Origin of the sequence: Hafnia alvei, from assembly GCF_034424155.1 — a bacterium.
Lineage (GTDB): Bacteria > Pseudomonadota > Gammaproteobacteria > Enterobacterales > Enterobacteriaceae > Hafnia > Hafnia alvei.
The window spans coordinates 2877812-3108497 of record NZ_CP139992.1; the positions used below are offsets into that span (position 1 = coordinate 2877812).

The 230686-nt window shown below is 49.1% G+C and carries 215 protein-coding genes, 2 tRNA genes, 6 pseudogenes, 1 CRISPR repeat array and 1 riboswitch (1 of these 225 only partly in view); of the genes and pseudogenes, 64 read left to right on the forward strand and 159 right to left on the reverse strand.

All coding sequences use genetic code 11. From position 1 onward, the window contains the following. Window positions 1-177 precede the first annotated feature (177 nt). Window positions 178-543 (forward strand): hypothetical protein, encoded by a 366-nt coding sequence (locus tag U0008_RS13450; RefSeq protein WP_043494049.1) that lies wholly within the window; start codon window positions 178-180, stop codon window positions 541-543. Beyond that, window positions 543-974 carry a DUF3828 domain-containing protein gene (locus U0008_RS13455; protein WP_051874156.1) on the forward strand — a complete coding sequence of 144 codons (432 nt, stop codon included), beginning with the start codon at window positions 543-545 and terminating at the stop codon, window positions 972-974. The genes U0008_RS13450 and U0008_RS13455 overlap by 1 nt, the downstream gene beginning before the upstream one ends. Before the next feature lie 63 nt (window positions 975-1037). On the opposite strand, the gene U0008_RS13460 is transcribed toward U0008_RS13455, so the two are convergent. From U0008_RS13460 to moaA, 11 genes are all read right to left on the reverse strand, one after another. Continuing rightward, a complete protein-coding gene (locus U0008_RS13460; RefSeq protein WP_071842631.1) occupies window positions 1038-1295 on the reverse strand; it encodes a hypothetical protein in 258 nt (85 codons plus the stop codon). A gap of 325 nt (window positions 1296-1620) precedes the next feature. Beyond that, window positions 1621-2175: a type I-F CRISPR-associated endoribonuclease Cas6/Csy4 gene (cas6f, locus tag U0008_RS13465; RefSeq protein WP_043494052.1), complete on the reverse strand. Its 555-nt coding sequence runs from the start codon at window positions 2173-2175 to the stop codon at window positions 1621-1623. Between the two features lie 12 nt (window positions 2176-2187). Further along, a complete protein-coding gene (gene csy3 / locus U0008_RS13470; RefSeq protein WP_043494055.1) occupies window positions 2188-3183 on the reverse strand; it encodes a type I-F CRISPR-associated protein Csy3 in 996 nt (331 codons plus the stop codon). 10 nt (window positions 3184-3193) lie between these two features. Further along, window positions 3194-4126: a type I-F CRISPR-associated protein Csy2 gene (gene csy2, locus U0008_RS13475; RefSeq protein WP_043494058.1), complete on the reverse strand. Its 933-nt coding sequence runs from the start codon at window positions 4124-4126 to the stop codon at window positions 3194-3196. After that, entirely contained in the window at window positions 4119-5435 is a 1317-nt protein-coding gene (gene csy1 / locus U0008_RS13480) for a type I-F CRISPR-associated protein Csy1 (protein WP_043494060.1), read from the reverse strand. The genes csy2 and csy1 overlap by 8 nt, the downstream gene beginning before the upstream one ends. A 24-nt stretch (window positions 5436-5459) precedes the next feature. Further along, on the reverse strand, window positions 5460-8702 hold the full coding sequence (gene cas3f, locus U0008_RS13485) for a type I-F CRISPR-associated helicase Cas3f (RefSeq protein WP_043494062.1): 3243 nt from the start codon (window positions 8700-8702) through the stop codon (window positions 5460-5462). Then, window positions 8699-9682 carry a type I-F CRISPR-associated endonuclease Cas1f gene (gene cas1f / locus U0008_RS13490; RefSeq protein ID WP_043494064.1) on the reverse strand — a complete coding sequence of 328 codons (984 nt, stop codon included), beginning with the start codon at window positions 9680-9682 and terminating at the stop codon, window positions 8699-8701. The genes cas3f and cas1f overlap by 4 nt, the downstream gene beginning before the upstream one ends. A 168-nt stretch (window positions 9683-9850) precedes the next feature. Beyond that, window positions 9851-11741: direct repeats of the CRISPR family, unit length 28 nt; unit sequence TTTCTAAGCTGCCTGTACGGCAGTGAAC. A gap of 139 nt (window positions 11742-11880) precedes the next feature. Next, window positions 11881-12333, reverse strand: a complete 453-nt coding sequence (gene moaE / locus U0008_RS13495; RefSeq protein WP_025798003.1) for a molybdopterin synthase catalytic subunit MoaE — start codon at window positions 12331-12333, stop codon at window positions 11881-11883. A gap of 2 nt (window positions 12334-12335) precedes the next feature. Next, window positions 12336-12578, reverse strand: coding sequence for a molybdopterin synthase sulfur carrier subunit (gene moaD, locus U0008_RS13500; RefSeq protein ID WP_025798000.1), 243 nt, complete (start codon window positions 12576-12578; stop codon window positions 12336-12338). Continuing rightward, on the reverse strand, window positions 12575-13057 hold the full coding sequence (gene moaC / locus U0008_RS13505; RefSeq protein ID WP_043494066.1) for a cyclic pyranopterin monophosphate synthase MoaC: 483 nt from the start codon (window positions 13055-13057) through the stop codon (window positions 12575-12577). The genes moaD and moaC overlap by 4 nt, the downstream gene beginning before the upstream one ends. A gap of 36 nt (window positions 13058-13093) precedes the next feature. Beyond that, window positions 13094-14080, reverse strand: coding sequence for a GTP 3',8-cyclase MoaA (moaA, locus tag U0008_RS13510; RefSeq protein WP_025797995.1), 987 nt, complete (start codon window positions 14078-14080; stop codon window positions 13094-13096). Then, window positions 14071-14225: riboswitch (molybdenum cofactor riboswitch) on the reverse strand. (Overlaps the previous gene by 10 nt.) 250 nt (window positions 14226-14475) lie before the next feature. Here moaA and yvcK point away from each other — a divergent pair. Then, window positions 14476-15384 carry a uridine diphosphate-N-acetylglucosamine-binding protein YvcK gene (gene yvcK, locus U0008_RS13515; RefSeq protein ID WP_025797993.1) on the forward strand — a complete coding sequence of 303 codons (909 nt, stop codon included), beginning with the start codon at window positions 14476-14478 and terminating at the stop codon, window positions 15382-15384. A gap of 89 nt (window positions 15385-15473) precedes the next feature. On the opposite strand, the gene U0008_RS13520 is transcribed toward yvcK, so the two are convergent. Next, window positions 15474-16667, reverse strand: a complete 1194-nt coding sequence (locus U0008_RS13520; RefSeq protein ID WP_043494070.1) for a nicotinamide mononucleotide deamidase-related protein YfaY — start codon at window positions 16665-16667, stop codon at window positions 15474-15476. Between the two features lie 207 nt (window positions 16668-16874). Between U0008_RS13520 and tyrP the strand changes: the two genes are divergently transcribed. Both tyrP and trpS read left to right on the forward strand, forming a co-directional pair. After that, the gene (tyrP, locus tag U0008_RS13525; RefSeq protein WP_025797991.1) at window positions 16875-18086 is read left to right on the forward strand and encodes a tyrosine transporter TyrP; all 1212 of its coding nucleotides are present in this window, start codon (window positions 16875-16877) and stop codon (window positions 18084-18086) included. 180 nt (window positions 18087-18266) lie between these two features. Continuing rightward, window positions 18267-19292 (forward strand): tryptophan--tRNA ligase, encoded by a 1026-nt coding sequence (trpS, locus tag U0008_RS13530; RefSeq protein WP_043494072.1) that lies wholly within the window; start codon window positions 18267-18269, stop codon window positions 19290-19292. Window positions 19293-19374: 82 nt separating this feature from the next. Here trpS and U0008_RS13535 read toward each other — a convergent pair whose 3' ends face one another. Beyond that, window positions 19375-19920 (reverse strand): YfaZ family outer membrane protein, encoded by a 546-nt coding sequence (locus U0008_RS13535; protein WP_025797986.1) that lies wholly within the window; start codon window positions 19918-19920, stop codon window positions 19375-19377. Between the two features lie 388 nt (window positions 19921-20308). Here U0008_RS13535 and U0008_RS13540 point away from each other — a divergent pair, with 388 nt between their 5' ends. Beyond that, a complete protein-coding gene (locus tag U0008_RS13540; protein ID WP_025797984.1) occupies window positions 20309-21742 on the forward strand; it encodes a catalase in 1434 nt (477 codons plus the stop codon). Between the two features lie 73 nt (window positions 21743-21815). On the opposite strand, the gene U0008_RS13545 is transcribed toward U0008_RS13540, so the two are convergent. From U0008_RS13545 to U0008_RS13600, 12 genes are all read right to left on the reverse strand, one after another. Next, complete coding sequence (locus U0008_RS13545) at window positions 21816-22982, reverse strand: fimbrial protein (protein WP_080723951.1); 1167 nt, start codon at window positions 22980-22982, stop codon at window positions 21816-21818. A 12-nt stretch (window positions 22983-22994) separates the two neighbouring features. Beyond that, window positions 22995-23717: a fimbrial biogenesis chaperone gene (locus U0008_RS13550; protein WP_043494076.1), complete on the reverse strand. Its 723-nt coding sequence runs from the start codon at window positions 23715-23717 to the stop codon at window positions 22995-22997. A gap of 12 nt (window positions 23718-23729) precedes the next feature. Beyond that, window positions 23730-26279 (reverse strand): fimbria/pilus outer membrane usher protein, encoded by a 2550-nt coding sequence (locus U0008_RS13555; RefSeq protein WP_319022512.1) that lies wholly within the window; start codon window positions 26277-26279, stop codon window positions 23730-23732. A gap of 101 nt (window positions 26280-26380) precedes the next feature. Beyond that, window positions 26381-26926 (reverse strand): fimbrial protein, encoded by a 546-nt coding sequence (locus tag U0008_RS13560; RefSeq protein WP_043494082.1) that lies wholly within the window; start codon window positions 26924-26926, stop codon window positions 26381-26383. A 369-nt stretch (window positions 26927-27295) separates the two neighbouring features. Then, window positions 27296-27841: a fimbrial protein gene (locus tag U0008_RS13565; protein ID WP_043494085.1), complete on the reverse strand. Its 546-nt coding sequence runs from the start codon at window positions 27839-27841 to the stop codon at window positions 27296-27298. Window positions 27842-28084: 243 nt separating this feature from the next. Continuing rightward, window positions 28085-29467 carry an o-succinylbenzoate--CoA ligase gene (gene menE / locus U0008_RS13570; protein WP_043494088.1) on the reverse strand — a complete coding sequence of 461 codons (1383 nt, stop codon included), beginning with the start codon at window positions 29465-29467 and terminating at the stop codon, window positions 28085-28087. Window position 29468: 1 nt separating this feature from the next. Next, window positions 29469-30440 (reverse strand): o-succinylbenzoate synthase, encoded by a 972-nt coding sequence (menC, locus tag U0008_RS13575; protein WP_043494092.1) that lies wholly within the window; start codon window positions 30438-30440, stop codon window positions 29469-29471. Continuing rightward, a complete protein-coding gene (gene menB / locus U0008_RS13580; RefSeq protein WP_025797973.1) occupies window positions 30440-31297 on the reverse strand; it encodes a 1,4-dihydroxy-2-naphthoyl-CoA synthase in 858 nt (285 codons plus the stop codon). The genes menC and menB overlap by 1 nt, the downstream gene beginning before the upstream one ends. A gap of 13 nt (window positions 31298-31310) precedes the next feature. Further along, on the reverse strand, window positions 31311-32081 hold the full coding sequence (gene menH, locus U0008_RS13585) for a 2-succinyl-6-hydroxy-2,4-cyclohexadiene-1-carboxylate synthase (RefSeq protein WP_051874161.1): 771 nt from the start codon (window positions 32079-32081) through the stop codon (window positions 31311-31313). Window positions 32082-32098: 17 nt separating this feature from the next. After that, window positions 32099-33778 carry a 2-succinyl-5-enolpyruvyl-6-hydroxy-3-cyclohexene-1-carboxylic-acid synthase gene (menD, locus tag U0008_RS13590; RefSeq protein WP_043494094.1) on the reverse strand — a complete coding sequence of 560 codons (1680 nt, stop codon included), beginning with the start codon at window positions 33776-33778 and terminating at the stop codon, window positions 32099-32101. A 366-nt stretch (window positions 33779-34144) separates the two neighbouring features. After that, the gene (gene menF, locus U0008_RS13595) at window positions 34145-35470 is read right to left on the reverse strand and encodes an isochorismate synthase MenF (RefSeq protein ID WP_043494097.1); all 1326 of its coding nucleotides are present in this window, start codon (window positions 35468-35470) and stop codon (window positions 34145-34147) included. A gap of 148 nt (window positions 35471-35618) precedes the next feature. Next, on the reverse strand, window positions 35619-36131 hold the full coding sequence (locus U0008_RS13600; protein WP_043494099.1) for a DUF1097 domain-containing protein: 513 nt from the start codon (window positions 36129-36131) through the stop codon (window positions 35619-35621). A gap of 317 nt (window positions 36132-36448) precedes the next feature. On the opposite strand from U0008_RS13600, the gene U0008_RS13605 reads away from it, so the two are divergent. After that, a complete protein-coding gene (locus tag U0008_RS13605) occupies window positions 36449-37915 on the forward strand; it encodes a C69 family dipeptidase (RefSeq protein ID WP_043494102.1) in 1467 nt (488 codons plus the stop codon). Window positions 37916-37995: 80 nt separating this feature from the next. Here the strand turns inward: U0008_RS13605 and U0008_RS13610 are convergent, their stop codons facing one another. Further along, window positions 37996-38886 (reverse strand): LysR family transcriptional regulator, encoded by an 891-nt coding sequence (locus U0008_RS13610; protein WP_025797962.1) that lies wholly within the window; start codon window positions 38884-38886, stop codon window positions 37996-37998. A 198-nt stretch (window positions 38887-39084) separates the two neighbouring features. On the opposite strand from U0008_RS13610, the gene U0008_RS13615 reads away from it, so the two are divergent. The 9 genes and pseudogenes from U0008_RS13615 (at window position 39085) to U0008_RS13655 (ending at window position 49290) form a co-directional block, all read left to right on the forward strand. After that, window positions 39085-40584: a UbiD family decarboxylase gene (locus tag U0008_RS13615; protein ID WP_043494105.1), complete on the forward strand. Its 1500-nt coding sequence runs from the start codon at window positions 39085-39087 to the stop codon at window positions 40582-40584. Window positions 40585-40961: 377 nt separating this feature from the next. Then, entirely contained in the window at window positions 40962-41630 is a 669-nt protein-coding gene (locus tag U0008_RS13620; RefSeq protein WP_043494107.1) for a cysteine hydrolase family protein, read from the forward strand. A 23-nt stretch (window positions 41631-41653) separates the two neighbouring features. Next, on the forward strand, window positions 41654-42559 hold the full coding sequence (locus U0008_RS13625) for an oxamate carbamoyltransferase subunit AllH family protein (RefSeq protein ID WP_051874159.1): 906 nt from the start codon (window positions 41654-41656) through the stop codon (window positions 42557-42559). 73 nt (window positions 42560-42632) lie between these two features. Then, window positions 42633-44179: pseudogene (fdrA, locus tag U0008_RS13630) on the forward strand (acyl-CoA synthetase FdrA). Then, the gene (locus U0008_RS13635) at window positions 44176-45600 is read left to right on the forward strand and encodes a YlbE family protein (protein WP_043494110.1); all 1425 of its coding nucleotides are present in this window, start codon (window positions 44176-44178) and stop codon (window positions 45598-45600) included. The pseudogene fdrA and the gene U0008_RS13635 overlap by 4 nt, the downstream one beginning before the upstream one ends. Further along, window positions 45593-46552: pseudogene (locus U0008_RS13640) on the forward strand (carbamate kinase). Before U0008_RS13635 ends, U0008_RS13640 begins: the two are co-directional and overlap by 8 nt. A 50-nt stretch (window positions 46553-46602) precedes the next feature. Continuing rightward, entirely contained in the window at window positions 46603-46992 is a 390-nt protein-coding gene (locus U0008_RS13645; protein WP_043494113.1) for an allophanate hydrolase-related protein, read from the forward strand. Between the two features lie 53 nt (window positions 46993-47045). Continuing rightward, window positions 47046-48290: a cytosine permease gene (locus tag U0008_RS13650; protein ID WP_043494116.1), complete on the forward strand. Its 1245-nt coding sequence runs from the start codon at window positions 47046-47048 to the stop codon at window positions 48288-48290. Between the two features lie 94 nt (window positions 48291-48384). After that, window positions 48385-49290 (forward strand): LysR substrate-binding domain-containing protein, encoded by a 906-nt coding sequence (locus tag U0008_RS13655; protein ID WP_043494118.1) that lies wholly within the window; start codon window positions 48385-48387, stop codon window positions 49288-49290. Window positions 49291-49336: 46 nt separating this feature from the next. Here the strand turns inward: U0008_RS13655 and hybE are convergent, their stop codons facing one another. From hybE to U0008_RS13695, 8 genes and pseudogenes are all read right to left on the reverse strand, one after another. Continuing rightward, on the reverse strand, window positions 49337-49840 hold the full coding sequence (gene hybE / locus U0008_RS13660) for a hydrogenase-2 assembly chaperone (protein ID WP_025797943.1): 504 nt from the start codon (window positions 49838-49840) through the stop codon (window positions 49337-49339). Continuing rightward, window positions 49830-50324, reverse strand: a complete 495-nt coding sequence (locus U0008_RS13665) for a HyaD/HybD family hydrogenase maturation endopeptidase (protein ID WP_025797942.1) — start codon at window positions 50322-50324, stop codon at window positions 49830-49832. Before U0008_RS13665 ends, hybE begins: the two co-directional genes overlap by 11 nt. Further along, complete coding sequence (hybC, locus tag U0008_RS13670; RefSeq protein ID WP_025797940.1) at window positions 50324-52027, reverse strand: hydrogenase 2 large subunit; 1704 nt, start codon at window positions 52025-52027, stop codon at window positions 50324-50326. The genes U0008_RS13665 and hybC overlap by 1 nt, the downstream gene beginning before the upstream one ends. Continuing rightward, window positions 51969-53211: pseudogene (gene hybB, locus U0008_RS13675) on the reverse strand (Ni/Fe-hydrogenase cytochrome b subunit). Before hybB ends, hybC begins: the two are co-directional and overlap by 59 nt. Continuing rightward, entirely contained in the window at window positions 53204-54187 is a 984-nt protein-coding gene (gene hybA / locus U0008_RS13680; RefSeq protein WP_043494120.1) for a hydrogenase 2 operon protein HybA, read from the reverse strand. Before hybA ends, hybB begins: the two are co-directional and overlap by 8 nt. Before the next feature lie 2 nt (window positions 54188-54189). Next, entirely contained in the window at window positions 54190-55344 is a 1155-nt protein-coding gene (hybO, locus tag U0008_RS13685; RefSeq protein WP_043494122.1) for a hydrogenase 2 small subunit, read from the reverse strand. A gap of 524 nt (window positions 55345-55868) precedes the next feature. After that, window positions 55869-58232, reverse strand: coding sequence for a glycoside hydrolase family 31 protein (locus tag U0008_RS13690; RefSeq protein WP_043494124.1), 2364 nt, complete (start codon window positions 58230-58232; stop codon window positions 55869-55871). Window positions 58233-58260: 28 nt separating this feature from the next. After that, window positions 58261-59567 (reverse strand): annotated as a pseudogene (locus U0008_RS13695) (MFS transporter). A gap of 332 nt (window positions 59568-59899) precedes the next feature. Here U0008_RS13695 and U0008_RS13700 point away from each other — a divergent pair. The 3 genes from U0008_RS13700 to U0008_RS13710 all read left to right on the forward strand — a co-directional run bounded on the left by U0008_RS13700 (window position 59900) and on the right by U0008_RS13710 (window position 63821). Beyond that, window positions 59900-60970, forward strand: a complete 1071-nt coding sequence (locus U0008_RS13700) for a LacI family DNA-binding transcriptional regulator (RefSeq protein WP_043494165.1) — start codon at window positions 59900-59902, stop codon at window positions 60968-60970. Window positions 60971-61111: 141 nt separating this feature from the next. Continuing rightward, the gene (gene bglX / locus U0008_RS13705; protein ID WP_043494126.1) at window positions 61112-63430 is read left to right on the forward strand and encodes a beta-glucosidase BglX; all 2319 of its coding nucleotides are present in this window, start codon (window positions 61112-61114) and stop codon (window positions 63428-63430) included. 232 nt (window positions 63431-63662) lie between these two features. Beyond that, window positions 63663-63821 carry a hypothetical protein gene (locus U0008_RS13710; RefSeq protein WP_155273778.1) on the forward strand — a complete coding sequence of 53 codons (159 nt, stop codon included), beginning with the start codon at window positions 63663-63665 and terminating at the stop codon, window positions 63819-63821. A 45-nt stretch (window positions 63822-63866) separates the two neighbouring features. Here the strand turns inward: U0008_RS13710 and U0008_RS13715 are convergent, their stop codons facing one another. The 24 genes from U0008_RS13715 to U0008_RS13830 all read right to left on the reverse strand — a co-directional run bounded on the left by U0008_RS13715 (window position 63867) and on the right by U0008_RS13830 (window position 93628). Continuing rightward, window positions 63867-64721, reverse strand: a complete 855-nt coding sequence (locus U0008_RS13715) for a hypothetical protein (protein ID WP_043494128.1) — start codon at window positions 64719-64721, stop codon at window positions 63867-63869. A 133-nt stretch (window positions 64722-64854) separates the two neighbouring features. Continuing rightward, the gene (locus tag U0008_RS13720) at window positions 64855-66462 is read right to left on the reverse strand and encodes an ABC transporter substrate-binding protein (protein WP_043494130.1); all 1608 of its coding nucleotides are present in this window, start codon (window positions 66460-66462) and stop codon (window positions 64855-64857) included. A gap of 160 nt (window positions 66463-66622) precedes the next feature. Then, window positions 66623-67972, reverse strand: a complete 1350-nt coding sequence (locus U0008_RS13725) for an MATE family efflux transporter (RefSeq protein ID WP_043494131.1) — start codon at window positions 67970-67972, stop codon at window positions 66623-66625. Between the two features lie 41 nt (window positions 67973-68013). After that, window positions 68014-68433 (reverse strand): MarR family winged helix-turn-helix transcriptional regulator, encoded by a 420-nt coding sequence (locus tag U0008_RS13730; RefSeq protein WP_025797919.1) that lies wholly within the window; start codon window positions 68431-68433, stop codon window positions 68014-68016. 154 nt (window positions 68434-68587) lie between these two features. Beyond that, window positions 68588-69982 (reverse strand): glycoside hydrolase family 1 protein, encoded by a 1395-nt coding sequence (locus tag U0008_RS13735; RefSeq protein ID WP_043494134.1) that lies wholly within the window; start codon window positions 69980-69982, stop codon window positions 68588-68590. 3 nt (window positions 69983-69985) lie between these two features. Next, window positions 69986-71860 (reverse strand): PTS beta-glucoside transporter subunit IIABC, encoded by a 1875-nt coding sequence (gene bglF / locus U0008_RS13740; RefSeq protein ID WP_043494136.1) that lies wholly within the window; start codon window positions 71858-71860, stop codon window positions 69986-69988. 159 nt (window positions 71861-72019) lie between these two features. Next, on the reverse strand, window positions 72020-72868 hold the full coding sequence (gene licT, locus U0008_RS13745) for a BglG family transcription antiterminator LicT (protein WP_043494137.1): 849 nt from the start codon (window positions 72866-72868) through the stop codon (window positions 72020-72022). 178 nt (window positions 72869-73046) lie between these two features. After that, the gene (surE, locus tag U0008_RS13750) at window positions 73047-73940 is read right to left on the reverse strand and encodes a 5'/3'-nucleotidase SurE (RefSeq protein ID WP_043494138.1); all 894 of its coding nucleotides are present in this window, start codon (window positions 73938-73940) and stop codon (window positions 73047-73049) included. A 26-nt stretch (window positions 73941-73966) separates the two neighbouring features. After that, window positions 73967-75151, reverse strand: a complete 1185-nt coding sequence (locus tag U0008_RS13755; RefSeq protein WP_248298858.1) for an OprD family outer membrane porin — start codon at window positions 75149-75151, stop codon at window positions 73967-73969. Between the two features lie 644 nt (window positions 75152-75795). After that, window positions 75796-77268 carry an NADH-quinone oxidoreductase subunit NuoN gene (nuoN, locus tag U0008_RS13760; RefSeq protein ID WP_025797909.1) on the reverse strand — a complete coding sequence of 491 codons (1473 nt, stop codon included), beginning with the start codon at window positions 77266-77268 and terminating at the stop codon, window positions 75796-75798. A gap of 6 nt (window positions 77269-77274) precedes the next feature. Beyond that, window positions 77275-78798, reverse strand: coding sequence for an NADH-quinone oxidoreductase subunit M (gene nuoM / locus U0008_RS13765; RefSeq protein ID WP_043494140.1), 1524 nt, complete (start codon window positions 78796-78798; stop codon window positions 77275-77277). Between the two features lie 78 nt (window positions 78799-78876). After that, the gene (nuoL, locus tag U0008_RS13770; RefSeq protein ID WP_043494141.1) at window positions 78877-80724 is read right to left on the reverse strand and encodes an NADH-quinone oxidoreductase subunit L; all 1848 of its coding nucleotides are present in this window, start codon (window positions 80722-80724) and stop codon (window positions 78877-78879) included. Next, window positions 80721-81023, reverse strand: a complete 303-nt coding sequence (gene nuoK / locus U0008_RS13775; protein WP_004092601.1) for an NADH-quinone oxidoreductase subunit NuoK — start codon at window positions 81021-81023, stop codon at window positions 80721-80723. The genes nuoL and nuoK overlap by 4 nt, the downstream gene beginning before the upstream one ends. Further along, on the reverse strand, window positions 81020-81598 hold the full coding sequence (gene nuoJ, locus U0008_RS13780; RefSeq protein ID WP_040046432.1) for an NADH-quinone oxidoreductase subunit J: 579 nt from the start codon (window positions 81596-81598) through the stop codon (window positions 81020-81022). Before nuoJ ends, nuoK begins: the two co-directional genes overlap by 4 nt. 10 nt (window positions 81599-81608) lie before the next feature. Continuing rightward, window positions 81609-82151 carry an NADH-quinone oxidoreductase subunit NuoI gene (gene nuoI / locus U0008_RS13785; RefSeq protein WP_004092603.1) on the reverse strand — a complete coding sequence of 181 codons (543 nt, stop codon included), beginning with the start codon at window positions 82149-82151 and terminating at the stop codon, window positions 81609-81611. Window positions 82152-82166: 15 nt separating this feature from the next. After that, window positions 82167-83144: an NADH-quinone oxidoreductase subunit NuoH gene (nuoH, locus tag U0008_RS13790; protein ID WP_025797899.1), complete on the reverse strand. Its 978-nt coding sequence runs from the start codon at window positions 83142-83144 to the stop codon at window positions 82167-82169. After that, window positions 83141-85891: an NADH-quinone oxidoreductase subunit NuoG gene (gene nuoG / locus U0008_RS13795; RefSeq protein ID WP_043494143.1), complete on the reverse strand. Its 2751-nt coding sequence runs from the start codon at window positions 85889-85891 to the stop codon at window positions 83141-83143. The genes nuoH and nuoG overlap by 4 nt, the downstream gene beginning before the upstream one ends. Window positions 85892-86003: 112 nt before the next feature. Next, on the reverse strand, window positions 86004-87365 hold the full coding sequence (gene nuoF / locus U0008_RS13800; RefSeq protein ID WP_025797895.1) for an NADH-quinone oxidoreductase subunit NuoF: 1362 nt from the start codon (window positions 87363-87365) through the stop codon (window positions 86004-86006). Beyond that, on the reverse strand, window positions 87362-87862 hold the full coding sequence (nuoE, locus tag U0008_RS13805; protein ID WP_004092610.1) for an NADH-quinone oxidoreductase subunit NuoE: 501 nt from the start codon (window positions 87860-87862) through the stop codon (window positions 87362-87364). The genes nuoF and nuoE overlap by 4 nt, the downstream gene beginning before the upstream one ends. Window positions 87863-87864: 2 nt before the next feature. Further along, window positions 87865-89673, reverse strand: a complete 1809-nt coding sequence (gene nuoC / locus U0008_RS13810; protein WP_372338166.1) for an NADH-quinone oxidoreductase subunit C/D — start codon at window positions 89671-89673, stop codon at window positions 87865-87867. A 118-nt stretch (window positions 89674-89791) separates the two neighbouring features. Then, a complete protein-coding gene (locus tag U0008_RS13815; RefSeq protein ID WP_025797891.1) occupies window positions 89792-90466 on the reverse strand; it encodes a NuoB/complex I 20 kDa subunit family protein in 675 nt (224 codons plus the stop codon). Window positions 90467-90514: 48 nt separating this feature from the next. Next, the gene (locus U0008_RS13820; RefSeq protein WP_025797890.1) at window positions 90515-90955 is read right to left on the reverse strand and encodes an NADH-quinone oxidoreductase subunit A; all 441 of its coding nucleotides are present in this window, start codon (window positions 90953-90955) and stop codon (window positions 90515-90517) included. 674 nt (window positions 90956-91629) lie between these two features. Continuing rightward, on the reverse strand, window positions 91630-92580 hold the full coding sequence (locus tag U0008_RS13825) for a LysR family transcriptional regulator (protein ID WP_038502366.1): 951 nt from the start codon (window positions 92578-92580) through the stop codon (window positions 91630-91632). A gap of 364 nt (window positions 92581-92944) precedes the next feature. Continuing rightward, the gene (locus U0008_RS13830) at window positions 92945-93628 is read right to left on the reverse strand and encodes a TVP38/TMEM64 family protein (RefSeq protein ID WP_043494145.1); all 684 of its coding nucleotides are present in this window, start codon (window positions 93626-93628) and stop codon (window positions 92945-92947) included. Window positions 93629-93784: 156 nt separating this feature from the next. On the opposite strand from U0008_RS13830, the gene U0008_RS13835 reads away from it, so the two are divergent. Next, window positions 93785-95095, forward strand: coding sequence for a rhodanese-like domain-containing protein (locus U0008_RS13835; protein WP_043494148.1), 1311 nt, complete (start codon window positions 93785-93787; stop codon window positions 95093-95095). 55 nt (window positions 95096-95150) lie between these two features. Here the strand turns inward: U0008_RS13835 and U0008_RS13840 are convergent, their stop codons facing one another. Then, window positions 95151-95771: a CDP-alcohol phosphatidyltransferase family protein gene (locus tag U0008_RS13840; protein WP_043494150.1), complete on the reverse strand. Its 621-nt coding sequence runs from the start codon at window positions 95769-95771 to the stop codon at window positions 95151-95153. Then, complete coding sequence (locus U0008_RS13845; RefSeq protein WP_025797884.1) at window positions 95764-96354, reverse strand: carboxymuconolactone decarboxylase family protein; 591 nt, start codon at window positions 96352-96354, stop codon at window positions 95764-95766. Before U0008_RS13845 ends, U0008_RS13840 begins: the two co-directional genes overlap by 8 nt. A 299-nt stretch (window positions 96355-96653) precedes the next feature. Between U0008_RS13845 and U0008_RS13850 the strand changes: the two genes are divergently transcribed. Both U0008_RS13850 and yfbR read left to right on the forward strand, forming a co-directional pair. After that, a complete protein-coding gene (locus U0008_RS13850; RefSeq protein WP_043494152.1) occupies window positions 96654-97874 on the forward strand; it encodes a pyridoxal phosphate-dependent aminotransferase in 1221 nt (406 codons plus the stop codon). Window positions 97875-97988: 114 nt separating this feature from the next. Next, entirely contained in the window at window positions 97989-98594 is a 606-nt protein-coding gene (gene yfbR / locus U0008_RS13855; protein WP_043494154.1) for a 5'-deoxynucleotidase, read from the forward strand. 697 nt (window positions 98595-99291) lie between these two features. Here yfbR and U0008_RS13860 read toward each other — a convergent pair. From U0008_RS13860 to yfbV, 4 genes are all read right to left on the reverse strand, one after another. Continuing rightward, window positions 99292-101124, reverse strand: coding sequence for an SLC13 family permease (locus U0008_RS13860; protein WP_025797878.1), 1833 nt, complete (start codon window positions 101122-101124; stop codon window positions 99292-99294). A 156-nt stretch (window positions 101125-101280) separates the two neighbouring features. Beyond that, window positions 101281-101934 (reverse strand): sugar phosphatase, encoded by a 654-nt coding sequence (locus tag U0008_RS13865; RefSeq protein ID WP_025797876.1) that lies wholly within the window; start codon window positions 101932-101934, stop codon window positions 101281-101283. 15 nt (window positions 101935-101949) lie between these two features. Further along, complete coding sequence (locus tag U0008_RS13870; protein ID WP_025797874.1) at window positions 101950-102444, reverse strand: YfbU family protein; 495 nt, start codon at window positions 102442-102444, stop codon at window positions 101950-101952. 255 nt (window positions 102445-102699) lie between these two features. Further along, entirely contained in the window at window positions 102700-103155 is a 456-nt protein-coding gene (gene yfbV, locus U0008_RS13875; RefSeq protein ID WP_025797871.1) for a terminus macrodomain insulation protein YfbV, read from the reverse strand. A 404-nt stretch (window positions 103156-103559) separates the two neighbouring features. Here yfbV and ackA point away from each other — a divergent pair, with 404 nt between their 5' ends. Then, on the forward strand, window positions 103560-104759 hold the full coding sequence (gene ackA, locus U0008_RS13880) for an acetate kinase (RefSeq protein WP_025797869.1): 1200 nt from the start codon (window positions 103560-103562) through the stop codon (window positions 104757-104759). Between the two features lie 155 nt (window positions 104760-104914). Continuing rightward, on the forward strand, window positions 104915-107068 hold the full coding sequence (pta, locus tag U0008_RS13885; protein ID WP_072053382.1) for a phosphate acetyltransferase: 2154 nt from the start codon (window positions 104915-104917) through the stop codon (window positions 107066-107068). A gap of 81 nt (window positions 107069-107149) precedes the next feature. Here the strand turns inward: pta and U0008_RS13890 are convergent, their stop codons facing one another. From U0008_RS13890 to U0008_RS13910, 5 genes are all read right to left on the reverse strand, one after another. Beyond that, the gene (locus tag U0008_RS13890) at window positions 107150-108124 is read right to left on the reverse strand and encodes a transketolase family protein (protein WP_043494175.1); all 975 of its coding nucleotides are present in this window, start codon (window positions 108122-108124) and stop codon (window positions 107150-107152) included. Then, window positions 108121-108951 carry a transketolase gene (locus U0008_RS13895; protein ID WP_043494177.1) on the reverse strand — a complete coding sequence of 277 codons (831 nt, stop codon included), beginning with the start codon at window positions 108949-108951 and terminating at the stop codon, window positions 108121-108123. Before U0008_RS13895 ends, U0008_RS13890 begins: the two co-directional genes overlap by 4 nt. Window positions 108952-108960: 9 nt before the next feature. Then, the gene (locus U0008_RS13900; protein WP_043494179.1) at window positions 108961-110346 is read right to left on the reverse strand and encodes a PTS ascorbate transporter subunit IIC; all 1386 of its coding nucleotides are present in this window, start codon (window positions 110344-110346) and stop codon (window positions 108961-108963) included. Window positions 110347-110386: 40 nt separating this feature from the next. Continuing rightward, window positions 110387-110656 carry a PTS sugar transporter subunit IIB gene (locus U0008_RS13905; protein WP_025797857.1) on the reverse strand — a complete coding sequence of 90 codons (270 nt, stop codon included), beginning with the start codon at window positions 110654-110656 and terminating at the stop codon, window positions 110387-110389. A gap of 85 nt (window positions 110657-110741) precedes the next feature. Further along, the gene (locus U0008_RS13910; protein WP_043494182.1) at window positions 110742-111185 is read right to left on the reverse strand and encodes a PTS sugar transporter subunit IIA; all 444 of its coding nucleotides are present in this window, start codon (window positions 111183-111185) and stop codon (window positions 110742-110744) included. 308 nt (window positions 111186-111493) lie between these two features. On the opposite strand from U0008_RS13910, the gene U0008_RS13915 reads away from it, so the two are divergent. Then, on the forward strand, window positions 111494-112513 hold the full coding sequence (locus U0008_RS13915) for a LacI family DNA-binding transcriptional regulator (RefSeq protein ID WP_043494184.1): 1020 nt from the start codon (window positions 111494-111496) through the stop codon (window positions 112511-112513). Window positions 112514-112532: 19 nt separating this feature from the next. Here the strand turns inward: U0008_RS13915 and yfcD are convergent, their stop codons facing one another. From yfcD to yfcF, 3 genes are all read right to left on the reverse strand, one after another. After that, on the reverse strand, window positions 112533-113150 hold the full coding sequence (gene yfcD / locus U0008_RS13920) for an NUDIX hydrolase YfcD (protein WP_046360224.1): 618 nt from the start codon (window positions 113148-113150) through the stop codon (window positions 112533-112535). Window positions 113151-113278: 128 nt separating this feature from the next. After that, window positions 113279-113827 (reverse strand): phosphodiesterase, encoded by a 549-nt coding sequence (gene yfcE / locus U0008_RS13925; protein ID WP_043494185.1) that lies wholly within the window; start codon window positions 113825-113827, stop codon window positions 113279-113281. A 154-nt stretch (window positions 113828-113981) separates the two neighbouring features. Next, window positions 113982-114626 (reverse strand): glutathione transferase, encoded by a 645-nt coding sequence (gene yfcF / locus U0008_RS13930; RefSeq protein ID WP_043494187.1) that lies wholly within the window; start codon window positions 114624-114626, stop codon window positions 113982-113984. A gap of 211 nt (window positions 114627-114837) precedes the next feature. On the opposite strand from yfcF, the gene yfcG reads away from it, so the two are divergent. From yfcG to U0008_RS13945, 3 genes are all read left to right on the forward strand, one after another. Further along, window positions 114838-115464 (forward strand): GSH-dependent disulfide bond oxidoreductase, encoded by a 627-nt coding sequence (gene yfcG / locus U0008_RS13935; RefSeq protein ID WP_025797844.1) that lies wholly within the window; start codon window positions 114838-114840, stop codon window positions 115462-115464. A gap of 101 nt (window positions 115465-115565) precedes the next feature. Next, window positions 115566-115943 carry a dihydroneopterin triphosphate 2'-epimerase gene (gene folX, locus U0008_RS13940; protein ID WP_040046415.1) on the forward strand — a complete coding sequence of 126 codons (378 nt, stop codon included), beginning with the start codon at window positions 115566-115568 and terminating at the stop codon, window positions 115941-115943. Between the two features lie 74 nt (window positions 115944-116017). Then, window positions 116018-116923 carry a TIGR01777 family oxidoreductase gene (locus U0008_RS13945; protein WP_043494191.1) on the forward strand — a complete coding sequence of 302 codons (906 nt, stop codon included), beginning with the start codon at window positions 116018-116020 and terminating at the stop codon, window positions 116921-116923. Window positions 116924-117553: 630 nt separating this feature from the next. Here U0008_RS13945 and hisP read toward each other — a convergent pair. The 17 genes and pseudogenes from hisP to U0008_RS14030 all read right to left on the reverse strand — a co-directional run bounded on the left by hisP (window position 117554) and on the right by U0008_RS14030 (window position 133375). Next, a pseudogene (gene hisP / locus U0008_RS13950) lies at window positions 117554-118327 on the reverse strand (histidine ABC transporter ATP-binding protein HisP). A gap of 10 nt (window positions 118328-118337) precedes the next feature. Beyond that, window positions 118338-119054 (reverse strand): ABC transporter permease, encoded by a 717-nt coding sequence (locus tag U0008_RS13955; protein ID WP_043494193.1) that lies wholly within the window; start codon window positions 119052-119054, stop codon window positions 118338-118340. After that, window positions 119051-119737 (reverse strand): histidine ABC transporter permease HisQ, encoded by a 687-nt coding sequence (locus U0008_RS13960; protein ID WP_043494197.1) that lies wholly within the window; start codon window positions 119735-119737, stop codon window positions 119051-119053. Before U0008_RS13960 ends, U0008_RS13955 begins: the two co-directional genes overlap by 4 nt. Before the next feature lie 77 nt (window positions 119738-119814). After that, the gene (gene hisJ / locus U0008_RS13965; RefSeq protein ID WP_040046410.1) at window positions 119815-120597 is read right to left on the reverse strand and encodes a histidine ABC transporter substrate-binding protein HisJ; all 783 of its coding nucleotides are present in this window, start codon (window positions 120595-120597) and stop codon (window positions 119815-119817) included. Between the two features lie 371 nt (window positions 120598-120968). Continuing rightward, window positions 120969-121544, reverse strand: coding sequence for a UbiX family flavin prenyltransferase (locus tag U0008_RS13970; RefSeq protein ID WP_043494199.1), 576 nt, complete (start codon window positions 121542-121544; stop codon window positions 120969-120971). Beyond that, a complete protein-coding gene (locus U0008_RS13975) occupies window positions 121541-121921 on the reverse strand; it encodes a helix-turn-helix domain-containing protein (RefSeq protein WP_025797828.1) in 381 nt (126 codons plus the stop codon). The genes U0008_RS13970 and U0008_RS13975 overlap by 4 nt, the downstream gene beginning before the upstream one ends. Further along, entirely contained in the window at window positions 121922-122227 is a 306-nt protein-coding gene (locus tag U0008_RS13980; RefSeq protein WP_043494209.1) for a type II toxin-antitoxin system HigB family toxin, read from the reverse strand. Window positions 122228-122458: 231 nt separating this feature from the next. Then, window positions 122459-123976: an amidophosphoribosyltransferase gene (purF, locus tag U0008_RS13985; protein WP_040046408.1), complete on the reverse strand. Its 1518-nt coding sequence runs from the start codon at window positions 123974-123976 to the stop codon at window positions 122459-122461. Window positions 123977-123997: 21 nt separating this feature from the next. Then, window positions 123998-124513, reverse strand: coding sequence for a colicin V production protein (gene cvpA, locus U0008_RS13990; RefSeq protein WP_025797824.1), 516 nt, complete (start codon window positions 124511-124513; stop codon window positions 123998-124000). 278 nt (window positions 124514-124791) lie between these two features. Next, window positions 124792-125604, reverse strand: a complete 813-nt coding sequence (gene dedD, locus U0008_RS13995; RefSeq protein WP_043494202.1) for a cell division protein DedD — start codon at window positions 125602-125604, stop codon at window positions 124792-124794. Window positions 125605-125619: 15 nt separating this feature from the next. Beyond that, on the reverse strand, window positions 125620-126894 hold the full coding sequence (gene folC / locus U0008_RS14000; RefSeq protein ID WP_043494214.1) for a bifunctional tetrahydrofolate synthase/dihydrofolate synthase: 1275 nt from the start codon (window positions 126892-126894) through the stop codon (window positions 125620-125622). A gap of 241 nt (window positions 126895-127135) precedes the next feature. Next, window positions 127136-128044, reverse strand: coding sequence for an acetyl-CoA carboxylase, carboxyltransferase subunit beta (accD, locus tag U0008_RS14005; protein WP_043494206.1), 909 nt, complete (start codon window positions 128042-128044; stop codon window positions 127136-127138). Between the two features lie 398 nt (window positions 128045-128442). Next, window positions 128443-129108, reverse strand: a complete 666-nt coding sequence (locus tag U0008_RS14010; RefSeq protein ID WP_025797816.1) for a DedA family protein — start codon at window positions 129106-129108, stop codon at window positions 128443-128445. A gap of 62 nt (window positions 129109-129170) precedes the next feature. Further along, window positions 129171-130034, reverse strand: coding sequence for a tRNA pseudouridine(38-40) synthase TruA (truA, locus tag U0008_RS14015; RefSeq protein WP_051874162.1), 864 nt, complete (start codon window positions 130032-130034; stop codon window positions 129171-129173). Then, complete coding sequence (locus U0008_RS14020) at window positions 130034-131044, reverse strand: aspartate-semialdehyde dehydrogenase (RefSeq protein ID WP_043494208.1); 1011 nt, start codon at window positions 131042-131044, stop codon at window positions 130034-130036. Before U0008_RS14020 ends, truA begins: the two co-directional genes overlap by 1 nt. 308 nt (window positions 131045-131352) lie before the next feature. After that, window positions 131353-132480, reverse strand: coding sequence for a 4-phosphoerythronate dehydrogenase PdxB (gene pdxB / locus U0008_RS14025; RefSeq protein WP_043494220.1), 1128 nt, complete (start codon window positions 132478-132480; stop codon window positions 131353-131355). A gap of 118 nt (window positions 132481-132598) precedes the next feature. Continuing rightward, the gene (locus tag U0008_RS14030; protein ID WP_043494222.1) at window positions 132599-133375 is read right to left on the reverse strand and encodes an AraC family transcriptional regulator; all 777 of its coding nucleotides are present in this window, start codon (window positions 133373-133375) and stop codon (window positions 132599-132601) included. 152 nt (window positions 133376-133527) lie between these two features. Between U0008_RS14030 and U0008_RS14035 the strand changes: the two genes are divergently transcribed. After that, a complete protein-coding gene (locus U0008_RS14035) occupies window positions 133528-134457 on the forward strand; it encodes a DMT family transporter (RefSeq protein ID WP_043494224.1) in 930 nt (309 codons plus the stop codon). A gap of 673 nt (window positions 134458-135130) precedes the next feature. On the opposite strand, the gene U0008_RS14040 is transcribed toward U0008_RS14035, so the two are convergent. From U0008_RS14040 to U0008_RS14055, 4 genes are read right to left on the reverse strand one after another with little or no spacing between them, the layout of a single operon-like run. Then, window positions 135131-135631, reverse strand: a complete 501-nt coding sequence (locus tag U0008_RS14040; protein WP_043494226.1) for a protein disulfide oxidoreductase — start codon at window positions 135629-135631, stop codon at window positions 135131-135133. After that, window positions 135628-136359, reverse strand: coding sequence for a DsbA family protein (locus U0008_RS14045; RefSeq protein WP_226930212.1), 732 nt, complete (start codon window positions 136357-136359; stop codon window positions 135628-135630). The genes U0008_RS14040 and U0008_RS14045 overlap by 4 nt, the downstream gene beginning before the upstream one ends. A gap of 40 nt (window positions 136360-136399) precedes the next feature. Next, on the reverse strand, window positions 136400-138427 hold the full coding sequence (locus U0008_RS14050; RefSeq protein ID WP_043494228.1) for a protein-disulfide reductase DsbD family protein: 2028 nt from the start codon (window positions 138425-138427) through the stop codon (window positions 136400-136402). A 52-nt stretch (window positions 138428-138479) separates the two neighbouring features. Next, window positions 138480-138857 carry a hypothetical protein gene (locus U0008_RS14055; RefSeq protein WP_046360212.1) on the reverse strand — a complete coding sequence of 126 codons (378 nt, stop codon included), beginning with the start codon at window positions 138855-138857 and terminating at the stop codon, window positions 138480-138482. 202 nt (window positions 138858-139059) lie between these two features. Here U0008_RS14055 and U0008_RS14060 point away from each other — a divergent pair, with 202 nt between their 5' ends. Beyond that, complete coding sequence (locus U0008_RS14060; RefSeq protein WP_043494230.1) at window positions 139060-139425, forward strand: DUF4186 domain-containing protein; 366 nt, start codon at window positions 139060-139062, stop codon at window positions 139423-139425. Window positions 139426-139593: 168 nt separating this feature from the next. After that, on the forward strand, window positions 139594-140031 hold the full coding sequence (asr, locus tag U0008_RS14065) for an acid resistance repetitive basic protein Asr (RefSeq protein WP_040046397.1): 438 nt from the start codon (window positions 139594-139596) through the stop codon (window positions 140029-140031). Between the two features lie 679 nt (window positions 140032-140710). On the opposite strand, the gene U0008_RS14070 is transcribed toward asr, so the two are convergent. Next, on the reverse strand, window positions 140711-141109 hold the full coding sequence (locus tag U0008_RS14070) for a VOC family protein (RefSeq protein WP_043494235.1): 399 nt from the start codon (window positions 141107-141109) through the stop codon (window positions 140711-140713). 215 nt (window positions 141110-141324) lie between these two features. Here U0008_RS14070 and U0008_RS14075 point away from each other — a divergent pair, with 215 nt between their 5' ends. Beyond that, a complete protein-coding gene (locus tag U0008_RS14075) occupies window positions 141325-141546 on the forward strand; it encodes a YgdI/YgdR family lipoprotein (protein WP_025797788.1) in 222 nt (73 codons plus the stop codon). A gap of 65 nt (window positions 141547-141611) precedes the next feature. Here the strand turns inward: U0008_RS14075 and fabB are convergent, their stop codons facing one another. Beyond that, on the reverse strand, window positions 141612-142826 hold the full coding sequence (fabB, locus tag U0008_RS14080; RefSeq protein WP_025797786.1) for a beta-ketoacyl-ACP synthase I: 1215 nt from the start codon (window positions 142824-142826) through the stop codon (window positions 141612-141614). A gap of 173 nt (window positions 142827-142999) precedes the next feature. On the opposite strand from fabB, the gene mnmC reads away from it, so the two are divergent. Beyond that, window positions 143000-145018, forward strand: coding sequence for a bifunctional tRNA (5-methylaminomethyl-2-thiouridine)(34)-methyltransferase MnmC2/FAD-dependent 5-carboxymethylaminomethyl-2-thiouridine(34) oxidoreductase MnmC1 (gene mnmC, locus U0008_RS14085; protein WP_043494237.1), 2019 nt, complete (start codon window positions 143000-143002; stop codon window positions 145016-145018). Window positions 145019-145160: 142 nt separating this feature from the next. On the opposite strand, the gene U0008_RS14090 is transcribed toward mnmC, so the two are convergent. The 3 genes from U0008_RS14090 to U0008_RS14100 form a co-directional block, all read right to left on the reverse strand. Beyond that, a complete protein-coding gene (locus U0008_RS14090; RefSeq protein WP_043494240.1) occupies window positions 145161-145436 on the reverse strand; it encodes a YfcL family protein in 276 nt (91 codons plus the stop codon). Window positions 145437-145454: 18 nt separating this feature from the next. After that, the gene (locus U0008_RS14095; protein WP_025797781.1) at window positions 145455-146000 is read right to left on the reverse strand and encodes an elongation factor P hydroxylase; all 546 of its coding nucleotides are present in this window, start codon (window positions 145998-146000) and stop codon (window positions 145455-145457) included. A gap of 257 nt (window positions 146001-146257) precedes the next feature. Then, a complete protein-coding gene (locus U0008_RS14100; RefSeq protein ID WP_043494243.1) occupies window positions 146258-147070 on the reverse strand; it encodes a sulfite exporter TauE/SafE family protein in 813 nt (270 codons plus the stop codon). A 345-nt stretch (window positions 147071-147415) separates the two neighbouring features. Here U0008_RS14100 and cuyB point away from each other — a divergent pair, with 345 nt between their 5' ends. Beyond that, on the forward strand, window positions 147416-148153 hold the full coding sequence (gene cuyB, locus U0008_RS14105) for a cysteate racemase (RefSeq protein WP_043494245.1): 738 nt from the start codon (window positions 147416-147418) through the stop codon (window positions 148151-148153). On the opposite strand, the gene hypT is transcribed toward cuyB, so the two are convergent. From hypT to prmB, 7 genes are all read right to left on the reverse strand, one after another. After that, a complete protein-coding gene (gene hypT, locus U0008_RS14110; RefSeq protein ID WP_043494248.1) occupies window positions 148136-149032 on the reverse strand; it encodes a hypochlorite stress DNA-binding transcriptional regulator HypT in 897 nt (298 codons plus the stop codon). The genes cuyB and hypT overlap by 18 nt on opposite strands. Window positions 149033-149110: 78 nt before the next feature. Further along, window positions 149111-150274, reverse strand: a complete 1164-nt coding sequence (gene iadA / locus U0008_RS14115; RefSeq protein ID WP_043494251.1) for a beta-aspartyl-peptidase — start codon at window positions 150272-150274, stop codon at window positions 149111-149113. A gap of 13 nt (window positions 150275-150287) precedes the next feature. Then, the gene (locus U0008_RS14120) at window positions 150288-150752 is read right to left on the reverse strand and encodes a YjiG family protein (RefSeq protein ID WP_043494253.1); all 465 of its coding nucleotides are present in this window, start codon (window positions 150750-150752) and stop codon (window positions 150288-150290) included. A gap of 4 nt (window positions 150753-150756) precedes the next feature. Further along, on the reverse strand, window positions 150757-151437 hold the full coding sequence (locus tag U0008_RS14125) for a nucleoside recognition domain-containing protein (RefSeq protein WP_025797770.1): 681 nt from the start codon (window positions 151435-151437) through the stop codon (window positions 150757-150759). Window positions 151438-151727: 290 nt separating this feature from the next. Next, on the reverse strand, window positions 151728-152555 hold the full coding sequence (gene mepA / locus U0008_RS14130) for a penicillin-insensitive murein endopeptidase (RefSeq protein WP_043494287.1): 828 nt from the start codon (window positions 152553-152555) through the stop codon (window positions 151728-151730). Between the two features lie 46 nt (window positions 152556-152601). Continuing rightward, entirely contained in the window at window positions 152602-153687 is a 1086-nt protein-coding gene (aroC, locus tag U0008_RS14135; RefSeq protein WP_025797766.1) for a chorismate synthase, read from the reverse strand. 138 nt (window positions 153688-153825) lie between these two features. Further along, the gene (prmB, locus tag U0008_RS14140) at window positions 153826-154758 is read right to left on the reverse strand and encodes a 50S ribosomal protein L3 N(5)-glutamine methyltransferase (protein WP_025797764.1); all 933 of its coding nucleotides are present in this window, start codon (window positions 154756-154758) and stop codon (window positions 153826-153828) included. A 242-nt stretch (window positions 154759-155000) separates the two neighbouring features. On the opposite strand from prmB, the gene smrB reads away from it, so the two are divergent. Beyond that, the gene (gene smrB, locus U0008_RS14145; RefSeq protein WP_040045550.1) at window positions 155001-155543 is read left to right on the forward strand and encodes an endonuclease SmrB; all 543 of its coding nucleotides are present in this window, start codon (window positions 155001-155003) and stop codon (window positions 155541-155543) included. 61 nt (window positions 155544-155604) lie between these two features. Here the strand turns inward: smrB and sixA are convergent, their stop codons facing one another. The 4 genes from sixA to U0008_RS14165 form a co-directional block, all read right to left on the reverse strand. Beyond that, entirely contained in the window at window positions 155605-156087 is a 483-nt protein-coding gene (gene sixA, locus U0008_RS14150) for a phosphohistidine phosphatase SixA (protein ID WP_043494257.1), read from the reverse strand. 378 nt (window positions 156088-156465) lie between these two features. Next, a complete protein-coding gene (gene fadJ, locus U0008_RS14155; protein ID WP_043494260.1) occupies window positions 156466-158613 on the reverse strand; it encodes a fatty acid oxidation complex subunit alpha FadJ in 2148 nt (715 codons plus the stop codon). Then, a complete protein-coding gene (gene fadI / locus U0008_RS14160) occupies window positions 158613-159941 on the reverse strand; it encodes an acetyl-CoA C-acyltransferase FadI (RefSeq protein ID WP_043494262.1) in 1329 nt (442 codons plus the stop codon). Before fadI ends, fadJ begins: the two co-directional genes overlap by 1 nt. Before the next feature lie 358 nt (window positions 159942-160299). Continuing rightward, window positions 160300-160596, reverse strand: coding sequence for a YfcZ/YiiS family protein (locus U0008_RS14165; RefSeq protein ID WP_080723956.1), 297 nt, complete (start codon window positions 160594-160596; stop codon window positions 160300-160302). Window positions 160597-161000: 404 nt separating this feature from the next. On the opposite strand from U0008_RS14165, the gene fadL reads away from it, so the two are divergent. Continuing rightward, window positions 161001-162323 carry a long-chain fatty acid transporter FadL gene (gene fadL / locus U0008_RS14170; protein ID WP_043494264.1) on the forward strand — a complete coding sequence of 441 codons (1323 nt, stop codon included), beginning with the start codon at window positions 161001-161003 and terminating at the stop codon, window positions 162321-162323. A 117-nt stretch (window positions 162324-162440) separates the two neighbouring features. On the opposite strand, the gene mlaA is transcribed toward fadL, so the two are convergent. From mlaA to ccmA, 10 genes are all read right to left on the reverse strand, one after another. Further along, window positions 162441-163202 carry a phospholipid-binding lipoprotein MlaA gene (mlaA, locus tag U0008_RS14175; RefSeq protein WP_043494267.1) on the reverse strand — a complete coding sequence of 254 codons (762 nt, stop codon included), beginning with the start codon at window positions 163200-163202 and terminating at the stop codon, window positions 162441-162443. Window positions 163203-163324: 122 nt separating this feature from the next. Further along, the gene (gene ccmI, locus U0008_RS14180; RefSeq protein ID WP_043494269.1) at window positions 163325-164536 is read right to left on the reverse strand and encodes a c-type cytochrome biogenesis protein CcmI; all 1212 of its coding nucleotides are present in this window, start codon (window positions 164534-164536) and stop codon (window positions 163325-163327) included. A 2-nt stretch (window positions 164537-164538) separates the two neighbouring features. Beyond that, complete coding sequence (locus U0008_RS14185; RefSeq protein ID WP_369828323.1) at window positions 164539-165018, reverse strand: cytochrome c-type biogenesis protein; 480 nt, start codon at window positions 165016-165018, stop codon at window positions 164539-164541. Window positions 165019-165023: 5 nt separating this feature from the next. Beyond that, window positions 165024-165575 (reverse strand): DsbE family thiol:disulfide interchange protein, encoded by a 552-nt coding sequence (locus U0008_RS14190; RefSeq protein WP_025797743.1) that lies wholly within the window; start codon window positions 165573-165575, stop codon window positions 165024-165026. After that, on the reverse strand, window positions 165572-167545 hold the full coding sequence (locus tag U0008_RS14195) for a heme lyase CcmF/NrfE family subunit (protein ID WP_043494274.1): 1974 nt from the start codon (window positions 167543-167545) through the stop codon (window positions 165572-165574). The genes U0008_RS14190 and U0008_RS14195 overlap by 4 nt, the downstream gene beginning before the upstream one ends. Next, window positions 167542-168048 (reverse strand): cytochrome c maturation protein CcmE, encoded by a 507-nt coding sequence (ccmE, locus tag U0008_RS14200; RefSeq protein ID WP_043494276.1) that lies wholly within the window; start codon window positions 168046-168048, stop codon window positions 167542-167544. The genes U0008_RS14195 and ccmE overlap by 4 nt, the downstream gene beginning before the upstream one ends. After that, window positions 168045-168284, reverse strand: a complete 240-nt coding sequence (gene ccmD, locus U0008_RS14205; protein WP_025797738.1) for a heme exporter protein CcmD — start codon at window positions 168282-168284, stop codon at window positions 168045-168047. The genes ccmE and ccmD overlap by 4 nt, the downstream gene beginning before the upstream one ends. After that, on the reverse strand, window positions 168284-169039 hold the full coding sequence (locus U0008_RS14210; protein ID WP_043494279.1) for a heme ABC transporter permease: 756 nt from the start codon (window positions 169037-169039) through the stop codon (window positions 168284-168286). Before U0008_RS14210 ends, ccmD begins: the two co-directional genes overlap by 1 nt. A gap of 208 nt (window positions 169040-169247) precedes the next feature. Continuing rightward, the gene (ccmB, locus tag U0008_RS14215; RefSeq protein ID WP_025797734.1) at window positions 169248-169907 is read right to left on the reverse strand and encodes a heme exporter protein CcmB; all 660 of its coding nucleotides are present in this window, start codon (window positions 169905-169907) and stop codon (window positions 169248-169250) included. After that, the gene (gene ccmA / locus U0008_RS14220; RefSeq protein WP_025797732.1) at window positions 169904-170524 is read right to left on the reverse strand and encodes a cytochrome c biogenesis heme-transporting ATPase CcmA; all 621 of its coding nucleotides are present in this window, start codon (window positions 170522-170524) and stop codon (window positions 169904-169906) included. The genes ccmB and ccmA overlap by 4 nt, the downstream gene beginning before the upstream one ends. 368 nt (window positions 170525-170892) lie before the next feature. On the opposite strand from ccmA, the gene U0008_RS14225 reads away from it, so the two are divergent. The 6 genes from U0008_RS14225 (at window position 170893) to U0008_RS14250 (ending at window position 174091) form a co-directional block, all read left to right on the forward strand. Continuing rightward, a tRNA-Arg gene (locus U0008_RS14225) sits at window positions 170893-170967 on the forward strand. A 160-nt stretch (window positions 170968-171127) separates the two neighbouring features. After that, the gene (locus tag U0008_RS14230) at window positions 171128-172291 is read left to right on the forward strand and encodes a tyrosine-type recombinase/integrase (RefSeq protein ID WP_043494282.1); all 1164 of its coding nucleotides are present in this window, start codon (window positions 171128-171130) and stop codon (window positions 172289-172291) included. Between the two features lie 249 nt (window positions 172292-172540). Next, on the forward strand, window positions 172541-172717 hold the full coding sequence (locus U0008_RS14235; protein WP_226930209.1) for a YdcA family protein: 177 nt from the start codon (window positions 172541-172543) through the stop codon (window positions 172715-172717). Window positions 172718-172999: 282 nt separating this feature from the next. Beyond that, window positions 173000-173293: a hypothetical protein gene (locus tag U0008_RS14240; protein WP_035504242.1), complete on the forward strand. Its 294-nt coding sequence runs from the start codon at window positions 173000-173002 to the stop codon at window positions 173291-173293. After that, window positions 173283-173702 (forward strand): helix-turn-helix domain-containing protein, encoded by a 420-nt coding sequence (locus U0008_RS14245; protein WP_043495717.1) that lies wholly within the window; start codon window positions 173283-173285, stop codon window positions 173700-173702. The genes U0008_RS14240 and U0008_RS14245 overlap by 11 nt, the downstream gene beginning before the upstream one ends. Then, window positions 173693-174091, forward strand: coding sequence for a hypothetical protein (locus U0008_RS14250; RefSeq protein ID WP_004096324.1), 399 nt, complete (start codon window positions 173693-173695; stop codon window positions 174089-174091). Before U0008_RS14245 ends, U0008_RS14250 begins: the two co-directional genes overlap by 10 nt. 244 nt (window positions 174092-174335) lie before the next feature. Here the strand turns inward: U0008_RS14250 and U0008_RS14255 are convergent, their stop codons facing one another. The 23 genes from U0008_RS14255 to U0008_RS14365 all read right to left on the reverse strand — a co-directional run bounded on the left by U0008_RS14255 (window position 174336) and on the right by U0008_RS14365 (window position 194676). Then, window positions 174336-174950, reverse strand: coding sequence for a helix-turn-helix transcriptional regulator (locus U0008_RS14255; protein WP_121626120.1), 615 nt, complete (start codon window positions 174948-174950; stop codon window positions 174336-174338). Window positions 174951-175135: 185 nt separating this feature from the next. Further along, window positions 175136-176479 carry a phage tail fiber protein gene (locus tag U0008_RS14260; RefSeq protein WP_151200928.1) on the reverse strand — a complete coding sequence of 448 codons (1344 nt, stop codon included), beginning with the start codon at window positions 176477-176479 and terminating at the stop codon, window positions 175136-175138. Window positions 176480-176492: 13 nt separating this feature from the next. After that, window positions 176493-177512: a DUF6453 family protein gene (locus U0008_RS14265; RefSeq protein WP_147440552.1), complete on the reverse strand. Its 1020-nt coding sequence runs from the start codon at window positions 177510-177512 to the stop codon at window positions 176493-176495. After that, on the reverse strand, window positions 177509-180325 hold the full coding sequence (locus tag U0008_RS14270) for a phage tail tip protein J-related protein (protein WP_080723957.1): 2817 nt from the start codon (window positions 180323-180325) through the stop codon (window positions 177509-177511). Before U0008_RS14270 ends, U0008_RS14265 begins: the two co-directional genes overlap by 4 nt. Beyond that, window positions 180325-180723 (reverse strand): DUF6950 family protein, encoded by a 399-nt coding sequence (locus tag U0008_RS14275; RefSeq protein WP_043494302.1) that lies wholly within the window; start codon window positions 180721-180723, stop codon window positions 180325-180327. Before U0008_RS14275 ends, U0008_RS14270 begins: the two co-directional genes overlap by 1 nt. A gap of 6 nt (window positions 180724-180729) precedes the next feature. Further along, window positions 180730-181314 carry a hypothetical protein gene (locus U0008_RS14280; RefSeq protein WP_043494304.1) on the reverse strand — a complete coding sequence of 195 codons (585 nt, stop codon included), beginning with the start codon at window positions 181312-181314 and terminating at the stop codon, window positions 180730-180732. Next, window positions 181314-181910 (reverse strand): hypothetical protein, encoded by a 597-nt coding sequence (locus U0008_RS14285; RefSeq protein ID WP_043494308.1) that lies wholly within the window; start codon window positions 181908-181910, stop codon window positions 181314-181316. The genes U0008_RS14280 and U0008_RS14285 overlap by 1 nt, the downstream gene beginning before the upstream one ends. Window positions 181911-181924: 14 nt before the next feature. Further along, window positions 181925-185185, reverse strand: a complete 3261-nt coding sequence (locus U0008_RS14290; RefSeq protein WP_043494311.1) for a phage tail tape measure protein — start codon at window positions 185183-185185, stop codon at window positions 181925-181927. A 51-nt stretch (window positions 185186-185236) separates the two neighbouring features. Then, window positions 185237-185575 (reverse strand): zinc ribbon domain-containing protein, encoded by a 339-nt coding sequence (locus U0008_RS14295; RefSeq protein ID WP_043494313.1) that lies wholly within the window; start codon window positions 185573-185575, stop codon window positions 185237-185239. An 81-nt stretch (window positions 185576-185656) separates the two neighbouring features. After that, window positions 185657-185929 (reverse strand): phage tail assembly protein T, encoded by a 273-nt coding sequence (locus U0008_RS14300; protein WP_043494316.1) that lies wholly within the window; start codon window positions 185927-185929, stop codon window positions 185657-185659. Continuing rightward, window positions 185929-186336 carry a phage tail assembly chaperone gene (locus tag U0008_RS14305; RefSeq protein WP_043494318.1) on the reverse strand — a complete coding sequence of 136 codons (408 nt, stop codon included), beginning with the start codon at window positions 186334-186336 and terminating at the stop codon, window positions 185929-185931. The genes U0008_RS14300 and U0008_RS14305 overlap by 1 nt, the downstream gene beginning before the upstream one ends. Window positions 186337-186385: 49 nt before the next feature. Beyond that, the gene (locus U0008_RS14310; RefSeq protein WP_043494322.1) at window positions 186386-186832 is read right to left on the reverse strand and encodes a phage tail tube protein; all 447 of its coding nucleotides are present in this window, start codon (window positions 186830-186832) and stop codon (window positions 186386-186388) included. Window positions 186833-186880: 48 nt separating this feature from the next. Next, window positions 186881-187228 (reverse strand): tail completion protein gp17, encoded by a 348-nt coding sequence (gene gp17, locus U0008_RS14315; RefSeq protein WP_043494325.1) that lies wholly within the window; start codon window positions 187226-187228, stop codon window positions 186881-186883. After that, window positions 187225-187671 (reverse strand): HK97-gp10 family putative phage morphogenesis protein, encoded by a 447-nt coding sequence (locus tag U0008_RS14320; protein WP_043494329.1) that lies wholly within the window; start codon window positions 187669-187671, stop codon window positions 187225-187227. The genes gp17 and U0008_RS14320 overlap by 4 nt, the downstream gene beginning before the upstream one ends. Beyond that, a complete protein-coding gene (locus U0008_RS14325) occupies window positions 187668-188009 on the reverse strand; it encodes a phage head closure protein (RefSeq protein ID WP_043494331.1) in 342 nt (113 codons plus the stop codon). The genes U0008_RS14320 and U0008_RS14325 overlap by 4 nt, the downstream gene beginning before the upstream one ends. Beyond that, a complete protein-coding gene (locus tag U0008_RS14330; protein WP_193065875.1) occupies window positions 188009-188332 on the reverse strand; it encodes a head-tail connector protein in 324 nt (107 codons plus the stop codon). Before U0008_RS14330 ends, U0008_RS14325 begins: the two co-directional genes overlap by 1 nt. Window positions 188333-188366: 34 nt before the next feature. After that, window positions 188367-189527, reverse strand: a complete 1161-nt coding sequence (locus U0008_RS14335; protein ID WP_043494333.1) for a phage major capsid protein — start codon at window positions 189525-189527, stop codon at window positions 188367-188369. Between the two features lies 1 nt (window position 189528). Then, window positions 189529-190209, reverse strand: a complete 681-nt coding sequence (locus U0008_RS14340) for an HK97 family phage prohead protease (protein ID WP_043494336.1) — start codon at window positions 190207-190209, stop codon at window positions 189529-189531. A gap of 18 nt (window positions 190210-190227) precedes the next feature. Further along, window positions 190228-191502, reverse strand: a complete 1275-nt coding sequence (locus U0008_RS14345; RefSeq protein WP_043494338.1) for a phage portal protein — start codon at window positions 191500-191502, stop codon at window positions 190228-190230. Continuing rightward, a complete protein-coding gene (locus U0008_RS14350; protein ID WP_043494340.1) occupies window positions 191502-193019 on the reverse strand; it encodes a terminase large subunit in 1518 nt (505 codons plus the stop codon). Before U0008_RS14350 ends, U0008_RS14345 begins: the two co-directional genes overlap by 1 nt. Window positions 193020-193026: 7 nt before the next feature. Beyond that, window positions 193027-193512, reverse strand: a complete 486-nt coding sequence (locus tag U0008_RS14355; RefSeq protein WP_043494343.1) for a phage terminase small subunit, hendrixvirinae-type — start codon at window positions 193510-193512, stop codon at window positions 193027-193029. A 184-nt stretch (window positions 193513-193696) separates the two neighbouring features. Then, entirely contained in the window at window positions 193697-194038 is a 342-nt protein-coding gene (locus U0008_RS14360) for an HNH endonuclease signature motif containing protein (protein ID WP_043494346.1), read from the reverse strand. Next, on the reverse strand, window positions 194035-194676 hold the full coding sequence (locus U0008_RS14365) for a hypothetical protein (RefSeq protein WP_051874163.1): 642 nt from the start codon (window positions 194674-194676) through the stop codon (window positions 194035-194037). Before U0008_RS14365 ends, U0008_RS14360 begins: the two co-directional genes overlap by 4 nt. A 115-nt stretch (window positions 194677-194791) precedes the next feature. Here U0008_RS14365 and U0008_RS14370 point away from each other — a divergent pair, with 115 nt between their 5' ends. Further along, window positions 194792-195076: a hypothetical protein gene (locus U0008_RS14370; protein ID WP_043494348.1), complete on the forward strand. Its 285-nt coding sequence runs from the start codon at window positions 194792-194794 to the stop codon at window positions 195074-195076. A 13-nt stretch (window positions 195077-195089) separates the two neighbouring features. Here the strand turns inward: U0008_RS14370 and U0008_RS14375 are convergent, their stop codons facing one another. From U0008_RS14375 to U0008_RS14400, 6 genes are all read right to left on the reverse strand, one after another. Further along, the gene (locus U0008_RS14375) at window positions 195090-195320 is read right to left on the reverse strand and encodes a DUF1327 domain-containing protein (protein ID WP_043494351.1); all 231 of its coding nucleotides are present in this window, start codon (window positions 195318-195320) and stop codon (window positions 195090-195092) included. An 18-nt stretch (window positions 195321-195338) separates the two neighbouring features. Continuing rightward, on the reverse strand, window positions 195339-196796 hold the full coding sequence (locus U0008_RS14380; protein WP_043494353.1) for a glycosyltransferase family 2 protein: 1458 nt from the start codon (window positions 196794-196796) through the stop codon (window positions 195339-195341). Between the two features lie 3 nt (window positions 196797-196799). Further along, a complete protein-coding gene (locus tag U0008_RS14385; protein ID WP_043494355.1) occupies window positions 196800-197369 on the reverse strand; it encodes a hypothetical protein in 570 nt (189 codons plus the stop codon). Window positions 197370-197572: 203 nt separating this feature from the next. Continuing rightward, window positions 197573-198082 (reverse strand): DUF2514 family protein, encoded by a 510-nt coding sequence (locus U0008_RS14390; RefSeq protein WP_043494358.1) that lies wholly within the window; start codon window positions 198080-198082, stop codon window positions 197573-197575. Beyond that, window positions 198079-198693 (reverse strand): glycoside hydrolase family 19 protein, encoded by a 615-nt coding sequence (locus U0008_RS14395; RefSeq protein ID WP_043494360.1) that lies wholly within the window; start codon window positions 198691-198693, stop codon window positions 198079-198081. The genes U0008_RS14390 and U0008_RS14395 overlap by 4 nt, the downstream gene beginning before the upstream one ends. Window positions 198694-198702: 9 nt before the next feature. Continuing rightward, complete coding sequence (locus U0008_RS14400; RefSeq protein ID WP_025797669.1) at window positions 198703-199035, reverse strand: phage holin, lambda family; 333 nt, start codon at window positions 199033-199035, stop codon at window positions 198703-198705. 1233 nt (window positions 199036-200268) lie between these two features. Between U0008_RS14400 and U0008_RS14405 the strand changes: the two genes are divergently transcribed. Then, window positions 200269-200562, forward strand: a complete 294-nt coding sequence (locus U0008_RS14405) for a DUF1883 domain-containing protein (protein ID WP_025797666.1) — start codon at window positions 200269-200271, stop codon at window positions 200560-200562. A gap of 59 nt (window positions 200563-200621) precedes the next feature. Here the strand turns inward: U0008_RS14405 and U0008_RS14410 are convergent. The 5 genes from U0008_RS14410 to U0008_RS14430 all read right to left on the reverse strand — a co-directional run bounded on the left by U0008_RS14410 (window position 200622) and on the right by U0008_RS14430 (window position 205217). Further along, window positions 200622-200699: transfer RNA gene (locus tag U0008_RS14410), tRNA-Ile, on the reverse strand. A 303-nt stretch (window positions 200700-201002) separates the two neighbouring features. Next, the gene (locus tag U0008_RS14415) at window positions 201003-201782 is read right to left on the reverse strand and encodes an antitermination protein Q (protein ID WP_151200929.1); all 780 of its coding nucleotides are present in this window, start codon (window positions 201780-201782) and stop codon (window positions 201003-201005) included. Then, window positions 201779-202639: a hypothetical protein gene (locus tag U0008_RS14420; RefSeq protein WP_043494378.1), complete on the reverse strand. Its 861-nt coding sequence runs from the start codon at window positions 202637-202639 to the stop codon at window positions 201779-201781. The genes U0008_RS14415 and U0008_RS14420 overlap by 4 nt, the downstream gene beginning before the upstream one ends. After that, window positions 202639-203601 carry a toprim domain-containing protein gene (locus U0008_RS14425; protein ID WP_043494380.1) on the reverse strand — a complete coding sequence of 321 codons (963 nt, stop codon included), beginning with the start codon at window positions 203599-203601 and terminating at the stop codon, window positions 202639-202641. Before U0008_RS14425 ends, U0008_RS14420 begins: the two co-directional genes overlap by 1 nt. After that, window positions 203598-205217, reverse strand: coding sequence for a DEAD/DEAH box helicase (locus U0008_RS14430; RefSeq protein ID WP_043494383.1), 1620 nt, complete (start codon window positions 205215-205217; stop codon window positions 203598-203600). The genes U0008_RS14425 and U0008_RS14430 overlap by 4 nt, the downstream gene beginning before the upstream one ends. A 980-nt stretch (window positions 205218-206197) precedes the next feature. On the opposite strand from U0008_RS14430, the gene U0008_RS14435 reads away from it, so the two are divergent. The 13 genes and pseudogenes from U0008_RS14435 to U0008_RS14495 form a co-directional block, all read left to right on the forward strand. Beyond that, window positions 206198-206875, forward strand: a complete 678-nt coding sequence (locus tag U0008_RS14435) for a LexA family protein (protein ID WP_025797653.1) — start codon at window positions 206198-206200, stop codon at window positions 206873-206875. 500 nt (window positions 206876-207375) lie between these two features. Then, entirely contained in the window at window positions 207376-207858 is a 483-nt protein-coding gene (locus U0008_RS14440; RefSeq protein ID WP_043494389.1) for a hypothetical protein, read from the forward strand. 14 nt (window positions 207859-207872) lie between these two features. Further along, window positions 207873-208091, forward strand: a complete 219-nt coding sequence (locus tag U0008_RS14445; protein WP_043494391.1) for a hypothetical protein — start codon at window positions 207873-207875, stop codon at window positions 208089-208091. Continuing rightward, the gene (locus U0008_RS14450; protein ID WP_043494393.1) at window positions 208084-208452 is read left to right on the forward strand and encodes a hypothetical protein; all 369 of its coding nucleotides are present in this window, start codon (window positions 208084-208086) and stop codon (window positions 208450-208452) included. Before U0008_RS14445 ends, U0008_RS14450 begins: the two co-directional genes overlap by 8 nt. 78 nt (window positions 208453-208530) lie before the next feature. Beyond that, window positions 208531-208887, forward strand: coding sequence for a hypothetical protein (locus U0008_RS14455; RefSeq protein ID WP_131000276.1), 357 nt, complete (start codon window positions 208531-208533; stop codon window positions 208885-208887). 5 nt (window positions 208888-208892) lie between these two features. Further along, window positions 208893-209384 (forward strand): hypothetical protein, encoded by a 492-nt coding sequence (locus tag U0008_RS14460; protein WP_043494396.1) that lies wholly within the window; start codon window positions 208893-208895, stop codon window positions 209382-209384. 11 nt (window positions 209385-209395) lie between these two features. Beyond that, window positions 209396-209587 (forward strand): hypothetical protein, encoded by a 192-nt coding sequence (locus tag U0008_RS14465; protein WP_043494398.1) that lies wholly within the window; start codon window positions 209396-209398, stop codon window positions 209585-209587. Beyond that, on the forward strand, window positions 209580-210431 hold the full coding sequence (locus tag U0008_RS14470; RefSeq protein WP_039185306.1) for an ORF6N domain-containing protein: 852 nt from the start codon (window positions 209580-209582) through the stop codon (window positions 210429-210431). Before U0008_RS14465 ends, U0008_RS14470 begins: the two co-directional genes overlap by 8 nt. Beyond that, window positions 210431-211006, forward strand: a complete 576-nt coding sequence (locus tag U0008_RS14475) for a hypothetical protein (protein ID WP_048797492.1) — start codon at window positions 210431-210433, stop codon at window positions 211004-211006. Before U0008_RS14470 ends, U0008_RS14475 begins: the two co-directional genes overlap by 1 nt. Then, window positions 210996-211211 carry a hypothetical protein gene (locus U0008_RS14480; RefSeq protein ID WP_025797635.1) on the forward strand — a complete coding sequence of 72 codons (216 nt, stop codon included), beginning with the start codon at window positions 210996-210998 and terminating at the stop codon, window positions 211209-211211. Before U0008_RS14475 ends, U0008_RS14480 begins: the two co-directional genes overlap by 11 nt. Before the next feature lie 2 nt (window positions 211212-211213). Next, the gene (locus tag U0008_RS14485; protein ID WP_039185301.1) at window positions 211214-211537 is read left to right on the forward strand and encodes a hypothetical protein; all 324 of its coding nucleotides are present in this window, start codon (window positions 211214-211216) and stop codon (window positions 211535-211537) included. 76 nt (window positions 211538-211613) lie between these two features. Next, window positions 211614-211814, forward strand: coding sequence for a helix-turn-helix transcriptional regulator (locus tag U0008_RS14490; protein WP_025797631.1), 201 nt, complete (start codon window positions 211614-211616; stop codon window positions 211812-211814). 206 nt (window positions 211815-212020) lie between these two features. After that, a pseudogene (locus U0008_RS14495) lies at window positions 212021-212602 on the forward strand (tyrosine-type recombinase/integrase); the annotation flags it as partial. On the opposite strand, the gene U0008_RS14500 reads toward U0008_RS14495, so the two are convergent. Together U0008_RS14500 and U0008_RS14505 are read right to left on the reverse strand one after the other, a co-directional pair. Beyond that, on the reverse strand, window positions 212553-212906 hold the full coding sequence (locus U0008_RS14500) for a hypothetical protein (RefSeq protein WP_155273779.1): 354 nt from the start codon (window positions 212904-212906) through the stop codon (window positions 212553-212555). The pseudogene U0008_RS14495 and the gene U0008_RS14500 sit on opposite strands and share 50 nt — an antisense overlap. Before the next feature lie 114 nt (window positions 212907-213020). After that, window positions 213021-213839 (reverse strand): DUF2971 domain-containing protein, encoded by an 819-nt coding sequence (locus U0008_RS14505; RefSeq protein WP_226930238.1) that lies wholly within the window; start codon window positions 213837-213839, stop codon window positions 213021-213023. Window positions 213840-214646: 807 nt separating this feature from the next. Here U0008_RS14505 and U0008_RS14515 point away from each other — a divergent pair. From U0008_RS14515 to U0008_RS22555, 3 genes are all read left to right on the forward strand, one after another. Continuing rightward, on the forward strand, window positions 214647-215021 hold the full coding sequence (locus tag U0008_RS14515; RefSeq protein ID WP_043494400.1) for a hypothetical protein: 375 nt from the start codon (window positions 214647-214649) through the stop codon (window positions 215019-215021). Beyond that, window positions 215021-215527 (forward strand): YqhG/Tai3 family protein, encoded by a 507-nt coding sequence (locus U0008_RS14520; RefSeq protein ID WP_043494402.1) that lies wholly within the window; start codon window positions 215021-215023, stop codon window positions 215525-215527. The genes U0008_RS14515 and U0008_RS14520 overlap by 1 nt, the downstream gene beginning before the upstream one ends. Before the next feature lie 273 nt (window positions 215528-215800). Next, window positions 215801-216043 carry a recombinase family protein gene (locus tag U0008_RS22555; RefSeq protein ID WP_412101729.1) on the forward strand — a complete coding sequence of 81 codons (243 nt, stop codon included), beginning with the start codon at window positions 215801-215803 and terminating at the stop codon, window positions 216041-216043. Here U0008_RS22555 and fusA read toward each other — a convergent pair. Beyond that, window positions 215983-218085: an elongation factor G gene (fusA, locus tag U0008_RS14525; RefSeq protein WP_043494405.1), complete on the reverse strand. Its 2103-nt coding sequence runs from the start codon at window positions 218083-218085 to the stop codon at window positions 215983-215985. The two genes, U0008_RS22555 and fusA, sit on opposite strands and share 61 nt — an antisense overlap. 161 nt (window positions 218086-218246) lie before the next feature. Here fusA and U0008_RS14530 point away from each other — a divergent pair, with 161 nt between their 5' ends. The 4 genes from U0008_RS14530 (at window position 218247) to U0008_RS14545 (ending at window position 229540) form a co-directional block, all read left to right on the forward strand. Next, window positions 218247-218549, forward strand: a complete 303-nt coding sequence (locus U0008_RS14530; protein ID WP_043494408.1) for an ArsR/SmtB family transcription factor — start codon at window positions 218247-218249, stop codon at window positions 218547-218549. A 785-nt stretch (window positions 218550-219334) separates the two neighbouring features. Next, window positions 219335-220006: a helix-turn-helix domain-containing protein gene (locus tag U0008_RS14535; RefSeq protein WP_226930237.1), complete on the forward strand. Its 672-nt coding sequence runs from the start codon at window positions 219335-219337 to the stop codon at window positions 220004-220006. Window positions 220007-220063: 57 nt separating this feature from the next. Next, window positions 220064-220522 carry a YuaE family lipoprotein gene (locus U0008_RS14540; protein WP_043494410.1) on the forward strand — a complete coding sequence of 153 codons (459 nt, stop codon included), beginning with the start codon at window positions 220064-220066 and terminating at the stop codon, window positions 220520-220522. Window positions 220523-220738: 216 nt separating this feature from the next. After that, window positions 220739-229540 (forward strand): inverse autotransporter beta-barrel domain-containing protein, encoded by an 8802-nt coding sequence (locus tag U0008_RS14545; RefSeq protein WP_051874165.1) that lies wholly within the window; start codon window positions 220739-220741, stop codon window positions 229538-229540. Between the two features lie 131 nt (window positions 229541-229671). On the opposite strand, the gene U0008_RS14550 is transcribed toward U0008_RS14545, so the two are convergent. From U0008_RS14550 to U0008_RS14560, 3 genes are all read right to left on the reverse strand, one after another. Further along, on the reverse strand, window positions 229672-230130 hold the full coding sequence (locus U0008_RS14550) for a YuaE family lipoprotein (protein ID WP_025797598.1): 459 nt from the start codon (window positions 230128-230130) through the stop codon (window positions 229672-229674). A gap of 64 nt (window positions 230131-230194) precedes the next feature. Continuing rightward, complete coding sequence (locus U0008_RS14555) at window positions 230195-230674, reverse strand: hypothetical protein (protein ID WP_043494412.1); 480 nt, start codon at window positions 230672-230674, stop codon at window positions 230195-230197. Next, window positions 230671-230686 carry the final stretch of a winged helix-turn-helix domain-containing protein gene (locus U0008_RS14560; RefSeq protein ID WP_043494415.1) on the reverse strand. The gene runs 728 nt beyond the window's last position, so the window shows 16 of its 744 coding nt (coding positions 729-744); the start codon falls outside the window, past its right edge; the stop codon is at window positions 230671-230673. Before U0008_RS14560 ends, U0008_RS14555 begins: the two co-directional genes overlap by 4 nt.

The following is a 230686-nucleotide window of genomic DNA, read 5'->3' on the forward strand; positions in this document are numbered from 1 at the left end:
ATGACGTCATGTTGCATCGCAACAGGAAAAAGCCAGACCATCACTGCATTTTATTGTTTACGAAAATATCATTAGTTTTAAATAGTTGTTATTTTTCATGTGGATATTAGAATTAATGCTCCCGTAGTAAAGCTTGTACTATTCAACTAAGACGTAAGTTTTACGGAGAGCATATATATGTGGGATAAGGATCGTTCCGTTATTTATCTAAATAGCCATGCGGGCTCGCACAGCCAACATAGATGTGCGGAATACACACGTGAAGCTATTGAAGCTGGAGGTATCCGGCTTAATCATCATTTAGATGCGAAAGACTATGGTGACTCACTGACCTATGCTGGATTTGTCGACGTCACAGGAAGCGAGCCAGAATATGGTGATATTGTTGTTATCCAACCTTATGTCGGTGGAAACTCATCCGGTCATATGGCCATGTTTAATGGGAGAGGATGGGTTTCAGACTTCAAGCAGCATGACCTCTACCCAGGCTCTGGCTATCGTAAAAATCATCCGCCATACAAACTTTATAGGTATAACCGCTGATGATAAAAACTCTATTATTACTGGCAATAACAATACTCGCGGGATGCACATCTTCAAATAAAAACCCAGCGGAACAAGTCGCTAGTTTTTATCATTTGTACCTCAACACACCAGATACCTTTGATAGCTCAGCATCGCTACAACCTTATCTGGAAAAACAAACTTTTGCCCAATTACAGAAAATAGCCAAAGAGCCGGAGCCAGATACGCTTGATGCTGACTATTTTACCCAATCACAAGATATTGGCAGCTCATGGCCAACCCATATCGCTGTTTCAACTCCAACGCCAGCAATCGGCGGTACTACCGTCGAAGTAACATTAGGCGCTGCTAATGATATCCAGCAACATCTCATTCTCTGGCTCGTCTGGCAGGACGGTTGGAAAATAACTCGAGTACAAGGTGACAATGAGCAGTTTTTGTATCGTTAAAGTCCTTAACAAAAAGTTATATCCAAATTAAAACAGATAAAATTACTACAACCACACCCATACTCAATAGACAATCGGACGCCTAAAGTCGGTGGTATCAGGTAAAAGCGCAACCGTCCGTAGGTGTCGATTGCAGATAAACCATATTTCATCCCGATCGTTAGATAATATGTAGTAAGCATCCGATGATTCAGAGGGATTAAACACGCCTAGCGCCCGATAGGCTATTTCACGACTAAACCCGCTACGCAGCGGCAAAGGCCGTGGCCCATTCTCCAACTCCTCAACCCGCAAATAAAGACCTTGCTCAAACCAAATCAAATTAGCTCCTTAACTCAGCGAAAGTTAGCTCGCATGCTGCCACAAAGATGCAGCGCTGAAATAAGTATAGTGAAAATGGGGCAGATGATAATTTGCTGCTATCTGTAGGGCGGCGAACGTTGAAAACGAGCTATAAATTATGCCTAATCAAGTCATTAATCCCTTTGCAAAGTTTGTCCTTTTTTCTCTGCGCGCTAGCCACTAATATTTAAAATCTATACGTTATGTGCATCTACTGAAAAAGGGTTCATTGGATTTAATCGACAGTGAGATAAAACATATCCCCGCCGTTGATGAGCACGGGGATATCAACGCGGATGACAAACTAAAACCACGGCACCGTTGCCGTTGCGCTTAATCCATAGCTGCTAAATTTGCCCGCCGTTGGCTGCGTTTGCAGTTCGCCCTGACGAATAAACAGATGGAACATTTGACCAGTAGACAAACTTTTTAGCACGACAAAAGGTAACGAGGTTCTTTGTTCGTTGACATCGAGAATTTGCAGGCGAGCCTGTTCTTCGGTGAGCCAACCTTTTTTCACCGATCTGCGCCGTAGCCTCTCCGCGCTGCTTTTTACCTGCACGCGACTAACCGTTCGGTAGGCCACTTTTTCTGGCACCGCTAAAATGTCGCTACACTGGGTATAATCTCGCAGCCCTTTCAGCCATGGCGTAGCTGCTATCGCCGATAGTGCCTGCTGTGAACCGTGCAACCGGATGGTATCTCCAAGGATTTTCTCCGCTCGCGGAAAGCTGACGCCGATATCGCCTTCACCATAAGCGCCTAGGGCACGGTGCAGCTTGGCAAACAGCGCAGCCATCAGCATGGATTCTTTAAACTCAGGGTCTTCCAACACGCGGATATCCTGATAAAAATTCATATCAGCCCCTTATCACTCTTTTTCGCCAAATACACCGCCGCGGATCAGAACCGCCATGACATAGTGTTGTTGCTCCGTCGCAGGCTTTTCACCTTTAGTTACCCACTTATCCAGCAGCGTGTAAAAATCCATTTTCTCTTTTGGCTGACGACAAGCGACGCCGCGGCTGGTTACGGAGCCGTAGGGCTCCACGGCAATTGCGCCTAGAGATTCAACCATCGGATGCCAGGTATCGATAGTACGTAGCGCGTTACCCACTTTTTGTGAATGCATGGCGGCAACGTCGCTGACTTGGTACAACACCTTACTTTTTTTGCTATTGCTATCGAGAACCAATTCTTGTGATGGGAAAATTTCCTGCCCTGCGCCTAAATGCACAAAAGCATTCACAGTCAGCAGCGCAAAACTTTCTCCGCGCAGCCCGGCTTCAATCACCTGTGCCAGCGCCTTCAAGTCGCCTTTCGGCTGGCTAAACTCGCGCAGGCTATAATTTTGCGCATCGAATTTCCAATGCTGTTCGCCAGATGAAACATGCACTTCAATCGCTTCCGCCCCAATACGATTGCGCCATAGGAAGCGACCATTTGCCAGATTCTCGGCATAGCGCGCTGCCAGTTCAGTAAAACCGTGCTCGGCGATATAGCCCTCAATCACCTCCTGCAAGGCGGCCTGATACTCTTGATCGTTACACACCGACGGCGTAGACAAGTTACCCAGCACGCGCAGCGTAAACGTCACTTTCAGCGTGTCCGCATCCATTGGCAAAGCGGCAACGTCAACTCGCTGTAGGTTAGCTTTTTGAATTTCGGCATCGAGCTTTGTTCTATCGCTGGCAATCGCGTTCTTTAATCGATTGGAGATAGTGCCACGCACCGCTTTTTCTTGAATACGTACTGGCTGCCAGACATCTCCATGCCAATTACCCGAATACATTACCGCGTCTGAATTAGCCAGTTTACGTTCAAAAGCGAGTACCGAAGCGGTTTTAATAACTGAAGTTTTAGCCATTTTTCATCCCTTAAAATTCGTCTGAGTAATGTGAATCATCTGGCATAATGTCGTCAGGCAAGGATTGCCCACGGCAGTAATATCCAGTGTCAGTAATGTGATAACGCCAGAACAGCTCATCCGGTTCTTTAATGCGATGTACCCCCCGCCACTCTCCGATGCCATATACCGGTTCGGCAAAGCAGAACGGTGTCTCGTTGTCTCGAGCATTAATCACGGTGCCGGGTTCGTAAAGCGGGGAAATTCGCTGCCAGCCGATCATCAGCGGAACCAGATATCCAGGGCGAGGTTTTTTCAAATATTCCCATGTTGCGCTGTCTTCCTGATCTTCATTTTTTTTCGCCGCCATTTTCAACGCGGCAAAATCAAGCCATGCGTCCATCATTTCCACATCAGGGTTTTGCTGTTTTAGTGCTTGGAAATGCTCGTCAAGCCAAAGTGAACGGTCATACAACGCAAAGCCCGGCATCAAGCTGTAGAGATTGGCGCTTAAGTTGCCAGCGCTACATACCCGAACCTCACGCAATTGCGTAATGGTGCCACCCGCTAGTTTTTGCGTTTGACAAAGATTTTGTAGATGCTCGGCCAGCGCCTGCATACCGACATCACCATTGGCAATTTCACCATGACACTCAATCACGAGAGAAACCGTCATATGCATACGTCCCTCTTCGTTGAACGAGGCGGTTTTGGCCTCTTTGGTCAACGGATTACGAGTGAGAGCAAACTGATAATCACGCCCAGATGAATAAGCATGGGTCTGATGACGATGGCAAATGACACCGCAACCTTCTAGCGTGAGTCCGTGGCTGATTTGCAGTTTTCGAGATAATGCATGCGTGTAACCCAAAAAATGGGTAATGGAGGGAAATCCCCATGTGAGTCCGGCGACTGCGTTGGCGTTTTCTACCATAATCCACGGTAATATAATGATATTACTCATTGCGGCATCTCCTTATAGCCTGCTCCATTTCGTGCAGACGACGCTTGAAGAGTGGCTGGGTCTGCCATTCTCGGCGCTCGGTTTCCCCGACCTTGAGTTTGTCACACCACAAATGGCTGTTTAACCACTGGGCAAAATCATTGGCTACCGCATCTTGCCAGTCACCTTTTTCGCGCTCGTTAAAAAATGCCTCATCTTTTTTTGCCCGCCACGGATCGAGCCAAAGCTGCTGGTGAGGTTTGAGCTGGCAATTTTCATCTGCTGTCCAGCCCTCAAATTCCCTACGTTGTAGATCAGCCGCGATGTTGAATAACAAGTCGATAAGCTCGTCGATGTAACGGTCGCGCTGCTGGCGAATAGCGTGATTATTGCTTTCTCCCGCACTGACCAATAGTTGAATCAGTCGACGGCGCAACGTGTGGGTTGCACGTTCATATGGACCTCTACCGAAAAGGTTCTTCAATGCCACTGGCGGTTTGTCCTGAGTTTTCCACTGTGGTGACGCTGAGGATAGAAGCCACACACGCCCATTACGCGCAACGTTTAGCAAGGATCTCGTCTGAGGTTTAGCGCTGCAAAAATCCATTACCGCTAAGTTTGGAAATTTCACCAGAGGCTTCGGATGCCATGTCCCAGCCTTATACGCCGCCCTAATCTCTTTGCTTTCTTCGCTAAAACGTAACGCGATCAATTTGTTATGCAAAATCTGGGCTAGAGATGAGGAAAACAGCGGTCCAAGCAGATGGTATCCCCCTTCAACAGGAATATAGATCTGCTTTGCCAGCTTATGAGACGCAGGTGGCTTGGCTATAAGGACGCTAGTAAACCCCGTCATCCAAAACGCAAGCTGCTCGTCGTCTTCCGACAGTTCAGCCAGCACAGAGCTATCACCGCGTTGTAAACAGGCTAGCAGCGAATCGCCCTCTACTTCAGCTTTCAGCAGATTTGCGACATCAAAAACCGCCGCATTTCCTGTAAAATCAATACACTGATTCAAAATCGTTGCGGTAGAGAGATAGCCTTCGTTTTCTGTTGCTTCACTGATAACACTGCTACTTTTTGAATCACCATGAGCAAACTTGGCAACATGAGTAGCCGAACTGATTTGCCCAATACGGTTGACGGCATCTGTTAACCAGTTACGTGTTTCATAGCGCAACGCCACTTCGCGTCGCTCTTGTAGCAAGGTGCTTTCGTCTTCCCCTGCCGCCTGCCGTTTAGTCATTTCTTTATCAAATGCATCGAGTTTTGCTTGCCGTCGTCCGGCAATGTAATCTTCGATAAAAACGGCCAACCTTTGATATGACATACACACTCCTGTCCCTGATATGAATTAAATATGCCTAAACACACCCAACACGGGGTTCCATAACCACACTTCGGCCTCCTGTTCTTTACTCACGCGCAGGTTGATTTCGCCATACCGCTCGCAGACATTAGCAAGCGCCATCTCTCGAGCGTCGGCTACGCTCTGTAATACCTGTTCATAATCCATTGCCATCCATGCAGAGACGCCTTCTGCCATATTCAGTTGCTGATAAGTGAATTCTCCGGCGGCTTTCCAGCCTGCGGCACTATCGTCATCACGGAAGAAAAATTTCGGCTCATCAAACTCATCCTCCATGCGCAGAAAATATTGTCTTTCCGGCTGCGAACGGCGAAACGGCGTACGGCGTTGCAGTTCGCCATTCCAGTTAACCGGCAGCCGCCACCAGTGCACGGCAACAGGATATTTCCTCTCGTTGCCCATTAACTCCAGCTGTGAACGCCCATGCTCAAGATCGACCAGACTGGTGTAACACTGACCCTCGACGGGTTTTGATAACATATCCAAAATCCGCGGCACCGCATTAATATGCTGATATTGCTCTGGTTGCAGGATCTCATTGAGATCGTGGCTGACGAGTTGAAAGAGTTTTGTTTCAAAACCGGGCTGACACATCGCTGGGGTTCTCTGGCGGTATGCACGCACGTTTTTATTGAGGATGAGCAAGTTTGGACTTTGTGGAGGTTTCTGCCGATGGCGCTGAATACGCCCAGCAAACTGAATCAGTGAACGCATCGAGCTTGGCTCAATAATGCCCCAGTCGGCGTCCCAGTCGCGGCCAACTTCGACCACGGAAGTAGCCAGCACAACGAATAAATGATGTTTGGCTGTGCTTTGTTCTACCACCCGCCGGATCTCCGGCTTATCCCAGAGTGAGTTATTCTCTCCCGAGCGGGAAAACGCGGCATCGAGCCGTTTTTCCATGTATGAACGCATCACCAACGGATGTTGACTGTGATAAACACAATAGTGAACGCAAAATCCATCAGGCGAAGACATCGCCATCAACGCTTTAGCGGTGGCGACCAACGGATTGATATTCGCCATGCGAACCAGCCCTAGTGAGACTGATTTATCCGCATGCTCTTCATGGTGCTTCGCATGCAGCGCGAACATATTGTCGTGGAGAGTCTTTGTTATCGCATCAATGACCACCTCGGTTTTAGACGACGGTGGTAAAACCGTAACAATCTCTGCCCTGCGCAGCACAGGTTTGACCGGTAGCCGTTTTGCACGCTGTCCTGCAAAATTACAATGAGCATCATAAAAATCTTTAGGACGACCAAATTCACCCGTGCAGGCGTCATCTTCATCAAACCACGCACAGCAAACATTGAGCGGCAATCCCGGTTCACCACAGGCTTGCTGATAAGCTTGGCGCCCCGTGCAGTAGGCAGAGAATAAAACCTGTACAAACGCGGGCGGCAATGTGGCAGAAGAGAGCAACACACGTCCACCGAGCATTCCCGCCCAGTTCACCAAGCGACAAAGCGCATGCTGATCTTCAATCTCAAAATCATCCGGCTCATCGAGCACCAAATCGCTGGTCAGCAATCGCAGCATCGGGGCAATTTGCTTGCCACCACGCACGCCTTCAGTGGCTGGCATCAGATGATCGATAGTGGCGACCAGCACTGGTGCGTCCACCAATTGGCGCAGCTTAGTGTCCGTTTCCAGCCACTGACGCAGTGGCCCAGTATTAGGTACACCGTCGTAATGTACATATTGATGTGACTCAAAAAGGTCTTTTCCCGACGCGCTGTTATTATCGTCATCAGGCTCGTTGTGCAGCTCTCGCACCGCGCGAGAACCAACCAGCACCGCTAAATCGTCCTCACCCAACCCAAGCCTTGCGCGTAATGCTTCGCCGGTTTGTAATGTAAGCGTACGTAGCCCTAGCGCAACGGTGAAACGACATCCCTCGTCTTCACGTGCAAGTGCATACATGATACGTGCGTTGGCGAACGTTTTTCCGCAGCCTGTAGAGGCCATATTGATGCCGAAGAAACCCTGACTTTGCGAACATTCACGTAGGCTTGCAGCCTTATCCCACGCCTTGTTTTGCCACTGGTAACGCGCACCTTTTGCCCTTTCTCGAAAGCCTTTATGTCGTGAAATAGCGGGCAACTGACGGCGCAGCGCGGCGAAAGTTCGTCCCAACAGGAAAGCATGGTGGCTAACGCCAACAACATGCTCATCCAGTTTTTGCTTTAGCTTACCCTCTTCGGTATTTGCCCATGCGTGGTAGGTTTCATCCTGCCAGCCAGGCATTGGTTTCTGCGAGGAATAATGATGATCCGCTAGCATCAAGGCTAAACGGGCAAGGTGCACGGTAAATGTTTGATCAAGTGAGCCAAAATCGGGCAGAGACACGGCATGAGCAGCCCGCTTCGCCAGCTGATTAGCTTTATTACGCCAAGTTTGACTGCGCAGCGGCGTACCTTTGGGAAACGTCCAAACTTTATCAAAATCACTTTCGCGCCAATCGCTTTTTTCGTGGTTGAGCGCACTCCAATACACATTAAGTTGATTTTCCAGCCATGTCTTACTACTGGATAGCTCTGGCTCATTTTTCCCTAAATACTGCGGCAAACGGTGATGAGAAATAATCAGCCAAGCGACCACTCGCGCCAGCGGTGGCAGATTGACAAGTGGGCTATCGCTCTTCTCTTTGCTGTCTTTTTGTAGGCTTGCCAGCCACTCATTTTCGTCTTGTGGTGCTAGCCTGCCCAATTTATCCAACCACTGTTTATCGGTTTGCGTACCAATAAAAGCCTGAAACAGCCGCACGGATATCCACTCATGGCGAAACGGCTGGTAACGATGGCCGCTTTTGCCCTGCAACACCCCTTGAAACAGCGCATTAGCTTTCCCAAAATCATGAAACAACCCAGCAATACCCGCCAATAAACTAATCGCTTCAGCGCTGTGCCACTGATTTTCATCTTGGCTTTTGAGAACATCGCGCATAGTGCGATTTGTCGGTACGGCTCCTTGGGCGTTAAACCGCCGGAGATTTCCTACAATCCATAGCAACTCAGTTTGCCCGCCGCTTTTAATCCAATGGCAGGCGACCGCGGTATTTCTTCTTGCCGTTTTGCGCAATAAACGGCGTAGCGTATTCACCCCATCCAACGTTATCGCCGTTTGCCATGTACCGTCGCCTTTGCGCTCGGCAAACTGATCGAGGATCCGGCGCGAAGCAACCAGCGCATTTTTGCTGCATTGGGAGATAAGCAAAATATTCATGGCTTGCTCTGGCCGAGCTGCTGGGCGGTATCCTGCAACGTTTCAATCATCGTATCCAAGACTTCTGCGCGCTGAAAACCGGTTAAACAACGTTGGCGAAACTCTTGCTCGTCGTCTCCCGCCATTGCAGCAATGAAGGCCTGTGGCAAAACCAGCGCGTCTTTGATCAAATCAGCAATATCGAAAACTAAGCCGCCGCGCCGCGTTTTACCATGCAGCACCGCGAGACCATGCGGTAAGCCCGTAACCCAAGCTGCCACCGCCGCCAGACCATAGGCCAAATAGTTGCCATGATCGAGAAAGCGGTTTGCCATATCAGTGCCGCCGCCGCGTTTGGCGCGGGTAAACTCACCGTATTGGGTTGAATCCGAGGCAAGCTTATACAAGGCCTTCGTCATTACCGCCTCTTGCACCATCAAATCGGTATGATTGGCGCACTTCTCCAAATTTTGCTCATAGCGTTGCAGCAAAGCCTGCAAGCGTGATTCATCTACTCTGAAGCGCTCCTCACGTTGCATTAACGAACCTAACCAATGACGACGAATTTGCTCGGTCCGCACGCGCTGAAAACGCACCGCAGCGGCTAAACGTTTATCGTCATCAAACCAAAAGCTCACCCAGTTTTGCAGGTACTCAGTGGGACGATACTCGCTTTGCGGAGCTAACCACGAGACATCTACCTCAACCTCATTTGCCGCAAATAAGGGCGTTCCCCCTCCGCCGCAAAAACCGACCAATACGCCTGCACGGGCAAACTCTCGCATTGCGGCCTGAGTGACCGAGGTTCCGGTGCCCAACATAACCACGGTGGTATTCGCGATGGGAATATTCCAATACAGTGATTCGCGCCCTTCATCCGTCACATATTCCACTCGACCGCCGTTAACTAATACTCGGCAATATTGGAGGTAATAAATATTTGAGCGTTTTGAATGCAGAATAGTTTTCAGATCAGAGGGAGAGAAATCATTGCTGTTCACATCGTTATTCCATCGTTGGAGACAATGCAAAAATACCACCCAACACATTAGGGAAATTTAACTTAAATCACACTTAGCGATGCAGTAATTCTTAATTTTGGAATATAACCAGCTTAACGGCTTAAGGTTGATACATAGCCAATAAAATTAAACACAAACCATGGTGAGTTTGTAGGCTGCCTGTACGGCAGTGAACGATTCCTCCTGATATGATCCGTTGCGTGTAGTTTTCTAAGCTGCCTGTACGGCAGTGAACCCAAATCTCATTCTCGCTAAATCTCAAATGCTTTTCTAAGCTGCCTGTACGGCAGTGAACCTATGAATTACCAAGCGGTGCCCCAGTGTATCTTTCTAAGCTGCCTGTACGGCAGTGAACCGTCATCGGATCGCAGCAAAGTCTTTGTTGAATTTCTAAGCTGCCTGTACGGCAGTGAACTAGGGATAGCCGGTGGCTGAGTAGGTTTGACATTTCTAAGCTGCCTGTACGGCAGTTAACACCAACCGCACTCACACATCCTCTAGATTGGCATTTCTAAGCTGCCTGTACGGCAGTGAACGTAAAAGACAATCGCGGCGTTGAACAGTTTGCTTTCTAAGCTGCCTGTACGGCAGTGAACGTGAGCCCCCAAATCGTTAACGTGCCTTCGTTTTTCTAAGCTGCCTGTACGGCAGTGAACGCTTTAACTAACACTGATGTCATGTGCGCTTTTTTCTAAGCTGCCTGTACGGCAGTGAACATAGTGAAAAAGAAAAAAGGCTCTATCCGATGTTTCTAAGCTGCCTGTACGGCAGTGAACCCATCAGTACATTAGGTGGAGCGGCAGCGATTTTTCTAAGCTGCCTGTACGGCAGTGAACAAGTAACGCTGGAGCCATCCCCGCTAACCGTATTTCTAAGCTGCCTGTACGGCAGTGAATTTAGGATATTAGATTTTATTGCAGGCATTCTATTTCTAAGCTGCCTGTACGGCAGTGAACCGTGTAGCACCGTCCAATCCAACCATTGGTGATTTCTAAGCTGCCTGTACGGCAGTGAACTTTGCCGTAAATGCTGCCGCAGTTGTATTTGTTTTCTAAGCTGCCTGTACGGCAGTGAACTGAAGGCTACTCAGAAATTCCTAATGGATTCATTTCTAAGCTGCCTGTACGGCAGTGAACAGTTATGTAAGCTTCGCAAAGCTGCGCCGGATTTTCTAAGCTGCCTGTACGGCAGTGAACCAATTTATGGCAAAGATTTTCTTTTCCCTGACTTTCTAAGCTGCCTGTACGGCAGTGAACCGTTCGTCTGTCATCTGTAGTCCTTGTTGCGATTTCTAAGCTGCCTGTACGGCAGTGAACATTAGATAAATTCAGCGGAGGCGAATTCTGCGTTTCTAAGCTGCCTGTACGGCAGTGAACGCGTTGCAGAGTTTAAAAAATATATTATTGCATTTCTAAGCTGCCTGTACGGCAGTGAACTTAGTCGGCAGTACCGATTACCTTCTAACGCACTTTCTAAGCTGCCTGTACGGCAGTGAACACAGAAAGAATCACCCGATTACTAGTAATGAATTTCTAAGCTGCCTGTACGGCAGTGAACTTAAATGGAACATATTATTATTGCTTTTTTAGCTTTCTAAGCTGCCTGTACGGCAGTGAACAAAAAAACCCGCACGCGGCGGGCTCTTGAATGTTTCTAAGCTGCCTGTACGGCAGTGAACTGATGCCTAACTCTACATACGACGTGCCTAATTTTCTAAGCTGCCTGTACGGCAGTGAACTCATTGATGGCCGACGGTTCAGCGCTTACGCATTTCTAAGCTGCCTGTACGGCAGTGAACTCGGTTTCAATGTTTTGAAAATACATCATCCCTTTCTAAGCTGCCTGTACGGCAGTGAACAATGGGTAGCTTGTCGATTGCCGTTGCAAGGCTTTCTAAGCTGCCTGTACGGCAGTGAACTGTCAAAGTGCCTAATGATAGCCGTACATCGGTTTCTAAGCTGCCTGTACGGCAGTGAACAGGGGGAATCTAAAACGCTGGTTGTGTATTCTTTTCTAAGCTGCCTGTACGGCAGTGAACTGTAGGATATTCGCAGAAAGCGTCGATTAATCAGATCGGTAGCTCATTTTGGGGAATTTAACCCTTTTTTCTTACGGTTCATTGGAGGAGTGAAAAATCAATGAGTTATCGTGAGGGCAGAAAAAAGGGTTGAAAGAACTTACCAGCGTTTTGCCGCTTGTTGGTCACTGTCGCGGGCGTCGACCCAGCGGTCGCCCTGCTCGGTGGCTTCTCGTTTCCAGAACGGCGCGCGGGTTTTGAGGTAGTCCATAATGAACTCGGCGGCATCAAAGGCCATGCTGCGATGTGCGCTGGTCACGCCAACGAATACAATTTCATCGCCGGGATACATGGCGCCAATGCGGTGGATCAGCGAAATACGCTGTAGAGGCCAGCGCGAACGGGCTTCTGCCACAATTTCATTTAACGCTTTTTCTGTCATCCCAGGATAGTGCTCTAAGGTCAATGCGCTGACGTTATCGCCAAGATTATGGTTGCGCACCTTGCCAGTGAAAGTCACCACTGCGCCATCGTCTTCGCACTGCGATAGCCATTGGTATTCGTCACCGACGCTAAAATTGTCGAGACCTACGCGAATACGGGTATTTTCCATCATTAACCCCCAGTAACCGGTGGGAAGAAGGCCACTTCATCACCCACTTGCAGAGGATGCGTGAACTCCACCAGCGTTTGGTTTACCGCAGCAAGCAATTTGCCCGTCTCCAACGCCAGAGCCCATTTGTCGCCACGCTCGGCCAGCGCAGCGCGCAGCGCTTCAACCGTCGGATAGAGTTCACATTGAAGCTCATCGGTTTCAATCAGCTCACGTACCTGAGCAAAAAATAGAACTTTAATCATGATGCATCCGCCTTAAAATCACCGGATTTGCCGCCGCTTTTCGCCAGCAGACGAACCGGGCCGATAACCATATCTTTTTGCACCGCTTTGCACATGTCATAGATGGTCAACGCCGCCACCGACGCGGCGGTTAATGCTTCCATCTCCACGCCGGTTTTACCGGTTAAACGACAGCAGGACTCAATACGCACACGGCTGGTATCGACTTCAGCGGAAAGCTGAACTTCAACTTTGGTCAGCAACAGTGGATGACAAAGCGGGATCAGCTCCCACGTACGTTTTGCCGCCTGAATACCTGCAATACGCGCGGTTGCAAAGACATCACCCTTATGGTGTTTGCCTTCAACAATCATCGCCAGCGTTTCGGGCTTCATTTCAACATAAGCTTCAGCGCGCGCTTCACGCACGGTTTCTGCTTTGGCAGAAACATCGACCATGTGGGCTTCACCGGCCGCATTGATATGGGTAAGTTGGCTCATAATTTTCTTTTAGATTAATAACGAGTTAAGGCAACGTTAGCCGCCGATGAAGGAAAGGTTCTGCGTATGCCCGATGTTGCCATCATGCAAGAAATGCGTTTGCTTTTTATGCCGCAAACCGCCTTGGATACGCATTTTCAGCTCATCAAGATGTTCATCGCCCGCCAATAGATCGCGTAACGGAATGCCAGATTCACCGAACAAACACAGGTGCAAATTGCCGATGGCAGACACTCGCAGGCGGTTACAGCTGGCGCAGAAGTCTTTTTCATAAGGCATGATCAGCCCGACTTCGCCCAGATAATCAGGATGGCTGAAAACCTGTGCAGGGCCATCGCTGCGAGAGCGTTCTTGGCGTTGCCAGCCAAGGGCCAGCAATTGATCGCGGATGACTTCGCCTGAAACATGATGTTTGCGGAATAAATTGCCGCCGTCTCCGGTTTCCATCAGCTCAATAAAGCGCATTTGAATCGGGCGGGTTTTAATCCAGTTAAGAAAACCGTTCAGGCTGCGATCGTTAACGTCGCGCATCAGCACGGTGTTCACTTTCACCTTTTCAAAACCGGCATCAAATGCCGCGTCAATGCCCTGCATCACCTGCTTGAGCTTATCTTCACCGGTGATGGCGTGAAACTGCCGGGCATCAAGGCTATCCACGCTCACGTTAACCGCCGTTAGACCGGCAGCGCGCCAATCAGCAATATCACGCGCCATGCGATAGCCGTTAGTGGTGACTGCCAGCGTTCGAATCGATGGGTTTTCACGTACCGCAGAAATGATGTCGACAAAATCGCGACGCAAGGAGGGCTCACCGCCGGTTAAACGCACCTTCTCGGTGCCCAATTCGGCAAATGCACGACTGACGCGGCGGATCTCATCGAGAGATAAGAAGCTTTTGTTGGCATGACCATTCGGTTTGTAGCCGTCTGGCAGGCAGTACGTACAGCGAAAATTGCATACGTCTGTGATCGAAAGGCGCAAGTAATAAAACTTACGCTCAAATGCGTCAGTCAGTTGGAGCATTGTTAACACCTTTCCAATTCGGGAGGCACAGGCATTTCTACCTTGTACCCTGGTGGCTTATAGCCACGGCCCAGACACCGTATCAAGTGGAAAACAGCTGTTTTCGACTAAACTTAGGTAAAAGGGCTAGGAGTTCAGACGCCATGAGAGCATTAACGCTCACACCACACCTATGAATAATTCATTAAATTCTAGCGTTTATTTTATGGCTTACCAAACATATCTCGCTGTATAATTTCATATATAACGCTTTTATGTCAGTAACTTAGGTGCAGAATACACTAGTTACGGCCCCACTATACTTGATATAAATCACGCAAATAAGTCTGGGTTTCGCCTTTTTCAGTGTGATCCGTTACTTTACTCACAGTTTATTTTCATTTTGTAGGATTTTTATGCGAAACCGCGCTTTAGCCGACCTCGATAAGGTCGTCGCTTTGGGAGGCGGACACGGTCTTGGCCGCGTCATGTCAGCCTTGTCTCCTCTGGGTTCACGTTTAACCGGCATTGTCACCACCACGGATAACGGCGGCTCCACCGGGCGTATTCGCCGCTCGGAAGGCGGTATTGCGTGGGGCGATATGCGTAACTGTTTGAATCAGCTGATCACCGAGCCCAGCGTGGCCTCTGCCATGTTTGAATATCGTTTTAACGGTAACGGTGAATTAGCGGGGCATAACCTTGGAAATCTGATGTTAAAAGCATTAGATCACCTGAGCGTGCGTCCGCTGGAAGCGATTAACCTGATCCGCAGTTTGCTCAAGGTTGACGCTTCGCTTATTCCAATGTCAGAACAGCCGGTCGATCTCAACGCCATCGATCAAGATGGCCATGTAATTTATGGCGAAGTGAACATCGATCAGCTTAAAGAAATGCCTGCGCAGCTGATGCTTGAACCACAGGTACAGGCAACACGTGAAGCCGTTGACGCCATCGAAAAAGCCGATCTGATCCTGATTGGCCCTGGCAGTTTCTTAACCAGCCTGATGCCTTTATTGCTATTGGAAGATCTGACGCGTGCCCTGCGCCGCACCCGCGCGCATATGATTTACATCGGTAATCTAGGAAAAGAGCTGAGCGTTGCGGCGGCAGCCCTAACCCTGCCCGATAAGCTGCGCATCATGGAAGAAGCCATCGGCGGGCATGCTATCGACGGCGTTGTCGTGGGACCAAAGGTCAACATCCAAGGAATGGAAAACCGCGTGGTGGTGCAGGAAACGCTGGAAGCCAGCGATATTCCCTACCGCCACGACCGCGATCTTCTGCGCATGGCTATTGAGAAAGCGTTACAGCAGTTGAGTTAACTTGCGATTATCAGTAATACATCAGCCCTGAGCAGCCCAACGCCCGCTCGGGGCTTTTTTTCACCACAACGCATTGCCTTAATCACGCATCACAGCGTTTCTGTCGGCTTTAACCATTCATAATTGCCATAAGGCGATTGCCCTGTGAGCCATCGGCGCAGCATATCCAGCGCTAGCATTGCCGTCATTTCCTGACGAATACGTTGGCTGTGACGCTGTGAGCTATACACCATCGTTTGGCCGAAAGTATCTTGTGCCGAATGCAGCACTACGCTGATGCAATCGTCTTGCAGTTCGCCTATTGCAATCGTTAAATCCACGCCGCTGTGAGTCGCTAAAATACGTGCCCGCGACGCGACCTCTTTCAAGCTGCTGTTACCGCTGTGCTCCGGCAGTTCGCCATTGCCCAAAGGCGCATCGGCAGAACGTAACTGCCAACTTAACAATCCGGCGGTAAATTGCTCGCTCAGGGCCAAACGTAGCCCGCGCTCACGCAGAAGAACAGCAACGTCGTGCGGCAAGCCCGCCGTGCCTTCAAACACACAGTTTTCGCCCGCAACCGCGCGTACATGCTGCCAAGTTTCAACCATCGCTTCGCGCTGGGAAGACGGGCCTGTCAGTTTTAATTCGATGATTGGCATCGACGAGCGATAGCCCAACGTGGTGTTTGGCGGCAGAGGTAATGAGTCCAGTTGCTGCGCTAAACCGCTTTCGGAGCGGCCAAACGTCGTCAGTCGTAAACAAAGCGGTGGCTCCGATAGCGTAAAGCGCTGACGCAAACGCGGCAAAATTTGCTGTTCGACCATCACTTTAAATTCAGAAGGCACGCCCGGCGTAAAGAAAATCCAGCAACCGTTGAGCTGGATAGCAAAACCGCAGGCGGTGCCGACCGGATTATCAATCATCTCGGCGCTGGCTGGGATCATCGCCTGCTTGCGATTGCTATCAGACATCGGACGCCCGCGTGAAGCAAAATAAGCTTCCATCTGTGCGATCCACTCAGGATGCTCAACCAGTCGCTCGCCTAGAGCGTCTGCTGCAGCCTGCGCGCTGAGGTCATCGCTGGTCGGCCCTAAGCCGCCATTCACGATCAGAACGTCAGCATATTGGCTACGCAACTGTAGAGTGGACACTAAATCTTCCAGTGCATCACCCACGGTGCTGCGCGCACGCATCGGGATCCCCTGCTGAAAGAGATAATCTGCCAGCCATGCGGAATTCGTATCAATGATTTGGCCGTGCAATACCTCGTCACCCGTACAGAGCATTTCTAGACGTAGCATACGCCTCTCCTGAAATTTATGACCACCGTAAAGCCCCACTTTAGAAACTGCGCTATCACAACACAATGCTTTATTGAGATAATTTAGCGCGAAATTATATGTAATTATTTATTTACACTAAATGTAACGCCAGTTTGACGAAGTGAATATTTTCCCTTAATCTGCGGGTCATAAATAGTAATGGATCGTCTTAATGCAGAGGAAAGCGTGAAGAATCGCACTCTTGGCAGTATTTTCATCGTTGCGGGCACCACAATCGGAGCGGGAATGTTGGCCATGCCGCTTGCGGCAGCCGGCGTAGGATTCGGCACGACCTTTATTATGCTGGTCAGCCTGTGGGCATTAATGTGCTACACCGCCCTGCTGCTGGTTGAAGTTTATCAACACGAATCTGCGGATACGGGTTTAGGCACGCTGGCCAAACATTATCTGGGCCGGTCTGGGCAGTGGTTAGCCGGAGCCAGCATGCTGTTTTTAATGTATGCGTTAACGGCGGCTTATATCAGCGGCGCGGGAGAACTCCTCGCCTCCAGCCTAAGCCAATGGCTATCCCTTGAGATTAAGCCTAGCGTGGGCGTTTTGCTGTTTACCCTCATCGCTGGCGGCGTTGTCTGCATCGGCACCCACTCGGTTGATATGTTTAACCGCGTACTGTTTACGGCCAAAATTGTATTGCTGGTCATCATGCTCACGCTCATGATGCCGCATATTCATCAGGCTAACCTTCTCACGATGCCATTGGAAAAGGGACTTGCACTCTCTGCGATCCCCGTCATTTTTACCTCGTTTGGCTTCCACGGTAGCGTGCCAAGTATTGTCAGCTACATGAACGGCAATCTGCGCAAACTGCGCTGGGTATTCATCACCGGTAGCGCCATCCCACTTATCGCTTATATTTTCTGGCAGCTTGCGACGCTGGGTTCGATTAGTTCTTCGACTTTCGTCGGTATCCTTGCCGCGCAGTCAGGCTTAAATGGTTTGTTACAGGCGGTGCGCGAAGTCGTTGCAACCCCACATGTTGAGCTTGCCGTTCATCTGTTTGCGGATTTAGCGCTGGCGACCTCTTTCCTCGGTGTGGCGCTGGGTCTGTTTGATTATTTGGCCGATCTGTTCCAGCGCAGCAACAAAGCTTCTGGACGTGCGCAAACGGGCTTAATGACGTTTCTGCCCCCGTTAGCTTTTGCCCTGTTCTACCCACAAGGCTTTGTGATGGCGCTGGGCTATGCGGCGGTTGCATTGGCGGTATTGGCGTTGCTGATCCCATCGATGCTGGTGTGGCAAACGCGTAAGCATCATCCTCAGGCGGGATACCGCGTTATGGGGGGTAAGCCTGCGCTGGTGTTGGTTTTCCTGTGCGGTCTTTGCGTGATTGCCATTCAGCTATCAATTGCATCTGGGCTATTGCCAGCTGTCGGTTAAATTTGATAGGGTAAAAAGATGAATAGCATAATCCGAACTTCTCAGGTTGCCCGTTGGTGGCGCTGCATCTAGCGGCGGCACAGGATTCTGTTGATTCAAACATATCTTATACAAGCCGCCGGAGGGCGGCTTGTGACATTTTAGGACGCGCTCCGGCTACGATTTTTCAGGAGCGTTACCATGTCCGACCTTCAGACTCATTCAGCATCACACACTATTCTCACCGGCGATCGTCCAACAGGCCAACTGCACCTTGGGCATTACATCGGCTCACTGCGCCAACGTGTCGCGTTACAGGATCTGTATCCGCAGTTTGTTCTGATTGCCGACCTGCAAGGATTAACCGACAACGGTAGTAATCCGCAAAAAATCTCCCACAACATTTTCGAAGTGATGGCTGACTATCTCGCGGTGGGTATCGACCCGGCAAAAACGACGATCTGTTTGCAATCCGCTCTGCCCGCGCTGGCAGAGCTCACCATGTTGTATATGAATATCGTTAGCGTGGCGCGCGTAGAGCGCAACCCTACGGTGAAAGCCGAAATTGCCCAGAAAGGATTTTCACGCACCCTGCCCACCGGTTTTTTGGTTTATCCCATCAGCCAAGCTGCCGATATTACCGCGTTCAAAGCTGACCGCGTGCCGGTAGGTGACGATCAGTTGCCGATGCTGGAGCAGACCAACGAAATCGTGCATAAGATGAATAGTTTATTACCGGAACCCACTTTGGTGCCTTGTCAGGCGATGCTCAGCGCGGTGAGCCGTTTACCGGGCATTGATGGCAACGCCAAAATGTCAAAATCATTAGGTAATACCCTGACCTTGGGTGCCAGCGCCGATGACATCAGCGAGGCCGTTCATGCCATGTATACCGACCCCAATCACCTGCGCGTCAGCGATCCAGGGCAAATCGAAGGCAACGTGGTGTTCACCTATCTGGACGCATTCCATCCAGACACCGCCCAGGTTGCCGCCATGAAGGAACACTACCAGCGTGGCGGGCTGGGCGATCGTCAGTGTAAGCAGGAGCTTGAGGCGTGCTTACAGGCATTGCTGGAGCCTATCCGTGAACGGCGTCTTCAGTTCAGCGCAGATAAAGCAGCGTTGATGGAAATCTTGCAGGCAGGCACCGAAAAAGCGCGTGAAGTCACTCAACAAACACTTGCCGAAGTGAAACGCGGCCTCGGTTTACCTGTGATGTTTTGAACCCGTTACGTTTTGAAACCATTACGATTTGAAACAAAAAAGCGCCTGATAATAGGCGCTTTTGAAAAGCCATCGTAATGGTTTAGAAACCGATACCGGCCCCGACATAAGCACCATCGGCCACAACGTTATTACGATCGCCGTCTTTGCCTGACATTTCAATATAGCGATAGCCAACATCAATCGTCACAGGGCGAATGACGCTCCAGCGCAGACCCGCGCTCGCTTCTTTGTAATCGTTAATGCCGCTGGACAACGAATCTGGTGAATAGTATCCCTCACCGTATAGAGAGAAACTTTTGGTTAATGGCCACTGTAGACCACCACCAACGGCAATCGCATACCCATCGCTGCCATCTTTTTGCGGATTGAGGTAGAGCGCTTTGCCCCCTACGTTGGCAAGGAATGGTCCTAACGGCAGATTAATGCCCAAACCAAGGCCAGCAACATCACCGTCGTCGTCGTTATGCGCCCAATTCAGCGTGGAATACAAACCGGATGAATCCGTGCCAAATCCCGCTTCAACGTTCGTGTAGTGCTCACCCGCTTGCCCATGAATACTAATAGCATTTGCTGCCGTTGCAGAAAAAAGAGCGGCACATGCGCAGCCCAAAACAATCTTCTTCATCTAGTGATTATCCTTAAAAAAATAGCCCGGTTCTCAGGTTCCGGTGCGCGAGAGTTTAAACCAATCATCAACGAGAACCAGAGAAAACTTCTCTAAGTTTTGTAAAAAAATTAAGCAATTATGTGTCTGATAACTTTTAGCAATCTGGTTAATAACCCTTAACTATTTGCGTGAGATCATTAAGAGGTCTACAAATATTGATTAGATTGGTTCACGGAACACTTATGGAAAGCCGGTTTTCCCAGAGCAATCTTTTATGTCAGCTACATATTTTGGATTTAGCTGAAGAGCAATACCTGAGTGATAGGCACCTAAGCACGTCTGCCCTGAAACGAAAGGTATCACCCGGTTGAAGCAATTCACTGACTCTTGATGAAGGAGAGAAGTAATGAGCAAAAAAGGACTGACCACCGCCGCAGGCGCCCCCGTTGTTGACAACAACAACGTCATTACAGCAGGACCACGCGGCCCAATGCTGTTACAGGACGTCTGGTTCCTCGAGAAACTGGCCCACTTTGATCGTGAAGTCATCCCTGAGCGTCGTATGCACGCTAAAGGTTCTGGCGCACACGGTACATTCACCGTCACTCACGATATTTCCAAATACACACGCGCAAAAATTTTCTCTGAAATCGGCAAACAAACTCCGATGATGGTGCGTTTTTCAACCGTCGCCGGTGAACGTGGCGCTGCCGATGCAGAGCGCGACATTCGTGGCTTCGCCATGAAGTTTTATACAGAAGAAGGTAACTGGGATCTGGTCGGTAACGACACGCCGGTCTTCTATCTGCGCGATCCGCTGAAATTCCCTGACCTGAACCACGTGGTAAAACGTGACCCACGCACCAACCTGCGTAACCCAGTCTACAAATGGGATTTCTTCTCGCAGCTGCCGGAAGCTTTCCACCAGCTCACCATCGACTTCAGCGATCGTGGCTTGCCTAAGTCCTACCGTCACATGCATGGTTTTGGTAGCCACACCTTCAGTTTTATCAATGCCGACAATGAACGTTTCTGGGTTAAATTCCATTTCCGTTGCCAGCAAGGCATTGAAAACCTGATGGATGATGAAGCTGAAGCGCTAGTCGGTAAAGACCGCGAAAGCTCACAGCGCGATCTGTTCGATGCTATCGAACGCAAAGATTTCCCTCGCTGGAATCTGCAGGTGCAGATCATGCCAGAGAAAGAAGCGGCGCAAACGCCTTATAACCCATTTGACCTCACCAAGGTATGGCCACACAAAGACTATCCACTGATTGATGTCGGTTACTTCGAACTGAATCGTAATCCAGACAACTATTTTGCGGAAGTCGAACAGGTTGCCATGAACCCAGCCAACGTCGTGCCTGGGATCAGCTTCTCTCCAGACAAAATGTTGCAGGGCCGTCTGTTCTCCTACGGCGATGCGCACCGCTACCGTTTAGGCGTCAACCATCATCAAATCCCAGTGAACGCACCACAGTGTCCGTTCCACAACTATCATCGTGATGGCGCGATGCGCGTTGACGGCAACAGCGGCAACGGTGCAACCTACGAGCCAAACACCTTTGGTGTATTCCAAGAGCAGCCTGATTTCAGCGAACCACCGTTGAGCATCGAAGGTGCCGCGGATCACTGGAATCATCGCGAAGATACCGACTACTACACTCAGCCTCGTGCACTGTTTAACTTACTGAGTGAAGAAGAACATCAGCGCATGTACACCCGTATCGCGGGTGAGCTGTCTCAGGTTCCTGAAGCTATTCAGAAACGTGCTCTGTGCCATTTCGCGCAGATCCACCCTGACTATGCAGCCGGTATCATGAAGGCATTAGGCCAATAATCGTTCTCTTTCATGTTTGTAGCTACAAACGCAAACAGGAGCCTTTAGGCTCCTGTTTTTTATCGGCGAATTATCAGTAATAAGTGATGGTCACATTGGCTTTGGCGGTAATTTTTCCTGCAAAACTAGCCGAAGAAGAATCCGTGATCTCAGCAGCGGTTTGCACAATGGCGGCCTGATAATAAGCCGTATTTGCTCCTTGCTGTGCACTGCCAATATTTTGCTTTGTTCCCATGATGATGGGGTTACCTTGCGCGTCATAGAGCGCAACCGCGACTCCGGTGAGTTTTCCCCCGTCGGCCTCGCTATGAGCCACTAATTTATCGTTACCTTTCAATATTGCATTAGCATCATCAAAGGTGAATTCAACATTATTGGTATAGCTGCTACAGGTAAATCCAATACCAAATCGTGTTTGTGCTCCCTCTTGCGGAAACGACCCTGAACTACGCTTATTAAAATTACCCAAATCAACCGTTTGATGCGCTGAATCTAAGCTGCATGATGGCGCAGCCATATAAACCCCTGAGCCTAGAGGAACATCCACCGTCGCCACACCGGACATGCCATCAACGGTGAAAGTAAGGTGTGCGCCAGCGGGAATAACGGGAAGCGCGCTATATTCTATCCAGCCCAATTTAACTAACTCAGCACGCATGGACTCAATGGCATAATTATGCGTTTCATCAAACTTATATAAGCTTTTATCTGCATTATATTGAGCGCCAAACTCAAACAGCGTTGTATCGTCTTTACCGTTAATAACGGGGTACTCAACGCCAAGTAATTTCCTAGTTGCTAATTTAGCCGGTGAATAACTATTTGCTAGCGTTTCGTCATTGTAAGAAACCGCTTTGATATACAGCCTAAGTTTAACGCCGTTATTATTGGTTTGAGCTTCCCCAGTCCAGTCCAGCGCAGTGTCGTTGATAGCACTGAGACTTAATGAAACCGTGCCATCAAAACCAGCCGGGGCGGCCACCTCTTGTCCATCAGTGGTACAGCTTAATCTCATATTGGGCAAAAACTGCGCATAATCGAGAGAAAGCAATACCGAATAATCGGGAGTATCCTCATCCACCGCTATCGGGTTTTCACGCGTATACGGCGAGAAAGGAGCTGCTCCACCAGTGTTAATGGTGCAGCGCAAAGCGCCTGCCCAAGTCGTCTGCGGGATAACGCCACCTAGCAATACGACAACACTCATCAACATCGTTTGAGCTCGCCACCATTTTCTCATCGTCGTTCTCCGCTAGAACGTCACCGTCTGATGCAATATCGGTGTGTCACCACCAAAATCGTTAATCAACGAATAGTTGAGTTGGCTGCTGCCACCAACGCCTGCAGGTAGCGCATAGCGAGCTTCCCCCTTTGCTGGCACCATCGTATTTTTTCCAGCTAAAGGTAACTTTTTACCCGCGCTGCTAACCGATAATTCAGAGAAGCTGGCGTAGTATTCCGTCGGATTTTTCGCCACCAACCATGCTTTTCCTCCTTCATGGCTAACCTGCCATGTCAGCGCTTTAAGTGTATCGGCTGATTTCTCTTTCAAATCGGTTGGCCGTACAAATACTTTTAATCGCGTACGGACGGCCAGCTGTAATTGATTTTCTTTGCTTTTGCTAACGGGCGGAATTTCTTGGATCCACAGCCAATAGACTGACTCACGATCCTGCGGTATTTTTCCTGGCAATATCACCATTCGCAATCGCCCTTCCCGCCCAGCACTAATTTTGAATAATGGCGGAGTCAAAATGAGCGGCAAGCCTTTGTCATTTCCTTGCTGATCTTCAATCCACGACTGCACTAAATAGTCATGATTTTTATCATCATTAATCAGTTTAATCGGTGTTTCTTTATCACTTTCAAGTGCGACAATGCGCGTCAAGGCAGGACGTACGGCAGCCTGAACGCCGCTTGCGGCGATGAGAAGACCTATGAGCATAGGCACAACAACTTTTTTATTGAACTTCATATATTTCTCTTATTAGCGACAAATCGCATTGATTTGTTGATACCAAGGTTCAGAAGAATCTTTTGGCGCGGGTAAAACAAATTGGCACTGGCTTTCGTTTTCCAATGTCATATGCAATGTTGCATCGCCATCAGCCAGGATCCCATTCAGATACAGCAATCCATTATCGGCAACCATGCCAACCTGCTCCTTCCCTTGCCATACACTGGCACCAAAGGGGGCGGGTTTGCCGCTGGGCAGTGATAACATCACGATCGCCCTGCGCCCAACTTTTGTCTGGAAACGCCGTACCACCACGGCACCGTGCGTGGGCACCACATTGTCACCCGCATCCAGTAACTCAACGTTATCATCGGCATGACGTGAATCTAGCGACAATGCATTATCTCGATAAGGTGAAATTGATGGCACCACCGCCAAGCCCCAACGATTTGTCGCTACGCCGGGCTGTCCTTCTATGCTGATATTCTTTGCCCCTGGGGTTTCAACAATGGCGATGGTATCCCCCAACATCTGCGATAAAACAACGCCTCCGCTATAGGCAACGACTCCGCCCGAAAGTCCGGCAGAATACTGCCGACTTCCCTGCCCCATGCTTGCACTGGCACTCATATTGGCGATGTTATTGCGATAGGCCATCGACGCTATAGGTGAATATCCACCACGATCATGCTGAGCAGAAAATGAGTAATTCAACGCACTATCCAGCTCAGTCCCTGATACCGTTGCCATCTGAGAATCACCAGAATGATTGCTACTGCTAGTGCTAAACGACACATTGCGGCTCCGTTTTTCACCCAAATCCCAAGGCACAGACACATTTAGCGAAAACTGGCGGTCAGGATCGACATCGCCGTTTGAACTAGAATTCACCTGATAGCTATAGCTCATGCCGATATTTGCTGCACCAATATTGAAGCTGTATCCCATAGTTAATGAGGTATCTGTCGCGCTTGAATCGTAATAATTATCGCGTTGCAGCGTAAAATACCCATTGCCAAACTCACCAAACCCCTGATTTAGCGTCGCTTGAACTTCACTCTTACGCTGATAGCGCGTGTCATCATCTCCCCAGCGCCAGCTGGCGTACTCAGGGAAATCCATAAAACTGGCAGATTGATAACGATAGGCCATCAATTGCAACGAGGTATCCGTACTATCAAATCGACGCGCATACAACACTCGCAGCGCTCTCCCGCTATCGCCAATTCTATCGGCAGTATCATCATAGGATTGGGTATCTCCGTCTGTCGCTTGTTGATGACGTTCAAAGGCCCAATCTAGCGATACACTCCCCAGGTAACCAAAGTTGAAAGCAGTACTCAACGCGGTCGACTGATACCCTTCACCCGCAACGATAAGATCGCTCAACGTCAACCAGTCAAAGCCGTACTGCAAGTCTCCTTGCACCACCATCGGCTCATAAGAAAGAGAATCATCGCGATATCGGCCTGCACTCAAGCCATAGCGCCACGTTCCAGGCCGCAACATATCCGGCAGTGAGGTATAAGGAACGGTGAATTGCTGTTTACTTCCGTCGCTTTCCTCAACAGTGACATCTAAATCAGCCCCAATCTGCCCATTATTTAAATCGTGGATAGCAAAACTACCCGGCGCGACCGTTTGGCTATAAATGATATTTCCGCGCTGGCGGATCACCACGCGCGCGTTGGTTCGTGCAACACCACGAATAACCGGTGCGTAGCTGAAAGTATCGGCAGGCAGCATTTGATTATTCGTCTCAAGCGTCATCCCCCGCACGGGTAAAATACCTAGCACATCACTTGATGTACTGGCATAAACATCACCGACGGTGAAGCGAGACACCAGTGAGGCAATATCGCGTTCTGCATAAGCGCGATCGTGGTTTTGCTCCCAGCCAATGGGGGATTTATTAAAAGTATCAAAACTGTAAAAGCGCCAATCACCCAAATTCACACCTGAGTTCAGGCTTAAATATGCCGTGTCGCTACTGTCGTCGCCTGAGCTATTACTATTATGATTTTCAGTATGATAAATGTAGCTGGAATAGCTCAACCGTAGCGCATTAACCCCTTTGTCCCACAAAGAGGGATCGATCATTTCACTTTGTGTTGCCACACTCATCGCGGCCTGTGGCACCGTGATAATAAGTTGCTGCATGGCAGCATCATATTTTACGGTTGCATCAGGCCACTTAGCCGTGAGGTCGTAACATGTTTCACTCGCGCCTTTGCCTTTTTCGGGCAGTTCATGATCGAGTCTCAGTTGATGTAGTAGCGCCAATGTTAAACAAGGCTCGGCACTTTTAGTCTTTGACATGGAAACAAATTCGACTTTAGTTTTAAACACAGAATGTCCGTTTAAAATAATATCAACGGCATTCGTCCCAGGTTCAATTTGGTCCGGGTGATAAAACTGCTGTGGTATTTCCTGAGAGTTTTTACGTAAAAAATCCGCATCAAACTCAGAACTCTCAATTGATGCTGGATTGATTTCTTCACTGGCTATTGAATGCAATGAAAAAAAAGCAGAGACAACAATGATAATTCTCATTATTAATAATAAATGAATCCTCATCATTATTGTTCCGCTATAAATTCATTAACGAAAGGCTCCAAAGATACCTAATAGAGATATCCCGTCTGAATTATGTTAAGGGCAAAACAAGCAGACAGGCTCTTTTAGTTATACACAATATCGACGAAGGTTTTTGCACTCACATTACCCGCCGTTACTGCTGGCGTTGAAGTATTAGCTTTATAGGCAACTTTAAAATGCAAAGTCGTATTTCCCGTTGATAAAGCTTGCTGCTTAGACGGTGTACCGCCGTTAATATCAACCAGCGTCGCGCCATCGTTTTCGAGTAGAGCAACACCGACTCCCGTTGCTGGATTGGTGCTGCTACCATTTTTTAAAATTTCATTATCCACTGTGTCTGGTGAACCACTGAATGTCACTTGCGCATTTTTTTGCGTAGTAATATCACACTCTTTCAGGTCAATAGTGAAATCGGTCATCCCCGCATAACCACCAGCCGAACTAAACGAAGCCGGTGTTACCGAGGGCAGAGTCATCGTAGCCCCGCTGGTCGTCGTTCCCGCATTGAAGCCATTGAGTGTACACGCAGAGGCGGTCACTAGCCCCGTGAAAGTAATATCACCATCTGAAGCAAGCGCTGAGAACGAGCTCACAGCCAATAGCGATAAAATTAAAAATCTATATTTCATACAATTACCTTCATATCCATAAAGTTGAAACCATCCGTTTTTTAGTCATACATGCGTAAACTTAGAGTGCATGTTAGCTATTAATAAATTATATGTATGAATTATAATTTTGGAATACATGAAAATTAAATTCATTTTTTAGTAGGAATAAATACAGTAAATAAAGCTCACAGCAATCAATATTCAGTTAAAATTAATATAAACACCAAGCTTTATCAAAAAGCTTACCGTCATAGAATTTAATAAACCTTGCATAATAAAAAGCAGAAGCAATAACAATTAATCGCATTAAAAATGAAACATATTTATTACTGTTCCGCTTTGCGTAAACCGATGAGGTATGCCTAAGTAATATAAGCAAATTAAAAATTAATTGTACATAATATCAATAAACGTTTTTGCGCTCACATTACCCGCAGTCACTGCTGGCGTTGAGGTATTCGCTTTATAGGCGACTTTAAAGCGCAAAGTTGTATTTCCGGTCGATAAAGCCTGTTGTTTGGATGGCTTACCGCCGTTAATATCAACCAGAGTCGAACCATCATTTTCTAGCAGAGCGACACCTACCCCCGTTGCCGAATCTGTGCTGCTGCCATTTTTGAGAATTTCATTATTAACCGTGTCGGGTGAACCACTGAATGTCACTTGCGCGTTTTGTAGCGTAGTAATATCGCAGTCTTTCAGGTCAATAGTAAAATCCGTCATCCCTGCATAACCACCGGCAGAACTAAATGAAGAGGGTGTCACAGGGGGTAATATCATTGTCGCCCCGCTTTTTGTTGTACCTCCATTAAAACCATTCAACGCACATGCAGAAGCCGTTACTACACCGATAAAGGTGATATCACCATCAGAAGCAAATGCAGGTAATGAACTTACTGCCAACATTGATAAAACTAAAAGTTTAAATTTCATACATCCACCTAAATATCCATAACGATAAAAATCCATTATTTAGCAATGAATTAACGAACACTTAATGCATACTAAGTATGGATGAATTATATTCAGTTATTATAATTTTGGAATGCGTGGAAATTAAATTCATTTGTTAGTAAAAATGAAAGAGGCAGATTAATAAATTAATGCTATGAAAAATTTAACTAAAGCATTCTTGTGCAGAACAGCAACCTGAGCAACGGTTGCTCAGATTGCTTGCTATAGGTGAGATAACCACGCGGCTATCTGCTTACGTGAGATTTTGATCCCGCCCTGTTTTAGATCTTCGGGCAGAAGGTAGTAACGGATAGGCTGTTGAAAACGGGCGAGCTTTCCTTGTGTCCAAGGAGCAAGCACAGACAAATCCAGTCCTTTCCGAGCTTCAATCACCGCAACGGGACGCTGGCCAAACTCACAATCGTCCACCGGCAGTACAAACGCCTGCAGAATATCGGGGTGAGTCAGGAGAACGCGTTCAATATCTTCCGGCTGAATGCCTTCGCCGCCGCTGAAAAACAGATTGTCGAGTCGGCCTATAATTCTCAGCTCGCCATTTTGCATCTCACCCCGATCGCGGGTATGAAACCAGCCATCTGCATCGGCTAGCGGGAATAAATGCCCGTCGCGCCAGTAGCCAGACGCCATGTTATCGCCCCGCAGCAGAATTTCACCGTCAGCCAGCATCAGTTCACGCCCACTTAACGGCAATCCAACGCCGGGTAAAGCATTGGCGCGTTTGGCACATACGGTTGACGCCATTTCTGTCAAACCGTAACCGCACCAGCAGCGGATCCCACGCGCTTCCGCCTGCTCGGTTAAATCAACCGGTATCATCGCGCCGCCAAGCAAAACGTCTTTCAACGTCAGTGAGGTTTCAGGCTGGTTCAGCAAACGCCACAGCTGGGTAGGCACTAACGATGCGTGAGTACAGCCGCGTAGCGCATCATCCAGCGGATGCATGTTACGCACCGCCAAGCTCGCGCCAGCGAGTAACCAGCGCCACACGATACCTTGCCCAGAAACATGGAATAATGGCAATGAAAGCAGCCAACTATCTTCTTGAACGAAGGGCATCAGTGACAAAACACCCGCCGCACTGGATAAATGCGCCTGAAAACTATGCGCAGCGGCTTTCGGCATTCCCGTTGACCCCGAGGTTAGCGTTAGCGTAGCCAATCGCTGCGCTTGCCACGACGGTAATTCAACAGGATCGCCAGCCGATGCGCTCAGCACAGCAATGCCGTTTGGCCAGCGGAACTCAGCGTCTGGGCTATAGCCATAATCGACATTAAGCTGCGGCAACAGTTCGCTTAGCAGAAGATCTGGCAGTTGCGGATTAAGCGGCAAAACCCGTGCGCCGCATTGTAAAACGGCTAAATAAGTCAGCAGCAGCTCAGCGCTGTTCTTGCCTCGAACGGCGACGATGGCATCAGACGTGACGCCTTGATGCATAAAGCTTGACGCTAATTGGCCGATCTTTTGACTCAAAGCTCGCCAACTCACCGGCGTGCTCTCGAGGAACAACGCCGTATGTTCGGGAGTGTGACTGGCCCAGTGCCGCCAAGGCCAGTCGGTAAACGCAGGATAAATCGTTGCTGTCATGCTAAGAACGCCATACCACATCTAATGAAGAAACGGTCTGCAGCGGCAACGTGTTTTCCGGCCAAGGGCGGATAAGCTGAGCCTGCATCAGATCTAACGTATCCAAACCGGGGACGGTGTTAGGCGTGAGCCATGCCGCCACGCGAGCCAGTTGAGTCAGCCCAAGGCTCGATTCAATGCTAGAACTGATAACGGCATCCAGACCGACCTGATGCGCCTGAGAAATCAGCTGCTGACAGCGCTGCAAACTGCCGGTTAAGGTCGGTTTGATAACAATGGCCGCCACGCCCTCTTCAGCTTCAACGCGGAAATCAGGCTCACGTACGCTTTCATCCCACGCAATAGCAATGCCGGTTTGACGTGCAAAATCACGCGATTCATCGCGGGTTTTACACGGCTCTTCCAGAAATGCGATACGGTTACGCCATTCAGGATTCACATATTTGGCAAATCCATCGGCTTTAGCCCGTGTCCAACTGCGGTTAGCATCCAAACGTAGTTTTAGATCGGGCAATGCCTCTAGCAGCACGTTAACCACCATGCCGTCGCGCACCGCTTCATACAAACCGACTTTCACCTTAGCCACTTTCTCGCCGGGGATAGCCTGCAGCACCGCAAACAATTCGTCGGGGTCGCCGGAACACAGTGGGGCTTTGCGATAGTCAGCCTCCGTTGGCAGTGAGCCTGAAAGCTCAGCCAACGCGCAGCTCATACCGAACGCCACCGAAGGCAGCGCATTTTCATTAGGCTGCTGGCCTGCGGCCCACTGCTGCAAATCAGCCAACACCGCTTCCTGCGCCTGTTCTAACGTCTCATGACTAAACTCAGGCAAAGGGGCAATTTCGCCCCAGCCTTCCTGTTCACCCTCGCGCAGGCACACTATCAACCCGTCACGAGTTTTTAGCCGCTGGTTGCGCAGAATGACGCCTGCATCCATGGGCAGGCTGTAACGGTAAAGTGTGACCTGTCGCATTACGGATTACGCTTGAATTTAGAGAAATCAGGTTCACGTTTTTCGTTAAACGCGTTACGTCCTTCCTGACCTTCATCGGTCATGTAGAACAGCATAGTGGCGTTACCCGCCAGCTCTTGCAGACCGGCTTGGCCATCGCAGTCTGCGTTCAAGGCAGCTTTCAGGCAGCGCAGCGCCATTGGGCTATTGCGCAGCATTTCACGACACCAGCGCACGGTTTCCTTTTCCAGATCGGCCAAAGGCACCACGGTGTTAACCAAGCCCATATCCAGCGCTTCTTGTGCATTGTACTGACGGCACAGGAACCAGATTTCACGCGCTTTTTTCTGGCCGACGATACGTGCCATATAAGAAGCGCCCCAGCCACCGTCGAAGGAACCGACTTTAGGCCCGGTTTGACCAAAGACCGCATTTTCTGCCGCAATGGTCAAATCGCACATCATGTGCAGCACGTGACCGCCACCGATGGAGTAACCTGCTACCGCAGCGACCACTGGCTTAGGACAGGTACGGATCTGACGCTGGAAATCCAGCACGTTCAGGTGATGGGTGCCGCTTGCGTCTTTGTAGCCGCCGTAGTCGCCACGAACCTTTTGGTCACCGCCGGAGCAAAATGCTTTATCGCCCGCACCGGTCAGAATGATGGTGCCGATATGGTCGTCGTAGCGAGCATCAGACATGGCCTGAATCATTTCTTTAACCGTCTGAGGGCGGAAAGCGTTGCGCACCTGTGGGCGGTTGATGGTGATTTTAGCGATACCGTCTGCCGATTTATGGTAGAGAATATCTTCAAAATCAGCAGAGCAGTCCTGCCACTCAATCGGTGCATACAGCTCTTGTTCGCTTGGATACAGCATAGTCAGATTCCTGTTAAAGAAGTGGGGTAAAAAAGTCACGCACCTGAGCAACAAACTCGTCAGGATTCGCGCGATGTGCGTTATGACCGGCGCCTGCAATCGTTCGCACCGGCAAATCAGATTCGGCGGCAAGCTGCTGAAACTTAGCGTCACGCTCACCGCATAAATAGACAAAGGGAATAGCCAGCGTTTTCAGCTGTTCGGTGAGCAAGGGCTGTTTGCCCAGCGACGTTGACTCAAGCATTGTAGCCAAAGGCTCGCCGTTCTGCGCCGCGCGCAGTGTCACCAACCGGTGACGTTCAGGATCGCTCAGTTCGGCAAATACAGGCTGGCGATACCATGCCTGAAGAACTTCCGGCATCGGCTGTTGGCGAAAACGTTCCGCCCAACGCGCGTCGTTTTCAATTCTGGCTACCCGTTCGGCTTGCGTTTTCAATCCCGGATTTCCGCCTTCGATCAGCAAGGCTTTTAATCCTTTGGGATACTGAGCCGCGTGGTACATCGCCACACGCCCGCCCAATGAGTAGCCGATAAGCGCATAGGATGAAATATCATAATGCGCCAAGGTAGCCCGCAAAGCGGCATCCACGGCGGCAAAACCGTCTACGGAGAGTTGTGCCGAACGCCCATGGCCGGGGAGATCAACCAGCAGATGTGAAAACTCGGGGAGCTGAGCGGCAAAATCTCGCCATTCGCTGCCCTCACCTAAAAATCCATGCAGCCAGACTAAAGTCGGAGAAGATCCCGCACGCGTTTGAGCCGCAATGTTTGAACCGCAAAGGATGTATGTCGCGGCCAAAATCACAGCGCTTTTACCTGAGCAAGCAGATCGCGCAGCGTTTCCGCGCCTTCGCTAGGAGAAACCTGTAGCTCAATCAGCGTAGCCCCCGCTCGACGCCAGCCTTGCTGCACCGCATCAACCAGCTCATCCCAACTTTGTGGCTGGGCATAGGCTAGTTTGAACATCGCAGCAGCATGCTGGAACTCCACGTCCTGCGGCATCAAATAAAAGCGTTCACGCTCGGCTTCTGGCGTTGGCAGCATGGAGAAAATCTGGCCGCCGTTGTTATTCACCACGATAAACACCGTTGGCGCAGAGCAGTGACGCAACAGCGCTAGCGCATTGAGATCGTAAAGCGCGGAGAGATCGCCAACGATCGCCAGCGTCGGTTTCGCCGTGGCGCGCTGCACGCCCGCGGCGGTAGAAATCAGCCCATCGATGCCGCTGGCACCACGGTTGCTATAAACCGGGTATCCCGCAGGAAGCTGAGCAAACGCATCAATCAGGCGAACAATCAGGCTATTACCGACGAACAACTGACCATTTTCAGGCAATAGTTCAGGGATGCGCTGCGCCACCTGCGCCTCGCCAAAATGTTCATCGAGATATTCAGTCACACACTGCTGGGCAGTATCCGCCAACAGTTCCAACTCAGGTGCCCACGGCGCACGCGGCTGCGCAGGATGTAGCTCTAACCAATCAGCGATAGAGGCGATCACGCGGCGACCATAGTGATTCACCGGATCCAAGCGACCTTCCAGTGGATCGATCAGCCAATATTCTTGCGGTTCGCAGCTTGCCTGCCACTGCAACAAGCGTTTTCCCGTTAGGCTGCTGCCGAATTGGATAACCACCTGCGCCTGCTCTAATAACGACTGAGCTTTTGGATTAGCTAGCCATAAATCCGCACAGGGTAAAGGTTGGCCGCTTTGCGATAAAACATCGCCAATCAGCGGCCAGCCGAGCAGCTCAGCCCATAGTGAAACTTGATCGCCCTCTTCGGCGCTCATTCTGCCCGCTAAGATCACACCGCGTTTTTGCCGCCAGTAAAACCAGTCAGGCTGTTTTACCGCAGTGCGCGCATGCAGATCAGTCTCCCGCAGCCACGGGCGTGGATCCTGCCACCATTCACCCAGCGTTTTCGACCACGCATCGGCTGAACCATCGTCATCACCGTATAACGGTTCAGCAAAAGGACAGTTCACATGCAATGCGCCTTGGCTCAGCTGCGCCATCGCGCTGTCGATGGTCGAAGCCAACCAGCGAGCGGGGATATCCGGCGTCGGCCTTGGCAGATTCAGGGTTTGTTTAGGATGAGACGCAAAAATATCGTTTTGACGAATGGCCTGATTGGCACCGCAGTCGATAAGTTCTGGCGGACGGTCGGCGGTCAGCATAACCAGACGTTCACCGGTCAGACCTGCTTCAATCACCGCGGGATACAGATTCGCAACCGCCGTACCCGATGTGACGATAACGGCAACCGGCTCGCCGGAAGCTTTCGCCAGCCCAAGCGCCAAATGACCCAGACCACGCTCATCAAAATGCGTATGGCAAATCAGTTGGGGATTAGCGGCCGCCGCAAGCGTTAGCGGCGTAGAACGGGAGCCGGGAGCAATACAGATATGGCGAACACCGTGGCGGGTTAACGCCTCCAGTAACAACGCGGCCCAGTGGCGGTTAAATACACTTGTCGACATGGCGGCTCAGCAGTCTGGTTAAAAAGGGTTTTCTCAGCTTAGTCCATTCACCGACCCCCATCTGAGCTCGAGAATGATAAAGCCGTTAATTTGTTCGCAATTTGAAGGTCTTACAAAACTATGTCTTACAAAACCATAACGTAGAGTAACTTCATGTTTTTGAAAGAAAATCAAAAGGGATTATGCGGCAATATGTTACACCAGCGAGCCCAAGACCACAATCAGCTAAGGGGAGTATATAAAACCAGAGGATCCGTATGGCTTGAGGAAAGCAAAGATAAGCGCACGAAGCAAAGAAATGGAACAAAGCGCGCCTTAAAGACTCGCAACCCAGAGCCCTTATGATCGGCGCAAAACTTTACCAGATTACAGCGAAATATCACTTTCCAGCAGCGTTCTCAAACCAGCCGCTTTGTTTTCAATCTCTAGCCACTCTTGTTCAGGATCCGATCCCGCCACGATGCCCGCTCCGGCATAAAGATGAATATGATCATGCTCAATTAACGCCGAGCGCAATGCGACGGCAAACTCAGCCTGATCCTGCGCCAAATAACCCGCCGAGCCAGCATACCAGCCGCGATCGAAGGGTTCATCTTGCATGATGAACTGGCGCGCGGGTTCGCGCGGCAATCCGGCTACAGCAGCGGTAGGCTGCAAGCGGCGCAGACAATCAGCATCGTTAGACTGCACCAGCGTGGCATGAATTGGCCGACGCAAATGCTGAACCTTACGCAAACGAATAATTTCAGCAGGCATCACATCAAGCGCTTGCGCCCCACCCTGCAAACGCTGGCAAATATCATCCACAACCAGTAAATTTTCGTGCTGGTTTTTCCGGTCTGACATCAGCCACTGCGCATTTTCTTGCGCTTGCGCATCGCTGTTACCGCTGGCTACGGTGCCAGCCAAGGCCTCCGTTTCCAGCGATAAGTTTTGGCGACGATATAGTCTTTCCGGCGAAGAGCCTAAAAACGCCCGCTCCGGCGCTAACGCCAGCATGAAGTGGTAGCAACGATGATTCACCGCGCGGCTTGCCGCTAAAAATTGAGCAGCGCGCAGCGGTAGCGAAAGCTTTAACGTCGTACGGCGTGCCAGTACCACTTTTTCAAAGGCTTTATGTTCAATTTCAGCCAGCGCATTATTGAGTAAATTACACCAAGCATCATGATCGGGTTGATGGCGCGCAGCGAGAACGTCGGTTTGTAAGGTTGGCAATGGCTGAATAGCGCACAGCGCAGCTAAATCACGCAGCGCGAGTTCCAGATCTTGCGTCAGTGATGTTTCACCGTATAGGTACACCACCAGCTCCGCCTTACCAGCATGACGCATCAGCGCGATGCGCGGCAAAAACAGCAGGCTGTTGATCGTGCCGTAGCCATCCAGCTCAACCTGACCAAACGCGTTTAGCCCCCAGATACGAAGCTCAGGACAGCCATTTTCTTGAACAAATTTCTGCGCCTGCTCGGCGTCGGTAAACGTACGCACCGCACCACACACTGCGGCTTCTTCCGCGCCATCGCGGTGTCGCCAGTAGAATTGCGGAAACAGCGGCTGCGAAGCCAACCACTCCAACATTTGGGTTCCATCTTTCAAACTGCAAGGCAGCGCAATACGTACCAGCCCCGATTGCTCGGCAGCGGCTTGGCGTAACAAAGGAATGATGCGTTCTACCAGGACGGAAAGATGAACCACGACAACCTCGGGCGGCTTTAAGAAGAAGTGAAGAATTATACGGTGGATTGATAAGAAGGAAAGCAACCAGAAGAGTTATCGGCACAGCCAGCGAGTAAGTGGTGAAAAACCCGCCAGCTGTTAACATTTGTAGGGAGAAAAACGCGAATTAAGGAACTTCTTGGCTCGCCGCTTCTGTCTGCGCTTCCACTTTTTGTTGTTCTGCCTGACGCTGCTTACGTGCCGCCAGCCACAATCCGCTGTTTTTCATCGCGTAGCCAAAGACTAAGCCCACTAGCAGCGAAGGAACCACCATCTGCCAATCGCCGTTTGCTGCGAAGGTGGCGCACGCGCCGATAAAGGTACCGGGAACAAACGCCAGCCAGCGCTGTTGCGCCTGAATGCACATCAGAAAAGCCACGATCCCGGTCAGTACGTAGCCTAGGATCGTCCACTCTGGGCGTAGAGCCCCACCATAAATGATCACTTCAGCCCAGAATACACCGCTAAGCAGCGTACATAGGCTGATGCCAAAACCTTTCAATCCGCCCTGCGGACAGGCGAAATAGGCCGTACAACCGAGAAAACCCGCCCAGCTTAACAGCCCAAGGCTCACCGCGACCCAGCCCCAAATGCCAGAAAGGATGCCGGTAGTGATGGCAATAGCAACCAAAACATTCATGATGGAAATCTCACGTATTCAAAAAAAGTAGTTTACCGATGGGAACAGGATATTCATTGACCAGAATCACAAATGCAAAGTGATGTGTTTGTATGATTACATTTTATTGTGATTTTAATCACAAATAAAGTTGTTTTTTTCGCCACCTAACTGCGTAACGCCTCACGAGAATGGACACTTAACCGGCCAATCTGGCCATAAAACCAGACAGCCATCATCCAATAGAATCGTGCCCATTTATTGTCATATCAAAATCAGAGGCATAGGTTAAAAGCCTAAAAAATTTCTCTCACGCATGACGAAAGGCCACGATTCCGATGAAAAAACACATTCTCTCCGCCGTCATTCCTGCTCTACTGGTTCCTCCTGCAATGGCATGTACCACCATTTTGGTGGGTAATGAAGCCTCCATCGACGGCTCTTTTATCGTCGCGCGCAATGAAGACTATTCCGCTAATAACCCGAAACACTTTCTGATTCATCCTCGCGCTGAGCACCAAAAAGGTGAATTTAAATCCCACGCCAACGGCTTTACCTATCCGTTGCCGGAAACATCGCTGCGCTACAGCGCGATATCAGATTTTGACACTAACGATTTATCCATGGGTGAAGTCGGATTTAATGAAGCGGGCGTTGGTATGACCGCAACGGAAACCATCTATAACGGCCAGCAGGTGCTTAAGTTCGATCCTTACGTAGAGAAAACCGGCATCACCGAAGACGCTATCGAAAACGTGATCCTGCCGAGAATTCATAGTGCGCGTGAAGGTGCCGAACTTCTGGGTAAAATCATTGAAGAAAAAGGTGCCGGTGAAGGATTTGGCGTAGCTTTTGTTGATGAACATGAAGTTTGGTATTTAGAAACCGGCAGCGGTCATCAGTGGATGGCCGCCAAACTACCGCGCGACCAATATTTTGTGTCAGCCAATCAGGGACGTTTAAGAAATTATAACCCTGAAGACAAAGCCAACTATCTGGGGTCAAAAACGCTGATTAGCTTTGCCGAACAGCACGGTTTATACAACCTCAAAGACGGCGAGTTTGATTTCCATAAAGCCTATTCGCAAGACGTTGAAAACGATGTCACCTACAACTACCCACGCGTTTGGACAGTGCAGCACATGTTCAATCCAGAGCTGAAAACCACCATCACCGATGGCATCGCGTTCCCAGTCTTCTTAAAACCCGCGCATAAAATTTCCGTTGCCGATGTTCAGACCGCGCTGCGTAATCACTATCAGGGAACGGCGCACGACCCGTATGCCAACAACAATCCCAAAGAGCCTTATCGCCCAATTTCCGTATTCCGCACCCAAGAATCTCACGTACTTCAGGTACGGCCAAAACTCCCTAAAGCCATTGGTGAAGTGGCCTACGTCGCCATCGGTATGCCGTCGCTCAGCGTTTATGTTCCCTATTACCAAGGTATGGAGCATTATCTTCCCGGCTATGATAAAGGTACCAACAAATTCAGTGATGATTCAGTGAGTTGGAAATATCGCCAGCTGCAAACGCTCGTGATGCAAAACTACAACGCCTATGCGCCTGAGGTCGAAAAGGCCTATGCCGAGTTTGAGAAAAATACGGCGGTTCAGCAAACGGCGATGGAAAAAGAGTATCTAAAACTCTATCAGTCTCAGCCGCAGCAGGCGCAAAAAGTGCTACAGACGTTTGAAGATAAAGTGATGCAGGATGCGCTGAGTCTGACAGAACAGCTGACTCGCCAAGTCATGACGCAAATGACCCACGATACTGATATGAAATATCACTTCGAAGGCGCATAACAGCGGCGCAAGCAACGAATCATCAGGCCGGGAGCGTATCGAGAGTTTCCGGCCATCCCTCTCACCATATTGGCCCTTATTCACTTCTGAAATGGATAGCCCTTTTGGATAATTTCCATCATCTCTTGGGTATAAGGCGTGACGGGCGTTTTCACCAGCGCGGGGAAAAACACCATGGGGGAAGGAAAAACTTCTACAACATAGCTATGACTGAGTTTGCTGGCATCCACCTCTGACGCCGGCAGCAGCGTCGCCGCGGCAAGTCCAGACTCGATCCAATCTAGAATCGCCTCCGGCTGGGTAATATGCATAATCACATGGGGATGCTTACCGCCTTTATGAAAGTGATCCAATAAAATCTCATCGGTTCCGGCATCTTTAGCGCGATGCAATAAAACCAGAGGAAACTGGCTTAGCGCGAGATAGGGAAAGGGCGAAACAGGCGCTTCGGCTAACAGCTTGTGAGATATCACGGCCACAACGGGGATCGGAGGAAACGTGATGCAGTCAAATCCCTCAAATTTTCTCGGTTTTTGAATCAGCGCAACATCAATTAACCCCTCATTCAAATGCGATTCCAGATAGCTCGAATCGAGCACTGAAATATGTAATTCAGCATCGGGATTACGTCGATGTAGTTCCAAGAGCAGCGGCTTAAAATAGCGCTGAAATAGATGCGTGAGCCCCACTTTTAAAACTTTGGTTTCACGATTCGAGAGAAGTTTGGTTTCCCGCGCCGTATCTTCTATCTGGCGTAAAATATCGCAGGCTTTGCGATAAAGATAATAGCCGGCCTCGGTTGTTTCTAGACGATTACCATTGCGTACAAATAACGGAGCGTTGAGCTCATCTTCCAGCTCTTGGATCCTTTTACTCAACGGCGGTTGAGCCATATTCAGCGCCCTTGCTGCTTGGCTAATCGATCCCTGCTCCACCACCTTACAAAAGTATTTCAGCCTTTTCAGATCCACTTACGCGCTTCCCTTTATCATTTTCACCCCACAAGTTTCGCACCGTAAAGCCACACTGACTAATACTCCGCGGCAATATTTCACGGCAAGAATAGAGAGTATCGGTATAGCCACTATGATCGAAACGGTATTGGTCTTGAAATTCAATTAAGAATATATCTATTCCTAACCAACGCCCTCTTATCTCAAGGCAGAATAATGGACAATACACCGAATAATAAAATCAAAAACCCCATTCATGATTTACGCTCCGCGCTGGCTTTTTTAGCCGCACAGCCCGGCGAATTAGTCTCTACCGATGTTGAAGTCGATCCGTGCGCTGAACTATCCGGCGTGTATCGCTACGTAGGCGCAGGTGGAACCTGCCTGCGCCCAACGCGTAAAAATGGCCCTGCCATGGTGTTCAACAAAATTAAAGGATTCAACGATATTAGTGTCGCCATTGGTTTGAATGGTTCACGCAGCCGCGTAGGACATTTTCTCAACTGCGAACCTAAAAATCTGGGACATCTGCTGAGAAACTCGGTGAAAAATGCCGTTGCGCCTGTGACGGTAGGCGCGGATAAGGCGCTGTGCCAACAGGTGATCCACTTCGCCGACGATGCGGATTTTGACCTGCGCAAACTGCTGCCCGCGCCGACCAACACCGAAGAAGACGCCGGTCCGTATATCACTATGGGGCTGTGCTACGCCTCCGATCCCGACACTCATGAATCTGATATCACCATCCATCGCCTGTGCGTGCAAAGTCGTGACGAACTTTCTATGTGGCTCACGCCCGGACGTCACATCGATGCCTTCCGCATGAAGGCTGAAGCGCAGGGAAAACCATTACCGATTTCAATCAGCATTGGGGTCGATCCCGCAATTGAGATCGCGGCCTGCTTTGAACCCCCTACCACGCCGTTGGGTTTTGACGAACTGAGTATTGCGGGCGCCTTGCGCGGCCACGCCGTTGAAATGGCGCAGTGCAAAACCATCAATGAAAAAGCCATTGCTCACGCCGAGATCGTGATTGAAGGCGAACTCTTGCCCAATGTACGGCTGCGCGAAGATCAAAATACCAATACCGGCAAGGCAATGCCTGAATTCCCCGGCTATACCGGCGCGGCCAAAGACGCGCTGCCGGTCATTAAAGTCAAGGCCGTAACCCATCGCACCAACCCAATCTGGCGTACCACCATTGGGCCGGGAGAAGAGCATGTAAACATGGCAGGTATACCCACCGAAGCCAGCATTTTAGATATGGTTGAGCGCGCCATGCCGGGCAAACTTCTCAACGTCTTTGCCCATTCTGCGGGCGGGGGAAAGTTACTGGCGGTGATGCAGTTTAAGAAAAGCGCCGCCGTAGACGAAGGTCGCCAGCGGCAAGCCGCGTTGCTGGCTTTCGCTGCCTTCTCTGAGTTGAAGCACGTTATTCTCGTCGATGAAGATGTCGATATTTTCGACAGCGACGACGTGATGTGGGCAATGCAGACCCGTTATCAAGGCGATGTGGATACGATTTTCATTCCCGGCGTTCGCTGCCATCCGCTCGATCCTTCACAGATGCCAGACTACAGCCCCTCCATTTTGCAAGAAGGGATGTCATGTAAGACCATTTTTGACTGTACGGTTCCGTTCCATTTGAAAGCCCACTTCGAGCGTTCTCGTTTCAAAGAGGTGGATGTGAAACGCTTCCTGCCTGATTTTAAATAAAAAAACCGTTACCTCACGATCACGCTGTTCAAGAAGGCTAAAACCTGTTGAACAGCGTCCCCCATGCATTCAGAAAATCCGTCAGCGTTAATCACCGACGTTAATGGCGTTAATATAGTGCATTCGGCTCCACCGCCCTCTTCAATCTACATCACATTCCTACGACAATTTTTTAAACGCTACAACCTCGCATGCATCAATGTTTTTGAAGGTAAAAAATATCCTTCGAAGCACTTCACACTTATCCCCCGCGGTCATAGAGGGACTTCTGTTAATACAAAATATTCGTTGCTACGCAGTAAATCATTTCGCTGTAACCCCCTCGTCCCCTACATATACTCGACCTATCAACCAACGCTGAAATAAGGAAGTTGAAGATGACAACACATCAGTTCCACGCAGAACCTTTTGCATTGCCGTTTAATCCTGCCACTACGGCACTGCTCATGATTGATATGCAGCGCGATTTTGTTGAGCCTAGCGGCTTCGGCGAAGCATTAGGCAACGATGTTTCTTTAGTTCGCTGCGCTATTGAACCCTGCCAGCGCGTTCTAGAAGCGGCTCGCGCTCAAGGTTTATTCGTTATTCACACTCGTGAAGGCCATCGCAACGATCTCAGCGATTGTCCACCAGCCAAACTGACTCGTGGTGGAAAAACATTTATTGGTACTGCCGGTCCAATGGGGCGAATTTTAGTTCGTGGCGAAGCGGGTCACGACATCATCCCCGAGCTATATCCGATCGACGGTGAGCCGGTTATTGATAAACCGGGTAAAGGTGCCTTTTACCAAACCGATCTCCATCTGGTTTTACAGAATCACGGGATAAAAACGCTGATTGTGTGCGGCGTGACTACCGAGGTTTGTGTGACAACTACGGTGCGTGAAGCCAACGATCGCGGCTATGAATGCATTATTCCGCAAGACTGTGTGGGCTCCTATTTCCCAGAGTTTCAAAAATACGCCTTGGAGATGATCAAGGCTCAAGGCGCTATCTTTGGTTGGGTCAGCGATGCCAATGCCATCGTCGACGGTTTGCAACGTTAAGTTAAGCAAACAGGAGCAGAGTGATGTTGACGCACACTTTCACAGCTGACGTCTTAAAAACCGTGTCCATCGGCTATCTCGCTGCTGAATTTATAAAAAGCGCAAACGCACAGTCATACCCGTTACAGATTCACAGCCGTTTTCAACACGCGGTGAATCTTAAACGCAGCGACGGTTATCTACTCACTCTGCTCAGTGCTAGCCACTACGCCAACCTTGCCGACGCCATACGACTGAACCTACCGGCTTCATGGGACTGGCGAGAAAAAACCATCGGTGGCGAGGAGATTTGGATGAAAAATGAGGTGCTGCACGGTGCGGGATGGTCTATCTCTAGCAAAGGCGCACGGTGCTGGCAGCCAGACAGAGCAACAGCGCACGCGCATGAGTCTCTAGTAAGCGACGCACAGCACTACTACGCCATTCTTTTGCATGCACTAACTCTGTTTTGCACCACCCATCGTATTAGAAGCGAATTGTCATTATTTCCTCGTGCGGATTCAGGGCAAAAACAGCCCGAGATTTCACTGAACTCCAATGCCGCTATTCTGGATCAGCAAATCGCGCAGCTCATTGGTTTTGGACGAGGCCTGACCCCTGATGGTGATGATTATTTACTTGGTTACATCGCGGCACTGTGGCGCTGGAGATATACCCAAAAGGTGGCTGAACATTTCACATTGCTATGTCACGGCTTAACGAATCAATTATCCCGAACCAACGACATTAGCGCTCACTACCTAAAACGCGCGGTGCAAGGGCATTTCTCCGAACCGATATGTGAGCTAATCCAAGCGCTAGCAACCAAGAAAAACGACGTAGAGGTTAATTCAGCCGCGCTAGCCGTTATGCAGTTTGGCGCTTCATCAGGCGCAGATTGTTTAGCCGGTTTCTTGCATGGCTTACGTGCGCTAAAAGCCACGCAGTAATTCCATTCATTGTATTTATCCATGCCGAACCTTTATTCGGTAGGGAATCTCTTACCCAAAATGAGAGCCAAATATGTATAAAGTTTTCAAGAACAGGTATCAAGACTCAGTCTCTCTGATGCAGATTTCCGCTCAAATCAGCAAGCTCGCAGGCATAACGCAAGCCTCGGTGGTAATGGGAACGGATAATAATCTCATCCAGCTACAAGACGCCGGTTTTCCCGATCACATTAAAGCCAGCCCCAACGATTTAATTATCGCCGTGATGGGCGAAACCGAGGCCTGCAATCAGGCGTTGGAAATAGCTGACCAACGGCTAAACAGCAAGCCAGAAGAGAGCGGCAACGCGGGTCTACAGACTATCGCCGTAACCAGCCTACAGATGGCTCAAGAACAAAATCCATCCGCCAATTTGGCGCTCATTTCAGTGCCCGGTGATTATGCCGCTGCCGAGGCAATGAAATCCCTACAGCTAGGCATGAACGTTATGCTCTTTAGCGACAACGTTAGCCTGCAACAGGAAAAACAGATCAAACAACGGGCGCAAGAAAAACACCTGCTCGTGATGGGCCCTGATTGTGGAACCGCCATCATCAACGGCATACCCCTTGGCTTTGCCAATGTGGTGCAACAAGGATCTATCGGGGTCATCGGTGCTTCGGGAACAGGACTGCAAGAAGTCACTTGTCGAATCGATCAGCTCGGCGCTGGCGTATCTCAAGCGATTGGGACTGGCGGCCACGATCTGCACGAAGAGATCGGTGGCATTTCTATGCTCTTTGCACTGAACGCCCTCGCTCAGGACAACAATACCCAAACCATCGTGCTGATATCTAAACCGCCTGCCCGCAGCGTTGCGGAAAAAATTCTGCAACGGGCACAAACGTGTGGCAAACCCGTCGTCGTGATTTTTTTAGGCGCAAACCCAGATGAGATAACACGTTTCGGAGTGCACAGTGCTGAAACGCTGGCAGATGCAGCCGATATTGCTGTGGCGCTCTCAGAGGGCAAAAGCAGAACAAGTTCTCATCTAACGCTCTCTCAGTCACACATCGATCTGCTTGAGCAGCATGCTCACTCCCTCTCGTGCGCCAATACATTCGCGGGATATTTGCCGGAGGGACCTTTTGTTATGAAAGCCAGCTGCTATGCCAGCAGCAGGGCTTTTTTGCCAACTCAAATACGCCGGTACACGGTAATCAAAAGCTAAACGATATTAGGCAAAGCAGTACCCACACGCTCATTGATATGGGGGACGATGATTTCACTCGTGGTCGGCCGCATCCGATGATTGACCCCACGCAGCGTAATCAACGAATTCAAGCCGAACTCAACGATCCTACCTGCGCCGTCGTGCTGTTTGATCTGGTGTTAGGGTATGGCGCAGCCATGGATCCCGCGCAAGATCTGATCGATATCCTTAACCGCAGAGATCCGAAAAACACCCCCATTCTGATCGCTCATATCTGTGGCACGGAAGCCGATCCTCAAATTCGTTCACATCAGATTAATGCCCTACGCCAGTGCGGCGTACTCGTCGCTGAGTGCAATGCCCAAGCTGCGATTTGGGCTAGCCAGATTGCACTCATTCAAGCTGCAAAAAGTGGAGCAACACAATGAACTCACTCTTTTCTCAACCGCTGACCGTCGTGAATGCTGGTTTAAACGGCTTTGCCGACAATATTAAGCAAGCAAACGGCTCGGTTATTCCACTCGTTTGGCAGCCACCCGTGGAGGGCAATATCGCTGCGGGTCTATCCCTCGCCGAATTGCTTAACCACCCTCTAGTAGAACAGGCCAATGAAATTGCCTTTACCCGCTATCTCGCGGCGCAGCCAGTATTAGTGGACGTATTAATTGCAGCGGAAGCGATTCCCGCCTTGCAACTGCGTAAAACGATTTTGCACTCAGGCCCGCCCATTGCTTGGGAGAAAATGTGTGGTCCCGTACAAGGCGCTATTCTCGGTGCCGTTTTGTATGAAGGCTGGGCATCCGATATTGCGGCCGCAGAGCGGCTAATCGTTGCCGGTGAAATCAAGCTTGAACCTTGCCACCATCATCAAGCCGTTGGGCCAATGGCGGGGATCATCAGCCCTTCAATGCCGCTTTGGGTTATTGAGAACACAACAAACGGGCAGCGTGCGTTTAGCAATTTTAATGAAGGGCTAGGCAAAGTTCTCCGCTTTGGAGCAAACAACGATGAAGTTCTACAGCGACTACGCTGGATGCAGCAAGAGCTAGGTCCAGCGCTGAAAGCCGCCGTGCAAAAAATAGGTGGATTAGAACTCAAACCGCTCATGGCACAGGCCTTACATATGGGTGACGAAGTGCACAACCGAAATGCGGCGGCGACCGGTTTGCTCATCAAACGCATGCTACCGGCGTTATTGGAGTGCGAGTTGCCTCTGCCTCAGATACAACGGTGCGTTGCCTTTATCACTGGCAACGATCATTTCTTCCTCAATCTATCAATGGCAGCCTGTAAATCCATGATGGATGCCGCGGCCAATGTGCCATTCAGCTCAATGGTAACGGTGATGGCGCGTAACGGTGTGAATTTCGGCATTCGGCTTTCCGGCACCGGCGACATCTGGTTCCAAGCGCCTGCAAACCCAGTAGAAGGCTTATTCTTCCCTGGCTATGGCGTTGACGATGCCGCAGCCGATCTGGGTGACAGCGCCATTACTGAAACGGCGGGCGTCGGCGGCTTTGCCATGGCCTCTTCTCCGGCGATAGTCAAATTCGTGGGAGGGACTCCTGAAGATGCCACCCACAACAGTCGCAGAATGCAAAAGATTACGCTGGGCTCAAATCCCGCATTCACCTTGCCTGCTCTGAACTTTTCACCCACCGCCGCGGGTATCGACGCACGCAAAGTCGCTGACCGAGGGATTTTGCCCGTAATCAACACGGGAATTGCACATCGTCTGGCGGGGATCGGGCAAATTGGTGCGGGGATCACCACCGCCCCCATGTCTTGTTTTGCTGATGCACTTCTCGCCCTAGCCCAAGAATTACCGCACGGAGCCCATCATGAATAAGCATCTTGCCGTCGTCGCTGTGGGCGGAAATGCGCTGATTGCGCATGAAGAAAAGAACAGTATTCCAGACCAATATCGTGCCGTAGAGCAAAGCGTTATCTCTATCGTTGACATGATTGAAGCAGGTTGGGATGTCGTACTCACCCACGGCAATGGGCCACAGGTCGGCTTTATTTTACGCCGTTCGGAGCTTGCCGCGAGCGAGGTTGCCCCAGTACCGCTCGATTATGCCGTGGGAGATACTCAAGGTGCGATTGGCTATATGTTCCAAAAAGCATTGCATAACCAGTTAGCCATCCGCGGTATCAACAAACCCGTTGTCGCTATCGTGACACAAACCTTAGTCGACGCCAGCGATCCGGCATTTAACGCCCCCAGTAAACCCGTTGGCGCATTTCTCGACCATGCCACCGCTCTCCAGCGTCAACACACTTTAGGTTGGACGATTGCCGAAGATGCGGGCCGCGGCTGGCGGCGAACGGTGGCATCCCCCTTACCGAAGGAAATCGTTGAGCTTGCCACGATCAAAAATTTGCTCGCTCAGGGCTGCATCGTGATTGCCTGTGGCGGTGGCGGAATTCCTGTTATACGCGATGCGAATCAACAAATTAGCGGCATTGAAGCCGTGATTGATAAAGACCTCGCTTCGGCGCTGCTCGCAGAACAGCTAGCAGCCGATCTGTTATTGATCCCCACCGGCGTAGATCAGGTGGCCATTAACTTTGGCACACCAAACCAGCGTTGGCTGAATGAGCTTGACCTCGAGTAGGCCGAACAGCTCATCGCTCAGGGCCAATTTGGAGCAGGCAGCATGCAGCCAAAAGTTGAAGCCATTACACAATTCATTCGCCAAAGCGCGGTGCGCGGTAAAACCGCACGCGGATTAATTACCCGCCCAGAGTCAATTAAATTGGCGTTGCAACACCAAACAGGCACATGGATAACGCGTTAGCCATACCCGAACGGGCTCAAGCGGGCTCGAAAAACAAAAAGGATTAAATCATGACACCAATTTTACTGGCCGTTAACGGCACCCTAATGCGCGGCTTAGAGCTGAACCCTAACATGACAAACGTCGGTGGCATTTTCGTGCGCGAAGACAACACTGAGGCACACTACCGCTTATGGAGCATCAACGATCGTCACCCTGGCATGATCCGGGTACAAACCGGTGGAGCCCACATCGCGCTAGAAATCTGGCAACTACCACCAGCATCCTTTGCGCAGTTACTCAGCAGTGAGCCTGCGGGATTGAGCATCGGCAAAATAAAGCTACAGGACGGTAGCGAGGTCTTAGGCGTACTGGCTGAACCTTGGCTAGTGGAAGGCCAAAAAGAGATAACCGAAACCGGTAGCTGGCGGCGATATACCGGACATCATCACACTGTCTAACTTTTTATCCTGTTAGGCGTTGTCACGATACTTACGATCAAAAGGAATGCGGTATGCGTAAAACAGAACAACCAGACACGACGGCAGGAACAGCGTCAGGTATCCATATTGCTATGATTTTGCTTGGGATTGCGGTCACTCCGGTACTGCTTTCATCATCCAGTCTAGGGAACCAACTTTCTCATACTAGCCTCATCACCGTAGTAGCAATTGGTGGACTCATCCTCACTCTTCTTGCCGCTATCACTATCTGCGTGGGAGAAAAGGCACGGTTGCCGACTTACGGGATTGTGAAATATGCCTTTGGTGAACGAGGGGCGGTGGCGATTAATATTTTGATGGCCATCAGCCTATTTGGCTGGATTGCCGTAACGGGTAACATGTTCGGCCATTCCGTGCATGATTTATTCGCCCAGCACGGCGTGGAGTTACCCATCCCACTCTGGGTCGCACTCGGATGCATCATTTTTATCGCCTCGACTGCCTTTGGTTTTGCAGTATTAGGTAAGATTGCCCAGATTGCCGTGCCCGTTATCGCACTGGTACTCTGCTACATACTTTACGTCGCCACCCATGGGCAAGCTCCTGCTTTAGATGGCGTAAAGCAAATGAGTATCGGCGTCGCGGTTTCAACCGTCGTCGGCACCATTATCGTACTGGTTGCTACACTGCCGGATTTTGGTAGTTTTGTGCATAACCGTAAACATGCACTCATCGCTGCGGGTATGACTTTTCTGGTGGCTTACCCTCTGTTGTATTGGGCTGGGGCAACACCGAGCGCACTCAGTGGGCAAAACTCTTTGTTGGGAGCCATGGCGGTCTTCGGGGCAATATTACCCGCTGCACTCCTGTTGATTTTCGCCTGTATTACTGGAAATGCAGGCAATATGTTTCAAGGCTCCTTAGTGGTATCCACATTGCTTCCTAATATTCCCAAGTGGCAAATTACTCTAGGCTTAGGGGTTTTAGCCGCTATCGTTGGCAGCATGGATATACTCACGTGGTTTATTCCTTTCCTGCTGTTTCTCGGAATCGCAACCCCTCCGGTAGCGGGTATCTACATCGCTGACTTTTTTCTCTACCGCCAAAATGGCTATGATGAGAAGGTATTAAGCCGAGAACCGCAAATTAAGTTCCAGACGTTCGCCGCATGGTTGTTAGGGTCTGCGATAGGATTTATGACGGTCAACGACGTTATAACACTCACCACAATTCCTTCGATTGACTCTATACTGGTCGCCTGTTTAGGGTATTTCTGCTTAAGCCGGATGCAACATAAACAACGACTAGCCCAATAAGCCACATGATCTGAACTCCGGCATAATTCTCACCATTATGCCGGCCTGCATCTTGGATGGATGTTGGTTCTCAAAGGCAACGAAGGAGTTCATTATGTTTATCTCAGACGAAAGTATTCGTATCGTTCATCTGGTCGCTAAATACAAAAGCATCACCACTGCCGCCGAACAGGTCAATAAGGTCCCCTCCGCCATTAGCTATACGGTGAGAAAGCTTGAGGAAAGCATTGGCGTCGCTCTATTTCTGCGCAAAGGGCGAAATATTGAATTAACATCGGCAGGTGAGTATTTCATTCAGCACAGTAAAACGCTTTTAAGCGATTTAGATGCGTTAAAGCGAAATACCACATTAATTCACAATGGCGTTGAACAAGAGTTTGTTATAGCAGCGAATAACATTGTGCCACAATCTGCGTTAGTTCAATTTATCAACGCTTTTGAGCGCGCTTTCCCTTCGACTCGGCTTACCCTAAATATTGAAGTTTATAACGGTTGCTGGGATGCACTTTACAGAAAACATGCCGACTTAGTGATTGGTGCGCCACATAACCCGCCCAGCACTGAAGGGATCAAAAGCGAATCGTTGGGCGTACTAGAGTGGGACTTTGTGGTTGGCCCGCAGCATCCTTTAGCGACGTTGATAAAACCACTAACGAATACCGAGCTAAGGAAATATCCAGCCGTATGCATTCGCGACACGGCGGTGAACTTCTCCCATCAGCAGGCTTGGTTGCTCGAAGGGCAAAAGCCGCTTTATGTTCCTGACTTTGCTATCGCCGTGGCATTAATTCAGCAAAATACCGGTATTGGATATGTTCCCCATCATCTTGCCTCTCCTTTACTCAACGACGGCACTCTGGTGAAAAAGTCGATGCTAGAGCACAAACACGCTACTCAGCTATTTATGGCCGTTCGTTCAGAAGGTATGGGGAAAGTGTGCCAATGGTGTTTAGACTATTTATCCGAGCCCGCAATGAAAAACCAAATCTGTGGGAAATAAATGCAAAAGGCCGGTAAATACCGGCCTTGAATAAGATTATTGACGCTTACCTTTTGCGCAAAAATAGCTCTCGTCGAGAAACGCTCACTGGTGTAGCTTCATCCTGCACCGGCAACGACAGCAACATCTTCAACGTATCCGCCACTAACGCCTTGCCTTCATCTGCGCTGATATGCGGTTCAATCGGCGACATCAATGAGCAGGACAATAGCTGACCGGTTTTAGGTAATTCACCGACCATAAACGTCATGTCACCGCGCGGCAGGGAAAGCGCAATTCGCTCACCGAGTTTACGCAAAGACCAAACCTGATCCGGCCCCGGCAAAATCACCACGCTTAGCATCCACGGCGTTAATACCGTGCCGAGCCACTGCCCTTCATGCTGCTGCATCTCAACCACGATCGGCATTTCGGCACGATAGAACGGCAGCGTCGCCATCTCTTCCTGCGCAATCTGTTGGTACTGTTCTATCAAAAGATCGGCAGGATTTTGCTCAAAACCCCAAAATTCATCAGCACCGATAGCGGTCAAATCATGTTCAGAAGGCATGTACCGCTCCTTTATGCTCTATTTGGCAACCATCGTTACGCAGAAGCTGGACAATACGATCCATGGCTACAGGGATCGCCGCCTCAATCGCCGACGTCAGACCAATATGCGGCTCCAGAGACTCTGGCACCACGCCCACCAGCGTTAAGCGCTGTGGAAACTCATCGGTGAGATGCAACGCAGAAAGCACGTCGCACAGCCCAAGTTGATGTGGTGAAATTTTCCGGCTAAAAAATGCCGGAACTTCGTCGTCACACAGCGTAATGACGCTGCCGGGTGCGCTATCGCTGAGGACCGCATCGGCCACAATCAGATGATCGCGGCTAGCCATGTACTCCATCAGCTCCATGCCCGCGGTTCCGCCGTCCATCAGCTCAACGCCTTCAGGAAAACGGAAATCGCGTTCTAGGCGCTCAATGATGCGCACGCCAACCGCCTCATCGCTGAGCAATAGGTTGCCAATACCTAAGATCAGCGTATTCATCACAGCACCTTAACCTTGGTCACTTCGCCGCCGCGCGTGTCCACCACGTGCACCGCACAAGACATGCATGGGTCAAAGGAGTGCACGGTGCGCACCACTTCCAACGGTTTTTCGATATCTTCGATAGGCGTGCCGATGAGCGCTTGCTCATACGGGCCCGGCTCGTCGTTGGTGTTACGCGGGCCAGAGTTCCATGTGGAAGGCACAACCGCCTGATAGTTTTCGATCTTGCCGCCTTTAATTACGATCCAATGCGAAAGCATGCCGCGCGGCGCTTCTTCAAAACCGACGCCGCGATACTCTTTATCTTCCAAAATTTCAGGCTTGATAAAGGCAACGTGATCGCCTTTGCCGATGTTGTCGATCAGCGCCTGCCACTGTTGCAGCAGGGTATCTTTCAGTACACAGCAGCGCACCGCACGACCAATAATGCGTCCCATGGTGGAATGCAACTGCTCGGTTTGTAATGCTTTGCCATTCAGCGTTTTATACAGACCGTTCACTTCATTGAAGTGTTTCACCGTATCAGGATGCTTAGCCGCCAGTTTCACCAGCAGATCGGCCAGCGGGCCGACTTCTACCACTTTGCCGTAGAAGGTTGGGGATTTCACCCATGAGTACTTACCCTCATCCTGCCAGCCGGTGTAGTTCGGTTCGGTTTTACCTTCCCACGGCTTTAAGATTGCATCGTCTTTATACCAAGAGTGTTTGCAGCTTTCGGCAATACCGTCGATCAACCATTCATCCTGATGGCTGGTGATTGGGCGATAGTTAGCCATATCACCATTTTCAATGTAGCCGCCCGGCAGCAGGAAGCTACCGCCTTTGGCATCGGTTGGCAGCTCTGGCACGCTCAGATAGTGCTTCGCACCTTCGCCCAATGACAGCCATTCTGGGTAGTTTGCCGCAATAATTGCCGCATCCACTTTGTAAACCTGCTCAATGAACTCACCCAGACGTTCAATAAACATCTTCACATACATCAAACGTTCCAGATTCAGCACGCTTGGCGCATCCAGATTGATTGGGTTAGCCACGCCACCCACGGCCAAGTTTTGGATATGTGGGGATTTACCGCCTAAAATCGCCACTACGCGGTTTGCATCACGTTGGCATTCAAGCGCCTGCAGGTAGTGGGCAACCGCAATCAGGTTTACTTCTGGCGACAATTTCATCGCCTTGTGGCCCCAATAGCCGTTGGCAAAAATACCCAACTGGCCGCTGGCCACCAAGTCGCGGATTTTCTGCTGTACCTTGGTGAACTCTTCCGAACTATTCAGCGACCACGTTGAGACACCTTTCAGCATGGCTTCGCATTTTTTAGGATCGGCGTTCAGCGCAGAGGTGATGTCCACCCAGTCCAGCGCCGACAGCTGGTAAAAATGCACAATGTGGTCATGGATGCTATGGGCTGCCACGATCAGATTACGGATATGCTGCGCGTTCACCGGCACTTCAGCGCCGATCGCATTTTCCACCGCACGCACTGAAGCAATGGCGTGGATGGTGGTACATACGCCACAAATGCGCTGAACAATCATCCACGCATCGCGCGGGTCGTTGCCTTTGACAATCTCTTCCATCCCGCGCCACATGGTGCCGGATGACCAAGCCTTGGTGACTTTGCCGTTTTCAATTTCGCAGTCAATGCGTAGATGGCCCTCGATACGGGTGATCGGGTCGATAGTGATACGTTGGCTCATACTTTAGCTTTCCCTCGGGCCTGATAATCTTTATGTACACGTTCAAGCGATGGCAACACCGGTAAAATCCGGATTAGCAACAAATAGGCACAGACTTCAATCGCCACAAAGCCGACTGAAATCAGAAGTTCTTCTGACGTTGGGAAATAGTGGTAACCATTGCCCGGATTGAACGCCAGCAGTGAGTAGTTCATACGCCACAGCGCAGCACCCAGCAGCATACTTAGCGCGCCAAGGAACAGCATGCGCGAATCGCGGCGGAATCTGTCCCAATGGAATACCAGCAGCGGGAAGAGCATCAGCCCAATTTCGCACCAGAATGAAATGGAGTAGCGATTCCACTGTGAGAGGTACTCTGACTTATCTCGCAGCACAATTTCCGCGAAGCGCAGCGCAACGAACAGGATCAGGAAAATATCGATAACCTGCGTCAGTCGATAGAACAGCGGCTTTTCATTCGGGCCTTTACCTGCTAACCCTGCCTGTACCAGCGAGCCTTCAAACACCACAATGGAGAAGCCCATAATGAATGCCGTCAGCAATGAGAACACCGGCAGCAGCTCGTAGCTTTGCCACAGCGGATGAATTTTATTCCCCGCAGCAATCATCAACGATCCCATTGAAGATTGGTGCATGGTTGGCAGCAGCGCGCCGAGTGCCAGAATGAAGAACATGATTTTATTCAGCCACTTCATTGGCACTTTCCAGCCAAATTTCTCCAGTACGACAGGCGCAAACTCCAGCGCCATCACGCCGATATACACCGTCATACATACCGCGGTTTCAAACAGCACCGACGAGGTATTAAAGTGTCCTGGCAGATAGAAATAAGGCAGGTTCCAGTAACGGCCCACGTCAATGGTGATTGATAATCCCCCTAACGAATAACCGAACAGGCTCGCCAACAGCGCGGGACGCACCAGCGGGTGATATTCACCTCGGTTGAAAACGTATACCGCCCACGCAAGCGCCCAACCACCACAGGCAAAACCTGTGCCGATGAGCAGGTCGAATGAAATCCACAGTCCCCATGGATAACCTCCGTTCAGATCGGCAACGGAGCCAATCCCGAAGATCAAACGTTTGAGGATGAAAATGCCGCATAGCACCACGAAGGGCGCCATCACCATTACCGGCCAGCTAACAAGGCGACCACCTAACGGACTGGCTTTATGTTCACTCATGATCATCATCTCCATCATGGTGGTTTTTGGTGTTACGACGGATCATGACCGACAGACCTGTCAGAACCACCAGCGGCAAGATCATGCCTTTATAAACGGTATGCTGAATGTGCTCAGAGCGTGCGCCAGTTGAGAGTTCAGCCAGTTTCGGCATGCCTAGATTTTCATACGGCACCCCCGCCAGCACTATCACCTGCGTTCCACCGCCCTCTTTTTCGCCGTAGACATAAGGCTGATACTTGGCAAGCGGATGCAGATAGTTATCACCACCGTTCAGGGTTTGGCGCGGATAGGCATATTCGGCCCCAGGTTTTGCCGCCAGACGCTTTTTAGCCTCAGCCAACAGCTCGTCACGCGTGCCAAAGATAACCGCGCCGGTTGGGCAAACTTCTACACAGCCTGGCAGTTGGCCTTTGGTAATACGCTCAAGCCCTTTCTGATCGCACAGCTGGCACTTATGAATCTCACCAAACGGGTTGTGATAATCATATTTTGGAATATCGAACGGACATCCCACCATGCAGTAACGACAGCCCGTACAAACGTCAGGGTCGTAATGCACGATGCCGGTTTTGGGATCTTTTTTCAGCGCCTGTACTGGGCATACCGAAACACAGTTAGGGTCGACGCAGTGCATGCACTGTTTTTTGATATAGGCGTAGCCGTTTTCGACCTGATCTTTATTAACGCCGCTGCCGTCTTGCCACACCTGAATAATGTTGTTGGTGTAAGGCGTTAATTTATCGTTGTTAGACCACGTTTGTGGCCCGTTAGGATTGATCTGGTTTTTGTTCAGCTTCTGACACTCAGCCACGCAGGCTTGGCAGCCTACGCACAGCGTTGAGTCATAGAGCATGCCAACCGCACCGGGGATCGGCGGTTTGTTTTCTACCGCTGCCTGCGCAGTGTTCGATGTCACCGTGCCTGCAGCCAACGCCCCCGCAGAGGCAAACTTAATAAAGTTTCTTCTATTCACGGTTATTCCCCCCGTGAATCGTGGTGCTCAGCGTGGCTTTTCTCAGCGTTTTGGCGCTCCGATTCATGGCGCTTTTGCTGGCGACCAAGCTCACGTACCGTCATCAAGCTGACCCCAATCAGGATCCCCAAAGCGCCACCAATCAGGCCAGTTGCCGTTGGTGAAATATGTCCACCTTCGCGGTTGGCCACGCCGGGTTTATCCACGCGCGGCGTTGGATTTTCAACGTTCGCCAGTTGGAAAATCCCTTTGGTGAAACCAATGCCCTGCTCGTTACAGCCATAGCACGGATGACCGATACCGACCGGCCAGATGCCGCCGCCGATATCACAGAATTCCAACGTTGAGCAGTTGCCGTAGGTTTCTGGGCCTTTACAGCCTAGGTGATACAAACACCAGCCTTGGCGATGACCGTGGTCACCAAACTCTTTGGCAAAACGCCCAGCATCGAAATGAGGACGACGCTCACAGTTTTCGTGGATTAAACGTTCATAGGCAAACAGCGGACGATGCTTGCTATCTAACTCAGGCAGCTTGCCGTAGGTGATGTAATACACCACGGTCGTCAGGAAGTTGTGCGGGTTTGGAGGGCAACCAGGGATGTTGATAACCGGTTTACCGATGGCTTCTTCAAGGCTTACCGCACCGGTTGGGTTGCCGCCGGTGGCAGGAACACCACCCCATGCGGCACAGGAGCCAATCGCGATAACCGCTGCCGCATCAGCGGCTGCACGGCGAATATGATCGACAATAGGTTCACCAGCGACCATGCAATAAACGCCGCCGTCTTTTAACGGAATGGAGCCATCAACAACCAGAACATATTTGCCTTTATAACGCTTCATCGCGTTATGTTTATTTTCTTCGGCTTGATGTCCGAAAGCCGCAGATAGCACCTCATGATATTCGAGTGAAATAGTATTGAGGATCAGGTTCTCAATTGTTGGGTGCGTGGCACGCAACAGGGACTCAGTACAGCCGGTACATTCTTGAGCGCCAATCCAAATAACGGGTGGTCTCTGTGGATTTGTGATTGCCGCAGCCATTTCTGCTGCCGCATTGGAACTTAGCCCTAGTGTAGCGGCCATACCCGCACACAACTTCATGAAGTCACGACGGTTCACACCGTGAGCGGATAGAAAGTTATCCTCAGCCATTCGTAGTATTCCTTAGATGCGCATTCGTCTGGCGGAATGCTTAGGTAGTGAAATGCTAAGGATTAACCCTACTAGTTGTGGTTGATCTTTATCAAGTTGAGAAGGATTAGTGGAAGGTCAACACCAATAATGTGAATAAAACCGATTCAGCGGAAATTAAATAGCACAAATATTCCACAATATATTATTTCTATAAATTGAAAATATAGGATTTCAGATTACTTTCGTATGAATTTTCTTAATTTAGAGGAATACCTAAATGAGAGTAGTTTGTATTAATGACGGTAAATTAGAATTAAATAAATTAAATTCATTTAGTTTTATTTATTTAGTTAAATAATTATTTAGGAAGCGGCGCGGAAATAGTATTACCTCCCAACCTTCCTTTAGCAACGAGTTGACTTACCCACTCCCAACCTCTCCCTTTGCAGGGGGAGGAGCAAATTGAGGATCTTACAAACATCACCGAACGGTTCCCTCCCCTGCGAAGGGGAGGGTTAGGGTGGGGTTGGGTTTAAACAGGCTTAAAGGCTATAGCTTGTGCACTGCACGCCGTTCACATACAGCTTACGTTGTTCGCTTTGCGGCAGACGGATAACGATTTCCTTCCACGCGGGCTGGAAATCACCTTTGCGGGTAAACGTCACGTCTATACGTTGGTTATCGGAAGCGATCTCCCAGTTAAGCCACAGCGCCTGCCCTTCTCGCCAAGCATAGGTTTCACCATCATCATCAAATAGCATGCCGCGATCGCAACCTTTACCCATCGGAGGGAACAGCATCAGTTCGCGAGAATCATCTGCGGCAGCATCTACGAATGCGGTACGTCCAGACAGCGGTAACATCGCCCCTGCACGCACGACCAGCGGTAAGCGCTCTAAAGGAGCCTCCACGGTGATAGACTGACCGCCGCTAAACCATTGTCCGGTGTAGAAATCATACCAGCCGCTTTCGTTGGCAGGCAGATAGATTTCACGCTGACGCTGTCCTTGTTCCACCACGCTCGCCACCAGCAAATCCTTACCTAACATAAAATCATCGGTTTCTGCGAAGGTCGCCGCATCATTTTCATGATCGAGGAAGGTCGGACGCAGCATCGGCTCATCGTTTTCACTCGCCTGCCACAGCAAGGTATAAAAATACGGTAGCAGGCGATAACGCAGCACGATGGCATCACGAATGGCTGGCGTCACCGCCGGATACATCCACGGCTCATTTACCGTGTGATCGTCGTTCCACGAGTGAATGGTAAAGCGTGGGTGCATCACGCCGTTTTGAACCCAGCGCACAAGCAGCTCGGCATCTGGTTTGTCGCCGGAGAATCCACCAACGTCATGACCCACATTATATAAGCCAGACAGACTCATCCCCACACCCATTCGCGTGTTGTAACGCAACGTCTGCCAGCTTGTCCGGTTGTCGCCGCTCCACGTTTGAACATAGCGCTGCATGCCCGCACAGCCGGAGCGTGAGATCAGATAAGGCCGCTGTTTAGGCGCGAAACGCTGTTGCGCTTCTAAAGAAGCACGCATCATCAGTAGCGGCATCACCGGACGGATCTGTTTAATCGCAATTTCTTGGCCAAACCCATGACAGCGCGCCTCGCCGTCCCATACTTCATATTCGTTATTATCATTCCACGTCGAGCCAATGCCCATTTCTAGCAGTTGCTGAGTCACGTTATCTTGCCACCACTTCACCGTAGCGGGGTTGGTGAAATCAAGGTGGGAGCCTTCGTCATCCCAGAATACCGAGCGCTCCGCGCAGTCCGATTCTGAATCACGAATGAATAATCCCTGCTGCGCCACTTCCTGATATTTAGGGTGATCCTGCAACAAACACGGTTTGATGTTTGCTGCCAGTTTGATCCCTGCATCGAGGAAAGCCTGTGACATCACCTTTGGTTGAGGCACTTTGTCGTAGTTCCAGTTGAAGACATAACGCTTGTTGTTAATCGAGGTGTAACCCGACGACAGTTGGAATGAGTCACATGGAATATCGTGCTCGCGGCACAGCTCGATAAACTTCATCAGCTGATTTTGGGCATCCGGTGCATCGGTGTAATACATGGTTGAGCCGCTATAACCGAGGCTCCATTTTGGCCCAAAAAATGTTTTACCGGTCAGTCGCACAAAGGCTTTAGTGACGTCCAGAACCTTTGGCCCAACGAACATGTAATAGTCTAAGTCACCCGCTTCCGCCTGATAGCGACGGTAGGCTAAATGGTAATTATCCAGCTCGTTGCCCAGATCCAACATAGTGCTGCTGAGGTTGTCATAAAACAGGCCGAAGCTAACGTCTTCTTTGCGCGTAATCGTGAACGGAACATGCTTATACAGCGGATCGGTTGACGCCGCGTTATAACCCATCGCATCCAAATTGCGCATTTCATAACGCCCACCGGTGCGGTTAAGATCGCCTGCTTTTTCTCCCAAACCATAGTAGCTTTCGGTTGGGAAACGGCGCTGATAATGAGCAACGCCATCACCGTGCGCATTCAGTAAATAAGCGCTGGTTGGACGGTCTGCCGCCAGCGGCAGCCATTCACCTGCCTCGTTACAATATTCCCACTCTAACCACAGCGGTTGATGTACCGTCACCCGCATTTTGTCGGTGCTGATACACAGTTCAGCATCACACTGTACCAGCTCAAAAGCAGGCCGTGCGAAACCCTCGGTGCTTTCACGATCACGCCCCTCCCAAGGCACATCCGTTTGCTGGGCAATACTCCACGTACGGTTCAGCGCCAGCTCACCGCGCTGTTTAATCAGCACGCGAAACAGCCCTGACTCTAAAATGTAGATGCGGAATAAATGCTGACCATCGACTTTTAACTCAACGTGATCGGCTGCTTGGCGATTCAGAACCCAGTTTTTCAACGTTTTCATTCTATAATTCTTCCAAAAATTTAAAGGATCAGGCCTGACGCGGCTTCTGGCGGCGTTCAGCAATAAAAGCAATCAGGAATACGGCGCCAATCAGGTCAAAGAAGCCCATGGCGATAAATAGCGGGTTGTAGCCAATTTTATCGGCGGTCACACCAATCAGGAGTGAGAACAGAAAACTGGCGATCCACGCAAAGGAACCACGCATCCCGTTTACGGTGGCCATTTGGCCTTTGTCGAAAGATTCAACCACCAAGGCGCTCAACATGCAGGAGATCACCTGATGACCAAAGCCGCCAACGGAAATCAACGCAATGGTGATATAAGGGTCTTTGGTGATTGCCACCAGCGCCAGTGAGATCATCAGGAATGCACCGGTGACCGAGCTGGCTACGATAGAGTTCACGCGTGAGGTGCCAAAGATCTTGGCGTAAATACGCGTGAGATATCCGCTGGCTACGCTGCCTAAATCCGCAGCCAAGAACGGCAGCCAGGCAAACATCGCAATCTGTTTAAGATCCATGCCGCGTTCGTTAGTAAATAAAGCGGAACCCAAAAACTCAGCACGGCCCATGCCGGTTCAGCCATAAATGCCGGAATGGCGATACCATAAAAGCGTTTATTTTTAGACACTGTGGCTAGCGCTTTGAAGAACGGCAGCTTAACCGGCGCAGGCTCGTTATCCTGCTTGATATAATCCAGCTCAGATTTGCTTAAATTCGGGTGTTGATCGGGATTGTGGTAGAACAGCCACCACAGCACCACCCACAGCATGGCCAGAACCCCAGAGAACATAAATGCGCCCTGCCAGCCAAATGAAACATGGGCAACCACGATAATCGGCGGTGCAAGCATTGCGCCAATCGAGAAACCGACTCCGGCCCATCCCGCTGCGATTGGGCGCTCTTTTTTCGGGAACCATTCACCGATGGTTTTGGCATTGGCTGGCGTTGCCGCGGCTTCCGCTCCGCCCATAAAGAAGCGTAGGATCGCCAGCTGCATCCAACTACCGGCTCCCGCATGGAGCATGCACATCAACGCCCAAATCCCCGCACAAATCAGAAATCCAAGCTTTAGGCCAATCACGTCGATCAGCCAGCCGCACAGCGGCTGGAAAACGGTATAGGCAATCTGAAAGGCACCCACGATCCACGAATACTGCTCAGTGGTCATCCCCAGACTGGTTTTTAATTCTGGTGCCAAAATCCCTAGCGAGTTACGCGTGATGTAGTTAACTGTCACCCCCAGCAGGAACAGCGCCAACATCCACCAGCGTAGGTTCTTAATCTTGCGTTTTTCCTTTACAGCCACAGCCGGTTGATTCATATCAAGACTCATGGTGATCCCCTGGTCGCAGTAGCAATATGCAGTCGGCTGAACACATTGTTGGTATAGAGCTTTTTGAAATGTGTCTTACCAATAAGAATATCGCTATTTATGACTATACATTTGATTTTTAATTTAATTATCCATTTTTGTGACCAAGATAACGCTTGTAATTGGTCGACCAATTGAGAGTAAAGAAGTTAAAAACGTGGGGATACGCACTTTTTTGCAAAGATTTTCATGCGACTCTTGGAATTCACTGTTTTCGGTCAAGAACTTCCGCTGTGTGGCGATTATTGGCTTATGAAAATTTTGTCATTTTCGAATTTGAACGAGATCACAAAATGAACGGAAAGCTAAAAATCCGCGAAATTGCCGCTCAAACAGGGCTTTCTATCAGCACGGTATCGCGCGTTCTATCCGGAAAATCGAATACCAGTGAAGCGGCTAAACAGCGGGTTTTAGCCTCAGCGCGCCAGCAGGGTGTCTTGGATGAGATCTCTACGGGAAGAATGCTGCTTAACGGGCTGGTGGTGTTTGCTCCCCAGCGCGCATTTGACGTGCGGTCTGACATCTTTTACTACAAGGTGATCCAAGGGATTGTTCAAGCGCTGGAGCCTCACGAGGTTCGACTGCGCTATTGCTGCTTGGAGGAAAATGACAGCGATGTCTCCCTCTTCCTGCAAAAAATGAACGAGCCCGCCACCGAGGCCGCGATGCTGATTGGCATTGACGATCCCTATATCCACTCTCTCGCCGCAGACTTAGGCAAACCCTGTATTCTGATCAACTGCCGCGATCGCAAAATGCGTTTGCCCGGTATTGCCCCCGACCACCAAACCATCGGCGAATTCTCTGCAAACTATCTCTTTGAACAGGGGCATCGCCACGTTTTGCATCTACTTTGCCTGCGTCGCTATACCATGGAACTGCGCTTGGCCGGCATTCGTGAAGCCTATCAAGCACATAATCTTCCCTTTAATAGCGACGATACCCTGCTCACCGCGCCCAGTTTTGGTGCCGCAGATGCAGAGCTTGCCGTGGCTCAATTTCTTGAACATTGCCCTGCCGAACATCGTCCAACCGCCATCCTTGCTGGGGGTGACTATATGGCGGTGGGCGCCGTGAATGCCCTCTTAAAAGCCGGACTGCGCGTACCGCAGGATATTTCCGTGATGAGCATGGACGGATTCAATCTGGCCGCTATCCACGATATTCCGCTTACTTCGGTTCACGTACCTAGGGACGAATTAGGCGAGGAAGCGGTGCGCATGCTGCAACGACGACTCATGCAGCCAAACACACCGCTGGGCAATTTATTGTTGAACGGAACTCTGGTGGCTCGCGACTCGGTTCGCCGCATCCGAACCAGCCAAAATCAGGCCTTGGTGCAAAAAGACGGGGTTTATGGTTAAAAGCGCCCCGCTCAGCCTTGAGTTCATTCACTATTATTTGAGGTTCCACCTTAAATATGAAGGGTGTGCTAATAAAGCCTGTGGCAAACTGTGCTCACTTCCATCCGCTGCTTAGCAGCCAATACGAGAGATAATTCCGCGATGAAATGGCTTTGCTCGCTCAGTCTGGTCGCAGGACTGATTGCAACTACTCTGTCTCCTGTTCACGCAGACACAACCCAACCCGTTCACCCAATGGTGAAACCGCAATACACACAGGCGCGTGATGCTTTCGTAACCGATCTGCTGAGCAAGATGACGCTCGATGAAAAAATAGGCCAAATGCGCCTTATCAGCGTGGGACCAGACAATCCTAAAGAAGCCATTCGCGAGATGATCAAACAGGGTCAGGTCGGGGCTATTTTTAACACCGTGACCCGCCAAGACATCCGCAAAATGCAGGATCAGGCTATGCAGCTTAGCCGCCTGAAAATCCCTCTGTTTTTCGCCTATGACGTGGTTCACGGCCAACGTACCGTTTTCCCTATTAGTCTCGGTTTAGCGTCAAGTTGGGATCGTAATGCGGTCACCACCGTTGGGCGTATTTCAGCCTATGAGGCCAGCGAAGATGGACTAAATATGACGTGGGCGCCGATGGTCGATATCACCCGCGATCCACGCTGGGGACGTACCTCAGAGGGCTTCGGTGAAGACACCTATCTGACCTCCGAAATGGGCCGTTTGATGGTTGAAGCCATGCAGGGTAAAAACCCGGCCGATCGTAATTCGGTCATGACCAGCGTGAAACACTTCGCCGCCTATGGCGCAGTGGAAGGCGGACGTGATTACAACAGCGTGGACATGAGCCCGCAGCGTTTGTTCCAAGATTACATGCCGCCGTATAAAGCCGCACTCGACGCGGGCAGCGGCGGCGTCATGGTATCGCTCAATTCCATTAACGGCACACCGGCAACGTCTAACAGTTGGTTATTAAAAGACGTGCTACGCGACGAATGGAATTTTAAAGGCATCACCATCAGCGATCACGGCGCAATCAAAGAGCTCATTAAGCACGGCGTTGCCAGCGATCCTGAAGACGCCGTGCGCGTGGCGGTGAAATCCGGCATCGACATGAGTATGAGCGACGAATATTACAGCAAATACCTACCCGGCTTGGTCAAAAGCGGACGCGTGAGCGAAAAAGAAGTCGACGACGCGGCACGCCACGTTCTAAACGTGAAATATGATATGGGTCTATTCACCAATGCCTACAGCCACTTAGGGCCTGTTGGTTCAGATCCTGTCGATACCAACGCGGAAAGCCGTTTGCATCGACCAGAAGCGCGCAGCGTGGCGCGTGAAAGCATGGTGCTGCTGAAAAATCGTCTGGATACCCTGCCGTTGAAAAAATCGGGCACTATCGCGCTTATTGGCCCTCTAGCCGACAGCAAGCGTGATGTAATGGGCAGCTGGTCTGCGGCGGGTGTGGTCGATCAGTCTATTACCGTCTTGCAAGGCCTGCGCAATGCGGTCGGTAACAATGCACAAATTTTATATGCCAAGGGTGCCAACGTTTCGAACGATCCGGGGATCACTGATTTTCTGAACCTGTATGAAAAAGCCGTGAACGTGGATACTCGATCGCCACAGGCGATGATTGATGAAGCGGTAGCTACGGCTAAAAAATCGGATGTTATCGTCGCCGTCGTGGGTGAAGCTCAGGGTATGGCACACGAAGCATCGAGCCGTAGCGATATCACCATCCCACAGAGCCAACGCGATCTGATAGCCGCACTGAAGCAAACGGGTAAACCATTGGTACTGGTTCTGATGAATGGTCGCCCACTGGCGCTTGAAAAAGAAGATCAGCAGGCCGATGCTATTTTAGAAAGTTGGTTCTCAGGCACCGAAGGCGGTAACGCCATCGCTGACGTGTTGTTTGGCGATTACAACCCATCGGGTAAGCTGCCCATGTCCTTCCCGCGCTCTGTGGGTCAAATCCCGATTTACTACAGCCACTTGAATACCGGTCGCCCGTATAATCCAGAGAAACCAGAGAAGTATACTTCTCACTATTATGATGCCGCCAACGGCCCACTTTACCCGTTTGGCTATGGACTGAGCTACACCACCTTCAGCGTGTCCGATGTAAAAATGTCGAGCCCAGTGATGAAGCGTGACGGCAGCTTAACCGCCAGCGTCACAGTAAAAAACACCGGCAAGCGTGACGGTGCCACCGTAGTGCAGCTCTATCTACAGGATAAAACGGCGTCAATGAGTCGCCCTGTTAAAGAGCTAAAAGGCTTTGAGAAAATCACGTTGAAATCTGGCGAACAAAAGACCATCAGCTTTAAAATTGATGCCGACCAGCTGAAATTCTGGAATGCATCGATGAAATATGTGTCAGAGCCGGGCACGTTTAACGTATTCATTGGCCTCGATTCACAGCGCGTAAATAAAGCTGAATTTGAGTTACTTTAAGCATTCTGGTTAATTCTATCCTTAAGCCTCCCTATTTCATTGAGGGAGGCTTAATTTTTCTATCCGCCAATAAATTTATTTTATATAGCCTGATATTAATACCGCAAGAAAATACATTTCTTGAAACTTACTGACATTACCCGATATAAGCTAACCTTTATAAACTGGCATTATTCCACCTGCGGTTCATACTGGTATTCAATGAGTACATTGTAAACAAAGGTGGAATGTCATGCCGAACAAAATCATCACATGGGTTATTATGTTTGGTTTTAGCCTATCGCTGGCGCTATTAGCCAGTATGCTGGGAGAAGCTAACATATGGGCAATTCTGAGTATTTTTACCGTTACGTATTTTATCTGTGATGTTATTTATACGGTCACTGAGTAATTTCTTATTTTCAGTGACCAGACTACAAAAAAAGCATGAGTATGCCTAGCGACAGTCCCTTTTATCATAGACCATGCTAATCCATTCCGTATCTAGAATCAACAAATACTCGACTTTGATATCAGTTGCAGAAAATATAGGCAAGGCGCAGACTCGCTTAAATGCAGACAAACCATAACTATAAAGTTTGACTCGGGTGAAACTCTCTTTGTTGATATTCATGACGTATTCATAAGTGATTTTACTATCATCACGATACACATCTCTTAATGTAACATCATTGTTTATTTTTACAGGGTATCTATTTTCACTTTTATTTTTGGCAATATACTTATCAAATTCAATCAGTGTATTCCGAGCAACCTTCTTAGCCAAGAGCTCACATGTAATAAACGTACCGCAATACAATGAAAATGATAATAATACACAGAGCGCAGTAGTAACCTTCAGTTGTTTAACTGTCGTATTTTTCCTTTTTTTCCATTGATGAAACGCTATCGTACCTGCAATGCCGTAAGAAAATAAAAAAACCAAGGCTATTAATGAAATATTAATAGCATAGCAATTATAAAAAGGAACTGATTGTAGCATCATAGCTTGATTTAATAAAAAATAAATCAGTAAAAGTATAACGCACGCCCTGCTACGTTTATACCCGCCATAGGTTAATAAAATAACAGTGGTTTCATGCGGTAAAAAACGCCAAGTAAATCCTTTTGACATTATACCAACAATCACAAATATAGTTGTAATAGCAGCATAAAATATGCTTACCCAGCAACCACATTTGGTTGCCCGATTGATATACTTGGGCACCCGTGGTATTGAATTAGTCTCTTCAATTTCAATTGCGTGAGCTGCTAGCATACCCATTCCCACATCCTTGTTATCACTGCTCATTTCAAATCCTTATAAAGCTATGCTTTACATCATTGTATTCAGGAGAATTATCATCATGAATAAACAATGGTATATCACTACCAAAGAATTTTGATCTCCAGATAGTGATATATTGAATTAAGCACTGATAACATCAGTGTGAGATAATATACAGCTCTTTGCTATATACATAGTCCTGCGGGTTGTGGGTGGGGAAACCACCAACGTAAGGCTTCAGTAGTTTAATCAGCGGCTGATAGTAGATTGGAATGATCGGCGCTTGTTGGTTGATTCGTACTTCGGCCTGCGCATATAAAACATTACGCATAACGGGATCGGATACGTTCTCCGCCTGCTTCAATAGCCGGTCATATTCGGCATCTTGCCAATGCCCAACGTTTTCCACACTTTCGGAGCGTAGCGTATTCAAAAACGTTGAGGGCTCATTATAGGTCGCATCCCAAGACTGACGTGACAGCATAAAATCCCCTGCCCGTCGCGCATCTAAATAGGTCTTCCATTCCATGTTACGCAGCGTCACCTGTGCACCCAGTAGCTTCTTCCATTGTGAAGAAAGTGCTATGGCCGTTTTTTCGTGCAGGTCATATTTATTGTAAAACAGCTCAAACTTTAATGGATGCCGTTCGTCATACCCCGCCTGATGTAGCAATCCTTGAGCTAATACAGCTCGCTGAGCTAACGGTTCATTTAATTCATCAAATACCGGTGGCTTAAAATCAGCAACCTGAGGCGGGGTTAGCGTACTGGCTGGCTCTCGTAGCCCTAAAACTTTATGAGCGATCAGCTCACGATCCACGGTGAGGTATAAAGCACGACGCACGCGAACATCATCAAACGGCGGCCGCGTAATATTGAAATTATAATATTCGGTGTTTAAACGCGGAATAATATGTAATTCATCCGGCATAGTTTGCTGAATATTTTTAATCTGATCGGCAGGCACCCAGGTGAGATCTAAATCACCAGCACGATAGCGGTTGTAACCAGAAACCGCGCTGTCGACCACTAAATACTCAACCTGTTTTAATACCGTTTCAGAACGATTCCAATATTGAGGGTTTTGTTTAGCCACGATTTTTTCATTCACTATGCGCTTAGCCAACACAAAGGCACCGTTAGAGACGATGTGTTCAGGCTGAGTCCAGCGTTCTCCCCATTGCGTCACCACCGCATGTGGAACCGGAAACGTTGTGGGCCACGCTAACATCGAAATAAACCACGGTGTCGGTTGTTCTAGCTGCACGCGTAAGGTTCGTACATCTAGCGCTTGTACACCCAGCGTCTGCGGTTTCATTTTTCCGCTCACAATTTGAGCCGCATTAACCACATGCCCAGCGGCAAAATAATTGGCAAATGGGCTCGCTGTGGCAGGATCAACCGCTCGCTGCCACGCAAAGACAAAATCATCAGCGGTCAATGCAGAGCCATCTGACCAACGCAAATTTTTACGCAACGTAAAGTCGATCTGCTTGCCGTCCGCGCTCACTTTCCAGCTTTCAGCCTGCGCGGGTTGTACCTTACCCTTGCCGTCCAACCACACTAGCCCTTCAAACAGATCGAGCGCGATCTGCGCGGCGGTGTTTTCTTCAATTTTTTGTGGATCGAGCGTCGCGGGTTCCGCATGGTTGTTGTAGCGGAAAATCTGTTGGGGAGAGAGCGATGTCCCTGCGGGGATTTGAGCAGCATATAACGGTGCCACGCTTATCAGGCTGACCAGCCATAATGGCGACATTTTTTTCATGATATTCCCTTTTCAATGCGTGAATGCGCGTACCTTACGCCCGCCTACTGCCGATTGCTGTGTGGGATCTCGCGAAAAATGTTTTTTGGCCTTGTTTCTCAAAGCAGTGGATAAAAAAATCCAGCCATATATCAAGGCTGGATTTTACTTACTCATTCATTCAGCTAGCTAACGATTCTTTCTTAGGCGTCAAGCGGATACCAAGACGTCGCAGCTGCCGCTTAAGCATTAACACCACCACTATCGATAAACAGATGTTCGATAAAGGCATCGCCAACCACACGCCGTCCAGACCGAATACCCACGGGAAAAAACCGAGGAATGGGAACAAGATCAGCATATTGCTCAGCGTGATAAACGTAGCATAGCGGGCATGGCCTAATGCTTGGAAGAACGTTGCGGCGAGCACGATAAAGCCATCCAAGTACATCACAAACAGATGCAGACGCAGGCCGTGAATGGTTGCCACGTGCAGCGCGCTGTCATCAGAAATAAAGATGCTGGTAAACAGCGAGGGAAGAATCAGTATCGCGACCGCTAACGCAATGCCGCCGCCGACTGCGGTCATCAAACCTAACTTTAAGACCTGACGTACCTTCTCCGGCTGGCGTGCGCCGTAATAGTAACTGACCAGCGGCTGCATTCCCCCGCATACGCCTTCGGCGAGCAGGTAATAGAAACCAATCAGATAGCTGGCGATGCCATAGGCGGCCACTTCTATTGGCCCACCGTGCTTCATGAAAAGCAGATTATGCATCATAACCACCACGCTGAGATAAAGGTACATCAGCATGCTGGAAAAACCGGTGGTTAGAGATTCCAAACTGAGGCGCAGGTTAAAAGCAATGTGCTCGCGCTGTGGTCGTAATTTGTTGTAGCGGCTGAAAACAAATCCGATGCAAATAATCACCGCCACGCTTTCACTGATTATCGTTCCTATCGCCGCGCCTTTTAATCCCCAACCCAAGCGAATGATGAACACATAATCCATCAGCACATTCAGCAGCGCTCCCGTCAGCATGGCAATAGTCGCTAACCTTGGCGCGCCTAAGTTGCGCACCAACAGCGGCATAGCGATACTGCCGAGGACAATGGGTCCCGAAATACCAATAATAGTTAAGTAATCAATGCCATAATTTTCAATAACGCCAGATGCGTCTTGCAAGCGCATAAACATTGGGGCGAAATAAACGATGCACAGACCCACGCTGATACCCATGGCGATCAACAGCCAGAATACCTGCATTAAAATGCGCCGCGCCTTATCAATTTTTTCTTCGCCCTGCGCCAATGAACAGCGCGCGCCGCTGCCCATGCCGATCATCATCCCCACCGCAAGCAAAACGCCCGACAGTGGCCAAGCCATATTAATGGCGGAAAGGCCTTCAGCGCCCATCGCATGCCCGATAAAGGCACCATCGACAATCTGGTATAAACCGCTGATCAACAAGGCGGCAATAGCCGGAATACTGTAGTGCCAGAATGTACGGGTAATACTTTGCTGCAACATAACTTTTCCCAGATCTCTTTCTTATCTATTTTTCATTGCTATCAGCCTGTTTTTAAGCTGCCGCAGGCTTTGTGGAGCAAACGCTCAAACTGCTGTTGTTCTTCTGGCGTTAACGAGGCCGCCATTTGCTGAGTGGTTTGCGCATAGATATCCATCTCTTCCTTTTCTAACGCCGCGCCTTTCTCGGTGGCCTGTAGCAACGTTGCGCGGCCATCCTCAGGACAGGAAATACGTTGAATGTAACCGCGTTTTTCTAATTTGCTCACCATGGCGCTGGCGGAAGCTTTGCTCACTTTCATACACTCCGCCAGCTCCGTAAGGCGCATCCCCTGCGGGTGTTCTAATAACGCATAAAGATAGTCAAACTCGCTGTTCGTCAGCTCCATGCTGCCGCTTTGACGCGAGACTTCGCGCCAGCAAAACCAGAGGTGCCACTGAAGTTTTTTCAGATCGTCAATCATTCGGGGACTCAGTTCGAAGAGGGGAAATAATTTAGTTAGGCTAACATACTAAATTTAGACAGGCAATTGGGCGAAAATAAATATTCTCAGGATAAAAACTATTTTCTAATTGGTTTCAGACGACCTATACATTTAGGCCGTCTGAAAGATAGGCTTAGGCTTTAAGGCTCTCCCCTTTGCTGGCTATCACCTCAGAATACCAATAGAAACTATCTTTGCGACTGCGGATAAGGGTTCCTTCACCGTGATCATCTCGATCGACGTAAATAAATCCGTAGCGTTTTGACATCTCGGCCTTCGACGCGCTGACGATATCAATCGGCCCCCAGCTGGTATAGCCCATCACCTCAACGCCATCGTCGATAGCTTCCGCGACCTGAACCAGATGATCGTTAAGATAGCTAATTCGGTAAGCGTCATGAATCGCGCCATCTGCGGAAATTTTATCTTTCGCTCCCAGTCCATTTTCAACGATAAATAACGGTTTTTGGTATCTATCCCACAGCATATTCAACAAAATGCGCAGGCCTGTCGGATCTATTTGCCAGCCCCACTCTGAGCTTGGTAAATGTGGATTTGGCACCATATCCAAAATATTACCGCGGGATTTACGATTTAATTCTTCATCAGCCGTGACACACCCCGTCATGTAATAGCTGAAAGAAATAAAGTCGATAGTCGTTTTTAACGCCTGACGATCCTCTGGGGTGATATCAAGCGTAATATTATTTTCACGGAAATAACGCAGCATATAGCCGGGATATTCCCCACGGCATTGTACGTCGCCAAAGAATAGCCAAGTCCGATTTTGCTGGAGCGTTTCCCATACGTCCTGTGGCTGGCACGATAGTGGATACATTAAACCGCCCAATAGCATATTACCTATTTTGGCATCGGGGATAATCTCATGACAGGCTTTCACCGCTTTAGCACTGGCCACTAATTGATGATGGATAGCCTGATATATTTCTGCTTTGCTACTACCTTCGGGTAACCCAACACCGGTTAAAGGCGCATGCAGCGACATATTGATCTCATTAAACGTGAGCCAATATTTAACCTTATGTTGATAGCGCTGGAATACGGTGCGCGCATACTGCTCAAAAAAACCAATTGTTTTCCTGCTCCCCCAGCCGCCATATTTTTTAACTAATTCCCACGGCATTTCATAATGAGAAAGCGTCACTACCGGCTGAATACCGTATTTAGCCATTTCATCAAACAAACTGTCATAAAAAGCTAAACCCGCTTCATTAGGCTGATCCTCATCGCCATGTGGGAAAACACGCGTCCAAGCAATAGAAGTTCGTAAACATTTGAATCCCATTTCTGCAAATAATGCGATGTCTTGTGGATATTGGTGATAAAAATCAATTGCGACATCTTTAATACCAAAGTCACCCTCACGACGCTCCACTACATCCCCAAAAATACCCTGCGGCTGAACGTCTGAGGTTGATAAGCCTTTGCCTGCCTCACGATACGCACCCTCAACCTGATTAGCGGCTACCGCGCCTCCCCAAAGAAAATCCTGCGGAAAAAGTTTCATCGGTTATTCCTTATGTTCGCGGCTTACCACCAGCAGTGGTTCGCCCTCTTGGGTTAATGTGCGTGCCAGGCACTGCACATCCAGAAATTCGTCGCTATTACTGATAATTATCGGCGTCGTTAAATCGTAACCGGCAGCAATGATCGCCTGCCGATCAAACTCAATGAGCAAATCACCGGCCTGAACTTTGTCACCGGCTTTTACATGTGCGGTAAAATGCAGTCCGTCCAGCTTCACAGTATCGATGCCAATGTGGATCAACAGCTCAATCCCCTGCTCGCTGAGGATGCCGATGGCATGTTTGGTTTGGAATAGGGACGCTATTTCCCCCGCAAAAGGCGCCACCACACGCCCAAGCTCAGGCACTATCGCCGCGCCATGCCCGAGTAAACCACTGGCAAAAGTACTATCACTCACGTTTTCTAGCGCCAGTACCGTGCCGGTCATCGGCGACAGCACGGTATTTTCATCGGCAGTCCAGCGCCTGGCACCAGACTTCACTTCCGGCTTCGCCTGCTCTTTAGGCAGACCGAACAAAACGGTGCTCACCGCGGCGATAATCAACGCCAGTAATGACCCTGTAATCGCGCCCCACACGCTCAGATCCACGCCTGCGGGAGGGATAATTTGAGCAAAAGTAAAGACGCTCACTAAGCCAAAAGAGTAGGAAGCTGCTTGGCTATAGCCTACTATCGCACCGCCAATAGCTCCGGCCACGCAGCCAAAAATAAACGGACGTCGGCGCGGAAGCGTTACGCCATATACCGCAGGCTCAGTGATGCCAAAAACCCCCGCGGTGGCAGCGGAACCGGCCATCACTTTAAGCTTGGCATCCCGAGTGCGTAGGAAAACACCAAAAGCCGCACCGACTTGGCCGAGTACTGCGGGCAGCAACAACGGTGATAAGGTGTCATGCCCAAGCACGCTAAAGTTGTTAATCATCAAGGGGATCAATCCCCAGTGAAGTCCGAAAATCACGCAGACCTGCCAAATGCCCCCCATCACTGCGCCCGCGAGCCAAGGTGCAAACACATAAATTGCTTGATACCCCATGGCTAGCATTTGGCTTAGCCATGTTGCTACTGGGCCAATCAACAGGAACGTTAACGGAACCGTGATCGCTAGACACAACAGCGGCGTGAGGAAGTTTTTCACCGCGGACGGCATATGGGCATTAAGGCGTTTTTCTAATTGGCAACTGACCCACGCAGCAAAAATGATGGGAATAACCGACGAACTGTAGTTGATAAAGGTAATAGGAATACCGAGGAAATAAGCGTCAGAACTATCGGCGAGTGAAGCATTAAACCCCTGCATCATCAGCGGGTGTGTTAACGCACCACCAATGGCCATGGTTAAAAACGGACTGCCACCAAATTTTTTCCCAGCGGTATATCCCAGAACAAGCGGGAAGAAATAGAACAGAGCATCACTGGCAGCAAACCAGATTTGATAGGTGCCCCCTGTAACGGATAGCCAGCCACAGGCCGCGGCTAGCGCCAATAATCCCTTTAAAATACCGGAAGCGGCCATCACGCCTAAGAATGGTGTAAAAATGCCGGATACAACATCAATAAAGCGACCAAGTAATCCCGATTTTTCACCACCTTCAGCGCTTGGCGTATCATCACTGAGCTGCGCTGCTTTTCTTACCGCCTGATAAACATCCCCCACGTGGTTACCGATCACCACCTGAAACTGCCCACCGCTTTCCACCACCATAATGATGCCAGAATGCTCTTTGAGTTTTTGGGCCTGTGCTTTACCGCTATCTTTTAATTTGAAGCGTAGCCGCGTGGCGCAATGCACTAGACTGGCGATATTCTCTTTACCGCCTACCCCCGCCACGATATCTACCGCTAATGTTTGATAATTCATTCCCTCTCCCTCTACGCCTGCCACCGTCAGCGGCTACGGAAACCTGATATAAAAAAACCTGACCCTTCGCCTAAATAAATCAGGAGAAGCGATCAGGTTTTGCCCGCCGAAGCAGTAACAATCCTTTAGTCCATGCCAACATCTGGCACGGTGAATTTTTTAACGCGTTGCCGCGCTTGGACACTCTTTGCGAACTCTTTCGATGTGAATAGACAAGAACATAATCTCTTCATTACTCAGTTCGCGTTGATACTGCGCCTTTAAATGCCGACCAATTTTTTCAGCACAACGCCATGCCAGCGGGTAGTTATCCTTTACCGCCGAATGCAGGGTAATATCGTCATCAGGCACCACATTTCGTCCTAGCATGCGCTGAGCAAAAAACTTGAGGTGCGTGACAAAGCGCTGATAGCTTAAGGTCTCTTCGTCGTATTCCAGCGATAGTTGGTACTTCACAATATGCAGGATTTCTTGCATCACCTGCGTGATGTGCATTACCTCAGGCATTTCGCTATTGAGCTGGGCATTAACCAGATGCAGGGCAATAAATCCTGCTTCATCATCCAATAATCGCACCCCTAAGCGGCGATCAATCAGCTCAATGGCCTCCTGTCCGATGGCATATTCTTTCGGATACAGACGCCGCGTCTCCCACAGTAAAACGTTGCGAATGGCCAACCCCTTCTGCTGCCGTTCAATCGCAAAATGGCAATGATCGGTCAGAGAGATATACAGGCTATCTTGTAATTTACCGAGCCGCGCTTTTGCCGCGTTAATAATGAGATCGCAGGTAGTCATCACCTCGAGTGGTATATGGCTCAAAAGCTCGCTCAAACGCGTGATGAGCTCATCACTTTGCAGTGCGAAAACTTTCTCAATCTTAGCCTCGTCCACCGCATCACCGGAACGTTTCTGGAATGCCAAACCACGCCCCATCACCACCTGTTCGCGCTGATGTTCATCAACCACGACCACCACATTGTTATTCAGTATTTTGGCGATTTTCACGGGCTAACCTTTTTAGACTCCAGAAACAAAAAAACCTGACCGCTGACAAATGTCAGTTGATCAGGTTTTGCCTGCTTACGCAGTAACAATCCACTGATGACTCTATCAGTTTTAAACTTTGCCTCAACGGACACATGGCTAAAACGTGATAGCGATCGCCCGCGAACTAACGTTTTAGCTACAGATGTTGCAGCTCAGGTTTATTCAACAAATGCTGGTATTCAGACTCTAGCTGCGGCGCATTCCAGTCACCGTCAATGATGGTATAGGTGATATAACCTTTGTTAAGCCAGCCGGTATCGGTATCCGCCTGAGATGGGGTTAATACGTCTGTGTTCATAATTTGCTGTGCTTTACCATCCGGTAACAGCTTGTAGTGATGCTGTGCTTTAGGATGCGGCTCATTGATAACGTATTTCACACCGGCTATTTTATCTTTTGCCAGAGGCGGATAGTTGATGCTTAAGCCTGAACCTTTCGGTAATAAAGACTGCCCTGGCTGCCAGTTTTTCCCCAGTTCATCGACAACATGAACCATATAATCTACCGCCTGCGGCCAATAAAGCTTGGTGCTCGGCCAACCCGCTTTCATTTCTTTTTCACTCAATACATAGCCGATACTGGCGGCTATGGCAGGATAACCATAGCGAACAGCGCGCGCTGCGGCAGATACCGTGCCGGAATTCAGTTGAGCAACGCCAGTATTTGGGCCATCGTTCACCCCAGAGATAACGAGATCGGGCGGCGTGTCTTGCATCACGCCCAGCACAGCAAAATCAAGCGAATCAGCAGGCGTTCCAGGGAAGCAGTACTGTTTGTCGCTTATTTTTTTTACATCGAAAATCTTGTTAGGTTTAAACGTAATCGCAGAGCCGATGCCGCTTTGATTGGTCGCTGGCGCAACCAGCCATACGTCATAACCTTTTGCGGCCAGCTTTGTTTGTAGCGACGTGGTGCCATAGGATTCACATCCGTCGTCGTTAACGATCAAAATACGCATTGGGCGATCGGCGGCCTGTGCCACTAGCGCGGTAGACGCTAATAAAGCAGCGGTAATCAGTTGTTTTTTCATCGTGTTATTCCTAATCAGTGAAACCATTAAAACAAACCAAATTTATACTCAACGCGAACCGCGGCCCCTACGCCTTTCGCACGGTGGAAACTATCGCCATCATCGGTTATTGATGGGTTACTTTTGCTATCGAGTTTCCATGTATAAGCAGGGCCAAAGCCCGCAAAAATATTGAGGCCAGCGATACGCTGTGGTGACCATGAGAAGAATCCGCCATATTCCCACTCTTTTAACGAAACCCCTTTGTACTCAATGCCATAGCCATAGTTTCCATATAACCCGACCAACAGTTCGGGTGAAACCTGATACTGGCTATAGACATAAAGCATCTGCTCGCCATCGTTAACGTAGTCATTCCCTTCTCCATCGGCTGGGCTATTGAAAGTGCCACGGGTATTTTTCCCCATATGCCAATAGAAATAACCCAGTCCATCTTTTAAATGTGCCTTTGTTTTTGACCAGCCAACGCCGAATTCCGCAGCCGCTTTTTGATAACCAATAAGGCCAAAATAGTGCTCAGCATCATGTTCAAAGGCTTTAGTTCCTTCCCATTCGCTCAAGCCACGGTTGTAATACACCACGCCGCGAGTCAGAAAACGGGAGTTTTCGGAGAGCGGCCAAAACCAACTTCCCTCAATGCCTTGTCGTAGCAAATAATCTTTACTATCACCGGCCAAATAGGTGAAACCTTTGCCCTTTTCTGGCTTCCAGCTAATATCACCGGATGCGATATAGTCGATTTTCTTATCGCTTTTCAGCGTGTAAAAATGACGTTTTTCCGGCTCATCACGCTCTGAAAAACGATTCACCAACGCCGCTTTTATTTGCACCTGATCAAAACCAATCTCAGTGCTGAGCCCTTCCCAAGTGCTGGGAACTGCACGGCTAGTATTGGTGGTAATGGCGCCGAATTTATTCAGCTTTCTCCAGCCGCCATACACATTCATGAACCGTTTTTGTTCGCCAAACTTAGCCTTAGCAAAAAGCTGGCCGATCTTATTAAAACCTTCCGCATGCCCATTGTTGTCACGCAATAAATCACGGCCGTAGAAATCTTTATTGGCATATAGTTTGCTCACTCCATACCACGAGGCATCAAATCCCACTGTGTCTTGGTACCAGCCGCTGCTGTAATCTACATGTATCGCCTGCGCCCAGGCATTTTGGTCGCCAACATCGAAATCTGCACGCTGGTCTGTGGTGTTTAGCATCCATATATTTCTGAGCGTGAGATCTAAATGGCTACCCTCAAATAAACCGCCGCTTGAAATATCCATCGCATTGGCATGAGTAAAAATTCCAGTGGTAATTAAAAATAACGTTATTGTTATATTGCTGTGTCTCATCTTATATTCCCTGCCCTTCCTTGAATAAATTCGGCACTGATTTTAGACAAAAGATCCCCGAGAGCAGAATAAGCTGCTCAAAATAGAACCTAATGAATTAATGCTCAATAATTAGAATTTAATAAATCCGATTTAATACCCTTTATTAACACCAACAAACTAGAGGCAAAAAAAAACCTAAGCTCCCGATTGTTGGCCAATGCCATACATTCAGAAGCTTAGGTTTTGCCTGCTACTCAGTAACAATCCTAAACATGTTTCTAGCTAAAAGTACGTTACCACGGTAATTTTAGAAACTAAACCCTTTCAACCGTAAATAAGATTATTTTGTGATGTGGCTAACAAACATTGTTATGCATTTTCTATTTTTATCATCTAATTAATTAGCCTTGATCAAAAAAATACGCTTCGACTAATTCAGTAAAGTTATTCTTTAATATCGTATAAGTAAAAAGCCCTACTAGCGTTAACTAATAGGGCTTTATTTGGCTATGACCTTATCGATTCAATTAAAGAATCGGCTGTGCCATCTGCACCAGAGAAATCAGCGGCTGAGGGAAGATACCCAGCAGAACCACTAAGATCCCTGAAATCAGCACCACAACGCCACCGGCAGTCAGTGCCCAGTTATTTGGCGTATCACGCACCAGCGTTTCAGGTGCATGCAGGTACATACTCACGGCAACGCGCAGGTAGTAGTACAAACCAATCGCACTACCCACCACAACCGCACCGGTCAGCCACCACAGATGCGCCTGAACACCCACGGTAACGATATAGAATTTACCGATGAAGCCCAGCGTCATTGGGATACCCGCCAGAGACAGCATAGACACCGTCATCACCGCAGAAAGAATTGGCTTATGCCAGAACAGACCACGATAAGAGAACAGGGATTCTGCGTCAGGGCCGCTGTATGGGCTAGACATCAAGCTCACCACACCGAAGGAGGCAAGGCTTGCGAACAGATAACCCGCCAGATATACGCCAACCGCTTCAGCAGAAATTTGCTGACTCTGAACCGCAATCAGTGCCACCAGCAGATAGCCTAAATGAGACACCGAAGAGTAACCAAGCAGACGCTTGATGTTGCTCTGCGTGATCGCCATCAGGTTACCAAACAGGATGGAGCAGAATGCGATGATGCCCAGAACCAAACGTACCGTTTCGCTGTTGGTGACCGGCGCATACATAAACAGACGCATCAGCACGGCAAAGATGGCAATCTTGCTGGCGGTGGCCAAGAAGGTTGAAACCGGCGCAGGAGCGCCCTGATACACGTCTGGCGTCCACAGCTGGAACGGAACCAGTGAAAGTTTGAAGCCAAAGCCAACCAGCATCATGCCCAAACCGGCTAACAACAGCGGTTCGTGCAGCATGCTATCGCTCATGCTTTTGCCTAGGCCGGCAAACGACAGGTCGCCAGATTCAGCATACAGCAGCGCCATACCGAACAGCAGGAACGATGAGGCCGCCGCTGACAGAATGGTGTACTTGATAGCGGCTTCCAGCGAGCGTTTCTGGCGATAGGCATAACCAATCAGGCCAAACAGCGGCAGCGAAATCAGTTCGATACCGATGAACAACGCCGCCAGATGGTTAGCGCAAGCCAGTACGATACCGCCCAGCGTTGCAATCAGAACCAGCAGATAGAACTCATCGCGGTTATCTGGGTAGCCTTGCAGCCATGGGTAGGCAAACGTGCTGGTCGCAAGGCTCGACAGCAACACCAAGCCGATATACAGCATGGAGAAACTATCAACGCGAAACAGCGGCGTTACGTTTAACGAGCCATCCGTTGCAGAAAGAAGCTGCCCCACAAAATAGAGTGAAAGCAGCGCCAGGTTCAAACCGATCACTGTCACCGTTGCGTTGACGAAGTGGTTGCGTCGCCACGCAATGCACAGCATCACAACCACCACCGTCAATCCGACGATCAACAGCGGTAACAGTGCGATCAGATGTTGAGGAGTTATTGTCATGGCGAATTACGGCCTTGTTGTTAAAGTTGAAGCAGAGCTAAACCAGTGTTGCACGTTCGTCATTGCTGCACTGGACGTATCCAGAATCGGCTGAGGATAAACACCCAGCGCAACCAGCAGAACCACCAGCAGCAGAATAATCGACAGCTCACGCGTGCTCATGCCCGGCAGAGGTTTGTCAGATTTTGGTGCACCGTAATAAGCGCGCTGCATCATGATTAACGAATAAACAGAGGCAAATACCAGACCGAAGGTAGAGATAATCGTTATAACCGGCACCACTTGGAAGCTGCCGAATAGGATCATGAACTCACCAACGAAGTTACCAGTACCCGGCATACCTAAGGTGGCAACGGCAAAGAACAGCGACAGCGCAGGCAGGTACTTAATCCGGCCCCACAAACCGCCCATCTGACGCATATCACGCGTATGCAGACGTTCGTAAAGCTGACCACAGATGATGAACATACCCGCAGCAGACAAACCGTGCGCAATCATCTGGATAACCGCGCCCTGATAGGCCAGTTGGCTACCGGAGTAGATCGCGATCAATACGAAGCCCATGTGGGAAACGGAGGTATAAGCAATCAGACGTTTAATATCCGTCTGAGCAAACGCCATCCATGCACCGTAGAAGATACCGATAACACCTAACCACATCGCGATAGGCGCGAATTCATGGGATGCTTCTGGGAACAACGGCAGGCTGAAACGCAACAGACCATAGGCTGCGGTTTTCAGCAAAATACCGGCTAAGTCAACGGAACCTGCGGTCGGTGCCTGACTGTGTGCATCAGGTAACCAGCCATGCAATGGAACCACCGGCATCTTCACGGCAAATGCAATAAAGAAGCCCAACATCAGCAGATACTGAACGTTGTGACTCATTGGCGTGTTCAGCAATTCTTCATAGTTAAATGTCCACACGCCGGTAGCGTTGAAGTGAACAAATACCAGACCCAGAATCGCAATCAGCATAATCAAGCCGCTGGACTGGGTGTAGATGAAGAACTTGGTGGCAGCGCTGATACGGGTTTTGCCGTCTGATGCTTTATGACCCCAAAGAGCGATCAAGAAGTACATCGGCACCAGCATCATTTCCCAGAAGAAGAAGAACAGGAACAGGTCGATGGCCAAGAACACACCGATGACGCCCCCCAGAATCCATAACAGATTCAGGTGGAAGAAGCCCTGATACTTCTGGATCTCGTTCCAAGAACAGAGGATCGCCAGAACGCCCAGCAAGCCGGTCAATACCACCATCAGCAGTGATAAACCATCCAGTGCTAGGTGGAATTCAATCCCGAAACGTGGGATCCACGGCACGGAGAACTCTGACTGCCACTGCGGCAGACCCGTCGCCTGTGTCAGAGAATAGCTGCCCTGCAACCACAGTTGCACAGACAACACTAACGTCAGACCCATTGCTATCAGTGCTATCCAGCGTGGAGCTTTGGTGCCGAAGCGCTCGCTCTGCCAGCTTAAAAAGCCACCGATGAACGGGATAAGAATTAGCCAAGGTAATAACATGGCGCTTTGTGTCCCTTAAAATTGAATGCGGTTTTCACGTTACCGAGGGCATCCGCCCCCGGCTGGCGACAACTCAATTCACTTAACCAATAACAACAGAGCCAATACGACCACTGCGCCCACACCCATAGATGCCATATACCAGCGCAACTGACCGTTTTCACTCACCGCAAGACCACGATTACCCCAGCGCGCAAAGACGGCGAACAGGTTCATCAGGCTGTTGAGCGGATCGCGCTGTAACAGGTAAGCAATCGCTTTAAACGGCTTAACAAAGATCATGTTGTACAGCCAGTCAAAGCCCCATGCATGGAACCACCACGTTGAGAAGAAGCGACCCGGCGCGCTCTGCGCCACGCTATTCACAAACTGACGTTTCCCAAGGTACAAGACAGCAGCCAGCAGGATGCCAACGATAGCCACGACGCCGGAGATAATTTCTAACGTCATTTTACCCGCTTCACCGCTGTGGCTTTCTGGTAACACACCCGCCAGCGGTGGCGTAATCAACGCACCGATGAAGGTAGAAAGCACCAGCAACACAATCAGCGGCAGGCTATGCGCAATGCCTTTGCCCGCATGTGCTTTGGTATGTGCTTCGCCATGGAACACAATGAAAATCATACGGAAGGTATACAGCGACGTCAGGAACGCACCCACCAAGCCCGCAGTCATCAGGTTAACGTGGCCAGAAGCCAACGCCCCCCACAGGATTTCATCTTTACTGTAGAAGCCCGCGGTGACGATTGGCAACGCAGACAGCGCAGCACCACCGACCAAGAAGCAGATGTAAACCAGCGGCAGCGATTTACGCAATCCACCCATTTTGAAGATGTTCTGCTCGTGGTGGCAGGCCAAAATCACCGAACCAGAAGAGAGGAACAGCAGCGCTTTAAAGAACGCATGCGTCATCAGATGGAAGATTGCCGCATCCCATGCTTGAACGCCCAGCGCCAAGAACATGTAGCCGATCTGACTCATGGTTGAGTAAGCTAGCACGCGTTTGATGTCGGTTTGTACCAGCGCGGCGAAACCGGCCAGCACCAACGTCACCGCACCAACGATACCCACCAGATGCAGCACTTCAGGCGCCATCAGGAACAGGCCGTGCGTACGTGCAATCAGGTAAACACCGGCGGTAACCATGGTCGCAGCATGGATCAAAGCAGAAACCGGCGTTGGACCCGCCATCGCATCCGCCAACCATGTTTGCAACGGCAACTGTGCAGATTTACCTACGGCACCGCCCAACAGCATCAGCGTCGCCCACGTAATCGCAGTCGAGCCTATCTCCAGTTTTTGCGGAGCCAGAATCATCAGTTCACGGATGTTCAGCGTGCCCAGTTCGTTGTAAAGAATGAACAGGCCAATCGCCAAGAACACGTCACCCACGCGGGTCACGATGAACGCCTTCATTGCCGCCGCACCGTTAGCCGGATTGGTGTAGTAGAAGCCGATCAGCAGATAACTGCACAGCCCTACCCCTTCCCAGCCCAGATACATCAGCAGCAGGTTATCCGCCAGAACCAATACCACCATGCTGGCGATAAACAGGTTGGTATAAGCGAAGAAGCGCGAGTAGCCCTCTTCACCGCGCATATACCATGAGGCGAACATATGAATGAAGAAGCCCACGCCGGTAACCACAGACAGCATGGTCAGCGACAGACCGTCCAGCGTTAAGGTCACAGGAATACCGAAGTCACCCACGGCCATCCAGTTCCACAGATGTTGGTTGAACACCTGTACGCCGTCGGCTTTTTGACTTAAGAAATCAAAACCCACATAGGCGGTAACCAGCGCAGCCAGTCCGATAGAACCGACGCCGATGATGGCCGACGTATTTTCTGACCAGCGACCACGGGAAAATGCCAACAGCAAGAACCCGATTAACGGTAGCAATATTGTTAAGTAGAGTAGGTTCATCCGCGCATCTCACTGACAGTATCGATATTCAGGGTGTTGCGACGACGATGCAATTGCAGCAACAGCGCCAAGCCAATACTCGCTTCCGCCGCGGCTAAGCTGATCGCCAGAATGTACATCACCTGACCATCTGCTTGTCCCCAATAGCTCCCCGCCACCACGAATGCCAAAGCAGCCGCGTTGATCATGATTTCCAAGCTAATCAGCATAAACAGCAGATTGCGCCGGATTAACAGGCCGGTCAGTCCCAGAACAAACAGGATGGCCGCCAGAATTAAACCGTGTTGTAACGGGATCATGCTCGCTCCTCCGCCTTATTTTTTACCGCCATTGCCTTGGCTTTATTGGCATCCGCTTCTGGCGCTTTGCTGAAGACTTCGCCCTGCTTGTGCTCGCGTCCCACATGGAACGCCACCACCAGACCCGCCAGCAACAGCATAGATACCAGTTCAACGGCCAGAACATACGGGCCAAACAGCGCGATACCGACCGCTTTCGCGTCAATCATGTCGCCGCTTATCCCTTGGTCGTTGACGCTCATAATGGCGTAAACCAGCACCGCTAACAGGATCAGAGACAAAATGCTCGGCCCAATCCACAGCGTTGGTTTCAGCCATGCGCGTTCTTGCTCCACCACCGAATTACCGAGGTTAAGCATCATGACCACGAAGACGAACAGAACCATAATCGCACCGGCATACACGATGATCTCCAAGGCACCCGCAAAGTAAGCGCCAAGAGAGAAGAACACCGCCGCAATCGCCAGTAAAGACACAATTAAATACAGCAAGGCGTGAACCGGATTGGCATGCGAGATCACTCGGATCGTTGCCACCACGGCCACCAGCGCTGCAATGTAGAATGCAAATTCCATGCTTGGCTCCTTAAGGTAGCAGACCTTTAACGTCAATCGGCTTCGCTTCGTTTTCGGCTTCGCCTTTCGCTTTGCCGTCGATAGCCATACCGGCCATACGATAGAAGTTATATTCCGGATATTTACCCGGGCCCGAGATCAGAAGATCTTCTTTTTCGTATACCAAATCCTGACGCTTAAATTCACCCAGTTCAAAATCTGGCGTTAGCTGAATAGCGGTCGTTGGACACGCTTCTTCACACAGACCACAGAAGATGCAGCGAGAGAAGTTGATGCGGAAAAACTCTGGATACCAGCGACCATCTTTGGTTTCTGCTTTCTGCAAAGAAATACAGCCAACCGGACAGGCAACGGCACACAGGTTACAGGCAACGCAGCGCTCTTCACCGTCGGGATCGCGGGTTAACACGATACGACCACGGTAGCGAGGCGGCAGATAGACCGGCTCTTCCGGATACATTTGGGTTTCGCGCTTAGCAAACGCATGCAAGCCAATCATCCACAGGCTGCGCACTTGGGTGCCGAAACCAACCACTAACTCTTTCAATGTCATGGTTACATTCACCCCTTATTGAGCGTTATACAAAATCACGGCGGCGGTCGCCAACAGGTTCAACAACGTCAACGGCAGGCAAATTTTCCAGCCGAATGACATCACCTGGTCATAGCGAGGACGCGGCAGTGACGCACGCACCAGAATAAACATCACCATGAAGAAGGCAGTCTTAATTGCAAACCAGATAACCGGCGGCAGGAATGGCCCCTGCCAGCCTCCGAAGAACAGCGTCACAATCAGCGCTGATACGGTGACGATCCCGATATATTCCCCCACGAAGAACAGACCGAATTTCATACCGGAATATTCAATGTGGTAACCGTCGGCCAGTTCCTGCTCGGCTTCCGGTTGGTCAAATGGGTGACGGTGACATACCGCAACACCGGCGATAATAAAGGTCAGGAATCCAAAGAACTGCGGGATAACGTTCCACAGATGAGACTGCGATTCCACGATAGCCTGCATGTTGAAGGAATCAGCCTGCGCAACCACGCCCATCACCGAAAGACCGAGGAACACTTCATAGCTCAGCGTCTGCGCAGAAGCACGCATCGCACCCAGCAAAGAGTATTTGTTGTTGCTCGACCAACCGGCAAACAGCACGGCGTAAACCGCAAGACCTGCCATCATCAAGAAGAACAGAATACCGATGTTCAGATCGGCACCCATCCACGTTGGGCTTACCGGCACAATCGCGAAAGCCAGCAACAGAGAGGAGAACGCAATCATCGGCGCCAAGGTAAAGATCAGGCGATCGGAGAAGCGTGGAACCCAGTCTTCTTTGAAGAACATTTTGACCATATCCGCAACCAGCTGGAGCGAGCCGCCCCAGCCAACACGGTTTGGTCCATAACGGTTCTGGAATAGGCCGAGCAAACGACGTTCGCCGAAGCTCATAAATGCCCCACAGGTGACCACCACCAGCAAAATCACCACCGCTTTAAGCACGGTGAGAATGATGTCGATCACGTCTGGCGTCAGCCAACTCATAATGCTGCCTCCCGCACTTTCGTTTCCTGAATAGCGTCAACTTTGCTTCCGTTCAACACCGGTGAGATACCTGGCAGACCCAGAGGCAGACCGATTTGACCTGACTGCAAATTATCGCTTAAGCGCACTGGCAGCGTCAGTTTCTGGTCTGCAACAGTCAGCTCCAGAACCGTTCCGCTGTTAACGCCCAACTGCGCCGCATCCGCCGGATTCACCATCACATATGCTTCTGGCATACGGGTTTGGATAACCGGTGCACGCTGAGTCATCTCGTCGCTACCAAACAGATGGTAGTAAGGCGCAACTACCCAGCCCGCATTCTGATAGGCAGCAGGTACCGCGTCAAAGTAAGCCAATGAGCCTTCACCGGCCGCGATTAAACGCACGCCCGGATCGCCGTGGCGCAGATGGCCCCCCACTTCGGCTTGGAATTTGTTCCATGCCTGCGGTGAGTTCCAGCCCGGAGCCCATGCAAATGGGATCTGCTGACGATCTTCCAATGGACCACTGTACCCTTCCATTGAGAACGCAAACGCGGTGTCTTTGTCCTGCGGCTGGCGCGGTTCATGTACGCTAATGTTGGCGCGCATTGCGGTGCGGCCACTATAACGATGCGGTTCACGAGCCAGTTTCTGACCTTTGATACGGAAGCTTGCGTCCGGCGCTGCGTCCACGATGCCTTGCAGCTGAGGATAGGCTTTCACACAAGATTCAATCACGTGATCCAGCTGCGTCCAGTCGATATGACGGCTTTCGACGGTGGTGTGCAGGGAGTGCAACCAGCGCCAGCTTTCCAGCATAATCGACGGCGTGTTTTTCTTCGGATCGTCGTAGTAAGCCGGATCGTAAACTTGGAAGAAGCGCTGTGCGCGGCCTTCTTGGTTGACCAAGGTGCCATCGCTTTCGGCAAAGCTTGCCGCTGAGAGCACCAGATCGGCTTTGTTCATGATTTCTGTACGTTGATGATCGACCACGATCAGGCTTTGGGCTTTCGCCAAAGCGGCATCGACACGCGCAGCTGGCGCATGGCGATAAAGATCGTTTTCCAGCACCACAACTGCATCAGCGTTACCCTGTTCGAGCTCAACCAGTGCATCATCAATCGACGGTGCATTCATCATTGCCAGACCCATGCTGTTCGCTTCGGCGGCAATAAAGGTGATACCGACATCCAGATCGCGCGCTTTCAACGCTTTAGCCACGTTCGCGGCGGCTTCAATCAGCGGTGTATAACCGGCATTGCTGCCCGTTACGATCAGCGGTTTTTTCGCTCCCGCTAACGCTTGAACGATCACGTCAACCTGCTTGCGCACGTCGTCTGATAAACCTTCAACCGCAGGGGCTGAGTTATCCAACGCATGAGCCACAGCGAAGCCTAAACGTGCCTGATCGGCAACCGGTGCGCGATAGTTCAGCGCCGCGATATCATCCAAACGGGTGTCGTCAATGCTGGTTATGAACAGCGGATACTTGGCACGTTGGCCAATGTTCTGAATCGCCGCAATCTGCCAGTCAGCCACACGCTGAGCCGCAGCCATCGCACGCGCCTTGCCTTTTACAGCCTGACGCAGCGCCAACGCGATACGCGCAGCGGTTTGGGTTACGTCTTCACCGAGGATCAGCACCGCATCGTAGCTTTCCATCTCACGCAGAGCTGGGGTATAGATACCGCCCTCGCGCAGGATTTTTTGCATCAGATTCAAACGGCTTAATTCACCGGCTTCAACGCCGCTGTAGAAGTTTTCCGCGCCGACCAGTTCACGCAAAGCATAGTTGCTTTCAAGGCTGGCACGTGGAGAACCAATACCGATGGTTTTCTTCGCCTGACGCAGCAGATCCGCCGCACCTTGCATGGCCTGATCGGCATTCAAGTGGATCCAGTCGTTGCCACGACGCTGCTGCGGCTGGCGAGGACGATCCTTCAGGTTGACATATCCATAGCCGAAACGGCCACGGTCACATAGGAAGTAATGGTTAACGGTACCGTTGAAACGGTTTTCGATACGGCGAATTTCACCGTAGCGCTCACCCGGGCTGGTGTTACAACCCACGCTGCACTGCTGGCAGACGCTAGGGGCAAACTGCATGTCCCATTTACGGTTATAACGCTCGGAGTGCGTTTTATCGGTGAATACGCCGGTTGGGCACACTTCGACCAAGTTACCGGAGAATTCACTCTCCAGTGTGCCGCTTTCTGGGCGACCAAAGTAGACGTTGTCGTGCGCGCCATACACACCGAAATCGGTGCCATCAGCGTAATCTTTGTAGTAACGCACACAGCGGTAGCAGGCGATGCAGCGGTTCATTTCATGAGAAATAAACGGCCCCAGTTCCTGATTGTTGTGCGTACGTTTGGTGAAGCGATAGCGACGGAAGCTATGGCCGGTCATCACCGTCATATCTTGCAGATGGCAGTTACCGCCCTCTTCACACACAGGACAGTCATGTGGATGGTTGGTCATCAACCATTCCACAACGCTCTCACGGAACGTTTTCGCTTCTGCATCATCGATGGAAATAAAGGTTCCATCCTGCGCGGGTGTCATACATGACATTACCAGACGACCACGGGTATCTTCCGCGTTCTGGTATTGCTTAACCGCACACTGGCGGCAAGCACCGACGCTGCCCAGCGCCGGGTGCCAGCAAAAGTAAGGAATATCAAGCCCGAGAGAGAGACATGCCTGTAGCAGGTTCTCCGCCCCGTTAACTTCATATTCTTTGCCGTCTACATGAATTGTAGCCATTAGCATGCTTCCAAAATAAGAAAACTTTGACCCTAAACCCCCTCCCGACCTCCCTCTTCGCAGCGGAGGAGCAAACCTGCCTTCTATCAAGCAGATTGGGGTGGGGCTAAAATTACCAGCGCGATTTCAGCAGGTTCGGCTGAATGCCCTTAATGGCATTCAAGTTGCCGTAATCTTTCGCGGCAATACCTGCTTCAAACTCTTCGCGGAAATATTTAATGGCGCTTTGCAGTGGCTCAACCGCACCTGGCGCATGCGCGCAGAACGTTTTACCTGGGCCTAAATGACGGCACAGCTGTTCTAGCGTTTCAATGTCGCCCGGTTGACCTTCACCACGCTCAAGGGCACGCAGGATTTTTACGCTCCACGGCAAACCATCACGGCATGGAGTACACCAGCCACAGGATTCGCGAGCGAAGAATTCTTCTAGGTTGCGTACCAATGGCACCATGCCAATTTCGTTATCCACGGCCATTGCCAGCGCGGTACCTAAACGGCTACCCGCTTTACCGATGCTGGCGAAGTCCATCGGCAGATCCAGATGATCGCCGGTCAGGAAGTCAGTCCCTGCCCCGCCTGGCTGCCAAGCTTTGAGCGTTAAACCATCGCGCATGCCACCGGCGTAATCTTCCAGAATTTCACGGGCGGTGGTGCCAAACGGCAGCTCCCACAGTCCTGGATTCTTAACGCGGCCAGAGAAGCCCATGAGTTTAGTACCCGCATCTTCGCTCTTACCGGCAGACAGACCTTTGTACCAGTCCACGCCGTGCTCGATGATCGCTGGCACGTTACACAGGGTTTCAACGTTGTTAACGCACGTTGGTTTACCCCATACCCCAGAGCTGGCTGGGAATGGTGGTTTTGAACGAGGGTTTGCACGACGACCTTCTAGCGAGTTAATCAATGCGGTTTCTTCACCGCAGATATAACGACCCGCACCGGTGTGCACAAACAGTTCGAAGTCAAAACCGCTGCCGAGGATATTTTTACCCAGCAGGCCAGCCGCTTTGGCTTCTTCAATCGCTTTACGCAGGTTTACCGCTGCTTCAACATATTCGCCGCGCAGGAAGATATAACCACGGTAGGATTTCAACGCGAATGCCGCGATCAGCATGCCTTCCACCAGCAGGTGCGGCATCTGTTCCATCAGCAGACGGTCTTTATAAGTGCCTGGCTCCATTTCATCGGCGTTACACAGCAGGTAACGGATGTTCATGGACTCATCTTTTGGCATCAGGCTCCACTTCAAACCGGTGGAGAAGCCTGCACCGCCGCGCCCTTTCAGGCCAGCGTCTTTAACCAGATTAACGACTTCATCCTGAGCCATGCCTTTAAGCGCTTTTTCAGCGCCCTGATAGCCACTTTTACTGCGATACTCATCCAGCCATACTGGCTGGCGGTCATCGCGTAAACGCCACGTCAGCGGATGGCTTTCCGCTGAACGTGTTGGAACTAAAGCTGAAGGAATTGTCATTTATACTGCTCCAACAATTCGACGACGTTCTCCGGCGTCAGGTGAGCATGAGTATCTTCATCGATCATCATATTCGGCCCCTTGTCGCAGTTACCCAGACAACAGGTTGGCAGCAGCGTAAAGCGTCCATCAAACGTGGTTTGACCCGGTTTGATGTTCAGCTTGCGCTCCAGCGCGGCCTGAATACCTTGATACCCATTGATATGGCACACCACGCTATCGCAGTAGCGAATAATGTGGCGACCAACCGGCTGACGGAAGATCTGGCTGTAAAATGTGGCCACGCCTTCCACGTCTGCGGCCGGAATATCCAGCACTTCGGCAATGGCATAAATCGCACCATCGGGAACCCAACCGTGTTCTTTCTGCACAATTTTCAGTGCTTCAATCGACGCGGCGCGCGGATCTTCATAGTGATGTTTTTCATGCTCAATGGCCTCACGGGCGCTATCGCTGAGCACGAAAACCTCTTCTTTTGCTAAAGATTGATCTGACATGATTAGCGGTCCACATCTGACATAACGAAATCAATACTGCCGAGGTATACGATCAGGTCGGATACCAGGCTGCCACGAATTACCGCTGGGATCTGTTGCAGGTGCGCATAGCTCGGAGTACGAATACGCGTACGGTAGCTCATGGTGCTGCCGTCACTGGTCAGATAGTAGCTGTTGATCCCTTTAGTCGCTTCGACCATCTGGAACGATTCATTTGCAGGCATAACCGGGCCCCACGACACTTGCAGGAAGTGGGTGATCAGAGTTTCGATATGCTGCAACGTACGCTCTTTTGGCGGCGGCGTGGTCAGTGGATGGTCGGCTTTAAACGGACCTTCCGGCATGTTTTTGTAGCACTGCTCAAGAATACGTAGACTCTGACGAAGCTCTTCCACTTTCAGCATCACACGGTCATAGCAGTCACCGTTGTGGCCGACAGGCACTTCAAAATCAAAGTTTTCGTAGCCTGAATATGGACGCCATTTACGCACGTCAAACTCAATACCCGTCGCACGCAAGCCTGCGCCCGTTACGCCCCAATCCAATGCTTCTTTGGAATTGTAAGCAGCAACGCCGACAGAACGCCCTTTCAGGATGGTGTTTTTCAGCGCGGCTTTCACGTATGAATCTAGGCGTTTTGGCATCCAGTCGAGGAAGTCACGCAGCAAGCGCTCCCATCCACGCGGCAGATCGTGTGCCACACCGCCGATACGGAACCATGCTGGGTGCATACGGAAACCGGTAATCGCTTCAACCACGTCATACACTTTCTGACGGTCGGTGAAGGCGAAGAACACCGGCGTCATTGCGCCAACGTCTTGAATAAAGGTCGAGATATACAGCAGATGGCTGTTGATACGGAACAGTTCAGACAGCATAACGCGGATCACTTTCACGCGTTCTGGCACTTCGATGCCCGCCAGTTTTTCAACCGCAAGCACGTAAGGCATTTCATTCACGCACCCGCCGAGGTATTCAATACGGTCGGTATACGGAATATAGCTGTGCCACGACTGACGCTCGCCCATCTTCTCTGCGCCGCGGTGGTGATAACCCACGTCTGGCACACAGTCGACAATCTCTTCACCGTCCAACTGCAGCACGATACGGAACGCACCGTGAGAAGATGGGTGGTTAGGCCCCAAGTTCAGGAACATGAAGTCTTCGTTTTCAGTACTGCGCTTCATTCCCCAATCTTCAGGTTTGAAGGTCAACGACTCCATTTCCAGATCTTGTTTCTGTTTGGTCAGTTCAAACGGATCAAATTCCGTTGCACGCGCTGGATAATCTTTACGCAGCGGATGACCTTCCCAAGATTGCGGCATCATAATGCGCGTCAAATGAGGATGGCCATCAAAGGTCATACCGAACATTTCCCACGTTTCACGCTCATACCAGTTAGCGTTAGGGAAAATCTTAGTCACGGTCGGCAGGTGCATGTCTTTTTCAGACAATGCCACCTTGAGCATGATGTCACGATTTCGTTCAATAGAGATGATGTGGTAGAAGACCGAGAAATCTGCTTCTGGCAGGCCCTGACGATGAGTACGCAGGCGCTCGTCCATACCATGTAAGTCAAACAGCATGACATACGGTTTAGGCAGTTTTTTCAGGAAGGTCATCACTTCCAGTAATTGCTCACGCTTCACCCAAACAACAGGCATTCCAGTGCGGGTGGGCTGAACGGTAAAGGCATCGGGCCCAAAACGGTTGCGCAATTCACCGATCACCGGATCATCGAGATGATCGCGGGTTTGCCAAGCAGGCAAATTCAGATCTTGCGTCGTCGAATCTGTCATAATTTTTATCACCACGCTTTTACTTTACTTGCCGGGAAACCAGCAAACTAACGGGCTAAATCATTCGCTACTCAAAACTGCAATCCATCTTCTGACGCTCACATCTTCAGTAGACTGCACAAGGCGCAAATTAAATTTCGTCTGGTGAACGCAGATTGGTTACTGCAATGCGTTCAGCACGCTTACGTTCTTTTTCTGATGGCATGTTGGCGCGGTAAACACCTTGATCGCCAACAACCCACGACAATGGGCGGCGCTCTTTACCGATAGATTCCTGTAACAGCATCAATGCCTGCATATAGGCTTCTGGACGCGGCGGACATCCCGGGATATACACATCAACCGGAATAAATTTGTCCACGCCCTGCACCACAGAATAGATGTCGTACATGCCGCCGGAGTTCGCACAGGAACCCATTGAGATCACCCATTTTGGCTCCAGCATTTGGTCATAAAGACGCTGGATGACCGGTGCCATTTTGGTGAAGCAGGTGCCTGCAACCACCATAAAGTCAGCCTGACGCGGTGAAGCACGCAGTACTTCCGCCCCAAAACGCGCAACGTCATGCACCGCAGTGAATGACGTCACCATCTCCACATAGCAACAAGAAAGGCCGAAGTTATACGGCCAAAGCGAGTTTTTACGCCCCCAGTTCACCATGTCATGCAGGGCATTTTCGAGTTTGCCCATGTAAACACTGCGGTGAACATGTTGTTCCAGAGGATCGGATACGATCTCCTGTTTTTGCAGGGGGTAACGGTCGTTCTCACCGTCCGGATCGATGCGGGTGAGCGTATAATCCATCTTTATGCCTCAATTCTTTCTCTATAAATGGTGACTAATAGGCCAGGCTTACTGCGGGCGGCTATCGGTATTCGTAACGGTACTTTCGTGTTCTACACGGCGCTTGGAACGTGCCGGCGTCCAATCAAGCGCGCCAATACGCACCAAATAGAACAGGCCTGCTAACAGCACCAAAATGAAAATTGCCGCTTCGATAAAGCCAATCCATCCACTCTCCCGGATGGAGACAGACCATGCATATAGATACAAGGCTTCCACATCGAAGATGACGAAGAACATGGCGACCAGATAAAACTTAGCAGATAGACGCAAACGCGCCGAACCTACTGAGTCGATACCGGATTCATAAGGCGTATTTTTCGAGCGCGCACGAGCTCTCCCACCGAGTGCATATGCTCCAAGAAGCATAACCCCACATAGCCCGAGTGCGATGATGATAAATACGGCGAATGCCCAGTGATGAGCGATTACTTCAGTGGCTGTTGACATACTCTTATGCTTACTCATCAAACGTGGTACGTCTCTCTGCATTGAAGAAATGCAGGTGCACCACAACGACTAAGGGAAGGAAAAGGACCACAAGAAAACACCTGTTTTTAGTGATTAAACAGAGTTTTACTGTGGGCTTTTTACTCCTTTCTATAACCTTTTGTCAACTTTGACAAAGGTAACAACACATTAATTTACAACACCACATTTTACTTAACATTTGATGCATCTGCACGACGTATTAGCATCCTTCATAAGGTTTGCAAGTTGCATCAGTAACGTGTCGATTATGTAAACAAAAGTGAATGTTTGGTAGCCACTATACCATTTTCTTAGGTATTACCCGTTCATCATCGTGGGTATCTCGGGCATTTTTATGACGCGGATCACATTAACAATGATAAGCAGACAAATGAATATTCATTCAGGAAGGGATGGCCGGAAGATTGCTTAACAAAAATTGTGCGTATTTTGCACAGACCCCATTTGGTGAGAATGGTTTTCATTTAACTAATTGATGGCAAAGCGGAATCGGTTCAGTCATACGGAATAGGTTTTGTCAGCAGAGAGATGTTAAATTTATTTTTCAAAAGGGGAATAGTCACACACCGGCATTTTTATGCACTTCTACCGGTGTGTGAAATTAAGCTCAGATGAGCGGAGAGATTTCAAATTCAAGCCACATCTTCTGGTCCGCTTGAAAAAGAGCCTTCCTGTACTGTTTGTACTGTTACGCCTGGTCCCCCCTCAATATAAGGATCGGAACCTGCTTTTAATGAACTAAACAAAATCGTCGCTAACTCATTAGTACAGTTTGGTGCTAAGCAAAGCGCATATTCCGTTTCAGGTAGCTTAGGCAAACGCTCAGACAAACCAAGAACGCGTAGTTCTGGGCTCATCATCTCAATAGGACGTGCGGTTACGCCTAAGCCCGCTTTCACTGCGGCGCGTACCGCTGAAAGCGTGGAAGCCACATAGGCAATACGCCATGGGATTCCCGCCTCATTGAGATGCTTAATGGCAAGCGCACGGAAAGGACTTGGTTCATCCAGCACCACCAATGGTACGGGTTCGCTGGGCTGAAAGTCATAATCCGTTGCGCAGAACCATACGGTCGGAGAGCGTCTTAAAGTTTCATAAGAGAACTCATCAAACCCCATCGTAGTAACGGCAAGATCAATTTCTCTGTCTTTTAGTAATTGCCTCATGTCTGGACTGCGCTTAACCCTAACGTCGATTTCCAGCTTAGGATACAGGCTGGTAAAGCGACTTAGAAGAAATGGCAGGATGCTATCGGCAGTATCATCAGTGGCGCCGATAATCAGTGAGCCCTGTAGATGGTTGTAAATCAATGAACTACAGGCTTCATCGTTGAAGCGCAAAATTTTACGCGCATAACCTAATAGCTGGACTCCGTGTTCAGTCAGTTGTTTGTTACGCCCATGGCGAGCAAAAAGCTCTTTACCCACCAGTTGCTCCAAACGTTGCATTTGCTGGCTCACCGCCGATTGTGTTCTTTGCACCACAATGGCAGCTGCAGCAAAAGTCTTCACATCGGCAACAGCTACAAAAGTTCGTAGCAAATCTAAATCTAAGTTAATCGTAGGACGATGTGTGTTTATCATATCTATTTCTCATTATTAGTCAGCGACTATAAACCCTGGTATTTAAAACGTATTACTACTCAGATAAACGTCATCCTCCCCTCATTACTGTTAGCTGCAACTGAAAATACTTAATTCAAATTTTCCGCAAGTTTAATTATGGCTTAAAAACAAATTTAAAGCATAAAATACGCGAAAAGATTTACATTGTTGAGGATCCCTTATTAATTAGGTCAGATAGTTAACTATCAATCAACTAAAAGATTGTTTTACAATGGCTTTATAATGACAGTAGTTTTATTCTTCTTGTGGTTATCTACCGTGACTAATAAATAAATTAATAAATCTAATGTAAATAAAATAACAGAGACCGGTTTCATTAAGCTTAGCTGTTGTTTCCTCGAGAGTGTTTTTTGTTTTTTAATGCAAAAATCAGAATACTCAAAGAAAACATAATTAATAGCCCTGTGATAAACCACCGTAGACCTCCCGTAAGCATCCCGCCCACATAAGAGTAAACAAGGGTTGCAGGTAGCTGCCCTATTCCGGTGGCTATTAGGAATACACTTACTTTAATTGAGGTTAAACCTGCTGCATAGCTAATAATATCAAACGAGATGAAAGGTAACAGCCGACATATCAAGATGGTGTGCTTGCCGTAACGTTCAAAAAAACGATCGCTGCTGTCCAAAGCCTTTTCTGAGACGAATTTCTCGATAGTGTCTCGGCCCAACCATCGCGCCAACACAAAGCACAGCCACGCCGCGACCATTGAACTGCACCATGACAATAAAGCACCTTGCCACCAGCCAAACAGAGCAGCGTTCGCAAACGTGATCAAAAAGGCCGGTAGCGGCGCGGCAACTGCCTGAAAAATCATCAACAAAAATGAGACAGCCATTGCCCATGGCCCGAAGCTGCGCAAATATTCCATCATCACATTCACGTCCAATGATGAAAAAAGTCCCCATAACGCTTTCAGCTGGTGGCGTACAGGCTCAAACCACATCATCGCGCCCCCTATCAGACACAATAAAATGACGATATTCCTCTGACGGCGCTTAAACATGGCGACTTCATTTCCTCATTAGTTAAACTATTAATAGAACAGCGAATTTATATTATCACCTACGTAATAATGTAAAACATTGTGCGTTCGCACAAAGAACGCGACAAAATATTCAGCCAAAATAGGTCTCTCACCTTTTCTTCGCTAGGAAACTTAATGAAATTCTCTTTCCAGTTAGCCACTTCTGCGCTTTTGCTCGGCTGGCTACAGGTGGCAAACGCTGCTGCCATCCCCATGACCCAAACCACGCTGGCCGATGTCCAATCTCAAAAAGGTGCGGTTATTGATACTCGCCCTAGCGCATTCTATAACGGTTGGCCACAGGGCGTTGACGGTGCCTCCGGCCATGAGCCTCAGGCAGTCAATCTCTCGGCTGGCTGGTTAAGCGAAATGAACGATCAGCAGTTGCAGCAATGGGCAACTCAACACCAAATCACGTCTGACCGCAAAGTGGCCCTTTACGGGACGGCAGCACAAACGTCTGCGGTGCAAGAACGTTTAGCTAAACTCGGCTATGCCAATATCACATTACTTAGCGATGCATTAGCGCAGCCTAAGCGCTTGCAGCGCATGTCGCACTTTGAACAATTAGTTTACCCACAGTGGATTTACGATCTCCAGCAGGGTAAAGCCGTTGCCGCCAAACCGGCTGGTGAATGGAAAGTGATTGAGGCGGCATGGGGTGCACCTAAAAAATACCTCATCAGCCATATTCCCAACGCAGGCTACATCGATACCAATGACGTTGAAAGTGAACCGTTATGGAACAAAGTCTCTGATGACAAACTGAAAGCCCTAATGGCTAAACAGGGCATCAAGCACGATACCACCGTGATCCTATACGGTCGCGACGTTTACGCTGCGGCCCGTGTAGCTCAAATTCTGCTCTATGCGGGAGTCAAAGACGTTCGCTTACTGGACGGCGGTTGGCAGACTTGGTCAGCGGCGGGATTACCGGTTGAGCGCGGACTGCCGAAAGAGGCAAAACCAGCGCCAGATTTCGGTGCAGCTATTCCTGGACAGCCTCAGATCATGCTGAATGAAGAACAGGCGCGTGGATTATTACATCGTAAAGATGCTTCTTTAGTCAGCATTCGTTCATGGCCTGAATTTACCGGCGAAACCAGCGGTTACAGCTACATCAAGCCAAAAGGTGAAATTGCTGGCGCGCGTTGGGGACATGCTGGCAGCGATTCCACGCATATGGAAGATTTCCATAACCCAGATGGCACCATGCGCTCAGCCGATGATATTGCTGCAATGTGGAAAGAGTGGCATATCACGCCGGATCAACACGTCTCTTTCTATTGCGGCACAGGCTGGAGAGCGTCAGAAACCTTCATGTATGCCCGCGCGATGGGCTGGCCTTCCGTTAGCGTTTACGATGGCGGTTGGTATGAATGGAGCGCAAATCCGAAGAACCCAGTGGTTACCGGAGAACGTGGGCCGGATAGTAGCTGGAAGTAAGTCGTAAAATGTTTCCCCATCCCTTATGCCGGGGATGGGGCTACCAGAATGAAACCTAAATCTTCTCCACTCTCTTCAACGTGTTATATCCCCCCCAAACGCGAGTCAGCGTCGTAAACCAGCACAGGCCACCAAATAGCCATGCAATCAGCGGAAAATAAGCGGGGAACAGACAAAAAAGAATAAACACCAATATGGTTTCCGCTCCCTCGGTGAGCCCGCCGAGGTAATAGAATGACTTATGCGGGTAATCCAGATTTTCTAACCGATACTTAGCTGCCACTGCCGCAAAAGCCAAAAAGCTGCTGCCGGTGCCGATAAAGGCGAATAATAGCCAAGCCCCCGCAACCGCATTCAGCTCGGGAGAAGCCAGCACAAAACCGAACGGAACCAATGCGTAGAACAAAAAATCTAACGCAATATCTAAAAAACCACCGGCGTCTGAAAGTCCTCTTCGACGCGCCAAAGCGCCATCCAGTCCATCACATAGCCGGTTGATGACAATGACAATTAAAGCGGCGTAGTACCACTGCATAGCCAGAAAAGGCAGAGCCAAGACACCAACCACAAATCCGCCCAGACTTATTCGATCCGGCGTGATCGCAGGACGATCAAGATGCGCAACCATCTGATTAAGCAGTGGCTTAACCCGAGGATGTAAATAACGGTCAAACACGTGGTGCTCCCTTACGTTTTACCGCGGTTTCAGGCACACAAAGCCCCTGTGAAGGAATGTCCAGCGCAGCATTAAAGCGCGCTGATAAATTCTGAAACGCAATCAGCGCCGTAAGCTCGGTGATCGCTTTTTCATTGAAATGAGATTTCAGCTCTGTTTTCAGACTATCGTCAATGCGCGGCGGCGTCGCCGTCATTCCATCGGCGTACGCTAACGCGGCTCGTTCCTGCTCGTCAAAACAATCCGCGGCCTGCCAGTTCTGAACAGACATTACTTTATCTAGCGAACCACTGCGCTCGGCTAATCTCAAACTATTCGCATCAATACAAAAAGCGCAATCACACTGCTGGGATACGCGCGTCATCACCAAAGCCCGTACCGTAGGCGTTATCCCCGAGCCTCTTCTTTCCAAAAAACCAACGAAAAAAGCCACCAGCCAGAATAGAAAAGGAAATCGCCCCCACCAACGCGTAGGGTTCAAAATTTGCCCATAATGTTTCTCTTGTGCTCGAACGATAGGCGTTAAGACCGTAGGGATTTTTTTCAGCGGTGAGATCCACGGCTGGTTATCGTTATTTTTCACCCAACATCTCCTGTTATGTGGCGTTATTTTTACAACCCCAATGAATTTTCATGGAGTTTTTAACTGCATTTTTATTATTGTTAAGTTTTAAACGCTAACAAACAAGCCATTATTACGCGTTATCGGTTATGGCTAACGGATAAGCTAACGTTTTGCACCAAAAACCGCCTGAACCCTTCAAAACCCCTGCAGTGGGGAGTACATTATTTTACATCGCAGTGTTCTACTCGTATGGACACGCATTTCCACGCGCAATGCCGAATTTTATTCTGGCTACGTATTATTAAGGCTGCTGTTTTATGTCCCCTATTGAAAAATCCCGCAAGCTCGATCACGTTTGCTATGACATTCGTGGGCCAGTGTTGAAAGAAGCAAAACGACTCGAAGAAGAAGGCAATAAAGTCCTGAAATTAAACATCGGCAATCCGGCACCGTTCGGTTTTGAAGCGCCCGATGAGATTCTGGTGGACGTCATTCGCAATCTACCAACGGCGCAGGGCTACTGTGATTCCAAGGGGCTATATTCCGCGCGTAAAGCGATCATGCAGCACTATCAAGCGCGTGATATCCATGATGTTACCGTTGAAGATATCTATATTGGTAACGGCGTTTCAGAACTGATCGTGCAGTCGATGCAAGCACTGCTCAACAGCGATGACGAAATGTTAGTACCCGCACCAGATTACCCATTATGGACCGCAGCCGTTTCGTTGTCAGGCGGCAATGCCGTGCACTACCGTTGTGACGAAGAGGCCGACTGGTTCCCCGATCTGGACGACATTCGCAGCAAAATTACCCCGCGCACGCGTGGTATCGTTATTATCAACCCGAATAACCCAACCGGTGCGGTCTACAGCAAAGCTTTGCTGGAAGAGATCGTCACTATCGCGCGTGAAAACAACCTGATCATCTTCGCCGATGAGATTTACGACAAGATCTTATACGACGACGCAGAACATATTTCTATCGCCTCATTAGCACCTGACTTGCTGGTTGTCACCTTTAATGGTTTATCCAAAACCTACCGCGTAGCGGGATTCCGTCAGGGTTGGATGGTTCTGAGCGGGCCGAAAAAGCACGCCAAAGGCTACATTGAAGGTCTGGAAATGCTGGCATCGATGCGTTTGTGCGCTAACGTTCCAATGCAACATGCGATTCAAACCGCTATCGGCGGCTACCAGAGTATCAATGAGTTTATCCAACCGGGCGGTCGTTTATATGAACAGCGTAACCGTGCTTGGGAACTGATTAACGAAATCCCAGGGGTATCCTGCGTGAAACCACGCGGCGCTCTTTATATGTTCCCAAAAATTGACGCTAAGCGCTTCAACGTTCACGACGATCAGAAGATGGTTCTCGACCTGTTGCTGCAAGAGAAAGTGTTATTAGTTCAGGGTACCGCGTTTAACTGGCCTGAGCCGGATCACTTCCGAATCGTCACGCTACCTCGCGTGGATGACCTAGATATGGCGATCCACAAGCTGGGCCGTTTCTTCTCTGGCTACCATCAGAAATATTGATTTTTTCGCATCACCTAACGGCACCTTTTGGTGCCGTTTCTTATTTGCATCCTCCCCCATCACCGCCCACAATAGACTTCGTCTTTCCACTACCTGTTTTATTGAGAGAGCGTTATGAGCCAGAATCAAAGTCACTTTTTTGCCCACCTGTCCCGTTTAAAACTGATTAGCCGCTGGCCGCTAATGCGCAACGTTCGCACCGAGAACGTCTCTGAACATAGTTTGCAGGTCGCGTTTGTCGCTCATGCCCTCGCCATCATTAAAAACCGCAAGTTCAATGGCAATGTGAACCCTGAACGCGTCGCGCTACTGGCGATGTACCACGACGCCAGCGAAGTGCTGACGGGCGATATGCCTACGCCTATCAAATACTACAACCCGCAAATAGCGCACGAGTACAAAAAAATTGAGAAAGTCGCGCAGCAAAAGCTGATCGAAATGCTGCCAGCAGAGTTACAAAACGATTTCCGCCCGCTGCTGGATGAGCACTACTACACCGAAGATGAAAAGTTAGTCGTCAAACAGGCTGATGCGCTGTGCGCCTATCTCAAATGTTTGGAAGAACTGTCAGCCGGAAATAATGAATTTAAGCTGGCCAAAGCACGCCTCGAGAAAACATTGGATATGCGCTCAAGCCCTGAGATGGAATACTTTATGGAAGTCTTTATTCCGAGTTTTAGCCTGTCGCTGGATGAGATTAGTCAGGATGAGGTGATGTAGGGTTTCATTTGCCAAGTGCCTATGCGGCCTTGGTGTAAAGTTTCGTTCGCCTATCAATAACAGCTATCACATATAGCTAAATCGAAGGCGACCGATGAGGGGCGCCAGCGCGCGCCCCTTCAATCCTCGCGCTTTTATCCGAGACGCCATCTCCGCGCCGGGTCGGCATGCGCCATCCTTGGCGCCTCCTCCCCTCGTGAAAACATCCTGTTTTCACTGCTCTAAATACCAATACTTAAACTTAAAACAGATAAGATTTTGTCTTTTGTCTTTTGTCTTTTGTCTTTTGTCTTTTGTCTTTTGGGTTTGAGCTTATCCGGCACGTTACCGGACAGCCGAGTGAATCATGCAGGTTAGGATTCGCCTACAGGGATGTAGGCGAAAGAACGGAGGAGGCATGGACAAATTTGCCGGGAGCAAATTTGAACAACGCTTGCGTTGGCCCCGTAGGGGTGAGGCGCAAGGATGCGCCGAATATCCGCGATTGCCGTTCGTTCCGTTAAGACCGGAATGATGAAATGAGGGCACCCGCGTAGCGGGCAGGAAGGGGGTGCCAAGCCGGGTTGTTAGGGGGCGGCGAATGGCCCCCTAACACGGGCGCCTGCACGATGTATATGCAAGACTCGGTATTTTGAGCGGACGTAATATGTACCGTATCTAAATGATCACTTGCTCCACCAAACAATATCATCCCCCATCAAAACGGAAACAACCACGGCACCACAATCACGCTGGCAATCATCACCAAGATAGTGAACGGCACACCGATCTTAACAAAATCACCAAAGCTGTAATTCCCCGGCCCCATCACCAGCGTATTCACCGGCGAGGATACCGGTGTCATAAACGCGGCCGACGCGGATATCGCCACGATCATGGCAAAAGGATACGGCGAAAGGTGCATCGCATGCGCCGTTGCAATCGCTATTGGCGCCATAAGCACCGCGGTTGCCGTGTTGGAAATAAATAGCCCCGTCACCGCGCAGAACACAAACAGGCTTAACAGCACAATCCTTGGCCCCATGCCGCCGACTAAATCCATCAGCACATCAACCGCCAGCGTGATACCGCCGGTTTTTTGTAAAGCCAAAGCAAACGGCAGCATTCCCACAATTAATATCAGGCTTGGCCAGTGGATAGATTTATAGGCGCTTTCCATATCAATACAGCGGAATTTGCCCATTAACATACAGGCAATCAGCGCAGCGATGGCGTTCGGCACTTCATCCGTCAGCATCATGGCAATCATCAGCGCCAAACAAAATAGCGCATGCGGTGCCTGACTTATCGCCGGAGCAACATCATCCACCTCTGCCGGAAGATGCAACACAATGAAATCACGAGGTTGTAGCTGGAGCTGGCGTATCTGCTTCCAATTGCCGATAACCAGTAGAATATCACCGAGCTGGAGCGGTTCATTCACTAGCTTACCTTCCATCGGCACGCCGTCGCGGCGAATACCGACCACATTCAGCCCATAACGGGTACGAAAAGTCATCTCACGCAGCGTTTTTCCAATCAGATCAGAGTCCGGCACAATCGTAACTTCAGCCATGCCAACGTCACGCGCCTGCTCAGAAAAATACTCGCCACGCAGCACCATCGGTTCAAGCATCTGCTCGGCGCAAAATTCGCGTAAATCCACTTCTGAATCTGACATGTCAATCAGCAATACGTCGCGGTCTTTCAGTTCGGTGTTACCAATGGCGCTCACCATCACGCGACGAAATTTACGCCAGCGCTCAATGCCTACCACGTTGGCACCATAGCGGCTACGTAAGTGCAGCTCATCCAGCGTATGACCGATAAGCGGTGAGCCACTGCGCAGCGCTAAACGGCGGGCTCGCCCTGTAAGTTTATAGTCACGGATAAGATCACGGAAGGTACGGCGTTTCCAGCTGTCTTTATCGTTATCGTCCTTGCCACTTGCCAGCCAATTCCTCGCCACCAGCATGTAGCCCACGCCCATCAGCAAAACGATAATCCCTACCGGAGTGACGCTAAAGAAGCTTAAGCCGTGAAATCCTTCACGAACTAACTCGCTGCTAACGATCATGTTTGGCGGCGTTGCCACCAGCGTCATCATGCCGCTAATCAGTCCAGCAAAACTCAGTGGCATCAGTAAACGTGCCGGTGATATTTTCATCCGCGCAGCTACGCTGAGCACCACAGGAATGAATATCGCCACCACGCCGGTAGAACTCATTACCGCCCCCAATGCGGCGACGGTGATCATCAGCAAAACCAGCATTTTAGCTTCGCTATCGCCCGCAACTTTCACCAGCCAATCACCAACCTGGTAGGCAACACCGGTGCGAACAAGCCCATCACCGATAACGAACAATGCAGCAATTAAAATAACATTGGGATCGCTAAATCCGGCGGTTGCCTCGCTAAGGGAAAGCGTTCCGCTTAGCACAAAGGCAATAATGATCAACAATGCTACGACATCCATGCGTAACTTGTTGGTAGCAAAAAGAACAATGGCAATCAGCAATAACGTCAAAACCCACAATAATTCGCCGTTCACGACATCTCCCTTTGTGAATTTACTCCGGTAAACTTTGTACGTCAGAGGCCGCAACGATGGACTGCAATGCCGATGACATGGGATAAAACAGCTTAAGAATGCCATAAAAAAAGCCCCGTAATCACGGGGCTTAATCATATTTCGATCAATTACTATTTATAACGTATGGATTACCGCGTAATCCCCTTCCTTCTCAATACGGATTTGCGTAAGCGAAGTGAGGTTGAGATCGACTAAATCCAGTTTGGGTGCATCCTGAGGTGCATTAACCGCAATCACCTGACAACCCGCTGACAGCCCAGAAAGGATCCCTGCCGCAGCATCTTCAACGACCACGCAATCACTCACCGCCAGACCCAATTTTTGCGCCCCTAGCAGATAAGCATCAGGTTCAGGTTTGCCGCGAGCGACCTGCTCTGCCGTGATGAACACGTCCGGCTTTGGCAACTGGCCTGCAGCGCGGCGGGCGTAGGCCACAGGAATCGATCCCGATGTCACAATCGCCCATGGGATGTTGAGCTCATCTAAACGATCCAGCAATGCCTTCGCGCCCGGCAGCGCCGTAACGCCATCCGTATCGCGTGATTCAATTTCTTCCAACCAATCATATTCTTGTTGAATACGATCTTCGCTCTCACCAGACATAAAATGCCGCAGCGAGGTGATGGCCTGTTTGCCATGGATAAAATCTAGAACCTCTTGTGGGTCCACGCCCTGACGTTTCGCCCAGTTTATCCACGAGCGTTCAACGACCGGCAGCGAATCTACCAGTGTTCCATCCAAATCAAACAAAAAACCTTTGCACTTCACAGGCATTCCTCTGTTTTACGCGTTAATAATTTGTGCAATTTCCACTGCGCTCAGATGATACTGGCGCGGGCATGATTGCCAGATTGACAGCATACGCTGGTATTTGTCCCACATTTTAGTCTGGGCATTAAAGCCGTGCGTACCTGAATCAAAGTGAGTGTAACGCCCTTCGGTACCCACCATAAAGCGTACATAGCTGAGATAGCGTGATTCCGTAGCCGCATCAAAGCCTAAGAACTCAAGACGACGCGGATCAAGGTCTTGTTTTTCTTTTAAATTATTGAAAGACACCTGTAGTGCATGGTGCATTTCCATAATATTGATAATCGTGCGGCAGGTATCTTCGCTTAGCTCGCCAAAATCACGATCGAGTTCGCGCATTTGTAGGCCAAAACCGCGTTCGATGATGGTTTGCAAACGACGATAACGCTCGGCGTTATCCGGATCCATCATGGTCATCATCTTGTATTGGTTAGAAAGAATCAGGCGTTGCGCGTTAGTCATTTCCATCTTTGATATCCTCATCGAGCGGCGAAGGTCTACCTAGGCCGGGGTCAAGTCATGTAAAAGGTGAACTGTATGTTTCGCAGCATGGCATAAGCCTGACATTCTAAATAGTGCTGAACATTACTTTTTTGATTTGGAACGGGGTTTCACGAACGAGAAACTGCGGTAAATTGCTGACTGAGTATTTTTTTAGCAAAAGAAGTGTGTTTTAGCTACAAATCGATAACTCTGGCGCGCAAAAAACACACTTCTTATTGTTCAAATATCATCCAGGAAAGTTTTATCCAGCTGCTTAAATGCGCGCTGCAAAACATCGGCCAGTGACTGATAGGTTGGTGTCCCTTCTACCGGCGCCTGCGCTTTTCCGGCTTCCACCAGCTTAGCGCGAATTTCATGAAACCATTGCAATAAGGTTGGCGGCAGCGGCGTCACAGAACGTTTACCTAACCACCAAAGCCCTTGCATCGGCAAACTACAGGCAAACAGCGCGGTGGCAATCGCAGGGCCCAGTTGGCCACCCAGAGCAATCTGCCACGTTAACGTGAAAATGGCGATCGGCGGCATGAAGCGCACGGCAAATCGCGTCACCTTCGCAATACGATTTTCAGGAAACATCGGTGCCAAGCGCTTATCACTCGGCCACGTCTTCATATATGTCTGGCCGCGTTGAAAAATCTGGAACCACCCTACGTGGCCGGTTGGCTTAGATGTCATAGGAACCTCAACTTCATTTATAAAAAATCAAAAAACAGTGTAAAATCACAACGTATACTTAGCGGTCTTAAATTTATTTTGTTTTTGGCATCCGCAATCGGTATCCTAGCGCGGCCTTGAGGCCTGTAGAAGCAAAAACAACGTTAATAAAGTGTTTCATTAACGACTGCTTCTTAAAGCTAAGTTTTCAGCATTAAGACCCTGTACAATCTGACAGCGTCTGGCGAAAACCTTGCCGGCAACGCAATGCTTTTTCGAGCACCGCGGTTTTTTAATGCGATGTTCTTCATCATGACGAATTAGCACTACGCATGATGTTAATCATAAATGTCGACGACATATTACGCTACGCTTAATGTCTGATTGACTCAATTTCTAACCACGCATAACAAGTAGGTACTTCCATGTCGAAGCTGGTACTGGTTCTTAACTGCGGCAGTTCATCACTGAAATTCGCTATCATCAACGCAGCCAACGGTGAAGAACACCTGTCTGGTTTAGCTGAATGTTTCAGCCTGCCTGAAGCCCGTATTAAATGGAAAATGGACGGCGCTAAGCACGAAGAAGCCTTAGGCGCTGGTGCAGCTCATAGCGAAGCCCTGAACTTCATCGTTAATACTATTCTGGCACAGAAGCCAGAACTGTCTGCATCTCTGACCGCTATCGGTCACCGTATCGTGCACGGCGGCGAGAAATTCACTGAATCAGCACTGATTACTGATGAAGTACTGCAAGGTATTAAAGATGCAATCCCGTTTGCGCCTCTGCACAACCCTGCTCACCTGATCGGTATCGCTGAAGCATTCAAATCTTTCCCTAACCTGAAAGACAAAAACGTTGCGGTATTTGATACTGCTTTCCATACCACTATGCCGGAAGAGTCTTACCTGTACGCCCTGCCGTACAGCCTGTACAAAGACCACGGTGTACGTCGCTATGGCGCACACGGCACCAGCCATTTCTTCGTAAGCCAAGAAGCGGCGAAAATGCTGAACAAGCCCGTTGAAGAACTGAACGTTATCACCTGCCATCTGGGCAACGGTGGTTCTGTGACTGCAGTTCGTAACGGTAAATGTGTTGATACCTCTATGGGTCTGACTCCGCTGGAAGGTCTGGTAATGGGTACTCGCTCTGGCGATATCGACCCAGCTATCATCTTCCACCTGCATGACTCTCTGGGTATGAGCGTTGAGCAAATCAACAAACTGCTGACCAAAGAATCTGGCCTGTTGGGTCTGACCGAAGTCACCAGCGACTGCCGTTATGTTGAAGATAACTACGAAACCAAAGCTGACGCTAAGCGCGCAATGGACGTATTCTGCCACCGTCTGGCTAAATACATCGGTGCTTACACTGCGCTGATGGATGGTCGTCTGGACGCAGTCGTATTTACCGGCGGCATCGGTGAAAACGCGGCAATGGTACGTGAACTGACTCTGGATAAACTGGGTCTGCTGGGCTTCGAAATCGATCACGAACGCAACCTGGCTGCACGCTTCGGCAAATCTGGCACCATCACTAAAGATGGCAGCCGTCTGGCCGTAGTTATCCCAACCAACGAAGAGTTGGTTATTGCACAAGACGCCTCTCGTCTGACTGCATAAGACGCATCTCAACACCGTCAGCCAAGGCTGGCGGTGTTATTTAAGCTCCAAAGTTTAAATCAAGCGTAGAAATTCTAACCTATCCGACCAAGTTCACCGCGCTGTACCAACCGTCGTTCGTTCGGCCTGTTGAACAACCGTAAAGAGGTTTTATCGTGTCACGTACAATTATGCTGATCCCCACCAGCACCAGCGTTGGCCTGACCAGCGTTAGCTTGGGTGTCATTCGCTCTATGGAGCAAAAAGGTGTTCGTCTGAGCGTCTTCAAGCCTATCGCACAGCCACGTACCGGCGGCGATTCTTTAGACCAGACCACTACCATTATCCGCGCTAACTCTTCTATTCCTGCCGCTGAACCGCTGCGCATGTCTTACGTTGAAACGCTGCTGAGCTCTAACCAGCAAGACGTGTTGATGGAAGAAATCGTTGCTCGTTACCACGAAAATACCAAAGACGCAGAAGTTGTTCTGGTTGAAGGTCTGGTTCCAACCCGCAAACACCAGTTTGCTAACGCGTTGAACTACGAAATTGCCAAAACCCTGAACGCTGAAATCGTCTTCGTTATGGCGCTGGGCAACGACTCCGCTTCTCAGGTTAAAGAGCGTATCGAACTGGCTCGTTCTAGCTTCGGTGGCAGCAAAAACAAAAACATCACCGGCGTTATCATCAACAAGCTGAATGCACCGGTTGACGATCAGGGCCGTACTCGCCCAGACCTGTCTGAAATCTTCGATGATTCCAACAAAGCCAGCATTGCTAATCTGGATACTGCACAGCTGATCGAAAATAGCCCGCTGCCAGTTCTGGGCTGTGTGCCTTGGAGCTTCGAGCTGATTGCAACACGTGCCATCGATATGGCAAATCACCTGAAAGCACGCGTCGTGAATGAAGGTGACATCAAAACCCGTCGTATTAAGTCTGTGACTTTCTGCGCGCGCAGCATTCCTCACATGCTGGAACATTTCCGCCCGGGTTCACTGCTGGTGACTTCCGCTGACCGTCCTGACGTTCTGGTTGCCGCTTGTCTGGCAGCAATGAACGGCGTGGAAATCGGCGCAATCCTGTTGACCGGCGGCTACGATATGGACGAACGCATTGCTAAGCTGTGCGAACGTGCATTCCAGACCGGTCTGCCAGTCTTCATGGTTGATACCAACACGTGGCAGACCTCGCTGAGCCTGCAGAGCTTCAATCTGGAAGTTCCTGCTGACGACCATCAGCGCGTTGAGAAACTGCAAAACTACGTCGCAAGCCACATCGACAGCAAGTGGATTGATTCCCTGTCTGCGGCTTCTGAGCGTTCACGTCGCCTGTCTCCTCCAGCGTTCCGTTACGAACTGACCGAACTGGCGCGTAAAGCATGCAAACGCGTTGTTCTGCCAGAAGGTGATGAGCCACGTACCGTTAAAGCAGCAGCTATCTGTGCTGAACGCGGCATCGCTGAATGTGTTCTGCTGGGTAACCCAGAAGAAATCCAGCGCGTTGCAGCAGCTCAGGGCGTTGTTCTGGGTAAAGGCATCGAAATCGTTGATCCAAACGTAGTACGTGAGCAATACGTTCCACGTCTGGTTGAACTGCGTAAGAGCAAAGGCATGACCGAAGTTGTTGCTCGCGAACAGTTGGAAGACAACGTTGTTCTGGGTACGCTGATGCTGGAACAAAACCAGGTTGACGGTTTGGTTTCTGGTGCGGTTCACACCACGGCTAACACCATTCGCCCACCGTTGCAGCTAATCAAAACTGCACCGGGCAGTTCTTTGGTCTCTTCTGTGTTCTTCATGCTGCTGCCTGACCAGGTTCTGGTTTACGGCGACTGCGCGATCAACCCAGATCCAACCGCAGAACAGCTGTCTGAAATCGCTATCCAGTCTGCAGACTCGGCGGCTGCATTCGGTATCGAACCTCGCGTAGCCATGATCTCCTACTCAACCGGTAACTCTGGTGCGGGTAGCGACGTTGAGAAAGTTCGCGAAGCAACTCGTCTGGCTCAGGAAAAACGTCCTGACCTGATCATCGATGGTCCGCTGCAGTATGATGCGGCTATCATGGCTGACGTTGCTAAATCTAAAGCGCCTAACTCTCCAGTTGCGGGTAAAGCGACCGTGTTCATCTTCCCAGACCTGAACACCGGTAACACCACTTACAAAGCGGTACAGCGTTCTGCTGACCTGGTCTCTATCGGACCAATGCTGCAAGGCATGCGTAAGCCGGTTAACGACCTGTCTCGTGGCGCATTGGTTGACGATATCGTCTACACCGTTGCTCTGACTGCGATTCAGGCTGCGCAAGCTGCCGCTGCTGCTAAGTAATCTCTGATTACACGTTAAAAGGCTCCCACTTGGGAGCCTTTTTTATTGTTGGAACAGTCCGCTATTCTGGTAGCAAGCGGATCAGCGTTTGATAGGATTATCTTCCAGCAATCCCATCGCCTGTTTCACAATGTCCTCTGCCGTCAGTTCATATTCCTGCATTAGGAAATCCTGCGTTCCTACCTGCCCATAGCGTTCTTTAACTCCTACGCGCCGCATCGGCACCGGATGGTTTTCCACCAGCACTTCTGCCACGGCTGAACCAAGCCCGTTATGAATGCTATGGTTTTCGCAGGTAACGATTCGCCCTGTTTTCGCCGCGTATTCAATAATCAAATCTTTATCGATAGGCTTAAGCGTAAACATGTCGATAACCGCAGCGCTGTAACCTTGCTCAATAAGCATTTGTGCAGCTTGCAGAGCCTCAGCTACCATAATCCCATTGGCGATCAGCGTGATGTCTTTGCCATCTTGTAAAACCTTGCCTTTACCAATGGTAAATTCTGTACCGCTAGGATAAATCGTGTATGCCTGCTTACGGATGGTTCTCACCCAGTGGAAACCTTTTAAATCCACCAGCTGGTGCAGAATGTTTTGGAACATCGTGGCATCCGTCATTTCCATCACCACGGAGTGAGCAAGACCGCGCACGATCCCCATATCTTCGAACGACATGTGGGTTCCACCGTTATGACAAGCGCTAACGCCAGCATCTGATGCAATCACCTTCACATTGTTCTTTTGATAATCAACCGACATAAACAGCTGATCAAAACAGCGGCGACTCGCGAAAGCGGTAAAGGTATGCACAAACGGAATACGTCCGGCTAAAGAGAGCCCCGCCGCAGTACCGATAACGTTAGCCTCCATAATTCCGCAGTTGATAACCTGTTGGGGGAAATCACGGTGAACGCTGTCCATGGCCATAGAGCTCATCAAATCAGCTTCTAAAGCTATCACCGGCGTATTTGCGATGAACTGATCGCGCATCGCTTGGGCATACACCTTGCGCATTTCCATTTTGTCTTTCTGTAACGGCAGGAATTCATGGCTCATAGCGTTGCCTCCAGTGTTGCGATCGCTTTCTGCATTTCCGCTTTTATATCGTCAGTTAAGCGCAGGTGATGAGAATTGGGCAGTTGCTCAATATAGGGAACGCCCTGACCTTTGATACTATCGAGAAGCACGACTCTCGGACGCTGTTCACCGCTTCGAACTGGAGCAATGGCCTCGTAAATAGCGGCAATATCGTCGCCTTTCACGCTGAGCACATCGAAACCAAATGCGCTAAATTTCGCGTTGAGATCGAATGGTTTGATGACCTCATCTAAGGTGCCATCCAACTGCTGCTTGTTGTAATCAATAAACAGCGTCAAGTTATTCAGATTATGGTGAGCGATGAACTGGAAGGCTTCCCAGCACTGACCTTCATTCAGTTCACCATCGCCCAAAATGCAGAATACGCGGTTTTTACGCCCTGCCAGATGATGTGCCAGCGCCATCCCTGTCGCAATTGAAACACCCTGCCCTAACGAGCCGGTTGTCGCATCGACGCCACGAGTGAGCAAGCGGTCAGGATGGCTGGGGAAATGGGTTCCGTTTTCGTTTAGCGTGGCTAGATCTTCGCGTGGGAAATAACCTTTTAACGCCAAAGCACTATAAAGTGCGGGCCCCGCATGGCCTTTTGACAGCACAAAATTATCGCGCTCTGGCCACTGTGGCTGAGCAGGATCAACCTTCATCACTGCCCCATACAGTACCGCCAACGTTTCAACCACCGACATTGAGCCACCGTAGTGACCAAAACCCAGATTCGTTAACGCTTTTAAGGTTTCTACGCGAATTTCTGTCGCGTAACGTTGAACCTCTTTCAGGTTAAGCATAGTTACCCCTTATTTGTTGGCGCTATCAGCGGAGGTGGATGGAGAAATCTTGCGAGAGAAGAAGTAGTTATGTGCTACAAGCGCCACGAAGATGGCGATAATGACGGCCATAATCATGTCTTTATTCATAAAGCGCGCCATGTTGCCTAGCACAATACCGATGCCGCCAAAATCGGCGTCTGAGAAGGTGGTATTGGCAAAGCCGAGCGCGCCTAATACCGGCAACAAGAGAACCGGCAGGAAGGTAATCAGCAGGCCATTAGCAAATGCGCCAATCATGGCACCACGACGGCCACCGGTCGCATTGCCGAAGACCCCAGCCGTTGCCCCCGTAAAGAAGTGAGGAACGACGCCAGGTAAAATCAGCACCAGATTAAACTGGCCTAAGAGGAACAACCCGACCAGCCCACCGAGGAAGCTGAATAGGAAGCCAATCAATACTGCATTAGGGGCATATGGGTAAACCACGGGGCAATCAAGCGCGGGACGTGCATTAGGGACCAAACGCTCAGAAAACCCCGTAAATGCAGGAACGATTTCAGCCAAAATCAAGCGCACGCCTTGCAGAATAATGAACACGCCAGCCGCAAAGGTGATTGCCATAATGATGGAATAAACCAAATAGTTCTGGCCGGCGCTATAGGTGGCTTCGACAAAATCGGAACCTGCGCTCACCGCCATAATCAGGTAAATCACCATCATGGTCAGAGAGATGGAAATGGAACTATCGCGCAAGAAGCTGAGGTTTTTAGGCAGGTTCATCTCTTCGGTTGAGCGCGATCCTTTACCTACTCGCCCGCCAATCCAACCGGAAAGGATATAGCCTAATGTACCAAAATGACCAAACGCGATATCGTCATTGCCGGTAATTTTCCGCATATAACGCTGCGCCAAGGCAGGAAAAAAGGCCATGACTAAACCGAGCGTCAATGCTCCCGTAAAGACTAATTGCACACCTTCAAATCCGGCAACGGTCAATATAATGCCGATCATACACGCCATATAAAACGTGTGGTGCCCCGTTAAGAATATGTATTTAAGCTTGGTAAAACGTGCCACCACAATATTGGCAACCATGCCGAATGCCATAATTAGCGCAGTCGCAGCGCCATATTTTTCTAATGCAATAGAAACAATTGCCTCATTGTTAGGAATGATGCCCTGTATATTAAAGGCATGTTCAAACATACCTCCCAACGGATTAAGTGAGCTGACAAGAACCCCTGCCCCACCGCCTAAAACAATGAAGCCAAGAATTGTTTTTACGGTTCCTTTCACGACATCGCTGAAAGATTTTTTCTGAGCCAATAAACCGACCAAAGCAATAATCCCGACGAGAACCGCAGGAACTTTCAATATATCAACGATGAACTTCAGCGTTTCTTGGATAAACATATCCGCCTCGCTAATTATCTAAGATAAGTTGTCGATTATTTTATTTATTGAAATAAGCCCGTAGCTTTGTTTCAAGTTCATTAATATCAATAATATTGGTAATAACGATTAGCTGGTTATCTGGAATGCTAGCACTGGCAGCAATATCTTTCGCCATCACAAACAGATCGGCTTCGCTAGGGATCGCCGATGAGAGGTCAGAGTGCTCAACGTCTGCCTCAACACCCATCTTCTTGAGCACTTTTTTGATATTCATTTCCACCATAAAACTGCTGCCTAAACCTGAACCACATATCGCCATAATTTTCATTATTTAATCCTCGGTGAGTTTTTTAAAAACAGAGATCCCACAGGGAGTCCTGTTATTTTTATAGAGTGATTGATTTAAATAAGTATTAAAATTTCTCGATGATGGATTTAATCTCCTCTAGGGTAGCGGCACTATGAATTTTTTTTACCGCATCATCATCTGAGAAAAATTCTGCCAGATGAGAGATTAATTCAATATGGCTATGGCTGTCAGGCGCTGAGAGCATCACGACTAAATTAACCGGATCGTTGTCAGCAGAATGAAATAAAACGTCTTGTTTCACGCTCAGCAATGAAAGTCCTAAAGACTTAGCACCTTCTTCTGGCCTTGCGTGTGGCATCGCAATACCCGGAGCCAAGACATAATAGGGGCCCAGCTTTTCATGTTGCTGATAAATAGCGGCAAGATAATCAGGAGTAATAATACCCTTCTGTAATAACGGCTGCGCACTGAGCCTCACAGCCTCTTGCCACGTATCCACACTGTCGCGAATTTGTATGGTGTCATCAGTTAACCAAGTATTCAGCATTGTCTCTCCTAAGCGGATGACCTCTGTCGATAACCATAGCTGCCAGTCTGTTTGACCGTCGATTATCAGCAAATGGGGTGGTGTAAAGAGACATTACCTTTAAAGATAGCGCTACCAAAAACGCTATCTGTTGGATTTGTGATAGCGCTATCAAAAATAGATGTTTATTCTATGACCAGAGATGACGTACATCTCATAACGCCCATAGCGTGGCAATATCGCTAACAAAGCCCGTAGTAGTTTTATGATTAATCGCTTTTTTTAGCTAAAATAGCGCCATTGCAGCCTAGGCTCCGTTAGGAACAAGCATGCCCATCATTAAAAAACGACGTAGTACCGGCAGAGTCACGCTGGCCGATGTAGCCCGCCATGCCGGTGTTGGTTCAATGACCGTATCGCGTGCTCTACGTACGCCCGATCAGGTTTCGGACAAGCTAAGAGAAAAAATTGAGTCTGCCGTTAGCGAACTGGGCTACGTGCCAAATCTTGCCGCCAGCGCTTTAGCATCTGGGGCTGGACGCACGATTTCGGTGGTGGTTCCCTCGTTTACCGAGGCAGGCTGCGCCCAGATGCTGGCAGGGCTGCAAAGCGTACTACAACCGGCAGGATTCCAGCTGACGCTCTCCGAATCCCAACGTGATGAAGAACGCGAAGCTAGCATGCTAGAAAACCTGCTCTCAGCCAGTCTGGCCGCGGTGGTTTTACTCAGCACCGAGCAAAGCGATAACACCCGTCAGTGGCTGAAAAATGCAGAAATTCCGGTGGTGGAAATCGGCGCCATGCGCGAAGATCCTATCGATATCAATATCGGGATAGATTATGCCGATGCGATGTTTAATCTGACGCGCTATGTCATCGATCGAGGATATGAAAACATTGGTTTGCTATGTGCGAATCAAGAGCCGTGGATATTTCAGCAGCACCTTCATGGTTGGCATCAGGCGCTGCTACGCAGCCATTTCTCACCACATCGGGTCATTAACGCCGCTGAACCCGCCAATTTCTCCACCGGCGCAAACGTATTACCTGAATTTATTCTGGCTTGGCCGGAAATTGATGCGCTGATTTGCGCGTCTGACGAATTAGCCTGCGGAGTGTTGTATGAATGCCAGAGAAGGCATATTCGCGTGCCAAGTCAGCTAGCCGTGGTGGGTTTCGGCAATCGAGATGTCAGTCAGGTATGTCAGCCGCCGTTAACCACCACAGCCGTACCTTTTAAAGAGATTGGCATTCAGGCTGCCAACGCTCTGTTGGCCCGCCTGAATCAACAGACAACCAAAGCGACGATCCCTGTCAGCTCAGTGCTATGCAAACGGAACAGTTGCTAAGCTGACAGTCTATAGATCGCTACTCTTCGCTTTCGTTCTGCGGCGCATCGCTTTCCGCTTCAGCTTCGCTAGGTGCTTTCGCCGATGGTGTGGTCTTTTGGATACACATCGGCTGATAGTGTTTATCGCTGTTACGCGTCATCCACAGAGAGAGCGCTTTCAGTGAATCAGGAGTGAAGCTGTCGCACTCCGCCGTGATTTCCTCAGGGGTCATCCAGCGAACCGACTCAACTTCTTCTTCCTGTAGCGCAAACGGGCCGTGAGAGACACAGCTAAACAACCCTCCCCATACGCGGCAATTGTCTTGTTCAAAATAGAACATGCCGTGATCGGCAAAGGGAACGCCAGCAATACCGAGCTCTTCTTCTGCTTCTCGGCGCGCTGACTCCAACATATTTTCACCACTTTGCACCACACCACCGGCGGTAGCATCGAGCCATCCTGGGTAAAAATCTTTGTTTTCAGTACGTTTCTGAACTAGGATCTGCCCCATTCCATTGTGAACCACGATATAGGTTGCACGGTGACGCAGACATTGCGCGCGCATCTGCGCGCGAGTTGATTGCGCGATGACATCATTGTTTTCATCAACAATATCAACCCACTCCAACCCGGTGTTGAGCGTTTGTTCCACCATCCTCTGAAACCTTTTTCTTAGCGTACTGCTGTACGCGGTTTGTTCATCGCACCTGCTTTATGTTTCACATCTGTACACGCGACAGCGGTGAAAGCAGATCCTACCGAAAATGCCATAAAATAAAACAATCAGTCGATTGCGACTTCTGCCAGTATCTCTGTACCGTACAGGGCGCAGACTTTTAGGACCCCGTTGTCAAATAACCCAAAACTCGGCACATTTCCGCCTTTGGGTAAGCTAACTGAGCCAGGATTGAAACAGTAGATATCACCACGTTGTTCTGCCACCGGCAGGTGTGTATGTCCGTAGACCAGCACATCTTTTGGACTTAATGGCGGTAACTCAGCAGGATGATAAAGGTGACCATGGGTTAAAAACAATCTTTGATTATCGAGCAAAATTTGCTGCCAAGGCGCCATCATCGGGAATTTCAGCAGCATCTGATCGACTTCACTATCGCAATTGCCGCGAACAGCGATGATCTTGTCAGCAAACTTATTTAGCTGCTCTGCGACCTGCGGCGGATTATAGCCTTCCGGTAGCGGATTTCGTGGGCCGTGATTGAGCACATCCCCCAGAATAATCAGCCATTGGCTTTCGCTTTGTTCAAACAACTCAAGCACGCGCTGGGTCGCGGTGAGAGATCCATGGATATCAGAGGCAAACATCAGCTTCATATACGGTTCTCGTTAAATAAGAATAATCCCTATGGCGTTACAAAAGCCCATAGTGTAGCGAATGACCATAGTGTAACGATGGCTATCGTCGCCCGCCAGCATACAACGCACTGTTTGCCTACTTTTAACCTGATTGGTCCATCGGTTGCTGCTTTTAACGTCGCTTGGTCGCCGATAACGCCAGCCATTGGCACACTGAAGCGCGCTGCCATTGGAAATGCGCATAATCCGCAATACGTTCTGGTACTGGATCTCCTGCCATCACTAAACGATTTAGCATTAAAGCTAAGTCTGTATCCGCAATGCACCACTCTCCGAATAAGTTCTGATGCCCATCAATCAACAACCGTTCAACGCCTGCAATTAGCTTGGCTGCCGCATATTCGCCTTCTAGGCTCAATGCGGGCGGCTTGAGCCCAGCAAAAATAACTTCAGTAGAACGCTCTTGCCGAATTGGCATCAGATCGCTGCGCAGCCACGCTTGGATTTCACGCGCCTTAGCTCTTTTTTGCGTATCTATTGGATAAAGAGAAGCAAAGTCAGGCGCAGCAAAAACCTCATCAAGATATTCAGTGATAGCTGAAGACTCAGAAAGAGAGAAGTTTTCATGTAATAGCGTCGGCACTCTGCGCGTTAGTGAGAGCTCGGCATATGCCTCCTGCTGGTTCTCGCTCTCAGCTAAGTCAACCGGCTCCAGCTCAAACCTAACGCCCTTTTCTTTTAAAGCGACATAAACAGACATCACATACGGGCTGAAAAAGTGACTATCAGAATACAGCGTAATTTTCGGCTGGCTCATCTTCTCTCCTGTCGGCACTTGGCAATCATTGGGATCTCAGTATTACACGTTTGTGTATATTTGCAGCGCTGAAGTTATCCCGGTTTAGGTGATATTTCACACTGTCTGAATTATACATTTTTGCAACATCACCGCTTTCGCCACCGAGCCTTTTGGACTATAGTCAGAGAGATAAGCTTCCTCTTACCGCTTGATTTTTCTGGGAGACATCATGATCGACCTGTATTACGCACCAACCCCAAACGGCCATAAAATTACTCTTTTCCTCGAAGAATCTGGCCTTGCCTATCAAATTCATCGCGTCGACATTGGCGCTGGCGATCAGTTTAAACCTGAGTTTTTGGCCATTTCTCCTAACAACAAAATTCCGGCCATCGTAGACCGACAACCCGTAGATGGTGGCGCCCCCCTGAGCCTGTTTGAATCAGGTGAAATACTGCTTTATCTCGCAGAAAAAACCGGCAGATTCATGAGCCAAGAATTACGCTCACGTGCCGCCACGCTACAGTGGTTGTTCTGGCAAGTCGGCGGTTTTGGACCAATGCTGGGGCAAAATCATCACTTCAATCACTACGCGCCTCAGCCCGTTCCCTATGCTATTGAACGATATCAGGTTGAAACTAAACGCCTCTATACCGTTCTCGACAAACAGTTGAAAAAGCATGCCTATGTATCGGGCGATGAATACAGCATCGCAGACATGGCGATTTATCCGTGGGTGGTACCACACGCCCGTCAGCGTATTGACTTAGAAGATTTTCCTGCCGTACGTAACTGGTTTGAACGCATCTCCGCCCGTCCTGCAACGAAGAAAGCTTACAGTTTGTCGCAAGACTAACCGACAGAGGCCAGCGCTCATGCTGGCCGCTTCTTCTCTATTATCATTGTTATGCTTTCCCTGTATGCTGAATGCGACATCGCATTTGATAAGGACACCCTATGAGCTTTTTACAGCCTGATGCCATTATTCGTATTAAAAACCTGCGGCTGCGCACTTTCATTGGGATAAAAGAAGAAGAAATCAAGAATAAACAAGACGTTGTTATCAACGTTGTGATCCATTACCCAGCAGAACAGGCGCGGAAAAGCGAGAATATTGCCGACGCGCTTAACTATCGTACGATCACGAAACGCATCATTGCCCACGTTGAGGATAATCGTTTCGCACTGCTGGAAAAATTAACTCAGGATGTCCTCAACATCGCTTGTGAACACCACTGGGTCACCTATGCTGAAGTAGAGGTCGATAAGCTTTACGCCCTGCGCTATGCAGATTCCGTCTCGATGACCATGCGCTACCGTAAAGCGAGTGAATAGCGACATATACCCTAAATAACTCGTGTTATATCAAGGGTGAAGGATAGACATATCCCTGATCTTGGAGAAGGCTTATGCGTATTTTTATCACTGGCGGAACGGGGCTTATCGGCAAACCTCTTTGCCAACGTCTGTTGACGCTGCACCACGAGCTCACGGTTTTAACCCGCGATCCGCAGAAAGCGAGGGAAAAGCTCGGCGATAACGTTCACTACGTAACGTCTTTGGAAGCGCTTTCAACGCTGGACGGCTACGACGCTGTGATTAATCTGGCCGGTGAGCCCATCGCAGATAAACGCTGGACGGAAGAGCAAAAGCAGCGTCTTTGTCATAGCCGTTGGGATATTACCGAGCGTCTTGTTGAACTGATTCATAACAGCGCTACGCCACCTTCTGCGCTGCTATCAGGTTCGGCCGTGGGATATTATGGCAACCAAGGTGAAGCGTTGGTCACCGAAGACGATACCCCGCATCATGAGTTTACCCACGATCTCTGCGCACGCTGGGAAGGCATTGCGTTACAAGCTTCCAGCGACAAAACACGCGTCTGTCTAATGCGTACGGGCATCGTTCTTGCGCCCGACGGCGGCGCATTAAGTAAAATGCTTCCTCTTTTCCGCCTCGGTTTAGGCGGTGAAATGGGCAATGGCCGGCAGTATATGCCGTGGATCCACATTGATGACATGGTCAACGCCATTCTCTATTTGTTGGAGTGCCCAACGCTCAACGGCCCGTTCAACATGACTTCGCCCTATCCCGTTCACAATGAACAATTTATCGCCACATTAGGCGAGATTTTGGGTCGCCCTACGGTGGTCCGTACCCCTGCATTTGCGATAAAAACCCTCATGGGTGAAGCCAGCGTGCTAGTCCTCAGCGGACAGCGAGCTATTCCCAAACGGCTGGAAGAAGCTGGATTTAGGTTCAGGTATTTCGAGTTGGAAGATGCGTTAAGGAATGTGTTGGGGAAGGAGTTTTAGGCGTAAAAATACTTTCTAGAACTCTGAATGGTTTCATCTGCCAAGTGTGTATGCTGCTATTGTGTAAGGTTTCGTTCGCCTTTTCATAACGGCATTCACATATAAACTGAGTTGTAGGCGACCGATGAGGGGCGCCAGCGCGCGCCCCTTCAATCCTCGCGCTTTTATCCGAGATGCTATCTCCGCGCCGGGTCGGCATGCGCCATCCTTGGCGCCTCCTCCCCTAGTGAAAACATCCTGTTTTCACCGCTCTCACTACCAAGACTTAAACTATCAAAAAAATAAAAAAGACAAGAAGACAAGAAGACAAGAAGACAAGAAGGCAAAAATGCCTTTCGTCTTTTCATGTTGAAAGGATACATTTTAGAGCCACCAGCAGGGACGCTGGTGGCAGGTTGAGGGCGTACAGGATGTACGCTCCGAAACCGGTCGGTCAAACAACTCGGTAAAAAGCGCGAGAGTCGAGAGGTTGCGCGCTGGCAACCTTTCGTCGGACGCCTACGCCAACTGCTTCATAAAAACGCAAATGTTAAGAGGCGTACGAAACCTTTCACAGCGATTACATAAAAGGGTCTGGATGTCATCAGCAAACGAAGCCTTTCACCTTAGCCATATAAACAATCATTGCCCCTACTTCATTGCCCCCGACAAAAACTGCTGCAACCGCGTACTCTTCGGGCTGCCAAATACCAACTCCGGTGGCCCCTGTTCTTCAATCACGCCCTAATGCAAAAAGATGACGTGGCTAGAGACATTACGGGCAAAACCCATTTCATGCGTCACAACCACCATCGTTTTTCCTTCCTCGGCCAGTTTTTGCATAATACGCAACACCTCACCAACCAATTCAGGATCGAGCGCAGACGTTGGCTCATCGAACAAAAGCACCTCAGGCTCCATTGCTAATGCACGGGCGATGGACACTCGCTGTTGCTGACCGCCAGAAAGATTAATCGGGTATTTACCTCGCGCCCTTTCATCAATCCCCACTTTTTCCAGATAGCGAATAGCCCGCTCGCGTGCTTCTGCTTTACTAAGCCCAAGTACTTGAATCGGCGCTTCCATCACGTTTTCCAACACCGTCATGTGACTCCACAAATTGAAATGCTGGAATACCATCGTCAAACGCGTACGCAGCAAGCGTAATTGCTTTTTATCACCCACTTTTAATTGACCGTCAGTATCTCTTACTAAGCCGATATCAGTACCGTTGATAGCAATCGATCCTTCGCTCGGTTTTTCCAGAAAATTAATACAGCGCAAAAATGTGCTTTTCCCCGATCCGGAAGATCCGATGATGCTAATCACATCGCCTGCCTGAGCGGTCAGTGACACGCCTTTAAGCACTTCATGATCGCCATAGCGTTTATGCAATTCGATAACGTTAAGTTTTGTTGGATTCATAAACGGCAGCTCAGTGAGTTAACGAAGGATTCACGTGCGCCATCCAGCGTTTTTCCGCTTTACGAAACAGCCGAATGAGCACATAAGAAATGGTCAGATACAGCACTGCGGCAATACCGAATGCGGTAAAGGGTTGATAAGTTGCAGAGTTGATATCCCGTGCGACCTTGAGCAAATCCGGCACAGTGGCAGTAAACGCCAGCGCCGTTGAATGCAGCATCAGGATGACTTCATTACTGTACGCGGGTAACGCCGTGCGTAATGCCGATGGCAAAATGATGCAGCGGTAAAGTTTAAAACGTGAAAACCCATAAGCGTTAGCGGCTTCAATTTCCCCATGCGGCACCGCACGGATCGCTCCAGCAAAGATTTCCGTGGTATAGGCACAGGTATTCAAGGTTAATGCCAGCAGCGTACAGTTAAGCCCGCTGCGGAAAAACGCGTTCAACAGTTCGGTTCCTTTCACAATCTCCAGCGTGTACATGCCTGAATAAAACACCAACAGCTGAACATACAGCGGCGTACCGCGAAATACCCATGTGAAGCACCAAACCGGCGTTGAAACCCAACGGTTCGGTGAAACTCGCGCCACGGAAAGCAAAACCGCAAGTACGCCCCCCATCACTACCGAGGCAATCAGCAACCACAGCGTGATGGCGATCCCTGTAAAACGAAAACCATCGGTCCAGAGCAATGATTTCCAATACTCATGAATAATCTCGTTCATAGCTCGGCCCTTCTCACGCCCGCTGAATAACGTTTCTCAAGCAGCAACAGCACGCCGTTCGATAGCGTGGTAAAGAGCAGATAGATCACGCCAGCCACAATAGCGAAGTAAAACGGCTGCCAAGTTCCCTTGCCTGCAATCTGAGTGGCTTTGACCAAATCATCTAAGCCAAGCAATGAAACTAACGCCGTCGCTTTCAGGATCACCTGCCAGTTATTACCAATCCCTGGCAGGGCATATCTCATCATCGCAGGAAACAAAATACGCCGGAAAATCTTGCTGTTGGAAAAACCGAGTGAGGTCGCAGCCTCTATCTGGCCTTTTGGCACCGCCATAAATGCGCCGCGAAAAGTTTCGGTAAAATAGGCACCATAGATAAAACCCAGCGTGATCACTCCGGCAACCAGCGGATCGATATTAAACTGCGACCAACCCAATGAATCGGTCAGCTGATTTAACATCATCTGTAGGCCGTAGAAGATCAGCAGCATTAATACCAGATCGGGAACACCGCGAATTAGCGTGGTGTAACCTTCAAAGATCGTCGCAAGGACGGATGAACGAGAGAGCTTGGCGGCGGCCCCAATTAAACCGATTACAACGGCAAGCAGCACCGAGCTCACGGCCAGCTCCAGCGTAACGAGGGCACCATTAAGAATTAGTTGGGAGTAGCCTTGTAGCATTATTCAACCTGCCATTTCATAGCGTACCACTTAACCCATAGGCACCCGCCTCAAAGCGGAGGGTGCCTAACCTCGGATTAACCGCCGTAAACGTTAAAATCAAAATACTTTTTGGCGAACTTATCGTAGGTGCCATCTTTACGCATTGAATCGAAGGCTTTATCCAAGGCGACTTTCAAATCCGTTTCATCTTTACGCAGGCCCATTCCGGTACCCACGCCAAAAATGGCATTATCTTTTACAGAAGGCCCCGCAAACGCATAATCCTTACCGGCTGGCTGTTTCAAGAAGCCTTCGCTTGCAGCAACTTCATCCTGAAACGCGGCATCAATTCGGCCCGCGGCTAAGTCAGCGTAGATTAAATCCTGATTTTGATAAGGCACCACGTCAACGCCTTGCGGACGCCAATGCTGGTTGGCATAGGTTTCTTGCGTTGAGCCTTGCAATACGCCTACATGCTTACCTTTAAGAGATTCCAAGGTAGGCTGAATCGGCGACCCTTTTGCTGCCACGAGGCGAGAATCTGCCGCGTAGAGCTTTTCAGTGAAAGCGATTTCTTTCTGGCGTTTTTCGGTAATCGACAGGGAGGAAATGATGGTGTCAATTTTCTTGGCTTTCAGTGAAGGGATCAGCGCGTCAAAATCGCTCTCCACGAAAGTACATTGAGTATTGATTCGTTTGCACAGCTCTTTAGCCAAATCAATATCAAACCCAACGAGCTGACCTTGCGGATTTTTAGAGGAAAACGGTGCATAGGTTGGATCGGTACCCACACGGATATGATCGGGAACCGCAGCAAACACGCTGGAAGAACCTACCATCGCCAAAAACAGAGATACCGCTAGGACATGCTTCTTCATACTTTACCCTCAAGAAAACGGTTTATGGTCGTGATGTTTTTGTGTTGACTGCATCGCAGTGAGGCAGCGTGTCGAACTCAATGGTTAGACTTAAAATTGTTATAGGCTTGCAAGCGAGGCGTGCACCGAAATCTTTAGCAGGTTTCATGCCATACCGCATTTCACGGCGAAACGTTCAGCACGAATGACGCTGAGAATACGCAGCACAACGCGACACAACCGTCTTCAGAGGAGTGAGCTACTCTGCCTCGCTTTAGCAAAGATAGAGCAGCAATAGCAAAACGACAGGTTCAGGAGAGGGAAAAGCAGACTTTATGCACCAAAGGTGATCAATGTTGCAAAAATGCACTAATGTTGCACGAGTGTTACTATTATTTATGCTCACCGCCCCAGCGGGTGAACAGATCTTCAGGCATTTCAATATCAAACTGATCGATAACACGATTGACGGTTTGATCGATAATATCTTGCAGCGTTTGCGGGCGATGATAAAACGCGGGGACCGGTGGCATAACAATGGCCCCCAATTCGGCAGCGGTCGTCATCATTCTCAAATGCCCCAGATGCAACGGCGTTTCTCGCACACAAAGCACTAAGCGACGATGCTCTTTCAACACCACGTCGGCTGCACGGGTTAACAGATTGTCCGTATAGCTATGAACAATACCTGATAGGGTTTTCATTGAGCAAGGCAGAATAACCATACCCGCTGTTTTGAACGATCCCGAGGAAACGCTGGCGGCAATATCACGCGAATCGTGAACTACATCGGCTAAGCTCTGCACGTCCCGCAACTGCAGATCGGTTTCCAATGCCAACGTCTGGCGAGCGGCATTACTCATGATGAGATGAGTTTCGATATCAGGCACACCCTGCAGCACTTCCAGTAAACGCACACCGTAGATTGCACCGCTGGCACCAGAGATACCAATAATTAAACGTTTCATGAGTGTTGGCCTACTTTTGCAGATTTAATCAGGCATTCGGCAGGAATGCCAAACAGCGTGTGTAACCGTCGGATCATCGGTAACGTTAAATTACGTTTACGATTTAATACTTCGTACACTCGATTTGGGTTGCCAATCGCCGCAGTCAGATCGCGAACTGTCAAACCAGATTGCTCCATGCGAAACTTGATTGCTTCAACAGGATCGGGAAGATCAACTGGAAAATGTTTAGACTCATATGCTTCTATCAGAGTAAGCATAACTTCAAAACTATCCCCTTCAGGCGTGTTCGGTTTTGGAGGATTATCAAAAAGGGGCGATACCTCTTTCAACGCAGCTTTGTAATCTTGTTCATTACGGATGGGGCGAATATTCATCTACCACTCCATTTCTACACTGTTAGCATCAACTGCATCATATTGCCGATGTGTACCGATAAATTTGATATAAATTGACTGGTACTGATAGGCAATCGCAACGACTAAACGATATTCATTCCCTTTAATATTGAAAACAACTCGGCGACCTTTCAGTACGCTGGCCGTCGAATAGAGGCGCTTAATATCACTTGGCATTGTCCATTCAGCGTTTTTTACCTCATCAATCCATGACCTTAACGGCTGCTCGACCTCAGGATACCGTTCCCAAAACGATTTTAAACACCCTATTGCGATTATCCGCATTATAACATCCATGATGTCCCATTTTAGGACAAGTGAATTATATCCCATATTGGGACTATAACAAGGCAAAAAAAAGCCCGCATGATGAAAATCTACTTCAACGTAAATTTCTTCATGCGAGGCATTAGTGTATTTGTAATTTATGGGCCAGCTATCGCGCTGTCAATGCAAGTAAATGCGAGCAGCAACTAAGAATCTGATGCAAAACCCTAACTCTACTTACAGCAGCAATTACCCTTCGTTATGCATCTCAAGATTCTCTGCTTCTTCCTGACCGCGCATCGCTTTTGCATCATCGCTGCGCAGGGACTGCAGGTAATCCAGATAGCCCTGATCCACATCTTTCGTCACGTAAATCCCGTTAAATACCGAGCATTCAAACTGTTCGATATCGGGATTTTCTTCACGTACTGCTTCGATCAGATCGTCGAGATCTTGGAAAATCAAACCATCAGCACCGATGATTTTGGCAATTTCATTCACTTCGCGGCCATGCGCAATCAGCTCATTCGCATTTGGCATATCAATGCCGTACACGTTAGGGAAACGGATTTCAGGTGCAGCAGAAGCTAAATAAACTTTTTTCGCCCCTGCTTCACGCGCCATTTCCATAATTTGCTGTGATGTGGTGCCGCGCACGATCGAGTCATCAACCAAAAGCACGTTTTTATCACGGAACTCTGCGCGGTTCGCATTCAGTTTGCGGCGCACAGATTTGCGGCGCTCCTGCTGACCCGGCATGATAAACGTACGCCCTACGTAGCGGTTTTTTACAAACCCTTGGCGATATGGCTTATCCAGAATACGTGCAATCTCCAACGCGATATCACACGACGTTTCAGGAATGGGAATCACCACGTCGATGTCCAGATCTTCCCACTCACGGGCGATTTTCGCGCCTAATTTCTGCCCCATGCGCACACGAGCGCTGTAGACAGAAATTTTGTCGATAAAGGAATCTGGGCGAGCAAAATAAACGTACTCAAACAGGCAGGGATTACTCTTCGGATTATCTGCACACTGGCGGGTAAACAGCTGCCCTTTTTCAGTGACATAAATCGCTTCACCCGGCGCCACGTCACGGATGAACTCAAAGCCCAAGGTATCCAAAGCTACGCTCTCAGAAGCCACCATGTACTCAACACGGCCATCTTCTAAATCACGCTTACCAATCACCAAGGGACGAATGCCGTTAGGGTCGCGGAAAGCAACCATACCGTGACCGATGATCATCAGCACGCAGGCGTAAGCTCCGCGGATCTGCTGGTGCGTCGCCGCCACGGCAGCAAACACGTTATCGGACTCCAGCGGATAGTGGTCAAAACGATCCAGCTCGTGAGCAAAGATATTCAGCAGAATTTCAGAATCAGACGTGGTATTGACGTGGCGACGCGCACGCTCAAACAGTTTCTGCTTAAGTTCGTGCGCGTTGGTCAGATTACCATTGTGCGCCAAAGTAATACCGAATGGGGAGTTGACATAAAACGGCTGCGCCTCGGATGCGCTGGAGCTGCCTGCTGTTGGATAACGCACGTGGCCGATACCCATATTGCCCTGCAGGCGTAACATATGCCGTGCTTCAAAAACATCTTTCACCAAACCGTTCGCCTTACGCAAACGGAAACCATTATTGGCATCAATAGTGACAATGCCTGCGGCATCTTGTCCACGGTGCTGAAGCACCATTAACGCATCATAAATCGACTGGTTTACCGGTGTAAAACCGGCGATACCGACAATACCGCACATGTTGTCATTTCCTCATCAGCGTTACCGGAGCGGGAGCGGAATAGAAGGCAAATGCTCCGGTATGAAACTCGACGTGCTCTGCAGGTAGTCAAAGAACCACCTGATGATATAACTGAACTGCGGGATGAGCTGTGACTGTTTCCAGTCAGCACTTTGTGCCATCGAGGTAAAGGTATCCAAAAAGAACAGAATCGCTGAAACAATCAGCACCCCACGCAGCGCACCAAAACAGATGCCCAGCACGCGGTCGGTTCCGCTCAATCCGGTTCGCTCTACCAGCGAACCAATCACATAGTTAACAATGGCGCCGACAATCAACGTTGCAACGAATAGGATTGCAATCGCGATGCCGTTACGCACCAGCGCATCTTCGAAACGAGTGAAGTAGACAGCGAGATAGGTGTAGAAATGGCTGGCGACAAAGAATGCTGCCCCCCACGTAACCAGTGACAACGCTTCTCGCACAAATCCTCGGATCAGGCTCACTAATGCCGAAAATCCGATGATGCCAATAATGACCCAATCAATCCAAACCATGACTATTCCAATTCAAGAATTGCCTCGGCATCCAGTTCGCGGCGAATTCTAACAGAAAAAGAAAACGTTTGCGTAGAGGATTTCCCTTCCTGTTCGCAAATTTTATTCTCATAAAAATTTGACACAGATTCAGCCAGTATCCTCGGCTAAACCAACGCCCAAATGTATCAATCCAAATAGAACAACAGCCCTGCTCTCATTGCTGGGAACAAAGCTGCTGTAAAATCGAACACAATTCATTGTTTAAATGAATTGACGTTCTGAACACGTATTAACCGCTATTTGCCGCTATAGCTGCGCACCTGACCATTCAAGCCACTGATGCTATTAAGTTCAGGTAAAGCAGACTGTAGTTTTTGTTTAGAGGCATCTGGCCCTACAAACAGACGAGTGATTTCGCCCTGAACCGGCGACGCCGGCACCGTATAAGCACGGTAACCAGACAACCGCAGTTTGGCCACAATCTCGCTCGCTTTAGACGCATTACGTAATGCCCCCAGCTGTACCACATATGCTTGTCCCGCCGGTGCTTTTTCCTCCGGCACCGCAGCTGGTTTAGTTTGCTCTACTGGCTTAGGCTGTTCGACCGGTTTTGGTTGCTCAACCGGCTTCGGCTGTTCAACAGGTTTCTCGACCGGTTTAGGCTTCGCTTCTACCATTTTCGGCGGTTCGACTGGCTTTGGCTTCTCAACAGGTTTCTTCACCGGTTTTGGCTGTTCAACAGGTTTATTTTCCACCGGTTTACTTTCAACCGGCTTCAGCTCAACCATATCTCCACGCCCTTGGTGGGAATTAGGCGAAACCGCCGTGCTTGCGCCTTCACGGTCTTGAGTCGGCACATTACCATTATCCATCGGCGTCTGAGCATTCGCGCCTTCCTGCGGTATCTGAGGCGTTTCACTCAGCGGCTGAGTTACCGGAGGAATAACGTCAGTAGGATCATCCTCACCTGGCTTTGGCACCAGCGGAATAGCAGCAAACTCATCCTGATAATGTTTTTTCTGCCCGTCTAACAGTCCGGGCAAAACGATTACGCCCAGCGCAACGATAATGACCGTGCCAACCAGTCGATTCTGAAACTTACTTGCCACTCGCTCTCTCCGTTTCTAATGATGCTTTTCTAATACCGCCATAACATGCGCAACGGTATGGAATGAGCCACAAACAATCACGATATCCTGCGGAGCTGCATCGAGCATCGCTTTTCGCCATGCACTTTCGACGTCGGTAAACACGTTTGGTTCATCCAGATGTTCAGCCAAACGCTCTGCTGGTGCACCACGCGGCCCTTCCAGCGGCGCACAGTACCAATCATCGATCAGCGGTTTTAAACATGCCAGCGTGCCCGCAATATCTTTATCTTCCAACATTCCCACAACGGCACGTACGCGCCGTGGCTGCGTAGCCGGGCGCTGTTCTAACAACTGCTGCAAACGGCCCGCTAAATAACCTGCCGCATGAGGGTTATGTGCCACATCCAAAATCAGCAAAGGCTGCTCGCTGACAATTTGGAATCGGCCAGGTAACTGTGCGGTTTCAAGCCCTTGGCGAATCGCCGCTTCATCGACTTTAAGATCACAATGACGCAGCGCGGCCAGCGCAGTTGCCGCGTTTGGCAGCGGAACCTTCGGTAACGGAAGATGCGACCACGTGGTATCTGCATCCTGCCATTGCCAATCGCGCGGGGTAGCGCTGAAGTTCCAGTCGTCACCACGACGATAAAGCTGTGCGCCCTTTTCTGCGGCAACCTCAGCAATGGTCAGCGGCATATCAGGCTCGCCCACAATCGCCGGAATACCTGCACGGAAAATACCGGCTTTTTCACGCCCAATACTTTCACGATCTGGCCCCAGCCAGTCGGTATGGTCCAGCGCAATACTGGTCACCACCGCTACGCTCGGGTCAACAATGTTTGTGGCATCTAAACGACCACCGAGGCCGACTTCCAAGATCACCACGTCCAGCGCCGACTGTTTAAACAGCTGCAAGGCCGAAAGCGTGCCGTATTCGAAATAGGTCAGAGAGATATCGCCGCGCCCTGCTTCTAAGGTCGCAAACGAGCGACAGTGGTCAGCTTCACTGAGTTCTTCGCCCTGAATGCGTACCCGCTCGGTGTAGCGCAGCAGATGCGGGGAGCTGTATACGCCCACACGAAAGCCGGCGGCCATCAGGATAGATTCTAAGGTTCGGCAGGTGGTGCCTTTGCCATTGGTACCGGCAACGGTAAATACGGTAGGCGCAGGTTTGAGCAGGTCGAGATTTTCAGCGACGCGTTTGACGCGATCCAGTCCTAGCTCAATCGTTTTACTGTGCAGGTGTTCTAGATAATGCAGCCATTCGTTCAAGGTCGAGGTGGCTTGGGGGATTGGGAGATTGTTCATAGTCATTGATCGTTCATGAGTCCCGTTCAAACCGGTTCAAGAAGTCAACAAAGCCCCGAATGGGGCTATGATATAAGACTGCTATACCCGTATGACGACAGGCTGCATACACATCGGCTAAGCTATTTTCCCTAGATACATCACGCAAAGTACATCCCGCTACATGCCCTAGGTATCTACACATTAACCAACTTTCTGCAACCCGAATTGTGAGGGTATACAACCAGATGAGGAGAAAGACTTAGTCTTGAGTCTCGCCTTCAACAGGGATTTCGCGAACGACTTCACTGCTGACAGGTTCTGGTTGCCCTGTCATTTTAGCCACAAGGCTTGCCAATTTGTCGCGCATTTCTGGACGACGGACGATCATATCGATCGCACCTTTCTCGATCAGGAACTCACTGCGTTGGAAGCCTGCTGGCAATTTCTCACGCACGGTCTGCTCGATAACGCGAGGGCCGGCAAAGCCGATCAGCGCTTTTGGCTCGGCGACGTTAATGTCACCCAGCATCGCCAAACTTGCAGAAACGCCCCCCATGGTGGGGTCAGTCAATACCGAGATATAAGGTAGACCGCGTTCTTGCAACTTAGCCAGTGCAGCACTGGTTTTTGCCATCTGCATCAGAGACATCAATGCTTCCTGCATGCGAGCACCGCCGCTGGCAGAGAAACAAATCAGCGCACAGTTATCTTCCAGCGCCTGCTCAACCGCACGAACGAAGCGCGCACCGACTACAGAAGCCATTGAACCACCCATGAAGGCAAATTCAAATGACGCCGCAACGACAGGCATACCTTTCAGAGTGCCTTTCATCACAACCAACGCGTCTTTTTCACCGGTTTCTTTCTGCGCCGCAGAGATGCGATCTTTGTATTTTTTGGAGTCCTTAAACTTAAGAATATCCTTCGGCTCCAGCTCGCTTCCCAGCTCAACCTCACTGCCTTCGTCCAGCAGAGTATGCAAACGCATACGTGCTGACATACGCATGTGGTGATCGCATTTTGGGCAAACGTCTAGATTACGCTCCAGCTCGGCACGATAAAGTACCTGACCGCAGCTGTCGCATTTGGTCCAGACACCTTCAGGAATGCTCGCCTTACGGGTTTGCGTGATATTACTTTTGTTAAGAATTCGTTCAATCCAGCTCATCGATGACCTTTCTGTTTGAACCTGGCGAAATGCCAGTCCTCTGTTCATGCCATTATGTAACGTTGTCGCTATAGTCTTTAAAATCACCGTAGCCAATTGGCCGTGGGATCAAAATGCTCAAGACTATACCCTATCTATTCCTTGGTGCAGGAAGGTGAAGCCCGCGGATCCCAATGAGCTGACATCGCTCAGTGATTCGGGAAAACGCGTACGGCCAACACATCTGCAACGTGAAAGATGACGGATATACCAGCAGGAACAGACCATAAATGCCGTTCATTAAACCACAACGGTTCGACTCTGTGGATAAAAAACTGGTCGAACCGCGTGGAGTTTACATTTATTGAACACTCTGGGTGAACAATAAACACAATTTATTTCTCAACTGTGACAGCGACCTATCCGTTAGAGGCTGATTTTTTTGCTGCACGCTTGTGACGCCATACTTCGATCACACCCGGCAGAATAGAGAGCACAATAATCGCGACGATCAGCAGTTTCAAGTTTTCCTGCACCACTGGCACATTCCCGAACAGATAGCCCGCGTAGGTAAATAACAGAACCCACAGCAATGCACCAACCACGTTGAATATCGCAAAGTGGCGATAGGACATATGCCCCATACCCGCAACAAACGGCGCAAAAGTACGCACGATAGGAACAAATCGCGCCAAGATGATGGTTTTCCCGCCATGCTTATCATAGAACGCATGGGTTTTATCCAGATAGCTACGACGGAAAATCTTGGAGTTTGGGTTACTAAACAACTTCTCACCAAACAAACGACCGATGGTGTAGTTCACCGCATCACCAATAATGGCTGCGGCGATCATTAACGCTACCATGGTATGTACGTTGAGATCGTTCGTTGGCAACGCCGCCAGCGCTCCCGCCACAAACAGCAAAGAATCTCCCGGCAAGAATGGCGTCACCACCAAACCCGTCTCGCAGAATAGGATCAAGAACAGAATGGCATAAACCCACACGCCATACTGCGCAACCAACTCGGCCAGATGCACGTCAATGTGCAGAATAAAATCGATTACCCAGTGAATGTATTCCATGGCACTTCACTCTCCAAATAACGCTGGCGGCATCCACCAGCCAAAAAATGGGCCGCAAAAGACTAATCCGCTAAAAACAGCGGCCCCATCGAAACCTTAGGCAAACCAAAGTGTTCAGGATAATCGACAGAGACCAGATACAACCCGGCCGCTTTCGCCGTCGCTGCTGCCAGCTTGCGATCTTTCGCCGCCAGCAGTTCAGCCATCCAGCTTTCAGGTTGATTGCCACAGCCAATTTCCATCAGGCTACCCACGATATTACGCACCATATGATGGACAAAGGCATTGGCTTTGATATCAACAATCACGTAATCACCTAAACGCGTCACCTTTAGGTGCGACACATTACGCCACGGCGTTCGTGACTGACACTGTGAGGCACGAAATGACGTGAAGTCATTTTCGCCCAGCAATGCCTGCCCTGCTCGCTCCATCCGTTCCGCGTCTAAATGATGGTAAAAATGCGTCAGACCGCTTTGTAAAACGGCCTGACGGTAGCGATGATTGTAGATGACATAGCGATAACGGCGAGCCGTAGCGCTAAAACGTGCATGAAAATCTTCGCTGACGCTTTTTACCCAACGTACCGCAATATCTTTTGGCATATGGGTGTTCACACCCATCGTCCACGCCGCATCTTTACGCGCAACATGCGTTTCGAAATGCACAACTTGCCCTGTGGCATGAACGCCCGCATCGGTTCGGCCCGCGCAAGATACCGTGATCGGCTCACAGGCGACCTTACTCAACGCTTTTTCAAGGCATTCCTGCACGCTCGGCGCATCAAGCTGACGCTGCCATCCTGCGTATTGGCTACCGTCATACTCAATACCGAGCGCAATTTTATACACCGGTTTGGCAGGCAGAGCCTCTGGCTCTGCCACTGCTATATCTGCATCCACACCGGATAACGACACATCAGACATTAGTACATGTACTCCTGAATCAGGCGCTCCGCAGTTTCGATAGCCATCAAAGCACCACCAAAACGCACGTTATCCGCGACCGACCAGAACTGAACCACATCAGGTGAACCGTAGTCATTACGCACACAGCCGATGCTCAGCAGCGGATTACCCGATGCGTCGCCCACCTGCGTTGGATAATCATTCTCTTCGCTCAGCTCGATGTTGTCTAAACGGCCAAACACATCGCGGGCTTCTTCAGAAGATACCGGACGCAGCGTTTCGAGATGCACGGTTTGCGCATGACCATAAAATACTGGAGACTGGATCACGCTAACCGACATTGGCAGGCTTTCATCTTGTAAAATTTTACGCACCTGATCGACCATGCGACGCTCTTCACGTACGCTGCCTTGTGTGTCAGCCACCAGCGGTAACAGGTTAAATGCCAGCTGTTTCTGGAATAAGCCAGGTTCGAAAGGAATGCCGTTTAGCAAACGAGCACTTTGACCCGCGAGATCATCAACCGCCGCTTTACCATGAGCCGAAGCAGACAGTAGGCTGGTAACGTGAATGCGAGACAGACCGGCTTCGTCGGTCAACGGACGAATCGCCGTCAACAATTGGCTCACTAGGCTATCAGCGACAACCACGATATTACGGTTACGATATTCAGACAGCGCTTGTGGATTCACACTTGGTACCACGAGCGGAACATCAGGTTCCATAGCAAACGCATCGCTGCTATCAATCACTAAACAGCCCGCATTTCCGGCTTCTTCCGCATAGCGCAAAGACGCTTCGGTTCCTGCGACGAAGAATGCCAGCTGTACCTGTGACCAATCAAACTCGGCCGCGTTTTCTACCAGAATTTGCTTGCCGTTAAAGCGCACAGACTCACCTGCGCTGCGCTCGCTAGCCAGAGGGAATAATTCTCCTACCGGGAATTCACGTTCCGCCAACTGTTCCATCAGTGCGCTACCTACCGCACCGGTCGCTCCTAACAAGGCGATATTCCAGCCGTCAGTCATGTTCTTCTCCAAAAGCAAAAATACAGAGCGCCCGACATCACTTGGTTAAGTAAAACGGGCGCTGGAAAACAAAACGTTTCGTCACTATGAACCAGACCCCCTCCCAACCTCCCCCTTCACAGGGGGAGGGGCGGATCCAAGCCAATGATCGATTTAGATCGTCTCTCTTACTCTCTCCTTCATTATGGAAAAAGTAGAACAGAGATCTCATTCGATAAACTCGATCAGCCCCCTCCCCTGACAAGGGGAGGGTTGGGGTGGGGTCATCTCTCCCATCTCAAAAATGGATAAGAGCTAAGCCACACTCACTAGATTAATTCGGCGCTAAAACCCAGCGCATTCAATAGCTCAACGCTCGCATTGTCGTCACATTTCACGCATAACGAAGACCACTCACGGCGCTCCTGATAATGCTTACGCAGTCGGTCAAACTCACCGGCCTGTCCAGCAACGCGACGCAGCGGCGCATCGTCGCGGCGCACATCATACACTAGATGCATCAGACGTTTGAGCTTTGCCTGATCCAGCGCGCCATGAACGGTTACGCTCGCCATTTCTGGCACCGGTAACAGTTCGCTTAACGCGACGTGCTGCGGCTGCCCAATGTACTCACTGTAGGCTTCAAAGACCTGAGTTGTGCCGCGCGCTTTGCCTTCTAAACTATAACCGGCAATATGCGGCGTACCGATATCAACTAAATCCAGCAACGCTAAAGAAAGCTCCGGCTCAGGTTCCCACACGTCTAGGATCACGCTCAGTTTTTTGCCGTTTTTCAACGCGGTTAGCAAAGCCGCATTATCAACAATCGGGCCACGCGCCGCATTAATCAAAATGCGATTTTCAGGCAATGCCGCCAGCAGATCAGCATCGACCAGATGCAGCGTTTTGTCGTCACCCGTTTTATTCAACGGCGTGTGGAAAGTCAGAATATCAGCATCCTGAACCAATTTTTCCAGCGGGTAGAACGTTTCGGCATCGCCCTTAGCCGCACGTGGTGGATCGCAAAGCAACGTTTGCACGCCTAATGCTCGCAGGCGACGATTCAAACGCGAACCCACGTTCCCCACGCCAACGATACCGACGGTTTTTTCACGCAGGTCGAAACCATCGCGCTCGGCCAGCATCATCAAAGCAGAAAAAACATATTCCACGACGGCAATGGCATTACAGCCTGGCGCCGCAGAAAAACCAATATCGTTATCACTCAACCATTTATCATCAACGTGATCGGTGCCCGCAGTGGCGGTGCCGACAAAGCGAACGCTGGTGCCACTCAGTAATTCAGCATTCACCTTAGTGACCGAACGCACCATCAGCGCATCCGCACCGACCAACGCCTCGGCAGGCAATGGGCGCCCGCGTACTGCCTGTACATCTCCCAAGCGACTGAAGAGTTCACCCGCATAAGGCATATTTTCATCGACCAGAATTTTCACGTAATTCTCCCGCCGGCGCAGTGCGCTGCGTAAATAAGAAAATGATTGAAGCGCTATTTTGCCACCAAATATGCATCTAGCCCAAATAAGTCAGCACGCTTTCATTGATTAACTGAGATTAACTGACTTTCCGATATCGTTCGGGCGTTGTGCCTGAGATTTGCTGAAACATTACAATAAACGCCGAAGACGAGCTGTATCCCACCTCCAACGCGACTTCTTGCACGGTTTTCCCCTGCTCAAGCAAAGGCAAAGCGTGTAGAAAACGCAGCCGCTGGCGCCATTCGCTAAATGACATACCCAACTCATTCTGACAGCGGCGCGAGAGCGTGCGCTCGGTGGTATATACCCGCTGCGCCCAAACGCTGAGCGGCGTGTTATCTGACGGACAGCTTTCCAATACACGTAACACCGGCGCTAAAAATTTGTCCTGTGAGGTCGGCAAATAGGTTTCATGCACCGGCGCTCGTTTCAGTTGATCCACCAAGACTCGGCAAAGGCGTATGTCCTCACGGGATTCCGGCAAAATCAGATCGCGCTCAAAGCAATCATCCACAATGGCATTAAACAGGGGACTCACATTAAGCAAACAGGCCTGCGGAGGGAGGTCTTGGCACAGTCGAGCACTAATATTGATGGTACGAAACTGTGACAGTTTGCGGTTATAGCTTGAATGTTCAATGCCAACCGGCAGCCAAACGGCAAATTTCGACGGCGCGAGAAAACGCTGGTCGCCAACGTTCAGTGCCAATACGCCGGTTCTAATGTAAATAAGCTGCCCCCACGGATGGCTGTGTGGCAGATATTCGGTATCCGCATTGACCTCTTCACAGCGGAAAAACAGATTGCGTACCGAGCTCACCTCGGAGGTCGGAAATGTGCGCTGCTGAGCCATAACGCCTTGCCCCAATCACAGTAAGTGATAATTCAGTTTGTCTGGATTTCATTAAATTTTGTCTGGTTATCACTATATCTAATAAACCAGACACGCGTAAACTAACGCTCGTCGCCACTGTTGTCGACAATAATGTTTTGAGAAGAAATATCATGAATGCACTGTTTCCACTTTTTGCCGTACTGATTTGGTCAATCAACGCCATTGTCAGTAAGGTTTCAGCTGGTGCTATCGATCCAGCGGCCATCTCATTTTATCGTTGGGTGCTAGCGCTGATAGTACTGACGCCTTTTGTGCTGCCCGGCGTGATTCGCAACCGAAAGGCCATTCGACCACATCTCGGAAAACTACTGATTCTGGGGTTGCTCGGCATGGTGCTGTATCAAAGCTTGGCCTATTACGCCGCACACAGCGTCAGCGCTTTGTTTATGGGCATTTTAAGCTCCCTTATCCCGTTGTTAACGGTGCTGATCAGCATTTGGCTGCTACGTATTGTGCCCACGGTCGGTATCGCATTGGGTAGCGTGATGTCATTCTTTGGCCTCGTGTGGCTGGTGAGCGGAGGTAATCCGCAACAGTTGCTGACTCACGGCATTGGTTCTGGTGAGCTGATGATGTTTGCGGCATCGGCTTCTTACGCGCTTTACGGCGTGTTAACCAAACGCTGGAATATCAATTTACCCAACTGGCAGTCGCTCTATATTCAGATCGTCTTTGGCGTGTTGTTACTAATTCCTAACTTCATACTGACCGACAACGTAAGTTTGAACGCACAAAATATTCCATTGGTTCTGTTTGCTGGTATTCCTGCTTCGATTATTGCGCCTTTCCTGTGGATCCAAGGCGTCGTGCGATTAGGTGCCAACAAAGCCTCTATCTTTATGAACCTCACGCCGGTGTTCACCGCCATCATCGCGGTATCGTTCCTGCACGAACAACTGCACAGCTATCACCTGATTGGCGGCGGTATCGCCCTGCTCGGTGTGGTGGTCGCTCAACGTCTACGCACTCCGCTAACGCGTAAAAAAAAGCCTGAAAGCGTGAAGAACACAGAGAAGGAAGTTTGCTCGTCGGCTGATTAACCTAAGTGTTACTTTGTTTAGATTTAGCACGGTGAAAAGTTTCGTGCGCCGATCGAATATGCTGGTATTGGTGAAAGGTTTCGTACGCCAATCAAATATGCTGGTATTGATGAAGATTTCGTACGCCAATTAGCAAATACATTTCTATGAAACCACTGGTGTAGGCGTCCGATGAGAGTCCCGTTGCGCGGGGACTCTCAACTCGCGCGCTTTTTACCGAGCCGTTTGGCCGACCGGTCTCGGAGCGCACGTCCTGTGCGCCATCAACCTGCCACCAGCATCCCTGCTGGCGGCTCTAAAATGCATTTTTTCAACAGGAAAAGACAAAAGGCCTTTTTGTCTTCTTATCTTTTAATAGTTTAAGTTTTGGTAGTGCGAGCCACCGGTACAGGGATGTACCGGTGGAGTTTGGGGCGCCCGGGATGGGCGATACCAAACCGGAGCGGAGATGGCGTCTCGGATAAAAGCGCGCGGGTGTTGGGTGCGGGCGCTGGCGCACCCGACTCGGACGCCTTCACTAAGTTTGCATGTGAATACCGTTGCTGATAGGCGGTCGAAACCTTACACCATAAGTTCATAGATGATCAGCGGTCGAAACCTTACACCGTAAGCTCATAGATGATCAGCGGTCGAAACCTTACATCTATCCAGCATACGAAACCCTACTCCCCCACTAAAGCCCCGCCCACCACATCCTCATTTTAATCCCCCAGCGGCTACTCCATCCACTCGTGCTGCTGACCATATTGCCCTTATCAAGAATCACAAACGTTGGCGTCGCGCCGATGTCCCACTCGGCTCCTAAGCGCCCCAGTTGATCGTTCACAACGGGGAAAGTTAAGCCTTTCGCCGCCATGCCTCGCATCAGGCGCTCATCATCGCCTGAACGAATCGCAATACTTAGCACGTTCACACCGTCCTTATGCAGCTCTTCAACCATCGGCGAAGTCAGCTTGCATACGCCACACCACGTCGCCCAAAAGTAAATCAGCAGCGGTTTTTCAGCGCTAAGCGCGGCTAAGGAAACCGTTTGACCATTCACTAACGTGATATCAGGCAGATGCGATATCTCCGGCGGCTGCGGTTTGCGCCATTGATCCATTCCCCATGAGAATGCCGCTAAAACCACGATAAAAATGGCCAGCTCCCTCGCCCATTTTTTTAGCCGCATCATGAGGATGCCCGCGCTAATTCAGCTTTAACCACCTGTTCCAGATCGTCATAGCTAATCGCTCCAGGGATCATTTGCTGGCCAATCAGCGTTGCTGGCGTACCTTGTACCCCCATCACATCAGCCAAACGCAGGCTGCTACGAACTTCATCTAAGGTCTTATCATCGATTTTCAGGCCAGCGTTATCCGTGGATTTTAACGCGCTCGCGATGCTGCTGTCGGTGTGATAGCCCTTTTTAGACATCAGCCGCTGATGTAGCGCTGCAAAACGTGCGGGATTTTGCTGCCACAGCGTCAGAGCATATTGCGCAGAGCTTTGCGATGTTTCGCCTTTGAAAGGTAAGAGTTTGATCACAACAGCAACGTCGGGATATTTTTTAACGATCTTCTCAAGCTGTGGATCAAACTGTTTGCAGTAAGGGCAGTTATAGTCGGTGAAAGAAACCAGCGTAAGTTTGGCGTTTTTAGCCCCGATGCGTGGGCTGGCAGCGTCGTTAAACAGTGCATCACGGTTCTGCTCAATCACCTTACCCAACTGGGCACCGGCCTGTTCTGCACTCTGCTGCTGCCATGCGGTTACCGCCTCTTCCAAGATCTGCGGATTATTCACTAAGGTTTCACGAATTAATTCACGCACCTGATTCTGTTGTTCAGTTGTTAACGGTGCGGCCGTCACGGTGAAACTCACGGCGGCCATCGCGAATAACGCACTCTGAAGTAGCGTGGTCATTTTAGTTTTCATGTTGGTTTTCATATTAGTTTTCATGACATTATTCCTTCGCATTCGACAGCGTTTTAAGTAGGGTTTGACGATCGAGCAGTGGGGAAAGCACCTCACCGTTTGGCAGGCTTGGGCCATAAATTTGATTAAACGGCACCGCGACCGCGCCGCGTTGTTTGAGGAATTGATTAATCGCAGGTGCTGGCGTCGTCCAGTCACCTCGTAGAGCCACAACATCCGGCTCACTCAGCGCTTTCTGTACATCATCGCGTAGCAATACGTTGTATTTATTGGCTTTGCAGGTGACACACCAGTCTGCCGTAACATCAACAAACACCCTCTTGTTTTGGCTTAACGCCTGTGAAATGGCCTCTTCTGTCAAAGGCTGCCACTGCACACGGTCGCTCATCGGCGTACGCCAATGCTCGGCGGTTAACGCGCCCGCTGCGAGCGTCGCGCCGCTCAGTAAGAGCAATATTGCTGCCCAGATCAGCAACTGCCGACGTCCGTAATGAATTCCCGTGAGGATCAGCAAAGCCACCAGCAGCACCGCCCCCAGAGACCACGCAATCAGCGTTCCAACATGCGCAGTCAACAGGCTAATCAGCCATAGGCTTGAGGCCAGCATCATCATTCCCAGCACGATGCGTAAGCGGTTCATCCATTGTCCCGGCTTCGGCAACATCTTTGCGGCGATCGGGAAAGCGGCAATCAGCAGCCATGGCAAACTCATACCAATACCCAAAGCCGTAAACACTAGCCAGAGATCGGTCATCGGTGCCGCCAGCGCAAACGCCAGCGCCGTGCCTAAGAATGGCGCAGAGCAAGGCGTTGCTAATAAGGTGGCGAAAACGCCCTGCCAGAAATGGCTGCTGTTACCGTTGCCTCCGGCTGTTGCTATGCGCGTGGTGGTATTGCTGCCTAAGCGAATGGAAAAGAAGCCAAGCAAGTTGGCACTAAATAATGCCGTGACCACCACCATCAACCCAATAAACCACGGACTTTGGAATTGGATCCCCCACCCCACCGCTTTTTGGCTTAACCTCAGCGCCGTCATCACGCCGGCTAACGCCCAAAATGACACGAGAATACCGGCAGCCGAGGCCATAAATTGGCGGCGAACGACCCGGCTTTCGCGATTCTCTAACTGTAAAACCGATCCAAGTTTCATGGCTAAAACAGGTAGAACACAAGGCATCAGGTTAAGAATCAGCCCACCCAGCAAGGCGAATAGGATTGCCGTTGAGAGCGCTAAGGAGGGAGTCACTGGAGCGGGTAGTTGATTATCAACGGTGAGAATAGCCTGCTGCGCAATACCCGCATCGCTGAAGACCATACTCAATTTTTGCCCGTGAAGATCGGGCGCATTCCCCTCCCAACCGTCGGTTACGCGTACCGTGGCAACAACACGGCTACCGTCAATTTGGATTTTGGGCTTGGCAAAATCAGCGCCGTCTGGCACATCAAAGAAAATTTCGGGCTTTTGCCATCCCTCTTCTCTTTCGGCACTCACACGCAGTTCACCACTGTGATAACCGGCCTTAACGTGATTGACCATGCCCTCCGTCAACGGCAGCGTTCCCTGAGCGCGTATAAATGCATGCTCAAACTCTGGAGGTGTCACCTGCGTGAGATCCAGATCAAAAGGGAAATCGCTTAATACACAGACGTTACTGCAGGTAGAAAGTGTCAGCACACCTTGAAGCCGTTGGGCAGATGCTGGGACATTTACTGTGATAGGAAATACGGTATCGCCGTGATATCCCTGAGTTGAAATACCCGAAACGTCAAAGCGCTGCGGCGTTGGCCATCCCCAGTGCATACTTTCGATTGGCGTTTGCCATTTGATTTCAGGCGCAATACCGCCCTCGCCCGGTGAACGCCAATAGGTTTTCCAACCGTCGTTAAGTTTCACATCAAGCAAAAGGCGAACCATACCGTTTTCAGGCTGGTTTGAGCTAATGCGCACCTGCGCATGATCGTTTTGTGGATTCTGCAACCATCCACTATCGGCCGCCCAAGAGATAGGCAACCAGAGGCACAGGCTGAACGCCAGCGCCCTAAAAAATAGGAACATAGATTTTCTCCAAAAATAATTTTGCTACGTTAACAAACCGTCACGTAGAAAGTTATTCTCGGAAGACACACAGCCGGAGATGTACCCGCAAGCGGGGTAAAGACACAGCCCGTAGAGGGGGAATGAGCAATCGCAGCTGCCGCGTAGGCTCAAGCAATAAAGCCACGAACAGCAACAGCGCAAAAAATAGGTGTTCAATCGCCATGCTATTAGCCGCAAGCAACGACTTAGCACTTAGCTCACAGGGAGAAATAGGGCTTTCTTGGCTATCACCGTTCTGTGATTCGCCCGTAATTTGAGTCGCAGTAACATCAGTGGGAAGGTATTTACTGAGCATGTGCATACCGGCCATGCGCTGAGTTGTACACGTCAGTACAACCAGACAAGCCAATATTAGGAACCACTTAGCCACACGCTGCCGTTCAACCATAAACTGTTTAAATTTTTCGCCACCAATGATAAGTACGTCTTATCTTACCTAGCAAGCGAGGATAAACAACCTATTAGCGGTAACTTTACGTTTGTCTACTTTATACTGCTGGAGAAACGCCCGTTCTGCGTCAAACTTGCATTTTTATCTATGCTAGAGGATCGTAACCCTGTCAGTTACTCGCCAGATTTAGGATTTTGTTGTGTATCAGTCTGCTGAAAATATCTGGGCACGCCTACAGCGCTCCCCTTTTCGCATGAAGTTTCATCTCAACGCCAAAGACAGTGCCTACCTACAACAAAAAGGCACCGCGGTGATTTTGTCCCATGCTTATGATTTTATAGATGCCCGTTTAGCGCCCGCGTTCCCTGAAAACGATGGCAAGCAGACCCCGATGCGCGGACATCCAGTGTTCGTGGCGCAGCACGCTACGGCAACCTGCTGCCGTGGATGTTTAGAAAAATGGCATCGCATTCCACAGGGAAAAGCGTTAAACGAAGAAGAAAAACAGTACGTTGTGAATTTTATCGCGCACTGGATTGAGAGTGAAACCAGCGGCCACCCTTAGCGATTTTCCTTTCTATTTACCTTTTTATTTTCCTTTCAATGTACAGGTTGTACATGCCGTTACGTACCGACACCAAACACTTACGGAAAGTTGACATCCATCCTCCTATTATTCATTCACCGGCTCCACCGAGGGGCTTACGAAAAACAAATTCTTGAGGAATGGAAAATGAAAAAAGTTTTAGCTCTGGTTGTTGCTGCTACTATGGGTCTGTCTTCTGTTGCTTTCGCTGCTGAAACAACCGCTGCTCCAGCTGCTCCGGCTGCGTCTTCAACGACCGCTGCCGCACCTGCTGCCAAAGCAACTAGCACCACTCACCACAAAAAAGCGAAGCACCACAAAAAAGCAACCACCGAGCAAAAAGCTCAGGCCGCTAAAAAAACCAAACACGCTAAAAAAGCAGCGCCGGTAGCTCAGAAAGCTCAGGCTGCTAAAAAAGCTCAGCACCACAAAAAAGCAGCACCAGTAGCCCAGAAAGCTCAGGCTGCTAAAAAAGCTCAGCATCACAAAAAAGCAGCACCAGTAGCTCAGAAAGCTCAGGCTGCTAAAAAAGCTCAGCATCACAAAAAAGCAGCACCAGCTACTGCTGCAGCACCAAAAGCATAAGTCTCAACGCTTAGATATCAGTAAGGCCGCAGATAACTCTGCGGCCTTACTTTTTAAACTCTCCGCTTAAAAACCACAATTGCCGAGCCGTATCACCATATAACGCCACTGACAACCTTCAATCCAAACGCTTCATCCAGACTCTCACCTCATATCAAGAATAAAATTCTTTAGTGCTCTATGCGCTAATCTTTCGCTCTATTTAATTTAGCTAAGAATATACTTATTTATTCTTATTCCATATCTTGATTATGGGTATTGATAATAGATAGAATGCCGGAAAATAATTAATAGATATCACTCAAAAGTAATAACGTTCGTTATTTTAATTTTTTCAAAATTAAAAACCATTAATCACAGGGATGTCAGAATGATCATTTTAACCAGCTTATTACTTAAGTTATTTTTTAAGCAGCTAACCTTGCGTAGCGCCGCCTACGTTGCGGCTCATATTGTGATTTTGGTTTTTGTCTTCGAAAACTTAATTTTTATTGATATATGATATTTATATATTCAAAAATAAAATCCATTTAAAAAACGCATATTTTATTCTCAAGCAAAATACTGCGTGCATGAGTAATTTAGAATCTCATAGTAAATTAGCGCCTATTTTATTATCATTCTGTTACGCATGAGATTCACTTAATTCTCTGCTGAATAAGTTTTGATAAAACTAAAATCATCTATCCCAATCAGTATTCTGTAGCACAACCCGATAGCCATCGAGATCGGTAAACGTTTTACCATGTTGATCCCAATATGGGTTATATGAAACCACCACAAGAAATCCAGCCAACTCCATTTTTGTGCAGGCTGCTCGCCATTCGGCTTCATCAGGAATATAGAACACCAGCAGATTATCCGCCGTTGGTGCATCTGGAACCGTAGTCCCCCGGTGGTGCGTAAACTCAAGGTGGTAGGCATGATGGGGATGCCCCACGATCACGCCGTCAAATCCCTGATGATCGTTAAAATGGCCCAGCACGTCGAAATCGAGTCCTTTGCAGTACATCTGTGCGATAAGATCTAGGCGGTTTGTTGGCCTTGCTATACGTAAGCGATTATTTTTATGTGTCATTATTTCACTCCATGCCTCATGTCATAAGCATAGGCGATCATTCTCTACCTCGCTGGCTGAACGCTTGCCGCGCTCTTTTGCTACGATAGTTTGTCGGCCTAGCGACACATCTGACATGATTTGTAAGGATTATTTCATTTTTTGCGGGCGAATCGCATTGCATCCACCTGTTATGATCTATGCTTGTAAAAGATTCACTAAAAGGATGACATAAAATGAAAAAAATTCTTTCGATGCTCTGTATCGGCGCAGCGGTTTTAATGGTTGCCGGTTGTTCCAGCGATTATGTGATGTCGACGAAATCCGGGGAGATGATCGTCACGCAGGGGAAACCGAAAATTGATAAAGACACAGGGATGACAAGCTACGTCGATCAGGATGGTGTCAATCGCCAGATCAATACCAATGACGTTGCGCAGATGATTGAAAAAGAATAAATCAAAGCCGCTAAAAACAAAAAACCCGCATTTTGCGGGTTTTTTTTATGCCATCGGTAAACGAATTACTTCTGGAATTTCTTCATGACCAGCGTGGCGTTAGTCCCACCGAAGCCAAAGCTGTTAGACATCACGGTATTCAGATCGCGCTGAGTTGGCTCAGTTACGATGTTCATCCCCTGAGCCTGCTCATCCAGCTCTTCAATGTTGATGCTTGGCGCCACAAAACCGTGTTCCAACATCAGCAAGGTGTAGATAGCTTCGTGAACACCAGCGGCACCCAGAGCATGACCTGTCATGGCTTTGGTTGAAGAAATCGCTGGGGTGTTGTCGCCGAAGACTTCACGGATCGCACCCAGTTCTTTCACGTCGCCCACCGGTGTAGAAGTACCGTGTACGTTCAGGTAATCCACTGGTGCATCCAGATCTTTCATTGCCATACGCATGCAGCGTGCAGCGCCTTCGCCTGATGGAGCAACCATATCGTAGCCGTCTGAAGTTGCGCCGTAGCCAACGATTTCAGCATAGATATGTGCGCCACGTGCCAGAGCGTGTTCCAGTTCTTCAACAACCACGATACCGCCGCCGCCAGAGATAACGAAACCGTCACGTTTGGTGTCATAAGTACGTGATGCTTTATCTGGGGTTTCATTGTACTGAGTTGACAACGCGCCCATCGCATCAAATTCACAAGCCAGTTCCCAGCACAGCTCTTCGCCGCCGCCAGCAAACACAACGTCTTGCTTACCTAGTTGAATCATCTCTACCGCGTTACCGATACAGTGAGCGGAAGTCGCACACGCAGAGCTGATGGAATAGTTAACGCCACGGATTTTGAACGGTGTTGCCAAGCAAGCAGACACGCCAGAACCCATTGCTTTGGTCACCATGTATGGGCCAACGCCACGCAGGCCGCGTGAACGCATGCCGTCAGCGCCTGCAACCTGATTGCGTGGAGAACCACCGCCGGAACCGACGATCAGGCCAGTACGGTCGTTAGAAACCATATCATCGGCTAAACCAGAATCTTTGATCGCTTCCTGCATGGAGAGGTAAGCGTAAATAGATGCATCACTCATGAAGCGCATCACTTTACGGTCAATCATGCCGGTGGTATCCAGCTTGATGTTGCCCCATACGTGGCTACGCATACCGGCCTCTTTAAGTTCAGGCGCGAAGGTGATACCCGAACGCCCTTCTTTCAGAGACGCCAGAACCTCCTGCTGGTTGTTACCGATGCTGGAAACAACGCCCAAGCCAGTAATTACTGCACGTTTCATGTCTTAACCTCTTACACAGATATTGTTCATTCGGGATTTTGAGACGCACTTTAGCGTACACTTGTACGCCGAGCAAGTCCGATCAGATGTGGTTGAACCAGATGGAGGCATATTTGCCGTCCCTGTCAGAGACCGTTAAAATCCCTTTATATCTGTATTTAGAGTAAAAACCCGTGAGCAATTCAATTATTCAGAATGCAAAATTAAGCTGGAATGAACAGGGAACACCGGTTTCGCAACAGTTTGATGATGTTTATTTTTCCAATCAGGACGGGCTTTCAGAAACTCGTTACGTATTCTTACAGGGTAATCATCTAGCAGAACGCTGGCTGCAAGCACAAGAGCGTACTTTCACCGTGGCGGAAACGGGGTTTGGCACCGGTCTTAACTTTTTAACCCTGTGGCAAGCCTTTGATGCCTTTGAACAACAGCATCCTGACAGCACATTTAAGCACCTTCATTATGTCAGCTTCGAAAAATATCCATTACTGGCTGACGATCTTGCCGCTGCTCACGCTCGCTGGCCTGAATTAAAACATTTCAGTGAACAACTGTGCGCTGTTTGGCCTGCTGCACTGCCTGGTTGTCACCGCGTATTTTTAGCCAATGGTCGGATCACCCTTGATTTATGGTTTGGCGACGTCAATGAGCTTATTCACGTTTTGCCTCACAGCCTTAATGAACAGATCGATGCTTGGTTTCTAGACGGTTTTGCCCCATCAAAAAACCCAGATATGTGGACGCCTGAGCTGTTTGACACCATGGTCAAGCTGGCAAAAAAAGACGGCACCTTTGCCACCTTCACCGCAGCAGGCTTTGTGCGTCGCGGTTTACAGGAGGCGGGCTTTGATGTGCAGCGCGTTAAAGGCTTTGGCCAAAAGCGTGAAATGCTGACCGGGATCCGTGCAGAGAGGGTTTCTGCCTCTTCGCCAGCGCCGTGGTTTGATCGCCCTAAAGCCCAAAACACCCACGATATAGCCCTCGTGGGTGGAGGGATCGCCTCCGCGCTAACGGCCTTATCGTTACTCAAACGCGGCAGCCATGTCACGCTATACTGCGCCGATCCTAAACCGGCGCTTGGTGCATCGGGCAATCGTCAAGGAGCCCTCTATCCGCTGCTTAACGGGCGCAATAATCCGTTAGAACGCTTTTTCATTAGCGCCTTCGCCTTTGCGCGTCGCCAATATGATGAATTGCTAAGCTGTGGTCTTAGGTTTGATCACCAATGGTGCGGCGTTAGCCAACTGGGCTGGGATGAAAAAAGCAGCGATAAAATCACACAAATATTAGCCACTGACTGGCCGCAGTGGCTGGCTAAAAAAGGCGACGCGATCACGCTCACACAGCTTGCAGGATTGGACATTCCTCATGATGGCGTAACCTACGCTGCCGGTGGCTGGCTTTGTCCTTCACAGCTCACCCAAGCCGTGATTGATTTAGCTCAGTCACAGGGATTAGTCACTCATTTTAACGCCGAGCTCACGGAACTGACCCACGATGACAAAGGCTGGCGACTGGCTTTCAGCAATGGTGAGAGCAAACAGCACGGCTGTGTGGTTTTGGCTAACGGACATCGCTTAAATCATTTCACGCAAACTGAGGCGCTACCGCTTTCGGCGGTGCGCGGTCAGGTGAGTCATATTCCGACTAATGCGGTTTTAGGCCAACTCAAACAGGTTCTGTGTTACGACGGCTATCTCACGCCGGTTAACCCTGCCAATCAGCATCACTGCATTGGTGCCAGCTATCAGCGTAATCAAACCGATCTGGGTTTCTCTGCAGCCGATCAACAAGAAAATCGCGACCGCCTATTAAAATGTCTTCCTCAGGTTGAATGGCCAAACGAAGTCGATATCAACGGCAATGAAGCACGCGTTGGCGTGCGCTGCGCCATTCGCGATCACATGCCGATGGTCGGTGCCGTGCCGAACTACGCCACAACGCTTGCGCACTATCAGGATCTAATGGCGCAAAAATCCACGCCTGAAACCGTTGTTTCAGCACCGGTTTATCCCGATTTATTTATGATTGGTGGGCTAGGCTCGCGTGGCTTATGCAGCGCTCCGTTATGTGCTGAAGTGCTCGCGGCGCAAATTTATGGCGAAGCGATACCTCTGGAACAAGAGGTATTGGACGCATTGAATCCGAACAGAATGTGGGTACGGAAGTTATTGAAGGGAAAAGCGGTTTAATTAGATATGCGTCGGTAATGACCCCCTCCCAACCTCCCCCTTTGTCAGGGGGAGGAGCCGATCAGGTTTCAACTTGCACCGAACAGCCCTTCCTTGCACAAAGAGGGTTAAGAGAGAGTATGCAGAAGCTTAACCAGAAAGCTTAACCAGAAACCTTAGCAAACAGCGATTCCCACATATTGTTCACCAGAATCTGGTCTGGTGGCGAAAGCTCACCGGCTTTAATGGCTTTATCCAGGCTGTGCTGAACCGCGTCATTGAGCGCCGCTGGCGTATGTTCGCCTTGAGCTTCCAATTCAGCCACTGCCAACGTTAAATGCCCACGCAGATAGCCTCCGGCAAATAATTCGTCATCGCTGGCGTGTTCAACCATGTCATCAATCAGCGCCAGAATGCGGGTTTCAAAATCTGCGATCATCGTGGGTCCTCGGGATTATTATAAATCTTCCGGATAGGGGAACCTATCAGCGGTTAGCGTTGGCGTATTGTAAAACGATTGTAACGCTTGAATAAAGCGCGCTGGACGCTCTGGAATGCCGTTTTCTAAATACCAGAGAACCTGTTCACGCACTTTTCGCTGGAACGCGATACGATCGGGATCGAAATCCCCCTCAAGATTGTCGCAACTGACGTTAAACGGATAACCTGCCGCTTCGCAGAATAACCAGTCAAACGCCTGCGGTTTAATCTCTACCACTTCAAATTCACACTGGGTTTTGGCATCGCGACCGTCTGGACAATACCAATAACCATAATCAACCTGCTGACGACGCGCTTCGCCGGCAATACACCAGTGAGAAATTTCATGCAGGGCGCTGGCGTAAAAGCCATGAGCAAATACGATGCGGTGAAAAGGTGATGTTTCATCCGCGGGCAGATAGATCGGCTCATCGTCACCGGCTACAAGCTGTGTTTGATAGTCGTCACTGAAGGTCTGATTGAACAGATCGATTAATTGCTGAAAATGGTGAGTTTGAGACATGATGGCCGTCGACAAAAAAATCATTAAAAAGCGGCATCGTTGTAACGATACCGCTAACCCATACCCAAGATAATTGGAGTTGCATCAAGGCGGCAAAGGAGCGAATCCCGATGCGCTTACTCAAGTAAGTGATTCGGGTGAGTGAGTGCAGCCAACGCTGATGCAGCTTCAAATATGACGGGTATGAGGAAATTATCTCACGCTCACCGCGAAGGCGCACTATCAATAGCGTTAATGCGCAAATAAAGTGTGGTTATTTAGAACCAATGACCGAGCCATTGCATAATTTCTGGCCCATGGTTGTCATACATCAGCTTGCAGGTCATCGCCAACGACACAAACACGATCATCGGCCTTATCAGCTTTTGCCCTTTACTCAGCACCATTTTTGCGCCGGTTCTAGCGCCAATCACCTGCCCCACCAGCATAACCAAACCAATCGACCAAATCACTTTACCGCCGATGATAAAAAACATCAGCGCGGCCACGTTGGAAGTAAAATTCAAAACCTTGGCATGCGCCGTTGATTTGGCGAGATTAAATCCGCATAGCGTGACATAGGCTAACGCATAGAACGAACCCGCACCAGGGCCAAAAAAGCCGTCATAAAAGCCCACGCAGCCGCCAGCCACGATAGCAAACGGGATATACGATAACCGGCGCAGACGATCGGATTCACCTAATCGCGGCGTGAGCAGGAAATAGACACCAATTCCCGCCACCAACAGCGGCAGCATTTGGCGGAGAATATCAGCCCGAATATTCTGCACCAGAATCGAGCCGATCATTGACCCCACAAAGGTCAACGCAATCACCAGTTTCTGGTCGTTTAAATCAACGGCTTTACGGCGGATAAAATACAGGCTGGCAGAAAACGAGCCGCCCACCGATTGCAGCTTATTGGTTGCTAACGCCTGCGCTGGCGGCACGCCCACGGCTAACAGCGCGGGAACGGTTAATAGCCCACCGCCTCCAGCAATGGAATCGATAAATCCCGCCAGCATCGCGACAAAAAAGAGTATCCCTAATAGTTCAGGACTTACCGGTAGCCCACTGATTAAATCCATCATCTTTCACCCATATTTCTTGCCAAACATTTGTTCGTTGTTCACGCTGAATCTAGCAGCATGAATTCTTATTATTTAGCGCACCGGTGACGCCGAGTAAGCAGCGCGAAATGGGTGCTGTATTGTGATTCGCCGCACACCTTACGCTGTACGTAACAAAAAATAAACATCACAACCAGCAATGTTCAACTTTCCCTCGCCAATCTTCATTATCATTTTTCATAACCATTTTATTAGCGCTCATTTACCTATGCGTTTTGCGCATTGCGGCTAAGCAATCGGCATTTATCCTTTTAAGTTCAGATTGATAGTGTGTGAAGCAAGTAAACGATCAGTGAGGTTGAATATATGCAACACACAATAGGTATTCTCGGTGGAATGGGCCCCGCCGCCACGGCAGATATGCTGAGTAAATTCGTGCATTTTCGGCATGTAGGGCAAGATCAGCAGCATATTCCGATTATTGCCTGCTCGATCCCGGATATTCCCGACCGCAGCGCGTGTCTGCTTTCCGGTGGTCCTTCACCCTATGATTATCTTGAACGCTATCTGCATATGCTCGAGGGCGCAGGCGCTGAGTGCATCGTCATTCCCTGCAACACCGCGCATTACTGGTTTGAACGCCTTCAGCACAGCGCACATGTCGAGATGATTAATATTCTGGATGCCACATTGGCCGAACTGCCTCAACACAGCCAAACCGTAGGATTGCTAGCAACCGACGCCACGCTGGCTACCGGGCTTTACCAACGCAAACTGGTGCAGCAGGGGAAAACGTTATTCGTTCCTGAAGGGAAACATCAGCGCGCGGTGATGCAGGCGATCTATGCCTACAAGGCAGGCGATCTTTTGCTGTCTCAAACATTGTTATTCCCGCAGATTGAGGCGTTGATTGAACGCGGCGTAGATACGCTGATTATGGGCTGTACGGAAATCCCGCTGATTATCAACACCGAGGTAGCCCGATTTAACTGTACCTTTATTGACTCAACCGCCGCACTGGTGAGGGCAGCGATCCGTTGGTACGAAGAAAAAAATGGGGAAACGGTTTCCGCTGAACGCCCTGAATTACTCGGTGTGGAATAGTTTTTTCAGATCGCGCCAAAAGCTTTCCGCCGTCATGCTCATACGCGTATCCATCCGGTACGCGTAAGCATAAATAGGAATAGTGAGCGCCTCTTCGTCCAAACGTATCAACGTTCCCTGCGCCAACTCAGGTGAAATCAAACAATCTGGCAGCCATGCCACCCCAGAGCCATCTAGCGCAACCTGCTTTAATAGCTCGCTCATCGATGAAACAAATACGGTCCGAAAATTTAGATGCGTATTTTTGGCCAACATTCGATTGACCAAACGTCCCATGTACGACGTTTGGCTGTAATTTAGCAGTGGAAAATCGTGCTGTTCCAACGAGTAGAGCGGCTGTCCTAGCGCATCACAGGCGCAAACCGGAAACAGTTGGGCTTCGAATAAGCGAATATGTGCGAAAGGTGCCTGTAATAAATACTCGTCGTGATAGGAAAATATAAAGTCGCTTTTCCCTTCACGCAGCGTGTTAACCGCGCTATCCACATCTATCGCTTCAACGGCGTAGGCAAACCGGCTCGGCATTTGTTTCACAATGGAGGGGAGCAGTCCTAAGGATAATGAATGCGCAGCCGCTATTTTGATTTTGTGCTCAATAAAATCGCTGCCGCCGCGTAGCTCGGTGAGGTTGCTTTCAAGCTGCTGTAATAAATTTCGTACCTGTGAGTGAAATACCTTACCGGGTTCTGTCAGCTGTAGGGGGGAGACTTCTCGGTTGAATAGCTCGACGCCTGCGGCCTGTTCTAAGGAGCGAATTCGACGGCTGAAAGCGGGCTGCGACAGATTGCGCTTTACTGCGGCCTGAGAAAAATTGCGGCACTCTTCCAAGGTTAAAAAATCATACAGCCATTTCGTTTCAATATTGTGCACAATGCTCATCTCAATTCCTGTTGTCGCACCGAGTCTCTTCCCAAACATACTATTAGCATGAGGATCGGCGCGACAACAGACAAACCGTTATTCGAAGGTTCCTTTCACACAGGCTTTGCCCTCTTGCACCATCAGACGCCCGTGGGCATAAACCTGATGAATTGCCAGCGCCGGTGTTAACACCACGAAATCAGCGTCTTTACCCATCGCAATTTCACCTTTGCTTTCCAACCCAAGGAATTTTGCCACGCTGCGGGTAAAGGGAACTAACGCATCAGCAAGCGGCATATTTTGAACTTGAACCAATGCCACCAGCGTTTCTAACAGGCTCTCAAAGCCCGCCACACCAATACCGGTGAGGTTGCCTTGTGCATCAAAGACGGGCTGGCTGCCATTACCGTCAGAACTCACAGAGAGCAAATCCAGCGCGACGTCTGAGTCTACGGCTCGCTTCACCGCCTGTGACGGCGTGACAGGGCCTGGGATCCCACTGGTGATATCGATATGCCCGCCTTTTAGTGCAAACTCGATGGCTGCATCAAACAGGGTTTCACTGCGATTAACGTGGGTCGGCAACAGCTTGCTCATAGGTACATCGCTGTTTTCCAGAATGGCGTAGAGCGGCGCTAATCCTTTTTTGCTGCTTCCCATATGAAATACGCTGATGCCCGCTTTGTTACCCAGTAATCCACCCACCCGTGACTGAGCCGCCATGTTCGCTAATGCGGCGTCATGCGGCGCTGAAGAACGGTGATCGGATACCGCGCACTTCACGCCGATAACGCGGTCAATCAAAGCCACGTCGCGCTCAATGCTGCCGGTGATCGTCGGTGACGGAATGCTGTAGGCCCCCGTCAACATATAGGCGGTGATCCCCTCTTCGTTCAGCGCACGTGTTTTTGCTAATAATGACTCAGGATGTCGCGTTACCGAATCTGTGCCGAGCAGGCCAATGGCCGTTGTCACGCCCGCCTCAACCAGCTTTGATAAACGCACCTCCGGCGTGCGCGTGGCAGGCCCTGCTTCACCGCCGCCGCCGATGAAATGAATATGCTGATCGATAAATCCGGGACAAAGTATCAAGCCGTTTAGATCGACAATTTTACAGTCGGGCAAAACATCGCTCGGGATCTGCGGAGCAACGGCTAAAATCTTGCCATATGCCAGTAACACATCCTGCACACCCAATGACTGAGGTGCATAAACCTGAGCCCCACGTAACAACATAAATCCTGCGGAAGTTAAGTCCATTTCCGGATCCTCGTTATCTCACAATCAGTTGCATAACCCAGATCGACAGCAGTGAATTAATCACGCAAATGCCGATAATGTGGGGATAATATTTGGCGTTAACTTCAGCCGTACCGAGGCAACGCCCGACGTTTTGTACCGGATTTCCCATCAAATAGATGGCGGGTAATAATACCGTGACATCATGTCCACTGAGCGTTGCCGCCGTCACTAAACTGGCGGCAACGCCAACCGCACCGCCCATGCTCAGCAACGACGCTAGCAAAACCGTCGCCGCCTCTCCGGGCAATCCCCATAGCGCCATTATCGGCTGACAAACGTCGCCCACTAAAGTGAGCAATCCGGTAATTTTCAATGCTTGAATAATAACGAATGCCATCACCACGTTAGGCAATAAATTCGTTGTTGCGATGGTAAAGCCACGCCGAGCGCCATCAATAAACATATCCATCACATTTTTACGTACTTGAGCCGTCATGGTTTTATTCCTTATTTTTGACTACGCGCTGCTCAGCCACATTGATATATATTCGCAGAATGTTCGCACCAACAAATTTAAATAATAAAATAACGCCAAGTGGAACAATTACCGACGTTCCTAAAAAGGCAAATACGGCGACGCCTGATGAAAAATAGTTAGTAATAATGGCGCTTCCGCTGGTTTGGTAGGCGGCAAAAATAACTTTTTCCTGCTCGGTGATTTCACCATCCTGTGCCAGTTCTTTGGTCATCCCTGCTGCTGCATCGGTATTTTGTAGGTTGGCAATCAGCGCCAGCGAACAAATTCCGGGGATACCCAGCAAAGGACGTAATATGGGTGTCATCAGCTGCTGGGCAGCGCGCAGACCGCCGAGCCCATCGGTAACGGCAATAATTCCCAGCGATAAAATCACCGACGGTGCCAACTCAAGCGCAAACAGAAAACCATCTTTAGCGCCCGTCCCATTTACACCTCGGAATGTTAATGCTGTCTTGGCACTATCACCGTTTACATGCCCGAAGGAACCATTGAGAACGGTAAAATCAAAAACTCGCCACCAGCCATCGCTGCCGGAAAATACACCAGAAAAGAAAATAATGGTGAGAAAAAATGAAAGGTAGCCTACCCACGTGACTTTTATTTTCTGGCTGGGTATTGCCAGTTCTGCTTCTTGGTTTGCCATATATTCCCTGCCCTGTGTTTGCAAATATATCCCGCCATACTTGAAATTACCGTTTTGATGCAATGTCAATTATTTGGGATATAGATTAATAATGTTTATGAAAATCTATTCTGCACTTCTCCGAGCGCTTAATAATTTAAATAGCATGGCCAGATGATCGATTTCGAACATAGCATGTGATGAATAACGTGGGAAAATGCAAGAATGGTTTTTGCTATGCAAAAAACGCATAACAAGGGGGATAGCGATAAAAAAACGCCCCATAATAGGAGCGTTTTTATTTCACTGAATTAACCCGCAAAGTGGTTATCCAGCAATGCCTGACACGATGGTGGCAACGGTGGTGGCGTAGATGGCCTTGATGGTTTACTGCCCGGAGGCGGTGGCTGGAACCAGCTTGCCAATTCCGCCCCACAGCCATCACCGGCCGGTGGTGGTGTTTGGTCTTCGCACTCCAGACTATTTGCCGGACAACGCAAACGCACATGCATATGCGCGCGATGCGCAAACCAAGGTCGCACCTTGCGCAACCAATCACGGTCGCTGCCTGCGGTGTCACACAGTTTTTGTTTAATCGCTGGATTAACAAAGATGCGCGTCACTTCGTTATCTTTGGCCGCCAGCTTAATCAGTTCACCGGTCTCAGGACGCCACTGTGATGGGATCACGTTGCGGCCATTCACCGCCACTAAATCAATCGGCGTTGGCTTCAAAAGCTGTTGCTGGCTCCAGCGCTGTTTAGGCAGCTGTAGCCAAATATCAACGTCTAGGCCAGATTGGTGGCTCGCATGGCCGCCGTTGAAACGCCCACCGGCAGGCATCGCCATATCCCCAATCAGCAGCGTCCCCATTTGGCGTTGATTCACTTCTCCCGCCAAACGGTTAATAAACGCTAATAAATCTGGATGGCCATAGTAGCGGTGCTGATCAGGACGCATCACCTGATAATCATTGGCCTGTAGCGGCAACGGGTTCGCTCCTACGATACAACCATTGGCGAAACCACCAATCGCCTGCGCCGCTCCCGGCACGGGCTGAGTAATTTGCTGCCACGGCGTGAGCGCCATCGCTTGTGCGCTGACGGCTAGCGCAAACAAACCCGCCATGTAATGCTTCATTCTTTGCATAAAAGACAACCCATCATCAAAATGAGCCCAAGGCCATTTAGAAACGAGGAACGTTAGAAATTACGTCCCCACACTGCGCACGTTGACGCAGCAAATGATCCATCAGCACGATCGCCATCATCGCTTCCGCAATCGGCACCGCACGGATCCCAACGCACGGATCGTGACGCCCACGCGTCACCATTTCAACGGCTTCGCCTTGGCGATTGATCGTTCTGCCCGGCACCATGATGCTAGACGTCGGCTTTAAGGCTAAGTGCGCAACAATATCCTGTCCGCTACTAATGCCGCCCAAAATGCCGCCAGCGTGGTTGCTTTGAAAACCTTCCGGCGTAATTTCATCGCGATTTTCACTGCCGCGCTTATTCACAACCGCGAAACCATCACCAATTTCAACGCCTTTAACCGCATTGATGCTCATCAGCGCATGGGCTAAATCCGCATCTAAACGATCGAACACCGGTTCGCCTAAACCCACGGGAACTTGTTCAGCAACCACGGTCACTTTAGCCCCGATGGAGTCGCCCTCTTTTTTCAGCGCGCGCATCAGTTCGTCTAAATTTTCGAGCTGAGAAGGATCGGGACAAAAGAACGGGTTTTGTTCTACCTGTTCCCAATCTTTGATTTCACAGGTGATATCACCCATCTGAGTCAAGCATCCACGGATCTGAACGCCGTATTTTTCTTTTAAGTATTTTTTGGCAATCGCGCCTGCAGCAACGCGCATCGCAGTTTCACGCGCAGAAGAACGGCCGCCACCGCGGTAATCGCGCGTACCGTATTTTTGTTCGTAGGTGTAATCCGCATGGCCAGGACGGAATAGATCTTTAATAGCGCCGTAATCTTGCGAACGCTGGTCGGTATTTTCAATCATTAGCCCAATGCTGGTGCCGGTGGTAATACCTTCAAACACCCCAGAAAGAATACGCACCTGATCGGGTTCACGGCGCTGCGTGGTATAGCGCGAAGTCCCCGGACGGCGGCGATCTAAATCGTGCTGGAGATCGGCTTCGGTCAAAGGAATGCCCGGTGGCACGCCGTCAACGATACAACCTAATGCGATACCATGTGATTCACCGAACGTGGTGACACGGAAAAATTGCCCAATGCTATTGCCTGCCATGCGCGGCTCCTTAGCGTTGTTTTCTGACTTGCAGATGAATGTTGTGTTTTAGTGTCATGAATCGCGCAGGGTCGCTCTGCCTCTCCTTTTCAATAAGAAGAGGCGCATACCTGCGCGATTTGCACGCGTAACCTGTTTCTACGAACGGTAGAGCGCGAAGTGCGGTGCACAGTCGATCAGTTGCTGTTTGGTCAACATGAAGACGCCGTCGCCGCCGTTTTCAAACTCTAACCATACAAATGGAATTTCTGGGTACTGATCCATCAGGTGAACCATGCTGTTACCCACTTCGCAAATCAGCACGCCATCATCGGTAAGATAATCAGGCGCACAGGCCAGAATGCGACGCGTCAGTTTCAGTCCATCGCTGCCCGCGGCCAAGCCCAATTCTGGCTCGAAGCGGAACTCTTCCGGTAGATCAGACATATCTTCTTCATCCACATACGGCGGATTAGTGACGATCAGATCGTATTGCAGCGGCGGCAACTCGCGGAACAGATCGGAGCGGATCGGCGTAACGCTTTGATCCAGACCATGCTCCTGAATATTTTGCTCGGTGACAGACAGAACGTCCGTTGAAATATCAACGGCGTCAACTTCGGCTTCTGGGAATGCATAGGCGCAAGCAATCGCAATGCAGCCGCTGCCGGTGCACATATCTAAAATGTGGCTTGGGTTATGGTCGATAATGCCGCTGAAACGGTTGTCGATCAGTTCACCAATTGGAGAGCGCGGAACCAACACGCGCTCATCCACATAGAATTCATGCCCACAGAACCACGCTTTGTTGGTCAGATAGGCAACCGGAATACGGTCGTTAACGCGACGGATCACGCGCTCAACGATGCGATGACGTTCGCTCAACGTTAGACGCGCAGAGCGCATATCTTCAGGAATATCCATTGGCAGGTATAAGGTCGGCAGCACCAGTTGCACGGCTTCGTCCCACGGATTATCAGTGCCGTGACCATAATAGATATTCGCTGCATTAAAACGACTGACGGTCCAGCGCAGCATATCTTGAATGGTGTGCAGCTCATTCACCGCTTCATCGACGAAAATCTTGTCCAAATTAGCCTCCAACAGACCTGTTCTTTGACCCCATGCGCGCCGTAAAAGCGGTCATGAAGTCTCAATAATGAGAAAAGTAAGCAATCCCGTAGTTTGCCATGAAGAGCCCCACAAATCAGCAGGAATATAGCTGGCATGGATATGAGCGCCTATCGCTGCGGAAAGATTGGCGACGAGTTTTTCTTAGATGCTGCGTGAAGTTTAGATACACTACGTGTAAGAGTGACTAAGGCAGATTAATAATGAAGAAAAATAAAACAATCAGCGGTGAAGATGCCGCCCTTTTTCGTGAGTCCATCAGTGGAGCACGTAAGATCGCGCAAGACACCGTGGTACACAAGCCTAAGCGCAGTACACGCAAAATAGCGCCAGAAAAAATGCTGCAAGAGCAAATTGATGCCAGCTTCTATTTCTCAGATGAATTTCAGCCACAGTTAGATAGCGAAGGGCCGATGCGTTATATCCGCCCCGATGCCAGCCATTTTGAGCTTAAAAAACTGCGGCGCGGAGATTATTCACCCGAGCTGTTTTTAGATTTGCATGGTTTAACTCAGCTGCAGGCAAAGCAGGAACTGGGCGCGCTGATCGCAGCATGTCGGCGGGAACATGTGCATTGCGCCTGCGTCATGCACGGTCACGGCAAACATATTCTTAAACAACAAACGCCGCTTTGGCTTGCTCAGCATCCAGACGTAATCGCCTTTCACCAAGCGTCCCGCGAATGGGGCGGCGATGCAGCGTTGTTAGTGTTGATTGAAATTGATGAGCGGGAAGAACGTCGGTAATCGATGGGTGTGGCGGCGATGACCGCCACATTGCCAAAAGCAGATTGCCAAAAAGAGAACGCTAAACTTTCGCCAAGACCTGCGCAGGCCCAACCTGCCAGTCAAATACGCCGCGTTCGGTGCTGATATCGAAAGAGACACCGGCAATCGCAGACGTTGCAAACATCGGCGGGGCTTCTTCTGGACAGAGCTCAGAAACCAAATAGCCAACCAAAGGCAGATGTGAAATCACCAACACGCTGCCAACACCGGTTTTCGCTAACGCTTCTAGATAGCATCCGACCATAGCGGGATCGCCGCCTGGCGTTAGCTCTGGCATGACCTCAACATTTTCAGGTAATGCTAAGCCTTCACGTACTGCCGCCAGCGTTTGCTGGGCTCGCAGATAAGGGCTCACTAACACCTTTTCAATTTTGCATGATTGCGTCTGTAGCCAAGAGGCCATACAGACTGATTCATCGTGACCACGGGTCGTCAGAGGCCTAATTGAATCGCTAGCTGCTTCAAGAGCGGCCTCACCATGACGCATAATAAAAACTTGCATATTGCACCGCTATTGTTGGCTGAATCCTGTACCGTCAGGCCAGAGGGCATTTGACGGTCGGGCATTCTGCCTGATTCGACACAGAATTAACACGCTAATTTTACCGCGCGTTAGTCACGCGGACTGAAAACATCCACGTGGGTATTGATAACAGCACACATAACTGCTGTTTATCTTTTATCCAATATCTAAATATACTACGAAACGCCGCTCAGCGCATCAGCACCGATACCGTCAGTCCAAGGCCGTAAATTACCTTGCACAGAATTGCCTGTATAGAGGCAAACAATGAAAGAGTTGCAAGCAGTGATCGACCTCTCATTCCCAGATAAATGCTTGCAACCAAGCAACATGCAGTTTTATATGAAACTCTACGAATTACGAATAAAAGCGCTGATTTTGCTCTTTCATCCGCAACAATCTCTCACACGGCGTGAAATGTGTTCCATGGCGCACACTGAGCGTCTGCAATATCTCAATCACGTTATCAATGCCTAAACGGTCCATATAACGGAATGGCCCACCCAAAAACGGAGGGAAACCGATGCCAAAAACGGCACCAATATCGCCATCTCTGGCGCTGCGAATAATCCCTTCATCTAAACAGCGAGCAGCTTCGTTGAGCATCAGCATCACGCAACGCTGAAAAATATCTGCGTCACTCATTTGTGGTTTCGGCGTCACACCGAGCAATGAATAAACTGAGGTATCAACCTCTTTCTTGCCCTTTTTCCCTTTGGCTTTATAGAGATAAAAACCGCGGCCGTTCTTACGCCCTTTACGGTTATCTTTAATCAAGGCATCAAACGCCGCGGGTGCCGCAAAGCGCTCGCCCAGTTCAGCCACCAGAATGGGAATGATTTTGGTGCCCACGTCAATACCCACTTCGTCCAACAACGCAAATGGCCCCACAGGGAAGCCGCCTTTCAGCATCGCCTGATCGATGCCATTGATGGACTCCCCTTCTAATAAACAGCGTGCCGCTTCGCTGATATAGGGAACCAAAATGCGGTTTACGTAAAAACCGGCACGATCGCCGACGACAATCGCCGTTTTGCCCTGCTTGTGCGCCAATGCCACCGTGGTCGCAATAGTTTGCTCGCTGGTTCCTGCATGTGGGATCACCTCCACCAGCGGCATTTTGTCTACCGGACTGAAATAGTGCAGGCCGATCACCTGCTCAGGCCGTTGTGCCTGCGCCGCAATCTGACTAATCGGCAGCGATGACGTATTCGAGGCAAAGACAGTATGCGCGGCACCATATTGTTCAATATCAGCCACCATTTGCTGTTTGAGTTTCAGATCCTCAAACACCGCCTCTATCACCACGTCCATCTGATTAAATCCGCTGTAATCCGTGCAGCCGGATAACAACTGCATCTGCTTTTGTCTCTCAGCCGGGCGCATACGACGAGCGCGAACCCGCTTGGTCAACGTATCCCAGCTGTAGCTGAGTGCGTGGCTAATTCCCTGCTCGCTGATATCTTTGATACGCACCGGCAATCCGCCGCGCGTGGCCGTAACACAGGCAATACCGCCGCCCATCAGCCCGCCGCCTAATACGCCGATATGATGTAATGCATGCGGTTTTGCGGCACCTCCAGCCTCTTTTTTCAGCGATGTAGAAGCGAAGAACAGGCTACGTAACGCCGCAGACTCTGGCGTCATAACCAGCTCACCAAATGCCTTCGCTTCAGCTTCATAACCACTGGCGCTACCGTGTTCTAACCCTTGGCGCACCACCTGAATAATTTTTTCCGCCGCCGGATAGTTGCCCTGCGTCTTGGCTAATGTCTTCTTACGCACGATGCTAAACAGCAGCGAACGCCCTAATGGCCCGTTAAGCAGACGTTCGATCACTGGCAGTTCAGGGCGGGTACGCCATCCCTGCCGCGCCAATTGGATCGCGCTTTCCAACAGAATCGAAGCAGGAACTGTGTCATCGACCAGCCCCATTTTCAATGCCTGTTTCGCACGCACATGCCTACCGGTCAGCATCAAATCTAAGGCCTGCGAAGCGCCGATCAAACGCGGCAATCGCTGAGTACCGCCTGAGCCAGGCAGCAAACCAAGCTGTACTTCTGGCAGGCCTAGTGCGGTTTTATCATCCAGTGAACAAATACGACGATGACAGGCTAATGCCAGCTCCAAGCCGCCGCCTAAGCAAGCGCCGTGGATAGCCGCGACCACAGGAATGGAAAGCGCGGCGATCTTCGCCAGCGTAACCTGCCCTTTTTGTGCCAATGAGCGCGCCTGTTGCTCACTTTGGCAGGCATCAAGCATGGTGATATCCGCACCGGCAATAAATGAATCCGGCTTTCCAGAAATAATCACAATGCCCTGTAACTTGTGCGTTTGCGCCTGTTGCAACACGTCTTCGATCTGCTGCACAAATTCTGCTTTAAGCGTATTCACGCGCTCGCCGGGCACATCGATGGTAATCACACCGATATCGTTGTCTACCACGCTAAAACGAAAAGCGCTCGGCTGAGTTTCTTGCATGGCGAGGTTTTCCTGAACTGACATTATTCCACCTCCACGATCATGGCAGCACCGAGCCCACCCGCGGCGCAGGCGGTCGTCAGCCCAAGCCCTCCGCCGCGACGGCGTAATTCATTCAGCGTCTGTGTGATCATGCGCGCTCCGGTTGCGGCAAAAGGATGTCCATACGCAATAGAGCCACCTAATACGTTGAACTTATTCATATCGACTTCACCAATCGCCTGCGGGCGGCCCAATTTTTCGCGCGCAAACTCATCGCTGGCAAACATTTTTAAATTCGCCAACGTTTGTGATGCAAAAGCTTCATGCATATCAATCAGGGTGAGATCCTGCAACGTGATACCGGCGCGATCTAATGCCAGCGGCGTCGCATACGACGGCCCAAGCAGCATATCCTCCCAAACATCGATCGCAGAGAATGCAAAGCTGCGCAGATAGCCTAACGGGACTAACCCCAGCTCACGCGCGCGTGATTCACTCATCATCAGCACCGCGGCGGCACCATCGGTTAATGGCGTACTGTTCGCCGCCGTTACGCTACCGTGGCGGCGATCGAAGGCGGGTTTAAGTTTGCTATAAGAGGCCATAGAAGAATCGCTGCGCACGTTATTGTCTTTATCGAGCGACTGCTTGTAAGGCGGAATATAGGCAGTGATAACTTCATCGCGCAAAACGCCTGATTCCCACGCTTTCGCCGCTAAGGTATGCGAGCGATGCGCCAAGGCGTCCTGTTCTTCTCGGCTAATGTGATGGCTTTTTGCCATCTGTTCCGCGGTGTCGCCCATACGCAGCCCGGTTGAATACTCCGCAACCGCAGGAGGCACCGGCAGGAGATCGCGTAGCTTCAGCTTGCTGAATAATTTCAAACGTTGGGACAACGTGCGCGCTTTGTTGGCATCGACCAGCGTGCGCGCCAGTGCCTTGCTAACGCCAATGGGGAGAACCGAGGACGAATCAGCGCCCCCCGCAATACCCACAGAAATGGTACCCGCCATAATGCTCTCTGCCACGTTGGCTATTGCCTGAAAACTGGTGGCACAGGCTCGCGATACGCTGTAAGCGTCGGTATGAATGCTCATTCCGGTACCTAAAACAATTTCTCGTGCAATATTCGGTGCTTCTGGCATTTGCACCACCTGCCCAAACACCAGTTGATCGATAGCCTCAGGAGAAATATTGCTGCGAGCCAGTAATTCACTCACGACCATTTTGCCTAAATCAACGGCAGGAATGCCATGAAACGCCGTCGCTTGACGAGCAAAGGGCGTTCTTAGTCCCTGCACAATCGCGATGCGATCGCCTGTGCGAGTCGTCAGAGCCAATGGGGATGACAAAGGAAGTGCCTGACTCATTTTGTGCTCCTGCGCAATACGCTAAAAATACCAAAATTGTTACCAAACCCTGAACGATGAACGTGGGGCGAACATGATTCGCATCTCGCTTTCAGTTAACAGGTCTGACCTGATAGCGTAAATTCTTAACTCAATTTTTACATTTAGCAAACAACAAAACGTAAGAACTGAGACCAGAAGCAGGTTTCTTATTCACAGAGAATGTGGGAGAAGGAGAATAGATTTCGAGGAAATAATATAGCTAGTGAATATATGCACGGATAAAAATAGAAATACAGGCACATTAGCGGCTTTATTTAAATATAAAAAAAGCGCGGCCTAAGCCACGCTTAAAATACGACCAACTCACGCGATGCGATTAACGCAGGCCAAGTTGGAAAATTAGAGTTTCAGCTTCACAGGCAAAAGCAAAATCAACGGTCAGCGCATAGCTTTCTGCTGTTTTAGTGATGTTGCTCTTAATTTCACATGGGTCTGATTCAATACCACGTGCTTTTTGTGTCAGCTGTTCCAGCATGGCTTTCGCATCAGCTTCCGTAGCAAATACATTGCTATAGGATGCGGTGCAGTCGGTGTTATCCATGATGGTGCCGACATCAACGCAACAGCAAGCGGCTGTTTCTTGTGCACTGCATTTTTTAATAGCATCAGTCATTTCAATCATCTCCTCGATGGGGAATGAACCCCTTTTATATCGCCAATTATGATCTGGCTCAAAAAATATAAAAACTGTGGGTATTTTACTCCTCTCCCACCACAGAGACTAGTGATATGCCAGATGAATGACATTAAGTGAGCAAAATCACATTATTTGGCGGTTATTTCTCCGCACTTGTAATCAGTTCTTTATTAGTTCCGTTGTTTTTTGTTACAGAGATCTCTTTTCTTGAATCAATTTGGAAATATTTAATAAACATTCTTGCAACATACCAAGAGGTCAGACCTATACTCAGCTCACTGGTCTGATTTGTCAGATCGAACTCGGACCCTACAATCCGCGCTCCTTGTTACAGTACGCAACATAGTTTAAATAAAACACACAATAATGAGGTTTCGGTCATGCGCCAGAAAAACCTGTTTACTAAGTCAGCATTAGCTGCAGCAGTGGCACTGCTTTCATCAAACGTCAATGCCGCTGGTTTCCAGCTGAATGAGTTCTCAGCCGCTGGCTTGGGCCGAGCCTATTCCGGTGAAGGCGCCATCGCAGATACCCCGGCATCTGCCAGTCGCAACCCGGCACTATTGAGCATGTACGATCGCCCAGCGATGTCTATCGGCGGCGTATTCATCGATCCAGACGTTGATATCTCTGGTCGTTCTCCAAGCGGTCAGAGCCTGAACGCGAAAAACATCGCACCAACCGCATGGGTACCTAACTTCCATTACGTACAGCCGATCAACGACCAATGGGCCGTAGGCGCGTCTGTCACCTCTAACTATGGTCTGGCAACCGAGTTTAACGATAACTACGCAGCAGGCTCTATGGGCGGTACTACCGACCTGACCACTGCTAACCTGAACCTGAGCGCAGCATACCGTGCCAACGAGCATTTCAGCTTCGGTTTAGGCTTTGATGCGGTCTACGCCAAGGCTAAGATTGACCGCTACGCAGGTGACCTGCCGCTGCTGATTGCAGGTTCAGGCAAGTTGCCACCTGCTCTTGCGGGCCAGGTCGCACAAATCCCTGCGAATACTCAGATCAGCCACCTGAAAGGTGATGAGTGGGGCTTTGGTTGGAACGCAGGTATCCTTTATGAAGTGGATGAAAACAACCGCTTCGGCTTTACCTATCGTTCAGAAGTCAAAATCGACTTCGACGGTGATTACAAAAGCGACCTGCCATCTTCTCTGAACGGCATTGGTTCAATGATTGGTCTGCCTGCGGGTACCGATGGCAGAACCGTTCCAGGTTCTCTGACCTTAAACCTGCCTGAAATGTGGGAAGTCTCTGGTTACCACAAAGTGGCGCCACAGTGGGCCGTTCACTACAGCCTGGCATACACCAGCTGGAGCCAGTTCCAAGAACTGAAAGCGAAAGGTTCTAACGGCCAGACGCTGTTCTATAAAGACGAAGGCTTCAAAGATGCTTACCGCATCGCGATCGGTACCACTTACTTCTACGACGACAACTGGACCTTCCGTACCGGTATCGCGTTCGATGATAGCCCAGTACCAGCCGGTACTCGTTCTATCTCGATTCCCGATCAGGATCGCGCATGGATCAGTGCGGGTACCAGCTACGCCTTCAACAAAGATGCTTCTGTTGACGTAGGTGTTTCCTATATGCACGGCTCAAAAGTGACCATCAACGAAGGTCCATACGAGTTCAAGTCTGAAGGTAAAGCGTGGCTGTACGGCGCTAACTTCAACTACGCGTTCTAATTTTTAAAACGCATCGCTATCTAAAAGCGCCCTTCTGGGCGCTTTTTTGTTTGGGAAAATATAAGTTTCAGGCATAAAAAAAGCGCCCTAAGGCGCTTTCTCACATCAAGCTTAGCGTCAGTTTGAATCGATATCTTTCAAGTCATCCTGAATCGCGGACGCATTCGGATTGATTGGCGCGGTTAGCTGTCCACCGGTTGCCAAGAAATCGTAGCGTTGGAAATACGCTTCGCGCATAAAGATATAAGGATCTGAAGAATTTTTCAGCAGGCCATCAGAATCCAGTAACTGTGCACGCGTTTCGATACCTTCAACCACCCATTTACCCGCAGACATCCAGAATGTCAGCCAGCTTAAGGTTGGATACAGATAGTCAACGTAGTCACCGCCGTCCTGACGTGGCGTCACGCTGCCGTAACCCGGAAGCACAACATACGGGCCATAAGGCACGTCGTAATAACCTAGCGTGCTACCAAAACGATGCGGCTCCTGCTTCGCTAACTTAGGATTCGCCATCGTGGCAACATCAATGAAGCCGCCCATACCTAAAATAGTATTCAGGAAGAAGCGGTTAAAGTGCACGAAGCCATCGTAAACCTTGCCTTCAAGGAAGCTGTTCACCATGCTAGCCGGTTCTTCAAGGTTGCTGGTGAAGTTCGAGATACCGGTTCTTGCAGGCACGGGTACGTAGTCTCGCCAAGCGACGGCGACAGGACGCAGTACATACGGGTCTAGATAGTCATAGTTCACGCTAAACATCGCGCGGTTAAAACCCTCTAACGGGTCAGATCGCCCCTGAGCTTCTGGTTTAGATGAACTAGACGCACACCCCGCCAGCAATACGCTTGCCAGAGCCACTCCTGTCAGCCGAAGTTTCATATCTTCTCCATGAAAAGGGACCGCTGATAACCGGCTGAAAATTGACTCTGCCGTCAGCGATCCTCATATTTTTATTCTGATCGTTCTTATGCCCAGATGCTTAGGTCTTTGCAACAGACGATTTATGGTACTTGATGATCAATCTGTACGCTAATCTGACTCTCTTTATTATAGGGCATAACCGCACTTTCACCGAACCAGTCACCCGGTTGCGGATTGGCTAAACCATCTCGAGAGATCCGCGCACGCACCTTCACCTGCTTTTGTGCCGAAAGCAAACGCTCGGGCATCATGGCATTCGCATCGGATAACGATACCGTAACCGGGAAATGCCCCAAAGGCAGTTGTTTAACCGCCACAGGAATAGGCGCAACGCCATCGGTTACAGACACCACCAGTACCGCCGTGGGCGGCAATTGGCGTTCGACATCCGGTGGCAGATTAATCGTGACACTCAGCTGCGTATTATCCTCACCAGACTGCGCTTTGGCTTGCTCAATGCTGCGCTTTAACACTTCGCGGCGGCTATCATTTTCCGGCAACACGCGCAGCATCATCTCCCACGCACCGATTGCTTTCTTATAGTCACCCTGCTCGAAAGCATTAAAGGCTAACAAGCTGAGAACCCGCACATCTTGATGGTTGCGCGCCATCATATTGCCCAACATATCCGCCGCTTGCTTATTATCTTCCGGATCGTTGGAGCGAGTAAGCACTTCAGCGTAGCCCAGTGCTACTTCCGGCTCATTCGGTGCTAATTGATACGCATGAGAAAACGCCTGAGTTGCGGTCGTTGCATTATTCAGCGCCATACCGATACGGCCTAACATTACCCAGTCAGCCACATTGCGCGGATCGGTTTGCAGCTCGGTACGCAAGCCTAATCCTAAACGCGCAATCTCTTCCATCGTCAGCGGCTGCTTATCTTCATTCATCACGCGCTCACGCAGGGAAGGCATTTCGCTCATGACCAAATTCCAGCCCTGAACCTGCGCCAGACCGCCGGTTTTAAGATAAAAACCAACGGAAATCAGCACCAAAATAACCACGCCCGGCAGTAAAACCCAGCGGTTTAACGGCTCAGGTTTCGCCGCTTGTGCATCAGGAACATCAGACAGCAGGTTTTGCTGTAGCTCCTCAATCATCACCTGACGCTCAGCCACCACGCCCTGCTCTTCGTCTTGCTCAAGCTCTTGCAAACGCTGATGGTAAAAACGCGTATTAAGGCGATCGCGATCTTCCGGCAGATCGCGCTGAGGCTGACGTAGCACTGGAACCAGCAATAATGCGGCAGCGATAATCAACAAAACTAAAACTATCAACCAAAAAGCCATTATTAATGTTCCCTGTCGCTGTCGTTAAGTAGCTGGTTTAAACGTTGTTTCTCGGCCTCGCTGAGCGTCTCGCTGCTCGATACCTCAGGCTCGTTAGGACGGCGACGGCGTGCTCGGGTAATCACCACGATTGCGCCCAGTAAAACAAACAGCGCAGGGCCAGCCCAAAGAATAAGGGTCGCTGCGGTTAACGGCGGCTCATAGGTGACGAAGTTGCCATAACGCGCCACCATATATTCAGTAATCTGCTTGTTGGTGTAGCCCTTTTCCATCAGCTCATACACTTTCTGACGCATATCGGAGGCGATGATAGCGTTAGAATCTGCGATGCTGTTGTTCTGGCATTTTGGACAGCGCAGCTGTTCGGTTAACTCACGATACTGCTGCTCTTGTTCCACGCTTTTAAAGCTATAGGTATCTATGGCTGCCCATGCGCTCACCGAAAGCATAATGCCCGCCAGCGCACTAACCCATCGTAGCATTCGCATTATTTAGCTCCTTCATATTGGCGGTATAAAGGCTCGATCTCTTGTTGCCATACGCGATCGTTGAGATCGCCCGCATGGCGATAGCGAATAATGCCATTACCATCGATCAGGAAAGTTTCAGGTGCGCCATAAACGCCGAGATCCAAACCCAACATGCCGTCGCCGTCATACAGGCTTAACGCATAAGGATTCCCTAAATCATTCAGCCATTTGACCGCTTTCTGGCGGTCATCTTTATAGTTCAGCCCAACGACGCGGATCCCTTTCGCCGCCAGCTTATTCAGATACTGATGCTCGGCATAGCAGGTTGGACACCATGTGGCCCATACGTTCAGCAACATCGGTTTGCCGTCGTGCAGCACGCCTTGGTCAAAGGTTTTGCCCGGCTGATCCAACGATTCCAGCTTGAATTCAGGAACAGGTTTGCCGATCAACGCAGATTCCAGCATGGTGGGATCTTCCCCACCCGCGTTGCGCTGTAGCTGGATAACAAACGCCAGCACCAGCAGCATAAATAACACTAACGGGATAAAGAGCAGCTTGCGATTCATGCTGTTTTCTCCGCTTTCTCTTGTTGTGCCTTTTCTTTACGGCTTGAGCGATAGCGCGGGTCGAGCATGCATAACACGCCGCCAATCGCCATCAGCACGCCGCCGTACCAAATCCAGCGTACAAAAGGCTTGTAATAAAGACGCACAGCCCACGCGCCGTCATCGAGTTCTTCACCCAATGCCGCATACAGATCGCGGGTTAAACCGCCGTCAATAGCCGCTTCGGTCATCATGCTGCGCGCGGTCGCGTAGTAACGCTTTTCGGCACGCAGCGTGGCTTCTGGCTTGCCGTCGCGCGTAACATCAATGATGCCCACGCCGCCGGTATAGTTCGGGCCTTTGATGTCATGCACATCGCGGAACACAAAGTGATAATTGTGAATATCGACGCTATCACCAGACTTCATGCGTACATCGCGCTCGATGCTGTAGCTTTGGCTAAAGGCGATACCAATTACCGTCACGGCAACGCCCAAATGGCCTAGCACCATGCCCCAATGGCTACGAGGCAGTTTAGTCAGCCCCTTCCAGAAACCGTGGCGATGCGTAGCGCGCTCATGCAATTCCATCAGCGTAAGAATCACTACCCAGATTGCCATCAGCAGACCAACCACCGTCATCCCTTCAACGCGGTCCTGCATTAGCCAAGGCAGCAGCACGGAAAGGATCACAGTTACAACCATCGCAACCAACAAACGTTTCCAGAACTTAGCCGGTTCATCACGACGCCAGCGCACTAACGGTCCAACGCCTAGCAGCAGCGCGAACGGCGCCATCAGCCAGGTAAACATCGAGTTAAAGAAAGGCTCACCGATAGAAATACTGCCCAAGCCAAGCTGTTTATGCACCAGCGGCAACAACGTCCCTAACAGCACCACCAGCATGGCAGCAACTAACAGCACGTTGTTTCCTAGCAAGAAGGTTTCGCGTGAAAACACCTCGTGCTGCGTGCGGCTACGAACCTGCGCACCTTTGACCGCATACAGCAGCAATGAGCCACCGATGACGATAACCAAATAGGCCAGAATGAACATTCCACGCGCCGGATCGGAAGCGAATGAGTGCACTGAAACTAATACGCCGGAACGTACAAGGAACGTCCCCAACAGGCACAGAGAAAAAGCCGTGATCGCTAGCAGCACCGTCCACGCTTTGAACGTCCCGCGTTTTTCAGTTACCGCCAACGAGTGCAGCAGCGCCGTACCCGCCAGCCATGGCATAAAGGAAGCATTTTCTACCGGATCCCAGAACCACCAGCCGCCCCAGCCCAGCTCGTAATAGGCCCAAGCGGAACCTAAAACAATGCCCATGGTGAGGAAAATCCATGCTGCCATCGTCCACGGACGTGACCAACGCGCCCATGCGGTATCTAAGCGCCCCGCCATCAGTGACGCAATGGAGAACGCAAAGGCGACCGAGAATCCAACATAGCCCATATACAGCAGTGGTGGATGGAAAATCAGACCAATATCCTGCAACAGCGGATTCAGATCGCTGCCGTCAATAGGGAAGTTCGGTAACGTGCGCGTAAAGGGGTTGGAGGTGAGAATAATGAACAGCAAGAAGCCGACGTTAATCATCCCCATCACCGACAGCACGCGTGCCACCGAGTCCTGCGGCATGCTGCGGCTAAATAGCGCCACGGCCAGCGTCCAACAGCTTAACAGCAGCACCCAGAGGAGAAGCGATCCCTCATGTGCGCCCCACGTTGCTGCGATGCGGTAATAGACCGGAAGCTGGGTATTCGAGTTTGCCGCAACGTAGGAAACCGTAAAATCGTTGGTAATAAAGGCATACACCAAACAACCAAATGAAATCGCAATGCTAAAGAACAAACCATAGGTCAATGGACGCGCCACTGACATCATGCGCACATCTTGCCGCGCTGCACCCCATAGCGGATAAATGCTCAGCAATACGGAGAGCGCTAATGAGAGCGATAGCAGGAAATTGCCAATTTCAGGGATCATGACTGCGGGCTCCCCGCATTCGCATTGCCACTATTCTGCTGATAGGACTCAGCTGGGCGATTATGGTTTTGCTCCATCGCTTCTTTTACCTCAGGTGGCGTATATTTTTCATCGTGTTTTGCCAGCACTTCTTTGGCATGCACCACGTTGTCTTCACCCATCACGCCTTGTGCAACGACGCCCTGCCCTTCGCGGAATAAATCCGGCAAGATACCTTCGTAAGTCACACCAATAGCGCCATGCGCATCGTAGATTTTAAATGAGACTTTCAGGCTTTGCTGATCGCGTTTCACCGACCCAGGCATCACCATCCCGCCAATACGCAAACGCTGACCCACTTCAGGCTTCTCATGGTTTTCACCTTTACCCTGTAGGATCTCCGTTGGCGTATAAAACAGATCAATATTCGAGCGCAATGCATAAAGCACCAAAGTGATCGTCACTGCCAAGCCGAGTAAAACGACAATGGCCAGATAGAGGCGACTCTTACGACGCGGATTCATGATGATTGCTCTCCTTGTGAAGCTGACGAAGCGCGCTGCTGACCCTGCGCTTGTTTCATTCGCTGTTCACGCGCCTGATGGCGGCGAACTTCAGTCAAAATTTGGCGGCGTTGCCACTGGGTATGGCAAACCAATAAAAGTAATGGGATAAGCGTTGCGGCAACAGAAAGCCAAACGTAAAAGGCATAACCGCCCATCGCGAAGAAATCCTGCCAAGAGGAAAATGCTGGGCTCATCAGGAACGCTCCTTAGGCTGATTTCTTAGGCGAGGGTTCACTAACGCATTTACCCAAGGACGTCTACGCTCTTGCAGTAAAATTAAATTGCGTAAACGCATCAACGTTAAGGTGATGAAGAAAAACAGGTAGCCGAAGATCGCCCAACGCAGCGGATAGCGCATGCTCGGATCAATGGTATTTTGCATATTGGTCGATCCCTGATGCAGGGTATTCCACCACTCAACGGAGAAATGAATAATCGGCAGATTGACCACGCCAACGAGAACCAGAATACCGGCGGCGCGACCAGCAGTACGGCGATCCTCAAAGGCGTTATACAACGCAATGGCGCCTAAATAGAGGAACAGCAGCACCAGCTCGGAGGTTAAACGCGCATCCCAAACCCACCACGTTCCCCACATCGGTTTGCCCCAAGCCGATCCTGTCGCCAGCGCAATAAAGGTAAACACCGCGCCAACCGGAGCCATCGCCGCGCTGACCAGATCGGACATTTTCATCTGCCAGACCAAACCGATAAACGCCGCAATCGCCATGGAGGCATAGATCCCCATCGACCAGATAGCCGCAGGCACATGGATGTACATAATGCGATAGCTATTACCCTGCTGGTAATCGGACGGCGCATAGCCAAAGCCCCAGATCCAACCCACTAACAGGCATACCGCCCCGGCTAATCCAAGCCACGGGACGAACTTACCGCAAAGATGATAAAGCCGCTCAGGCTTGGCAAGCTGATGTAGCCATTTCCACATTGAGATTTATGCTCACAAAACGAAAAATTTTTGTCTCGGCGTCACTGCCGAAACCCCACAAAAAGGCGCTGTCTTCTACTGCTTGCAGGCTCTTTTCAGACAATCTACTTTCATACCGCAATACATATTCGTTCGTTAGTTTGACGCATGATACTAGCGACAAACAAAAAGGTTTTGTTAATAGCTGAATTCGGCTTTACCGAATACGCTATTGCACGCTAACCCGAAGCGCAGCTGCCGCAGCAAAAGGCGACAGCGTAATACTTCCCGCCAGCATCGCGCCTAAAATGGCCAAATACCCACCGATAGGCATTCCCATCGAAGCCGCATCAATTGCCGACGTCGCAAAAATCAGGATAGGTATATAAAGAGGCAGCACCAGCAAGCTCAACAAAACGCCGCCTTTGCGCAATCCAACCGTTAACGCAACGCCAATCGAACCAATAAAGCTCAACGTCGGGGTGCCAAGCAACAGCGTTAATGCCACAGCCCACCACGTTGCCATATCAAAAGAGAGCAATAGCGCCACTAACGGAGAAAGGATTAGCAGCGGTAGTCCTGTCACCAGCCAATGGGCCAATACCTTTGCCAACACCGTTAACGCTAGCGGAGATGGCGTGAGCATCAGTTGCTCTAGGGTGCCATCCAGATAATCGTCTTTAAACAATCGTTCTAACGAAAGTAACGCCGCCAGCAAAGCCGCAACCCAGACCACGCCTGGGGCGATACGCGCCAACAGTTGGGGTTCAGGACCGATACTTAATGGAAACAGCGTAATGACAATCAAAAAGAACCACAGCGGATTAATAATTTCAGCGCCGTTGCGAAAGGCAATTTTCAGCTCGCGGCGCAAAACGGTCATGATCATAGTGCCGTTTCCTCTCCGCTTAGGCGCAACTTACGCATGCGATAATCCAAATCCTGATGCGTGGTCAGCAAAATAATGCCTCCCGAGCGCGTATGTTGCTCAAACAGTGCGATCAACTTCGCCACGCCGGATTTATCAATGGCGGTAAGCGGTTCGTCTAAAATCCAGAGCTTGGCTTTACTCAGCCAGAGTCGCGCCAGCGCAACTCGGCGCTGCTGTCCGGCAGAAAGCTGGGCAACGGGAACGTCTTCATAGCCGATAAGATCAACCTGAGCCAGTGCGTCCCAAATCGCATCTTGATTATTATCGCCTTGCACTTCTTGATAAAACGCGAGGTTTTCGAACGGCGTTAACACCGATTTCACCCCGGCCTGATGGCCAAGATAAATCATCTGCTGTTGATACTCTTCGCGCTGTTTACGAATCGATTTTTGCTGCCACTGAATATCGCCACTTTCAGGCTGAGACAGTCCGGCAATCATCCGTAGCAAGGTGGTTTTTCCTGCCCCATTGGGGCCTTCTATTTGCACCATTTCACCCGCATTAACCTGAAAACTAAGCTGGCTAAACAGCACTCGCTCGTCACGGCTACAGGTTAGAAGGGAGATATTCAGCATCGAAGAATGTATTCCTAAAATCGAGATAGCACATCATATCATAAGCCTATAACAGCTCGTACCCCGCAGCCTGTGCGAAAACTACCCACATGGAGGTAAAATTCCGCGTCAGATCAAGGAGTGATATCACACCCCATCCAGCAGAGCACCGCCAATAGTGAGATTAGCACGCCTCCCTCTCCACCGATGCAGCGTTACGGCGAGTTACATTTGATTAATATATTTCATAAACACATAACATGGGGGAATATCGAAAAGAGAAAGTAACGCGCTTTACGAGGAAAACTTCACAAGATTGGTGACAAAGCAGGCAATCAACACCAACCACACTTATTCTATTGATAAAAATGCGTATAATGACGGCCGTTGTCCTCTTAGTTAAATGGATATAACGAGCCCCTCCTAAGGGCTAGTTGCAGGTTCGATTCCTGCAGGGGACACCATTATATCGTTCGCCACCATCCGCAGAAGTTCATCAAACCCATACAGAATAAGCCTTTCAGTAAAATCACCGTTCGTAATAGTTCGTATTAAATCGTTGACAGCCGCACACTTTGGCGGGTAAAAAACGAGTAAAGAAATTTACTCACCGGAATTTTACCCATGCTTACGGTTAAACAGATTGAAGCAGCGAAGCCAAAAGACAAGCCCTATCGTTTGCTCGATAGCAATGGCCTGTACCTCTACATACCAGTTTCTGGAAAAAAAGTATGGCAGTTACGCTTCAAGCTAGATGGCAAAGAAAAGATTTTAACCGTGGGTAAATATCCACTTATGTCGTTACAGGAAGCTAGAGATAAAGCCTATCTTGCTAGAAAAGACATCACCGATGGTATAGACCCCGTTAAATCAAAAAAGAAGAGCGAAAAGAACAACTCATTCTCAGCCATTTATAAGGAATGGTACGCTCACAAGCGTCAGGTTTGGTCTGAGGGGTACGCAACAGAATTACAGCGGATGTTTGAAACCGACATTCTCCCACTCATAGGAGCAATGGAGATAGACGAAGTCGAACCCATGACACTTTTATCTGTAGTGCGAAGAATTGAGGAGCGTGGGGCCATGGAGAGAGCAAACAAGGCTCGGCGTCGTTGTGGGGAGGTGTTTCGTTATGCCATTGTGACTGGTAGAGCAAAATACAACCCAGCTCCAGATCTCGCTGATGCTATGAAAGGCTACAGAAAGAAAAACTTCCCATTTCTACCTGCAGATCAAATACCCGCATTCAATCATGCTCTGGCTGGGTATTCAGGAAGTATAGTTTCAAAGATTGCGACCATGATCCTGCAATATACCGCCTTGAGAACGAAAGAACTCAGGTCGATGCAATGGTCAAATATCGATTTTGTTTCAGGGCTTATAACAATTGACGAATCTGTCATGAAAAACCGTAAGCCACATATCGTACCTATGTCACGGCAAGTTGTAGAGTTGCTAAAAACATTAAAGCCAATCACTGAACCAGTGTCGCCGTTTGTTTTTGCTGGAAGAAATGATAAAGGTAAGTCGATAAGTGAAAATGCTGTTTTGCTAGTCATCCGTCAAATTGGTTATGAAGGATTGGCAAGCGGTCACGGCTTCCGTCACCAGTTCAGTACAATTCTAAACGAGCATGAATGGCCATCCGAGGCGATAGAGCGTCAACTTGCTCATACAGATAAACACTCTGTGCGCGGAATTTATAACCACGCGCAGTATCTTGAAAAGCGGCGAGAAATGATGCAGTGGTGGGCTGATTGGATAGACTCAGGAGTAACTGCTGGATAGGTGCTGTTGAGTTCCCAGACCAGAAGATAGTGATGAGGCGGGATAAAGCTGAGGAGCTGATGAAGGCGCTCAAGAGAGCGATTGATTATGTTGATGCAGGGATCGAGCATCCGAACTCGTGTTTCTTTTATGACGACTGATTGCTGATCGGTTGTCCAGCGCTGGAAGAATTAACATATCTGAACTACATAATGCTTAAGTTATCCTAATAACTCAAAGTAGTTATATGGCGATTAAATGGAATTATATATGTTCAAAGTATTAGCAGTGTTAATTATCGGTCTGACTCTATCACTTCAAGCTGACGCGAGCCGTGGGCGTAAGCCTTGCTCTGGCTCTAAAGGTGGCATATCTCATTGTACAACTGACGGGCAGTTCGTTTGTAACGATGGGACGATTAGTAAATCGAAAAAGATTTGCCGCTGATTGAGGCCAACCTTAGACTGGTTTATCCCGGAGGCCTGAGGATACGTTCTAGGGGGGGTAACTAAGTTTGAACTCGCTAGGCATTGTAATCAGCGATGAATCAGCATTTTCTGCCAAACTGGCTTGTATTCTGCAAGTTAATATATATATTAACTCTTAGGTGGTGATAAATTGAAAGGCTCTATACAGGGTGAGTGTCATCGCATAGTGCATTGCAAGGGAGCATTGAAGTCCCTCAGTGAGTCCCTAAAAAGTGTAACTCCTGCAAAGAAGCAGAAAAGTATGCTGATATCTCTCACTCTGCAGCTTGAACGACTAGTTTCTGGAAAGAGAACACCTGATTTAAGTGCTCGCAAGGAAGGGGTGTTGCCATCACTGAATGGTAAGCCAGCAAAAAATTTCTGGGCTATAAAAAAGATCCCAATTAGAGGTTATTACTGGGAATCTGACAGACATGATATGACATTCTTCATGAGTCATTATATATACAAAGACTTTGATCGACTTGATGATGCAGACGTTCAAAAGGTAAGAAATAACTGGGAAAGAATCGAGCGGGGCTGTGATGATTGCTAACAATATGTTTAATGATGAAGATTTTGTTTTTCCTGAGGTTGGAGAGCGAGAGATGGCGTGTGAACGCCTGATTTTCAACACAACCGAGGATCTTCTTTTGGCAATGCAGGATGCGAACATTTCACAGTCAGAACTTGCTAAAAAGATGGGGAAATCTAAAGCCCATGTGTGCCAGTTGCTTGACGGCTCTAGAAATATGACTCTCAAAACTCTTTCTGATATGGCATATGCATTAGGAGCAATTGCGAAAGTTGTCATACTAAGAGAGGGGGTTGATGTTTCACATGTTGTTGCCCCTGAATTAAAACAGCTTGCATGGAACATGAGTGATGTCAGAACAAATCCTGTACAGACCATCAAGATTACTATTAAAGCCAGTAATGCGGAATACCAAACAAAATGTTACTAAGTGAATTACAACTTATTGAAGCATCAGTAATTAACAGCTCAATTATGCGCATAGGAGATTCTTATGGCGGAGATGTTACTTTTGAATATGGTAACCTAAATTTTGAAGCTGGAGGTCATCTGCTTTCCAATCCGGAATTATCGGTGATTGTTGTTAACGCTAGCCCCTACGGATATAGCTATGATTCTGAGAGTTCTGCCAAAGTGTTTTCGTTGAAAATGGATATCAAAATGGTTTACACATATCCAAAAGATGAAAAAATAGATGCAGATTTTCTTATTGATAACACTTGGTATTTCTCATCATTCATGAAAACTTACTTCAAATTCTTTGCCGATACACTGCTTGTACAATCTGGGATTAAAGGAATCTCCCTCCCCATGAATTGACCTATCCCCGCCAGCGAGCGGGGTTTTTATTACCCAGTTCATAACTCAAAGAATCATCCGCATTGCTATCTTAGATTTAATCCGTACAATCCGCGCCTGACAATATCCATCTGAATCACTTAAACGCATTAGCGATCCACTGGTATTGTCACTGCGCCGGTCTGTTATATACACTCTGATTTTTCTAATACTTCGGATTTCCTTCGAACTTACTCAACATAAGCTCGCTAGAGTGGTGGGAGCATTATTCAGAAGGAATTAAATATTCTCGCCATTTGTTAAGAAAATTCCACAGTTCTACGTCAGAGTGCAAATTATACTTCCTCATAACTTCCCGTTTTCTTTGACTTGCCATTTTCATTCCTATCCCTAGAATATTACCAACTTGAGACACACTAAACCCCCTATATAAATAATGGATTACACGTTTTTCACCTGCAGTTAATAATAAGCGACAGCATGAACGGCATTTTTCTTCTTTTTTTTCGTTTGATATAGTCCAAGCTTGAGACACCTTATGACGAACTTGCTCAACAGAGTCAACTCTTCGGATAAAAACGCTTTGTAAACATGGGCATAGGTTCTCAATAATCGGCAAATTTTGTCCTATACTAATACCAATAAGAAGGAAATTTTTTTTATGATGACTAAACATATAAGCGCAAATTCGGTCTATTCCTGCACTGAATGGTGTTACATAGATATCTGCATCACGTAATGCAACTGTTGCTGAAACTCCATCAATCCGTTTCAGAAGCATCCCCATATTTTCAGTGAAGATTTCCTCTAATAGGCACCACACACCGGAGCTATAGGCTTGATTAGCATCCTCAAGGTATACTTTAATCTCTGCAGGCACTCCCACCTCCTTTATACATCGAATCAGCATAAATCCACCAAGCTAGTTTTGAAACCAGCAGGCAAACCTTTGCTTATTATAGCGTTAGAACCTATATCATCAAAATAATAAACAGTCACCACAATAGAGTCACTCTGGTATTGTCACTGCGCCGGAGTCTTGCATACGCTCCGGCGCAAACCTAATTACTCTTCTGCAATTTCTTCTCGTGCCATTTCTTCTTGCGCTGCTTTTTGTGCCAGATTCCAGATCGAGTCCTGTGGCATTTCTACACGAACGGAAAGGAACTGGTCAGACGGTATATCAATTGGATCGCTTTCTTCATATCCGTCTTTGATATTTCTGGCAAATGCTGGAGCTTCTGGGTAAGTTCGGTGATAAGTTTTTACCAAGATAGAACCATCAGCATCGACTTCATAATCAAGCCAAAGCAAACGCTGACCATTGCGATCTTTGGGGATTTCAAAACCTCCATCAATACCGCCCCATGCTTTATCTGAGTGTGGGCCGAGAATATTACTTATGCGATAAACACCAACACCCTCGCGGGTCACCTGCGCACCTTCTGATTCATTATTTGTTTCAAACTTCCCATCACTGAAGATTTTAATAACAGGCGATGCTTTTTTAATGAACCCATTTGAATCAACTGTTGTTGTCCTAGTGCACCATAAATACTCAGTTCTCAAGTACCATGCCGCATCAACCGAATTGTATCCTGGATATCTATAACCTGCTTTTGTAGCTCCCATGAACCACTGACATGATGCGGATATACCCGAGTCATCAGGCCACCCTCTCACTGTTAATAGAGAAATGACTCCCGACTGATCGGTGCCGTTCGCCCCACTCTGAACACCTGCGCTGATGCCCAACGGCCAGTTATGTATATTTGCGTACCCGACGATAGAGCGACTGTCATAAACCGCTTGAGGAACGAACTCGCCGGGGATATATGAACCAGTCGTCGTTAGAAACCTTGAATTACTTTTCAGCCCTAGGCCACCTAACAACTTCATACCTGGAGTTTTCTCGCCAGTCCCTCCCTGCGCAATGCTGAGTGCAGTTTTTAGCCCGGAGATGCTTGTAATATCGCTGTTATCACCTGCATTGGCTTTTTTACCAAGTTCAACTATAAACGAATTCCATGCTGGCCCCGTATATGAGCTCCCATCGGGAAGCCTAACGGTGATAGTCCCTGTACCACTAAAGACCTGCTGCCAATTCTGTTTATCAAAATTTAGGCCGCGCAGTGCCTGCGCTGTATCTGCTGCAAGCTGCGCGGTAATAGCATTCATGGCATCACGCGGAATGGCATACCATGCTGCGCCAGCCTGCGTCGGACCATCATAATTTTTAATCAGTGTTACGCTTGCCGCGCTATTGACTGTTTTCACAGGTAACGTATAGGTAACGCCGCCGACAACGGAGGCAATAATATCCCCCGCTTTTAAGTCCGTGGTGAATGCCGTTCCCGCCCCAGTTACTGCCGCTGAGTTATGCGTTAGCGTTATTGTTCCGGCTGACATAGTGGCCTCTTAATTAAAATGTAAAATAATTGTCTGCATCTAAGATGGGGTAAGCAATCGGGGAGATGCCATCGGGAAAGGTGTAAGAGCTTTCAGTGTTCATCCCTGTTTTGTAAGTCGGCCCTCCGCATATTTGATTACCACTCATGCGTATTCCACAGTAAAACGTTGAGCTATACCCATTACCAACACTGGCCCCCTTCACTACACCCGCGCTCGATACGGGCACCAATGGCCGTGATACTGGCGTGCTCACCCATACATTTTGGCGGCTCGCTAAACTGACCGTACCCGCAATAAGTAGAGGTGGATAATCAGATGAGAAAGTGCATTGTCCCTGAGCGTTCCAAATGGCAAAACCATACTCGGGCGGCGTTGGAAAGAATCCCGATGAGAAAATAGCAATGCGCGCAGTGACACTCGCTGAAGCGCCATTCAATCCATAACAAGAGATGGTTTTTGACGAATTGTTATAGCCCAGCGCCACATTGGGATTGCTCCAATTCGCAAATATCACGCAGTTATCACGCATCGGGATATCTGCTGGCGCTGACCAACTCCCTGAAATCGTGACCTGCCCCGCCCAGACACAACAGCCCGCGCTGTTTGCATCGGATATTTCTAGATAATTAGTCGCATCTTGCAGGACGATGCCATACTCACCTGAATAGGCGCTGGCGGCGGTGACTTCAAAAACGGCGATTTCTGCAAATTTCCATCTTTTTAAATCATTAACGCCCGTGTATTGAAGCCACAGTCGATCGCCTTCAAGCCAGTAGCTTTTGACATAATCAAGGCCAACAATCGTAGAGACTGAATCCTGATAAGGCGCGCCTATCTTGATGGGTACGATATATACCTGCGAACCGGCTGTGCGCCCCTTGATATCAATGTAGGCGCGATAGCCTTTCTGTTGATCACTGGTTTGTGCCGTCCCATAAATGCCAAGAAACCGCATTGAGCGGCTTCCGGCAGAAATATCCATTTCCTTATTGGTTATCGATGGGAGAATTGATATTCCATAATTGCTCATCGAATTTTCCCCTGTTTCGTTCGGCGAATATTATTCTCGTCGAATGTCGCTATCCCCGTAGAATCGATAATGACCCCGCCTTGTCCTGGTGTTGTGCTATTGATTTCAATAGATCCTGTTCTAAAGCCAATGCGTATCCCTGCGTTCTTCGCGACATAGTCATCTGACTGGAGATAGTCGGTAATATTGGCTGACCCAATAGCAGCCTTGGCTATTTTTGCTGAGGTGATTGAGGCGGCTTGGATGAGTGCATCCTTAATAAAGACCTGCCCATTAACAACAAAGAAGGCCGCCTGATAATTACCCGGATCGCTCCCTGAATAAATCCCGAACTGATCGGCGGCAAATACCACCGTGGATTTGTATGTACCGCCAGAAGGTTCAATACTCATGCCAAAACCGGTGTTATATTTCACCCCGTTCCGTACTATGCCCATATTCAGGGTGTATGACGCTTTCGCTGTACCATCACTCTTAACTTCAGCGTTCATTTTTTGGTTTACGGAGGATGTTAAACTGCCGTCAGGCCCTATCTGCGCTTGCACGTAACTATCGAGACTAGAAATCGCCTTTTTGTTATCCGCGATGGCCGTTTGCTGCTGAATAATTTGTGCGTTTACACCATCAAACTGAGACTTAACGCTCGTGGTCAATTGCGAAAGTGCTTGATCCACGCTGGCGATAGTTGTCGTGATGGTTAATATTTCAGCCCGTACTGCGCCATACTGTTCAAATTGACGTGAAACAGTGCCGTGATTTGCAAGCGCGTCCTGCAGAATGCCGTCCAGATTGGTATCAACCCCATTTTGCACATTCTGGAACGCATCAGAACCGCGCACAGCCTCATCGATTAAATCGTTAAGATCACCTGAGTCCATTGAGCACAAGGCCGCAACTTCAATGAATGCGGATGAGCCAAAGGCGTTTATCGTCCTGATATACCAGTAATAGGTATGCTCAGCTTTCAGCTCATGGCTTGACCACGTCGTACCCATGCCAGCGCGAGTTGCATTCGCTTCAACGGTGGACGTATTGGCGTTAGGGAGTCGTGTTTCACCTGACGTCCAAAAATCAAACTGCGTCGAGACATTTACCAACGTAGCAAGTCTCGGGATCAGCGTGACCGAGAAGAACCCCTGTGTCACATCAACTTTCGACGGTGCTGGCGGTGCTTTGATGTTGAACTCTAATAGTGCCTCCGGCGACTCTGCCCCCATCTGATTGACGGCGATAACATGCGCGGTATAGCTATCTTGTGGCAATCCGGTTAACCGCGTGAAATTGCCCGGGACCTGTACGGATAACACCATTTCAGTACCACGGCGAATAATGACCTTGTTATAAACAAACTGACCAATATTCTGCCAAGACAAGACACCTTGAACTACTTGCCCTATTTCCTCTACGGTATATTTCAGGCTTTGCGGCTGCGCAACGCCGCCAGTAGGAAGATCGGTAAACGGAGGTCGCTCAATTGGTTTGCCTATTGCGTCCCCCCATACCTCTGACGTTTCCTGCTTCAGTGTCAGCTGTACGCCTGTCTGTAGTCCAAATTTCCAATCCGTTACGCGCATTTCCGTATCAATAATGCCGAGGGACGGGAAATTAACCTTCACGTACATACCAGGGCGATAACGGTAGCCGCTGAGATTGAGCGAAATATTCATCGTTCTTGAGATGCGCGTGCGTTTGAGCTTGATATCAGCCAAGCGTTGCGCCTGATATTCAGATGTGACGAAACGTAGCTTTAGATCCTGAGATATTTCTACACCATCTTCGGCTATCCACTCCGTAACCGAGACTGTCGGAAAATCAACTTCAGTGTACTTTTGCAGGGGATCGATAAACGTCCCCTTGATGGTATTCACTTTCTCTGACTGTGATACCTCAGGCATGATTTCAATATCACCCGCCAACTGGCTTTCGGTGATTACTTCTGTAGCAGGACCATAGTACGCACCGACAATGAGGCCATGTTTACCCGCAATATATGTGACCTCGCCCGAACAGGCGGATACCATGGACTCAAGGATACTGGCCTTGTTCTCACTCAGATCAAACTCACCATTGAGCGTATAGCGGCTTTCGCTGGAGCCGTCGGCATTGCTCACCGACTCATCGCAGATATTGGCCGCTTCTTGAAACTGATCCCAGTTAATATCGCTGTCAGAAACCTTTAAATAGCTGCGGTAGTAATCGAGAATGCATAGCGCGGCATTACTGGTATAAATCGTGGTGCCGGTGCGTGGGTCGTAAACTTTTCGCCCCATCTTTTCAACGGTCACGTTCGGGATACCGGAAGGAAATTTTTCAGCGTCAAATTTAAGGGTTAAGCGCAGCCATGAAATCCCTTTACCTATCATGTCCTCTTTCCACGACGGGCAGTTTTTCAGCATATATGGATCGGCGGTTTGTCGGTCTATATGCACTTCATAGGATGCGCTGTCGCCATATGACGTAATATTGTCGTCACCGAGAAATACCGAGCCTATCCCTGTGATGGGATGCCCTGCCAATGTGATGGCAAGATGTAATAATTCACCGTCCGTCTGATCGCCGGCCTGCTCTTCAGAGAAAAACAACGTGCCGGCTGATATACATTTTCCGTAAACCACCGTTTTCGCGCTGGCGGCGGCACGAAGCACCTGCTTACGCTCTTGCGGTGTGCGATATGAATCAATGGAGGGCGATTTCGTTAATACTTGAGTGGCGACCTGCGCGGCCACTGTGATAATCATTGCAATCGCATAGGCTTCATTTGCTGCGGCAACGCCAGCGGCGACGGCGGCAATGATAGGAATAGCGGCAGGCATTAGCGAACCCTCCATGCGCTGATGGGTTTTACACGAAGACAAACAAGGCCAGACTCACCCGGCACCCATACTGCGCCAGCATAAATAACCCCAGCACAGCGTGAACCTACATTTTCCACAATGGCAATATCACCCCGCTGCGCCAGCTTCACGGGGACCTCATCAAGGTAACGCGCCAGCACTTTCTCAAGAGAACCACCACCACGGAGTAGCGCCTTTTTAGCGCCACGCTCGTCGCGATATGTCCCTCGCCAATCCTTGGCAAAATCCTCACCACACATCGCTTCGGCACACTCCGCGGCAAATAGGCAACAGTCATGCTCGCCCCATAAAAAAGACCGCTGGGTAGCGGCCTTGAGCACTGTCGTTAATCGGTTATGCCAGTCTTTATGCTTCATACTCCCTCACGAATAAGTGAAGCCCGGCGCATCTTTTTTGCTGCCCCAGAAAATTGAACGTTCAGACATCTGCGCCACATAGCGAAAAATGCGATCGCCCGGCGCCGCACTCTGTTGAGATTCATCGGTGTAGCGATCGGGAAATGGCCGTTGCCAATCCTCGAAGATATTACTTACCGTATATTGCAGCGCATTTGTCTCCCCAGCCGTCGCCCCCGTGCTTGATATCTTTCCTTTGAAAATCAGGTCTGCCACTTGAGGCGCACCCTGATCATCAATCACCACCAGATAAATTTCCGCAGGGCGACCGACGCCGCGTTCATTCAATGTCTTAGCAAACATCGCCATATCCAGACCTGAAAGCGTCATTTTTAATTGGCTTGGGCTGGTTGTATTGGTTTCACCGACATCGTCTATCGCGCCCATACTGCCCATGCCGTAATACACCGCGCCGCCAAGAATGAGCGCCCCCGTGCCTGAATGGACATACGCTGTACCTGATTCGAATTGAACATTCGCAGCAACAACCGCGGTAACCCGATCCTTAGATAGCCAATCAACCATCGATGCAGAAAACGGGGAATACATCATTAGAACGCCTCCTCAAACTCTAGGGTGTAGCTGGTAAAAACACCGGGTACACGGCTGCCAGCCCCTTGCTGATTATCTTTAAGTTTGAAAACTCCATAGGGCTTTTCAACCTCAATCGGGGAATTTAGCACCGGCGCACTGCGTAACATCGGCGCAATCTGGATAATGGCCGTGCCGTCTGCTGCACTCTTGATATCGGCTGTCACCATCTTTAACTCACCATTGACGGTAATATAGTCACCGATAAGCAGAACGGTTTTGTTTGGCGTCCATCCCTTACTATGAAGTTGCGTACCTGACTGATCAGCATCGGACACTAACGGTTTACCCAGTGGCGGCCTGCCAGCCCGCCCCCAATCACGTATTTTCACCCTGCCATATTCGCCATCGAGCGCCGCGACCAAAGCATCGATACGACGGGAACGTTCATCCGTAAGATTGTTCAACGTCAATGAGCAAACCCAGCGCGTACCCGGGAAACGAACCGTTTGAGAGCTTCCATTGAAGGGGGAGCGAAATGTTTTTGTGTTACTTTCAGGGCGCCATGTCAGCGATGTGGGGCAGATATCAGCAGGCCATTCAAATATGTCTGCCATGGTATTCTCCTCTATTAAACCCCTAGCAGGCGGCGGCCTTGGCCTCTAGTTTGAAAATCTTGCAACATTTCCTGACGGGCCTTTTTAGCGCCGTCGGTCGCACCTTTATGCGCTGCCTCTTGCATGGCTTGGCGCAAGGCGGCATCACCATTACCCGAAATAGTGAAATGCTGATGAATGATGGTATCGCCACCAACGCCAGAGGCAGATTCCCCACCGACCATTCTCACACCCAGAGAACCATCCGCTGAGCGCGTTAATGGCATGATTGCCTCTGGCCCCGCCTCTCCCATGAGCCCAGCGCCTTTAGCAAAGGCAAAATAGGTTGGGGTGTTAACAATGGTGTTGCTATGTGCGCTCAATCCCTCAGAGGCATAGGCTCCACCTTTGGCATTAAGGGTGAGATTGTCGAAAGCCCCACTGCTAAACAAGCCACCAGCATCACCCGAAGCACCAGAAGCACCAGAAGCGCCGCCGCCGAACATGCTCATAAAGCCTGCGCCACCCAGACCTTTAATGCTGTTGACAAGCATTGCATTGAGAATAACTTTTTGCATCGACTGTAGAACGGATTTTGACCAGTCTTCCCAGCTGGTTTTATTACCACTTAAAGCACCTGACAGCGTATCAACAAAACCACTCATGGTATTACTGACGAGGCTTGCGGTCTGATCGGCATAGTTGGAAGCGGTATCCATCCAGTTAGATAACCCTTTTTGTGATCCTGCTAACCAGTCAGCCTCAGCGGCCGCGGATTCCTGATATTTTTTGTCTAAAGCATCCAATGCCGCCTGCCTTGCAGCAATCGCCTCAGATCCCTTATCCGTTTTATCGAAGACACGCTCTACCTGTTGGCGCTCGTTATATTGCTCTCGACCACGATCTCCCATCCCTCTCGTTTCAGAGATTTGGCTCGCATCATCCTGATATTTTCGGGTTGCATCACGAAGGTCTTTTAGTGCATCGCTCATTTCATGCTGCTTACGCACGGCTTCATCGGCTCGCTGCGTCCAACGTGCAAGTTCTGCTGATGAAGCTTTGAGGGATTTACGCTGCTCATCGGTCCACTTTGCGCCATTTTCATGAGACGCAGCAAACAGATCAGCGGCTTTCTCGCCTTGCGTAGCACGTACTCGCTGTACTTCAGTTGCGATACTCAGATCAGCAATCTTACGGCTATATTGTTCAGCTGTTTTTGCAGCAGAGTTTTCCGCCTTGTTCTGTGCGTTTGTAGCAGCTGTGCTATCTTTTTTGGCCAATGCTGCTGCTTCATCTTTTTGAGCGGCCTGATCCTTGTTATAGATATACTGCGTATAGAGTGCGCCAGTCAGCTTTAAATCATCAGCCTCGTACTGATGCTGGCGATGAAGTTTTTCCAGACCAGATAAACTAGCAAGCTCATTATCTCTGCGAGCACGTTCTACCGCGGTGGACTGCTGAGGGGTTGCTGATGCAGTTGAAACAACTGGTCCAGCATACTGGGGAGTTTTGAGACTGGCATTGACGCCCATGGAGCGATTAAGTAAATCATAGGCGCCCTTTAGCGTTGAGATTGCCCCAGCCTGCTCTACCGCTTTTTTTGCGGCTAGATCACTGGCATCATTTACTAGCTTCTGGGTTCCCCAAACCTTTGCCGCCACTTGCTCGCGTTCATACTCAAGCTTATTCAGCTGGTCGGTAGCTGACCGTTGCTTGGCTGTAAGCTCCTCTACCGACATCAAATTATTGATGCGTGCCAACATAGGACTTTCATCGTACTGCTTTTCCATGTCTTGCATGGCTTTCAGGCTATCGCGCGTTTGCTTGATTTTTTCATCAAGGCTGGCGAGATCCTCTTTTTGTGCAGCAAGAGAAGTGCGCGCATCTACAGCGGTAGATTTTAGCCCCGCAACTGACATTTCTTTTAGCTTGCTGTTAATCTCATCCAGATTACTAGCGAAACCAACCGCCTCTTTGTGGACCTGTTCCGTGTGCTGATAAAGCCCATACATGGCAGTTCCGGCAGCCAATATTACACCAGGCCACCCGCCAAGAAGACTTAACACGCCACCACCAAGTTTTGACATTGCAGAGGATGTTTCTGTTAAACGCCCAACCGCAGCCGATCGCCCGCTTATTGCATTATTTAGCGATAATTGGGCACTTGCTAATCTGCGCTCTGCTGATATTTGAGCCTCTATTGATACAGCAGCTGACTTTGCTTGTTGTGCGCGGTATACAGTTTCACGCGCAGCCTCAACGTTAGTCTGAGCGGCTCTCACCTGTGCTTGAGCTAACGCAATCTCTGCTGCAGCATTAGATATCACTGATTTGGTTGCAGCAGTTACACTGGTGAACATATTGCCGAAATACCGTGCAACACCGAGGCCGACCAGCACTCCCGTTACATTAGCAACAGTATCAATATTACCCGCGAGGCTATCTAGAACTCCCGATAAGGCAGATGATGCCCCAACAGCATCGTTAGCCCCACCGACCCAAGCCATAAAAGAATTTTGGACTTTCTGTGCAGAACCACTTATTGAGGCGGGTAGAGTTTCAAACTCCTTACGGAGTTGTTCGACATTCGTTAGTAATGGAACAATTTTGTCAGTAGTCAGCTCACCATTCTGAGCCATATTTCGCAGGCCGCCGACAGTGGTACCTAGGCCATCGGCTAATAATTTCGCTAACCTCCCACCATTTTCCATGATGGAGTTAAATTCTTCACCACGCAAAACACCTGAGCCCAATGCTTGGCTGAGCTGGGTAATAACAGAACTGGCCTCTTCTGTGCTTGCCCCTGAAAGTTTAAGTGAAGTTGCCACTGTCTCGGTAACGGCGGCCACGTCTTTTGATGCATAACCGGCATCGCGCAGTGATGATGCAATGCGACTATATAAACCAGAGTTAGCTTCCAACGACGTGCCCGTGCGCTGGCTTATATCCATAAGTGCGCGCTGAGCAGTGGAGTAATCTTCTGTTGAGGTTGAAGCTAGTCGGAGGCGACCATTCAATTGATTCCATGTATCGGCATAATGGATGAGCTCACTCGTTGCAAACGCCCCCGCAAACGCACCGGCTAATCCCATGGCAGAGGATTTAATTGATGCTAATTCAGCATTGAGATCATTTAGCGCTCTCTGCGTTTGTCTGGTTGCAGCGGCTGCCTTTTTCCCCCCTTGATCCATTGTCTTGTAATATTCGGACCCCATACGGGAGGCGCGGGCTATTTCAGTTTGAAATGAACTTGAATTCGCCGATACCTTAATAATTAATTCACGGAGAGTTGCCATAATTCACCCATAAAAAAACCCGCCGAAGCGGGTCGTATTTTCATTTCAAGATTAGGAAATTCCAGCTCTCTCTCTTGCCTCAGCTAAATATTCCTCATCCGTTTTTGTTGGTTTATCATCTTTTTCGATCAAATCAGAACCACAGTGTTTGCATTTTACGGCTTCGACTTTAATCAGTTCAGCGCAATAAGGGCATTTCTTTACGTCACCCTTAGCCATTTCGACGGATTCTTCATGCTTTATATCTTTCTTGATAATTATTGAGTGCACCAAGGCGACGATAAATAGAAGTGCACCATAAATCCACCAACCAAAAAATGAACGCCCTTTACTTTGAGCTATTAACGCTGGGATCAGGCCAATAACAATTGCTATGAGAATAAATTCCACGCTATATACCCTCTAGATTTATAATGAGCAATATATTAGCAGTGGATTCCATCAAATCAATTATTAACTGCCACCCTATTTTTACCCAGCCAGTTTCTCCAGAAAATCTTCGAGTCCAGATCCACCGTCATCCTCTTCTGGCTGTGGCCCCCAGCGAAGTAACATATCATCCAGCGTAGCTTTGCCACCCTGTGAGCGATAAACCGATGAGGCGACTAGCGCAGCCTGTATATCACCGCGCTTGTCACCAATTGGGCTTAATCTGTCGAACTCGATCCACATTTTCAACTCGCTAGCTGTGATGGTTTGCGTTAATTCGTGAACCGTTCTGCCCAGACGAAGCGCAAGCGTCATCAGGAAGAAAGTGCCGGGGTCTCTGACTTTTTTTCAGCGGTTGCCGATGAGGTGCTAAGGTCTAGCGCTTGTTTCAGAAGTCGGGCGTGAACGGGACCATAAATGGCCTCGACCTGAGATTTATCTTCAGCGGTGAATACGGGCTGATCGTTGTCATCGAGTAGCACATCAATAAATAGCACAACGTCGGCCTGCATATTGCGATGAGCAACCTGAGCGGCGCTCAGCGGCTGTGAGTCTTCGTCTTCATTCTGCTCTGGATTGATAATCTGACGCCATTCCAGCCACGCCTTTCCCGATGGCTCACGTAATTTTACCGACACATTTTCCCATTCAGGAACGGAGACGACTGAGGTTCGAAAGCCAGACATGGGAGCAAGGGCTAGTGCACGTAATGCATTTTTCATTATTGAACTCACTTTCAAAATTAAACGTTAAAAAAGCGGCCTGAGCCGCTTAGCTTGTTGCGTGAATACGCTGTGGTTTGCCCTTCAAGCGAAGCGTATAAGAAGCACTCACCACGCCTGCCGTTGCCACAGACCATGAGTTTTGGCGCACTTCAGCAAGGAAGGCGTAGCCGTTACCTGACGGGAAAGTGACCTTAAAAGCGCGCAGCTCATCATTTTCATAAGCGGTTTCCAGCTCATCCAAAACCGGATCATCCGCTGCCCAGTTACGGGTCAGGCTTAATTCACCCGGCGCGGCGAGCCCATTGGTCATTTCCTGCTCGGTGGAACACAGCGTGGTAACATCGATATCTGACTTTTGCCCGCCGGTATAGCTGATTTCACGCGTGGCACATTGCCCTTCAAGCCACGTCGCCCCAATGGGATCGACTTCCGTTGCAGGGCCGTCAGTGATGGACAGTTTTGTACCCTGCGTTTTTTCATATTTACTGCTCATGAGTTTTCTCCAGACATAAAAAAACCACCTTCCGGTGGCTGTTGTGGGCTATTCCCATATTTGGACTTCAAGCGTTGCCCGATAGAGCGATGTATCAGATTCGTAACCACTCGTACGGTTTACATTCACGGGTTTTAGCGGTTCTAGCGCTAATTGCACCTGTTGCCTAAGGGCGCTGGCATCATCAATGGTGCTGGCGTATGCATCTATTTGCACAGTGATAGCTGTTTCAGCCTGACCGCATAGAACATCGCCATCAACTTCTGAAACCAGAGAGAAGATGATCCACGGCGGCGATACAGCTGGTTCACCTTGGGCATTGAGTTTTACGACATAAGGATAAACCTGCCCACCCGCCAACGGCTTAAGATAGGGTTTGATATCTGCCTCAGTCATTTCGCTAACACCTTATCGATCGCTTCATTCGCTTTATCAAAGGCTGCCGATGTTGCTTCTTCCTGCTTGGCATCAAAGGCAGGACGAAGAAATGGAGCAGGAGGCAGCTTTGAGGTGCCAAGCTCAACAAAACGCCAGTAAAACGCATTATTTCTATTACTGGCCTTCATTTTGTTGTCACTGTTGCCCGTCGATGGGTTTGTTCCTCGAACATGGACGCCAGACATAATGCCACCGCCGCGATCGCGCATGGTGACAACAACGATGTTGCGCGCTAACTTTCCCGTTCGTTTGGGCGCTCGCTTAACAGCTTCATCCTTAAATACCGTTGCCGCTGCACGCGTGGCCGCTCGCATAACGCCGCGGTTTTCCGCACGACTTAAAGCCTCGAGATCTTTCGACAGATCGAGCAGCCCAGAAAAGTCGAGATTGGTGTCAATCATGGCTTAACGCCTCCCTTACACAGCAGCTCTAAGCGAGTAAACTTATCGTTAGCAATAGGGGGAGCAGCTAATCCATAAGCCATCTGTGGCTGTCCTTTGGGTGACCACAAAATTCGACTGGCGCTGCTGATATCAGCACGATATCTCAGCCATATTCTAATGCTCGCCTCGGCCATCTCAGCACCAGAAACCATGAGCTCTCGCCCAGAAATACCCTTAACCTCAGCAGGAACATTAGTGGCGACATCAAACCAAACCTCTTTTTCTTGGCCTGATGGCATTTCCTCAGTTCTAAAATTCTGAATAGTGATTCGATGACGAAATCGCCCTGGTTCCATTAGGATGTCTCCTCTTCGGCACTACCTCGCCAGTTCCTAACAAGAAACAGTAAATCCCCTGCCCGCTCGTTGGTATAAAGCTGAACTTCCGTTTGTGAGCCTCGGTGCTCAAAAGCATCACAAAAATATAGAAGCATCGCACTAATAACTTCAGATGGCAGATCAGAAGCAACTTTCCAGCGAGGTTCATCACACCAGCGCAGGCAGTAATCCAGCGCCGATTGTGCGTAACGTTTGATAACAGCGTCGCGGTCATCGCCGTCAAATTCAATGTGCTGACGCAGTTCCTCAATAGGCACAACGTCGAGAACGTCTATTGCCATAAGCATAAGGACGGGTTACCCCGCCCTTCCTTTTTTAGCTGTTTTGTTCTGCGAAAGTGCCTTTGATCAGCGCCTTCGGACGGTAGTGAGCCAGCGCTAATCGCTCTTCACACAGAATGGTCAGCATGTTTTTAACAAAGTTATCGCGGTCTTCACGGCTAACTTCGATGGTTGCATCCATGCGATCCCACACCTGAGAGGCCATATCAAAACCGCCTACGGTGAAAGTACCTTGGGTCTGTGCACGCGTCGGAACCACCGGCAACCCCCACATGATGTTCTGGGTGAACGCCTGTGGACCGCCGAAGATATAGCGCCCTTCGTTATCTTTCAGCAGGGCAATGGAATGCCAGTCACGTGGGTTAAGCACAATACCGGACGCGCTAAACTCAGATTCGGTCACTTGGAAAATGGCATGCGCGATAATATCGGCGCGCGTATCATCAGACACGTTCAAACCGGTATCGTAAGCGGTGGCCACATTGTTGATACCTTCCAAATCATCACCACTACCATCACCATTCAGCAACTGGCGCTCCTCTTCCAGAGCAAGGCCGTACATCAGGCGGTTGTTGACGTAGGATTGCAGCATCGGCGCATCATCCATCACCTGACGAGAGGCTTGGATCCAATGTGCAACAGTTTTTACGTTGGCCGTCTGTTTGCTGAAAGTGATTTCAGATTCAGGCTTCAACGCTTTTTCAGCTACGCTGGCAGCATTATTGGTAAACAGCTCTTCACGCACATATTCCAATGAATTACTGGAGATCCGGCCTTGCGCCAACAAGTCGCGAATAGTCAAACGGCGCAATCCCGGCATAATGATGCCCGGCACCTGCATTGGCTGGATAAGTGAGCCGGCAGAGGCATCATCACTGCCCAATGACTTGTTAAACGTCTGCGCTTCAAAGTGCCCTTTACTGCCATTCCACGATTTAGTCAGCTCTTCAGCAGCGCGCTCGGAGAATGATTTTTTCTCAAGCGGATTTTCTGGACCAGAGGCAAACTTTTGCTCCATATCAAACAAGCGTGTGCCTGCTGCTTTCAACTCTTCCTGCACTTTGGACAGATCGTCCTGCAACTGCTTTGAAACCCGACCGGTCGTCTCGATCTCTGTTTTCTGCGCGTCGAAAAGCTGCTGCATGTTTTTCTGAGAGTCTTCAATCGCTTTTTGGATTTGTGCTAATTCGGACATATTATTTTCCTAACTTTTGAGGGAATGAATTAATGCGCGCAATAAGCGCTGAGATTTCTGATTTGTTTTCATCGTTTTCGGACTCACTCCGAACAGCCGACTTAAACTGGGCGATAAACCCCACTGCCTGTGATTTGCTCAAACCCACTGAATCCCTCAGCCAGTTTTCGACATCACGAATAGTTTCAATGCCATTGATGCTTTTTATTGCTGATACGCCAGCAAGCTCATTGGCCGGAAAAGTGCACACACTGATTTCTCTCAGTGCGCTGATATTTTTAAAGATCCGCCCTCCGTTGGAGGTCAGGGTGTAATCGTCTTTGGTGACAGAAAAACCAACGGACATCCCCTCTACGGTGCCGTGTAGCATCGCGGCCTTTAAGTCGCTCGCCCCACTATGACCCGGTGTCAGTTGCCCGCGAACAAGGAGACCCTTCGTGTCTTCCTGTAGTGCCTCCCATTTTCCAACAGGAATTTCCCAAGCGCGGTGATTGAAAAACATCGCCACCTTACGCGTCTGCTGCGCTAGCGTGTTTTTGAATGCCCCAGCAAGGATCACATCACCATCAGAATCGACATTGCCGAAAACAGAGGCGTATCCCTCAAAAATCCCCTGCGAGCCATCGCCGGTGAACTTGATTTCGGTCTCTTCAAAAGACAGCGTTTTTTTAATATCTGGCATGGTTATCCCCATAAAAAACTAAACCCCGCTATTGCGAGGTTTGTTGTCTGTTCCTAATTGGGTTATAGGCACATATTGTTTTTGCCGCATCGCGGAATCCCCACCGGTTATCGGCGGCATATTATCCAGCCGGCGCATTTCATTAATCGTTCGAAGCCCTGCATCGCCCATCGCTTTCATAAATGCGGCGCGGGAGGTTGAATCGCCACGCAATAGGCCATCCAAATTATGCTCGGCGTGTAACTTTCCTATTTGATCGGGTTTTAACAACCAGCGTTGAATGCAGTTCTCCCAGCGGGAAATAAAGGGCTGTAACGTATATTGCAGAAAGCCGAGGTTTTGCTGCTCAATGCCCGTCCCCCAGCTGGTAGATTTTTCGACATCACCCACCAGATGTGGCGGAACGCCAAAAAAGCGCGCCAGCTCACTCACCTGAAACTTTCGTGATGCCATGGTTTCAGCGTCTTGGGGGCTCACGCCAATATCGTGTGATTCAAAATTTGCTTCGAGGATCCAGAGGCGCTTTTTCACGGGACCACCCGCAATTTCTTTAAAGTTCTCCTCCACCTGATCGCGCTGCTCCTTAGTCATAACGCGATCGCCGACCGAGAGGATTTTTGGAGATTTGGCACCGTTGGCGTAAAAATCACGCTGCTGATCCTCCATCGCGACGGCTACCCCTGCGGATTTGCACGCGTGAGCAATAGGTGACAGTCCAACCAACCCGTTAAACCCAAACCCTTTCAGATGGAAAATATCCCGTTGCTGAAAATTGGCATACTCGCTATCTCGTTGGTATCGGTAAACAATCCGCTTACCCTCCAGTCTCACGTCCATATTGGCTGACATGAGCGGTAGCAAACTGACGACATCACCGACCGAGTTTCGCTCGATCAACGCATAAGCATTGCCATAGAAGCAGAGCTGCATTGTCATGGCCTCGCGGAACTCCTGCGCGGTCATGTACTGGTTTGGCGAATAACGCAGTAGCCTTGCCAAAGGGTGTTCCATGCCAACTTTCTGCCGGTTATCACTTCGGTCTGTTTCAAAGACATCAAGCGGCAAGCAGGCGGTCAACGTGGAGATCAGAGACACACAGCGCCAAACGGTGGAGATTTGTAGTATCCGCTCATCAGTCACTAATGAGTCACCCAGTGCACCATGCGCTGATACGGGGCCCGTTTGCGACCCCTGATCGGGCGTCACTAAACGTCCGCCGACAAACCACGACTGCAGACGCGCCCACCAGCCGTTATTCGTGCGCAAATCGATACTGTAATTATTATCTGCCATCACATACTCAGCGGTTTAAATAAGAAATCTTCAAAGTCGCCACCAACAATAACGACCTCCCCGTTTGCTGCACCTGCCGCCATTGTCATGGCGACCATGCCGTCGATACGTCCCGTTGCCTTGGACTTATCTAGTTTGCGGTTTCCTGCGGCATCTTTAACCACCACGGCGTTTTGGGCGCACATGGTCAACACGGGATGCATGCCATGACGTACCTTCCCGTTAAGCAGCAATGATTCAATCGTGTCTACAGCCGGTCCCATATCTTTAAAGCCCTGCCCAAACTCGGCAAGCGGTAAAGTCAGTCCAATATTTTCGAGCTCTTTTCTAAACAAATCGATGCGCCATCGGTCAAATGCCATTGAGCTTAATAGATCAAAGTCACTTAATATTTCGGCGATATCTTTCACCACATATTCGTAATCCACCGACGAACCCGGTGTTGTTCGCAAGAACCCCTGCTTAACCCAGACGTCATAAGGCACCCTGTCCGTTTTAGCTCTGTCAGCCAGCGTTTTTTGCGGCGTCCAGAAGAAGGGGAAAATATCCCAAACGCCTTTTCCATCATCGCCAGCAATAACCAGCGCGGTAAGGTCATTTCGAGCCGATAGGTCAAGACCAGCAAACCATTTACGCGGCGTGTTCTGTGGCGGCTCCTTACCGCTCTCCCATACGTTTTTAGAGATAAACGGCGAAACCGTAGACACGCGCTGATTGAGGCAAAGGTTACGAAAGGTGTTTTCAAAACTCGGCATACGTCCGGCCATTTCAGCCTGACGCTCTAAATCTTTGAGGGAACGAAAGCTACCCAACGCAGGATTAGCCGCTGCCCATGCCTCTCTGTCACTCACGTCGGCCTCTTTCGGCGCTTGGTAGACATGGGAAACAATATGGGGATCGCCGGAGCGCTCAGCATCATCAAGCCAGATACTGAGCAAATCATTATCGTTTGCCGCCTGAGTACTGATCGCTATCAGTAACGGCGACTCATGCGCCCCTTGTGCGGTAATGATGGCGTCGATAAAGTCACTCTGTGGACCGACAACCTGCCCCACCTCATCGAGGATTGCCAGCACGGGAGATAAACCGTGGGTCGTTTTACCTTCGGCGGCCAGCGCCTTGAACTCAACGTTCATCGGTAGGCCAATCAGCTTTTTACCACTGGGGATGATGTGAACAATGCCCTGCAGATCAGGATTGAGATTTATCATCTTCACCGCGAGGCTAAATACGATCCCCGCTTGCTCACGGCTCATCGCGCCGCTCACTATCTGCGTGTTTTGTTTTGCCTCGGGGCCCACTAAATGAGCCAGCAAAATCCCAGCAATTAAACCGGTCTTACCGTTTTTACGCGCAATACTCAGATAGGCTTTATCGGTACCGACGGGATTGTCGTACATCGCCAAGAGAAATAGCTTCTGAAACTCGTCCAGTCTCATCGGCTGCCCGATAAGCTTTCCCTCTGGCACGATGCAGTAGCGCTCAATGAACGCGATAACCTTTTCTCCTCGCGTCATCTGTTACCTATCCTTGTTTTGGGAAAGCAATCAGATTGTCATCCTCTCCCGAGTTTTGATTAACAGCACTGCGTGCGTTGCGATCGTTCTCATTGCGCTTTTTCTGATCGCGGCTCTCGCCGTTAGTCGCATGGGAATGAATTTGCAGGTCGCGGCGCTGAGCAAGAATGGTTCTCTGCAACTCGACTATCTGTTTACGTAAATCTTTAATCAGTTGTTCATTACGATCTTCACCACGTTTACGCTCTTCTTTGCGCAAATCACGCCGTAAAACGGTGATATAGAGCTGATTATTTGCCAGTTCAGCCGCAGCTAATAAGTCGGCTGGCGTCCAACTGTCTAATGCTTTCGATCTGATATTGTCATGCCAGAAAGGTTCGGCTTTTTTCTCCAGACCCGCATGCGCCGGAGGTTGAATGGTATCCTCTGTAGCATTTTTCATGGCCTGAATTGCCGCCGACGAACTGTCGGAGCGGATCCGTTTGTCTGCCATTTTTTTGCACCTAAAAAACCTGAAAAAATCGGGTTAGCGTTAAATTGAAACTTCGGTGGCGGTCATTTAGGGCGAGAGCGGTAGAGATTTACCCCTCCCCCCTTGCCCTTGATGCGAATAAATATCATTTGAATTGATATGATTTCATGATGAAACTACATCACCACCTAGGTGATAACTGTTCTCAATCACGCCAATGAGAATTGGGATCGAGTGGATAGCCATTGACATCACATCCAATGGCAACGCCGTGCTTCTCCATCCTCTGCTTTGTGGAGTCATGGTGTTGTTTGCAGAGTGGCTGCCAGTTCCTTTTATCCCAGAACAACAGCTGGGCTTTCGCAATCGCCGCCTGATTGCCTGACTTAATCGCATCCTTCAGCTTGTGCGGTTCGATGTGATCCACAACTGTTGCGGCTATCGTTCTGCCTTGTTCAGCACACATACGGCATAACGGATTAGACCGAAGAAAGGAAAGGCGAGCTTTATCCCATCGACTGCCATATATACGAGGTTCTTTACTCATAGCGCCAATCTCCATGCTTTCCTGCGTTCAGTCCTGGGCATTCCGTCTTGCGGCACCTCAACTGGCTGCCCGTCTGCATGGTCAACGAGTGAGTAGCACGGGTAGACCACCGAACCGCCATAGGCATCACCTACTGCATAGTCTGCTGCCTTGCTGCTATCCCATCTTGCCAGCACGCGTGGCAGATGTTGCAGAGGGACGCTGTAGCACACACCATGAATCAATCGAGGCATAGTGATTAAGTCAGCACGGCTCTTATCTGCAATGATCAGCCTCTCTGCTATTTGCATCTGATACTGTGGTGGCCTGCCGGTGCCCAGATAAAAGCTAACGAGGTTATCAGGGAAGCAAGCCAACCACTCAGCAACTGCCACATGGAAATCAGGCATCGGTAATGCATCGTCTTCAAGCACGACCACCCGACAAGATTGCTCTGCGGCCCACTCAAGCGCACGGCGATGATTCCAGTTCGCGCCGTGGTCACCACTATCAATTAGCAGAACGGCGCCCAGTGACTCAGCCAAACAGAGTGCCTGCTTGTAGCGTGAGTGGTGCCCAACCACTACAAACTTAATCTCTTCAGCCACCGTAAATTCTCCAATAAAAAAGCCGCGCAATGGCGGCGAATGTTTAAGCATCAGAGTGTTACTGTGCCTTACCCCTTGTTACTATGTGTGTTCAGCCCGTCTATGCCCTAACACAGACGTTCATAATAATGAGGGATGGCTGATTACCTCAGTTAAGGAAATACCGATGGATCAACAAACAGCAGCGCTAATACAGAAAATTACTCTACTCGAACAGAAGATGGCGAAACAAGGTGCGGCAACAAACTTTGTGATTACACATATCATCGACCTTCTCGACGAGCAATCTGGCGATGAAAAGTTTTCTTCCAAGCTCAAGGGCTCTCTTTCAGAATCACTTAATAAACTTAATCACGGAGTATCAGTACAGATTAAGTCAGCTATTAATGATCTACTAGCGCCGGCCTTCAGGGAGCAGTTCAAACCTGAACCTGAGAAGTTTATTAAGTAGTTATAAGCGGCCATTAGGCCGCTTTATTGATATCGCAGTTAACAGAACTAATAATATCCGCAGCTTTTCTCATAGCTTCTTTTTCATAATATTCAATAGTTCCATCTTCATATCGCGGAATTAAGACTTCAACACGAAAGACGTCTAATGATGGTAAACCTCTTGCATTAACGCTCACTGTGGCATTAATACCATCACCATTAGCTGTAAGGCATGAAACTCTTAACTCGTAGTTTTGAGACATTGTTAACTCCTATTAAATTTATTTATGACGCCACCAGGCGCTCTCCTTACCAAAACCATCCGTCTTAAATACTGTATGCACGCGTGGGCCGGTAACCACACGATCGCCAAACGACTTAGCGACAATACCGAACGCGCCCATATCAACGGATGTAGGCGGTGCTTTCTCAATACTCCAGAACCGTTGGCTTTCAATGCGGTAATACAGACGAATGATGCGATGTGCAAACTCCATCACATCTTCACGGCATCCGCCAAGCAGCCCAGCGTTGAGCAGTACCTCAGCCTTATGCCTATCGAAGAATGAATGGTAAGTCTGCCCATGGTGATTCTTCTTCATCCACGGATCCGAATATGTTGTAGCCTCGGAACCAACGTAAATCTTACCGGGCTCCATCTCATCCCATGGCTCACTTAACATCTCGACATCGGTACCGTCAGTACACCAGACAAGATGGTACTCAGGGTGAGCTCTCAGGTGTTGATAGATATGCAACCAGCGCGCAAAGTATGGACTCATGCGCAGAACTGGAATCTCGAATAGACCGGCGCCAGTTGGAGATTCTTTCAACTCATCAGCCAGAACAACCGGCAGTGCGCCGGATATAGAATCTGCCCATGCCTGTAACAGTTGCGGATCCGCTTTCATGCTGACAACGCGCTGAGGGTCTGGTTGGCTCGTCAGTAACGTGGTGATAACTACGTTCGGATTCCGGGAATATGATGCAAAACCGGTGTATCCGGTATCACGGCGGCCGTTATAAATGCCGACGTTGCGTTTCACCAACGCCTCACGCTCAGGCCGAGAGACTGAACGATTTACCTGTTCATGCTCATCGAGCGAATAAATAAGCTTTTCCGAGCCGACTACATCAGCAAAGGCCCACGTGGTTAATCCAGCGTTATGAATGCGCAACGCCAAATCAGGGTGCTCGTACATACCACTGCCATAGATAGGGTCGAAACCGCCAACCTTCTCGATGGCGCTGCAATGGTAATACAGCATCACGCCGCGCTGACCGGTATAAGCAACGTGCTTATTGTCGCGATACAGCTCGGCCATATCGTTCAATTTCTTCGGCCCTGCCAAATCTTTAAACTGATAAGCCAGATGAGGCTCAGGTGATTCGATATAAGGGATATGCCAGTTATCAGCAATGGGCCATGCATCATCGTCCCATAAAAATAGATGTTCACACCCGGCATCCATCAGCACTTCAAGGCTTCGATTCTTTGATGCCACAATACCGAGGGATTTTTCGTGCCGTATAAGTTTTACACCATCAGGAGCTACGGTTGCAGATGCTGATCCATCATCGATAACCACCACCAGCGCACCAGACGGTAGATATTTTTGGTGTTGCTCTATGGAGCGAGAAAGAACATCAGCACGGTTATGGGTAGTGATCGCAATACCGATGCGTGCCGATGAATTATTAGCGGGTTCATAGGGAACGCCATCGATAGTGACCCGCATGATTTAACCCTTAATGGCGCGACAGATCATCCCACCAGCACGACACTCAATTTCAATAGCTTCGCGAAGAGCATCCTGATTAGCGGTGGCGTTTTTGATGATTTCTCTAACTTCAGTAACGGTAATTTTATCTCGAGAGATGGTAGCTGGTTTGATAAATATTTTGCCGTTAATGAGCTCAAAGGCTGCGCTGTTTTTTATTAGATTGTTAATTTCATCCAGCTTTTTCTCGAGCTCACTGGTGTCAGCTTCAACCTTAATGCTCAACGTTTGGATTGGCTTGGTTTCAGTGGCTCTCTTATTAGTGTGAATCGGAGATGATTCCGGTGAATTACTCCCAACCACTCCCATACTCATTGAGCAATAACCGCCACTCGGCGCAGTATTCTCGAAGCTCGCAACCCCTGAAACAGACAGCTGCAGCGGGAAATATTCAGGAATGCCGTTTACTGTAGTTCTCGATCCCCATGCATCATACTGGGCTGTTCCGGCCGGATTGGTAACTTCAAATCCGTCACCATTCACCGTGATACTCATTCTTGCCATCACGTCCCGCAGTATTAAATGTTTCATTTAGAATAATCCTCTATATGTGAAAGTATCGCCCCGCCTGATTCAGAGACAACCCGCATTCAAAACAGTGTGTTTATCCTGTAATAACGAATGGCCAAACTGATAAACCAGCAGAAAATAAAAAGGCCACCAGCGGTGACCTCAAGTATTTCGGTGTTCTTTTGGCATTATCACAGGCACTAATTGAATGCCTGCTGTAATGCCTACTGCCCGCTTACTTTGTCATAGACGCGTTCACAGGTTTTTCCGGCGCTATAAGCACGGTCAGCCTCTTTTGCATACTCTCCTGCTGCTTCGTTAGATTCGCTGAGCAACTGGGTAAGCAATATGATGGCTTGGGACTTTGACGCGCTTGAGCTGGCAGCGCTGGAAAGCTTGCCGGTTTCACTGTCTGCGAATTGTTGCCTGAGCTGTGCGAGCTGTTGCTGCAACCTGTCAGCAGAACGCTTAGCATTAATAGCATCAGCTTTAAGCTGTTCGTTGTCTTTCTCTGCATCTTTAACCGCCTGATTTGCTGCCTGTTGCCTGCGTTGCTCTTCCGCTCGTTCACCAACTTGCCGCTTGGCTAGAGCATCAGAATCTGCTTTATTACGCTGCGCCCATTTCAACTGCCAAGATTTATCGGCATCACGGTAGCCAGTGTAATGACCCACCCATAAGGACAAATTCGCAAGCACCACCACCATTGCTATCATTCGCCAATTGATACTCATACCATAAGCGCCGCCCGCGCCTTGTTGTAGCGTACCTTGCGATCATCGATACCGTTCAGACCACCGTTGATAATCTGCGTCACTCGATAAACGTCAGCACCGTATGCCATGCAGCCTTTTGATGTGTAGAACCACGCCGCCGAACGTGCAGCTTGTAGCTCTAGCTCGAGCAATTCTGGCTTAGTCACCAAATCAAGCTTTAGCGCTGCGCCACATGCGCGATAGTTATCAAGTCCGGTAATCTGGATAAGGCCGCGGCCTCGATACTTCCAACCATCGCCGGAGGCTTTATTACCTAAGCGACTGGCATAAACCAGATTAGCGATGGCATCTTGTCGCGCTGGTTGCTGCGTCGTTCTGCCAAGGGCATTGGCCTGCTGCTGAGTAATACGCTTACCAAATACAGTAACCAAAGCACCCGGTGTGTAATTCAGTGATTCAACAACCTGCCGAAACCCACCAGACTCATGACCCACCTGAGCAATAAACATCGCCTGATCGGTTGCCGCTGTGATACCAAATTCTTTCATTGCTGCATCGATGTGCGGAAACCAGCGCGCAGCTAATCCGGCGCTAATATCAGCCGCCTTTTGAAACTGTTCGAGATCCATGGAATTACCTTACTGTTGAGGAGGGACGCCAGTCTTACTGCCGACAACACGACGTAGAACCGAGCTGAAATAATCAATACCCAAGAAGCCAATAAAGACACTGCCGATATATGCCCACTCTTGATCCCAACTCATTAGCGTAAGCAGGTCTTTAATAAAGAATGCCACCAGTGCGCACATAGCGGCATCCAGAATCCGTCGCCACATCGGAGACTCTCCGTTATATATCCCCCGCAGAATAGCCATTAGACCCGCAATGAATGCGTAACTTCCCTCGCTGCGGTGCTCTGCAATCCATGTCATTAACATGGCCCAGAGCTCGGGGCTTTTGTGCATTTTCATGTTCTCCCCCCATCCACCAGCGCGGTAGGGTTAATTAGTGGAATAGCACCCAGCCGTAACCACTCTCTGCTAGAAAGTGTTTAATGTGTGGATGGTTGTTGGCTGGGCGCTACATATGAAAAAGGCCACCAGAAGGTGGCCTATAAATATAGTTATAGAATTCAGTGAGAATGCTTAGCTCATTATATTATCGATTTTGAGCTAATGATTTTTCACCTGTAATCTCATACAGCTAAGTACTTAATTACTAGATTTGGAGATAAATTATTATATCCTATATGCGAAGTGTTTTACTGGATTAACAAAGGAATCTAAAGGTGAACATATGAGAGTCTTCATGAGCGAATGGCTTATAGGGCTGCAAGCCTCTGCTGCGTCATTAATCTTAATATTGCTATTGTTCTATATTGTGGCTGCCTGAAATAAAACATCAACACAATCGGCTGAGCCATCTCCACTGGTTGAAAGACGCGCACCTGTATTCGGTGCTATATGAAGATGGCTCATGCAGTTGTGCAGCACACCAAACGCTCTGGGTTATCCCTTCTTCGCTGAGTGATGTGCTGATTGCCGTGATGGCTCTTCCCAAACACTTTTCTTACAAACTGATCAGGCACCACGACCCATTGAACGTACCTAATTTATTACAGTGACACAATCATTAACGAAACTTTCGGAATAATCTTTTTAATGGACATTACCAAAAGTAAAGTAGCTCGGCAGTAATAACCTTAGTTAGAAAAATTTGAGGATAGTCATTTGCTAGCAGGCTTTATTTTCAACAAATAATTAATTAGCCTGATAAGTAATGACTTATGGTTATTCATGTTTTTTTGATTTTGGCATTTATACCGCTTAGTTTTAATTTCCAATAAAAAAGATTTAGCTTTAGAAACCCAACCTACTTAATGTCAAATTATCAAAATAAATTAGCTAAGACTCTTCTTACATCAATAAACTTAAGACATAAATAATACCTTTAAAAAAGTTCAACTTTTCAGTTACTTATCATAATACATTAGATTTATTTATAAAATAACGAAAGAGAGTATATCAAAAGCAAAAATAAATAGATCTAAATCAATAAGTTGCTATTCATCCTAGGTTATCAATTACTACCTGTGTTTGATTATACATTAGCATAGATTTTCCCTGATGTTGGCCCATGGCCCCTCTCATCTGAACTTACGGGGATGAGAGGTTTCTTTTTTATTACGTATGGAGTTCCATCGAATGAAAAGTAGTCGATTATTTCTTGTAGCCAACAGCTATGTAAAAGTGGTTTGTTCAGAGCCGGCTAAAATCCTATTGATCAATGAAAAACATTACGACAGATTTTGCCGAGACAGTTGGGCCGACTACCATGGAGGTTTTTTTTGCAACTTCCCAGCTATTGTTGAAGTTCCATACGATGGGATCTGGAATATCGTGATTGATACTCATAGTCATGGAGATACTGAGTCTTCAGTGAGCATAACTATCTTGCCTAATCATGAGTTATTAGAGCAACAAGACGTGATCAAATAGTAATGAAAGTCTATTTACAGGCAATTTTCAAAGTAGGAGTTCAACATCTATCGCAAAGTTGGTCCGCCACCGAGGACTCGAACCTCGCACCTACAACTTATATGGTCATCGGCTCTATCCTGCTGAGCTAGTGGCGGTTAGGACGCGCGGCGCTGTAACGAGCTGATAAATTGGCTTTCACCAATGATAACGACGCTCATCCCTACGCTAGCTCGCTACAGCTAGCGGAATAATAACCATATAAGATAATTCATTACAATAACTAAGCGTTATTTTCGGATAAGTACGACAATGACAATAAAAAAACCCGCACTAGGCGGGGTCAAATGATTGCGAGTGGATAAACGATACAAATTCCCACTATTTAGCCAAATTAAACCAGCTTCGGACAAAATGCAAGTTTTATGTCTTAATTTGTCGCTATCGTTTCCAAACAGTGTCTAACGAGTCACTTCGTTAAACACGCTATCCGCATAACTCTCTTCAATATCACATTTTGCCACCAGCGCCTCAAAGTAAGGCTTCCAATTACGATTCCATGTCCTTTCCTGCAATTCTGGCACCCATGCTGCAATGGCTCTGTAAGCTTTAGAGGCTGGCGTACGTTTATATCCTCTTCCAGAGCAGCGCTCACACGTTTTATCTATTGGTCGTCCAAGCAGTGCTGACTTTTCTAAATCCCGCACTCTCCCTGTACCATGACAGCGGCAGCGTTGAGATACTTTGCCTTTACCGTTGCAGTGCTTGCATAACACACCTACTCGCTCGCGTTTGATGGTAGAAGAGTAAACGACCTCACCATCGGCGTTCGTGATGCCGGGATGTTTCACAACATCTTGGTAACTATAGATGAGCCCCTCACCTTTGCACTCATCACATTCCGACATTGACGCTGCCGATCGGGCATATTCTTCAAAGGCAAGTTTGGCAAGAAGAACCATGCACTGCCCTAACCGGTTACCTGCAGATTTAACAACCAGTTTCGGCGCATGACGCAAAGCGTACTTGCTTAATTCTTCGACGGTGCGGATCTTATCTTGGGTACTGATACCACTTTTACCGAGGAAAGCCGCCATACCAAAGCTGGCTCTCGCTTCCGCCATGCCCATAGCCGCCATCAGGTCGGTGCCCGTAATGCGATCGGGAGATGTCCCGCCAGACATGCCGGTTATATTCATCCCTTTAGGCCCAAAGTGCTTTAACGCATTTTCGATTTTCATGCACATTCACCCACTAAATTCAGAATGATGTTTTCCGTGATTTTGCCAAGATCCATTAAGGGCTCTTTCTCAAATACCCATTTGCACACCGCTACGGCTTCTTCACGGCTAACAGGTCTAATAGTTGCTAGGAGGCTTTCGAGATATCCCTCACGATCATTAATATGGCTACGGCCACCATCGGCATATTCATAGCCCAGCTCTTTTTCAGCACGGTTACGCAATTGATAAAGCCAATCCCAATATTGAAACTCACAGACAACATCTGAAAGCGTGGCTGGCTCGGGTAATTGAGCAACAAAACCCTTTGATGCCGCTTGACGCTGCTCATCAATTTCGTAGCAACGCTCTCCCTCAACGCAATTATCTGCGATTTCTTCGTCCGTCCAGCCCCAGCAGGATGAGTACACATCCGCTAGCTCACCGGACAACATCAGCTCTTCCGCTGGGGTATTGACCAAGGCAGCCTCATAACTGCCAAATACAGCACGTACCTTAGCAGCCTCTGCAATAGCCTGTTTCGCCGCGCTTATATAGCCTGCCGGGTTATCCATCGACATGGTGCTAAACGCTATCTGGAACGGAGCCGCACCAGACTTCATCAGATAGTTACTGTAGTGCTCCTGCGCTTGCTTAGGTGTTATCTTCAGTTTTTGCAGTGCATCTTCAGCTGCTTGCAAATGTGCTGGCTCGTTGAGCCTGATAACCTCCAACACCCACAAATAAGCATCTGTCTGCTTATGGCCGGTAATAACATGCTGTTGTGGTAATGGTTTTGTTACCGCAACCTCGGTGCTGTAAGTTGGTTCTGGAATTGTGAATAGGTCTTGATGTACTGGATTACCTTTATGAGACATTATGCGGCCCTCCCCAGCGGCCATTCGAAAACTTGTGCACCATTGATGAGCATATCGTTGAAGTCACCCGATTCCGGCCAGCGGATACTGACCTTCTCAACATCGTTGTTGGATAAAATATTGCGATGCCCACACTCAAAAGCGGCGGCGTGACCTGCCCCGTTTGAATCTGTGTCAGCAAAAATAATGAGATGTGTAACGCCCATAGGCGCTCTGAATCGCTTCATGAGTGACGTGTTCAGTACTGCCCATACATTGCAGCCGTAGATTTGTCGGCACGACAGCGCGGTCTCTATACCCTCAGCAATACCCAGTGTGGATGCAGGGGGAAACATGCGGATCGCAACTGAACCGGCGTGCTCCAAATAGCTGTCCTCTTGTAGCGACAGCATGCGTTTGGCGCTCTCACCCAAATTGGCCTTTTTATCGCCATCCAATAAGGTTAGATGCAAATAACAGAGCGCCCCTTTGTCATCCGTTGCCAGCGAAAATAAGCTTTGGTAGTGCTGCCCGTTAAATGGCTGCTCGAGGCAGAAACGGATAGCATCTGAAGGAAGAGTATTGATCTCACGATTACGTAGATACGTTTCACCGCTCGTACCTCTTAGCCCCACCAGCCCTGAGTATTTTTTGGAAACCGCTTCACGCTGTTTCTTCTTGCCACTTTCCACTGGTTTGGATTCGGTATCGGGCTGATACTCCCGCCCTATAATCGTATCGACCTCAGCAGCAAGTGTTTTGAAATCCTTACCCTGAGTGATGGCAAGCAGCTTCCATCCATCCCCCGCGCCGCATTTACACACCCATGTACCGCGCCCATCTTTATCGTCACAACGGAAACTGCCTTTCGACTGGCAAGCTGGGCATTTCCCTTTGAAGTGACGTTTACCCGTTACAGGAGGTAAACCATAGTGCTCGAACACCTCTGGCCAGCGTCCGATCACAGCATCAGTAGTTTTCATGGCGTCACTGCCTTACGTGCTGCCAAAGACGCACGAACGTTGCTGAGATGATTTGCCGCTTGCTCAATCCCGCTTAACGCAGGCTGGCGTGGCTCTGTACTTTTGGATTTTTCGCGGCCTTTAGCGAAGGCGATTTGCTTCCACTTAATGTAATTGTTGACCTCTGGGGTAATTTCCATTGGGTAATCTTGTAAGCCGTTGGGCCATGTTCCGAACTTGTCCTTGAAAGTATGAGCACACCAGCCGTCAGATACTGGCTTGCCTTGTGCAGCGCGTTGACGCTGATAAAACTTGATTTGCGACCACCAGCTTTGCTTCTGCTGCTTAGTCACAACCTTCTTTTTCCCGCTGATTTGCTTGAGTCCACGGCTCGCATCCGTATCAACATCCTCACCTGCAAGCGGCTTATGTCCGCATTTAGGACACTGGTAAACACCAGCAGGCTTCATGTAATGGCACTGAGAACACTCTTTGGGTAATTTCTCGCGCTTCTCGTTTTCTCGTTCCGATACGGCTGTTTTCATCCCATCGTTTTTAGAGGGAAGTGTGTCGTACTCAATGCTGTCGGGATAACCTAGCCGATGGACAGAACCCGAGTGATCGAATACCAGGCACTTATCTTTGCCCTTGGCAGTACGTAGCCCACGGCCAATAATTTGTAACCAGCGGATCTCGGATTTCGTCGGGCGGGCGTAAATGATGCAACGAACATCACTGTCGAACCCCGCAATCAAGGTACCAACGCTGACAATGATTTTTGTCGCACCCTGCTCAAATCGGTGGATCATCATTTGGCGTTCGTCATGTGGGGTTTGGGCTGTCATAACCTCAGCATTTACCCCCGCCTTGTTGAACTGGAGAGTGACATAGTTGGCATGGTTAACATTGACGCAAAACGCAACTGTCGGACGATCTTCGCCATGCGAAAGCCAATTACTGACAATATCGCCCACCAGATCAGCGCCACACATAATCTCTGCAACCTCATCCTCTTTGTAGTCGCTACCGAACTCATCTGAACGAGTAACCTTTACACCTGATAAATCAGGCTTTGTTGGCGCAAAAAACTCGTAGCCACACAACACGCCCGTATCCATCAGCTCTTTAATCGTGGTTGGCTTGATGAGTCGCTGGTAATACTTGCCAAGGAACGGCGCAAAGGGGGTGCCAGACAAGCCGATAACTTTGACCTGAGTTTCAGCCGTCAAATACTTAATTACCTCAAGCATCTTTTTGCGGCGAAGATGAGCCTCATCAACAATGAGCAGATCAATATTTTCTGGAAAGTCACGACGGATTAACGTGTCAGCGGAAGCAATCTGGATCTTGCGTTCAGGGTCATAATTGGGGTGATCACGCCATACATAGCTGATCTCATCCTCTGGCAGGCCATATTGAATAAAACGCTTTGCCGTCTGTGTAACCAGTACGGTATAGGGGCAGGTCATCAGAACGCGCATACCACGTGAAACGAACCCATCAGTGATAAACGCACTCAAGCCAGTTTTACCGCTCCCTGTTGGGCTGTAAACCATGAACGAGTTGTACTGCTTCCAGTCACGTCGTAACATATCCAGCGCACGCTGCTGCGCTAAGTTAGCAGTGATGTTAAGCATGTTTTACCTCCGCAAGAGCTGGAGCGCGAACACTCGCCAAAGTAACCCGCTCCAGTTTCTTGCACTCTTCCGAGGCTTTCTCAATCTCACCAATAATCATTGGGTACTTACCTCTTCTGTTGAAAATGGCTATGCCAGAGACCAAGCCTTGAATTGTTTTGCACATCTGGTATGACCTCTGATTTGCCGGATTTTTAAGGGATACCCCCTTCAGTGATCTTATGTTAGTAAGGAGATCTCCCTCTCTGGCTAAGCCTTCCCTAACCCCCCTTTCAAAGATCACCCCCCTTACCCCCCCTAGAAAGTTTTCCCCTCTTCCCCAAAACATCTAGACGGCTAAATGTCTGGAAGGTCAATCTCTCTAAGTGGGCCTACTGCTTAGCAGCTTGCGGTGGGCGAGACGTGATCCCCTCGCTCGCTGCTGCATACCTGTTTACAAACAATCTGAGTCGCGTATTAGCTTCTCGCCTCGCCTTGTTCTCTTGCCGGTATGTCAATTTCTCGCTTTCGAATGCCTCCTGATAAACTTCTGCGTACTTAAGTGCGATTTTTGGCCTGACTGACGGCCTTAGCCGCTGTAGTTGTTCCTGTATCCAGTCTCTATCTGCTTCGCTGAATAGTTCAGGCATCAAACTTATTGGCCGTTTATGATTCACTAGACTTTTCTTACAATTCTTTCTGAATCGTTCTACCTAACATGGCTGATTGTAAAACTTCGTCTTCTGAATATTTGCCGCAAGAAGCTCTTGCTATTGACAAAGCAAATCTCGTTTCTCCAGTGAAATCACTTCTTGGTAAAGTATTATTCTTCTCCCATTTATAGATCTGGCGGACGGTCCGTTTGGTTGCCGCGGCCACATTAATAAAACCCACGTCTCTCAAGATACTAGAAAAGTTACTCATAAGGTTGCCTAAAATTGAACTTAATGTACATAATAAACTGAATCGAATATTCAATCAACTTGATGTAAGGTGTACTCATGGTACAGATAGATAAAATGCGTGAAGAGTTTGCCCATCGGCTAGCGCAGGCCTGCAAAAATGCTGGGCTAGATGATCATGGTCGCGGGATTGCTATTGCCCGAGCTTTGGGGGTTTCGTCTAAGGGAGTGAGTAAGTGGTTCAATGCGGAGTCAATGCCACGACAAGCGAAAATGAATGAACTTGCCAAATTCTTGCGAGTTGATGTCATGTGGCTACAACATGGTTCATCAGGACTTGATCATAATGTAACAAACCCAATTCCTTACTCACGTGGAAATTTATATCCAGTTATTAGCTGGGTAAGCGCTGGAGCATGGGCTGATGCATGTGAACCATACACAATTGATGAAATAGATGAATGGTACGAGTCCGACGCGAAAGTAACTGGTTCTGGCTTTTGGCTAAGAGTTCAGGGGGATTCCATGACAGCCCCATCGGGAATTAGCATCCCTGAAGGGACACTTGTGCTGATCGATACAGGTAGAGAACCAATAAATGGAAGTTTGGTTATCGCAAAATTAACTGATGCCAATGAAGCCACATTCAAAAAACTTATCTTCGACGGCGGTAGTAAATATCTCAAGGGGTTGAATCCCATATGGCCTCTTATTCCCATCAACGGAAACTGTAAGATCATTGGTGTAGCCATAGAGACAAAGCTACGCTTAGTTTAAACATTAAAAACCGCTAATCAGCGGTTTTTTTATCAGAACATTCACATTCTTTTCTCTCACCCAGTTCACCATCCTTCTTCCATTTGTTAAAAAACTCAGCAGAAATTTTTTATTTCTAAATATCAATAGCATAACTAAAAGTTCACTTTAAATTGAACATTTTGGACATTTTAATCTTGACCAATAATGCATGTTTAGTTCAATATTGGGTCATAACGAACTCGGAGGATTAAGAATGAACATTTCCTTATCAGCATATATACCAAAGAGTGGCAAACAGGTGTTGCTTAGAAACGTACGCACTAAATCAACTTGGTTGGCTGGCTTTAATTATATTACTGGTCGTTACCATTTCCAGCCTGTAGGGAATGTAAAGCAATTAAGCGTGAGTTTGAAAGTACTCGCATGCCATGCGAATTTGAACCTGCGGGGACAAGATAAATGAGAAATTATTCATCTAAATATATTGGGCAATCACTAGACTGAAGTCATATGACCGTATGGTTATTAGAACTAAGCCCGGTGTATATGCAGAATTCCCTATCGTTGATGATAAAAACGGCCTCTTTCGTGCATGGTTTCGTTGCAATGAAGATACTACTGCCTATGAATTACAAGCTGCTGATGATGGTGAAATTACATGTTACGGGATCTACAAACATGAAGATGGCATCGCTTATCTAATTAATTCATTCTCAAATATAGATGAAGTTAATGTAGATGGTTTAAATGTCATTATGGCGCACTTCCCTTACCTGCCGGATAAGTTAGGTGTAAGTGTTAAATACACACTAATGATGAATACGGAACCCCCTTATAATTTCGAATTTTATGCAAGAGTGAAAAAAGAATTTTATTTGGTTTCAAAAATATCTGACATAAACAATATTTCAAAATTAGAAAAAATGAATATCAACAAATTTCCTAATGCAATGATTAGCCTGAACACTCTATTAAGCAAGAACTACGCACCAACGCTATAGCAAAGTGGGGAAGTATGAATATCAATCTTGCAACAATATCAAAGCTTCGTAGCCTCCACGAAGAAACGTCAAATTTGTTTGGGCTGGCTGCCACACTGCATGAAATAGCTGACGAAAAGCTGGACGCAGATTATCTAAATTTTGTTGGTTCTCTAGGCGCTCTACGCCAAGGGATACTAAAACTTAGCACAGCTCTATATGAATTAAATGAAGAGGTATCCAAGCATGAGTGACTTACAATACTTATCAACTAACTCAGTAAATTTAGCATCCAACATCATTTCATGCATTAAGGGGATTAGAAATTCAGATGATGATCATGATGCTGAAGTGCAACAATCAATGGCCCTAACTTTTGCAATTGAGCTAGAGCATAATCTAATAAAGCTTGATGAACACCTAATTAATACTAGCTACGGTAAAGTAAGTGATAGTGGGTGTATAGATAAAGCGCTAGAAGTTGGCTGTATGTTGGGGCAAATAAGATCTGTTTTATCCTGCGCGCTTGAAGGTATTACTGACTCTGATATGGCAGGATTAATCGGCGGAGCGATCACCATTACCAACACCGCACAAGAAACACTTAAAAGTTAATTTATTAATTAAGCAAAAAAAATAATTACAGCCTAATGGCTGGGGCTAACTGCACCTAAATTTTAGAATAAGGCATATATGAACATTCAACAAAAGATTGCTCAATATAGAAAATACCTCATCGATACCAAGCTTAATTCAATGCTGCGAAAGACAAATAGTCATTGCACTATTGTTACCTTAGGGGATGGGGCTATGCGTACAGTTGAGTTATCAGAATCAACATTAAGCAAGGGACTAGAAATATTTTTTGAGCGTTCCGCGCTAGATGTCAATAAACGTTCCGAAGCCGAACCGATGATTTTAGAAACCTATAAATCACTTTTAAAAAAAGGTAATGACAAACTAAATGATGAAGGTCATGAGTTCATGAATAACCTCGTCAAAAACATTGCCGAGTTAGCCAACGAACGCGGCTTATTTAATAAGGAGTGAGCATTGTGAAGAATAAAAGATCGCTAGAACAAATGGTCGAATATATGAAGAGCAGTGGCACTCATGTCCCCGAGTGGCTTCTTGATATTAATCGCTTAAGTTCAGGAGCGGAGTTATCACGCGATGAAATGCTGGAGTATGCAGAGTGTTTCTGCTCACAGGCTCGTTCCGTTGAGGCTCTCACCTATTTAATCGAATGCGAGGAGCGTTTCGGTCTGGCTGCTAATGGCGAGCACATATTTGTTCACGGAAACGTCATTATGCAAATAGACAAGGGTGTAATCGAAACACTCCTTCAGTGCCAAATAGAAGCCACGATTTTAGAGAAGCGTTCAGCCGATCGCTACATATCAGTCATGCAGTTTTATTTGGACGACCGCCTAAAGCGAGCAGAGGAAGGGTCTACATGGATGGTTGATTTCATCGATGAGGTTCTTATTTCCGGTTCGAAATTTTTAATCAGCGGTGAAATTCCACCAGCTAAAGAAATGCACTGAGGGGAGCGGCAATGAATAGCACAACAGAATTAGCTAGCAATTATAAAGCCCAGATTCTCCTCACGTTGGAGAACGGGAAAATCATCAGTGAACGACTGCTACAAAACGGTGAAATGGTAGCTACGATTCCGGTTTTCATTGAGCTGGCCGAGATGGCTGGTTATCAAATTACCTGCAGCACAAGTGAGGCGAACAATGGCTAAGAAAACTGAGCTGGTGGCTGTTGAAGCCAAAGACTTGAAAGTTATTGAGTATCGTGGGCTGCGCATAGTGACCACCGAGCAAATGGCCGCGGGATATGGCACTGATGTCACCAATATCAAAATGAACTATTCGCGTAATGCTGATCGCTTCGTAGAGGGGAAACACTTCTTCAAAGTCACCGGCAAAGAATTAGCAAATTTGCGGGTATCTTTTAGTTACCTGCAAATCTCTACTAAAACACGCTCCCTGATGCTGTGGACAGAGCGCGGCGCGGCAAACCACGCGAAGATGCTGGAAACCGATCAGGCGTGGGGATACCACGAGGACTTGGTTGAGTTCTACTTTACCCAGCGTAATGCGATTACAGCGCCAGCGGCGATCGGACGTAAAGAATTAGCGTTAATGGTTATCGAAGCCGAGGAACGAGCCGAAGCAGCCGCACTTGAGAATAAAACCCTCAATGCCACCGTGGAAAGCTTGGCGAAACACTTCACGAAAGGCATGACGATCCCTGCTTTCTGTAAAGCTCTAAACGGCGTCAATGTAAGCAAAATGTCATGGTGGGCTTTTCAACGCAACTGGTTATACAACGCCCAGCGAGATCCTGAAAAGCCCCCGAAGTGGCGTGTTGCTTCTTATGCCCGCGATAAATATCTGACTGAAGAAGAAACGCAGATTACACCGCATGGGGCAGACGAGTTTACCCGATTTACGCCAGTGCTACTGGAGAATGGTTGTCACCGACTTTACCGGTTGTACATGAAAGGTGAACTGCCAATGAAAAAGACATGGAACGGCGAGTTTAGTCACGACAAAGCCATTTACACACCGGAGGCCAAATAATGCTTATACCAACGGATATTCTTCGTGCCGCTCTGTGCTGCGTGGCTGCCGAGAACGAACAGCGCACTTACCTGCAAGGGGTATACATCACCCCAACCCATATTAAAGCGACTAATGGGCGTGCTGCTGTAATGATGGAACATGGCGCTGATACTGAAATTGACGCTGTCTTTTTGGTCAGCGGTGTTATTCCAGATGATGCTGAGGGAACACTAATCACACAGACGAATGGTGAATGGTACGCCGCGCACATGAGCGATGATGAAACAATAATCGGTTATAGCGATCTCAAACTCGTTGCCGGTCGCTACCCTGACTTTGCCAAGCTGTTGCCTGAGAAGCCAGAACCTTGCACCGAGTTCCCGATGTTTGCAGCCCAACTGCTGGCGTTGCCTTATTTAATGTTTCGTAGCGGGTTTGGCCCCGTCAAATTCAAACCTTATGGCAAGACGGCGCCATGCCAACTGATTTTAGATCCGGTGACCAATCACCTATATGGCAACCCGTTTCTAGTGATCATGCCGTTGCACGATAACGCCTTCGAACTATGTGCTGAGGTGCTAAATGAAGATTGATTATCAAGACCACGGTGTCATTGCAACGATCACAGTGACCAGTACTGCCTTTGAATTCCGCCGTCATAACCGTGTAGTCGATGCCGCATTATTTGCGGCTAATGTTAAAACTTATCGCTCGGGTCTCTTCTTTATGAAGTCGGTCATATCAGGCAAAACCGCTGTTGTGATGCGCGCCTATAAAGCTGTTATGCGGGAGGTCTAGTGATGAATAGCAATATGTTTGAACTCACGAAGACAATCAAGGCCGCAGTGTCTGGTGGCTCATCTGGCATCACCGACGCTATTTTTGCTGCAGGATATCGAAAGCCTGATCGCAGTGTTGAAGATGCCGTGATGCTCACCATTGAAACGCTAGCAGGGTTTGAAGGTGCAGACATTCCTTGGGAGCAATGGCCAAAGAACCTTGATGGAATTTTAGTTAACGAACTGAACGAGCTGGTTGAGGTGGAATGTCACAACGCAGATGGATCAGCAGCCCATATAGCAAAAGCAGTGTTGAGTGCTGGTTATCGTAAGGTAGGTGAATAATGCCAGTGTATTGCATTGCTAATGTAATGGGGGCACAACGTTTTACAGGTTCGATTCCCGGCACGGAGATGAAACCATGACACACAACATGAGCCCGGACTCACTAGTTGATCTGAAATTCATCAAAGCGGACACTGGGTTTGGTAAAACCTTCATTTATGACCGAGTGAAGGATGGAACCTTGGCTAAACCAGAGAAGATTCATGGTCGCTCGCGCTGGCGCTATAGTGACCTTTGCGAATTCAAGAGCCGCCTCCTGTCTCGCTCAGGTGGGTAAAATTATGGGTAAATAATTTTACACATAGATTAAAACTTATATATATCAATCCACTGAATATTAACTTCGAAGTATGCAGGGGACACCATTCTGAGTTCTCAAACCATCTCACGAAGTCCATTATTCCTTTAAATTCAAACAATAAAATTGGATCATAGTCTAAGGAAGTCTCATTCTTTCTACTGGAATCTATACACTCTTGCGATAAGCCACAAACGAATCACTTCCCGTTCTTAACGGCTGATGAGATTCCCGAATTTGTGGCTGCTTAGAAAACTATCAGGGAAGCCAATTATCGAAGTACGCCACACAGCTGCTGATGCTGATGCTGATGCTGATGCTGACAGGAGTAAGAACTATTGAACTGCGCGCCGCAGAGTGGAAAGAGTTCAATCTCGATAATGCTCTATGGGAAATACCAAAAGAACACATAAAAAAACGTCGTCCCCATTTGGTTCCTCTATCAAAGCAAGCAATTGACATACTGAAAAAACTAAAAGTCATCTCTGGCAATTACACACTGGTTTTTCCTGGTCGCAATGATGTGCGTAAGCCAATGAGCGAGGCGACTATAATATAAATTCATCAAGATGATTGGCTATCATGGCAGATTAACCGGTCACGGATTTCGACATATGATGAGCACAATTCTGCATGAGAAGGGTTTTGATAGTGCTTGGATCGAAATGCAACTTGCGCATGTTGATAAGAACTCTATTAGAGGAAATTATAATCATTTTATTTATATTGAACAAAGACAACAGGATTTATTCTGTCACCTTTATTAACAGAGAGTTCGACGTCAATTATAGATTTACTATCAGGAAATTTTCTGACAATATCTATTGCTTTCAAAAAGTAACCCTCATACTTTTTACCCCCCTCGTAAATATAAGGGATTCCTTTATCTACTGTAGCAATCATTCCTTTGCCATAAGCCATTCCTGCATATTTATCCTCTATAATTACACGTTCTAAAGAGTAAGAGTCTTTTTTTAACCTCATTTTATAATATTTTAGATTTCGTCCCTGCAACACTTTCATTACTAATTTAAATAATAGGTCATTAGTTCTACATCCAAAATATATCATTTAAACTACATATAGGCGCGCCATAAATTTCATTATTAACTAAACTTTTCAAATCTCTCTTTATAATATCTCTATTTTCACCGCGATATTTATAAACCCTCATTGATAATTTCCTTAAAGCCGCCCAGTCCCAACATGCAAATTATAGTCATGTGTACCACGTTCTATTTTTTTGAAAAAAACCTTTTTGTCATTAAATATGGACTTCAATAACTTCAAGTTTTTCTCACCTGCAGAATATCCTAAAATAATACAGTCAATAGCATCATCGGAATAATCACAAACTCTATAATTATCACTATCATTAACCGCTAATTCAGAATGAATTAATCTATATTCGTCCTCATATATCCAAGGGAGTGATTTTGAAAAAATTATATCCTTAGCTGCATTACTTCCATCATATAATCCATTCATTAAGTTTACTGGGCTATTGCTGTATTTAACATCACCATGTTGAGATGGTAATAAATCTTTTAAAAGAATTTCTTTTTTAAATCTTATACAATAACCTGAGTGTGAGCCAGCATAATGAGACCATAGCAAAGGGTTAGTTGCATTTTTAGAGAAACAACAGACAAATGATCTTAATAATGCGCCTGACACTATATTAAATACGGGGGATAGCTCATGATTTTCAATCCCATATTTTTCAAGCTGAATTTTCGCTGCATTAAATTGGCTATCAACAATATTCTCTAGAAGGCTGTGGTCATTTTTAGCCATCTCGACAAGAGAGCTTTTTGTTGGATTATTTATTATAAAATTCTTTATAGACTCTCTGCTGGTCAAAGTAACCGGAACATTCATTGAACAATCAAAAGGATCATTAAAATTACTCCCTCTTGAAAACCAAATTTTATTATCTTGTAATGCATTGAGATTGTTTATACTAAACTCACGATATTTATAAATATACAAAGCGCCCACCATAAAAAATCACATAATCCATGATTGTTTGATCATACCTCAAGTACATCAAACATTAAAATGACGAAAACGGCACTACACCGCACCCGCCTGCGGCTTTTGTATCTGAAAAATTTTTCAGTTTTATTTTCTACAACTCGGTAGGCTAACCCGCGCCACTACTAGGATTCAGCAAAGGAATACAAACTGAAAACATTGAAAAGGATTTCAGTGTTTTTCAGTTTAGCCTCTTAATAGCTCATTCATTAAGACAAATAACCTATTGAAATAAATATATTTTTTAGTTTTCGCGACTAGAGTTTTGTTTTTTGCAATTTGTCATGACATAAAAAAACCGAGCAGAATGCAATGCTCGGCTAACGGCAAACTTTTAATTTTATCTTGTGTAAGCCATGCAGCTTTTTTCTTTCGCCTCTGGACGTCTTGAATACGAGCACGAACATAATCACGGTATTTATCCAGAACGGAGGAGGCTCAGGGTCTTGACGTGTATTCTGGAAGCTCAGATTTTACCTTCAGGTAGCGCTTGGCGGTGTTAGGAGAGATGCCTAGTTTTTTGACGATAGCCCAACGGCTCAGTTTTGCACCGTTGGTAACACTCCCCCCATTCCGTTCCCGCTGCTGAGTTCGGTCTATTAGTGGTAGTTAAGTGTTTACAGTTAGTTAAGGGTGCAAGAGAAGAGAACTACTAAGTACGGTTTCAGAGTGGCTTGTGAAAAGCGTAATCTCATATATTTTTCGCATTTTTTGATGAGTAGAAATTTAAGTTAAGGAGTAAGAAGTAATTTTAGGCCATATCAGGGATATAAAATGAGCTGGAACAAGCAGGTAGCAATATCGTATTTGAGGACGCATGCACTCGGCAGATCGCATAGTGAATGTGCCAGATTTACCCGACTAGCAATTCTGGCGGGCGGTGTTGATATTGGTTCGCCAAACTCGCATTACGCAAAGGACTACGGTGCAAATCTGATAAGAGCGGGATTTAGCGAGGTGCCACCAGGCTCTATGTTGCTTCCCGGTGACGTGGCAGTGATTCAACCTTATCCCGGAGGTAATGGGATTGGTCATATGACTATGTATAACGGTATGACTTGGATTAGTGACTTTGTTCAAAGTGGTATGTATCCCGGCCCTGGCTATCGCCGCTTGCACCCGTCTTTCAAAATCTATCGGATGAACTGATGAAAAGATTACTTTTGCCGGCTGTCATCTTGCTGGTAGCATGCAGCTCGGTTCCCAATCAAAACCAGCAGGCGACCAAACAGGCCAAAGAGTTTTACACGTCGTATCTGACGCAATTCGGTAGCAATGTCACGGCACCATACCCTTCTGATAAACTTAATAAATACGTATCAGCCGATACGATAGGCCGTATTAACGCTATCCAGGATATTCCAGAGCAAGAGCTAATGGAGTCTGATTACTTTACCTACGTGCAAGATTATTCAAGTGATTGGGTTCCACAGTTGCGCGTTGAGGGTGCAACGCCATTTTTGGGCGGAGAAGTGGTTCAAGTAATGGAAGGTGTTGAAAACGGCGGCTATATCCATCTTGAGGCGTTTTTACGTCGTGAGGATGGAATCTGGAAAATCTACCGAGTGCGCGATGTAACGAACAACCATGAGCATCCGATATTTAGCAGTGGGGCCATCGCTCAGGCAAAAGCCCTGAAAAAAAGTGGAAGGTAATTTAATTAACAATAAGGGGCTTAAGCAGATTTGCTCGTACCCCTTTTAACTGTTCAGAAGGACTCTCCTTTACGGACAGTCTCAATCATAGCGTTTTATGCATTCGCAAAGGTTGATTATGTTTTTATGAACGGCCATGATTTACGAACAAATCACCCAGAGAATTTAGCATAGCTGTTATTCCTTACCTAATGTGTATCAACCAGCGACTAGACTGTAAAAAATCAGCACCAGCAAATCGTGGCTGCTGGTTATGCTCTGGAAGATGACTTTGTGTTTGTTGATGAGAATGTTAGCGGAACGGCCCCCGCAGAACAAAGACCAGCGTTGATGGGGGCAATCCGAACTGCTCGCCGTAATGATATATCTGTAGTAGTCGCAATTGACTGTCTAGGGCGCCACACTATCGACGTGCTAAGCACTGTCGAGACCATCAAGGCCAAATGCGCAGCAAACTATGCTTTTGCGCGGTTGGCAATGATATCTTCGGCCACGTTGCGCGGTGCTTCGGCATAATGGTGAAACTCCATACTGTAGGTTGCGCGCCCCTGAGACATCGATCTCAACGTGGTTGCGTAACCAAACATCTCGGCCAGCGGAACGTCAGCACGAATAATCTGGCTGCCAAACCGCTCTTCCATGCCCTGCACCATGCCGCGACGGGAAGAGAGATCGCCCATGATGTTCCCTGCGTACTCTTCCGGCGTTTCCACCTCGACGTGCATCACCGGTTCCAGAATGGCCGGATCGGCTTGGCGCACGCCGTCTTTAAAGCCAAAGATCGCCGCCATACGGAAAGCCATTTCCGAAGAGTCGACGTCGTGATACGAACCAAACGTCAGGGTCGCTTTTACGTCCACCACCGGATAACCCGCCAGCACACCGTTGCTCATGGCTTCGCGCAGGCCTTTCTCCACGGATGGAATGTACTCGCGCGGCACCACGCCGCCTTTAGTGGCATCTTCAAACTTAAAGCCGCTGCCCGGCTCAAGCGGTTCCAGACTCAGCACCACATGACCGTACTGCCCTTTCCCGCCGGACTGACGCACAAATTTACCTTCGATCTCTTTCACCGCTTTGCGTAACGTCTCGCGATAAGTCACCTGCGGACGCCCGATATTGGCCTCAACGCCAAACTCGCGTTTCATGCGGTCGACGATAATTTCCAGATGCAGCTCGCCCATTCCGGAGATGATTGTCTGACCGGACTCTTCGTCCGTGTGCAAGCGGAACGACGGATCTTCCGCCGCCAGACGCTGCAATGCGATACCCATTTTCTCCTGATCGGCCTTGGTTTTCGGCTCGATCGCCAGCGAAATCACCGGTTCTGGGAATTCCATGCGCTCAAGCGTGATCACGTGATCCGGATCGGTCAGTGTATCGCCCGTCGTGACATCTTTCAGTCCAACACAGGCGGCAATATCCCCCGCCCGCAGCTCGTCGACTTCATGACGATCGTTGGCATGCATCAGCACAATGCGTCCAATACGCTCTTTTTTCCCTTTAACCGGGTTGTACACCGCGTCGCCTTTTTTCAGCACGCCGGAATAGACACGGATAAAGGTCAGTTGACCAACGTACGGGTCGGTCATCAGCTTGAACGCTAACGCCGAGAACGGTTCATCGTCACTCGGATGGCGTTCCGCTGGCTGCCCTTTTTCATCCACGCCATCAATAGCCGGAACGTCAAGGGGCGACGGCATCAGTTCGACCACCGCATCAAGCATGCGCTGCACGCCTTTGTTTTTAAACGCACTGCCGCACAGCATCGGCTGGATCTCACCTTTGATAGTGCGCTTGCGCAGCCCTTCAATGATTTCCGATTCGCTTAGCTCGCCTGTTTCCAGATATTTATCCATCAGAGCATCAGTGGCTTCCGCCGCCGCCGAGACCATTTTGTCCCGCCAGATTTGCGCAGTACTCAGCAAATCGTCTGGTACCGGACCATAGCTGAAGGTCATTCCCTGAGTGGCATCGTCCCACAAAATGGTGCGCATTTTGATGAGATCGACCACGCCGGTAAAATGCTCTTCTGCACCGACAGGAATGACAATCGGCACCGGATTAGCTTTCAGGCGGTCAATCATCATCTGTACCACGCGGAAGAAATCGGCTCCCTGACGGTCCATTTTATTCACGAACGCCAGACGCGGTACGTGATATTTATTTGCCTGTCGCCAGACAGTTTCTGACTGCGGCTGTACACCACCGACGGAGTCATACACCATCACCGCGCCGTCGAGCACGCGCATGGATCGCTCCACTTCAATGGTGAAATCCACGTGCCCTGGGGTGTCGATAATGTTGATCCGGTGCGGTTCAAAATTTCGATCCATACCAGACCAGAAGGCACTCACCGCGGCGGAGGTAATGGTAATCCCGCGCTCTTGCTCCTGCGCCATCCAGTCTGTTGTTGCCGCGCCATCGTGAACTTCACCCATTTTATGGCTCATTCCGGTATAAAACAGAATGCGCTCGGTGGTCGTCGTTTTACCGGCATCGATATGCGCGGAGATACCGATGTTGCGATAACGTTCGAGAGGGACGGGTCGGGGCATGATAAATCCTTAGTCAGTTTGACTTAAATAGAACAACCGAAATGGTCGTCTGTGTGTTCGTCTGTTATAATAGTCCTATTGTACGAGTATATACGAACTATTTTTTTAAGGATGAGCCTATCATTAAGATAGCTCAAACTGTGCGCTAACTTAGGAAGCCTATGATTGCTAACCATCCCGAACCTGAACAGATCACGTTGGAAAATGTCCTATTAGCCCTCGGTAACCCGCTAAGACTGGAGATCCTCCGCCTGCTCGCCGACGGCGGCGAACTCAGCTGCAACGCGCTACGTCCAGAAGAAATTGCCAAATCCACCATGACGCATCACTGGCGTGTATTGCGCGACAGCGGCGTGATCTGGCAGCGTCCACAGGGACGCGAGAATATGATTTCTTTACGTAGAGAAGATTTAGATACCCGTTTCCCAGGGTTGCTGGATACGTTACTGAGAGTGATGCAATAACCTTTGCTTCTATGCTGGGTGGCACTCACGCTAACCCAGCCTGATTTCTACAGCCGCGTCGAGCACGACTGCTGCCGATCTTGACCCAACGCCATAATACGATTGTCTCCCTTTGCTCCTATTCCCTCACTCACGTCCTATCAGCTCACTATTAAATTTCCCCCCTCAAAATCCCCATCACGAATACCTTTTACATCATCACGAATATTCCAGAATTGGATGAGTCATCCGATGAGTGGCTTATAAAACCGAATTAAAACTCTAAAAAAACCAATATAACCAGACGATAAAATTATAAAACAAAATTTCACTGATATAAATATCTGACAAGAGTAGGCCTAAGTATACTTTTGCTCAAGAAAACGAAGGCGCACCATAAAGCGCACCAATAATATCTTCACCTCTGGTCATCTAATAATAATCAGCACTAGACAGGTAGAAGAGTTACGCGGTTTTAGCCTGCGGCTGCCGCTGAGCAACATCGCTGAACAACAGAGCTCCCTTAATTTGGCCATTGTTCATTCTGTTATACGTATATTGAAGCGCGGAGTATTTCCGTTTTTTAACCATTCGTTTTTAACATAGAACGTAAAAAATGATAGTAGCCTAATGATGATTGTGGAATTTGAATTTTCAAAGTTAATAGACCGCCTCCTTCCTCAATCTATGCGGCTCAATGCCGTAAGTCATATATCGAGATTTGACTCGTTATGCTGCTGACGCTATCGCTAACCTAAGATGAGTTTCATGCTTGATTTGGACATAAACATAAAATGAAAATTACCATGAATGATGACAAGAGACACAACAAGATTTCCATTATTACGGATAACGAATACCTAAAGTTAGGTCTATTCTCCTTACTTGACGATCTTGACCCAAAAATCATCGTCAATAAGGCTATTTTTATTGATGTAGATAGTTTGAAACTTATGTCAGATCTTGGGATTATTTTAAAAAATGCCTATGCAAACCGTACATCAGTGATCCTTATTTGTTCAGCCGGCGATATGTCGATGGTATTAGAGCGATTACCGCATATCGATATTAATGCTCCGCTGTCAGTTTGGATGCGTGATATGCCCTCGTTGCTCAGATCAAGCTTAACTTATTACTTCATTAAAGAGTTCAACGATCTTATTTGTGTTAAAAAATTGGGCTCAATGAAAATGGCTATTATTCTTATGGCAAATAAAGGATGGACGTTTAGCCTGATAGCCAGAACGCTTAGAATTTCGCATAAAACGCTTTACCGCTATACGGGTGGACTCGTCTCATACTTTAATGTGAAAAATATCAACTTCTTATTTTATTTTTTGAGAGCGAGATTTCCGCCCTCTTATTTTGATTCGCGTTTTGGTGACTATTCACCAAGAACGCCGTTGTTGTCATTCGTTGCAGGGAAAGTTCTTCCTCAACACCCTGCGCGAGTTGCACCACACTTGCCCCAACCGTAGCCAATACTGGCCGTTTAATAATGATTTAATCATGATGTAATTAAGGAGCTATTTTATATGAACATGGGTTCATCAAAATTATTGATCTTGGGATCAATCTGTCTGTTGGCTGCATGCTCAACTCAGCCAACAAAGAAGCCTCAGAGCAACAACCATAAAACAGCTGCGGCAACGACTGGGTATACGAATGCAAATACACCAACGGATAATTATATTGCAAAACGCACCGCAAACTTGACCGGCATCACTTTGGCTTCAACCAATAACGTTTGTGTTGACCACTTTAATTTCCTCAGAGAGACACAGGCTCCTCAATATCAAAAATATACCAAAGACTATGGTGACATTGGCAAAGGATATCGTTTCTTGAACGTCAATAAAAACATTATGGATAACGACGCCAAAGAAGTTTATACCATGTCGCTTGAAATGAAATTAGATACATTATGTTCAAAAGTGCAATACACCGGATATTCCGTTGTTAAAGGAAAAATAAAAGAACTCGCCGGAATTTAATTCCACATAAAAATAGATTTCTAGCAAGAGCCCTTCTTTTAAGAAGATAGGGCTCTTTGTGTATTTCATAAAAATATTACATTGGTATTCGTTATGAGAAAAATAATTTCACCTAGAGGGATGAAAATAACCTCTTGGGGGATAATCTTTATTCAGGTTCTTACACCATTGTTAATTTCCGCCAGCTCTGTTGCTCGGGCCACTGAATATAACAATATGGAGGAGACAATTCTTGGGCTGCAATCCGTCGTTGATAATAATGCGAAAACGATCATTCAGCCGACGTCTCCTCTAATAACGAAAGAAAAAAAGAACCTGCCAGCGTTAACCACAACGCCAGAATTTCAATCTCTTTTTCCGCCGGAAACAACTCCGACGCCTTCAGCTCCCGTAAGCATAACACCAGAACAACCTTTATCTCATTTGCCCTCTCTCGGCAGCGATGCAGCTTCCCGTGATTCAGCGCCAGCCGCCGATCTCACGGGTAATGCAATGCAAGCAGGGCAAATTCTCTCCAGTGATAACGTCACCAATGCATCAATTAATTATGCTAAAAGCATTGGCGAGGGATTAATTAATCAGCAAATCAACGATTGGCTGAACCAAAAAGGTACTGCGCGCGTTAGCGTAGGTTCTGATAATAAAATTGCAGGCGATATGTTACTTCCCATCATCGGGGATAATGACAGTCTGTTCTTCTCTCAGGTTGGGCTTCACGGAAATGAAGACCGAAATACCGCTAACTTAGGCCTCGGCTATCGTCAGTATATTGGCGATTGGATGTACGGGGTTAACACCTTCTACGACTACGATTACACCGGCAAAAATGCGCGACTCGGCGTTGGCGGCGAAGCGTGGACCGATTATTTGAAACTGGCGGTTAACGGCTACTATGGCTTAACCGACTGGCATCAATCTCATCTCTCGGACATGAAGGATTACGATGAGCGCCCTGCCAATGGTTTCGACCTACGTGCAGAAGCCTACTTGCCGTCATACCCCCAGCTTGGGGCGAATATCAAATATGAACAGTACTTCGGCAAAGGCATCGATCTTGGTACAGGCACAAATCCAGATGATTTAAAAAATAATCCAAAAGCCCTGACGCTAGGTTTGAACTATACGCCGGTGCCATTAGTCACCATTAAAGGCGAACACTCCGTGGGTGATAAAGATGATAGCCGCATTGGACTAGACATCAATTATCGCTTTGGTGTGCCTTGGGCGCAGCAAATCAGCGCAGACTCCGTTGACGCACTCCGCAGCCTGATGGGCAGCATGTATGAGTTTGTCGATCGTAACTATGAAATTGTAATGCAGTACCGCAAGCAGGATTTACTGCGTATTTCCCTGCCGAATAAAGTGACGGCCAAAGCGGCTGAAACCATCATCCTTCCATTGACGGTTTCTAAAGCCAAATACGGTCTGAAAGACGTTGACTGGACGGCATCAGCAGAATTCCTAGCGAACGGTGGTTCATTCCGAAAATTATCGTTAACGCAGTTGGAAGTTAAATTACCGCCCTACGTCTATACCAAACGCGCGAATGCCGCTCAGGGTTACGTGATTAAAGCCGTTGGCGTCGATAACAATGGTAACAATTCGAATACTGCGGCAACTACGATTAACGTGGAGCCTTCTAAGAATATCATTAGTGAATTGGCGATTACCCCATCAGGTTCGGTTCCAGCCAATGATTCTGATTACTTCACCGTAACGGCCTTTGTTCGTGATGAACAAAGCCAGCCGATGGTGGCTGAGCCTATCACTTTTGATATTGATAACCTTAAAGGCGCAGACGGGCGCTCAGCGGCCACATTGTTTAAAGATGGACGTTCCAGCCCTCAATCGTTGACGGTTAACACCGACGGCAACGGTAAAGCGACGGTCTTCGTACGGAGCAAACTGGCAAAAATCGGCGTCATTACGGCTACCATGAATAATGGTAACTATAAGTCGGGTCAGGTTGAATTCATTGCCGACGCGGCTTCCGCGCAGATCAGTGCGCTAGAAATCATTAAAAACCACGCGCTGGCCGATGGGAAAAGCACCAATAAACTGCAAGCCACGGTAAAAGATGCCAACGGCAACGCGCTTGCCAATGTGCAGGTCGGTTTAGATGCAACGCACAATGCCAGCCTAGTGAATGGTTCAACGATGATGACCGATTCCGAAGGTCAGGCCATGGTGTTAGTCACCAATGCCATCGTCGGTGATAGCACCATCACGGCACGTATTAACGGCAGCGCCAAAACCCAAGCAGTGACGTTTATTGCAGACAAATCAACGTCTGTGATTAGACAAGGTGATATGACCGCGACTCAGGACGCTATCGCCAACGGCACCGCAACCAACAAGATTACCGCCAAAATCACCGATGCTAATGCGAATACCGTTTCTGATGTCACGGTACATTTCACCGTCAGCAACGGGGCCAAAATCACCACGGTGAAAGGCGTGACCGGCGATGATGGGATTGCTACGGCGACGGTGACCAGCCTCAAGGCGGATACCTATACCGTAACGGCGCGAATTCAAGAATCAGGAAATAGCGCTCAAGCGGATACTCGCTTTATTGCTGATAGTTCAACTGCAACCATCACCGATAGTAATTTGACCATCGATCCGAACGGCGCATTGGCCAACGGCGTAAACACCGACAACGTAGCCGTTATCGTTACCGATGCCAATAATAACCTCGTACCAAATGCTACGGTGAATTTCGTTGTCGCATCTGGCGCAACCATTACCACGGTGATCGGCACCACCGGCGCAGACGGCAAGGCGACCGCAACGGTCACCAGTAGCACATCCGGCACATACGCCGTCACAGCGACGGTTAACGGGCATTCAGCCAGTAAAGACGCGGTATTTGTTGCCGATAGCGGCACAGCGACCATTACGTCTGGCGATCTGAAAGTCACCGTCGATAACGCGTTGGCCAACGGAACCGCGATGAATGCGGTACAAGCCAAAGTAACAGATGCGCATGGCAACACCGTTCCCAACGTTACGGTGAATTTTACCGCTGACCACGGCGCAATTGTCACCACTGCATCAGCGGTAACAGACGCCAGCGGCTTGGCCAGCACGACCCTCAGCAATATAACGTCGGGAACAACCAACATTGTTGCCGCCATTAACGGCACAAGCCAGAATGTAAATACTAACTTCGCACCGGACGATTCAACGGCAACGATCACCAAGGGCAACCTCGTCGTTATCCAGAATAACGCCAAGGCCAACGGAAGTGATGCCAACTCGGTACAGGCGAAAGTTACCGATGCCAACGGAAATCTGGTACCAAATGCCACGGTTAACTTTAGCGCTAATCATGGTGCCACAGTCGTTACGGCATCAGCGATCACCAATGCGCAGGGTCTTGCCAGCACTGAGCTGACCAATACGCTGTCGGGTGCCGCTACCGTCACGGCGAAAATTAACGGTCAGAGTATCGCCGTTGATACTCAGTTTGTGGCCGATGGTTCAACGGCGGTCATTGTCAAAGGCGATCTAACGGTCACCGCTGATAACGCCAAAGCCGATGGGCATGCAACCAATGCGGTGCAGGCGAAAGTCACGGATGCAAACGGGAACCTTGTGCCTAATGCGTCGGTCAGTTTCAGCGCGGATAACGGGGCGACTATCGCAACGGCCACCGCCACCACCAACGATCAAGGCTTAGCAACGACGTCGCTCACCAACTTGACGACCGGCGTAGCGAAGGTTACCGCAACCATTAACAGCAGCAGCCAAGTCGTAAATACTCACTTCGTGGCTGATGATGGCACCGCAACGATTGTCAGTGGCAACCTCACCGTTCTGGTGAATAACGCCAAAGCCAACGGCGCAGACACCAACTCGGTTCAGGCGAAAGTCACGGATGCCAATGGTAACCTCGTCCCAAATACCGTGGTTAGCTTCACGGCAAATCATGGCGCAACGGTGATCACGGCTTCTGCTACCACCAATGAAAACGGCCTAGCAACGACAACACTAACCAACGTGAGCGCGGGGGTCACCAACGTTTCCGCCGCGATTAACGGGAATAGCCAGAATATCGATACCACGTTTGTGGCCGACGATAGCACCTCGACGATTGTTAAAGGTGACTTAACGGTTATCATCAACAATGCTAAAGCCAACGGTACGGACAGCAACAAAGTTCAAGCCAAAGTGACAGACGCCAATGGCAACCTTGTTCCTAATACGCCGGTCAACTTTACGGCGAATAATGGTGCAACGGTGGTGACTGCATTAGTCACCACGGATAGCCAAGGGTTAGCAAGCACTTCCCTCACCAACATCACGGCAGGCATCACCAAAGTAACCGCAACGGTCAACGCCAATAGCCAAAATGTTGATACAACCTTTGCCGCCGATGACAGCACGGCAACCATTGTCAGCGGCGATCTCACTATCACCATTAACAATGCAAAAGCCAACGGCACCGACGCGAATAAGGTTCAGGCCAAGGTAACAGATGCCAATGGCAACCTCGTTCCCAATACCGCCGTCAGTTTCGCCGCCGATAACGGCGCAACGATTGCCACAGCGTCAGCCATGACGAATAGTCAGGGCTTGGCTAGCACTACTCTGACTAACGTCAAGGCTGGAATCACCACCGTCACCGCAACCATTAATGGCGATAGCCAAAACGTGGCGACCACCTTCGTGGCTGACGACAGCACGTCAACGATAACCAGCGCGAACTTAACGGTTACCGTGAACAATGCGAAGGCCGATGGCGTTGATATCAATACGGTGCAGGCTAAGGTCACTGATGCGCAGGGAAACTCGGTTCCTAACGCAACGGTCAGTTTCACAGCCAATAACGGCGCAGGCGTCGCGACGTCATCCGTCACGACCGATGCTCAAGGACTTGCCAGTACCAATCTGACCAACGTGACAGCTGGGATCACCAAAGTGACTGCTGCCATCAACGGCACAAGCCAAACGGTGGACACGTCCTTTGAGGCGGATGGTGGAACTTCAACTATCACCGATGGCAACCTAACCGTAACGCTTAACAACGCCAAAGCCGATGGCTCAGCCACCAATGCGGTTCAAGCAAAAGTGACCGATGCCAAAGGCAACGCGGTGCCTAATGTTGATGTCAGCTTCAGTGCCAATAATGGCGCCACGGTTATCACTGCAACGGTCACCACCAATGCTCAAGGCTTAGCGAGCACAACGCTAACCAACGTTACCGCGGGCACCACCAAAGTAACGGCGGCTATCAACGGCAATCGCCAAAGCGTTAACACAACGTTTATCGCCGATGATGGCACCTCCACCATTACTGATGGCAACCTGACCGTGACCGTCAATAATGCCAAAGCAAATGGTTCGGCAACCAATGAGGTTCAAGCAAAAGTCACCGATGCCAACGGCAATACGGTGCCAAACGTTGAAGTGCGTTTCTCTGCTAACAACGGTGCATCGATTATTGATGCCGCTGTAATGACCAACGAAAACGGCGTAGCGGTAACCACGCTCACCAACGTGACTGCGGGAAATACCAAGGTCACCGCAGTGATTAACGGATCGAACCAAACCGTTGATACCACCTTTGTCGCGGATGACACGACTGGCACCATCGTCAACGGCAATTTAACGGTCACCGCAGACAATGCGAAAGCTAACGGCACCGCCACCAATGCCGTTCAGGCCAAAGTGACCGATGCTAATGGCAACCTTGTGCCAAACACCGTGGTGAGTTTCACCGCCACTAACGGCGCAACGGTCACTACCGCATCGGCAACCACTAACACTCAGGGATTAGCAAGTACCACTCTCACTAACGTGAAAGCGGGCGTGACCAAAGTGACAGCCACGATTAACGGCGATAGCCAGACGGTAGATACCACGTTTATCGCGGATGATACGACCGGCACCATCGTGAATGGCGCGCTGACCGTTATCGTCAACAACGCCAAAGCCAACGGTACCGACAGTAACAAAGTTCAGGCTACGGTCACCGATGCTAACGGAAACCTTGTACCAAATACCGTGGTCACCTTCGCGGCAGATAACGGCGCAACGGTCACCACCGTATCGGCAACCACGAACGCACAAGGGTTAGCAAGTACGACGCTGACCAATGTGCAAGCGGGTATCACCAAAGTCACTGCGAGCATTAATAGCAGCAGCCAAACGGTAGACACCACGTTTGTGGCCGACGATAGCACCGGAACCATTGTCGCAGGTGATTTAACGGTTACGGTCAATAACGCTAAAGCCAACGGTTCAGACACCAACGCCGTTCAAGCTAAAGTGACAGATGCCAACGGCAACCTGGTTCCGAATACGGCAGTCACCTTTGCAGCCAATAACGGCGCAACGGTCACCACCGCATCGGCAACCACGGACGCCCAAGGGCTGGCTAACACCACGCTGACCAACGTCAAGTCGGGGATCACCAAGGTTACCGCCACCATTAATGGCAATAGCCAAAACGTGGATACCACCTTTGTCGCCGACGACAGTACCAGCACCATTGTGGATGGCGCGTTAACGATCACCGTTGATAATGCCAAAGCCAACGGCACAGACATCAACAAGGTTCTGGCTACGGTGACGGATGCCAATGGCAACCGAGTACCCAATACCACCGTTAGCTTCTCGGCAGACAATGGCGCTGCGATTACCACCGCAACGGTAACCACCGACGATCAAGGCTTAGCGGCAACCACCCTCACCAACGTGAAGGCGGGGATCACCAAAGTCACTGCCGCGATTAACGGCAACAGCCAAACGGTAGATACCACGTTTGTGGCCGACGACAGCACCGGTACCATCGTGAGCGGCAACTTAACGATTACGGTGAACAACGCCAAAGCTGACGGCACGGAAACTAACGCGGTTCAGGCTAAGGTTACCGATGCAAATGGCAACCTCGTTCCAAATACCACGGTCAGTTTCACGGCTAATAACGGCGCAACGGTGACGACCGCATCGGCAACTACCGATGGTCAAGGACTCGCCAGCACCACGCTAACCAACGTTAAATCGGGGATCACCAAGGTTACAGCCAGCATTAACGGCAATAACCAAAGTGTGGATACCACCTTCGTGGCCGATGACACAACGTCTACGATTGTGAGCGGCGACTTAACGGTGACCATCGATAATGCCAAAGCCAACGGCACGGACAGTAACAAAGTTCAAGCCAAGGTAACGGACGCCAATGGAAACCGAGTACCGAATACCGCCGTCAGCTTCGTAGCAGACAACGGTGCAACGGTCATCACCGCATCGGTCACTACCGACGACCAAGGTCTGGCAAGCACCACGCTGACCAACATCAAAGCGGGGATCACCAAAGTCACGGCAACGGTTAACGGCAACAGCCAAACGGTAGATACCACGTTTGTGGCTGACGACAGCACCGCGACCATCGTGAACGGCGACTTAACGGTAACCATCAACAACGCCAAAGCCAACGGCACGGACAGCAATAAAGTTCAAGCCAAGGTAACGGATGCCAATGGCAATCTCGTGCCGAATACCGCAGTTAGTTTCGCGGCAGATAACGGCGCAACGGTCATTACCGCATCAGTGACAACCGACAGCCAAGGTTTAGCGAGCACCACGCTCACCAATATCAAAGCTGGCGTTACCAAAGTTACCGCCACCATCAATGGTAATAACCAAACGGTAGATACCACGTTCGTGGCCGATGACAGCACGTCTACCATCGTAAGCGGTGATTTGACGGTAACCGTGGACAACGCCAAAGCCGATGGTACTGCCACCAATAAGGTACAGGCCAAGGTCACGGATGCGAATGGCAACCTAGTGCCGAATGTTAACGTCAGTTTCACGGCGGATAACGGCGCAACGGTAACAACCGCAGCAGTCAGCACGGATGCGCAAGGTCTAGCAACCACCACGCTGACCAACATCACGGCGGGGATCACCAAAGTCACGGCGGCAATTAACGGTCATAACCAAACGGTAGATACCACCTTTGTAGCGGATATCACTACTGCAGCGGTAACTACCGTGACGCTCGACGACAGCGTGACCGATAAAATAGCCAACGGGACCGATTTCTTTACCTATACCGCTATTGTTAAAGACGCGCATGGCAACCTCGTTCCGAATGCAACGGTGAACTGGTCTCAGGACAAAGGTAATACCGTAACATTACAGGCTGCGAGCAGCGCGACCGACGTCAACGGCAAAGCAGCCATGGTACTGACCAGTACCTCTGCAGAAGCATTATTGGTGCAAGTGTCCGCATCCTTAACAAACGGAACGCCGGTTGATGCCAATCAGAAAGTTAACTTCAAACAACAGCTAGTGAAATTACATGGAGTGACTAAGAACGCGATAAACAATGCCATGATCCCAAATACGAAGATCGAGCTCTCTTTATCTGAAAATAACGCAAATCCGGAATACTCCGTGACCAGCGGTACCGATGGTAAATACGAGATCAGTATTCCGCAGGGGGTTTATTATGTGAAAGCCAGCGCAACCGGCTTTATCACGTTAGATTCAACGCTCGATATCCAAACGGTTACAGACCAGCAGAAGGACTTTGTTCTGTCGCCAAACTTAGATGGCAAAGCGGCGCGTATTGTTCTCACGTGGAATGATAAACCTGCTGACCTTGATTCCTATCTCTGGGTGCCTAAGGTGGGAAATCCAACCAGTTTAATAAAGGTTAATTATGGTTCTAAATCACCAGCCGGTGCAGATGCAACGCTAGATGTGGATGCAAGAAATGGCTATGGCCCCGAAACTATCACGGTAGATAGCATGCATCCGGGCGTGTATTGCTACGTCGTCAATAGATTCAGCGCATCACCTGTTGCCTATGGTGGCGCCAAAGTTAAGCTTTACTTATCCGATGGAACATCGCAGGAGTTTAAAATTGAAGATGCAACCGGCGCCACTGATAACATGTTGAATTGGACCGTGTTTAAAATTGATACAACATCTGGCCAAACTGACATCAACGTAGTAAATACACTAGCGAGTTCAGGAAATAATGGGGACTGCAAGTAAGACTAACTAACAGTTGATGAATTTAAGACAATAATATCAATGGCGCTAAAATTATTTAGCGCCATTTTTATTAGAGCAAGAAAGTTGATGATTGATGAATACAACTAAATTGAATAGTGTTATCTCGCTGATTAGATATCAGAAAGACCTTTACGTTTTTCGTTAACTAGAATAAAGCTCGAGTACTGAATTTTTGAACACAGTGTCTCTAGCTTCATTTTTAGCTCCATCGTGTACACTTTCTTGGCATCCTTATCCATGATATTTTTATTTGAGTTGAGAAACTTAAACCCGTCGGTGATCTTATTGTAGTCTTCAGCATACTTAGGGTATTGGCTAGACTTCTCCTCGCGTAGGAAATTATAATTATCCATACATTTATTATTCGTAGATGAATAGGAATGGCCACCGACAATACTGCTTTTAGGCGGCGTATTCTCTTCCGTTGGCGTTAACTGACTGTTAGCATAAAAATAATCATACTCCAACTCATCTCCTCGGTAGTTTTGATTCGTTTTATTTGGCGAAGAACAACCGGACAGAAAAAAAGTTGTTCCTATAAGAAAAAATCCTATCTGTTTTTTATTCATACTATTTCCATTAATGATTAATAGAGGGGTATTGGTAAAGCCGTTCATTCAAACAAAATGGGCATTATGAGGTACAGGCAAACACAAAATTATTCGCACGACCGAACAAATAAGTGTTTTTAATTTTATGTACACTGATGTTAATTTCTTTTAAGTCTTTATTACGAAAAAACAAAAAATCAAGGATAGGTTCTGGTGAGAAAGACTCATCAACGGAATCATGGAAGTATGTGATCAGTTGAGCATCGTAGATAACAATACGTTTGGGTGCCACGACATGATACTTGAAATCAACGCTGCGAATGACATCCTGAGACACGCCATTTTTAGTTAAATACCCCGTCATTTCGGCATGCCCTTGCATTTTATCATTCAGACTAAATGAAATATTCCCGTCCAGCAGGTCTTTACTTTCACTATCGCTATAGGAAAACTCGCCATCGCATACAAAATTATATGATGGCTCATAGATAAAACAGACGTAGATAACTTCAAACGCCAATATGAAAGTAAAAAGGAGCAAAGTGACAATTTTTTTGTTCATTTTATATAGTAT

Coding starts and splice junctions, on each gene's coding strand:
- U0008_RS13450 (WP_043494049.1), top strand. CDS start 178: ATGTGGGATAAGGATCGTTCCGTTATTTATCTAAATAGCCATGCGGGC.
- U0008_RS13455 (WP_051874156.1), top strand. CDS start 543: ATGATAAAAACTCTATTATTACTGGCAATAACAATACTCGCGGGATGC.
- cas6f (WP_043494052.1), bottom strand. CDS start 2,175: ATGAATTTTTATCAGGATATCCGCGTGTTGGAAGACCCTGAGTTTAAA.
- csy3 (WP_043494055.1), bottom strand. CDS start 3,183: ATGGCTAAAACTTCAGTTATTAAAACCGCTTCGGTACTCGCTTTTGAA.
- csy2 (WP_043494058.1), bottom strand. CDS start 4,126: ATGAGTAATATCATTATATTACCGTGGATTATGGTAGAAAACGCCAAC.
- csy1 (WP_043494060.1), bottom strand. CDS start 5,435: ATGTCATATCAAAGGTTGGCCGTTTTTATCGAAGATTACATTGCCGGA.
- cas3f (WP_043494062.1), bottom strand. CDS start 8,702: ATGAATATTTTGCTTATCTCCCAATGCAGCAAAAATGCGCTGGTTGCT.
- moaE (WP_025798003.1), bottom strand. CDS start 12,333: ATGGAAAATACCCGTATTCGCGTAGGTCTCGACAATTTTAGCGTCGGT.
- moaD (WP_025798000.1), bottom strand. CDS start 12,578: ATGATTAAAGTTCTATTTTTTGCTCAGGTACGTGAGCTGATTGAAACC.
- moaC (WP_043494066.1), bottom strand. CDS start 13,057: ATGAGCCAACTTACCCATATCAATGCGGCCGGTGAAGCCCACATGGTC.
- moaA (WP_025797995.1), bottom strand. CDS start 14,080: ATGCTCCAACTGACTGACGCATTTGAGCGTAAGTTTTATTACTTGCGC.
- yvcK (WP_025797993.1), top strand. CDS start 14,476: ATGCGAAACCGCGCTTTAGCCGACCTCGATAAGGTCGTCGCTTTGGGA.
- U0008_RS13520 (WP_043494070.1), bottom strand. CDS start 16,667: ATGCTACGTCTAGAAATGCTCTGTACGGGTGACGAGGTATTGCACGGC.
- trpS (WP_043494072.1), top strand. CDS start 18,267: ATGTCCGACCTTCAGACTCATTCAGCATCACACACTATTCTCACCGGC.
- U0008_RS13535 (WP_025797986.1), bottom strand. CDS start 19,920: ATGAAGAAGATTGTTTTGGGCTGCGCATGTGCCGCTCTTTTTTCTGCA.
- U0008_RS13540 (WP_025797984.1), top strand. CDS start 20,309: ATGAGCAAAAAAGGACTGACCACCGCCGCAGGCGCCCCCGTTGTTGAC.
- U0008_RS13545 (WP_080723951.1), bottom strand. CDS start 22,982: ATGAGAAAATGGTGGCGAGCTCAAACGATGTTGATGAGTGTTGTCGTA.
- U0008_RS13550 (WP_043494076.1), bottom strand. CDS start 23,717: ATGAAGTTCAATAAAAAAGTTGTTGTGCCTATGCTCATAGGTCTTCTC.
- U0008_RS13555 (WP_319022512.1), bottom strand. CDS start 26,279: ATGATGAGGATTCATTTATTATTAATAATGAGAATTATCATTGTTGTC.
- U0008_RS13560 (WP_043494082.1), bottom strand. CDS start 26,926: ATGAAATATAGATTTTTAATTTTATCGCTATTGGCTGTGAGCTCGTTC.
- U0008_RS13565 (WP_043494085.1), bottom strand. CDS start 27,841: ATGAAATTTAAACTTTTAGTTTTATCAATGTTGGCAGTAAGTTCATTA.
- menE (WP_043494088.1), bottom strand. CDS start 29,467: ATGACAGCAACGATTTATCCTGCGTTTACCGACTGGCCTTGGCGGCAC.
- menC (WP_043494092.1), bottom strand. CDS start 30,440: ATGCGACAGGTCACACTTTACCGTTACAGCCTGCCCATGGATGCAGGC.
- menB (WP_025797973.1), bottom strand. CDS start 31,297: ATGCTGTATCCAAGCGAACAAGAGCTGTATGCACCGATTGAGTGGCAG.
- menD (WP_043494094.1), bottom strand. CDS start 33,778: ATGTCGACAAGTGTATTTAACCGCCACTGGGCCGCGTTGTTACTGGAG.
- U0008_RS13600 (WP_043494099.1), bottom strand. CDS start 36,131: ATGAATGTTTTGGTTGCTATTGCCATCACTACCGGCATCCTTTCTGGC.
- U0008_RS13605 (WP_043494102.1), top strand. CDS start 36,449: ATGAAAAAACACATTCTCTCCGCCGTCATTCCTGCTCTACTGGTTCCT.
- U0008_RS13615 (WP_043494105.1), top strand. CDS start 39,085: ATGGACAATACACCGAATAATAAAATCAAAAACCCCATTCATGATTTA.
- U0008_RS13620 (WP_043494107.1), top strand. CDS start 40,962: ATGACAACACATCAGTTCCACGCAGAACCTTTTGCATTGCCGTTTAAT.
- U0008_RS13625 (WP_051874159.1), top strand. CDS start 41,654: ATGTTGACGCACACTTTCACAGCTGACGTCTTAAAAACCGTGTCCATC.
- U0008_RS13635 (WP_043494110.1), top strand. CDS start 44,176: ATGAACTCACTCTTTTCTCAACCGCTGACCGTCGTGAATGCTGGTTTA.
- U0008_RS13645 (WP_043494113.1), top strand. CDS start 46,603: ATGACACCAATTTTACTGGCCGTTAACGGCACCCTAATGCGCGGCTTA.
- U0008_RS13650 (WP_043494116.1), top strand. CDS start 47,046: ATGCGTAAAACAGAACAACCAGACACGACGGCAGGAACAGCGTCAGGT.
- U0008_RS13655 (WP_043494118.1), top strand. CDS start 48,385: ATGTTTATCTCAGACGAAAGTATTCGTATCGTTCATCTGGTCGCTAAA.
- hybE (WP_025797943.1), bottom strand. CDS start 49,840: ATGCCTTCTGAACATGATTTGACCGCTATCGGTGCTGATGAATTTTGG.
- U0008_RS13665 (WP_025797942.1), bottom strand. CDS start 50,324: ATGAATACGCTGATCTTAGGTATTGGCAACCTATTGCTCAGCGATGAG.
- hybC (WP_025797940.1), bottom strand. CDS start 52,027: ATGAGCCAACGTATCACTATCGACCCGATCACCCGTATCGAGGGCCAT.
- hybO (WP_043494122.1), bottom strand. CDS start 55,344: ATGGCTGAGGATAACTTTCTATCCGCTCACGGTGTGAACCGTCGTGAC.
- U0008_RS13690 (WP_043494124.1), bottom strand. CDS start 58,232: ATGAAAACGTTGAAAAACTGGGTTCTGAATCGCCAAGCAGCCGATCAC.
- U0008_RS13700 (WP_043494165.1), top strand. CDS start 59,900: ATGAACGGAAAGCTAAAAATCCGCGAAATTGCCGCTCAAACAGGGCTT.
- bglX (WP_043494126.1), top strand. CDS start 61,112: ATGAAATGGCTTTGCTCGCTCAGTCTGGTCGCAGGACTGATTGCAACT.
- U0008_RS13710 (WP_155273778.1), top strand. CDS start 63,663: ATGCCGAACAAAATCATCACATGGGTTATTATGTTTGGTTTTAGCCTA.
- U0008_RS13715 (WP_043494128.1), bottom strand. CDS start 64,721: ATGAGCAGTGATAACAAGGATGTGGGAATGGGTATGCTAGCAGCTCAC.
- U0008_RS13720 (WP_043494130.1), bottom strand. CDS start 66,462: ATGAAAAAAATGTCGCCATTATGGCTGGTCAGCCTGATAAGCGTGGCA.
- U0008_RS13725 (WP_043494131.1), bottom strand. CDS start 67,972: ATGTTGCAGCAAAGTATTACCCGTACATTCTGGCACTACAGTATTCCG.
- U0008_RS13730 (WP_025797919.1), bottom strand. CDS start 68,433: ATGATTGACGATCTGAAAAAACTTCAGTGGCACCTCTGGTTTTGCTGG.
- U0008_RS13735 (WP_043494134.1), bottom strand. CDS start 69,982: ATGAAACTTTTTCCGCAGGATTTTCTTTGGGGAGGCGCGGTAGCCGCT.
- bglF (WP_043494136.1), bottom strand. CDS start 71,860: ATGAATTATCAAACATTAGCGGTAGATATCGTGGCGGGGGTAGGCGGT.
- surE (WP_043494138.1), bottom strand. CDS start 73,940: ATGAAAAAACAACTGATTACCGCTGCTTTATTAGCGTCTACCGCGCTA.
- U0008_RS13755 (WP_248298858.1), bottom strand. CDS start 75,151: ATGCTAAACACCACAGACCAGCGTGCAGATTTCGATGTTGGCGACCAA.
- nuoN (WP_025797909.1), bottom strand. CDS start 77,268: ATGACAATAACTCCTCAACATCTGATCGCACTGTTACCGCTGTTGATC.
- nuoM (WP_043494140.1), bottom strand. CDS start 78,798: ATGTTATTACCTTGGCTAATTCTTATCCCGTTCATCGGTGGCTTTTTA.
- nuoL (WP_043494141.1), bottom strand. CDS start 80,724: ATGAACCTACTCTACTTAACAATATTGCTACCGTTAATCGGGTTCTTG.
- nuoK (WP_004092601.1), bottom strand. CDS start 81,023: ATGATCCCGTTACAACACGGTTTAATTCTGGCGGCCATCCTGTTTGTT.
- nuoJ (WP_040046432.1), bottom strand. CDS start 81,598: ATGGAATTTGCATTCTACATTGCAGCGCTGGTGGCCGTGGTGGCAACG.
- nuoI (WP_004092603.1), bottom strand. CDS start 82,151: ATGACATTGAAAGAGTTAGTGGTTGGTTTCGGCACCCAAGTGCGCAGC.
- nuoH (WP_025797899.1), bottom strand. CDS start 83,144: ATGAGTTGGCTGACGCCAGACGTGATCGACATCATTCTCACCGTGCTT.
- nuoG (WP_043494143.1), bottom strand. CDS start 85,891: ATGGCTACAATTCATGTAGACGGCAAAGAATATGAAGTTAACGGGGCG.
- nuoF (WP_025797895.1), bottom strand. CDS start 87,365: ATGACAATTCCTTCAGCTTTAGTTCCAACACGTTCAGCGGAAAGCCAT.
- nuoE (WP_004092610.1), bottom strand. CDS start 87,862: ATGTCAGATCAATCTTTAGCAAAAGAAGAGGTTTTCGTGCTCAGCGAT.
- U0008_RS13815 (WP_025797891.1), bottom strand. CDS start 90,466: ATGGATTATACGCTCACCCGCATCGATCCGGACGGTGAGAACGACCGT.
- U0008_RS13820 (WP_025797890.1), bottom strand. CDS start 90,955: ATGTCAACAGCCACTGAAGTAATCGCTCATCACTGGGCATTCGCCGTA.
- U0008_RS13825 (WP_038502366.1), bottom strand. CDS start 92,580: ATGATAAACACACATCGTCCTACGATTAACTTAGATTTAGATTTGCTA.
- U0008_RS13830 (WP_043494145.1), bottom strand. CDS start 93,628: ATGTTTAAGCGCCGTCAGAGGAATATCGTCATTTTATTGTGTCTGATA.
- U0008_RS13835 (WP_043494148.1), top strand. CDS start 93,785: ATGAAATTCTCTTTCCAGTTAGCCACTTCTGCGCTTTTGCTCGGCTGG.
- U0008_RS13850 (WP_043494152.1), top strand. CDS start 96,654: ATGTCCCCTATTGAAAAATCCCGCAAGCTCGATCACGTTTGCTATGAC.
- yfbR (WP_043494154.1), top strand. CDS start 97,989: ATGAGCCAGAATCAAAGTCACTTTTTTGCCCACCTGTCCCGTTTAAAA.
- U0008_RS13870 (WP_025797874.1), bottom strand. CDS start 102,444: ATGGAAATGACTAACGCGCAACGCCTGATTCTTTCTAACCAATACAAG.
- yfbV (WP_025797871.1), bottom strand. CDS start 103,155: ATGACATCTAAGCCAACCGGCCACGTAGGGTGGTTCCAGATTTTTCAA.
- ackA (WP_025797869.1), top strand. CDS start 103,560: ATGTCGAAGCTGGTACTGGTTCTTAACTGCGGCAGTTCATCACTGAAA.
- U0008_RS13890 (WP_043494175.1), bottom strand. CDS start 108,124: ATGAGCCATGAATTCCTGCCGTTACAGAAAGACAAAATGGAAATGCGC.
- U0008_RS13895 (WP_043494177.1), bottom strand. CDS start 108,951: ATGCTTAACCTGAAAGAGGTTCAACGTTACGCGACAGAAATTCGCGTA.
- U0008_RS13900 (WP_043494179.1), bottom strand. CDS start 110,346: ATGTTTATCCAAGAAACGCTGAAGTTCATCGTTGATATATTGAAAGTT.
- U0008_RS13905 (WP_025797857.1), bottom strand. CDS start 110,656: ATGAAAATTATGGCGATATGTGGTTCAGGTTTAGGCAGCAGTTTTATG.
- U0008_RS13910 (WP_043494182.1), bottom strand. CDS start 111,185: ATGCTGAATACTTGGTTAACTGATGACACCATACAAATTCGCGACAGT.
- U0008_RS13915 (WP_043494184.1), top strand. CDS start 111,494: ATGCCCATCATTAAAAAACGACGTAGTACCGGCAGAGTCACGCTGGCC.
- yfcD (WP_046360224.1), bottom strand. CDS start 113,150: ATGGTGGAACAAACGCTCAACACCGGGTTGGAGTGGGTTGATATTGTT.
- yfcE (WP_043494185.1), bottom strand. CDS start 113,827: ATGAAGCTGATGTTTGCCTCTGATATCCATGGATCTCTCACCGCGACC.
- yfcF (WP_043494187.1), bottom strand. CDS start 114,626: ATGAGCCAGCCGAAAATTACGCTGTATTCTGATAGTCACTTTTTCAGC.
- yfcG (WP_025797844.1), top strand. CDS start 114,838: ATGATCGACCTGTATTACGCACCAACCCCAAACGGCCATAAAATTACT.
- folX (WP_040046415.1), top strand. CDS start 115,566: ATGAGCTTTTTACAGCCTGATGCCATTATTCGTATTAAAAACCTGCGG.
- U0008_RS13945 (WP_043494191.1), top strand. CDS start 116,018: ATGCGTATTTTTATCACTGGCGGAACGGGGCTTATCGGCAAACCTCTT.
- U0008_RS13955 (WP_043494193.1), bottom strand. CDS start 119,054: ATGAACGAGATTATTCATGAGTATTGGAAATCATTGCTCTGGACCGAT.
- U0008_RS13960 (WP_043494197.1), bottom strand. CDS start 119,737: ATGCTACAAGGCTACTCCCAACTAATTCTTAATGGTGCCCTCGTTACG.
- hisJ (WP_040046410.1), bottom strand. CDS start 120,597: ATGAAGAAGCATGTCCTAGCGGTATCTCTGTTTTTGGCGATGGTAGGT.
- U0008_RS13970 (WP_043494199.1), bottom strand. CDS start 121,544: ATGAAACGTTTAATTATTGGTATCTCTGGTGCCAGCGGTGCAATCTAC.
- U0008_RS13975 (WP_025797828.1), bottom strand. CDS start 121,921: ATGAATATTCGCCCCATCCGTAATGAACAAGATTACAAAGCTGCGTTG.
- U0008_RS13980 (WP_043494209.1), bottom strand. CDS start 122,227: ATGCGGATAATCGCAATAGGGTGTTTAAAATCGTTTTGGGAACGGTAT.
- purF (WP_040046408.1), bottom strand. CDS start 123,976: ATGTGCGGTATTGTCGGTATCGCCGGTTTTACACCGGTAAACCAGTCG.
- cvpA (WP_025797824.1), bottom strand. CDS start 124,513: ATGGTTTGGATTGATTGGGTCATTATTGGCATCATCGGATTTTCGGCA.
- folC (WP_043494214.1), bottom strand. CDS start 126,894: ATGAACAATCTCCCAATCCCCCAAGCCACCTCGACCTTGAACGAATGG.
- accD (WP_043494206.1), bottom strand. CDS start 128,044: ATGAGCTGGATTGAACGAATTCTTAACAAAAGTAATATCACGCAAACC.
- U0008_RS14010 (WP_025797816.1), bottom strand. CDS start 129,108: ATGGAATACATTCACTGGGTAATCGATTTTATTCTGCACATTGACGTG.
- truA (WP_051874162.1), bottom strand. CDS start 130,034: ATGTCTGATGTGTCGTTATCCGGTGTGGATGCAGATATAGCAGTGGCA.
- U0008_RS14020 (WP_043494208.1), bottom strand. CDS start 131,044: ATGACTGACGGCTGGAATATCGCCTTGTTAGGAGCGACCGGTGCGGTA.
- U0008_RS14030 (WP_043494222.1), bottom strand. CDS start 133,375: ATGGCTCAGCAGCGCACATTTCCGACCTCCGAGGTGAGCTCGGTACGC.
- U0008_RS14035 (WP_043494224.1), top strand. CDS start 133,528: ATGAATGCACTGTTTCCACTTTTTGCCGTACTGATTTGGTCAATCAAC.
- U0008_RS14040 (WP_043494226.1), bottom strand. CDS start 135,631: ATGATGCGGCTAAAAAAATGGGCGAGGGAGCTGGCCATTTTTATCGTG.
- U0008_RS14045 (WP_226930212.1), bottom strand. CDS start 136,359: ATGACCACGCTACTTCAGAGTGCGTTATTCGCGATGGCCGCCGTGAGT.
- U0008_RS14050 (WP_043494228.1), bottom strand. CDS start 138,427: ATGTTCCTATTTTTTAGGGCGCTGGCGTTCAGCCTGTGCCTCTGGTTG.
- U0008_RS14055 (WP_046360212.1), bottom strand. CDS start 138,857: ATGGTTGAACGGCAGCGTGTGGCTAAGTGGTTCCTAATATTGGCTTGT.
- asr (WP_040046397.1), top strand. CDS start 139,594: ATGAAAAAAGTTTTAGCTCTGGTTGTTGCTGCTACTATGGGTCTGTCT.
- U0008_RS14070 (WP_043494235.1), bottom strand. CDS start 141,109: ATGACACATAAAAATAATCGCTTACGTATAGCAAGGCCAACAAACCGC.
- U0008_RS14075 (WP_025797788.1), top strand. CDS start 141,325: ATGAAAAAAATTCTTTCGATGCTCTGTATCGGCGCAGCGGTTTTAATG.
- fabB (WP_025797786.1), bottom strand. CDS start 142,826: ATGAAACGTGCAGTAATTACTGGCTTGGGCGTTGTTTCCAGCATCGGT.
- U0008_RS14090 (WP_043494240.1), bottom strand. CDS start 145,436: ATGATCGCAGATTTTGAAACCCGCATTCTGGCGCTGATTGATGACATG.
- U0008_RS14095 (WP_025797781.1), bottom strand. CDS start 146,000: ATGTCTCAAACTCACCATTTTCAGCAATTAATCGATCTGTTCAATCAG.
- U0008_RS14100 (WP_043494243.1), bottom strand. CDS start 147,070: ATGATGGATTTAATCAGTGGGCTACCGGTAAGTCCTGAACTATTAGGG.
- cuyB (WP_043494245.1), top strand. CDS start 147,416: ATGCAACACACAATAGGTATTCTCGGTGGAATGGGCCCCGCCGCCACG.
- hypT (WP_043494248.1), bottom strand. CDS start 149,032: ATGAGCATTGTGCACAATATTGAAACGAAATGGCTGTATGATTTTTTA.
- iadA (WP_043494251.1), bottom strand. CDS start 150,274: ATGGACTTAACTTCCGCAGGATTTATGTTGTTACGTGGGGCTCAGGTT.
- U0008_RS14120 (WP_043494253.1), bottom strand. CDS start 150,752: ATGACGGCTCAAGTACGTAAAAATGTGATGGATATGTTTATTGATGGC.
- U0008_RS14125 (WP_025797770.1), bottom strand. CDS start 151,437: ATGGCAAACCAAGAAGCAGAACTGGCAATACCCAGCCAGAAAATAAAA.
- mepA (WP_043494287.1), bottom strand. CDS start 152,555: ATGAAGCATTACATGGCGGGTTTGTTTGCGCTAGCCGTCAGCGCACAA.
- aroC (WP_025797766.1), bottom strand. CDS start 153,687: ATGGCAGGCAATAGCATTGGGCAATTTTTCCGTGTCACCACGTTCGGT.
- smrB (WP_040045550.1), top strand. CDS start 155,001: ATGAAGAAAAATAAAACAATCAGCGGTGAAGATGCCGCCCTTTTTCGT.
- sixA (WP_043494257.1), bottom strand. CDS start 156,087: ATGCAAGTTTTTATTATGCGTCATGGTGAGGCCGCTCTTGAAGCAGCT.
- fadJ (WP_043494260.1), bottom strand. CDS start 158,613: ATGTCAGTTCAGGAAAACCTCGCCATGCAAGAAACTCAGCCGAGCGCT.
- fadI (WP_043494262.1), bottom strand. CDS start 159,941: ATGAGTCAGGCACTTCCTTTGTCATCCCCATTGGCTCTGACGACTCGC.
- U0008_RS14165 (WP_080723956.1), bottom strand. CDS start 160,596: ATGACTGATGCTATTAAAAAATGCAGTGCACAAGAAACAGCCGCTTGC.
- fadL (WP_043494264.1), top strand. CDS start 161,001: ATGCGCCAGAAAAACCTGTTTACTAAGTCAGCATTAGCTGCAGCAGTG.
- mlaA (WP_043494267.1), bottom strand. CDS start 163,202: ATGAAACTTCGGCTGACAGGAGTGGCTCTGGCAAGCGTATTGCTGGCG.
- ccmI (WP_043494269.1), bottom strand. CDS start 164,536: ATGGCTTTTTGGTTGATAGTTTTAGTTTTGTTGATTATCGCTGCCGCA.
- U0008_RS14185 (WP_369828323.1), bottom strand. CDS start 165,018: ATGCTACGATGGGTTAGTGCGCTGGCGGGCATTATGCTTTCGGTGAGC.
- U0008_RS14190 (WP_025797743.1), bottom strand. CDS start 165,575: ATGAATCGCAAGCTGCTCTTTATCCCGTTAGTGTTATTTATGCTGCTG.
- U0008_RS14195 (WP_043494274.1), bottom strand. CDS start 167,545: ATGATCCCTGAAATTGGCAATTTCCTGCTATCGCTCTCATTAGCGCTC.
- ccmE (WP_043494276.1), bottom strand. CDS start 168,048: ATGAATCCGCGTCGTAAGAGTCGCCTCTATCTGGCCATTGTCGTTTTA.
- ccmD (WP_025797738.1), bottom strand. CDS start 168,284: ATGAGCCCAGCATTTTCCTCTTGGCAGGATTTCTTCGCGATGGGCGGT.
- U0008_RS14210 (WP_043494279.1), bottom strand. CDS start 169,039: ATGTGGAAATGGCTACATCAGCTTGCCAAGCCTGAGCGGCTTTATCAT.
- ccmB (WP_025797734.1), bottom strand. CDS start 169,907: ATGATCATGACCGTTTTGCGCCGCGAGCTGAAAATTGCCTTTCGCAAC.
- ccmA (WP_025797732.1), bottom strand. CDS start 170,524: ATGCTGAATATCTCCCTTCTAACCTGTAGCCGTGACGAGCGAGTGCTG.
- U0008_RS14230 (WP_043494282.1), top strand. CDS start 171,128: ATGCTTACGGTTAAACAGATTGAAGCAGCGAAGCCAAAAGACAAGCCC.
- U0008_RS14235 (WP_226930209.1), top strand. CDS start 172,541: ATGTTCAAAGTATTAGCAGTGTTAATTATCGGTCTGACTCTATCACTT.
- U0008_RS14240 (WP_035504242.1), top strand. CDS start 173,000: ATGCTGATATCTCTCACTCTGCAGCTTGAACGACTAGTTTCTGGAAAG.
- U0008_RS14245 (WP_043495717.1), top strand. CDS start 173,283: ATGATTGCTAACAATATGTTTAATGATGAAGATTTTGTTTTTCCTGAG.
- U0008_RS14250 (WP_004096324.1), top strand. CDS start 173,693: ATGTTACTAAGTGAATTACAACTTATTGAAGCATCAGTAATTAACAGC.
- U0008_RS14260 (WP_151200928.1), bottom strand. CDS start 176,479: ATGTCAGCCGGAACAATAACGCTAACGCATAACTCAGCGGCAGTAACT.
- U0008_RS14265 (WP_147440552.1), bottom strand. CDS start 177,512: ATGAGCAATTATGGAATATCAATTCTCCCATCGATAACCAATAAGGAA.
- U0008_RS14270 (WP_080723957.1), bottom strand. CDS start 180,325: ATGCCTGCCGCTATTCCTATCATTGCCGCCGTCGCCGCTGGCGTTGCC.
- U0008_RS14275 (WP_043494302.1), bottom strand. CDS start 180,723: ATGAAGCATAAAGACTGGCATAACCGATTAACGACAGTGCTCAAGGCC.
- U0008_RS14280 (WP_043494304.1), bottom strand. CDS start 181,314: ATGATGTATTCCCCGTTTTCTGCATCGATGGTTGATTGGCTATCTAAG.
- U0008_RS14285 (WP_043494308.1), bottom strand. CDS start 181,910: ATGGCAGACATATTTGAATGGCCTGCTGATATCTGCCCCACATCGCTG.
- U0008_RS14290 (WP_043494311.1), bottom strand. CDS start 185,185: ATGGCAACTCTCCGTGAATTAATTATTAAGGTATCGGCGAATTCAAGT.
- U0008_RS14300 (WP_043494316.1), bottom strand. CDS start 185,929: ATGACGCTTGCGCTTCGTCTGGGCAGAACGGTTCACGAATTAACGCAA.
- U0008_RS14305 (WP_043494318.1), bottom strand. CDS start 186,336: ATGAAAAATGCATTACGTGCACTAGCCCTTGCTCCCATGTCTGGCTTT.
- U0008_RS14310 (WP_043494322.1), bottom strand. CDS start 186,832: ATGAGCAGTAAATATGAAAAAACGCAGGGTACAAAACTGTCCATCACT.
- gp17 (WP_043494325.1), bottom strand. CDS start 187,228: ATGACTGAGGCAGATATCAAACCCTATCTTAAGCCGTTGGCGGGTGGG.
- U0008_RS14320 (WP_043494329.1), bottom strand. CDS start 187,671: ATGATTGACACCAATCTCGACTTTTCTGGGCTGCTCGATCTGTCGAAA.
- U0008_RS14325 (WP_043494331.1), bottom strand. CDS start 188,009: ATGGAACCAGGGCGATTTCGTCATCGAATCACTATTCAGAATTTTAGA.
- U0008_RS14330 (WP_193065875.1), bottom strand. CDS start 188,332: ATGGCAATAGACGTTCTCGACGTTGTGCCTATTGAGGAACTGCGTCAG.
- U0008_RS14335 (WP_043494333.1), bottom strand. CDS start 189,527: ATGTCCGAATTAGCACAAATCCAAAAAGCGATTGAAGACTCTCAGAAA.
- U0008_RS14340 (WP_043494336.1), bottom strand. CDS start 190,209: ATGCCAGATATTAAAAAAACGCTGTCTTTTGAAGAGACCGAAATCAAG.
- U0008_RS14345 (WP_043494338.1), bottom strand. CDS start 191,502: ATGGCAGATAATAATTACAGTATCGATTTGCGCACGAATAACGGCTGG.
- U0008_RS14350 (WP_043494340.1), bottom strand. CDS start 193,019: ATGACGCGAGGAGAAAAGGTTATCGCGTTCATTGAGCGCTACTGCATC.
- U0008_RS14355 (WP_043494343.1), bottom strand. CDS start 193,512: ATGGCAGACAAACGGATCCGCTCCGACAGTTCGTCGGCGGCAATTCAG.
- U0008_RS14360 (WP_043494346.1), bottom strand. CDS start 194,038: ATGAGTAAAGAACCTCGTATATATGGCAGTCGATGGGATAAAGCTCGC.
- U0008_RS14365 (WP_051874163.1), bottom strand. CDS start 194,676: ATGCTTAAACATTCGCCGCCATTGCGCGGCTTTTTTATTGGAGAATTT.
- U0008_RS14370 (WP_043494348.1), top strand. CDS start 194,792: ATGGATCAACAAACAGCAGCGCTAATACAGAAAATTACTCTACTCGAA.
- U0008_RS14375 (WP_043494351.1), bottom strand. CDS start 195,320: ATGTCTCAAAACTACGAGTTAAGAGTTTCATGCCTTACAGCTAATGGT.
- U0008_RS14380 (WP_043494353.1), bottom strand. CDS start 196,796: ATGCGGGTCACTATCGATGGCGTTCCCTATGAACCCGCTAATAATTCA.
- U0008_RS14385 (WP_043494355.1), bottom strand. CDS start 197,369: ATGAAACATTTAATACTGCGGGACGTGATGGCAAGAATGAGTATCACG.
- U0008_RS14390 (WP_043494358.1), bottom strand. CDS start 198,082: ATGAGTATCAATTGGCGAATGATAGCAATGGTGGTGGTGCTTGCGAAT.
- U0008_RS14395 (WP_043494360.1), bottom strand. CDS start 198,693: ATGGATCTCGAACAGTTTCAAAAGGCGGCTGATATTAGCGCCGGATTA.
- U0008_RS14400 (WP_025797669.1), bottom strand. CDS start 199,035: ATGAAAATGCACAAAAGCCCCGAGCTCTGGGCCATGTTAATGACATGG.
- U0008_RS14405 (WP_025797666.1), top strand. CDS start 200,269: ATGAAAAGTAGTCGATTATTTCTTGTAGCCAACAGCTATGTAAAAGTG.
- U0008_RS14415 (WP_151200929.1), bottom strand. CDS start 201,782: ATGAAAATCGAAAATGCGTTAAAGCACTTTGGGCCTAAAGGGATGAAT.
- U0008_RS14420 (WP_043494378.1), bottom strand. CDS start 202,639: ATGTCTCATAAAGGTAATCCAGTACATCAAGACCTATTCACAATTCCA.
- U0008_RS14425 (WP_043494380.1), bottom strand. CDS start 203,601: ATGAAAACTACTGATGCTGTGATCGGACGCTGGCCAGAGGTGTTCGAG.
- U0008_RS14430 (WP_043494383.1), bottom strand. CDS start 205,217: ATGCTTAACATCACTGCTAACTTAGCGCAGCAGCGTGCGCTGGATATG.
- U0008_RS14435 (WP_025797653.1), top strand. CDS start 206,198: ATGGTACAGATAGATAAAATGCGTGAAGAGTTTGCCCATCGGCTAGCG.
- U0008_RS14440 (WP_043494389.1), top strand. CDS start 207,376: ATGGTTATTAGAACTAAGCCCGGTGTATATGCAGAATTCCCTATCGTT.
- U0008_RS14445 (WP_043494391.1), top strand. CDS start 207,873: ATGAATATCAATCTTGCAACAATATCAAAGCTTCGTAGCCTCCACGAA.
- U0008_RS14450 (WP_043494393.1), top strand. CDS start 208,084: ATGAGTGACTTACAATACTTATCAACTAACTCAGTAAATTTAGCATCC.
- U0008_RS14455 (WP_131000276.1), top strand. CDS start 208,531: ATGAACATTCAACAAAAGATTGCTCAATATAGAAAATACCTCATCGAT.
- U0008_RS14465 (WP_043494398.1), top strand. CDS start 209,396: ATGAATAGCACAACAGAATTAGCTAGCAATTATAAAGCCCAGATTCTC.
- U0008_RS14470 (WP_039185306.1), top strand. CDS start 209,580: ATGGCTAAGAAAACTGAGCTGGTGGCTGTTGAAGCCAAAGACTTGAAA.
- U0008_RS14475 (WP_048797492.1), top strand. CDS start 210,431: ATGCTTATACCAACGGATATTCTTCGTGCCGCTCTGTGCTGCGTGGCT.
- U0008_RS14480 (WP_025797635.1), top strand. CDS start 210,996: ATGAAGATTGATTATCAAGACCACGGTGTCATTGCAACGATCACAGTG.
- U0008_RS14485 (WP_039185301.1), top strand. CDS start 211,214: ATGAATAGCAATATGTTTGAACTCACGAAGACAATCAAGGCCGCAGTG.
- U0008_RS14490 (WP_025797631.1), top strand. CDS start 211,614: ATGACACACAACATGAGCCCGGACTCACTAGTTGATCTGAAATTCATC.
- U0008_RS14500 (WP_155273779.1), bottom strand. CDS start 212,906: ATGATATATTTTGGATGTAGAACTAATGACCTATTATTTAAATTAGTA.
- U0008_RS14505 (WP_226930238.1), bottom strand. CDS start 213,839: ATGGTGGGCGCTTTGTATATTTATAAATATCGTGAGTTTAGTATAAAC.
- U0008_RS14515 (WP_043494400.1), top strand. CDS start 214,647: ATGAGCTGGAACAAGCAGGTAGCAATATCGTATTTGAGGACGCATGCA.
- U0008_RS14520 (WP_043494402.1), top strand. CDS start 215,021: ATGAAAAGATTACTTTTGCCGGCTGTCATCTTGCTGGTAGCATGCAGC.
- fusA (WP_043494405.1), bottom strand. CDS start 218,085: ATGCCCCGACCCGTCCCTCTCGAACGTTATCGCAACATCGGTATCTCC.
- U0008_RS14530 (WP_043494408.1), top strand. CDS start 218,247: ATGATTGCTAACCATCCCGAACCTGAACAGATCACGTTGGAAAATGTC.
- U0008_RS14535 (WP_226930237.1), top strand. CDS start 219,335: ATGAATGATGACAAGAGACACAACAAGATTTCCATTATTACGGATAAC.
- U0008_RS14540 (WP_043494410.1), top strand. CDS start 220,064: ATGAACATGGGTTCATCAAAATTATTGATCTTGGGATCAATCTGTCTG.
- U0008_RS14545 (WP_051874165.1), top strand. CDS start 220,739: ATGGAGGAGACAATTCTTGGGCTGCAATCCGTCGTTGATAATAATGCG.
- U0008_RS14550 (WP_025797598.1), bottom strand. CDS start 230,130: ATGAATAAAAAACAGATAGGATTTTTTCTTATAGGAACAACTTTTTTT.
- U0008_RS14555 (WP_043494412.1), bottom strand. CDS start 230,674: ATGAACAAAAAAATTGTCACTTTGCTCCTTTTTACTTTCATATTGGCG.